This window comes from Pseudoduganella sp. SL102 (assembly GCF_027856995.1).
GTDB classification, from domain to species: domain Bacteria; phylum Pseudomonadota; class Gammaproteobacteria; order Burkholderiales; family Burkholderiaceae_D; genus Rugamonas; species Rugamonas albidiflava.
On sequence record NZ_CP115554.1, the window covers coordinates 2,808,956 to 3,039,641 of the forward strand.

Here is a 230,686-nt window from a genome sequence, read left to right on the forward strand (position 1 = left end):
GTCGTTCAGGTTGCGGGCGTACAGCTGCGCGCTCCACTTGTTGTCCGGCGCGTTCAGCGACAGGCGCAGCGAGGAGATCGTGTGGCCGCGGAAGCTGCAGTTGTCGTCGATCGAATTGCAGTAGCGCACGCGGCTCTTGTACACCAGGTCGCCGCCCAGGCGCAGTTCGTATTCGCCCGGCAGGTCCCAGCTGTAGTCGGCCGACGCGGTGACCTTCTGCTTCGGCGAATACAGCAGGCGCCTGCCGCCCACGTCCTGGCCATCGAAGATGAAGCCCGCCGGGTAGGCGGTGTCGAGGATCACGGCCATCGACAGGCCCAGTTGCAGCTGCGGCAGCGGGCGGGCACGCAGGTCGGCCTCGAAGCCCTTGCTGGTCACTTCCGGCACGTTCAGCGGGATGCAGCTCAATGCGCCCACCGCGGTCAGCGTGCAGTTCTGTTCCTGGAAGTCCTTGATCTTCGTGTGGAACAGGGCCAGGTCGACATCGAGGCGGCGGTCCAGCAGCGACAGCTTGGTGCCCAGTTCCACGCTGGTCGGCAGTTCCGGGTTCACCAGCTTGCCCGTGTACGTCCCCGCGACGGTGGCGGCGCTGACGGGCGACGAGTTGTCGACCTGCGGACCCTTGTAGCCGCGGCTCAGCGTCGCATAGACATTGGCCTGCTTCGACAGCGTATGCTGCAGGCCCACCTTGCCGGAGACATTGGTCTCGCCCGTCTCGCCGCTGGCGTTCTTGATGGACGTCGGTACGCTGAACGCGGCGAAGTTCACCGTGCTGGCTTCGTGGTAGTCGGCCGATACCGCATCCTTCGTGTAGCGCAGGCCGGCGACCAGGCTGGTGGCCGGCGTGAAGCGCCAGGTGGCCTGGCCGAACACCGCCCTGGTCGTCATCCGCGCGTGCTCGGTCGTGTCGGTGACGATCGAGCGCGGCACGGCGGCGGGCAGGGCGGGGTTGGGCTGGATCGTCGTGATGGTCTGCTTGTCGATCTCCGAGTCCGCGTAGAACAGGCCGGCCACGTACTCCAGCTGCCGGCCGCTCGGCGAGGCGATGCGCAGCTCCTGGGAAAACTGCTTTGCTTCCTGCGCGGGCGTCAGGTTGCGGATCTTGTCGTAGCCGAGCGACATGTCGATGCCGCTCGAGTTCGGGCCCACGTTGCGCTCGCGCCAGGCGGTGATGGAGGTGAGTGTCGACCCGTCGCCGAGGGTCCAGTCGACCTGGCCGGACAGGCCGCGCACCTTGCTGTGCGACAGCTCCAGGGCATCGCTGCAGATCTGGTTGTTGGTGCGCGAGACCGTCACGCCGCAGGCGGCGAATTCGGCCAGCGGCCGGTGGTTTCCGGCGGCGTTGACGTCATTCGCGATCGCCGGCGCGAAGAAGGTCGCGTAGTCGACGCGGGTGTTCGATGCCTCGCCGATCAGGTTGATGGACAGGTCACTGCTCGGGCGCAGCAGGTAGCGCAGGCGGATGCCCGCGTTGTCGGCCACGCTGTCCTTGCCGTTGTGGACATTGTGGTACACGCCCTTGTTGCGTTCGACCAGGCCGGATACGCGCAGCGCCGAGATATCGTTGATCGGCAGGTTGATCGTCGAGCGCACGGCGGCGCCGTAGGTGCCCTTGTATTCCAGCTGCACGTTGCCGCCGGTGTCGCCGATCATCGGCGCCTGGGTCGACATGTTGAGCACCCCGGCCGAAGCGTTCTTGCCGAACAGCGTGCCTTGCGGGCCGCGCAGCACTTCCACGCGCGCCAGGTCGAGCATCAGGCCGCTGGCCGTGGAACCCTGCGGCACGCCATCGACCACCACGCCCACCGAGCCCTCGGCCGACGTGGTCATCACGGCGGTGCCGATACCGCGGATCGAGGCGCTGCCGCCCGGGCCGCTGGTCGAACTCTGGTCGCCGAATTCCAGGGCGGCCGCAGTCTTCGCCAGGTCGCCGATGTCCTTCACGCCGGCGCGTTCCAGCTGCGCCGCGTTGACGACCGTGATCGCCAGCGGCACTTCCTTGATGTTCTGCGTGCGCTTCTGCGCCGTGACGACGACGGTCTCGATGCCGGTATTGCGTTGCGGTGCCGCCGTGGCGGTGGTGGCGGTTTCGGCGGCAGGGGCCGCGGCTTCCTGCGCCAGGGCTGGCTGGATCGCCGCGAGGCTCATGGCGAGGATGGTGAGCTGGCCGATGGCCGGCCGGTAAGCATGGATGCGCATCTTGTCTCCTGGATGTATGCCGGATCTGTGCCGGCTAGATGTCTGCGACAGCTGGTGCTGTCCCGGCCGGGGCCGGTCGATCGGAACCGAGTATAGGTTCGGCATTTCGGCGTTCTGAAGCCGTAATTGCTGATACCAGCTATCGCCGGGCGAAGGTGATGGCTGGCGCCCCGAACGATCGCAAACGCTGATACGTCGTATCGAAACTCAGGCGTTCGGTTTCGCCGGGGCCGCTGCTATCGTTGTCTCCACAACATCCCATAACACTCGGAGACCACCATGCAGAACCCTGTTCAAGGGCGTGCGCCGGAGACCTGGCGCGGCCGCGGCATCCTCATGCTGTGCCATTTCACGGGCATGGTCGACCTGGTCGCGCTGCCGGTCTGGGTCGGCGCGCTGGTCCAGCACTATGGGTTCGGCCTCGAACAGGCCGGCATCACTGTCACGGCATTCCTGGCAGGCGCGGTTGCCGCCAGCCTCTTCACCGCGCCGCGCTTCGGCCGGCTGCCGCGCACGGCCTGCGTGGCCGGTGGCTACGGCGTCGCGGCGCTGGCATTCGCCGGCGCCGCACTGATCACGGATTTCGGCACGCTGGCATTGCTGCACCTGGTAGCCGGCCTGGCCGCGGGGATCGCGCTGTCGGTTACGCACGGCACCATCGGCCGCAGCGCCAACCCGCACCGGCTGTTCGCGCTGGCCGGCACCGCGCTGGGCATCGGCGCCGTGGTGTTCTACGCGGCCGTGCCACCGGCGATCGCCGCGCATGGCGGCGCCACGCTGTTCAAGGTGCTGGCCGGCCTAATGGCAGTGACGGCGCTGGCCGCACTGGCCTTCCCGCGGCCCGCCAGGGTCGGGCACGAACAGGTCACGCATGGCCGGCTGTCCCGCGCCGCCTGGTGCGCCATCTTCGGCGTCGCCGCGATGGCGCTGAACCAGGCGCTCACCTTCAGCATGCTGGACCGGATCGGCATCATGCGCGGCTTCGGCCAGGAGGCCGTCAACCAGCTATTGGTGGTGGTTGGACTGGTGAACCTGCTGCCGGCGGCCATTGCCGGTTTCCTCGACAAGCGCCTGAACCCGGTGCGGGTGGCGCTGGTGGCGGCACCGCTGCAGGCCGCGCTGGCCGTGACGGTATCGCGGGCGGCCGGCTACCCGCTCTACGCGCTGGCGGCCTGCGTCTACCCGGCCGTGCTGATCTTCATGCACACGTTCCTGTTCGGCCTGATCGCCAGGCTCGATCCCAGCGGCCGCGCACTGGCGTCGACGCCGGCCATGATGATGACCGGTTCGGCGATCGGCCCGGCGCTGGCCGGCACGGTGGCCACCCATGCGGGATTCGGCGGGCTGGCCGCGCTGGCGATCGCGGTAGGCGCCTGCGCCACGCTGTGCTTCGCGCTGGTGGCGCGCCAGGCCGGCACGCCCGCCGCGGCCACGGCCTGAGCATTTTATTGTCATAGGAGTACGCAAGTGAACCAAACCCACTCTCCGGTCGAACCCCTGACCCTCGCCGAAGCCAACGGCATCCTGCACGCCGCGCTGGCCGCGGCGCGTGCTGCGAACATGCCGCCGGTCGCGGTGGTCGTGCTGGATGCGGCCGGCCACCTGGTGGCGCTGCAGCGCGAGGATGGTGCCAGCATGCTGCGCACCGACATCGCGCTCGGCAAGGCCTGGGCGGCGGCTGGCATGGGCGTGTCCGGCAGCGTGCTGCACGGCCGCGCGCAAGGCAATCCCGCCTTCTTCAACGCGCTGGCCGCGACCGGCCACGGCAAGTTCATCCCGCAGGCGGGCTCGGTGCCCGTGGTCCGCGGCGGCATCGTGATCGGCGCCGTCGGCGCCAGTGGCGGCAAGGGCGAGGACGACGAGGCGATCTGCGCCGCCGGCGTGCTGGCCGCGGGGCTAGCGACGGCATGAGCATGGTTTTTCATGAGTCCCCGGCCTGCACCTGCGGCATCGATGTGCATGCGCACTTCATCCCGCACGATTTCCCGCACTACCTGGGCAGTGCCGTGCCGGCCGACTGGCCATCGATGGCACCGGCCCATGCGTGCCACCGCCACGTGATGATCGCCGGGAAGGTGTACCGCACCGTGTCGGAGATGGCGTGGAGCCCGAGCCGCCGCATCGCCGACATGGACGAGATGGGGCTGGCGCGCCAGGCCATCTCGCCGATGCCGGAGCTGCTGTCCTACTGGATGGCGCCGGCCGCCGCGGCCCAGCTGCTGCGCTACGTGAACGACCAGATCGCCGCCGCCGTGGACTTGTCCGGTGGCCGGCTGGTCGGCATGGGCGCGGTGCCGCTGCAGGACATGGACCTGGCGCTGGCCGAACTGGAGTACCTCACGGGGCAGCTGGGCTTTCGCGCCATCGAGATCGGCAGCAACGTCAACGGCCGTCCGCCGGGCGCGCCCGAGTTCGCGCCATTCTTCGAAGCTTGTGAAGAAAAGGGCGTCGCCGTGTTCGTCCACGCGCTGAAGCCGGCCGGCGCCGACCGGCTGGTCGGTCCGTCGAACCTGCTGCAGGCGCTGGGCTATCCCACCGAGGTGGGCCTGGCCGCGGCATCCGTGCTGACGTCGAACCTGGTGGAACGCCACCCCGGCCTGCGCATGGCGTTCAGCCATGGCGGCGGCACGCTGGCGATGCTGCTGCCGCGCCTGGAACAGGCCCGCAAGGTGTTTCCGGCGCTGGCCGAGGCCATGCCGGTCGGCCCGTCGGAACAGGCGCGGCGCTTGTTCTACGACACACTGGTGTTCGATGCCCCGACCCTGGACGTGCTGCTGCAGCGCTTCGGCGCCGATGCGCTGATGATCGGCACCGATTATCCCTTTGCATTCCGCGATGCGCGGCCGGTGGCCGGCATCGAAGCCGCCGTCGCCGATCCATCGGTACGCGCGCGGCTCGTCGCCGGCAACGCGGCGCGCTTCCTTGCCCTCGATTTTGCCCTCGACTTTGCCCCCGACTTTGCCCCCGATTCCCAAGGAGTTACTGTATGACCACTTCCCCAGCCGGCCAGCTGCGCAGCATCGCGATCGGCGTGACCGATCTCGAAGCCGCCGAACGGTTCTACACCGGCACCTGGCACCTTGAAACCGTGGCCCGCACCGGCGATGCGGTCTACCTGCGCGGCACCGGCAGTTTCCACCACATCCTGTCGCTGCACCGCGGCGCGCAGCCGGACGTGCGCAACCTGACCTTCAGCGTCGCCGCCCCGGCGGACCTGGTCTCGATCGCCCAGCGCACCGAAAGCGCCGGCGGCAGGGTGATTTCCGGCCCCGCACCGGTGGACGAACCGGGCGGCGGCACGGCTGTCGTCATCGCCGATCCGCAGGGCCGCATCCTGCGCTTCGTGCATGGCGACGAACGCCATGCCGGGAAGGACGCACAGCGCGACGTAAAAAAAGATGCCCCTGTCCGCATCACGCACGCGGTCTTCAACAGCGCCGACGTGGCCGTGGCCCAGAAATTCTTCGAAGACGCGCTGGGTTTCCGCCTGTCCGACCGCACCCGCATCATGGCTTTCATGCGCTGCAACTCGGACCACCACAGCATCGCGCTGGCCGATGCCGATTCGAACACGCTGAACCACATCGCCTTCGTCATGCCGGACCTCGACGCGGTAATGCGCGGCGCTGGCCGCATGAGCGACGCCGGCTGGCCGATCGAGTGGGGTGTCGGCCGCCATGGCCCCGGCAACAACGTGTTCGCGTACTTCGTCGGGCCGGACGATTTCGTCATCGAATACACGGCCGACGTGCTGCAGGTCGACGACAGCTACCAGGCCGGCGCGCCATCCGACTGGACCTGGCCGCCGGGCCGCTTCGACCAGTGGGGCGTGTCGAAGCCGCCGTCGGACCGCATCAAGCAGGCCCAGAAAAAAATCCGCTTCATCGAACACACTCAATAAGCAACTGGAGAAACCCATGAAATTCGTCTCTTACCGCAGCGGCACCGAAGCCCGCCTGGCCATCCTCGACGGCGACAGCGTCATCGACCTGAACCGCCTGGTTCCCGAGGTGCCGTCCGATGCCCGCAAGGCGCTGCAGTCCGGCATCGACCTGCGGGCCGCCGCGCGCCGCGCCATCGAAGTGGCGTCCGCCGCGGACCGCCAGCCGCTGGCCGGTATCACGCTGGCGCCGGCGGTACCGGAGCCGGGCAAGACCGTGTGCCTGGGCTTGAACTACTACGACCACGCCGCCGAGAGCGGCCGCGAAAAACCCGTCTACCCGTGGTTCTTCCTGCGCTCGACCACGTCGCTGCTGGCGCATGGCGAAGCCGCCGAGCGGCCGCGGGTGTCGGAAAAGCTGGACTACGAAGCCGAACTGGCCGTCGTCATCGGCAAGCGCGGCCGCCATATCACGAAGGAAGAGGCGCTGGACTACGTGTTCGGCTACGCGGCCTTCAACGACATTTCCGTGCGCGATTACCAGAAGCGCACGCCGCAATGGACGATCGGCAAGAACTTCGACCGCACCGGCGCGTTCGGCCCGGTGCTGGTCACGGCGGACGAGCTGCCGCCGGGCGGCGCCGGCCTGCGCATCCAGTCGCGCCTGAACGGCACCGTGATGCAGGACGCGAACACGCGCGACATGATCTGGGATGTGGCCGAAACCATTGCGCTGCTGTCGGAATGCGTGACGCTGGAAGCGGGCGACGTGATCGCGATGGGCACGCCGGCCGGCGTGGGCCAGTCGCGCGTGCCGCCGGTGTGGATGAAGGATGGCGACACCATCGAAGTCGAGATCGAAGGCGTCGGCCTGCTGGTCAACACGATCCGGGACGAAGTGCAGGAAAAAGCGCAATCATGAACGCCCCTCCCGACTACGACGTCGCCATCGTCGGTTTCGGGCCATCCGGCGCGGTAGCCGCCGCGCTGCTGGGCCAGGCCGGGCTGCGCACGCTGGTGATCGACCGCACGGACGAGGTGTATCCGAAGCCGCGCGCCATCGCGCTGGACCACGAGATCATGCGCATCTTCCAGAACCTCGGGCTGGCGGAGACCATTGCGCCGTTCTGCGAGCCGTTCACGCCGTCCGAGTACTACGGCGTCGACGGCCAGCTGATCAAGCGGCTGGCCACGGTGGAGCCGCCTTATCCGCTGGGCCACACGCCGTCGATGGTGTTCACGCAACCGCCGGTGGAAGCGGCACTGCGCGCGCACGTGCGGGCGCTGCCCAATGCCGATGTGAAGCTGGGCCTGCGCTTTACCGGCCTGGAACAGGACGACGCCGGCGTCACGCTGTACCTGGAGGACGCCGGCGGCCAGCGCAGCAGCGTGCGGGCCCGCTACGCGATCGGCTGCGACGGTGCCTCCAGCGCGGTGCGCGAAGCGCTCGGCATCGCACTGGAAGACCTGCAGTTCGACGAACCGTGGCTGGTGGTCGACGTGCAGGTCAACGAGCAGGGACTGGCGAAGCTGCCGGCCACCAGCGTGCAGTTCTGCGAACCCGGCCGGCCGTGCACCTACGTGATCGGACCGGGCAACCACCGCCGCTGGGAAATCTCGCTGCTGCCCGGCGAAGACCCGGCATACATGGCGACGGAAGAGGGGGCCTGGAGCGTGCTGCGGCGCTGGATCGGTCCGGACGACGCCACGCTGTGGCGCCAGGCCAGCTACCGCTTCCATGCGCTGGTGGCGAAGGAATGGCGCAACGGCCGCGTGTTCATCGCCGGCGACGCGGCGCACCAGCAGCCGCCGTTCCTGGGGCAGGGGATGTGCCAGGGCGTGCGCGACGTGGCCAACCTGCCGTGGAAGCTGCGCGCCGTGCTGGGTGGCGAAGCTGGTGCGCATTTATCCGATTCCCTGCTGGACACGTATGCGGCCGAGCGCCGCGAGCACGTGCGCCAGCTAACCACGCGCATCAAGGACATCGGCGCGGTGATCTGCGAGCGCGATGCCGGCAAGGCCCGGGCCCGCGATGCGGCGCTGCTCGACGCGGCCGGCGGCCAGGTGAAGACCCAGGCGCGGCAGGACATCATCCCGCCGTTGTCCACCGGTTTCCTCGACATGAACGGTTGCGAAGGTGTCGGCAAGCTGTTCCCGCAGCCCCGCGTGCACGGCCCGGCCGGCCCGGCGCTGCTGGACGATATCGCCGGCGCCGGCTGGCGCATCGTCACCGATTTGCCAATCGACCGGCTGCCGGCCGCTCTGCTGCCCGTGGCGGCCGGGCTGGGCATGCTGGTGTCGCTGCCGCCCGGCGAAGGCGGTTTTGCCAGCGGCCCGCACCGCATGCAGAGCGGCGAAGCCGATGGCGTGGTGGCCGGCTGGCTGGCGCGGCATGGCGTGCGCGCCGCCGTGGTGCGGCCGGATCACTACGTGTACGGCGTGGCGGCCGATGGCGGCAGCCTGCTCGCGCTGGTGGAGAACCTGAAGCAACGCTTGCCGTAGCTTCTTGCAATAACGCTATCACAACAACAATGGAGACAGGCATGACCGACCAGTTCAATCACGGCAATTCCCCGAGTAACCCGCGCCGCCGCACCCTGCTGGGACTCGGCACCGCGCTGGCCGGCGCGGCCATGCTGCCCGGCGCGGCCATGCTGCCCGGCGCGGCCACTGCCGCTGCCGCCACGAAGGCAAAAGGTCCCTTCCCGAAAAACTTCCTGTGGGGCGCGGCGATCGCCGGCCACCAGGCCGAAGGCGACAACGTCAACAGCGATGCCTGGCTGCTGGAGAACGTGCAGCCGACCGAGTTCAAGGAACCGTCCGGCGCCGGCGTCGACCACTACCGCCTGTTCGACCAGGATATCGGCATGCTGGCGCAGGCGGGCCTGAACACGTTCCGCTTTTCCATCGAGTGGGCGCGCGTGGAACCGGTGGAGGGCCTGTTCTCGGTCGCCGCGCTGGAGCATTACCGCGACGTGCTGGAAGCCTGCCGCAAGCGCGGCCTGCGCACCATGGTCAGCTTCAACCACTTCGTCAATCCGCGCTGGTTCGCCGCCCGTGGCGGCTGGGAAGCGGAAGGGGCCGCGGCCCTGTTCGCGCGCTACTGCGAGAAAGTCACGCAGCACCTGGGCCACCTGATCGACTACGCCACCACGTTCAACGAACCGAACCTGGCGCGGCTGCTGTTCGGCATTCCCGGCCCGCTGTCCGGCATGGCCGGCAACCCGCGCATGAAGGCCATGCTGGCCGAGGCCGCGCGCCAGACCGGTTCCGACAAGTTTTCCGCCTGGCTGTTCGGCGATTTCGACAGGATCCAGGCTGGCCAGCTGCAGGGCCATGCGGCGGCGTACCAGGCCGTCAAGGCGGTACGCCCGCAACTGCCGGTCGGCTTCTCGATCGCCATCGCCGATGACCAGGCGGTGGGCGACCCGGCCATGCGCGACCGCAAGCGCGCCATCGCCTACGAACCGTGGTTCAAGGCGATCGGCGAACACGGCGATTTCTTCGGCGTGCAGACCTACACGCGCGAGCTGATCGGGCCGGAAGGCGTGCTGCCGCCGCCCAAGGACGCGGTGATGACATCCGCCCACATGGAGTACTACCCGCAGGCGCTGGAGGCCACGCTGCGCTACACGGCGCAGCATGTGAAGAAGCCGCTCTACGTGACGGAGAACGGCACCTCCACCGACGACGACAGGCAGCGCGTGGCGTACATCCATACCGCGGTGGCCGGCGTGGCGAACTGCCTGAAGGATGGCATCGACGTACGCGGCTATATCCACTGGTCGCTGATCGACAATTTCGAATGGATCTTCGGCTACGGCCCCCGTTTCGGCCTGATCGGCGTGGACCGCAAGACGATGCGGCGCACCGCCAAGCCGAGCCTCGCGGTGCTGGGCAAGATCGCCCGCGCCAACGGGGCGTGACGATGATGCCGCGCCTGAAGACAATCTGCCTGGCCGTGCTGGCCGCGGTTGCGCTGCCCGCCGCAGTGATGCCCGCAAGGGGCGACGAGCTGGCGAAGGGCTTTGCCGACCCGCCCCAATCGGCCCGCCCGCGCGTGTGGTGGCACTGGCTGAACGGCAATGTCACGAAGGAGGGCATCCGCAAGGATATCGAGTGGATGTCGCGCTCGGGCCTGGGCGGCCTGCAGAACTTCGACGCCGAGATGATGACGCCGCCGCTGGTGGACAAGCGCCTGGTGTACATGGACGAGGGCTGGAAGGACGCGTTCCGCTTCGCCACGCAGCTGGCCGAAGAAAAGAACCTGGAATTCGGCATCGCCGCCTCGCCCGGCTGGAGCGAGACGGGCGGGCCATGGGTGCCGGCGCAGGATGGCATGAAGAAGATCACCTGGTCCCAGACGGTGATCGAAGGCGGCAAGCCGGTGGCGGTCAAGCTGGCCCCCGCGCCGCGCACCAGCGGGCCGTTCCAGGACCTGTTCGTGCTGCCCGACATCATGGGTCACGTGCCGGACGCGAAGAAGCTGCCGCAGGCCGGTGGCGAGATCGCCGTCTACGCCTGGCCCGTCGAAGCGGGGGGCGGCGACCTGCCGGCGATACGCCTGGGCGACAAGGCCCTGGACGCGGCCAGGCTGGCGGCTCCGGCAAGCAGCGACGTAGTCGAGATCGCGCCGCCGGCTGCAGGCGAAGCGATCGTCATCGCGCTCGACTACCCGGCACCGCGCACCGTGCGCTCGGCAACGATCTTCACGCCGGGGGCGGGCAATATCTTCGAGGGACCGGCTTACCAGTCCGTGCTGGAAGCCAGCATGGACGGGCAGGCGTTAAAAAAAAAGGTCGCGGACCTGCCGCTGTCGCTGGTACCGGCCACGGCGGGCTTTGCGCCCGTCACGGCGGCCCGCTTCCGGGTCGTCATCAAGGCCAATCCGCCGGCCGTCAACCCAGCCTTCATGCCGGTGGCGGGCGCCGATACGGGGCCGTTCGCGGCGATGGCCAAGCCGAAGAACCTGCGCCTGGGCCAGCTGGCCCTGTCGGCCGAGCCGAAAGTGCACCAGTTCGAGGCCAAGGCGGGCTTCGCGACCGTGGCCGACTACCATGCACTCGATGCCGCCGCCGATCCCGCCGAGGCGGGCATCGCGTCGTCGCGTATCGTCGACCTGACCGGCAAGCTGGCCGCCGACGGCACGCTGCGCTGGACGCCGCCGAAGGGCACCTGGAAGATCCTGCGGCTTGGCTGGTCGCTGACCGGCATCGAGAACCACCCCGCGACGCCGGAAGCCACCGGGCTGGAAGTGGACAAGTACGATGCCGGCGCGGTGCGCCGCTATTTGCAGACTTACCTGGGCAACTATGAAAGCGCGGTCGGCAAGGAACTGATCGGCAAGCGCGGCGTGCGCGCGCTGGTGACCGACAGCACCGAGGTGGGCGCGTCGAACTGGACACCGCGCATGCTCGAGCAGTTCAGCCGCCTGCGCGGCTATGACGCGCGGCCCTGGCTGCCGGCACTGGCGGGCCTCGTCATCGGCAACCGCGCCCGTACCGACGCCTTCCTGTACGACTGGCGCCGCACGCTGGCCGACCTGGCTGCCAGCGAGCACTACGGCACGGTGGCGGCCGTGGCCCGCGAACGGGGCATGAAGGTCTATGGCGAAGCGCTGGAAAGCGCCAGGGTGGCGCTGGGCGACGACATGGCGATGCGCCGCCACGCCGACATCCCGATGGCGGCGATGTGGACCTACCGGCCGGATCTCGGTCCCAACCCGACCGCCATCGCCGACATGCGGGGCGCCGCCTCGGTATCGCACATCTATGGCCAGAACCTGGTCGCCGCCGAATCCATGACCAGCGCGATGGCGCCGTGGGCCTTCGCCCCGGCCGACCTGCGCCCGATGATCGACACGGAATTCGCCAGCGGCGTCAACCTGCCGGTGATCCACACCTCGGTGCACCAGCCGCTCGGCGAGGACAGGAAGCCGGGCCTGTCGCTGGCGATCTTCGGCCAGTACTTCAACCGCAACGAGACCTGGGCCGGCATGGCGCGCCCGTGGGTCGACTACATGGCGCGCAGCGCGTACCTGCTGCAGCAGGGGCGCCACTACGCCGACGTGGCGTACTTCCATGGCGAAGAGGCGCCGCTGGTCACGCTGTACAAGAACGGCCAGCCGGCCGATGCGCCGCGCCGCTACGCCTACGACTTCGTCAACGCCGATGCGCTGGCGCAGGCGCTGTCCGTCGATCGCGGCGACCTGGTGGCGAAGAGCGGGGCGCGCTACCGCGTGCTGTACCTCGGCGGCAGCAGCCGCAAGATGACGCTGGCCACGCTGCGGCGCCTGCACGCGCTGGCCACCCAGGGGGCGACGATCGTCGGCGCGGCGCCGGAGGGCTCGCCGGCGCTGGGCGACGATCCGAAGCAGTTCGCCGCGCTGGTGAAAAGCATGTGGAGCGCGAAGGGAAGCGGGAAGGGCAGCGGCAGCGGCGCCGGCAGGGTCGGCAAGGGCCGCGTGGTCGACAGCGGCGACGTGGAAGCCGTCCTCGGCACGCTCGGCCAGGAGCCGGACATGGACTACGCCGGCAGCGGCAACCCGCTGTCGTTCGTGCACCGCCGCCTGGCGGACGGCGACCTGTATTTCATCGTCAACCGCACGGCGGCGCCGGTCGACACGGAGGCGCTGTTCAACGTGCACGGCAAGGCGCCCGAGTTCTGGCATGCCGACAGCGGGCGAAGCGAACCGGCCGGCTACCGCATGCAGGGCCGCCGCACGGCGGTACCCCTGTCGCTGGGCGCCAACGAGTCGGTGTTCGTGGTGTTCCGCAACGCCGCCGCCAGTGCCTCCGCCGCGCCGCCCGCCAGGCCGGCATGGACGCGGGCGGCGCTCCTGGAGACGGGCTGGCAAGTCGGTTTCGACGGCCTGGGCGCGCCGCCGCCGATCGCCAGTGGCGCGCCGGGTTCCCTGGCGGACAGCACCGACCCGCAGGTGAAGTACTTCTCGGGTATCAGCACGTGGCGGCGCGGCTTCACGCTGCCCGCCGGCGTGGAACCGGGCCGGCCCGTGAAGCTGGACCTGGGCCGGGTGGGCGACGTGGCGGAAGTGATCGTCAACGGCAAGCCGGCCGGCATCGCCTGGAAGCAGCCGTATGAAGTCGACATCGGTCCGCTGGTCGTGGCGGGTGCCAATACGGTGGAAGTGAGGGTTGCCAACCTGTGGGTCAACCGGCTGATCGGCGATGCCCAGCCGGGCGCGCGCAAGGTGACGTTCACTGCCGCGCCGACGTACAAGCCCGATGCGCCGCTGCGCCCCGCGGGGCTGATCGGACCGGTCACGCTGCAGGTGCCGTCGAGGTAGCGGAGGCCCGGCGACACGGGCAGGCGCAGATAGCTGGTATCGCCAAACAAGGCTTTGGCGATATCCGCGGCGCCACTAAAGTTGGGGCATCCATTTCAGGAATACAGGGAGACACAAGTGGCTGGAATCATTTTCAACAACGTACGCATCTTCGACGGAGCCCAGCTGCGCGCGGGCATCGGCGCGGTGCGCGTGGAGGGCAACCGCATCAGCGAGGTGGCCGATGGCGGCCGCCTTATCGCGCCGCAGGCCGGCGACCGCATCATCGACGGGCAGGGCGGCACCTTGATGCCGGGCCTGGTCGAGGCGCATGCGCACCTGTCGTGGCCAAGCTCGGTGGAGCGCTTCGTGCCCGGCATGGCGCTGCCGCCGGAAGACCTGGTGCTGACGACGGCGCGCAACGCGCGCATCCTGCTGGACCACGGTTTCACCAGCGCCTATTCGGCCGGCTCGCTGAGCAAGTCGGTGGAGGTGGTGCTGAACACGTTCATCACGAGCGGCGGCATGCCGGGGCCCCGGCTGGTGGCGTCGTCGATCGAGCGCTCGCCGCCGACCATCGACGAACTGGACCCGGGCCAGGTGGCCGACCACGGCACCGGCCCGGAAGCGGTGCGCGAGTTCGTCAAGCAGTGCGCGTCGATCGGCGCCAAGTCGGTGAAGTTCCTGCTGTCCGGCGAGGATGCGCTGATGCCGGGCGCATCGCAGCAACTGCTGTACACGCAGGAGGAGGCCAGCGCCGCCGGCGAGCAGGCGCGCGAATCGGGCGTGTGGCTGGCCTGCCATGCGCAGGCCAACGAGGCGGTCAAGATGGGCCTGCGCGCCGGTTTCCGCGTGCTGTACCACTGCTCGTATGCGGACAGCGAAGCGCTCGACATGCTGGAAGCGAAGCGCGACGACATCTTCATCGCCCCGGCCGTCGGCATCATCCAGGCCACCCTGGATGCCACGCCGCCACCGCATTTCGACATGGCGCACATGAAGGCCAGCGCGGCCGAAGTGCTGGCGCTGCAGAAGAAGCTGGTGCCGGAACTGAAGCGGCGCGGCCTGAAGGTGCTGCCGGGCGGCGACTACGGCTTCCCGTTCAACCCGAACGGGCGCAACGCGCGCGACCTCGAACTGTTCGTCGAGCACTTCGGCTACAGCCCGGAAGAAGTGCTGTCGGCGGCCACGCTGCTGGGCGGCGAACTGATGGGCATGGGCGATGAACTGGGCCAGGTGAAGCCCGGCTTCCTGGCCGACCTGCTGCTGGTCGATGGCGATCCGGTGGCCGACGTGACCGTGCTGCAGGACCGCAGGCGCCTGCGCGCCATCATGAAGGATGGCCGCTTCCACAAGGATCCGGCGCTGGCCGGGCTGGCGGGGGCGTAAGCATGGATGCGGGTACGCACCTGAACGTCGCCGCGCCGGACATGCGCAAGCTGGAAAAGGCGATCCGCGCCGCCGGGCCGGTGATCGATCCGGCGTTCGCGAAGAACCTGTATGCGCCGCTGCTGGCCAGCGCGCCGCGCGGCGGCGAAATCCTGCGCGACATCGCCTATGGCGGCGACGAGCGGCACCGGCTGGACGTCTACCTGCCGCTCGGCGCGAAGGACCCGGCGCCGGTGGTGGTCTTCCTGCATGGCGGCGGCTTCATCCGCGGCGACAAGGCCGACCGGGAAGCCGTGGGCCACTACTTCTCGCGGCACGGCGTCCTGGCGGTGCTGCCGAACTACCGGCTCGGCCCGCGCCACCGGTGGCCCGCCGGCGCCGAGGACGTATCGTCCGTGCTGGCATGGGCGCGGGCGAACGTGGCGGCGCATGGCGGCAATCCCGATCACATCGTGCTGGCCGGCGAATCGGCCGGCGCGGCGCACGTGGCGGCCGCCACGCTGGTACGGCGCTTCCATCCGGCCGAGGGCCTGAAGATCGCCGGCGCCTTCCTGGCTTCCGGCGTGTACAACGCGGAACTGGAACTGCTGGCGCGCGCGCAGCTGGGCATCGCCACGCCCGATCCGCGCAACGAAGCCTATTTCGGCACCGATTTCGCCGCGTACCGGGCCATGTCGACGGTGGCGCTGGTGGATGCGGCGCCGTTTCCGCTGGCGATCAGCTATGCGGAGCTGGACCCGGTCCAGATGCAGGCGCAGGCCGGCGAGCTGTTCGCCGCTCTGGTGACCCGGCACGGCTTCCAGCCCCGCATCTCGGTGGTGCGCAACCATAACCACCTGACGCAGGTCTACGCCATCAACAGCGGCGACGATGCGCTGGCCGGGCCGCTGCTCGATTTCGTGCGGGCGCCGGGCGATGGCTGCTAGCGTGTGCGGCTCCAACGCTCTCTCGACATCAACCATCGCTATTCCGCGACATTTGGCGGCGCCCCTGTTGCCGCGGCCGCGGGCGACCTCCTCTTTACACCCGTAACAGCCAGCCTTTTCAGATGACAGCAACTCCCAAAACCCCTACAGTGGAAGAAAAACATGCTGCCAAAGAATAATATCAAGGAGACAAAACCATGCGATTCAACCGGCTGGACCTGAACCTGCTGCTCGCCCTCGACGCGCTGCTGGAAGAACAGAACATCACGCGGGCCGCGGCGCGCGTCAACGTCAGCCAGTCCGCCATGAGCGGCATGCTGGCGCGCCTGCGCGAATTCTTCGAGGACGACCTGCTGGCCGCCGTGGGCCGCAACATGGAGCTGACGGTGCTGGGCCGGCAGCTGGTGGGCCCGGTGCGCGACCTGATCCTGCACGTGCATGCCACGGTGGGCATGCGCGTGACGTTCGACCCGGCGCGCGAAACGCGCTGCATGAAGATCATGGTGTCCGACTATGCCACCGAGGTGTTCCTCAACAAGGTGGTGGCGCGCGTGCTGCGCGATGCGCCGAACATGACGCTGGACCTGGTGCCGCTGGCCGACGACGCCGCCGAGAAGCTGCGGCGTGGCGAGAACGACTTCCTCATCATCCCGCGCCACTTCCTCGATCCCGAGCACCCCCAGCGCCTGCTGTTCGAGGACCACTACTGCGCCGTGATCTGGGAAGGCAATACGCAGGTGGGCGACACGCTCGATGCGGCCACCTACGAGCGGCTGCCGCACATCGCGCCGATGCTGGGGCGGCCCCGCTCGCCGACGATGGAGGAGCTGCTGCTGAAGGCGCAGAACGTGAACCGGCGCATCCGCGTGATCACCGCCGATTTCACCAGCATGGCCACCGCGCTGGTGGGCACCGACCTGGTGGCCACGATGCATGCGCGGCTGGCGCTGGCCTGCGCTCGGCGCCTGCCGATCCGCGTGCTGCCGCTGCCGTACGCGCTGCCGCCGATGGCCGAATGCGTGCAATGGCACCGCTTCCAGGAAAACGATCCCTGCCACATCTGGCTGCGCGGCATCATGCTGGAAGTGGGCCGCGGCATGCCCGCGAATGCCGAGCTGGCGATGGCGCCGCACAGTGCCAACGCGCTGGAGACGATGCCCCCGCTGCGGCTGCCGGCGCTGGCCTGAGCCGGCGCCGCGAGCGGCGCCCGGGCAGGCTGGTTGGGGAGCCGCCGCCGCAATGGGCGCCGTCCCCGCGGCCGGCCGGATAGAATCTTCCTGTCGCCATACTCCCGGGGAGATCCATGTCCGCTTCATCCGCCACCGTCGAACAGGGCATCCTGGCAGCAGGGGTCGGCAAGTTCCAGTACCGCCTGTTCGTGATCTTCGGGCTGGTGTGGATGGCCGACGCGATGCAGGTGCTGTCGATCGGCTTTTCCGCGCCGTCCATCGCGAAGACCTTCGGGATCGGCTTGCCGCAGGCGCTGCAGACGGGCACGTTCTTCTTCATCGGCATGCTGATCGGCGCCTTCGTGTTCGGCCGCCTGGCGGACCGGATCGGCCGCCGCCCCGTGCTGATGGCCGCCGTGGTGGTCGATGCCTTGTGCGGCGTGGCCTCGGCGTTCGCGCCCGATTTCACGTGGCTGCTGGCACTGCGCTTCCTGACCGGCATCGGCGTGGGCGGCACGCTGCCGGTCGACTACACGATGATGGCCGAATTCCTGCCCAGCGACCGGCGCGGCCGCTGGCTGGTCTGGCTCGAATCGTTCTGGGCGGTCGGTACCATCCTGCTGGCGATCCTGGCGCTGTTCGCGGCGGGGTGGGGCGACGATGCCTGGCGCGTGATCTTCCTCGTCACGGGCATTCCCGCGCTGGTCGGCGTGGTGCTGCGCCTGTACATCCCCGAGTCGCCCATGTACCTGAACCGCAGCGGCCAGTCCGAGGCGGCGCGCAAGGTGCTGGAACGGGTGGCCGCCGCCAACGGCCGCACCGGGCCGATCGCGCCGCTGCTGCCCGACAACGCGGGCCACCACTCGCTGTTCGCGCTGTTTTCCGCCCGGCTGCGCCGCCGCAGCATCGCCCTGTTCCTGGCCTGGGGACTGATCTCGATCGCCTATTACGGCGTGTTCGTCTACCTGCCCGTCAAGCTGGGCGCCCAGGGCTTCGGCTTCATGCGCGGCCAGGAATTCCTGATCGTGCTGGCGCTGGTGCAGTTGCCCGGCTTCGCGCTGTCGGCCTATGGCGTGGAACGGTGGGGCCGCAAGCCCACGCTGGTGGGCTTCCTGGTGCTGTCCGCCGTCGGCTGCATGGGCTACAGCCTGGGCAGCTCGATGCCGGTGGTGGTGGGCGCCACGCTGCTGATGAGTTTCGCGCTGCTGGGCACCTGGGGCGCGCTGTATGCGTTTACGCCCGAGGTGTATCCAACCGACCTGCGCGCCAGCGGCATGGGCATGGCCGGCGCCGTGGCCCGCTTCGGCGGCCTGTTCGCACCGGCCATCGTGGCGCCGGTGATGGCCACCCACTTCACGCTGGCGCTGGCGATGCTGGCGGCGTTCCTGCTGGCCGGCGCCGTGGCCATCCTGTGCGTGGACGCGGAGACGCGCAACCGGGTGCTGGAGTAGAGCGGGAAGTACTCATCCCGGCATGAGCAGGGGCACGGCACCCTTTTCGCCACCCGGTCCAAAGCGCTCTAGAACGAGCTCGACTAACTTAAGACGGTCCCGAACCAGCGCTGTTCGTCTAACTTCAGGTGGCAGTGGGCTGCGCACACCGGTATACCTTGTTGAGTATCTTTTCGGTGAGAGAAGGATTGTCGCCGCAATCATCGCTTTGACTTCGGGGCGCCGGGGCGTATCGTGAAAGTCACGTGACAACTACAACACGAGTTGCAAAAAAGGGGGGGATGTGAAGATCCTTTTTTTGGGAGCAAATCCAGTCAACGCGGCAGCCCTCGATATCGAAGACGAGGTACGTGCGATTTCCGAGGCGATCCAGTCCTCATTGTTCAGGGATGAGGTGACCTTTATCCATAACGGCGCGGTCGATGCGGCAATGCTGCTGCAAAGCCTGGAAAAGCTGAAGCCGGACGTGGTCCATTTCTCAGGCCACGGAGCCGATGGTCAAATCGCGCTGCGCTATGGCGACGATTACCGCATGGTTAAACCGGAAATGTTGGTGCGGGTTCTGAAGCGCTATGAGGTGAAACTGCTGGTTCTGAACTGCTGCTACTCCATCCAGCAAGAGCAAGCACTGGCTGGTGCCGCGCTCAGCGTGATCGGCACGACGGCGGCGATCAAAGACAAGACCGCCGTGGAATTCGCAAAGAACTTCTATCGCAATCTGTGCGACGGGTATCGCGTCGATCACGCTTATTACAATGCGCAGATCGTCGTCGACTTGAACCAGGGCGAGCACAGCCCATTCCACCGCATTGGCAGCGACACGCTTCGCTTCTTTCATGGCAAACAGGCGGGCACGCCGGAAGATTCCATAGTGCTGCCGCCAGGGATCTCGCGCATGCTGGGGTCGATTCACCTGCATATCGATGGCGGCACCGAACGCAAACTGGTCCGCAGCGCGATGGCGGCCCATCGTACAAAAGGTTATCTCACCGAGCAGAATGCCGTTACCCAGTTCATCGCTGGTGGCCAGCGCAATCTGGACCCGGAGATGTATGCACTGCATACGCCGGGCATCGAGAAGGAAGAGCTCGATTATTTTTCGACGACCTGCCTGCACTCCGGGCCCGATTTGCCGGAACCGGCGCAATGGCAGAAGATCAAGGCGGCTACGCGCGAAGTGCTGGTCCAGCTCGACGATCTCGAAACCCCGGCGAACACCTCCGGCGTGGTGCTGGAACTTGAGCGCGTAGTCGGCACCGTCGACGAGGGCGGCAACGTCGAGCTCGCCGATTCGCTGCGCCTGCGCGACAGTGATGTCAGCGCCATGTTCGATGGCGAGGGCCTGCTGTTCAAGCCAAACTACCGGACGAACTGGGTGGGGGGGACGCCCCTGTATGAACTGCATTTCTCCCTTGATCTCGATCGCAGTCCGGACGACAGGGAGCCGCCGCCGCTAGAGCTGCAGCGTATAAGCAAGATGTCGGAGCAGGCCGCGTTGGCGGTTGGCGGCTGGTTCCTGTTCGACGACAAGCGGCGCTGGGCCTACCGGTCGAACGGCTTCGAGCCGGCAATTTCCAAGGAACTCCTGGCCGGCTGCTACCAGCGGTTCAAGGAAGTGCTGAACAACGCGGGTGTCTCACGCTTGCCGGGCTACAGGTTGCGCCTGATTGCCGAGGAGGCTGTAGCCGTGTGGAAGTCCCCGTTGAGGAAGTTTCCCGATGTTTACACCGTGAGCGACTTGGCCCGCTGGGAGGCCGGCCTCGACCAGTTGGAGGAGTTCTGGGTAGTCGCGCCGAATTTCCTGGGCGACCAGGATGGCCGCGTGTTCGAGGCAATGCACAAGCAGTTGCGCAAAGGTGCCCGCTACATCTATTTTCTGCGATCGAACGCGGATGCGCGGCGCTGGATTTCCTTCCGTGCCGACCTGAAGGAGCGGCTTCAGATGGAGCCGAAGATGGACGCATACGTCTTTGAGTTCGATGATGCGTTCTGGGATACCAACATGACTTTCATCGCCAATCCGCGCTCGAAGAGCCCGTTGGCGATGCGCCTGCTGACCGATCGCCTGACCCAGAAGATCATCGGCGGACTTCTGGACAGCGGCCCGCTGGCGATCCAGCTCGTTGGCCGCCTGCAATCGGCGCTGCGCGATCCGCATATCCGGCGCTGCGAGCGGGTAATCATCGAGCCCCGGCACGACAAGATTGCCGCCGTCTGTCTGCGTTTTCTCCAACATCCTGCCGAACCGGACTGGGAACAAATATTCGACGACTTGTTGGCCAAGCAGGTGAGCGTAAGTCGGGGCGAGATCGTGCGGTACGGCGGGCATACCATCGTTGTGCTGTTTGTCGGTGCCCGTTGCCTGCAGAGCGGTGTCGCCTTTGCGCGCGGGTTTCGCGATCGCCTGCACAACATCGGGCCAGCGTGGCAGGTACGGCTAGGTATCGGCTATGGCGACGGCCAGCAGCGAGCACGTGCGGACGGAATGAGCTGGTGCGCCGATGCGATTCACGATGCAAAGGAAACTACCTGGGCCGCGCTGCCAGGCGAGCCGTCTCTGGCGGTGCTTACCCCGCAGGCATACCAGCGCCTGAAGGCAGTGGGCATGGCCACTTTTCCAGACCTGGATCTGTGTGGCGACGCGGCGTTGTCGTGGATTACGCAGCAAAAGCCAAAACCAGTGGATGGACCTCCGCCGGACCAGGGAGCGCGCAACGCCCCGCTGTCGCTGCACGAAGCTTTCGCGGCCACTGAGCCCGTGGTTCGTACGGTCAATGGAGCCGATACGGTCGTCATTCCAATGACCCGGATCATGGGCGACGGCGGGCGTAACCTGCGGAACAGGCAACAGCCGCAGAGAACGCGCTTCATTGCCCCGTGGCGGGAAGAACCGGTACCGAAGCCGGCTGGTAGTCCTCCAGAAGATGCCGGCGAGCTTGCGAAGGCGCGCCAGCCCGGCAAGATTGCTGACGAATAAGCAGGGTGGCCTTATCATGCCCGACGACGGCAGCCAGCATGTCAACCGAACAGGCGGTGCCTTCATCGTCTGGCCCGCCGATTCCCAAGGCAGGCGCATCGATCCGCCTCGATCGGGGGAAGACGGTTCCCGGCACTTGCCAAATCCAGCGCATCCCGATGCTGTCGAGCTGTTCATCGGGCTGCCGGATGATGCCGGACCGCCACCGAAGGAACAGGTCGAACTGCTGATCGAGATCGAAAAATTGTTACGGGTCGTCCAAAGCCTTTACCGGAGCGGGCCCAGGCCGAGGCCGGAAGCGTTTCGCATCTATTACGTCAAGCTGTTCTACCTGGCGCAACTCGGCCTCGAAGGGCCGAATGCGGTCCCGGATATCGCCAGGTCAGCGCTAGCTGTCACAGCGATGGATCTGATTGACGACGAGGCGGGCAACATCAAGAATGCCTACCTGAAGCGGCTGGGCTTGCATACGGTGATACTGTCCGTGCCGTTCCTGGCGCTGTATTGCGTGGCGTTTGCCTGGCAAGGAGAATGGCTGACCAGCTCGTTCGCGCTGCTGCGTATTGACCGCCCATTGCTGGCCAGCTTTTGCATGCTATGGGTGGGCTGCTTTCACGGCGTCTGGCTGTCCTATGGCATCCGCAAGGCGAAGATCGGTATCGCCGACCTGACTGCCCGAGAGGAGGACCGAATGCAACCATTAGTGCGGTTGCTGTTCGCCGGCCTGCTGACGTTCGCTATCGGCCTGATGGTAACTAGCGGCGTCGTCGATATCGAGATCGGTAGCATCTCCCTGACCCGTATCATCGATACACCGACGTTCGCATACCTTGTCGGCATGTGTTTTGGCATCGCGGAACTTGCCTTGCCTGCGTCGATTGGCAACAAGGCGAATACCGTCGCCGCCGCGATCAGGTAGCACATGTGGCGGGGCGCGGCGAGTCATTCAAAAATGGCGCCGCTGGGTGTCTCGCCGACCTCAGTCGGCGCTATCAACGCCAATCCGCCAGCAATGGCAGTAGCTCCGTAAGCGTCTGCTTAGCGCCGCATTGAGCGCTGAGAGTTACAGCTGGATGATGTTTGCCGCACCGATGGAAAGCGGAGTTCAGCTGGCCAGCTTGGCGGCACCGTTCCAGGGCAGGAAGTCGGCGACACGGCCCACATGATGATCGGCGATATACGCCAGCACATGGCGAAACCACGCTTCGGGATAGATATCGCCGCCCTCCCGACACCTGCCGTATCTTCTCCCGTGACTCTGCCGCAGGTTCCCGCCACCGTAAATTGTATACAATATCCGCATGCAATTTCTTGCGTGTTCGCGCGGACCGGCTGGCGCCTGCTTGCCGGAACCGCGCCATCCGCCGGCGGCCAGGCATCCCAAACGGGGCAGGGCAGCACAGTGCGATGACGGGTGGCCATCGCCACTTTCCCGGTATCGCCCGATATGTCCGCCATCCCTGGACACCCCATGCCCGAACCGGCAAGCAGGCATCATCCACTGAACGAGGACTCCGATGAAATCGAGAATGAAGCTGGCGATAGCGTCATGCGCGGCATTGGCCGTCACCGCAAGTGCGGCGGCGGCTGGCAGCAGCGCCCATTGGGAATACCAGGGAAAGGCCGGCGCCGCGCACTGGGGCGAGCTGGCGCCGGAATTCGCCGCCTGCCAGCAGGGCAAGGCGCAATCGCCGATCGATATCCGCACGTCCAGGACGGGCACGTCGGCACCGATCGGCTTCGGCTACCGCGCCAGCAGCGCAGAGATCGTCAATAACGGCCATACCGTGCAGGTCGACCTGGCCGACGGCGGCAACATCGACGTCGCCGGTGCGAGTTACCGGCTGGTGCAGTTCCACTTCCACACGCCGAGCGAGGAAGCCGTCAACAGCCGGCGCTATCCGCTGGTCGCGCACCTGGTGCACAAGAGCGACGCGGGCGAGCTGGCCGTGGTGGCCGTCCTGTTCCGGCAGGGCAGGGAGAACGCCGCGCTGGCATCCGTGTTCGCCGGCATGCCGGCGACGGCGGGCGAGAAGCGCGCGGCGGGCGCCGGGTTCGATCCCACTTCGCTGCTGCCCACGCGGCGCGGCTACTACGGCTACACGGGTTCGTTGACGACGCCGCCGTGCAGCGAAGGCGTGCGCTGGCACATCCTGAAGCAGCCGGTGGAAGTCTCGGCCGCGCAGCTCGCGGCGTTCCGCAAGCTGTACCGGATGAACGCCCGCCCCGTGCAGCCGCTGAACGGCCGCGTGGTGCTGGTCAACCCTTAGAACGGGTCAGAACACGGCCCGCAGCGTCGCCGATGCGGTGCGCGGGTCGGCGTAGTGCAGGCCTTGATAGAACCCCACGCGGTTGTAGTACGTCTTGTCGAACAGGTTGTTCACGTTGACGCTGGCCGTGAAGTGGTCGTTGATGCGGTAGCTGGCCATCAGGCTGGCCAGCCAGATCGAACCCTGCGAGATGCGTGACGGCGCCGTGATCGGCGCGCCCTTGGCGTTGTAGGAACCGGTCGGCTGCTGCGCGGTGCTCCACAGGCTGCTTTGCCAGTTCACGCCGCCGCCGACCGAATAGCGCCGCTCGGCGCCGAAGCGGTAGCTGGTGAACACCTTCAGCATATTGCGCGGCACCACGGTGCTGAGCGGGTTGCCGCGCGCATCGCGCGAGCGCGTGTGGCTGTAGCCGGCGGACAGGTTCCAGTCGCGCAGGACCTGGCCGGCGACTTCGGCCTCGAAGCCATCCACCCTGGTGCCCTTGCCGGTCGAGCGGTAGGCTTGCACGGCGCCGGGCAGCGAGTTCGGCGGCACGCTGTCGTCGATCTCGCCCACGTTGTCCTTCTCGCTGCGGAACACGGCCGCCGAGAAGTTCACGCGCCGGTCGAACAGTTCGGCCTTGATGCCCGCTTCGATGTTGTTGCCGTCCACCGGATCGAGCAGGTCGTTGTTCCGGTCGCGCAGGTTCTGCGGCTGGAAGATGCTGGTGTACGCGGTGTAGACGGTCCACTGTTCGTCCAGGTCGTAGAGCAGGCCGACGTACGGCGTGTTCACGGAACCCAGCGTGTAGCCGGTGGTGCTGGCCACGGTGCCGTCGGCGTTGAAGTTGCGCGTGGTGGTCTGGTAGTCGCCGTGGCGGATACCGATCACCGCTTTCAGGTCGTCGGCCAGGTTCAGGCGCGTGGCCACGAACATGGCCTTCTGGTCGACGCTGCCGATGCTGGCGGGAACCGCTTCGACCGTGGCCGGGAACTGCGGCACGTCGCCTGTCCAGGTCTGCCAGTTCGGGATCTGGTCGTAGCCGGCCGGCATCGCGCCGAGCGTGACGCGCTGCGAGACCATCCCGCGGTCCGCCTTGCCCCAGCCGAACACCACGTCGTGGCGGCGGCCGAACAGGTTGAACTTGCCGTCCACGTTCACTTCCAGCACGTCCATCGTTTCGTCGACGGGGAAGCGGTTGTAGGCGACAGTGATGCCGCTGCCGTCGGCGCGCGGGTAGCCGCCATAGCCGAAGTACAGGCTGCCGTCCTGCACGCGGTCGGCCTTGGTCCAGCCGGCGCGCAGGCGCCAGTCGGCGCTGATGCGGTGTTCCAGCGTGGCGAAGGTCTTCTTCTCGTCCATGTTCCACGAGCTCCACGGCGTGGACAGGTTCAGGTCGGACGGCAGGTTGGCCAGCGAACCGTCGGCGTTCCAGTAAGGCACGGTGCCCCACGTGGAGCCGCGCGGATCGGATTTCTGCCGCTCGTAGCCCACCGCGACCGTGGTGGCCGGCCCCAGGTCCGCTTCGAGGATGCCGTACAGCGCGCCGAGGTCCTGCTCATACATGGGCCGGAACGACCCGGCCTTCTGCTTCGCGGTGACGAAGCGCCCGCGCAGCTTGCCGTCGAACGCCAGCGGCCCGCCGACATCCAGTTCGGCGCGGCGCAGGTCGTAGCTGCCGATGCGCAGCGCGCCGCTGGCCTGGAACTCGCGGGTCGGCCGCTTGCGCACCTGGTTGATGGTGGCCGAAGGATCGCCGGCGCCGGTGGTCAGCCCGGTGGCGCCGCGCACCACTTCGATGCGGTCGTACACCACGTTGTCGCCATTCGCCTTCAGCGAGCTGCCGAACAGGTTCAGCATGCCATCGACCTGGAAGTTGTTGACCGCATAGCCGCGCGCGTTGTACGTGATGCGTTCGGTGTCGTTGTAGTTCACGTAGATGCCCGTCACCTGCTGCATCGTTTCGGCCAGCGTCTGCAGGCCTTGCTCCTCCATGCGCTCGCGCGTGACGATCGACAGCGATTGCGGCGTTTCGCGCGGCGCCAGGTCCAGGCGCGTGCCGCTGGCCAGCGGGCCGGTCGTCGTGTAGGAGCCGCTGTGTTCGGTGGTGGCATCCTGCTTCGCCGTCACGGCGATTTCCGCCATCGTGGCCGGTGGCGCCTCGGTGGCTGCTGTTGTCACTGCTGTCGTGGTCTCCGTCGCGGTGGTATGAGCCTGCGCGGGCCACGTGGGCAGGATGCCGAGGACGGCGGCGGCGGTGGCGCGCAGCGTCAGGTGGGCAAGGCGGCGGGTGGTGGCTGAAGGGTGGTTCATGTCGATAGGGTTATTGGAAGTGGATGACACGGTGCATGTTTTCTGGCAACAATTGAAAATGATAACACGAATGATTCGCATTTATGATGCGACACATGCCGTGCCGTCCCGTGGCGGAGACTTTCACGCCTATCGCGCTGGAGCGGCGAGCCCCGGCATGCCTGTGGCACGTTTCGTGCTGGTAAGCAGGATGCGATGGCGCGCGCCGCCATCGCATCCTGCTTACCCATCACTGAAAGGACCGCCATGCAACGAACCGACGTCACCGAAATGATCATGACCGCCAAGATCCGCAAGGACATCAAATGGTGCGACGTGGCGGCCCAGGTCGGGCTGTCGAAGGAATGGGTGACGGCCGGCTGCCTGGGCCAGATGACGTTCGACGCGCGCCAGGCGGCCATCGTCGGCGAGGTGTTCGGCCTGCCGGAAGAGGCGGTGCTGCTGCTGCAGCAGGTGCCGTACCGCGGCTCGCTGCCGACGGCCGTGCCGACCGACCCGCTGATCTACCGCTTCTATGAACTGGTCAGCGTCTACGGCACCACGTTCAAGGCGCTGATCCACGAGGAATTTGGCGACGGCATCATGTCGGCGATCGACTTCCGCATGGACATGCAGCGCGAGCCCGATCCGGCCGGCGACCGGGTCAGCATCACGATGTCCGGCAAGTTCCTGCCTTACAAGACCTATTGACGGCAATGCAGTTAAGTTAAGCGTTACCCGATACATCGAAAGCGCATGCATCCACCCCAGAGCGAAGGGCTGGGGTCAGATTGAGATGTCCCGGGTTACGTAGACGCTTCAATTAAGCATCTGATGCTGTTTTTCGATTTCGATCGGGCTGCGGTACCCCAGCGTTTGATGGGGCCGCCGCAGATTGTAGTACAGCTCGATGTAGTCGGATATTTGAGTGATCGCTTCGGCCCGTGTCGTAAAGATGATGTGGCGGGTTTTTTCGTTCTTCACCGTGGAGAAAAAGCTCTCCGCCACAGCGTTGTCATGACAGTTTCCACGTCGGCTCATACTTGGGATTAAGTCGTTCGTCTCGAGTACGTTCCGATACTCCTTTGAGCCATAAACTGAGCCTTGATCGGTATGGCATATTAGTCCTGGTGCCGGCCGGCGCTGCACGATCGCCATCTGGAGCGCGGCAATCGGCAGCATTGCATCTTGACGAGGGCTCATGGCCCAGCCAACGATCCGGCGAGCAAACAGGTCAAGAACAATGGCCAGATGTAGCCAGCCTTCGCGGGTGTGGATGGTAGTGATGTCACTGACCCATGCCTTGTTCGGTAAGGGCACGGTGAAAACTCGGTCGAGCAAGTTAGGGGCCGGTGGCTCTGTGTGCTGATGGGCACGCATGACGCGAAACTTTGCCTTGCGCAGTGCCTCAATGCCCTCAAGTTTGCGTAATCGCGCAACGCGATGCTTGCCACACTCTACGCCATCGCTGTTCAGTTGGTGCCACGTCTTCACCGCTCCCAAAGCCTGGTGACTCGAGTCGTGCAGGCACCGAATTTTCTCACGTAGTGAGAGATCCTCCTGGCTACGTCGGCTAGGTGGCCGGCGGCGCCAGGCATAAAAGCCGCTGCGACTAATCTCCAGCACGCGGCACAGCGCTTTCACAGGGAAGTGATTGCGGAGTTCTTCAATGGCGGCGTACTTCACTGCTTCTGTCGCTTCAAGTACGCGTCGAACTTTTTTAGGATGGCCAGCTCCTCCTGGGCGCGAGCCAACTGATGCTTTAATTGCACGATCTCACTTTCTTCACTCGCCGACTTACGCCCTCGCGAACTGAAGCTGGCCTCCGGCCCCTTTTGCTCTAGGGCCTTGGCCCATTTATAGAGCTGATTGCGCCTGACGCCCAGCTCCAGTGCCAGCGCTTCCGCCGTCTGTTTGCCATCGTTAAGACGAGCAACAGCGGCAAGCTTGAATTGTTTGGTGTAAACAGAACGACGCTGCCGTTCGGCGGCAGCATCTTCAGATGGGGATTTTTCTGGCTTGGTTGTCATGGATTCCTCTGAGACGTATTGTCTCTTGTTTAGGATGTCCACGAAACCCGGTACACCTCAGATACCGTCTTGTTTTGCAAGGCCCGAATTCAAAAAATTCGGGTCGAATGGCTTGCCAGAGCAAACCACGCCGTAAATCAGATGAACCAGCTTGCGCATGACGGCGCCGGTGACGGCCTTGGGAGCCATGCCATTGGCGCTCAGGCGCTCGGCAAAGGTCTTCAGCAAGGTGTTGTACCGCTTGGCGACCATGCCAGGCATGTACAGTGCACTACGCAGATCATTGTTGCCGATCTTGCTCATGCTTGTCCGACCGCGCACTGATGTTCCAGAGCTTTTTTGCTTTGGACTGACTCCAATAAATGCCGCAAGTGCCTTGGCCGATCCGAAGCGCCTAATGTCACCAATGTGGCCCAGGACCTTAGCTATCGTAGTGCTGCCAATGCCTGGAATACTGCGCATCAGATCGGCGTCATGTTTCAGGCCAGGATGCCTGTCGATGTGATCGTCGATCTCCTTTTCCAGCTCGGTGATCTTTTGATCGAGCCATTTTACGTGCTCATCGACGTTTTTCACCAAGTCGGCCTGACCGGCAAAATCATGAGCTTCCATCCGGTTCTTTTCCTGTTGCCTGATGTCCTTGAGCGCAAGCAGCCGATCGCTCAAACCCTTGAGTTCACGCTGTTCCTTTCGAGGTGGCACCCAAACTGGTGGCCTCTTCGCAGCACAGAATCGGGCGATCAGCCCGGCGTCAATTTGATCGTTTTTGTTGCGGATGTTTTCGGACTGCCCAAAACCTTTGATGCAGCCTGGATTGATGACGCTCACCATGATGCCCGCATCGTGCAACCACAGAGCAAGCGGCTCGCTATAGACACCGGTCGCTTCCAGACACACGTGAGCGCTGTCTGGAGAGACCTTCTGCTTGACCAACCATTGAACCAGTTCCTGGTAACCCTCCGGCGTATTGCTGAGCGTCTTCGATTTCGCTTTGCCACTGACCAGCAGAACAATATCGAGCTTCTTCTTACTCACATCAACGCCAACTACCGGGGTTACTGCCATTTCCATCATTTCCTCTCTCGTATGCGGGCTTAGCGTAAGAACGCCGTCCCAAGATACCGTACGGACTTCAATGAAAAAACAGGCAAGGCCACCTATCTGACCCACAGGCTCGAAGCCTTAATCCCGAGCGGTGTGACCTTGCCTGGCCGGAACTGCAGCGGAAGTATCCACTGAATTGTCGGTATGCTCAAGATACGAGACCAGCCGGGTCTGACCCCGGAATTTGCATTTGGGGTGGGCTCAATTAAGTCGCATTACCTACTGACGGGTCGTGCACCAGCGCGGTGCGGATGCCCGCCCCTGGCGCAGGCCTTACTGCGCGGTGGCGCGGGCGTCCAGTTCCTCGACCCGGTGCTCGGCGGCCACCGGCCGCCCGAACAGGTAGCCCTGGAAATGCGAACAGCCTTCCACCTGCAGCTGCCGGAACTGTTCCTCCGTCTCGACCCCCTCGGCGGTGATCTCGATCAGCAGGCTGCTGGACAGGCCGGTGATGGCGCGGATGATGGCCATCGCCTCGCGGCTTTCGCCCATGTCGCGCACGAAGGACTTGTCGATCTTGATCTTGTCGAACGGGAAGGAGCGCAGGTAGCTCAGCGACGAATAGCCGGTGCCGAAATCATCCAGCGAGATGCGCACGCCCAGGTCCTTCAGGGCTTGCAGCGTGCGGATATTGCCTTCGGTATTGGCCAGCAGCACGGACTCGGTGATTTCCAGCTCCAGCCGCCGCGCCGGCAAGCCGGCATCCTCGAGCGCCAGCGCGACCGCCTTCACCAGTTCGCTGTTCTTGAACTGCACGGGCGACAGGTTCACCGCCACGGTCGCGCCATTGGTCCACGTCGCCGCTTCCTGGCAGGCCAGGTTCAGCGCCCGCGCGCCCAGTTCGTGGATCAATCCCGTTTCCTCGGCAAGCGGGATGAATTCCATCGGCGGCACCTGGCCCTTCACGGGATGCTGCCAGCGGATCAGCGCCTCGTAGCCGGAAATGCGGCAGCCTTCCTTTTCGATGATCGGCTGGTAGTGCATCTGCAGCTCGCCCCGGTGCAGCGCGCGGCGCAGGTCGATTTCCATCTGCCGCCGCACGCGCGAGGCGGCCTCCAGGTCGGGGTGGAACAGTTCGTAGCGGTTGCGGCCATTGCGCTTGGCTTCGTACAGCGCCATGTCGCCGAAGCGCAGCAGCTGTTCGGCGCTGCTGCCTTCCTGCGACGACACCGCGATGCCGATCGACAGGCCGACGGTGAAACTGTGGCCGTCGATCGCGAAGGGCGGCGCCACGGCGTCGATCAGCCGCCGCGCCGCGTGCTGCGCCTCGTCGACCCGCCGCACGCGCGGCAGCACCACGGCGAATTCGTCGCCGCCCAGGCGCGCCAGCGTATCGTGTTCGCGCAGGCATTTCTTCAGGCGGCCGGCCAGCATCAGCAGGATCTTGTCGCCGAAGCCGTGCCCGAAGGCGTCGTTGATGTTCTTGAAGTTGTCCAGGTCCAGGCACAGGATGGCCGCGTGGGTGCCGTCCTCGTTGCTGTCGCGGATCGCCGCTTCCAGGCGCTGGTGGAAGAAGGTGCGGTTGGGCAGGTTGGTGAGGCCGTCGTGCTGCGCCATGTGGTGGATCTGCGCATAGGCCGCCAGTTCATCGGTGACGTCCTCGGTGATGACGAGCAGGTAGTCGCCACTGCCATCGGGCCGGCTGCCCAGCGCCGTGCGGCTGCGCAGCGTGCGCGGGCCGAGCGGTGTCTGCACCAGGCTGTCGTCGGACGGCGCATGGCCGTCGGGCGGCATCGCGGCCAGGCGCTCGATGTACTCCGCCACCTCCGCGCCGAGGCAATCGCGTACCAGGCGGCCCTTGATGTCGGCGCCATCGGTGGCGAACAAGTGGCGCGCATGGCCGTTGGCCAGCAGGATTTCATGGCGGTTCGCGCCCGCGCCGTCATCGCCCTTTGCACCGGTGGCCAGTGCCAGCACGCTGTCCGGCATGTTCGAGATCACCGAATCGAGGAAGTGCGACACCGTCGCCATCTGCTGGCTGTACTGCTCGGCCAGTTCCTTGGCTTCGACCAGTCTCAGCTGCTGCTGGTGCCGTTCGGTGATGTCGCGCGTGATCTTGGCGAAGCCGACCAGCTTGCCGTCGTCGTCATGGATGGCGTCGATCACCACGTTGGTCCAGAACCGCGTGCCATCCTTGCGCAGGCGCCAGCCTTCGGCCTCGAAGCGCGATTCGGCGCGGGCCGTGGCCAGCGCCTTCTGCGGCAGCCCCGCCGCGCGGTCCGCTTCGCTGTAGAACACGGCGAAGTTGCGGCCCACGATCTCGTCCGCCCGGTAACCCTTGGCGCGCTCGGCGCCGGCATTCCAGTTGACGACATTGCCGTCGGTATCGAGCAGGTAGATCGCGTAGTCGACCACGCTCTGCACCAGCAGGCGGTAGATCAGATCGGAAGATGGGGCAGTCATCGCGTTCACATGAAGGAGTACATGAGGGAGTACATGAGGAAGTACATGAGTGAGTACATGAGTGAGTACGTGAGGAAGAACAGGCGCGGCCGGCGGCGTGAACGGCACCGGACCGGGCCTGTCCAGTGCAGGCAGACTATACCTTAGTTAATGCTATCAGGAAACAACCAGTTGTCCTCGACAGTTGCAAATTTGCCTGAACAGATTGGCAACGAGAATGATAATGAATTATCATCTTGAGCGATCATCGTGAATGATCGACCGGGTCTTGTCGCCGATGCATCGTCGGTCCCCCTCCGCAATCGAAAGGAACATCGTTTGAATATCGCAAGCATCCACGGCGGCGGCCACGTGCTCGACGCCACGGCGGTCGTCGCAGGCTATGGCGGCAAAACCATCCTGCAGCGGCTCGACCTGCACATCCGCGCCGGCGAAATCTATGCGCTGCTCGGCGCCAACGGCGCCGGCAAGACCACGACACTGAGCCTGTTCCTGGGGTTCGTCACGCCGAGCGCCGGGCGGGTGCGGGTGCACGGCATCGATCCGGTCACGCAACCGGATGAAGCGCGGCGCCACCTGGCCTACATCCCGGAGAACGTGGCGCTGTACGAACACCTCACCGCGCGCGAGAACGTGGCTTACCTGCTCGACCTGGCGGGGCAGGGCGGCGATCCCGGCGCGATCGACGCGGCGCTGGCGGCGGCCGGGCTGGCGGCGGCGGCGTACGACCGCCGCGTGGCGGGCTTTTCAAAGGGCATGCGGCAGAAGGTGGCGATCGCCCTGGCGCTGGCCCGGCGGGTGCCGGCGCTGCTGCTGGACGAGCCCACCTCGGGCCTGGACCCGCAGGCCACGGCCGAGTTCAACCGCCTGCTGGGCGTGCTGCGCGAACAGGGCGTGGCCGTGCTGATGGTGACGCACGACCTGCTCAGCGCCGCCGACGTGGCCGACCGCATCGGCTTCCTCGACGCCGGCTGCCTGCTCGAAGAAGTGGGCGCGGCCGGTGCCGACCGCTTCGACGTGCGCGCGCTGCACCGCCGCTACGGCGGCCAGGCGGCATGAGCGCCGTGCTGGGCGCCGCAACCGGCGCGGCCACGGTTGCGACCCGGAACGTCATCGCACGCATCGCACGCGAGGAATGGCGCGCATTGTTCCGCGACCGGGCCGCGGTGGCCGGCATCGCGCTGCTGACGGTCCTGATGCTGGTGGCGGCGCTGACCGCGCACGAGCACCGGCGCGCGGCCGATGCGGAGCGCGCCCGCTACCAGGCGCAGGCCAACGATGAATTCGAGGCCCAGCCGGACCGGCACCCGCACCGCATGGTGCATTACGGGCACTTCGTGTTCCGGCCCGTCAATCCGCTGGCCGCGTTCGATCCGGGTATCGACGGCTTCACGGGCAACACGCTGTTCCTCGAAGGGCACCGGCAGAACAGCGCCAATTTCGGCGACGTGCGGCAAACCTCGCTGCTGCTGCGCTTCGGGCAGCTGACGCCGGCGTTCGTGCTGCAGGTGCTGGCGCCGCTGCTGCTGGTGTTCTTCGGGCATGCGGCCGTGGCGCGCGAACGCGAGTCGGGCACCTTGCGCGTGCTGCTCGCGCAGGGCGTGCGCAGCCGGCAACTGGTGCTGGGCAAGCTGCTGGCGCTGGGCGGATTCGCCGGGCTGGTGCTGCTGCCCGCGCTGGCCGCGCTGGTCTGGTTCGCGCTGGACGGCCACGCGCCCTGGCCGCTGGCCGTGGCGCTGGCCGCCGGCTACACCGGCTGGCTGCTGCTGTGGGTCCTCGGCGTGGTGCTGGTGTCGATGTGCGTGGCGCGCGGGCGCGATGCGCTGCTGGTGCTGCTGACGGCATGGGCCGTGATCGTGATCCTGCTGCCGCGCTGGGTGCCCGACATGGCCAACCACGCGGTGGCGCTGCCGACCCGTTTCGAGGACGCCATCCACGTGCAGCGCGAATACCTGGCGCTGGGCGATTCGCACAACCCGAACGATCCGGCATTCACCTCCTTCCGCGACAGGCTGCTGAAGCAATATGGCGTGACGCGCATCGAAGACCTGCCGGTCAACTTCAAGGGCCTGGTGGGCATGGAAGGGGAGCGCAAGTCGAGCGAGCTGTTCGACCGCTACGCCGCGGCCGCGTTCGACCGGCAGGAACGGCAGGGCGAGATCATCGATGCCTTCGGCTGGGCCAGCCCGGCGCTGGCGCTGCGGCGCCTGTCGATGGCGGCGGCCGGGACCGACCTGGCCAGCTACCGTTCGTTCCTGGAGCAGGGCGAGCGCTATCGCTACGCGCTGATCCAGGGCCTGAACCGCATCCAGGTGGAGCGGCTGGCCTATGCCGACGACATCGACCGGAGCAAGGATAACCGCGTGTCGCGAGACCATTGGCGGGAGTTCCCGGAATTCCAGTATGAAGCGGCGCCGGTGGCCACCACGCTGCGGCGCGTGGCTCCGGCGGCCGGCGTGCTGGCCCTGTGGCTGGCCGCACTGGGCACGCTGGCCTGGGTGCTGGCGGGCCGGCTGGGGAGGATCGCGCGATGAACTGGCTTGCCCACGAAATGCGGCTGGTGCTGCGCTCGCGGCTGTCCGCCTGCGCCTTGCTGCTGCTGTTGCTGCTGTCCGCGCTGGCTGTCTGGTCGGGCATGCGGGAAGTCGAACGCCAGCGGCAGACCATCGCCCGCCTGGCGCCGCTGCATGAACAGGACGTGGCCGCGCTGGCGGCGCGCTACCCGGACAGCAAGGATGCCGGCAATCCGGCCTACTACACGTTCTACAACACATGGGATCCGCCATCGGCCGCGGCGTTCCTGGCGCTGGGCCTGCGCGACGTGGCGCCGTACGTCCTGCGCATCCGCGCGCTGGGATTGCAGGCCCAGCTCTACGAAGGCGAGACGTTCAATCCGGAAGTGGCGCTGCCGGGCCGCTTCGACTTCGCCTTCGTGCTGATCTACCTGGCGCCGCTGTTCGCGATCGCGCTGCTGCACGACCTGGTGTCGGGCGAGCGGCAGACGGGCCGGCTGCGGCTCCTGCTGGCGATGCCCGACGCGGGGCGGCTGTGGCGGCGCCGCGCCGGCTTGCGCTATGCGTTGCTGTTCGCCTGCCTGGCCGCGCCGGCGTGCGTGGGCGCGGCATTGTCCGGCACCGGCATCGTGGCGACCGGCATCGTGCTGGCGGTGACGGCGGCCTGCCTGGCCTTCTGGACCGGCCTGTCGCTGCTGGTCGCCTCGCTGCACTGGCGCTCCGTGACCAACGCCACCGTGCTGATGGGAGCCTGGGCCGTGCTCACGCTGGTGCTGCCGGCACTGGCCAACGTGGCGCTGATCCGGGCGATCCCCGTGCACCAGGGCGTCGACCTGATGCTGGCCCAGCGTCAGGTCGTGCATGGCGCCTGGGAACTGCCGCGCGAAGAAACCATGCGCAAGTTCGTTGCCAGCCATCCGGAATGGAAGGACCACACCGCCGTACCGGGCAGGTTCCACTGGAAGTGGTACTTCGCCTTCCACCAGGTGGGCGACGAGAGCGTGGCCGGCGCGGCGCGCGACTATCGCGGCGGACTGCTGGCGCGGCAGGCATGGACGGGCCGGCTCGGCTGGCTGCTGCCGGGCGTGGGCGCGCAGGCCGTGCTGCACCGGCTCGCCGGCACGGACCTGCCGGCGCAACTGGCGTACCAGGACGCGATCGCGGCGTTCCACCGGCAGATCCGCACGTTCTACTATCCCTACCTGTTCAACGACCGCCCGTTCGGCACGGCCGATTTCGCCAGGCAGCCCGGGTTCGTGCCGCGCGTGCCGGACGGGATGCCCGGCCGGGATGGCCTGGCCGCCCTGCTTGCCCTGTTCGTGCTGGCGGGGGCCGTGCAGCTGGCGGGCCTGTGGCGGCTGGGCCGCTTGCGGATGTGACAAAGCGGCAGCCTTGCATGTAGAATCCGGCGCTTGAGCAAACGGTGCCTTCCTGCCAGCCGGCCGGAGGGTGAAACGGGAAGCCGGTGACGCGCGGGATGACCATCCTCCGCCAGTCCGGCGCAGCCCCCGCTGCTGTAAGCCTGACGAACCGGCGCCACCGCCACTGTGTCGAGACACGACACGGGAAGGCACGCACCGGCCAGAATGACGGCAAGCCAGAAGACCGGCCGTTTGCAATGATGTGCCGGATCCCGGGGTGTGGGCCGGCCTGTTGCGTATTCATGGCCGGCCCTCGCGGGCACGGCCGGACCGGTCGGATCAATTGAGCATTTCCCCACTCGTGCGCGCCCTGGCCGCGCTGCTGTGCATCCTGGCCTGCGCGCGCGGCCAGGCCGCCGTGCTGTTCGGCATCGTCACCGAGCGCGCCGCGCCCGTCGCGATCGAGGCGGCGCACCGCCACCTGGCCCTGCATCCGCAAGACCGTATCGACTTGCGCACCCCGGCGCAATGGATGGCGCTGGGCGAGCGCGACATGGCGCGGCTGGTCGGCGGCGCCGATACCATCCTGGCCGTGTCGCTGTTCGGCGATCCGGCCCACCGCCTGAAGACCGCGCTGGCCCGCCATGCGAAACCGCGCACGGCGGTGCTGGCCTTCAACGGCGAGGCCAGCCTCAGCCTGATGACCCGCGATGGCCATGGCGCGCTGCGCGATTTCCCTGCCGATACGCTGCGCGACCTGTCGGCGGAAAAACCGTCGCCCGCCGCGCTGCGGGCCGCGCAGGCGCATCCTGCCGCACCGCATTGGCTGGCCGCGCGCCGGCTTTGGCAGGCCGGCGGTGTCGGCAATACCGCGGCGCTGTTCGGCCACCGGCTGCACCCGGCCACGCCGCTGGCCAGCGCACAGGCGGAACCGACGCTGCGCGTGCGCGTGGGCCGGCGCGAACTGGCCGACGCGGCAGCCTGGGGCCATGGCGCGCAGCTGGGCTTGACGGCACGGCCGGCCGTGGTGGTGCTGGACCTGTCGAACATGGATGCGGCCGTGCCGGCCGCCGTGTGCGCGCGCATCGAGGCCGGCGGCCAGCCGTGCGTGCAGGTGCTCACGCGCTGGGGCGGCGCGTCGCGCGAGGCGCTGGAACGCCTGCCCGAGCTGGTTGCGCCGGCCCGGCCGGCGGCACTGGTGGTGCTGCAGGATTTCGTGGTCGGCGCGGCCGAGGGGCGCGAAGCCGTCGCCGAAGCGCTGAAGCGCCTCGATATTCCCGTGTTCAAGGGGATCCGGCTGTCCGACCGCACGGCGCTGCAGTGGCGCCTGTCGCCGGACGGCCTGCCGCCCGATTCGGTGCAGTACCGCGTGGCGCTGCCGGAATTGCAGGGCATCGGCCAGCCGATCGTGGTGGCCGCCCTGGGCCAGGCGCAGCGCGACCGGCTGACCGGCATCGAGAACCGTCCGCCGGTCATGCTCGATGCCGAGGCGGCGCGGCTGGCGGCGCGCGTCAACCGCTGGCTGGCGCTGCGCGACAAGCCGAACCGCGACAAGCGCGTGGCGCTGATCTACTACAACCACCCGCCGGGCCGCCAGAACATCGGCGCCGACAACCTGGACGTGCCGGCTTCGCTGTTCGACATGCTCCATGCGCTGAAGGACGCCGGCTATACGGTGGGCGAGCTGCCCGCGTCGCCCGAGGCGCTGCTCGACCGGATCATGGCGCAGGGCGTCAACCTGCCGGAAGACCGCGGCGCGCTGCGCGAGCTGGCTGGCACGGTGAACACCGTGAGCGCGGCGGACTATGCGGCATGGTTCGCCACCCTGTCGCCGCGGGTGCAGCGTGAGATGACCAGCGGCCTGCTGGGCCGCCTGCATGCGGACGTACTGGACGCGGAGAAGGCCGGCGAATGGCTGCTGGGCCGCAAGCAGGTCGACGTGATCGTCAAGGAATTGCAGCATCTCGTGGAAGGCGCCGATCACCCGCGGCGCGAGGCGGCGATGCGCGACCTCGAAGCGCTGGGCGAGGGTTACCGCGCCTGCCTCGACGTGCGGGCGGCGCGCCGCTGCGCCGGGCTGGATGCACTCAACCGCAAGGTCGCCGGCTATGGCATCGAGGGCCTGAAAGGGTGGGGCGCCGCGCCCGGCAGGATCATGGTCGACCAGGGCCGGATGCTGGTGCCGGGCCTGGTGTTCGGCAATGTGTTCATCGGCCCGCAGCCGCCGCGCGGCTGGGAAGTGGACGAGGAACTGCTGCATGCGAACACCAGCATCACGCCGCCGCACCAGTACCTCGGCTTCTATCACTGGGTGCGCGACCGTTTCAGGGCCGACGCCCTGGTGCACGTGGGGCGCCATTCCACCTATGAATTCCTGCCCGGGAAAGCGGTCGGCCTGGCCAGCGACGATTACCCGAGCCTGATCGCCGGCGACCTGCCAGGCATCTACCCGTACATCGTCGACGGGGTCGGCGAAGGCACGCAGGCCAAGCGGCGCGGGCTGGCCGTGATCGTCGACCACCTGACGCCGCCACTGGCCAGCACGCCGCTGTACGACGACCTGCTGGCGCTGCGCCAGGTGGTGGAAAGCTACGAGGCGGCCAGCTCGGAATCGCTGAAGATGCAGGCGGCGCGCCTGATGCGCGAACGCGTGGTGGCGCTGAACCTGAAGGCGGAGCTGGAAGCGTCGATGGCGGACGTGCTGGCCGTGCGCGGCATCGGCTACGACGCGGCCGACGACGACCTGCTGGCCCACGAGATCGGCCACTATCTCACCAAGCTTCAGGAAAAGTTCATGCCGCATGGCCTGCACATCTTCGGCCGGCCCTGGAAGCAGGCGTCGATCGACCTGATGCTGGCGTCGATGAGGAAGGGCGGCATCGACGGGCGGGAAGTCCCCGCGGAAGTGGCCGCGAACCTGGTCGAGTCGCCGCGCCTGGAAATGCAGGCGCTGCTGGCGGGGCTGGATGGCCGCTACATCGAGCCGGGCAAGGGCAACGATCCGCTGCGCTCCCCGGAGGCGCTGCCGACGGGGCGCAATTTCCATGCGGTCGATGGCGATATCCTGCCCACGAAGCTGGGCTACCAGCTGGGTGCCGACCTGGCCGGCAAGGCGATCGTCCGGGGCGGCAAGAACGCGACAGCCGGCAGCGAAGGCATCATCCTGTGGGCGTCCGACGCGGTCCGCGACGAAGGCGTGATGGTGGCGTTCGCGCTGGCCATGATGGGCGCGGAACCGGTGTGGAATGCGCGCGGCATCGTCACCGACGTGCGCCTCAGGCCGGGAGCGCCGCGCCGCGATGCGCTGGTGACGACGTCCGGCCTGTTCCGCGACCTGTACCCGAACCTGATCCGGCTGATCGACCGCGCCGGGCGGCTGGCGCTGGCGGCATCGGCCGGCACGCTGGCGGCCGAGGACCCGTCGCTGCGGCCGGCGCTGGAAGCCGCGCTGGCGCCGATGAACGGCGTGGCCTGGGGCGACGAGCCCGTGGCCGGCAACCGCGTGGCCGCCGAGTGGCTGGTGCGGCAGCGGGCGCTGGTGCGCGCCGGCCAGCCCGTGGCCGAGGCGGGCAGGGGTGCCGCGCAGCGCGTGTTCGGCGATGCACCGGGCGCCTACGGCACCGGCGTGAATCGCCTGACCGAGCGTTCCGGCGCGTGGCGCGAGCGCGACGAGATCGGCGCCGCCTACCGCAACCGGATGGGCCACGCGTATGGCCTCGACGGCAGCGGCGAAGCGGAGCATGCGGCGTTCAATGCGGCGCTGGACGGCATCGCCCGCACCTACCACGGCCGCGCCAGCAACCTGTATGGCCTGCTCGATAACAACGACGCGTTCGATTACCTGGGCGGCCTGTCGCTGGCGGTCGAGGGCCGCACCGGCCGCGTGCCCGAGGCGCTGATCCTGCAGCATGCGCAGCCGGGCCGCGCCGATGTCGAGCCCTTGGCGGCCGCGCTGCTGGGCGAGCTGCGCGGCCGCTTCCTGAATCCGGCCTGGCTCAAGCCGCTGATGGGGCATGGCTATGCGGGGGCGCGCACGATGGGCCAGGAATTCCTGGAAAACCTGTGGGGCTGGCAGGTGACGCGGCCCGACCTGGTGAAGGACTGGGCGTGGGACGAAGTGAAGTCGGTGTATTTCGACGACAGGCATGGCCTGGGCCTGCCGCAATTCCTCGGCCAGCGCCACAACGCACACGTCAAGGCGCATATGCTGGCGATCTTCATGGTCGCCGCGGAAAAGGGGTTCTGGAAAACCGATCCCGCCACGCTGCGGCGGATGGGCGGCGAACTGGCGCGGCTGGTGGCCGCCAACGGCCTGCCCGGCAGCGGCCACGCCGCGCCGGACCATCCGATGTGGGACTGGCTGGCGCCGCAGCTGGACGGCGCCGATGCGCGGGCGCTCGGCGTCACCCTGGCCAAGGCACGGGGCGACCTGCCGCCCGCCGCCAGCGAGAGCGACGGTCGAGCCCCTGTCCCGGTGCCTGCGACCGGAACGCGGGCGCTTGCCGGGGCACGGGCCGGACAGCATGCGCCGCCCGCGCAAGCCGACGGCGCCGTCGCGGCTGCCGCCGAGCCCGCGCCGCGCGCCTATGAACTGCATGAACCCGCCGATGCAGCGGAGCCGCCCGGTATCACCGTGGTCTGGCTGCTGGCACTGCTGGCCGCCGTGCTGTCGCTGTTTGCGGCGGGCATGTGGCGCGGCCGCGCCGTACCTCAACCTTCAAGGAGCCTTACATGATCGATCCCCATTCCCTCGGCTGGCTGCATGACGCGGTCAGCTGGCTGCTGGTGCCGTCGCTGGCGGCGCTGCTGCTGGCCTGCGCCATCGCGGTGGTTGAAGCAGGCATCGCCGCCGGCGAACGCTTTCATGGTTTGCGGCGCCTGCGCGACAGCGGCAATGTGGCGCAAGTGCAGGCGATAGCCCGCCATCGCCTGGAGCGCGCCGACCTGCTGGCGCGGATTCCGCCGATGCTGGGCCTGATGGCCACCATCATTCCGCTGGGCCCCGGCCTGGCCGCGCTGGGCGCCGGCGATCCGGCGCAGCTGGCCAGCGCGGTCACCGTGGCGTTCGATGCCACCGTGCTGGGACTGGTGGCCGGCATCGGCGGCCTGGTGATCGGCAAGCTGCGCCGCCGCTGGTATGAGGAAACGCTGGAAGCGATGGAAGACGCGCTGGAGAAGGATGCGGAGAAGGATGCGGAGAAGGTCGCGGAGAAGGCGGCATGAGCGCCAAACCCGCACGCCGGCGCCTGCGCCTGTATTCCCATCTCGATGCGCGCTTCGATGGCGGCGACGAAGACCCGCGCGCCAGTCTCGTCAACCTGGTCGACGTGATGCTGGTCTTCGCCTGTGGCCTGATCGCCGCCATCGCCGGCAGCCAGGGGCAGTTCAAGGCGCCGCGGCCGGTGGAGAAAGGCCGGCAGATCGAACGGCCCGCGGCCGGCATCACGCAGGGCGGCAGCGGCTACGACCGGGTTGGCGAAGTGTACCGGGATCCGAAGACGGGCAAGCTGGTGCTGGTCGAGCCGGGCCGGCAAGCCGGCAAGCCGTGATGTTTCTACCACGGCCGGAAAAGTCCGGCTTCGCTTGGTGAAGCCGCGCACAGTTCGCGCCTTCCGTGCACGGCATACTTGGAACCGCTGGGACATATCATTACAGGGCCGCCCGCCTTGCCGGGGCGGTACACATCCAATTGCTGATACCGGGGAGGCAACATGATCGGCGCGGAACTGTCGAGTTTGAAAACGGTGCAGTACAAGGGCTACGAAATCTGCATGGGCTCGGTCTACAAGGATGGCGAGCCGTTATTCCATTACTACGTGCCGCTGGGGATGAACGACGGCGGCGTCGAGCAGGGCAAGCGCATCATCGACCAGATCGGCCAGGAAGAGACCGAGTAACCGGCCGCGTTGGGACCGCATGACAACGCCCGGCGGCGCCGGCCGGCGCCGCCATCATTCAACCGGTTCAACACCGGTTCGACGTCTTTGCCTGAACTGCTTCTACTCTGCCTGACCCTGCCTGAACCTAATGCCGCTCAGATAAGCCCACCCCAAGTGCAAATTCCGGGGTCAGGGGGAATACTGGCTCGCAGGCCAGTACCGCTACGTCGGCAAGGAGCGATGCTCCTTGAAACCCCGACTACGCCCCGGCGGGGTGAAGCAGGGGTTTCGCGAAGCATGCTTCGCGCCTGCGAAACGGCCCTGGCATGCATGCCAGGGCTTCTTCCTGACCCCAGCCCTTCGCTGTTGGGGTGAATGCATGCGCTTCCAACGTATCGGGTAACGCTTAACTTAGCGGTATCTCTGCCCGAACCCTACTTGAACACGCCCTGCCGTACCCACTTGGTGGCCACCCATTTTTCACCGCGGGTTACCGGCGCGCCACCGTGCAGGCTCGCCTCGTCGAGCTGTCCCGCTTCGTTGACATATTCGAAATACACGGCCGAGCCCTTGCGCGGCACGATCGACAGGCCGAGCTTCGGGAAGATCGTGTCGCCTGATTCTTCCACGTCGTTCAGGTAGATGATCAGCGTGGCCACGCGCTGGCCGCCGCGGCGCAGTGTGGCGGCGAAGCCGGGATTGGCCGGGTCGAAATAGTCGTGGTGAGGCTTGTACTCGGCGCCTACGCCGTAGTGCAGCACGTGCAGCGCTTCGCCATGCGACACCGGCTGGTTCATGACCTCGGCGATGCGCCGGTTCAGGCGCCGCAGCAGCGGCTCGTCGGCATCGTCGAGGAAGGCGCCCAGGCTGGTGCGGTGGTCCTTGACCTGGTTCTCGCCCGTGGTGGGGCTCAGCGTGGCGGAAGGCTGCAGGCGGGCACGCGCCAGCGCCACCACGGCATCGCATTCCTCGGCCGAGAACACGTCGTCCAGCACGGCCACCACCGGCTGCTCGATGCGCATCGCCACGCGCACCATGCGGTCGCTGGTGGCGATCAGGTTGTTATGGTGGCCGATCGTCGGCGTGCCATAGCGGTACGGGCCCGCCGCTGCGCCCGCCGGCTGCGCGCGCTGCGCCTGGCGTTCCTGCACGGTCCGTTCCGCATAGCCGGCATCGTAGTTCGCGGCCACCATCGCGGCCACGATGTCTTGCGTGCGGCAACCCTTCTCCAGGCTGGCGTCGAGCCAGCGCTCCCATTCCTCGGACATGCGCGTGTACTTGTTCATGGCCACGAAGTATACCCAAACCGGCGCGCCTTCCGGGGCAGTGGTGCGAAATTCGCGGCTCCATGCGGCCGGTTGCGCAAATTGCAAGCCCGATGTGCTACTGTGCGCGAGGGGATGCGTCGGCGTGATTATAATTCTTGAAAACAACTCTACCTGCCTGGCGCGGCTTATGAGACCAAACAGATACGGTCCGATGACACGTGGTCCAACCATCCAGCGTCCAGCCAAATTGCGTGGGCCGATCGCGGCCGCCTGCCTGGTCCTGGCGGCCGGATGCGCGGGGGCCGCGTCGCTGCAGGATGACATCGCCGAACTGTCGCTCGAACAGTTGAGCGACATCGTCATCACCTCCGTCTCGCGGCAGGAAGAACGGCTGGGCGACGCCGCGGCGTCGGTCTATATCATTTCCAACAACGAGATCCGCCGCAGCGGCGCGCGCACGCTGCCCGAGGCGCTGCGCCTGGCACCGAACCTGCAGGTGGCGCGGTCCGATGCGCGCAACTACGCGATCACGGCGCGCGGCTTCAACAGCCGCCAGTCGAACAAGCTGCTGGTGCTGGTCGACGGGCGCACGCTGTATACGCCGCTGTTCTCCGGTGTCTCCTGGGATGCCCAGGATGTGCTGCTGGAGGACGTGGAACGGATCGAGGTGATCAGCGGGCCCGGCGCCACGATCTGGGGCGCCAACGCCGTCAATGGCGTGATCAACGTGATCACCCGCTCGGCCAAGGATACCCAGGGCGGCCTGCTGGCCGGTGCCGCCGGCGCGGATGACCGCGATGCCAGTGTCCGCTACGGCGGCACGCTGCGCAACGGCGGGCATTATCGCGTCTATGCGCGCTACGCCGAAGCGGACGACGCGGCGCGCGACACCGGCGAAGCCGCCACCGGCTACCTGCGGCGCCAGGCCGGCTTCCGCGCCGACTGGGACCGCGCACGCGGCGGCCTGATGCTGTCCGGCGATATCTACGAAGCCGACCTCGCGCAGCGCACCGCGGGACCGGTGCTGCTGTCGGGAGCGAACGTCGTGGCGCGGCTGACGCGCCGGCTGGCGGACGATTCGAACGTGCGCCTGCAACTGGTGCTCGATCACACGGAACGCAACCATCCGAACACGATGTACGAACGGCTCGACACGATCGAACTCGATGCGCAGCACAGCGTGCGGCTGGCGGCAGGTTCGTCGATGCCGCACAATGTCACGTGGGGCGCCAGCTACCGCTATTCGCGCGACCGCATCGCCAACGGGCGCGCCCAGGCCTACCTGCCGAACGACCTGTCGATGCACTGGGGCAGCCTGTTCGTGCAGGATGAAGTGGCGCTGCGCGACGACCTGCGGCTGACCGGCGGCGTGAAGGTGGAGCACAACCACTATACGGGGGCGGAAGTGCTGCCCACCGTGCGGCTGGCGTGGGCACCGGACAGCCGCCAGCTGCTGTGGGGCAGCCTGGCGCGCACGGTGCGCGCGCCGTCGCGCGTCGACCGCGATTTCTACCGGCCGGTGACACCGGTGCTGGTGAACGGCGTGCCGCGTTATATCTTCGGCGGCGGCCCCGATTTCCAGTCGGAGACGGCGAAGACGGTGGAACTGGGCTACCGCATCCAGCCATCGCCGCGCTGGTCGTATTCGGCCACGGCGTTCATCGCCAAGTACGACCGGCTGCGCACCTCGGAACCGAACGAGGACGGGCCGGCATACAGCGGCCTGGCGGAGTTTCGCAACATGGCCCATGGGCACACGCGCGGCATCGAAATGTGGATGAGCGGACAGCCGCTCGATGGCTGGCGCCTGAACGGCGGCCTGGTGGTGCAGCGCGTGCACACGGCGCTGTATCCGGGCAGCCGGGATACCGGCGCCAGGGAAGGCGTGGCCACGGCCGACCCGAGCCATTACTGGCAACTGCGCTCGTCGCACGACCTGCCGGCCGACATGCAGCTGGACTGGACATGGCGCCGGGTCGGCGCGCTGCGCCTCCCGGCCGTGCCGTCCTATCATGAACTGGACCTGCAATGGACATGGAAAGCAACGCGCAGGCTCGACGTGGCGTTGATCGGCCAGAACCTGCTGCACAAGTCCCACCCCGAGTTCGGAGCGGCGCCGAACCGCAGCGTGTTCGAGCGTACCGCCGTGCTCAGGCTTACTTACCGTTTCTGACATGACGTCATTTTCCACCGCATCCCAACGGCCGGTTCCGGCATTGCCCTGCTGGCCTGCCTGGCCGGGCTGGTGTTCCGCGCTGCTGGCGCTGGTACTGCTGTGCGTGGCACTGAGCGGCCCGGCCATCGGCCAGCCGGCGGCGCCGGCCGCACCGAACCTGGAACGCAGCGTGAAAGCCGCCTACCTGTTCAAGTTCCTCGGCTACGTGGAATTCCTGGCGCCGAAGGACAGCGGCGAGGAAGGCAGCCCGCTGGCCGTGGGCGTGCTGGGCGCCGACGACGTGGCGGCCGAACTGGCGCGCATCACGGCCGGGCGCACCGTCAACGGCCGCCCGATCGCCGTGCGCACCCTGCGCGAGGGCGAGCCGGTGGCCGGCCTGCGGATGGTGTTCGCCGGCTCGGCCAACGACCTGCCGAAGGTGCTGCGCAGCGCCGCGCAGAACGGCGCGCTCGGCGTGGCCGACGACGAGAACGGGCTGCAGCAGGGCGCCGTGATCAACTTCCGCATCGTCGACGAACGGGTGCGCTTCGAGGTATCGCTGCCGGCCGCCGAACGCAGCAACCTGAAACTCAGTTCGCGCCTGCTGTCGGTGGCCTGGCACGTGCAAAAGGGGAACTAGTGCTGTCCCGCCTGCGTCCCGATACCGTGCGCGCGAAGCTGGTGGCGATGGCCCTGGCCACCACGTTCGCCGCGCTGGTCACCACCTCCGTCAGCATGCTGGTCTACGACCTGACGAGCTTCCAGCAGAACTGGATCGACGATCTCACCACCCAGGCGGAGATCGTGGCCACCGTGTCGGCACCGGCGGTGAGCTTCAACGATCCCGCCGCCGCGCGCCAGAACCTGGCGCTGCTGCGCGTGCGCCCGCAGATCCAGCAGGGCGCCATCTATGGTGTCAACGATGTCGTCTTTGCCGCCTACGCGCAGGCCGGTGCCGACGTGCCGCCGCTGCCGGCGCACCCGGGCCGGGCCGGCCATGCGATCGAGGGCGGCCGCATGGTGGTCTACCATCCGATCGTCGACAACGGCGAGCGGGTCGGCACCGTGTACCTGAGCGCGCGCTACCGCCTGCTGGAACGACTGGCCAGCTACGCGATGATCCTCGGCGTGGTGATGCTGGCCAGCCTGCTGCTGGCCGCCCTGGTGGCCAGCCGGCTGCAGCAGGCGATCACGCGGCCGCTGCGCGCCGTGACCGACGTGGCGCGCGAGGTCATGCAGCGGCGCGACTTCTCGCTGCGCGTGGCCTACGACGACGATCATCACGGCAAGCACGGCGGCGAGATCGGCACGCTGGTCGACGCCTTCAACGACATGCTGGCCGAGATCGGCCGGCGCGCCAATGCGCTGCAGGAAGCCAACCTGACGCTGGAGCGCGAGATGGCCGTGCGGCAGGGCGCCGAACGGGCGCTGTTGCTGGCCGACCGCCGCAAGGACGAGTTCCTGGCCACGCTGGCGCACGAGTTGCGCAACCCGCTGGCGCCCCTGCGCACCGGGCTCGACATCATGCGCCTGAACGGCGGCGACCCGGGCGCCAGCCTGCGCGCGCGGGGCGTGATGGAGCGCCAGCTGAAGCAGATGGTGCGCCTGGTCGACGACCTGCTGGACGTCTCGCGCATCAACACCGGCAAGCTGACGATCCGGCGCGAGAGCCTGGAATTGCACGCGGTGGTGACGAACGCGCTGGAAATCGCCCGCCCGTTCGTCGACGCGCAGGGCCATGAGCTGGCGGTCAGCCTGCCGCCCGAGCCGGTGTACCTGATGGGCGACACGACGCGCCTGGCGCAGGTGCTGTCGAACCTGCTGAACAATGCCGCCCGCTACACGCCGCGCGGCGGCCATGTCACGCTGTCGGCGGACGTGGGCGGCGACGGCCGGCTGCACATCCGCGTGGCCGACGACGGCATCGGCATCGCGCCGGACATGCTGGGCGCGATCTTCGAGATGTTCGTGCAGGCCGACGCGTCGCTGGAGCGCACCAACCAGGGCCTGGGCGTGGGCCTGTCGCTGGCGCGCCGCCTGGTCGAGCTGCACGAGGGCACGCTGGAAGCGGCCAGCGGCGGGCCGGGGCAGGGCAGCACGTTCACCGTCACGCTGCCGGTGCTGGCCGACGTGCCGGCGCCCGTGGCGCGGCCCTCGCTGGGGCACGGCGATGGCCGCCAGTTCCGTATCCTGCTGGTCGACGACAACGAGGATTTCGTCAATGCGATCGGCGGCCTGCTGCGCACGATGGGGCACACGGTGCAGGTCTGCCACGACGGCCCGCAGGCGCTGGCCGCGGCCGAAGGCTTCGCGCCCGACTTCGCCTTCCTCGACATCGGCCTGCCGGGCCTGAACGGCTACGACCTGGCCCGCGCGCTGCGTGCGATGCCCGTGCTGGGGCGCACCGTGATGGTGGCCGTCACCGGCTGGGGGCAGCAGAAGGACCGCGACCTGGCATTCGAGGCGGGCTTCGAGGAGCACCTCGTGAAACCGGTCAGCGTCGAGCAGATCCTCGCCATCCTGGCCGGGCGCCGGGAAGGCGTGGCCGTGGCGGACCGGGGCTAGCACACCCGGCGCCGGGCTAGCCGCCGTAGCGCTCGGTGCGGATCGCGCGCGGCGCGATGCCGGCGGCCACCAGCAGCTGGGCGGCCGTTTCCACGAACCCGTTGGCGCCGCACACGTAGCAGGTTCCGGGAACATCGGCCAGGCGGGCGAGAGCTTCGGCGATCATCGCGCGGTCGATGCGGCGGGTGTGATCCGCCGCCGCGCCGCCGTCGCGGGTCACGGTGGTGAGGTAGCTGAAATTCCCGTACGCGGTGGCGATTCCGCGCAATTCTTCGCGGTACGCCAGGCCGTCCCACGAGCGCGCCGAGTGCAGCAGCAGTGCCGGTACGGGCGCGCCGGCATCCCGCCACGCGCGTGCGATCGATACCAGCGGCACCACGCCGGAACCGCCGGCCACCAGCAGGATGGACCCGGGTTGCTCCGCCGGCCAGACGAAATGGCCGCCGAGCGGGCCGCGCACGCCGATCGAGTCGCCGGCTTGCGCCACCTCGTGGAACCAGGCGGAGACTTCGCCTTCATCGAGCATCTCGATGGCCAGCTCGATGGCATCGGCGCCGGGGGCGGAGGCGATCGAATAGCTGCGGCGCGCCTGGTAGCCGTCGGGCGCCGTCAGCCGCACGTCGACATGCTGGCCGGCCGCGTGGCGCGCCAGCGGCGCCCGCAGGTAATAGCTGCGCATCCGCGCCGTGCGCGGTTCGATGCGGCTGATGACGGCCGTTTGCCAGCCGGCGGAATCGACCCCGCCGGTATTGTTTGCGTTCATGTCGTCGGCGCCCGTGTCGCCGGCGCTCATGTCATCGCCTTCATTCATCACTTCATTCATCGTCCAGGTAGCGCTGCTCGCGCCACGGATCGCCGCGCATGTGGTAGCCGCGCAATTCCCAGAAGCCGGCTTCATCCCGTTCGGTGAATTTCAGGCCCTTGATCCACTTGGCGCTTTTCCAGAAGTACAGGTGCGGCACCAGCAGCCGCGCCGGGCCACCGTGCTCCGCCGCCAGCGGTGCGCCGTTGAAGTGCGTGGCGACCATGGCCCGGCCGTCCAGCAGGTCGGCGACGGGAACGTTGGTGTCGTACTCGTCCCAGGATTGCGCCAGCAGGAACGGGGTGGGCGCCACGATGTCGGCCGCGGCGAGCAGGTCGTCGACCGTCACGCCTTCCCACACGGTGTCGAACTTGCTCCACGTGGTGACGCAGTGGATGTCGCCGCGCCACGTGGTGCGGGGCAGGGCCTGGAATTGCTCCCAGCTCCAGCTGGCCAGGGGGCGCGCACCATGGCGCAGCGTAAAGCGCCAGGCCGCCAGGTCGATCGCCGGCGCGGGGCCGAGCGACAGGACGGGAAAATCACCGGTCTCGTGCTGGCCGGGCGGCAGGCGCCGCGCCGCGGCGGCATCGGGCCGGCGGCCCGTGAATCCTCGTGTACTCATCGATCGGCTCCCATGTGAAGCGACAGTGTAAACCGTCATGAGTGTAGATCGCCGTGCGGCTTGCCGGCATCCGCCATTCTGGATGGAACCATGCGGGCGCCATGAATGAAACGGTAGTGCTAAGCTTTTTAGCAATATTTAATAAGGAGCATCGCCATGAGTGGAGACCTGGAGCGCCTGCCGGAAATGCCTGTACCGCTGTCCGCACACATCACCCCGGACCCCGATAGCCCGCCGCCGGAACAGGACCCGCCCAACCAGCCGCCGCCGGGTGAAAAGCCCCCCACCGAGATCCCCCCGGTGGAAGAACCGAGTGCACCGCCGCCGCCGATCCGCATGGATTGAACGCCGGACGGCCCGGTTCGGCCGGTGGCCGATGGCTTATTACCGCTGGCTTACTGCCAGTGACTCAATGCATTATTACTACATCAACCAGCCTTCGGCGGCTCGGGCGTGCGTTGCGGGATCTGGCGGATCTGCTCGTCGGTTTCCTTCTCGCCCGGCGATTTCTCGCCACTGCCGATATCCGGCTCGTTCATCATGTGGCCGCCTTTTTCGGAATCATCCGCGGATTGCTTGTTTTGCTGGTCGTTCTTCTGCATGGCGCTCATGGCCTTCTCCTGTGAGTGGGAAATGGGAAATTGGTCCCATCCTAGCAAGGCGGCGTTTGCTGCGGCGCCATATTGACGAGACGAACACACCTGTTGCTTGCTTCATACACGCTGTGCTTATTTGTGGTGGCTGTCACAAACGCGTCACTGAACTGTTCCTATAATTGAGTCAGTAAATCGATTAGTAATAAATGATTCATCTGGAGATTGTCATGGGTAACTCTTTACACAACAAAATTTATCTCGGCCGCCGCAGCCGGACGGACCGGATCCGCATGCTGCTGGCTGGCGTGGCCGCGGGATTAGGCGTATTCCTGCTGGCTTTCAAGAGTTTCAAGTAAGCGTTGCTTGCAGGGGCCGTTCGGCCCGCGTACCATGACGGCCGCATCCGCCATCATGGAACAGGTTCAATGAAAGACGAAAAACTCACCACCGACGAATACAACGCGCTGGACGAAGTGCGCCGCGGCATCCAGGGCAGGCCCAGCGCATGCGTGGCCCGCAACACGAAGCGCCTGTCCGGCCTGAAGATGTTGTCGTTCGCCCGCAATGGCCACTTGTCGCTGACCGACAAGGGCAAGGAAAAACTGTTCCTGCGCCGTTGCATCCTCGGCCTGCGCGCGCTGGCGGACGACGCTTCCGCCAAGGTCGACGACGAAGTGCTGGCCTTCCTCGGCAAGAAATCCCACATCACGCCGGCCGATAACGGCTTCGCCGTGACCGACAAGGGCCGCGAAACCCTGGCCGATATCGAGGCGCAGGGCCTGTAGGCCTGCTTGCGGTCGCCGGCGCAACGCTTGCGGTATCGCAGCAGCCGTGTGCCGGATAACCCTGATCGGCTCAACGGGCGCCGCGCCGCGCAAGTTGGCGCATCGTCGGCCCGTTACCGGGCCGCGGCCGGCTTGAACCCGTCGGCGCTGATCTCCAGTTCCGTCACGTCGCCGTACTTGGCGGCCACCTTGCGGATGTCGTCGGCCTTGCCGACCAGGACCATCTGCAGGTTGGTGCGCGGGAAGTGCTTGTCCACCAGCTGCTTGGCCTTCGCCGGCGTCAGGCCATCCACGTCGCGCATGAAGTTGTCGATCTGGGCACGGTCGACGTCCAGCGCGTACATGTCGCCCAGCAGGCTGGCCAGCTGCTCGCCCGTTTCAAAGCGCGGCGGGAACTGGCCTTTCACATAAGCCTTGGCCGAATCGAGCGTGGCCTTGTCGATGCCGCCTTCCTTGCCTTGCGCCCACAGGCGCTGGTAGGTCTTCAGCGCCAGGTCCAGCGCTGCCTCGGTCTTGGCCGACGCGGTAAAGCTCGACATGGTGAAGATGCCAGATTGCGCCAGCGGTGCGAACGCGCTGTTGGCGCCGTAGGTGAGGCCGGAGTTCACGCGCAGCTCGTCGTTCAGCCAGGACGTGAAGCGGCCACCCAGCACCGTGTTCAGCACCTGCAGCGGCACGTAGTCGGGATCGTTGCGGGCGATGCCGGGGCCGCCGATGACGAAGGTGGTCTCGATGGCGTCGGGCTTGTCGACGAGCCAGACGCGCGGCTTGTCCGCCAGCGGCTTGCCATAGTCGGCACGCTGCGGCGCCGCACCGTCGGCGCGCCACTGGCCGAACAGCGTTTCGATCTGCGCGCGCATGGCGGCCGGGTCGAAATCACCCACCACGATCACGGCCGCGTTGTCCGGCCTGAAGTAGCGGCCGTGGAAGCCCCGCACATCGTCGCGCTTCAGCGCGGACAGGCTGTTCACCGTGCCGCCGGCCGGGCTGGCATAGGGCGCATCGCCGTACAGCATGCTGCGGTAATACGTGCCGGCCACCTGGCGCGGGCTTTCCTTGGCCTGTTTCAGGCCGCTGACCTTGCGGTTCTTCAGCTTGTCCAGTTCGGCCGCCTCGAAGCTGGGCTGCTGCACGATCTCCGCGAACAGCGGCAGCAGCGCCGCGGCGTCGGCCTTGGCGAAGTTGGCCTGCACGGTGGTCTGCTCGGTGGCGCTGCCGCCGGACAGCAGGGCGCCGCGGAAGTCGAACGCTTCGTCGATGGCGGCCTTGTCGTGCTTCGTGCTGCCCAGCAGGATCGCGTCGCCGGTCAGGTTGGCCAGGCCGGCCTGCGCGCCATCGTTGACGGCGCCGGCCTTGACGACGGCGCGCACCGAGATCAGCGGCACTTCGCGCCGCTCCATCAGCATCACGGTCAGGCCATTCGGCAGCTTCGTCGTCTCGAAACGGGGCAGCTTGAATGTGGCTGACTGCGCGGCTGACTGCGCCGCGGTGGCGGGCTGCGGGGCCGCCGCGGCCAGGCCGGAGACGCCGAGCAGGGCGGTGGTGAACACCAGTTTCTTCATCATTCCTCCTTCGCGGCCAGCATGCCGATGGTGCGCTGCGATTTCTTCAGGTAGCGGGTGGCCACGGCCTGGATGTCGGCCGGCGTCAGCTTTTCATATTCGGCGGGCGCGTCGAACAGCTTGCGCCAGTCGCCGAAGAAGGTTTCGTAGTTGCCCAGCTGCTGGGCCTTGCCGTTGATGGTCTCCTGCGCGCGGTACAGGTTGACGAGCTTCTTGTTCTTCACGGCCTGCAGTTCCTGCGCGCTGATGCCGTGCTTGACCACGTTGTCGATCTCGTCGAGCAGCGCCTTTTCCACCTTCGCGCCCTCGACGCCGCTGGCGGCCACCGCGAACACGTACAGCAGGCCCGGGTCGAAGCCGTCGGTGGCATCGGCGCCGACCGAGGTGGCCAGCTGCTTTTCCACCAGCGCCTTGTAGAGGCGCGAAGTCTTGCCTTCGGTGAGCACGCTTTGCAGCACGCTCAGCGCGTAGTAATCCGGGCTGTCCGCGCGCGGCGCCTTCCAGGCCACCATCAGGTTGGCCGACGTGGCCGACGGCTTGGCGACGAACAGGCGCCGCTCGCCTTTCTGCTCCGGTTCCACGGTCTTCACGGCGGGCGGCATGGCGCGCTTGGGGATCGCGCCGAAGTAGCGGGTGGCCAGCGCCTTCACCTGGTCGGCCTTCACGTCGCCGACGATCACCGCCACCGCGTTGTTGGGCGCGTAGTAGGTGCGGAAGTAGTCGACGAGATCCTGCTGCGTCCAGGCCTTGATGTCCGACTCGAAGCCGATCACCGGCCAGGAGTACGGGTGGGCGCTGAAGGCCACGCTGTTCAGGTCTTCCATCAGCATGCGGATGTTCGAGTTTTCCAGCCCGGTGCTGCGCTCGGACAGCACCACGCCGCGCTCGCTCTCGACCATCTTCGGGTCGATCGTCAGGTGCGCGATGCGGTCGCTTTCCAGCTTGAAGATGGTTTCCAGCGAGGTGGCCGGAAACCAGTCCTGGTACACGGTCACGTCGCTGCTGGTGTAGGCGTTGTTGCTGCCGCCACTGGCTTCCATCGTGCGGTCGAACATCTTCGGGCCGTAGTGCTTCGAACCGTTGAACATCATGTGTTCGAAGAAGTGCGACAGGCCGGTGGTGCCGGGCGCCTCGTTGCGCGAGCCCACCTTCCAGAAGGTGTACATGTTCGCGTTGGGGATCGTGCTGCTTTCCAGGACGATGAACTTCATGCCGTTCGCCAGCGTGAAGGTCCTCACCTGGTCGGCCGTGAACGCGGCGTGGGCCGGGCCGGCCAGTACTGAAGCGGCCGCCGTGACGGCGATGGCGGCGGCGAATTTCACGAGCTTGCCATGCATATGGTCGGCCCCTTCATTGTCGAAAATTGATGATGCGCAAGCATACGACATTGCCGTTAGAATGTGTAGGACCCTCATTCACTGGAAATCACGATGGAAAGCGCAATGCACTGGTCGGCACACGAGCTGACGATGACAGTCCTGATGACACCCGACATGGCCAACTTCTCGGGCAATGTGCACGGTGGCACGATCCTGAAGTTCCTCGACAGCGTGGCCTACGCGTGCGCCAGCCGCTACTCGGGCAGCTATGTCGTGACGCTGTCGGTGGACCAGGTCATGTTCCTGCAGCCGATCCACGTGGGCGAGCTGGTGACGTTCCTGGCCTCGGTGAACTACACGGGCCGCACGTCGATGGAAGTGGGCATACGCGTGGTGACGGAAAACATCCAGCAGCGGCTGGTGCGGCACGCCAACAGCTGCTACTTCACGATGGTCGCGGTGGACAAGGACAGGAAACCCGTGGCCGTGCCGCCGCTGATGCCGGAAACGCCCGAGCAGGGCGCGCGCTACGAGCAGGCCGAAGCGCGCAAGGCCGCGCGGCTGGCGCTGCACGGGGCGAAGAACAGGGCAAAAGGGCAGTAGCGCAGGAGCAGGCGACCACGTAGGCGCCGTTTTTGAATATTCCCACCCCAAGTGCAAATTCCGGGGTCAGACCCGGCGGGTCTGACCCCAGCCTTTCGCCGTTGGGGTGAATGCATGCGCTCTCAATGTGAACTGATGTTCCAAAAAAATGGTGACTGTCACCGATTATTAAAAAATGGTGACTGTCACCGATTATTCTTGAACAGTCAGCGCTGCCGGCCGTACGAAGGCGGTTTGACGGCGCGGCGCCGTTTCGGGTAGACCAGGGCCCGCACCGCCACTTCGAGCGGCACGCGCATCGAGGCGAGGAACTGGGCGGATTTGCGGATGCCCACTTCGGGCAGCGCCGTCACGGCCTGGTCGACCAGGTCGCGCATCTTGTGGTTGGTGCGCGCATGTTGCGGCTTCAGCAGAAATTCTTTCTTGGCTCGAGCATTCATTATTGTCATCCCCGTTCTGACGCGTTTTTCCGTACCGGCCGGCGATCATGCGGACAGGGGCAATGGCTCGGGCTCCTGCTCCGGCGCGCACGCGTGGCCGCTCCTGATCATCCGCTCGAATTCCTCGGCCGGCACCGGCCGGCTGAAATGATAGCCTTGCATTTCATCGCAGCCATGGGCGCGCAGGAAGTCGAGCTGAGCCGTTGATTCTACCCCTTCGGCGATGACCCGCAACTTGAGGTTGCGGGCCAGCGCGATGATCGACACGACGATCGCCGCCTCGTCGGCATCGCTGGCGATGTCGGCCACGAACGAGCGGTCGATCTTCAGCACGTCGATCGGGAAGGTGCGCAGGTACGAGAAGCTCGAGTAGCCGGTGCCGAAGTCGTCGATCGACAGCGCCACGCCCAGCGCCTTCAGCGCGTGCAGCAGGTCGACGGCCTGCGCCACGTCGTCCACGAACAGGCTTTCCGTCAGCTCCAGGTCCAGGCAGGCCGGCGGCAGGCCGGTGCCGTCCAGCACCGCGGCGATCGATGCCACCAGGTCCGGCTGCGCGAACTGGCGTGCCGACAGGTTGACGGCCACGCGCAGCGGCGCCAGCCCGTCCGCTTCGCGCATGGTGTTCCAGGCCCTGGCCTGCGCGCACGCGGTACGCAGCACCCAGGCGCCGATCGGCACGATCAGCCCGGTCTCCTCGGCCAGCCCGCTCCACCCCTCCGGCGGCACCCCGCCCAGCCCCCGGTGCCGCCAGCGCAGCAGTGCTTCCATGCCGACGATGTGCCCGCTGGCCAGGTCGACCTGCGGCTGGTAGTGCAATACGAGCTCGCCGCGCTCCAGCGCGTTGCGCAGCGCGCCCTCGATGCGCAGCCGCTCGCGGGTTTCCTCGTTCATCGCGCCATGGTAGAACTGCCAGCGGTTGCGGCCCAGCTTCTTGGCCGCATACATGGCGATGTCGGCATGCTCGATCAGGTGCTCGGCCGGCGTGCCGTCCGCCGCGTAGGCGGCCACGCCGATACTGCAGGTGACGCAGAATTCCTTGCCTTCCAGCGTCATCGGCTGGGCCAGGGCGGCCATGATGCGGTCGATCACGTCCGGCGCCAGCGCCTCGTCCGCGTGCTCGGACAGGATCGCCACGAACTCGTCGCCGGACAGCCGTGCCACGGTGTCCGTTTCCCGCACCGAGGCGCGCAGGCGCCCGGCGATGGTGCGCAGCAGCTGGTCGCCGGCCTTGTGGCCCAGCGTGTCGTTGACGAACTTGAAGCGGTCCAGGTCGATCAGCAGCACCCACATGCGGCGCCCGCCGCGGTTGGCGTAGGCGATGGCTTGCGCCAGCCGGTCCTGCAGCAGGATACGGTTCGGCAGGCCGGTCAGCGCGTCGTGGTGGGCGATGTGCCGGATGCGCTGTTCGGTGAGCTTGCGTTCCGTGATGTCGCTGCCGGTGCCGCGGTAGCCGCGGAAATCGCCCTGCGCGTCGTAGACCGGTTCGCCGGTGGACTGGAACCAGCGTGTCAGGCCATCCTCGCCGGTGATCTCGTGTTCCAGGCCGGCGAACGGCAACCGGGCCTGCAGCAGCGCGTGGTGCTCGCGCCCCGTCTTCGATTCGAGGAAGTCGGGCCGGATCTGCCAGCGCGTGCGGCCGATGTAATCCTTGCGCTGCACGTGCGCCTTCTCGAAGAAGCCGTCCGTGATGTGGGTGAAGCAGAAATTGGCGTCCTGCTCCCAGTACCAGTCGGAAGACAGGGCAAGCAGGCGGCGGAAGCGGTGCTCGCTTTCCTGCAGCGCGCGCTCGGTGCGCTTGCGCGCGGCCACGTCGTCGTTCAGCCGCGCGTTGCTGCGCTGCAGGTCGGCGGTGCGCTCGTCGACCAGCCATTGCACGCGCCGCGAGCGCTGCTCCAGCGTGTGCACCAGGGCGGCCGCCAGCAGCGAGAACAGCAGGCCGCCCACCAGCGCGATCAGGGAGCCAGCGTGATCGGCCAGGAACGGGCGGGGCAGGGCATCCACGCGCACCTGCCAGCTCTGGCCCAGCAGGTCGAAGCGTTTCGCCACGTGCTGCGGGTGGTGGAACGCCAGCCAGGGCGGCGCCTCGAACCAGCGCCGGTCGTCGGCATCGGCTTCGGCGCCGGTCGTGTACACCAGGTCCGCGTCGTCGCCGGCGTACACCCGCAGCAGCAAGTTCGGGTCGTCCAGCAGGCCGCCATCCTGCAGGATCGTGTGGACCAGGTGCGGGGCGCGCACCAGGGCGGCCGTGTCGCCGATCCAGGCGGCGCGGCGCTGTTGCGGCGTGTCGGCCGGCATGCCGGGCCGGTACAGCGGCACCAGCAGCACGAAGCTGTCGCGCCGCGCCGGCTGCAGCACGCTGACGAGCGGGGTCGCGGCGGGCTTGCCGGTGTGTAGCATGCGCTCGGCCGTCGGCGGCGTGGCGGACAGTGGCCACACGTCCAGCCCGAGGCTGCCGTGGTGCGCCGAGAGGGGGGCGAACATTTCCGTGACGAGGTAGCGCTCGCGCACGGGCGCGGGGACCACCCGGCCGGCACGCAAGTCGGTGACCGTGAAGCCGGGGCGGCCGGGCGCCATGCGCGCCTCGAAGGCCAGCCGCTCCTCGTGCGTCATCCAGTGCTGGTGGCTCAGCGACATGATGAAAGGGTGGCGTTGCAGCAGAGGCTTGGCAAAGTCGCCGAACTGCTGCTGCGTCACGTCGGGCATGGTGCGGAACAGCTGGTTGGCCACCGTGAGCGCTTCCACGGCGTCGTCCAGGCCGCGCCGGATCGCCGCCACGCGCAGGCTGGCGCGCTGCTGGAAGCTTTCCGTCAGCTTGCCGTATTCGAGCGCGGCGACGGCCAGGAACAGGGCGCCGGTCACGCACAGGCCGGCCGCGAGCGTGACTGCCGCCGCCAGCGATACCGGGGTAAACCTGCGTGCCATGGAACTCCTGTCGTTTCAACTCAACCGTCGGGCAAAACGAGCCCGGCTGTCAGTGTGTCACAAAACCCGGCAGTTGCCGACAGGAATGTAGTGAATAGGAACTATGTGTTGTCGCTTTGCACCACTGACTGCGCCAGTTCGTTGCACCGGTTCCATGCATCTCTTCCATGCATCTCTTCCATGCATCAGCGGGAGCCACGGCGGCGCAGGCGCGCGACCACCCAGTGCGCCAGCAGCCGGTTCAGCGGCGCCAGCCCGGGCCACAGCGCGCCGCACAGCGCGACCCGTTGCACCAGCCGGTGCGCGCGGCTGGCGGGGCGGGGCCGCGCCGCTGCGGCCGGCCTGAGCGCGAACAGGATGTGATTGTTGCCGGCAATGCCGCGGAACTGGCAGACGTTGTCGCTGAAGGCCTGGCGCAGCCGGTGCTCCATCGCGCCGTAATGCGGGTCGTAGCTGAACATGTTGGCCACCAGCAGCCCGTCGGGTTTCAGCGCGCGGCGGCAATCGGCGTAGAAGCGCGCACTGCCCAGGGCGGGCGGCAGGCCGGCGGCATCGAAGCCATCGACCAGCAGCACGTCCGCGCTGCCGGCCAGCAGGGGCATGTGGCGCGCCGCGTCGGCGTGGATCACGCGGAAGCGTGCGCTGTCCGGCGGCACGGCGAAATGCTCGCGCAGGGCGATCACGTCGGCCGACAGTTCCAGCACCGTGATGCGGGCCGCGGGCAGGTAGCGGTGGCAGAACTTGGCCAGCGAGCCGCCGCCCAGGCCCACCATCACGATGTGCGCCGGGCGCGGCTTGAACAGCACGAAGCACATCATGGCCCGCGCATAGGCCAGCACCAGGCGGTCCGGATCGGCCAGGTCCATCTGGCTCTGCACTTCGCCCGGCACGAATTCCAGCGTCAGGCGGCCCTTGCGGCGGCTGAGGACAGGCGCGGCGGGCGCCACGGGCGCCCGGCCGGAGGCGGGATCGAAGGACTGGCTCATGGAAATGGCATCCGGACCTGCTGGCATGGTTGGTGTCGGGAACGCTTTCTGCTAAGCTCTCGGGCTCGCCGAAAGTGTAACCCTGGCGGCCGGGTTTGCATCACAATACGCGAAAACGTTTTATCGGTACACCAGCGGGCCGCGGCGGCCCACGGCTCTCGATGGAGAATTCTGATGTTCCTGGATCACCCGACCATTACCGCGACCAACAGCTTCACGGAGCCCGACCGCATCGAGCGCCTGAACCGCGTCTACGGCTATGCGGCCGCGCTGGCCGATGCGGCCGGCCGGCAAAACTTCATCGAGAAATGCAGCCAGCTGCATGACCACAAGGGCACGCTGATCGTGTTCTGGCACGAGGCGCCCAGCGAGGAAGAGAAGCGGTTCTTCGCGCTGGCCTGGGCATCCAAAGTGGGCGACGGTACCGACAACGTCGAGCACGAGATCTGACGTGGACGTCAGGACCCTCGTTCTCACTCTCGCACTCGGCAACCTGGCGCTGTGCGCAGCGCTGTTCTTCCACGATACCGACAACCGCCAGCGCGGCGGGCTGGCCAGCTTCGCGCTGGCGCGGCAATTCCAGTCGGTGGCCTGGCTGCTCCTGTATTTCCGTGGCGTGATTCCCGAACCCCTGGCCGGCCCGATCGCCAACCTGCTGCTGTTTACCGGCGTGGCCTTCGATGCCGGCGCGCTGTGGGAGCGCGCCGGCTACCCGGGCTGGCGGCGCGCCGTGCTGCCGGCGCTGGGCGTGGCCGCGGCGGCCTGGCTGGCCTGCTACGTGGGCGGGGTGGATGCCGGCGTGCGGGTGGCGGCCGGGTCGGCCATCGTCGGCGCGTTCTACCTTGCCGGCGCGGCGGCCCTGGTGTCCGGCTGGCGCCAGGCCTCGATGCTGCGGCGCTTCATGGCGGTGGCCCTGGCCGTGCTGGGGCTGGCGATCGCCGGCCGCGGCCTGCTGGCCATGGCGATGGCGCTGTCCCTGGTGCGGGGCTGGGCCGGTGTCGAGGCGGTGCACCTGCAGGGCGTGGGCTACGTGGCCTTCTACCTGGCGATGCTGATCGGCGGCGTCGGCTACCTGTTGCTGGCGCGCGAGACGCTGCAAGGCGAGCTGGCGCGCCTGGAAGTGGTGGATGCGCTGACGGACGTGCCGAACCGGCGCGGCTTCTACGGCGCGCTGGCGCCCTGGCTGGCGCTGGCCCGTCGCCCCGGCACGCCGACCGCGCTGCTGATCCTGAACCTGGACGGCTTCAAGCGCGTCAACGACCACTACGGCCATGCCGTGGGCGACAAGGTGCTGAAGGCCATGGTCGAGGCATGCCGGCGCCAGTTGCGCGACAGCGACATGATGGGCCGGCTGGGCGGCGCCGAGTTCGCGGTCCAGCTGCCGCGCACCACGCTGGCCGACGCCGTCCTCGTGGCCGAGCGCATCCGCGCCTCGATCGAGGCGAATCCTGTCAAGGCCGAGCGGGCCGTGATCTCGCTGACCGCCAGCCTGGGCGTGACGACGATGCGCGCCGACGATTCCACCGTCAGCCTGTTCAAGCGCGCCGACGAGGCGCTGCAGGCGGCCAAGCTGCGCGGCCGCAACCGCGTGGTGGCGGCGCCGCCGCCGGGGAAGCCGAGGGTACCGGCACCTGACGCCGCCCGGTTGCGGGGGGGCGGGAAGGGGGCACGGCACGCGATCCTGTCATCAGGCTGTCATGCGAGCGGTCTAATGTGATAGGATTTTCTATATAAACAATATAAATGGATTCCCCGATGTATGCAGCGGTCGATCTCGGATCGAACAGTTTCCGCCTGTCGATAGGCAAACACGATGGCGACACGATCCGCGTGCTGAAGAGCATGCGCGAACCGATCCGGCTGGCCGCCGGGCTCGATGCCGCCGGCAACCTCACCGAAGCGGCCCAGCAGCGCGCCATCGCCTGCCTGCAGAACTTCGCCATCACCCTGTCGGCCTACCAGCTCGACGCGGTGCGCGTAGTGGCCACCTCGACCATGCGCCAGGCGCAGAACATCGCCACCTTCCTGCCGCAGTGCGAGGCCGCGATCGGCTTTCCGATCGAGATCATTTCCGGCGAGGAAGAAGGCCGGCTGATCTACATGGGCGTGGCCAGCGCGCTGGCCCAGCCGAGCGAGCGGCGCCTGGTGGTCGACATCGGCGGCGGCTCGACCGAGCTGATCCTCGGGCGCGGCTTCGACATCGAGCGGGTCGAGTCGTTCAGCGTGGGCAGCGTGAAGCAGAGCCTGGCGTTCTTCGTCAACGGCTATGTCGACGCGCCGTCGTACGAGGCGGCGATCCTGTCGGCGCGCAGCCATTTCGAGGATGGCGCGCCGCCGTACATGCCGCAGTACTGGAAGCGCGCCTACGGTTCGTCCGGCACGATCCGGTCGATCGCCGAGGTGATCGAGAAGAACGGCCTGGGCAAGGGCATCACGCCGGACAGCCTGGATGCGCTGAAGAAGCGCTTCATCGCGCTGGGCCATGTCAACCGCATCGACCTGCCGGGCCTGCGCCCGGACCGGGCATCGACGGTGGTCGGCGGCCTGGCCATCCTGATCGGCGTGATGCACGAACTCGATATCGAGGAACTGACCCCCATCGAAGCGGGCCTGCGGATGGGCGTGATGTGGGACCTGACCATGCGCGAGATGCGGCGCGACCGCCGCGACCAGTCGGTGCGCGACTTCGCCCGCAAGTTCCATGTCGACGAGGCCCGCGCGGCCCGCGTGGCGGACGATGCGCAGGCGCTGCTGGACCAGCTCAAGCCATCCGGCGAGGCCACCGGCCGGCTGCTCTACTGGAGCGCCCTGCTGCATGAAACGGGGCAGGCCGTGTCGCAGACCGGCCACCACAAGCATGCCGCCTACCTGATCGAGAACGCCGACCTGCCGGGCTTCACCACCCGCGAGCAGCGCACCATGAGCCGGCTGGTGCTGGCGCAGAAGGGCAACCTGCGCAAGGTCGAGGAATTCCTGGCCGACGGCGACTTCGCCCGTGCCGTGGTGGCGCTGCGGCTGGCGATCGTCTTCATGCATGCCCGCATCGCCGTGGCCGACGCGCAGCCGAAGCTGCGGATGAAGAACCGCATCGAACTGGAATTGCCGCGTGCGCTCGTCAGCGGGCATCCGACGCTGTCGTTCTGGATCGAGAAGGAGCAGGAACACTGGGACGAGGTGGGCGTGGACCTGGGGCTGCGGACGGGAACCTGAAGACGGCACAGGCCACCCTGATCGCCGTGACCGGCTATGGCCAGGAACAGGATCGGCTGGCGGCGCTGCGCGCCGGTTTCGACCAGCACTTCGCCAAGCCGATCGACAGCGCGAGGCTGGCGGCGGTGCTGGCGGAGTCGGCGACGGCCCCGTGACGGGCATGCGCAGAAGGTGCGTGCGGTGCACGCACTTTTAACTGCTTGACAATTTTTCGCTATACTATGGCGCCGCCCGCCGCGGCGGGCGCACGGTAATACGCGCGCATTGACGCTCATTCGCTAAAATCAGCGTACATCGGCGCATATCAGCGCATAACAGCAAACAAGCACGAAAGAATCCTATGCACGGTGAAAGCATTTCACAACGAATCCGCACGCTGGTCCGCTCGCTGCCGCGTACCGGCATCACGCTGAGCGAACTGGTCCACCGAGTCGGCAACGACGGCCTGCTGCTGCTGACCGCCCTGCTCACGCTGGTGTTCCTGATTCCCGTCTCGATTCCCGGGGTCAGCACGGTATTCGGCGGCGCGATCCTGCTGATCGGCCTGTCGCGCCTGTTCGGCCGCGACCTGTGGCTGCCCGCGCGCATGAAGGACAAGGTCATCGGCACCAAGAAACTGCGCCCGGTACTGCGCAAGGCGCTGCCGTGGCTGCAGAAGATCGAACGCGTCAGCCGCCCGAACCGGATCGGCTGGCTGGTGGCCGAGGGCACCGCGGACCGCATGAACAACGCCTCGATGATCCTGGGCGCCGTGCTGTTGATGATGCCGTTCGGGATGATCCCGTTCAGCAATACCTTGCCGGCCGTCGCACTGCTGTTCTTCGCCATCGGCCTGCTGCAGCGCGACGGCGTGTGCGTGCTGCTGGGCTACCTGGCCAACCTGGCCACGATTGCCTATTTCGGCGTGCTCATCACCGGCGGCGGCCTGGCGGCGCGCGAAGCGTTCGATCGTCTGAGCGCCTGAAAGCCTGATCGACCGTCTCCGTCGCGGGCGCCTGCCCGCCACGGAGACGCCTGGCCTTTGCGCCCGCCGCGGCCCTGCCTCCCGGGAGGGGTGCGCCGCGCGCCGGCCGGGGATACTGCCCGGGCGGCTGCAACGGAAGCCACCTCCCGCCAGGGCGGGCAGGGCGCCTTAAGGATTTCCTCATCTTGCCTTAACTAAATATTAGCGGTCTCTTCGCTAACGTTGCCGCTGCGCGAACTGCGTGGCCACTGGGTCCGCGCGTTCGCTGCACCATGCACCTTCAACGAACGGGATCATCATGAAAAAGACACTGGTAATGCTGGCGGCCGCACTGGCTGCCATGGGCGGCGCGCACGCGGCGGACAAGGCCGCGGCGCACTGGGAATACACGGGCAAGGCCGGTACCGCCCATTGGGGCGAACTGGAGCAGGATTTCTCCGCCTGCAAGCTGGGCAAGGCACAGTCGCCGATCGACATCCGCCATGAAAAGGCCGGTGCGCCGGCACCGATCGGTTTCAACTACGCCGCCAGCGCGGCCGATATCGTCAACACCGGCCACACCGTGCAGGTCAACCTGGCGCAGGGCGGCGCGGTTCACCTGGCCAGCGGCGACTACCAGCTGGTGCAGGTCCACTTCCACACCCCGAGCGAGGAAAAGATCCACGGCAAGCGCTATCCGCTGGTGGCCCACATGGTGCACCGGAATGCTGCCGGCGAACTGGCGGTGGTGGCCGTGCTGTTCAGGCAGGGCAAGGAAAATGCCGCGCTCAAGCCGGTGTTCGCGGAGCTGCCCGCGCATGCGGGGGACAGGCACCCCATCGACGGCGCGTTCGATGCGGCCGCGCTGTTGCCGGCGCAGCATGCCTACTATGCCTACATGGGATCGCTGACGACGCCGCCGTGCAGCGAAGGGGTGCACTGGCAGGTGCTGAAGCAGCCGGTGGAAGTATCGAAGGCGCAGCTGGCGGCGTTCCGGAAGCTGTACCGGATGAATGCGCGCCCCGTGCAGCCGCTGAATGGCCGCACCGTCGAACTGACCGGCTGAGCACGGCCGTCTTTGCTGGACGGCAAGCGAGCGCTGCCGTCCAGGACAGCGTGCGAGGATGCCTCCCTTCATCCAGAAAGGAGGTCATTGCATGAACCGAGAGCAGCCGCCGCGCCGCGATTTCCTGCGCTACGTGGGCACCCTGGCCGCCCTGTCCACGCCCGCGCTGCAGGCCGGCGCCAGCGAGAAGGACAAGGTGGAATTTCCGCCCATCTATGACAAGTCCGAGAAGCCGGAGAAGACCGAGCCGCCGGCCGATCCCTGGAACGAGCGGGTCGGCATCGCCCTCGTCGGGCTGGGGCGCATCACCGTCAACGAAATGCTGCCCGCGCTGGCGCAGTGCAAGCACGCCAGGCCCGTGGCGCTCGTTACCGGCGACCGCGCCAAGGGCCTGAAGATCGCCCACCAGTACAACATTCCCGAGAGCGCCGTGCTCGACTACAAGGACTACGACCGGCTGGCGCAGATGCCGGACGTGCAGGGTGTCTACATCGGCCTGCCCAACAACATGCACCTGGAGTACACCGTGCGCGCCGCCCGCGCCGGCAAGCACGTGCTGTGCGAAAAGCCGATGGCCAACAGCGTGGCCGAGTGCCGCCAGATGATCGATGCCTGCCGCAAGGCCGGGCGCAAGCTGATGATCGCCTACCGCAGCCAGTACGAACCGATGGACCGCGCGCTGGTGGCGATGGTGCGCGAGAAGAAGCTGGGCGCGCTGAAGGAATTCGTCTCGGTCAATTCGCAGAACATGGGCGATCCGCAGCACTGGCGCCTGAAGCGCGCGCTGGCCGGCGGCGGCGCCTTGCCGGACATCGGCCTGTACTGCATCAATGCCGCACGCTTCCTCAGCGGCGAGGAGCCCAGCGAGGTGATCGGCAACGTCTGGTCGACGCCGGGCGATGCGCGCTTTCGCGAAGTGGAGGAATCGTGCCAGTTCATCCTGCGCTTCCCCAGCGGCTTCATCGCCAGCTGCTCGACCAGCTACGCGGCGCACAAGTCGCAGCACTTCCGCCTGAACGGCGCCCAGGGATGGGCCGAGATGAACCCGGCGTATGCCTACCGCGGCCTGCAGCTGAAAGTGTCGCGCGTGGTGGACGGCAAGGAGCAGGCCACCGACGTCCGGATCGAGGAAAAGAACCAGTTCGCGCTGGAGATGGACCACTTCGCCCGCTGCATCCAGCAGGACAGGGAAGTGCACACGCCGGGCGAGGAAGGCTTGCAGGACCAGCGCATCGTCGAGGCGATCTACCAGTCGGCACGCACGGGCAAGGCCGTGAAGCTGTCTCCGCCAGGGCGCACGCGGGGACCGGAGCCGCAGACAGAGGGCAGCTGACAGAGGGGCGCTGAAAGACGGTGGCTGACGCGGGCGGCGGCAACCGCCAGCGTACGACTGGAAATATTGTCAAAGAGAATGTACCCCTGCCTTGTAGTTTTGCTTACACTATAGGCTTGTGAGCATGGAGGCGGGGATGGCGGTCGGGAGCGCGTGGCGCAGGAAGCTGTTGGTGAATGTGCTGGGCATCGGCGCCGGGCTGGCCGCCGTGTCCGCGCATGCCCTGCAGGCCGGCGCGCCGCCGGCCATCACGCTGTGCTACGAACGGGCCAACGTGCAGCCGTGGCGCACCGAGGATGGCCGCGGCCTGAACTTCGAGCTGCTCAAGCTGGTCGGCCAGCGAGAAGGGATCCGCTTCGATTTCCAGAGCATGCCGTGGAAGCGCTGCCTGGCCCAGCTGAAGGCCAACGCGGTCGATGGCGCGTTCGCCGTCAGCTTCAAGACCGACCGCCGCGAGATCGGCGAATACCCGGGCGGTGCCACGCCGGACGTGGCCAAGCGCATGCACATCGACCGCTACATCCTGATCCGCCGCAAGGGCAGCAGCGTGGCATGGGATGGCAAGGCGCTGCACAACGTGGATGGCGCCATCGGCGCCCAGCTGGGCTATTCCGTGACCGACCTGCTGCGCAGCCTGAACGTCACCGTCGACGAAGGCAGCCAGCGTTCCGATGAGCTGGTGCGCAAGCTGCTGGCCGGGCGGCTGGCCGCGGCGGCCGTGGGCGGCAGCGATGCGCACACGCTGTTGACCGGACCGTATGGTCCGCAGATCGAAGCGCTGCCGCTGCCGCTGGTCGAGAAACCGTATTTCCTGCTGCTGTCGCACCGGCTGGTCGAGCGCCAGCCGCAGCTGGCACGGCGCATCTGGGATGCCGTGGAAGCCGTGCGCAACGGCGAGCAATACCGCAAGCTCGAGAAATCCGCAGTGCCGGCGGCCGGCAAGGGCAAGCAGCCTTGATACCACCCCTGTCGAGCGCCTTGCGCAAGCTGCGCGACACCTGGCGGCGCGACATCGTGCTGCGCCTGGCCGTGTCGATCTTCCTGGCGGTGGCGCTGTCCACCGCCGCCTACACCACCTATGCCGTGCGCACGCTGCATGCCGAGGCCGAGCTGCAGTTGCAGGAGCGTTCCGAGCGGCTCGTGACGGTGCTGTCGCAGGCACTGGCGCGGCCGCTGTTCGACATCAACGGCGCGGCCATCACCAGCGTGGTCGATGCCATGCGCGCCACCCCGGAAGTCCTGACGCTGCGCGTGCTGGCGCCGAACGGCGCGGAGCTGGCCAGCTTCGGCACCGGCAAGTTCGATGCCGCCAGCGCGATCACCGTGCACCGCGACATCAGCTTCCAGGACGGCGCCCGCAACTACATGGTGGGAGCGATCGACCTGACGTATTCGCGGCGCGAAACCGACCAGGCCCTGCAGCGGCAACTGCTGAACGCGCTGATGGTCAACCTGCTGCTGGCGCTGACGATCGTCGGCTCCGTGTTCGTGGTGGCGCGCAAGACCGTGCGGCCGTTCGGCGATATCCAGAAGTCGCTGGAAAAGCTCGCCCAGGGCAAGACCGACATCCAGCTTTCCGGCATCGGCCGCGCCGACCAGGTGGGCCGCCTGTCGATCGCCGTGCGCAGCTTCCGCGACACGCTGACCCGGCTGCGCTACGCCGAGAGCGAACTGCGCGAGCTCAATGGCGACCTGGAACAGAAGATCGATACACGCACCCAGGAACTGAAGCGCACCATCGCCGCCGCCCGCGACAGCGAACGGAAATTGCGCGCAATCGTCGACACGGCGCTCGACGCCGTCGTCAACATGGACCGCAACGGCCGCGTGGTGGGCTGGAACCGCCAGGCCGAAGTCATTTTCGGCTACGCGCGCGACGAAGCGCTGGGCCAGCAGCTCGATACGCTGATCATTCCGCCGCGCTACCGGGGCGAACACCGCAAGGGCATGGCGCGCTACCTGGACGGTGAAAGCCCCGGCGTGGTGCTGGACCGGCGCATCGAAGTCGAGGCGCTGCGCGCGGACGGCAGCGAATTTCCCATCGAGCTGTCGATCACGCGCATCGACCTCGATGCAGACCAGTTCGAATTCTGCGGCTTCCTGCGCGACATCTCCGAGCGCAGGGAACGCGAACAGAAGCTGGTGGCCGCCAACGTGCGGGCGGAAGCGGCCAATATCGCCAAGTCGGAATTCCTGGCCAACATGAGCCACGAGATCCGCACGCCGATGAGCGCCATCATCGGCATGGCCTACCTGGCCCTGCGCACCGACCTGAACACCAAGCAGCACGATTACGTGAGCAAGATCCACCGCGCCGCGCTGGCGCTGCTGGGCATCATCAACGATATCCTCGACTTTTCCAAGATCGAGGCGGGCCGCCTGGAGGTGGAGCAGATCCCGTTCTTCCTGGATGAAGTGCTGGCCAACGTGGCCAGCGTGACGAGCCAGCGGGCGGCGGAAAAGCAGCTGGAATACCTGTTCAACGTGCCGCCGGCGATCCCGCGCCACCTGGTGGGCGACCCGCTGCGGCTGGGGCAGGTGCTGATCAACCTCGTCAACAACGCCGTCAAGTTCACGCCGCAGGGCGAGCTGGAACTGTCCTGCACACAGCTGCCGGCGCGCGCGCCGGGGCCGGACCACAACCGGGTGACGCTGCGTTTTTCCGTGCGCGACACGGGCATCGGCATGCCGGAAGAGCAGATGGGCAAGCTGTTCCGCGCCTTCAACCAGGCCGACGGTTCCACCTCGCGCCAGTTCGGCGGCACCGGGCTCGGGCTGTCGATCTCGCAGCAGCTGGTGCGCCTGATGGGCGGCACGATCCGCGTGGCCAGCGAGCAGGGGCGCGGCTCGGTATTCTCGTTCGAGCTGGAATTCGGCCTGTCCGGCCAGCCGGAGCGCGCGCCCGTGGTGCCGGCCGCGCTGAACAATGCGCGCGTGCTGCTGGTGGACGACAGCCCGGTGGCGCTCGAGGTGCTGGGCGAGGCGGCGCGCGCTGCCGCTGCGCGTGCAGACGGCGTCCTCCGGCGCGGAGGCGCTGGCCGGCGTGCTGGCGGCCGATGCGGCCGCCGATCCGTACGCGCTGGTGCTGACCGACTGGCAGATGCCCGGCATGGATGGCATCGAGCTGGCGCGCCGGGTGGGCGCCGCGCCACTGCAGCAGCGGCCGGGCATGGTGCTGCTGACGGCGTTCGGCCGCGAGGAAGTGCAGCGCGAGGCGGAAGACGCGGGCTTCATCGGCTACCTGTTCAAGCCGATCGGGCAATCGGTCCTGGTCGATACGCTGGTGTCGCTGTTCGCGCCGCCGCGCCGGCGCGGCCTGCCGATCGATGCCGGCCGGCCCGGCATGACGGGCCGTGTGCTGCTGGTGGAAGACAATCCCGTCAACCAGCAGATCGCCGCCGAGCTGATGGCGATCCAGGGCATCGCGGTGGAATTCGCCGGCAACGGCCGCGAGGCGCTGGACCGGCTGGCGCAGGTGGGCCCCGGCCACTACGACCTGATGCTGATGGACCTGGAGATGCCGCTGCTCGATGGGCACCAGGCCACGCTGGAGCTGCGCCGTGACCGCCGCTTCGACGGCCTGCCGGTGATCGCGATGACGGCCCATGCGCTGGCCGACGTGCGCGAGCGCTGCCTGGCCGAGGGCATGCAGGATTACGTGACCAAGCCGATCGATCCGGACCTGCTGTATGCCACGCTGGCGCGCTGGCTGGGCCGGGCCATGCCGCCGGTGGCGCCGCGGCCGCCGCGCGCGCCGGGGCAGGATGGCCTGCCGCTGCTGCCGGGGATCGACACGGCGCGCGGCCTGCGCCACGTGGCCGGCAACGAGGCGCTGTACCTGCAATTGCTGGACCGCTTCCGCCATTCGCAGCGCGAGGCCGCCGGCGACGTGGCGACCGGCCTGCTGCGCTGCGAGCGCGACAGCGCCCGCCAGCGTGCCCACACGCTGCGCGGCGTGGCCGGCAACGTGGGTGCCAATGCCGTAGAGGCGGCGGCACGCGCCATCGAGGAATTGCTCGACCGGGACGAGGCGCCGGCCGCCCCGCTGGTCGAGGAACTGACCACGGCGCTGCGCACCGCCGTCGACGGACTCGATGCCCATTTCGCCGCCGCGCCGGACGCCGGCGAGGCGGCCGGAGCCCGAGACCGGGCCGGCGTCGAGGATGCGGCGGCAAACGGGGACGCGAACAACGCGGAAGACGGGGAAGTAACGGCATCCCCGGCCGGCGCCGGTGGCGCGGCCCTGGCGCATCTGCGCGAACTGCTGGGCGCCTACAGCGGCGACAGCAACGAGTACTTTGCCGGCGCGCGCACCGCGCTGGCCGCGGTGCTGCCGCCCGCGGCGCTTGAGCGCGTTGCCGCACACATCGCCGGTTACGAATTCGACGCAGCGCGCGAGGTGCTCGATGCCGCCGCCGGGGAGACACCATGAATGCCGACCGCCCCACCATCCTGGTCGTCGACGATACGCCGGACAACATCATGCTGCTGACGGCGCTGCTGAAGGACCGGTACCGGACCAAGGTGGCCACCAACGGCGCCACGGCCCTGCAGATCCTGGCGGCCGGCGGAGTCGACCTGGTGCTGCTGGATGTGATGATGCCGGACATGGATGGCCATGAAGCGTGCCGGCGCATCGTGCGGGACCCGCGCAGCGCCGACGTGCCGGTGATCCTGCTGACGGCGAAGAGCCAGCCGGAAGACGAGGCGCGCGGCCTGGGGGCGGGCGCCGTCGACTACATCACGAGGCCGATCAGCCCGCCCATCCTGTTCGCGCGCGTCGCCACCCACCTGGCGTTGCGCGCGGCGCGCCGCGAACTGGCGAGCCGCAACGCGGAACTCGAGGCCCTGCTGGCCCGGCGCCCCGCGAGTACCGACGGGAGTGCAAGCGGGTAACTTGAGATTCCACAAGAAATGAAGGGGCAGGTGCTCTTTCCCTGAAAATAGTATATATTATTTATATAGTTCAACTTTTCCAGGAGCATCCATGAATGCCAAGACCGACGTGATCAAGACTTCCGCCGATACCGCCACCAAGCCCGCCGCACCCGCGGCCGCCGACAAGCCGGCCACCCGGCCGGCGGCGCGCAAGGGCGCCGTGAAGGAAGCCGCCGTGAAGGACGCCTCCGTTATCGAGTCGCAGCCTGCCGCACCGGCCAAGGCGAAAGCGCCGAAAGCCGCGCCGAAGGCGGAAGCGGCCGTTCCCGCCAAGCCGAAAGCGGCCAAGCCAGCGGCCGCGCCGGATGCCAAGCCGGCCGCAAAGCCGGTAGCCAAGGCGGAAGCGGAAGTGCCCGCCAAGCCGGCCGCCGCCAAGCCCGCCAAGGCCAAGGCAGCGCCGGCCCAGGCACCGCAGAAGGCCGTGAAGGCGGCACCGGCGGCGGCCGAAGCAAAACCGGCCAAGGCCACCAAGGCGGCCGCCAAGCCGGCCAAGGCAGCGAAGGCCGTGGCCAAGCCGGCCGAGAAGGCCGCGGCGCCGCGCAAGGAACGCCTGGTGCGCGACAGCTTCACGATGCCGGAAGCGGAATACGCGGTGCTCGGCGACGTGAAGAAGGCGTGCCTGAAAGCCGGCTTCGAGATCAAGAAAAGCGAACTGCTGCGTATCGGCGTGGCGCTGATCAGCCAGATCGACATGGCCACGCTGCAGAGCGTGCTCGCCTCGCTGCCGCAACTGAAGACGGGCCGCCCGAAGAAGGACTGACGGCCCGGAGAAACCCGGCCGCGCCGGCGGGGCGGCCGGCGCACTGGCTTCCAGCCTGGAAGCTGATGCGCCGGCGCCACGGTCACCGAACCGACACGCCGCTGTCATGTTGTTGAAGTAATCCATCGCTACGCTGTGCTTCGTCTCCACTTCACCGAGAGGACGAAGCATGCAGCAGACGACCATCGCCACCGGCGCGCGCGCCCCGCGCCCCCGCCTCATCACGAGCATCGCCGCCAGCCCCGAGGAATTGCGCGAGGCGCAGCGCCTGCGCTACCGCGTCTTCATCGAAGGCATGGACCTGGCGGCGCTGGCGCGGCCGGACGGCCTCGATTGCGACGAGTTCGACGAACACTGCGACCACCTGCTGGTGCGCGACGCCATCACGCAGGAAGTGGTGGGTACCTATCGCGTGCTGGCGCCGGCCGGCGCGCGCCGGCTGGGCCGGCTTTATTCCGAGGGCGAGTTCGACATGGGCCGCCTGAACCCGCTGCGCAGCCGCATCATCGAAGCCGGACGCGCCTGCATCCACCCCAGCTATCGCGGCGGCAGCGTCATCATGCTGCTGTGGGCTGCGCTGGCCGAGTACATGCACCGGCATGGCTGCGACTACCTGGCCGGCTGCGCCAGCATCAGCCTGGCCGACGGCGGCCATAACGCCGTCGCCGTGTTCCGCGAACTGCGCGAAACGCGCATGGGTCCCGCCGAATACCGCGTCACGCCGCACCTGCCATTCCCGCACAGCCGGATCGAACCCGCCGCCAGCGCCATCCTGCCGCCGCTGCTGAAAGGCTACATGCGCTCGGGCGCCTGGGTCTGCGGCGATCCGGCCTGGGACCCCGACTTCGACAGCGCCGACCTGTTCCTGCTGATGCCGCTGGCGAACCTGGACTCGCGGTATGCGAAGCACTACGGGGTGGATGGGACGGTGGAGATGGCGATCGCGGCGTGATCGCGCTGTTCGGCCGGCGGCAGTGGCGTACTGGCGTGGGGTAATGGTCCCTGACGCCGCCTGGATAAGCCACCCCAAGTGCAAATTCCGGGGTCAGGGAGGAGTCCTAGCCTGCAGGCCAGTACCGCTACGCCGGCAAGGAGCGATGCTCCTTGAAACCCCGGCTACGCCCCGCCGGGGTGAAGCAGGGGTTTCGCGAAGCATGCTTCGCGCCTGCGGAACGGTGCTGGCATGCAGGCCAGCATTCCTTCCTGACCCCTTCGCCGTTGAGGTGAATGCATGCGCTTTCAATATGCGGTGTTCTGCCCCCGCGACATCCAGCGTTACTTCACGACCCCACCCAGCCCCGTGTCCGCATGGTGCCGCTTGTGCGGCGCGCTGCCGGAGATGCGCAGCGCGAAGGTGCGCAGCAGCACGTAGAACAGCGGCGTGAGGAACAGGCCGAAGAAGGTCACCCCCAGCATGCCGGCGAACACGGCGACGCCCATGGCGTGCCGCATCTCGGCGCCGGCGCCGCTGGAAAACACCAGCGGCAGCACGCCCATGATGAAGGCGATCGACGTCATCAGGATCGGCCGCAGCCGCAGCCGGCAGGCTTCCAGCGCGGCCTGTACCACGCTGCGGCCATGGTCTTCCAGCTCGCGGGCAAATTCCACGATCAGGATCGCGTTCTTCGACGCCAGCCCGACCAGCACGAACAGGGCGATCTGCGTGAACACATTGTTGTCGCCGCCGGTGAGCTTCACGCCGACCAGCGCGCACAGGATCGACATCGGCACGATCAGGATCACGGCCAGCGGCAGGGTCCAGCTTTCATACTGCGCGGCCAGCACGAGGAAGACCAGCAGCACGCACAGCGGGAAGACGAACACCATCGTGTTCCCGGACAAAATTTCCTGGTACGTCAGTTCGGTCCATTCATACGTGATCCCCTTGGGCAACGTGTCGCGCGCCAGGGCCGTCATGGCTTCCTGCGCCTGGCCCGACGACACGCCGGGCGCCGGGCCGCCGCTGATGTCGGCCGCCAGGTAGGCGTTGTAGCGGTTCACCATGTCCGGCCCGTACGTGTCGCTGAGGCGCATCAGCGACGACAGCGGAATCATCTCGCCCTTGTCGCTGCGCACCTTCAGCTGGGCGATCTGCTCGCGCTGCGAGCGGAATGGCGCATCGGCCTGCACCACCACCTGGTAGGTGCGGCCGAACTGGTTGAAGTCGTTCACGTACAGCGAGCCGAGGTTGATCTGCAAGGCCTGGTACACCGATTGCAGCGGCACGCCGAGCTGCTTGGCGCGCGTGCGGTCGACATCGGCGAACAGTTGCGGCACGTTGATCTGGTAGCTGGAGAACACGCCGGCCAGCTGCGGGTTCTGCCACGCCTTGGCCTGCAGCGCCTGCACCGCGCCGTACAGCGCGTCGTAGCCGAGATTGCCGCGGTCCTCGACCATCATCTTGAAGCCGCCGATGGAGCCCAGGCCGTTCACGGGCGGCGGCGGGAAGACCATGATGAAGGCATCCTCGATCGCCCCCAGCCGCTTGTTGACCTCGGCCGCGATGGCGTCGCCCGACAGGTCGCCCGAGGTTCGCTGGTCGAACGGCTTCAGGCCGATGAACACGATGCCCGTGTTCGGCGCGTTGATGAAGCCGTTGATCGACAGGCCCGGAAAGGCCACCGAGTCCATCACGCCCGGTACATCCTTGGCGATCGCCGACATGCGGCGGATCACCGCGTCGGTGCGGTCCAGCGTGGCCGCGTCGGGCAATTGCGCGAAGCCGACCAGGTACTGCTTGTCCTGCTGCGGCACGAAGCCGGCCGGCACGGCGCGGAACACGAACACGGCGGCCACGGTCAGCACCAGGTAGACGCCGATGCCCAGGCTCTTGCGCGCCATCACGCCCTGCACGCCGCGGCCGTAGGAGGCGGAGGCGCGGCCGAAGAAACGGTTGAACCAGCCGAAGAACGGCCCCAGTACCTTGTCCATCGCGCGCGTCAGGCGATCCTTCGGCGCATCGTGCGCGCGCAGCAAGGCTGCCGACAAGGCCGGCGCCAGCGTCAGCGAACACAGTGCCGAGATCACGGTGGAGATCGCGATGGTCAGCGCGAACTGGCGGTAGAATTGGCCCGTCAGCCCCGCCACGAAGGCGATCGGCACGAACACGGCGCACAGCACCAGGGCGATCGCGATGATCGGGCCGGACACTTCCTTCATCGCCTGGATCGTCGCATCGTGCGGCGTCAGCCCGGCGGCGATGTTGCGCTCGACGTTTTCGACCACCACGATGGCGTCGTCGACCACGATGCCGATGGCCAGCACGAGGCCGAACAGCGACAGCGTGTTGATCGAAAAGCCGAACAGCAGCATCACGGCGAAGGTGCCCACGATCGATACGGGCACCGCCAGCAGCGGGATGATCGAGGCGCGCCACGTCTGCAGGAACACGATCACCACCAGCACCACCAGCGCCACCGCTTCGAGCAGCGTATGGATGACGGCGCGGATCGATTCGCGCACGAACTGCGTGGGGTCGTAGACGACCTGCCATTCCACGTCCTCGGGGAAGTCCGCTTCCAGCCGTTTCAGCGTGGCGCGCACGTCCTCGGAAAGCTGCAGCGCATTCGCGCCGGGCGCCTCGAAGATGCCGATCGCGGCCGCCGACTTGTTGTTCAGCAGCGAGCGCAGCGAATACGAGTTCGAGCCCAGTTCGATGCGGGCCACGTCGCGCAGCAGCGTGACGGCGCCGTCGTCGCCGGTGCGCACGATGATGGCGCCGAATTCGTCGACCGTCTTCAGGCGCCCGGTCGTGTTGACGGTGAGCTGGAACTGCGAACCCTTGGTGGGCGAGGCGCCCACCACGCCGGCCGCCACCTGCACGTTCTGCTCGCGGATCGCGTCCGTCACGTCGGCCGCGGTCATGCTCCGCGCGGCCAGCTTCTGCGGGTCGATCCATACGCGCATCGCGTAGTCGCCGGCGCCGAACAGGATCACCTCGCCCATGCCGGGGATGCGCGACAGCTGGTCCTTCACGTTCAGCACCGCGTAGTTGCGCAGGTAGACGTCGTCGTAGCGGCCCTTCGGCGACACCAGGTGGGCCACCAGCGTCAGGTTGGGCGACGACTTGGCCGTCGTCACGCCGATCTGCCGCACTTCCTCGGGCAGGCGGGGCAGGGCGCGCTGCACGCGATTCTGCACCTGGGTTTCGGCCTGCTCGACATTGGTACCCACCTTGAACGTGACGGTCAGCGCCAGCGCGCCATCGGAGGTGCCCTTGGAGTCCATGTACAGCATGTGCTCGACGCCGTTGATCTGCTCTTCCAGCGGCGCGGCCACCGTTTCGGCGATCACCTTCGGGTTCGCGCCGGGATACTGGGCGCGCACCACTACCGAAGGCGGCACCACTTCCGGGTACTCGGAAATGGGCAGCGAGACGATGGACATGAGGCCGGCCACGAAGATCAGGATCGACAGCACGGCCGCGAAGATCGGCTTGTCGACGAAGAAGCGGGGAAAGTTCATGGTCAGCTCGCTTTCGCCTGTGCCGCCGTGTCGCTGCCCGCGCGCGCCGGCGCATCGGGATCGGTATCCATCGGTACCAGCTTGGCCTGCACGGGCGCGCCTGGCCGCACCCGCTGCAGGCCGCCCACCACGATCTGCTCGCCGGGCGCCAGGCCCTTGCGCACCACGCGCAAGCCGTCCGCCGCAGGGCCCAGCACCACCGGCCGGTACTCGGCCTTGCCGTTCTTCACGACGTAGACGAACTTGCGGTCCTGGTCCGTGTTCACGGCGCGGTCGTGGATCAGCAGCGCCCGCGCGGCGCCGCCGCCCTCGCCATGGTTGCCGCCGGCGATCTGCACGCGCGCGAACAGTCCGGGCACCAGCGTGCCATCCTCGTTGGCGAAGGTGGCGCGCATGCGCACGCTGCCGGTGGCCGGATCGAGGCGGTTGTCGACGAATTCCAGCTTGCCTTCGTGCGGAAAGCCGGTTTCGTTGGCCAGGCCGATCCGCACGGCCACCGGCGCCTGCCGGCCCTGCCCGGTCCGCGAACGCACGCGCAGGTAGGTATCCTCGTCGCCGTCGAAGCTGGCGTAGATGCGGTCGGTGGAAACGACGGAGGTGAGCACGGCGCTCTGGTCGACCAGGTTGCCGACGGTAATCTCAGCCTTGCTGACCCGGCCGTCGATCGGCGCCGTCACGCGCGTGTAGGCCACGTTCAGGCGTGCCGTCTCGACCTCGGCCCGCGCCGAGCGGGCGGCTGCCTCCAGGTCCTTTTGCGACGCGGCGCGCTCGTCGAATTCGCGGGCCGCGATGGCGCGGTCGGCCAGCAGCCGTTCGGCACGCGCCAGTTCCACCTTGGCCAGTTCGGCGCGGGCGCGGGCTGAACTCGCGTTGGCCTCGGCCCGACCGAGTTCGGCCTGGTAGGGCCGCGCGTCGATGGTGAACAGCGCCTGGCCCTTCTTCACCATGGTGCCGGGCGTGAATTGCACGGCGGTGATGTAGCCGGGCACGCGCGGGCGGATCTCGACCCGTTCGACCGCTTCGAGGCGGCCGGAAAATTCCTGTGTCTCGACGATGTCCCGTTCCACCACGACGGCGGCCGAAACCGGCGACGGCGGCGGGGCGGCGGCAGCGGCGGGCTGGCCGCCGGCCCGGTCGCAACCGATGAGCAGCAGGGGGATGGACAGCGTCAAAACCAGCGCGGCGGCCGCGCACTGTGGACGATGGAAACGCAGGCGTAACGGCTCGGTCATCGCTTTCCTCCAGAGGTGGCAGGCATGCCATGCACCAGTCTAGGGCGGACAGCAGAGGGCGGCTTCTCCCGAAGGTGAGAAGTCGGGCATGCAGTTTATTCGGGAAGCGTGACGGGAAGCGGGGCCGGAGAATCAAGCCGGAGAATCAGGCCGGAGAATCAAGCCGGAGCACAGGATACAGCGGGGAGTTACTGCGGAAGGAAGAAGAAGGGCGCCGGGAAAGCGATGCCGGCGCCAGGCATTGCACCGTCAGTGCACGGACGCATTGGTGAGTTCTTTGAGTTCCCTGATGCTCAGTTCGGATTTCTCGTGCATGCGCAACAGGATCGTGGCACCAACGGCCAGCTTGCGATGCCGGATCTTGCTGATGATCGGCGGCTGCACCTCGAGCACCCGGCACAACTCGGCGTCGTTCTTGAGGTTCATCCGTTCGATCAGCGTATCCAGCAACTTGTTCGGCACGAAGCTGGAAGGTTCCAGCGCCCGCGCCCGGTTCATTGCTTCGATGAGTTCCATTTTCTTTTGCCTTACGCTCATTTGCTCCTCCCTCAGTATGAATTGCGTGAAAAGGCGTGGCGGCTTGTTGGAGGTCTAAATATATTAATAACCAAGCAAGTTATCTAAATCATACTACGGTTGCGAAAAAAAGCGCGCGTGCTATACAAAAAATATGACGTGTTAATGACTAAACGGCTTGACACTACCGGTTCACTAGGTAGTGGCGTGAGCTTGAAAGTCAAGCGGGAAGTCAAGCGCTTGGTTCGGGCGAGCGAAACGGGCCCCATGCCAGGTGGGGAGCGTGGCATGCAAGCCGTGCCGTGCTGCCGCGATCAGTTGCCTGGCGGACTCGCCGCGTCGTGCAGGCCGGCGCGCGTCAGGATCAGCGTGCGATCGGCCATGGCCGCAGCCGCTTCGGAGTGGGTGACCATGATCGTGCAGGCGCCGCTGGCGCGGATCTCGGTGCGCAGCACAGCCAGCACCGCATGCGCGGTGTCGGGGTCGAGGTTGCCGGTGGGCTCGTCGGCCAGCACGAGCGCGGGGCGGTGCACGAGCGCGCGGGCGATCGCCACCCGCTGCATTTCGCCACCGGACAATTCATGCGGATAACCATGCTCGCGGCCCGCCAGGCCGACGGCGGCCAGCATCTCGGCGGCGCGCCCTTGCGGCATGCCGTTGAGTAACAGCGGCAGCGCCACGTTCTGCAACAATGTCAGGTGGGGCAGGACGTGGAAGGCCTGGAAGATGAAGCCCATGCGCTGGCGGCGCAGGCGCGTGGCGGCGTCGTCGTCGAGCGAGGCCATGGCGATGCCGTCGACGAGGATCGGCGCCGCAGCGCCGGGATCGGGATGGTCGAGCCCGGCGATCAGGTTCAGCAATGTCGATTTGCCGACCCCCGAATCGCCCATGATCGCCACGAACTCGCCGGCCTGGAAGCGGTAGGACAGTTTCGACAGCACCGGGCGGTTGCCCCCGTACGATTTGCTCAGCTCGCGCAATTCCAGCATGTTGTCCCGTCATCGAAGATGTTGAAAGCTTGTTTGGCCAATCAGCCGGCCACTGGCCCGGCCGATTACCTGGTCAGGATGCGGCGCAGCCAGAAGCTGGCGCCGTCCACCAGCGCCACCAGCAGCAGCATCGCCAGGATCACCGTGGCGGCCTTCTGCATCTGGAACAGCGACAGGTGGTATTTCAGCATCTGGCCCAGGCCGCCCGCGCCGACCACTCCGAGGATGGCGGCGGCGCGGATATTGTTTTCCCAGCGGTACAGCGTGTAGGACAGCATTTGCGGCAGGGTCTGCGGCAGCGTGGCATAGAGGAACGCCGCCATCGGCGTGGCGCCGTTGGTCCGCAGGCTTTGCTCGGGCAGCGGGGTGGCGTTTTCCAGGGCGTCGGCGAACAGCCGGCCCAGCACGCCGGCCGTGTGCGCGCCCAGCGCCAGGGCGCCGGGGAACGGCCCCAGGCCCGCGGCGATGAGCAGCACCGAGGCCCACACCAGTTCGGGAATCGAGCGCAGCACGTTCAGCACCGCGCGCACCGCGCCCCGCAATGGGCGGCCGAAGCGCCCGGCGGCGGGAATCGCCAGCAGCACCCCGGCCACCACGGCCAGCAGCGTGCCGACGGCGGACATCGCCAGCGTTTCGGCGGTGGCGACCGCCGTCTTCGCCAGGAAGCCGCTGCCCGTTTCGGGCGGCGCGAAGCCGGCGATGAATTCGGCCACGCTCGATACCGCCTCGGCCGTGAAAAAGGCGGCGAACTGCAGCGGCAGGCTGGCGAAGCTGGCGACCACCAGCGCGGCCAGCAGCAGCGCCATGACGGCACCGGACCAGCGGCGCGGCGGACGGGAAGGCATGCGGGGAGTCGTCATGGCCGGTTCATCCGAGGCGGCTGCGCAGCTGTTTCGAGACCAGGTCGGCGCAGGCGACGAGCAGCACGAACACCAGCAGCATCGCCGACACTTCGCCGCCGGCCAGCATCTTCATCGATTCATCCATGCGCTGGCCAAGGCCGCCGGCGCCGACGAAGCCCATCACGACCGAGCCGCGGATCGCGCATTCCCAGCGGTACACGGTATACGACACCAGTTCGGACGCCGATTCCGGCAGGGCGCCGTACAGCAGCGCCGCCATGCGCGATCCGCCATTGGCCAGCAGCGTGTCGCTGGCATGCCGCTCGGACGATTCGAGGATCTCGGCATATACCTTGCCCAGCATGCCGCAATAGGTGAGGGCGATGGCCAGCACGCCGGCGGTGGGGCCGAGGCCGATGATGCGCACGAACAGCAGCGCCCACACCAGTTCCGGCACGCTGCGCAGCAGCACCAGCAGCCAGCGCACGGCTTGCCGCACGGCGCGCGACAGCGGCGCCATGCGGCCGGTGCCCAGGCGTGAAATCGACAGCCGCTCGGTGATCAGCAGCGTGGCGGGAATGGCGCCCAGCAGGGCCAGCGTGAGGCCGGCCGTAGCGATGGCCACCGTCTGCCAGGTTTCGCGCAAAAGCAGCCACAGGAATTCGGGCGAGTGCGCCGGCGGCAGGAAATCGGCGAGGAAGCGCAGCGTGGCGGCCAGGCTGTCGCCTTCGAACAGGATGGCCGGCTTGAATTCGCTGGCCACCAGCATCGGCCACAGGATCAGCAGTGCGACGATGGTGTACGTGACACGGCCGCGCCACGCGGGATCGGGGTGGCGCTCGGCATAGGAAGCGGCGGGAATGCTCTGCATTGGATGGCGTACGGCGGCGGGAGACCGGGGCTACAGGCAGGCGCCCACGGCGAGTTTCGCCGGCAGGTCGTCCGGATGGGGCGTGTTGGCGGGCGGTTGTTCGTTCAGGTAGAGCTCGTCGATCATGGCCTGGGTGACCTGGTCGCGCGGCAGGTCGAACACGATGCGGCCTTCCTTCAATGCCACGATGCGGGGGAAATGCGCCAGCGCCAGGTCGACCTGGTGCAGGCTGCACACGAGGGCGGCATTGCGCGCCGCCGCTTCCTGCTGCAGCGTGGCCAGGGTGAGTTGCGACAGGGCCGGGTCGAGCGCCGACAGGGGTTCGTCGACCAGCAAGGCCTGCGCCGACGACAGCAGCAGCCGCGCCAGGCCGCAGCGCTGCCGCTCGCCGCCGGACAGGCGGTCGACGCGCGCATACAGCTTGTCGCCCAGGTTGAAGCGGGACAGGGCGCGCCATGCCGCCTCGGGGTCGGACGGCCTGACCAGCGAGACCAGCGCCTGCCACAGGTTCCACTGCGGCAGCCGCGCGGCCAGGACGGCGGTGACCACGCGCTGGCGCGGCGGCAGCGGCGGCGTTTGCGGCGCCAGGAACAGCCGGGCGCGCAGCTGGTGCCGCTGGCGGTCGGACAGCAGCCATGGCTGGACGCCGAACGCCTCGAAGCTGCCGCTGTCCGGCATGTGGCCCACCGACAGCGTGGCCAGCAGCGTGGTCTTGCCGGCGCCGGAAGGGCCGATCAATGCCAGCTGCTCGCCGGGCTGCACGGACAGCGTGATGTCCTGCAGCGCATGGGCGCGCGTGCCGCCCGCATGGCGGGCGGACAGCCTGTCGAGCCGGTACACCGGCGTGCCGGCGGACACGGTGGTGCCCGTCACGCTATCGCCCATTACTTCTTCAGCAGGCCGGCGTTCTTTGCCGCTGCTTCGATGGCCACGTAGTTTTCAGCCTTGGTGGGAATGAATTTCGTGGCGCGCTGCAGTGCCAGGATTTCCTTGCCTTCCGGCGTGGCGGGATCGAGCGCCAGGAAGGCATCCGCGATCTTCTTCTTCAGGTCGGCCGGCATGTCGGCACGCACGGTCCAGTTGTAGTCATAGTAGGTGGGCGTGGTGTAGAACACGCGCACCTTGGCGGGATCGACCTTCTTCTCGCTCACCAGCTTTTCCCAGACCGAGATGTTCAGCGCGCCCGCATCGACCTTGCCCCCGGCGACCGCGGCCACGGTGGCGTCGTGCGCGCCGGAGAAGGCAATGCGCTTCAGGTCGCTGTCCGGATCGACCTGCGCGGCCAGCAGGAAGGAGCGGGGCATCAGGTGGCCGGACGTCGACGATTCGGAACCGAACGACAGCGTCTTGCCCTTCAGGTCGGCCAGCCTGGTGATGGCGGGCGAGGTGGTGATGAACACGGAGCGGAATTTTTCATCTTCCACGCGCTGCACCAGGGGCACCACCTGGCCCTTGCTGCGGTCCTTGGCCTGCACGAACGTGAAGCCGCCGAACCAGACCATGTCGAGCTTGTTGTTGACCAGGCCTTCCACCGAGGCGGCATAGTCCGTCACCGGCGTAAACTCGACCTTCAGGCCGGTTTTCTTGGACAGGTACTCGCCCAGCGGCTTGAACTTGCGCTGCAGCTCGGTCGGCGCTTCATCGGGAATGGCCGAGACGCGCAGCACCTGCTGGGCGTGCGCGGACAGGGAGAGCAGGGTGCCGAGGGCCAGTGCGCCGAGCGCACGTTTGAAGGTTGGTTTCATGATCAGGAAATAATTATGTTATTCAATGCGGCTGGCCAGGGGCTGCCCGACCGGGACGCTCTGCTTTTTGTAATTGAGTATCATAGCAAAACTGCCCTTGCCGCCCCGACAGTGTGTAACAGCCGGCCGGAACAAGCCGAAAGCACAGCCGAAAAGCACGACTGAACAGCACGACCGACAAGAACACTACCGAAAAGAACAGGAAGAGCGCCATGCCAATGACCAGAACCGCCGCCGCGCTGCGCGCGTTGCCGATCGACTCGTCCGGAGACCAGGACGGGCCGCATGGCGACCGTGCCACGATCGCCGAAATCCAGGCCGGGCTGCTTGCCCCGCAGGCGCGCACTTCGCCGAAGTACCTGTACGACAGCCTCGGATCGCGCCTGTTCGAAGCCATTTGCGAACTGCCCGAGTATTATCCCACACGTACCGAAGCGGCGATCTTCGCCGCGCATGGCGCCGACATCGCGCGCCGCATCGGCACCGGCAGCACGCTGATCGACCTGGGCGCGGGCAATTGCGCCAAGGCGGCCAGCCTGTTTCCCTTGCTGCAGCCGCAACAGTACGTGCCGATCGATATCTCGCGCGATTTCCTCAACGAGGCGGTCAGCCGCCTGCAGCAGCGCTTCCCGTCGATCGCGATGACGGCGCTGGCGCTCGACCTGTCGGGCCCGTTCGCGCTGCCGGCGGCGGTCCGTGCCGAGCGGCGCGTGTTCTTCTATCCCGGTTCGTCGATCGGCAATTTCGCGCCGCACGAAGCCATCGCCTTCCTGCGCCGCGTGCGCGAGAATACCCGTGGCGATGGCGGCCTGCTGATCGGCGTGGACCTGGCCAAGGATGCCGCCGTGCTCGATGCCGCCTACGACGACGCGATCGGCGTGACGGCCGCCTTCAACCTGAACATGCTGCGCCACGTGAACCACCTGACCGGCGCCGATTTCGACGTGCGCCAGTGGCGGCACGTGGCCTTCTTCAACGCCGAGGAAAGCCGCATCGAAATGCACCTGGAGGCGCGCACCGCGCTGACCGTGCACTGGCCCGGCGGCGAGCGCCGCTTCGCACGGGGCGAGCGCATCCACACCGAGGACAGCTACAAGTACACGCCGGACAGCTTCGCCGCGTTGCTGGCGCAAGCCGGCTTCACGGCCGACGCGGTATGGACCGACGACGCCGGCTGGTTCGCCGTGATGCACGCGCGCGCCGCGGAGGCCTGACCATGCAGCTGAACGACCCGGCCGTGTGGACGGCCCGCTACCGCGCCGTGCGCGAACATTCGCTGGCGCTGGCGGCGCCGCTGTCCGACGAGGATTGCGGCGCCCAGTCGATGCCGGACGCCAGTCCGATCAAGTGGCACCTGGCGCACACCACCTGGTTCTTCGAGACCTTCATCCTCGAAGCGCTGGAACCGGGTTTCCAGCCGTTCCACCCGGCGTTCCGCGTGCTGTTCAATTCCTATTACAACGGCGTGGGCCAGAAGCATCCGCGCCCGCAGCGCGGCTTGCTGACGCGCCCGCCGATGGCGCAGGTGCGCGCCTACCGGGCCGATGTCGACGCCCGCATCGCCGCGCTGATCGGCGGCGGCCTCGATGCCGCCGGCCGTTCGCGGCTCGCCGGGCTGCTGGTACTGGGCCTGCAGCACGAGCAGCAGCACCAGGAACTGATGCTGACGGACGTGAAGCACCTGCTGGCGCAGAACGGCCTGTACCCGGAATACCTGGCGCAGCCCTTGCCGGCCGCCGCGCCGGCGGGCGAGGCGGCCTGGCTGGCGTTCGACGGCGGCGTGACGGAAGTCGGCTACGATGGCGACGGCTTCTGCTTCGACAACGAACTGCCGCGCCACCGCCAGTTCGTGGAGCCGTTCGAACTGGCCTCGCGGCTCGTGACGAACGGTGAATACCTGGCCTTCATCGAGGCCGGCGGCTACCGCGATGCGGGCCTGTGGCTGGCCGAAGGCTGGGACTGGGTTGGCAGCCAGGGCCTGGACAAGCCGCTGTACTGGCACAAGGACGACGAGGGCAGGTGGTGCGAATTCACGCTGATGGGTTTGCAGCCGCTGGACCCGGAACGGCCGCCGGCGCACATCTCGCTGTTCGTGGAGGATGCCTATGCCCACTGGGCCGGCGCGCGCCTGCCGACCGAGGCCGAGTGGGAACATGCGGCGCGGCAGTCCGGCGCGGCACCGGGGGTGCCGCCCGCGCTGCCGCATCCGGGCGGCGCGGGCGGATCGGGCGTATTGCGCGACATGTTCGACCATTGCTGGCAGTGGACCAGCAGCAGCTACGCGCCATACCCCGGCTTCAAGCCCGCCGCAGGGGCGATCGGCGAGTACAACGGCAAGTTCATGGTGAACCAGTATGTGCTGCGCGGCTCGTCGTGCGCCACGCCGGCCGGGCATGCGCGGGCCAGCTACCGGAATTTCTTCCCTGCGGGGGCGAGGTGGCAGTTTACGGGGATCCGGCTGGCCAGGTGACTTGTATGCGCACTCCAAGACCAGAAGCAGGGGTCAGACCCGCCGGGGTGAAGCAGGGGTTTCGCGAAGCATGCATCGCGCCTGCGTAACGGTCCTGGCATGCATGCCAGGACTCCCTCCTGACCCCAGGGTTACGCCGTTGGGGTAACGGCCCGGTCAGCTGATCAAGCCGCGGCGTCGCTCGCCGCCGCCGGCACTTCTTCCTTCTGCCGCAGCTGGCGGTTCACCGCCGACAGCACGGCCTTGAACGACGCCGTGACGATATTGCTGTCGATGCCGGCACCGAACAGGGTGGGGCCGTTGTCGAGGCGCAGTTCGACATAGCAGGCCGCCTTGGCGTTGGCGCCGTGGCCGATCGCGTGCTCGTGGTAGTCCATCAGCTTGATGTCCAGGCCCAGCGCGTCGACGAACGCGTCGATCGGGCCGTTGCCGCCACCCTGCAGGGCCAGCGAGCCGCCGCGGTGCAGCAGGCCGATGTCGATCTGCACCGATTCATCGGCGCTGCTGTCTTCCACCATCTTGTGCGACACGTAGGCATACGGCGAGGTTTGCGCCAGGTACTCGCGTTCGAAGATCTCGTGGATGCCGTCGGAGGTGATTTCCAGGCCTGTCTGGTCGGCCACGGCCTGCACGGCGCGCGAGAATTCGATCTGCAGGCGGCGCGGCAGCACCAGGCCGTAATCCTGTTCCAGCAGGTAGCTCATGCCGCCCTTGCCGGACTGGCTGTTCACGCGGATCACCGCGTCGTAGCTGCGGCCCAGGTCTTGCGGGTCGATCGGCAGGTAGGGGATTTCCCATTCCGCGCCCGGCTGCTGTTTTGCAAAACCTTTCTTGATCGCGTCCTGGTGCGAACCGGAGAACGCGGTGAACACCAGGTCGCCCACGTACGGGTGGCGCGGGTGCACCGGCAGCTGGTTGCATTCCTCGACGACCTTGCGCACCGAATCGATGTCCGAGAAGTCCAGGCCCGGGTGCACGCCCTGGGTATACAGGTTCAGTGCCAGCGTGACCAGGTCGACGTTGCCGGTGCGTTCGCCGTTGCCGAACAGGCAGCCTTCGACGCGCTCGGCGCCGGCCAGCACGGCCAGTTCGGCGGAAGCGACGGCGGTGCCGCGGTCATTGTGCGGGTGGACGCTGATGATGACGGCGTCGCGGCGCTCGATGTTCCGGCACATCCATTCGATCTGGTCGGCATACACGTTCGGCATGCTGCATTCGACCGTCGTCGGCAGGTTGACGATCATCTTCTTTTCCGGCGTGGGCTGCCAGATGGCGGTCACCGCGTCGACGATCTGCTTGGAGAAGTCCAGTTCGGTCGTCGAGAACGATTCCGGCGTGTATTCGAACGTCCAGTTGGTTTCCGGGTGGTTGGCCAGCAATTCCTTCACCAGCGTGGTGCCGGTGGTGGCGATGTTCACGATCTCTTCGCGCGACATGTTGAACACGACTTTGCGGAACACCGGCGCCACCGAGTTATACAGGTGGACGATGGCGTTCTTCGCGCCGGCCGCGGCCTGCACGGTGCGGCGGATCAGTTCGTCGCGCGACTGGGTCAGCACGATGATGGTCACGTCGTCCGGGATGCGGTTCTCGTCGATCAGCTTGCGCACGAAGTCGAAATCCGTCTGCGATGCCGAGGGGAAGCCCACTTCGATTTCCTTCAGGCCCGTCTTGATCAGCAGGTCGAAGAAGCGCAGCTTCTTTTCCACGCTCATCGGCTCGATCAGCGCCTGGTTACCGTCGCGCAGGTCGGTGCTCATCCAGATCGGCGGGGTGGCGATGGTCTTGTTCGGCCAGGTGCGGTCGGCCAGTTGGACGGGCGGGAAGGCGCGGTATTTCGCGGCAGGGTTCTGCAACATCATGGTGTACTCCTGGGTTCTCGAATTTTGTCGGGCGGACCGGCGCTGTCGGTAGCGTTAGATCGGTGGCTTGTTACGTCGGTCGCATGCATGTGGCGGAGGGCTGCCTGGTGGGCCACGGGGCGCTAGACCAGGCAACCGGTCGCTAGCGATAGCGAGGCCGACAGCGGCGGCGTCGGCGACTGCGCGCGTGCGACGAATGCGGCGGTAAGGCAATGGATGGCGGGCATCGGTGCATCTTTCCTGGCTGTGAGACTTTGCGGCTTATGGCCGGCTTGGGAGGTACAGCGGTTGTGCAGCGCGCACAGTGGGTGAAACGATCAGGCGCGTGCTAGTAGGCGCGTTGCCAGCGGTAGGCTGGCAAGCGATAGCAGGAAAGCGGATAGTTGCGGATGCGTGAACATGGCATCAATGTAAGAGAACATGTTTGCTATTGTCAAGACAATTCGCCCGCGAATGTGGTATCGGGACCAGCGCGAAAACAGGTGACAGGTCTGATGCCATTGAGTTAAGCGTTTCCTGACACATTGAAAGCGCATGCATTCACCCCAACGGCGAAAGGCCGGGGTCAGACCGACGGGGTGAAGCAGGGGTTTCGCGAAGCATGCTTCGCGCCTGCGCAACGGTGCTGGCATGCCTGCCAGCACTCCCTTCTGACCCCGGAATTTGCACTTGGGGTGGGCTTAGAGCTGGAGCGCAGGCGCTGAGCGATGCTCCTGCTAGGCCACCGCTCTCGGAGCCGCTGTCCGACGCCGGCCCTCAGGCGGCGACTTGCACCCGCGGGTCGCCGGCCGCCATTTCACCGATGACGGCGGCGGCTTCGAAGCCGTTGCCGCGGAAGATGGCCAGCACGGCGTCGACGGCCGACGGATCGCACGACACCAGCAGCCCGCCCGAGGTTTGCGGGTCGGTCAGCAGCGTGTGCTGGGCCGGCGTGATGTTCGGCGACAGGGTCACGTCCTTGCCGTAGCCTTCCCAGTTGCGGCCGGAGGCACCGGTGAAGTAGCCGTCGTGCGCAAGCTGCTCGACGCCCGGCAGCAGCGGAATCTGCGACATCGCCAGCTTCGCGGTCAGCCCCGCGCCGCGCGCCAGTTCCAGCAGGTGGCCCAGCAGGCCGAAGCCGGTAACGTCGGTCAGCGCATGCACGCCGGGCAGTTCGGACAGCGCCTTGCCCGGCTTGTTCAGCTTCGTGGTGTTGGCGATCATGGCCGCGTAGCCTTCCTCGCCCAGCACGTTCTTCTTCAGCGCGGCCGACAGCACGCCCACGCCCAGCGGCTTGCCCAGCACCAGCACGTCGCCGGCCTTCGCATCGGCATTGCGCTTGATCTTCGACGGGTGCACCAGGCCCAGGACCACCAGGCCGTAGATCGGTTCCACGGAATCGATCGTGTGGCCGCCGGCGATCGGGATGCCCGCTTCGGCGCAGATCGATTCGCCGCCCTTGATGATGCGGCCGATGGTTTCCACCGGCAGCTTGTTGATCGGCATGCCGACCAGCGCCAGCGCCATGATCGGCGTGCCGCCCATTGCATACACGTCGGAAATCGCGTTGGTGGCGGCGATGCGGCCGAAGTCGAACGGATCGTCGACGATTGGCATGAAGAAGTCGGTGGTGGCGATCAGCGCCTGTTCGTCATTGAGCTTGTACACAGCCGCGTCGTCGGCCGTTTCGATACCCACCAGCAGTTCCTTCGGCACGGGGAAGCCGCTGGAATTCTTGAGGATCTCGGACAGCACGCCGGGCGCGATCTTGCAGCCGCAGCCGCCGCCGTGCGAGAACGAGGTAAGTTTGATCGGTTCGGTAGTCATGTTCTTTTGCCAATTGAAGGTATTAAGTGAAACAGATTATCCACCAGGCGCAGCAATGCTGCCAGCTCCGCTTCGGGCGCGAACAGCGGGGCGCGGGCGGCGCACTGGGCACGCAGCGTGGCGATGAAGGCGTCGTCCTGCACGCTGCGGTCGATGAGGCGGGCCAGGGCGGCCGCGTCGCCGACCGGGAAGAATCCCGCGTAATCGTCGCCCAGCATGCCGCGGTTGCCGCTGATGTCGCTGGCCAGCACGGGCACGCTGCTGGTGATGGCCTCGACGATCACGTTGGCGCCGCCTTCCATCGTCGAGCAGACGGCCAGCGCGTGGCTGCGCCGGATGGCGTCGCGGGCGTACTCGCGCGGCGCGCCGCCCTGCCACGCGTAGTGCTCCACGGTGTCGTTCGTGCGTTCGGCCAGCCGTTCGAGGTCCGCGTCGAGCGCTGCGCCGATCTGCTGCAGGAAGACGCCGGGCGCCGTCACCAGCGCGGCGGCGCGCATGAACGTGGCCGGATCCTTCACCTCGCGCAGGTGGCCGACCATCGTGATGTCCTTGCGGCCGGGCACCCCCGGCAGCGTCGGCAGCGCGTCGGCGGATTGGTAGATCACGTGGGTGTTCGGCCGGACGATGTCGGGCAGTTCGCCGATCGCCGCCGGCTGCAGCACCACGAGCGCATCGGCCAGCAACACCGCGCATTCCGCGTCGGAGTCGCGATGGATGTCGTGGTACACGTCCGTCCCGGTCAGCACCAGGATGGCGGGGCGGTCGTCGTGGTACTCGCGGAACTCGCCCAGCGACCGGGCGGAGCGGCGCGCATGAAGCACGACCAGCAAGTCCGGCGCGGGCCACCGCGCCGACCAGCGCTCCTGCACCACCACGTCGTAGTCGTCGCGCAGGAAACGGGCCCAGCGGTCGGCCGTGTGCCAGTTGCCATTGTTGTCGCGCGCCGTGCCGGGGCTCACGATACAGATCGTCCGTTTGCTTGAAGCTGCCATTGGTTACAATCCCTCAATGAATTCCATTACCGCCTCTTTTCGCACCGCGCGTACGCAGCAGCTGGCCGAGGCCATGCAGGATGCGCGGCATTATACGCTGGCGCTGTTCGACTGCTTCGCCGCCGCCGGCATGGACGTGCCGCGCAATGTGCCGCAGATCCGCATCGTCAATCCGCCGTTGTGGGAGCTTGGCCATACCGCCTGGTTCGCCGAATGGTTCATCCTGCGCGAGGCGCTGTCGAGCCATCCGGCCGACGCGCAGTTCGCCTCGCTGCTGACCAAGGGCGACGACTGGTTCGATTCCGCCAACGTGCCGCACCGCAGCCGCTGGACGCTGGACCTGCCGAGCACCGGCGGCGTGAAGACGTATTGCCATGAAGTGCTGGACCGGGTGCTCGACAAATTGTCGCGCGAGCCGAACACCGACGAGGCGCTGTACCCGTATCGCCTGGCGCTGGCTCACGAGGACATGCACGGCGAAGCCTACCTGTACACGCTGCAGACACTCGGCCTGCAGGCGCCCGCGCACCTGGCGCATGGCGAGCCCGCGCCGGCCGGCGGCGCGGGTATCCGTTTCCCGGGCGGCACGCTGCAACTGGGCTGCGCGGCGGATACCGCCGGCTTCATGTTCGACAATGAAAAGTTCGCCCATCCCGTCTACGTGGCGCCGTTCCACATGGACGCGGGGCTGGTGACCAACGCCAGCTACATGGACTTCATCGCCGACGGCGGCTACGACAACCGGCAGTTCTGGAGCACGGGCGGCGCCGCGTGGCTGATGCGGCAGGAGCGTTCCGCGCCGCGCTATTGGGAACGCGAGGGCGGCGGCTGGCGCACCGTGCGCTTCGGCCGCGCGGCCACGCTGAACCCGGACGAACCGGTGCGGCACGTCAGCCTCTACGAGGCGCAGGCCTACTGCGCCTGGGCCGGCCGCCGGCTGCCGACCGAGGCGGAGTGGGAATACGCGGCGCTGCATGGCCACCCCGCGTTCCGGTGGGGGCAGTTGTGGGAATGGACCGCGTCGCCGTTCGAACCTTATCCCGGCTTCAGCGCGGACCGCTACCGCGAGTATTCCGAACCCTGGTTCGCCACGCACCAGGTGCTGCGCGGCGCGTCGTTCGCGACGCCTTCGCGCTTCGGCGCGGCGAAGTTCCGCAACTTCTTCATGCCGGAGCGGGACGATATCTTCTGCGGCTTCAGGACCTGCGGCCGGGACTAGGCTTATCCCCGGGCAGCTTCAATCTTCGGGAGGCTTCAATCTTCGTAGAGTTCGAGCGGCAAGCCGTCCGGATCGGCGAAGAACGTGAAGCGCCGTCCGGTATGCTCGTCGACCCGTACCGGTTCGACAGCGACGCCTTGCTCTTCCAGGCGCGCCTTGCAGGCCCCGATATCGTCGACCGCGAAGGCCAGGTGGCGCAGGCCGCGCGCCTCGGGATACGAAGGCCGCGGCGGCGCATCCGGAAACGAGAACAGCTCGATTTGCGCACCGTCCGCCAGTTGCAGGTCGAGCTTGTACGACCGCCGTGCCGCGCGGTAGTTTTCCGCGATGACGCGCAAGCCCAGCACCTCCGTGTAGAAGCGCTTCGAGCGCTCGTAGTCGGAGCAGATGATGGCGGCGTGATGGATTCGTTTGAGCATCTGTAGTAACGCAATCGATGGATGAGCCATGCAGGACCGGCTGCGATGGCATGCACGGCATTATATGCGGGCGAATCATGCGAGGAAAATCCGATGCGCGTATCGGGCGGCCGGGCCGCATGGTTGAACAGGTCTTATAGAGGACCTAAGTATTATCCCGAATAGGTGACCTTCTCCCTCCCGGCCTAAGATTCGTTCGCCCCAACCGGGCCTTGTCTCTTCAATGGACGCCGGAACGATCACGTGCCTTCCGCATGCCGGAACCGGCACGCCGTCGTTTGCCGCGTGATCCTGTCACGCCAGATTGATCCAGCTCCTGTATCGCACAGTGATGCTGCTTCTGTTGCGCGTCGCGTGCCCCGACCTTCGTGGCCGCACGCTCCTTACGGAATTTTTTTGTCCGGCCCGCCCGGCCCGCCGGAAATATTTCGCAAGGAACCATTGAAGATTTTTTTCAATCGGATGATGGCGATGGCAGCATCGCGATCATCGTTCAGGTAATGCCATCATGCGTAAGTCCGTTGTCAGCAAGACGCTTGTCGTCCTGTTCTCCTGTTTCATCCTTTCCTCCTGCACCAAGTCGCCGCCGCCATCCGCCGATAAACCGGTGGACGTGGTGCTGGTTGGCGCCGGTGTCATGAGCGCCACGCTTGGCACCATGCTCCACGAGCTGCAGCCCGGCCTGACCATGCAGATGTTCGAGCGCCTCGATTCGGTTTCGGCCGAAAGCTCCGACGCGATGAACAACGCCGGCACCGGCCACTCCGGTTTCGCCGAATTGAACTACACGCCGGAGATGCCGGACGGCAGTGTCGAAACGAAGAAGGCCGTCGACATCAACGAACAGTTCGAAGTCTCCAAGCAGTTCTGGGCCTACCAGGTGCGGAAGGGCTACCTGGGCGACCCGCGCACCTTCATCAACAACGTGCCGCACATGTCGTTCGTGTGGGGCGATGAAAACATCGCCTTCCTGAAGAAGCGCTACGCCGCCCTGCAAAAGGAAAACCTGTTCAAGGGCATGGTCTATACCGAAGACCAGGAACAGCTGCGCCAGTGGATTCCGCTGGTGATGAATGGCCGCGACAAGAACCAGAAGGTGGCCGCGACGCGGATGGAAATCGGCACGGATGTGAACTACGGCACGCTGACGCGCAGCATGGTGAAGCACCTGACGGAGAAGGGCGGCATGACGCTGTCGCTGCGCCACCAGGTGGAGGACATCAAGCGCGGCACCGATGGCAACTGGAATGTCACCGTCAAGAACCTGGCCGACAACACGGTGAAGACGGTGCGCGCGAAGTTCGTCTTCATCGGCGCCGGCGGCGGTTCGCTGCCGCTGCTGGAAAAGAGCGGCATCCCGGAGGCGAAGGGCTTCGGCGGCGTGCCCGTCGGCGGCCAGTGGCTGGTCACGAGCAATCCCGAACTGATCAAGCAGCACAATGCGAAAGTGTACGGCAAGGCTTCCGTCGGCTCGCCGCCGATGTCGGTGCCGCACCTGGATACCCGCATCATCGATGGCAAGCAGGCGCTGCTGTTCGGCCCGTTCGCCACGTTCTCGACGAAGTTCCTGAAGAACGGTTCGTGGATCGACCTGCCGGCCTCCATCGGCGGCGACAACGTCAAGCCGATGTTCGAGGCGGGCTACGACAACATCCCGCTGACGAAATACCTCGTGCAGCAGGTGATGCAGTCGCCGGAAGACCGCCTGGCGACGCTGCGTGACTACCTGCCGGAAGCAAAGCTGGAAGACTGGACGCTGGTCAACGCCGGCCAGCGCGTGCAGATCGTCAAGGACGACCCGAAGAAGGGCGGCCTGCTGCAGTTCGGCACTGAAGTCGTGAGCTCCGCCGATGGCACGATGAGCGCGCTGCTGGGCGCATCGCCGGGTGCCTCGACGGCCGCGCCGATCATGCTGAAAGTACTCGAGAAGTCGTCGTTCAAGGGCCAGCTGGCCACGCCGGAATGGCAGGCCAGGATGAAGGAGATGGTGCCGTCGTATGGCCGCAAGCTCAATCCCGACGCGGCCTACGCCAACCAGATCCGCCAGCAGAGCAGCGCGGTGCTGGGCCTGAAGGCGATCACGCTGGACGTGCCGGCCGCTGTGCAGCAGTGAGGCAGTAAAGCAGTAAAGCAGTAATGCAGTAACGCAGTAACGCAGTAACGCAGATGCCGGCCCGGGCGCGACCGCGAGCCCGGGCATGAAAAAATCCCCCTCCGTGTCTTGCACGGAGGGGGATTTTCTTTGATACCTGTGGCGCGGAATGACGCGGGCTTACTTCTTGGGACTCGTATCTTGAGCATACCGACAATTCAGTGGATACTTCCGCTGCAGTTCCGGCCAGGCAAGGTCACACCGCTCGGGATTAAGGCTTCGAGCCTGTGGGTCAGATAGGTGGCCTTGCCTGTTTTTTCATTGAAGTCCGTACGGTATCTTGGGACGGCGTTCTTACGCTAAGCCCGCATACGAGAGAGGAAATGATGGAAATGGCAGTAACCCCGGTAGTTGGCGTTGATGTGAGTAAGAAGAAGCTCGATATTGTTCTGCTGGTCAGTGGCAAAGCGAAATCGAAGACGCTCAGCAATACGCCGGAGGGTTACCAGGAACTGGTTCAATGGTTGGTCAAGCAGAAGGTCTCTCCAGACAGCGCTCACGTGTGTCTGGAAGCGACCGGTGTCTATAGCGAGCCGCTTGCTCTGTGGTTGCACGATGCGGGCATCATGGTGAGCGTCATCAATCCAGGCTGCATCAAAGGTTTTGGGCAGTCCGAAAACATCCGCAACAAAAACGATCAAATTGACGCCGGGCTGATCGCCCGATTCTGTGCTGCGAAGAGGCCGCCAGTTTGGGTGCCACCTCCAAAGGAACAGCGTGAACTCAAGGGTTTGAGCGATCGGCTGCTTGCGCTCAAGGACATCAGGCAACAGGAAAAGAACCGGATGGAAGCTCATGATTTTGCCGGTCAGGGCGACTTGGTGAAAAACGTCGATGAGCACGTAAAATGGCTCGATCAAAAGATCACCGAGCTGGAAAAGGAGATCGACGATCACATCGACAGGCATCCTGGCCTGAAACGTGACGCCGATCTGATGCGCAGTATTCCGGGCATTGGCAGCACTACGATAGCTAAGGTCCTGGGCCACATTGGTGACATTAGGCGCTTCGGATCGGCCAAGGCACTTGCGGCATTTATTGGAGTCAGTCCAAAGCAAAAAAGCTCTGGAACATCAGTGCGCGGTCGGACAAGCATGAGCAAGATCGGCAACAATGATCTGCGTAGTGCACTGTACATGCCTGGCATGGTCGCCAAGCGGTACAACACCTTGCTGAAGACCTTTGCCGAGCGCCTGAGCGCCAATGGCATGGCTCCCAAGGCCGTCACCGGCGCCGTCATGCGCAAGCTGGTTCATCTGATTTACGGCGTGGTTTGCTCTGGCAAGCCATTCGACCCGAATTTTTTGAATTCGGGCCTTGCAAAACAAGACGGTATCTGACCCCGCCTTTTATGGAAAATGCCATCGAAATGCTGGCAAAAACCGGGGTCAGTCCCCTTGATCATGGCCGGCGACTCGGATAGCACCAACGACTGGCGGGGACAGACTCCTGCTGCTCTGGCGCCTACTTCTTCAGGTGCTCATCCAGCCAGCCGAACACCGTGTGGTGCCACTGGATCGAGTTGGCCGGCTTCAGTACCCAGTGGTTCTCGTCCGGGAATACCAGCAGCTTCGACTTGATGCCCTGCCGCTGCAGCGCGGTGAAGGTGGCCAGCGCCTGGGCGGTGGGGATGCGGAAGTCCAGGTCGCCCTGGATCACCAGCATCGGCGTCTTCCATTTCGTCACATGGTGCACCGGGTTGAACTTTTCATAGCCTTCCGGGTTCGCGTACGGCGTGCCGCCGTTTTCCCATTCGGTGAACCACAGTTCCTCGGTCGAGTAACCCATGCCGCGCTGGTCGAACACGCCGTCGTGGTTGACGATGCACTTGAAGGCGTCGCTCCAGTTGCCTTCGATCCAGTTCATCATGTAGCCGCCGTACGAAGCGCCCAGCGCGCAGGCATTCGACGTGTCGAGCCACGGATATTTCTGGCCGGCCGCGGCCAGGCCCTTCTTCAGGTCTTCCAGCGGCTTGCCGCCCCAGTCGCCGCTGATCGAATCCGTGAAGGCCTGGCCGTAGCCGGTGGAGCCGTGGAAGTCGATGAACACGGTGGCGTAGCCGGCGCCGGCATAGACCTGCGGGTTCCAGCGGTAGCTCCACGAGTTGCCGAAGCTGCCCTGCGGGCCGCCGTGCACGAGGAAGGCCACCGGATACTTCTTGCCCGGTTCTGCGTTCCACGGCTTCATCACGTAGCCATGCACTGTGTCGCCGTTGGCGCCGGCAAACGAGAACTGCTCGTACTCGCCCATCTTCACGTCCGCCAGGCGGTCGCGGTTCACCTGGGTGAGCTGGGTGGCCTTCGTGCCGGCCAGCCGGTACAGCTGGGCGCCATCGCGCAGGCTGTTCTGCGTCATGACGACGGTATCGCGCTTCGCGTCGAATTCGGCGACATAGCCCTTGTCCGTCAGCGCGCTGGCCTTGCCGCTGGCGACGTCGAGCGAGAACAGGCGGTGGTTGCCGATGTCGTCGGCATTGGCCAGCAGCGCCTTGCCGTCCGGGCGCCAGCGGTAGTCGGCGATCGAACGGTCCCAGCTTTCAGCCAGCACGCGCTTCCTGCCGGTGGCGACGTCCTGCAGGATCATGTGGAAACGGTCGGCCTCGAAGCCGGGGCGTTTCATGGCCAGGTACGCCAGCGTCTTCCCGTCCGGGGAGAATTGCGGCTTGGTGTCCCAGGCGGGATTGTCAGCCGTCAGGTTGCGCGGCGCCGCGCCGCCGGCCGCCGGCACGTCGTACAGGTCGAAGTTGGTCGACCAGGCTTCGCTCTTGCCCGCCACCCGCACCGAGAAGACGATGCGCTGGCCGTCCGGGCTGAACGTGTATTCGCCGCGGTCGCCGAACGGCTTGCTGGTAATGTCGCCATCCAGGGCACCGGACAGGCTGACGGCGCTGGAGGAGGGGGAGGCGGGGGAAGAACTGAGCGGCACCGAGTACAGCACGTTGCGCCTGCCGTCGGCCCAGGTATCCCAGTGGCGCACGAACAGCTGGTCATACAGCTTGCCGGTGGCCTTGCCGGCAGCCCGCTCGTCGTTGCGTTTCTTGCTGCAGGCCAGGTCGGCGCAGTCGCGGAACACGGCCATCGTCACCGCCAGGCGGTCGCCCTTCGGCGAGACGTGGAAGCTGTCGACGTCGAGCGGCAAGTCGGTCACCCTGGCCGCTTCGCCGCCGCCGGCCGGCAGGCGCCATACCTGCGCCGAGCCGGAGCGGCTGGACAGGAAGTACACGGCGTCACCGCTCGCCGACCATTCCGGGTCGAAGCTGCTGGTCTCGTGCGAGGTGAGCTGTTGCGGCGCAGGCTTGGCGGCACGCAGGTCGATCATCCACAGCTGGGTGGTGCCGCGGTTTTTCTCCAGGTTCGTGCTGCGCACGGTATAGACGACGCGCGAGGCGTCGGGCGACAGCACGGGGCTGCCGATGCGCTCCATGCTCGCGAGGTCTTCGATGGTCAGGCCGCGTGGCGCCGCCATCGCGCTGGGGGTGGCCACGAGGGCGCCCGTCGCAAGGGCCGCGCCGGTTACCAGCAGGCGTAAGGTCATCCGGTATTCTCCGATCTTCAAAAAGGGAGGCCGGCACGCGCCGGCCAAGGCGCGCATGATAGCAAAGTGGATTCGCGGCGGGAGGATCAGGTAGTGGCGTCAGTACTGGTGTCGGACATCTTTTCCGGGTGACTCTTCCGGAAAAGGTGTCGGACACCGGTTCGCGTCTGATGCAAAGCCCTGCGTGGCATCGACCGGCAACCGGTGTCCGAGACTTTTTCCAAAACCCATGGAAAAAATGTCCGACACCAGCGCTTGCACCGGTGCTTCAGTGCCCCGCGAGATCGAAGGGCAGGCCGTCCAGCGACGCAGGTTCGACGATCGGCGCGCCGCGCCGCCGGCCGCGCAGTTTCGACGACATCTCGTAGGCCGCCTTGCGCACGCGGTTGACGGACCCCAGCGGCCGGTGCGCGGCGAGGCCGTGCCATGGGGAGAAACTCATGCCTTCGTCGATCGCCGCGGACAAGGCCTCGCTCCAGCCGATCTGGGGCGGCGCGACCACCCTCGCCACGGTCACGTAGGGGCTCAGCGCTTCCGGCCATTCGGCCGATGCATCCTCGATCGGCATCTCTTCGATATTGGTGCACAGCTGCACGCGCAAGTCCCATTCGCCACCCTGCTGGGCAAAATAGTCGACCACGGCCTGGCGCAGCACGTCCGGATCGGCGCCGTAGTCGACTGGGGCGCCTTGCAGCCGGGTCAGCCCCACGGCGGTCGGCACCAGCGCCACCTTGGCCATGTAGGGCCCGAACAGGATCGGTACCTGGCTGTAGTAGCTGTCGCCGAGCGGATGCGTGGCCGGATGGCCGCCCATGCCTTTCAGGGCCGCGCTGTCGGTGCCGGTCTTCTCGATGGCCCGCTCGACCTGCTGGAGAGCGGCCGACAGCATCTTCTTCAGTGCCGGCGCCTTGTCGGTGGTGGCGGCCAGCATCGACAGCCCGGCAAGGAACGCCTTCGGGCCGGCGTTGAGGAAGGTGGTGGCGTTGACGAGCACGAAGTCTTGCGTGGCATCGTTTTCACTGCCGGGCAGGCGGGGGCCTTGCGCGCCGATCACCTTCAGCGCCATGCCGCGCGGCGTGGAAACGCTGTCCGCCAGCACGTCGCCCGGCGTGGTTGACAGCCGCATCACGACGGGAAGATTCGCTGGCTCGGCGAACAGGCCCTGCGCCAGCACGGATGGCAGGTCGGGCAGCACGCGCAACTCGGCGCGCAGCAAGCCGTGGCTCTTGGCGTGCACGCTGCGCAGCGGCTGGCCGGTGTCGCGGAAAGTCGTGTCGGCGATCGCGTGCAGTACGTCGAGCAGGTCGGCCTGCGTGTCGGCTTCGTCGGCCTCCAGCACTTCGTAGCGGGAGTCGTACTCGATGGGTGGGCGCATGGCGGGTCTCCGTTGTGGTCCTGGATACCATGCGATTCTGGCGCGGCGGCGGGCCGGCTGTCTGTGGGCCAGCAAACAAATACGTGCCCGTCGAAACGAAAAAGCGCCGCCTCGCGGCAGCGCTCTCCGGGGTTTCCCCATGTCTCCCCCGCATCTCTGTCGGATTGGTCGGGACCCTTTACTACAGCAATCTTTACTACAGCAATCTTTACTACGGCAGGCTTTACTAGGACAAGCTTTACTGCGTCGACCTTACGGGTACAGTCCGCGCACTTCGCGCGCCTGCAGCACCCTGGTGCACGCCAGGATGAAGGTGGCCGTGCGCAGCGTGACCTTCTTCTCCTGCGCCACTTCCCACACCGCGCTGAACGCATCCTGCATGATGCGGGTCAGGCGCGCATTGATCTCGTCCTCGCTCCAGAAGAAGCTGGAGAAGTCCTGCACCCACTCGAAGTAGGAGACGGTCACGCCGCCCGCATTGGCCAGCACGTCCGGCACGATCAGCACGTCGCGCTCGGTGAGGATGTCATCCGCTTCCGGCGTGGTCGGGCCATTGGCGCCCTCGAGGATGATCTTGGTGCGGATGCGCGGCGCGTTTGCCGCCGTGATCTGCTGTTCCAGCGCCGCCGGAATCAGGATGTCGGAGGCCACGTCCCAGAACGCATCGCGGTCCAGGAAGGCATCGGCGCCGGGGAAGCCGTTCACGCCGCCCGTCTCGGCCACGTGGCGGTGCAGGCCGGCGACATCCAGGCCGCCTTCGTTGACGATGGTGCCGGTATGGTCCTGCACGGCGACGATCTTCGCGCCGGCCTCGGCGAACATGGTAGCGGCCACGCCGCCCACGTTGCCGAAGCCTTGCACGGCAACCCGCGCCCCGGCAATCGCCACGCCACGCTGGCGTGCCGCTTCGCGGCCGACGACGAACACGCCGCGCCCGGTGGCTTCGCGCCGGCCCAGCGAACCGCCCAGCGAGATCGGCTTGCCGGTCACCACGCCGGTCGACAGGTTACCTTCGATCATGGCGTAGGAATCCATCATCCACGCCATCACCTGTTCGTTGGTGTTCACGTCCGGCGCAGGGATGTCCTTGGTCGGGCCGATGATCAGGCTGATCTCGCTCGTGTAGCGGCGCGTCAGGCGCTGCAGTTCGCCTTTCGACAGCGTCTTCGGATCGACGCGGATGCCGCCCTTGGCACCGCCGTACGGCACGTTGACCGCGGCGTTCTTCACCGTCATCCATGCCGAGAGGGCCATCACTTCGGACAGGGTCACGTCCTGGTGAAAGCGCACGCCGCCCTTGCCCGGACCGCGCGACATATTGTGCTGCACGCGGTAGCCCTCGAAGTGGGCGATGCTGCCGTCGTCGCGTTCGATCGGCACGTCGACGGTGAGGATGCGTTTCGGGCGCTTCAGCGTTTCGACCCAGCGGGACAGGGCGCCCAGGTGCGGCGTGACGCGGTCGATCTGCTGCAGGTACTGGCCCCATGGTCCGAGATCGTCGGCATTGAGGTAGGAAGGCAGTGCGTGCGTTACTGGGTGATTCGTCACGGGATGCTGTACGGCGTTCGTCATTGTTTGACTCCTGTCTCGCTTGTTGTGCGCTTTTCGTGCGCAGTTTCTTGGTCGGCAGCGGGTACTGCCAGCGAGGCGAATCATAGGATGCGGTGCCGTTTCCGGGCCAATGCCGCTTGCGCATCCGGCTATGCAAAAAATGCATAACGTGGTTTTTGTCCCGGCGCGCGCGCCCTCGGCGTCAGCGCTCGGACGCCGCCAGGCGGCGTTTCGCCTTTGCCGGCTGGAGCCGTTCTTCGAGGAAGTCCCACAGTTCGGTGACCAGGCGCTTGCCTGGCCGCGCCGGCGACGGGCGTTCGCGGTACAGCCGGATCTCCATCTCGATCTCCCAGCTGCCGCCGGCATCGGCGGGGGCCAGCAGCTTCTGCTTCACTTCGCGCGTGACGGCCGATTCGGGCAGGAACGCGATGCCGCGCCCTTCCAGCGCCATCATCTTCAGGCCTTCCGCCATATCGGTCTCGTAGCGTTTGTCGAGGTGCAGCGCGGGCCGGGCATCGGCCAGGATCAGGTCGACCATCCGGCCCAGGTAGGCGTTGGTGGTGTACGACAGGAAGGGCAGCGGCGCGGCCTTGCGGCCGGGCAGGGTGAACATCGGCTGCCTGGCCCGGTCGCAGCGGGCATAGGCGCGCAGCGCTTCGCGGCCCATCACCAGCATGTCGTAGCGGCCCGGATCGAGCTGCACCGGCTGGCGCGGGTGGTGGTAGCACAGCAGCAGGTCGCAGCCGCCTTCGACCAGCTGCAGCACGGCGTCGTGCACGTTCAATGCCATCAGCCTGCTGTGGATGGGGCCAAAATCCTCTTCGAGCTGCGTGATCCACTTCGGCACGAACGTCAGCGACAGCGTGTGCGGCACGGCGAGGTCGATCGTCGTCTGCGCGGCCACCCGCTTATGGCGCAGCAGCTCTCGCACGCCGTTGATCTGGCCCAGCATTTCCAGCGCCTGCTCGTAGAACACGTGCCCGGCCGGCGTGAGCCGGGTAGGGAAGGTGGTGCGGTCGATCAGATCCGTACCGAGCCAGTTCTCCAGTGACTGGATGCGGCGCGAGAAGGCCGGCTGCGTGACGTGCCGCAGCTGTGCCGACCGGCTGAAGTTATTGGTCTCGACCAGCGAGATGAAGTCTTCCAGCCATTTGGTTTCCATCGTGCCTGCCCGGGTTGCGTTGATGCGCGCATTGTAGCGGTGTCAGGCCGGCGCCGCGGCGATCTTGCGGATCGGCGTGAACAGCCAGGCATTGACGGCGCAGCACAGCAGCAGCGCGCCGCAGGCGAAGTACAGCGTGGCCAGCGACACGTGCTGCAGGAGCGCGCCGGTGATGGCGGCCGACAGCGGTGCCAGGCCCAGGAAGATGAACAGGAAGATGCTCATCGCGCGGCCCAGCATCTGCGGCGCCACGCGCCGCCCGATCCACGTGAAGATCGCCACCTGCAGCAGGCCGCCGATGAAGCCCAGTCCGGCCAGCAGCGCGGTAGCCTGCCATATCGACTCGATGCCGCCCAGCGGCGCCAGCAGCAGCCCGGCAAGGCCATCGCCGATCAGCAGCAGCGCGCCGAAGGGCAGGGCGAGCCGCGCGGCCAGCGGCGCGAGCGCCATGCCGAGCAGGGTGCCGGCGCCGTGCGCCCCCATCAGGATGCCCAGGCTTGCCGCGCCTTGTAGTACATCATCGGCCAGCACATCATCGGCCAGCAGCGGCAGTGCCACCTGCATCGCGCCGCCGACCAGCAAGGCGACCAGGCCCCAGTACAGGAAGCAGGCGCGCAGCGCGGTGTCGCGCCACACCATCGCCAGGCCTGCGCCCACGGAACGCAGTACGCCTTCCTCGTTCGCGCGCGGCACCGTGCCGGTGGGGCGCACCCGCGCCAGCGTGAAGGCGGAGAGGATGAAGGTGGCGCAGTCGACCGCGAACGCCAGGCCGAGGGCGCGCATCTCGCCCACGCTCGCGGCGGCGGCGCCTGCCGCGTCCGGCGTGCCACCAGCCAGCGCCAGCAACAGCGCGGCCAGCAGCGGGCCGGCCAGCATCGCCAGCTGGCGCATGCCCATCATCGCCGCGTTGGCCTGCTGGAGCAGCGCCGGCGGCACCGATCGCGGCAGCATCGCGGTGCCGGACGGTATGCCGAAGGCTTGCGCCAGGCCGATGGCCAGCGCCAGCCCGTACACCACAGGCAGCGTGGCCTGGCCCGCCAGCGTCAGTGCGGCAAGTAGACCCAGCAGCACGGCGCTGGCATGCTTCGACCACATCATCACGCGCTGCGGCGAATGGCGGTCGACCACGGCGCCGCCGATGAGGATGAAGACCGCGCGGGGGATCCCCATCAGCGCAATCACGAAGCCCAGCGCCAGCGGATCGCCGCTCAGTGCCAGAACGAGCCAGGGCAGGGCGATCAGCGTGAACTGGTCGCCTGTCATCGACATCATGCCTCCCGCCATCAGCCAGCGGAAGTTGCGGTCGGCCCAGGGAGAGGCGCGGTGAGGCGCGACAGCCTTCCCGCTCATGCGCCCGGCCCCAGGATGTTGCCGAGCACGGCCGTGAGCGTATCTAGCTGGTCCTGCGGAGCATGCTTGAGCAGTTCCGTGCAGGTCTCGCGGGCGGTCAGCAGCGCGTTGTCGAGCAGATTGTGGCCGGCGGGCGTGATGGCCGCGAAACCCACGCGTGCGTCGCGCTCGTCCGCCATGCGTGCCACCAGGCCGGTTTTTTCCATCGGCAGCAGGGTGCGGGTGACGCCGGACGCCGTCAGGCCCTGCCGCTCGGCGAGGTCGACGCGGCGCAGCCGGCCGCCCGGCGCTTTCGACAGGTGGTGCAGCAGCATGAAGTCGCCGAAGGACAGGCCGTGATGGCCGCCCAGCACCGCGTCCAGGCGGCGCACGACGGTGGCTTGCACGCGCGCCAGGCGCAGGCAGAAGTCGAGGGCAGCGGCGGCACGGTCATCGTCGCGGCGGGTGTCGGGATGTGTATTCATTCTGATATCCTTGAGTTAAGCTTGAAATGTACTTGAGTAGTCAAGTATATGCCAAAGAGTTGCAGCGCGCCATAAAAAACAGCAGGAAGCGAACAGGAGTATCATTCACCCATGAACCAACGCAGATCATTCCTCAAGAAATCGGTAGCCGTCGCGTCCGCATTGAGCATGCCCGCGCTGGCCCGGGCTGCCGTCGCCGCGCCGCACGAACGCATCCTGCGCTTCCACAATACGCACACGGGCGAATCGCTCAAGAGCGTGTTCTGGGCCGAGGGGCAGTTCATTCCGGATGCGCTACAGGACATCAACAAGCTGCTGCGCGACCACCGCAGCAACACGATCGCCACGATCGATCCAGCGCTGCTGTTGCTGGTCGAAAAGGTTTCTGCGCAGTTCGGCAGCAACAACGTGGTGCACATCATTTCCGGCTACCGCTCGCCGGAAACCAACCGCAAGCTGGCCGCCGCCAGCGGCGGTGTCGCCCGGCACAGCATGCACCTGGAAGGCAAGGCGATCGACTTGCGCATTCCCGGCAAGGATCTGAAACAGGTGCACAAGGCCGCGCTGGCGCTCAAGTCCGGCGGGGTGGGCTATTACCACGACTCGCAGTTCGTGCACATGGATACGGGGCGGGTGCGGCACTGGTAGTCGAAGGTGTGGCCTGTCGGTCATCCCTTTGAGTTAAGCGTTACGCGACACATCGAAAGCGCTTGCATTCACCCCAAAAGCAAAGGGCTGGGGTCAGGCCCGGGCCTGACCCCGGAATTTGCACTTGGGGTAGGCTTATCCAAGCAGCAATATGGTCTGCCATCGCTTTTGCCAAGGCTATTGCCGACACCGGTTTACGACGCGTTGTGTGCGTCTCTTTCCATCTCTTCCGAAGCTTGTACCTTCTCTCCTGCTGGAGACAAGCTAGCCGGCACTTCCCCTACGGGAAAGTGCCGGGCGCCCTTTATTTCGCGGTGCCCGCCAGGTACGGATAAGGGTTGATTGGCGTGCCTTCCCACCATTTCTTGTCCGCCTTCAGCTCGAAGATCGCGAAGTGCAGGTGGGGGGCGTTCGGATCGGAATTGCCCGTCACGCCCACGTAGCCGATCATCTGGCCGCGCCGGATGGTATTGCCTTCCTTGAGATCCGGCGCATAGCTGTCCAGGTGGGCGTAGTAGTACGCGTATTTTTCCGATGGATCGAACTGGTACACGGTCAGGCCGCCCGGCTTGCTGGTGAACAGCTTGACGATCTTGCCATCCGCCACCGCGAGTACCGGCGTGCCTTTCGGCGCAGGGATGTCGAGGGCCTGGTGTTGCCGCTCGGTGCCGCGCGGCTGGTTGAACGTGTCGGTCACCTCGCGCGGGCTGACGCCGGCCACGGGCAAGAGCAGTGGCCCGATCGACGGTTTCACGTCCATGTCGAAACTGGTGGTTGCCGGATTGACCGGCGCGGGCGGTTGCACTTCCGGCAAGTCCTTGGCCGGTAACGGCACGCCGGCTGGAGCGGCTGCCGGTGCATCGGCGGCTGGCGCAGGTGCGGGCGCCGCGGCCGGCGGTGCCGCAGGCGCCGGAGCGGGCGCTGGCGCTGGCTCCGTTGCAATGGTCGGCGGCACATCGCGCCCCAGCCACAACACCGCACCCACCACGCCGAGTACGGCGCCCAACAGCAAGGTCAGCAGCCATTTCATGATGTGCCTCCGTGTTTAGTCTTGCAGGATGACCTCGAAGCCGGCCGACACGACATTGGCCACCTTGGCGGCGTCCCAGTTCGTCAGGCGAATGCAGCCGTGCGATTCCGTCTTGCCGATCTTCGACGGCACCGGTGTGCCGTGGATGCCGTAGTGTTCCTTGGACAGGTCGATCCACACCACGCCCACCGGGTTGTTCGGGCCGGGCTTGATCAGTGCCTTGCCTTCGCCGGGCTTGGCATCCCAGAACAGTTTCGGGTTGTAGCGGTAGTCCGGATTGCGGCCGACGCCATTGATCTTCCACGTGCCGACGGGCAGGGGATCGTGTTCGCTGCCCGTGCTGGCCGGGAACTGGGCGATGACCTTGCCGCTGTCATCGAGCAGCGACAGCGTGCGGTCCGATTCGTCGACCACCAGCCTGGCGGCAGCCGGCAGCGGACCGGTCGCGCCTGTGTTCGGCACGAGGATGGTTTCGCCCGGCCGCATGAAGTTCTTGCCGGGGTTCATTTGCTTGAGCAATTCCGGGCTGGCATGGAAGCGTTCGCCCAGGGCTTCCTCGATCGTTTCATAGTGCAGCGACGCCAGCTTGGCCTTGTCCGCCATCGATTCCGGTACGGGACCGAACGGGCCCTGCACGTCGACATCCGTGATCGTGTACGTGCCGAGGATCGGCTGGCGGTCGTCCAGCGCATTCCAGGTGGCCTGGTCCATCGTGCCCGTGACCGGCAGGCCGCGCGCTTTCTGGAAGCCGGCGATGGCCTGGCGCATGTTGCTGCCGACCTTGCCGTCGATCTCGCCGGGCGAGAAGTGCGCGCGGTCCAGCAGGACTTGCGCGCGCAGGTCGGCGGGGACCTGGTCCGGCGTAATGGGGGACTGGGCCGCCTGCTGGCCCGCAGGCGGGGGCGCGGACTGGCCCGGCTGGGCTGGCTGCGCAGCCTGGGCGGGCGACGCCGGCTGGGCTGGCGGCACATTCTGGGCATGCGCCAGCGGCGCAGCGAGGAGCAGGGTGAGCATGAGATTTTTCATGGCTCCAGTGTGCCGCGCCGCCGGACGTCGTTCTGTACGGTAGCGTACGCGTGCGCGGCGCAACGCGGCAGTAACGTGTGGCTGGGTCAAAAGGCGCTGTTCGCGTTGAATAGCCTTGCCGGTGGACACGAAACTTTTTTGCGTGCCGAGCGCGGCACGAGCGGACGACCCTAGGCTGGCGCCACGGCAATGCGTAACCATTGCCGCGGTGCCGTCAGCTCGGCGGCATCGAGCACGCGCTGCCAGCCGGTGTAATTGGCCAGGTAGCGGCTGGCGACACCGTTGAATCGCCGCAGCCAGGTCTTGAAGCGGCCATGCCATCCGTTGACACCCTGGATATGCAGTGCGCCGCGCGCTCGGATTCCGGCACGCACATTGATTGCTTCGTGCGTGATGCCGGCCTGCTTCGCGAAAGCCTGGTACGCCTTGGCGGCATCGGTCACGAGCAGCACATCGGGCGCCAGCACGGGCTTCAGGTGTTTCATCAGCTGGCCAGCACTGACCGGGCCGCGACCTGTGACGAAGTCACACGTTTGCCGGTTGCGGTCACGGGCCACGAGGATGCAGTCCAACTCGCTGCTGATGCCGCGCCGGCTGGCCTTGCCGCCGCGCTTTCGGGGCGGGCGGTCCAGGTGTCGCGAGCCCTTCTGTGATTCCAACAGATAAGTTTCGTCGGCTTCGACGATGCCGGACAACTGCGGACGGGGCGCCCGGCGAATGGCGGCGATAAAACGGTGGCGCCATCGAAAGCTGGTCGACTTGGCTACCGCCACGCGGCTGGCCGCCGAACGCACGGGGGTCGACTCGATAAGGCATTGCAAGTATTGCAGCCACTTGTCGCGCAGGCGCAGACGGGCAAGGGGTGTGCCGGTCAAGGCATTGAAGCTGCGCCGGCACATCACGCAGCGATAGCGCTGCAAGCCGCTGGCCTGTCCGCAACGGTGGGAACGCTGGCATCCGCAATGGGGACATGGCGGCCTTCCGGCAGCTTCCTCGATCAGGCGATGGCACTGGCCTGGCTGCTCGACGCTGGCCAGAAAACCCTGCAGCAACGTGACCTGATCTTCCGAAAGCGGTTGCCGCATCAACGCTTCGATCAGTACTCCAACCTCCGCCGTGCCCATGCCGCCTCCTGATATACATGAAGTATCTCAACAGGAAGTCAGACCGTGATTCCGGCGGGAAGTTCCCCGAATTACCGCGCACAGCGCCCAAAAAAAAGCCGCCGGGCGAACCCGGCGGCTTTCATGCTACTTGACTACGCTGGCGATCAGCGCTCGCCCCACGGACGGCGCGGTGCGTCGGAACGCGGTGCGCTGTCGCGACGGAAACCGCCGCCTTCCTTGCGGGCCGGCGCGCCTTCGCGGCGGAAACCGCCTTCAGGACGGGGTGCGCCGTCGGCACGGAACGGCGTGCCTTCGCTGCGGTAGTGGCTGCTGTCGCGGGCGAAACCGCCTTCACGCGGTGCGCCATCGCGCGGGTACGCCGGCTTCGAGAAGCTGCGCTGGCCCGGCTTGCCGCCACGGCCTTCGCCCGGCTTCCAGCCCGGACGCGCGGCGGAACGCGGTGCCGCGGCCTTCTTCGGCTCGAAACCTTCCACCACGTTCACCGGGATCGACTGCTTGGTGAAGCGTTCGATGCGGCGCACGTTCATGTTTTCCGAATGGTTCACCAGCGAGATCGCCAGGCCATTGCGGCCGGCGCGGCCGGTGCGGCCGATGCGGTGCACGTAGTCTTCGGCGAACTTCGGCAGGTCGTAGTTGAACACGTGCGTGATCGTCGGCACGTCGATGCCGCGCGCGGCCACGTCGGTGGCGACCAGCACCTTCACGGTGCCGCGGCGCATGCTGTCCAGCGTGCGGTTACGGGCGCCCTGGTGCATGTCGCCATGCAGTGCGGCGGCCGAGAAACCGGCGATGTTCAGGCGGTCGGCGATCGTGTCGGCATCGCGCTTGGTGGCCGTGAACACCACGGCCTGGTCCAGCGTCTCGTCGCGCAGCAGGTGATCGAGCAGGCGGTTCTTGTGCGACAGGTCGTCCACGAAGTGCACGCGCTGCGTGATGTTTTCATGCTTGTTGGCAGCCTGCTTGATCTCGATGGTCATCGGATCCTTGGTGATGCGGCGTGCCATGTTGCCGACCGTGCCTTCCAGCGTGGCCGAGAACAGCATGGTCTGGCGCGTGGCCGGCGTGGCGGCGACGATCTTTTCGATGTCGTCGATGAAGCCCATGTCCAGCATGCGGTCGGCTTCGTCCAGCACCAGGATTTCCAGCTGGGAAAAGTCGATCTTGCCCGATTCCATGTGGTCGATCAGGCGGCCCGGCGTTGCCACGATGATTTCAGGATTGCGCGACAGCAGTTGCATCTGCTTCGGGTAAGGCATGCCGCCCAGGATCGCCACGGCTTTCAGGCGACGCAGGTTGACGGCGTACTTGTCGGTATTGGTGGTGACCTGCAAGGCCAGCTCGCGGGTCGGCGTCAGCACCAGCATCTTCGGCTGGGCTGCCTTGAAACGTGGACGCTCGCCGCGCGCTTGCGCAGCCTGCTTTTCCTGGTTCGGGGTGCGGCCGGTCGCTTCCGCCGGGGCCATTTCGGCCAGGCGGTGCAGCGAAGGCAGCATGAAGGCCGCGGTCTTGCCGGAGCCCGTTTGCGAGGAGACCAGCAGATCCTTGCCGGCCATCGCGGCGGGCAGAGCTTGTTCCTGGACCGGGGTCGGCGTGGTGTAGCCGGAATCGGTCAGGGCTTTGAGGATCGATGCGTGGAGTCCAAGTGCTTCAAAAGTCATGTATATCTTTCGTAAAATTGCGCGTTCCTGCACAAACGCAGAACGCAACATAGCTACGCCAACCGAACGAAATGACTCTATACGACATGAATAGAAATTTCGGCACAAAAGCTTTGCGCCGGGACGGTGTCATGCTGCGCGATTACGCAGCGACACGCTGAGGCGGGGGGCTTTTTATAAGCGTCATCCGGACGATGCACCGGCTGCATTTGACATGCGGCACGGACAGGGAAACCGGGATACGCGAAGGCTTGCGAAGCTGATTAAGGAGCTAAATAAGAGCTAGATGATTCTCGTGTTCTTCTTCTTCGTGCGCAGTCTGTTGCAACGCACAAAGAACATCATACCCGATTTCTTTCATTCCTGCACGAATATCTAAATCGTGCGGACGGGTCGGGCGGATGCCGGCGCCCGCGTTGCGGGGGCGCCGTTCAGGACATGCGGATTACTGGTAATCGCTGGCGTTCAGGCCCATCACGTGGGAGAAGCCGCCGTCGACATAGACGATGTCGCCGGTGATGCCGGACGACAGGTCGGACAGCAGGAAGGCGGCCGTGTTGCCCACTTCCTCGATCGTGACGTTGCGGCGCAGCGGGGCGTGGCTGGCGGCAAAGCCCAGCAGCTTCGAGAAATCCTTGATGCCGGACGCGGCCAGCGTCTTGATCGGGCCGGCCGAGATGCCGTTCGAGCGGATGCCCTTCTGGCCCAGGTTCTCGGCCAGGTAGCGCACCGAGGCTTCCAGCGAGGCCTTGGCCAGGCCCATCGTGTTGTAGTACGGGATCGCGCGCATGGCGCCCAGGTAGGACAGCGTCAGCACCGACGAACCTTCCTTCAGCAGCGGCAGGGCGGCTTTCACCATGGCCGGGAAGCTGTAGGCGGAGATGTCATGGGCAATGCGGAAGTTCTCGCGGGAGAAGCCGTCGAGGAATTCGCCGGCGATCGCCTCGCGCGGCGCGAAGCCGATCGCGTGCACGAAGCCATCCAGGCTTTCCCAGCTCTGGCCCAGGTCGCGGAACAATGCCTCGATCTGCTCATCGCTGGCCACGTCGCAATCGAACACCAGTTTGCTGCCGAACTCGGCGGCGAAATCCGTGATGCGGTCCTTGAAGCGTTCGCCGACATAGGTGAAGGCCAGCTCGGCGCCTTCGCGGTGGCAGGCTTGCGCGATGCCATAGGCGATCGAGCGGTTGGACAGCAAGCCGGTGATGAGGATTTTTTTGCCTTGCAAGAAAGCCATGATTACTCCAATTGCCTGTTGCGCGCAGCCGGCGCAAGCATGGGTTGTTATTCTAGTTGGTGACGGACCAATCGATGACGGGTACGCATTACCGCAAGATCGAGATTGTATGGCTTGGGGGCGGCGGCTGCAAGCTTGGCGGAATGCTATGGCGCGCGCGGCCGCGGCGTGGTTCGGCGCGGTTCGGCGTGAATCCGGCGCGGCGCGAAAACGGCAAAGGCTGCGGGACATCGGTCGCGCAGCCTTGATGGAGTGAAGGGCGGCCGGCCCGGCCGCGCTTCCGGCACTCAGTTGCGGCGTTTCTTGCCGGCCTGCTCGCGCGAGACGCGTGCCTTCACCAGCTTGATGCGCGACTTGGACTTGTTGCCCGATGCCTTCGCCTTGCGGTAATTACTGCGCTTGGCCACCGCTTCCTCGGCCACGTTGACGGTGGCGTTGTCGGCGATCTCGACCGGGATGTCGAGGTGCGCGCTGGTGGAGATCTTCGGCACCAGGATCGTCGAACCGGCCGTCAGCACGCCGCGCGACGGCAGGTTGTTGGCCTTGCGGATCACGTCCGGCGTGGTGCGGAATTTCGACGCCAGCGAAGCGATGCTTTCACGCGCGCTGCTGACGCGGTGCGTGGTCCAGGTGGACAGCGCCTGGCCCCACTGCGCCAGGTTCAGGTGGAACTTTTCCGCGTTTTCCTTCGGCAGCAGGATCTGGGTCTGCTCGCCGCCGGTGATCACCGGGCGCTTGAACTGGGGATTGAGGGCCTTGAACTCGTCCACCGACAATTCGGCCAGCTGGGCGGCGATGGCCAGGTCGATATCGCTGGTCTTGTCGACGGCGGTGAAGTACGGCTCGTTGCGGATCAAGGGCAGCGACAGGCCGAAGCGGGCCGGGTTGGCCACGATATTCTTCACGGCCTGCAGCTTGGGCACGTAATTGCGGGTTTCCGCCGGCATCAGGTGGGACAGGCTGTCGAAGTCGATCGGCTTGCCGGCCGCGCGGTTCTTCGCGATGGCCTTCTGCACCGAGCCTTCGCCCCAGTTGTATGCGGCCAGCGCCAGTTGCCAGTCGCCGAACATGTCGTACAGCTTTTGCAGGTAGGTCAGCGCGGCATCGGTGGAGGCCAGCACCGAGCGGCGGTCATCCTTGAAGGCGTTCTGCTTCAGGTTGAAGTCGCGGCCGGTGCCGGGCATGAACTGCCACATGCCGCCGGCGTTCGCGCTCGACACGGCCACCGGGTTGAAAGCCGATTCGATGAACGGCAGCAGGGCCAGTTCGGTCGGCATGTTGCGCTTCTCCAGTTCCGTCACCACGTGGAACAGGTACAGCGATGCGCGCGCGGACGTGCGGGCCATGTGGTCCGGGCGTTCGGCGTACCAGCTGGCGTGCTTCGACACCAGGGAATTGTTCAGGTCGGGGATCGAAAAGCCGGTGCGGATGCGGTTCCACACATCCGTTTCCCGGAACGGGTCTTCGGAAGGGGCTTTGACGGTATGGGAAGGAGTAGCGAGGTTCGGTGCAGGGGCCTTGGCGGCGGCGGTCAGGGGCATCAGCGGAAGACTGTCGGCGCTGTCGGCTGCCTGAGTCATCGCCGGTGCCGCGGCAAGGATCGCTGCCAGCAGGGGAATGTACTTAATTCGCATAGTGCTCCATTGTGTTGTCGTCAGGTTAACCAGGGCAAGCCCAGGGGCGGGACGGACTACCAATTTAAAGGCCGAGTTTAAGGAGGTTGTCAGGTCGCCGTCAAGCAATATGTCGGCGCCGTTACAAAAAACTTGAGCTACGGCATCGAGAAAAATAATGGCAAGATCCCTGGGGATCACATCAAAATGGCAGCAAATGGCGTAAACGTCATCCGGTGCGTACAATGTCCGACCGGTATTTCACACCCAGGAAGTTTATTATGAGCAATACCAACAGCAATGGCGGCAGCCAGCCCGCCGTGGACCACGCGAGTGCGATCGCGGCAACCGAGCAGTGGCTGGAAAAGGCCGTGATCGGCCTGAACCTGTGCCCCTTCGCCAAGGCCGTCCACGTCAAGAAGCAGATCCGCTACGTGGTGTCCGATGCCACCACGCCCGAGGAGCTGCTGGAAACCCTGATGGATGAGCTGCAAACGCTGTCCGACACGCCAGCCGAGCAAGTCGACACCACGCTGATCATCCATCCCCATGTATTGAATGACTTCGAAGACTACAACGAGTTCCTCGATGTGGCCGATGCCGCGCTCGAAGACATGGGCCTGGTCGGCGAGTTGCAGGTGGCGAGCTTCCACCCCGACTACCAGTTCGCCGACACGGACCGGAACGATATCGGCAATTACACGAACCGTTCGCCATACCCCACGCTGCACCTGCTGCGCGAAGACAGCGTGGAGCGCGCCGTCGAAGCCTTCCCCGAAGCGGAAGCCATTTTCGAGAAGAATATCGAGACGATGGAAAACCTGGGCCATGAAGGCTGGGACAAGCTGTTCCCGCGGGAACAGCAATGACGGACGAGAAACTTCCCGAGCGCCCGGACACGCCGTGCGTGGCCGTGTGCTCGACCACCTTCGACGATGTGTGCCGCGGTTGCGGCCGCACGTATATCGAGGTGGCGCACTGGGTGTCGATGTCGGCCGAGCAAAAGGAACTGGTGTGGCAGCGCATCCTCGCGCAAGGCTACCCGCGGCGGAATGGCTGATATCGCACGGCTCACGGCCGGTGCCGGGCTACATGCATGATGAAAAACGGTGACAGGGACTAATGCCGCCAAGCTAAGCGTTACCCGACACGGTGCAAGCGCATGCATTCCCCCCAACAGCGAAGGGCTGGGGTCAGGAAGGAATGCTGGCCTGCATGCCAGCACCGTTCCGCAGGCGCGAAGCATGCTTCGCGAACCCCCCCTTCACCCCGGCGGGGCGTAGTCGGGGTTTCAAGGAGCATCGCTCCTTGCCGACGTAGCGATACTGGCTTACAAGCCAGTATTCCTCCCTGACCCCGGAATTTGCACTTGGGGTGGACTTAACTTAACGGCATTAGTGACAGGCACCACTTTTTTTGCAAATATCGAGTGATCGTTGTCGAGCACCGCCACGCGAACGCCAGCATGGCTACGCTGCGGGGCAGCGTAGCCAACAGAAACATTGCAAATCAAATGGTGCCTGTCACCGTTTTTTAGCTGGCGCTATTGCGGGATCGTGCCGATGAAATCCTTCTTGCCGATCTCGATGCCGTTGTGCCGCAGGATGTCGTAGGCGGTGGTGGCGTGGAAGAAGAAGTGCGGCAGGGCGTAGTGCATCAGGTAAGCCTGGCCGGTGAAGTGGCGCGTCTTCTCGCCACTGCCGGTGGTGATGGCGCGCTCGGCACTGACTTCGATCTCGTGGCGCGGCAGGCTGTCCAGGAAGGTCAGCGTTTTCTTGATGCGCAGCTTCAGGTCGGCAAAACTCTTTTCCGTGTCTTCATAGGATGGCACTTCCTGGCCGGCCAGCCGGGCGCCGGCGCCCTTGGCGAAATCGGCGGCGATCTGGATCTGGCGGGTGAATGGCAGCATGTCCGGGAACAGCCTGTACTGAAGCAGGGCGTTCGGGTCGATGCGCGCGGCTTCGACATGCCGGTCGGCCTTGTCGAGGATCTCGAGCAGGCTGTTCAGGATCTGCTGAAACACCGGCACCGAAGCGGAATACATTGAAAAACTCATGGCAACTCCTGTCGTTAATCCCGTTTTGGAGTGGGCATCATAACAAGTTCGCCAACGTTGCAACGTTTGCGTTGTCAGCACGCTTCGTTACTGAACGGCATTCGTGACTTGCTTATCGCTTTGCAGCATAATTGCACCACGATAATTATGCACTGTGCAAGATGCTCCTGATTTTCCAGCCAGACCTTTCTGCATGACCAAGCCGCCGACCAGTGGCTTGCGTGCCTGGCTCGGCGCGCTCTTTGGCCAATCGCTCTACGGTTCCCTGCTGCTCGTCGTCCTGGGCGGGCTGATCGTGCCGGCCATCGTCGGCAGCTACCTGATGGTGGGGGTGCGCGAACAGCAGTCGGCCCGCACCGCGCTGGATGAAGCGCTGCAGCGCAATGCGGATATCCTGGCGCTGGGCATGCAGGAAGCGCTGTGGAACATGAACGCCGAATCTGCGCAGTCGCTGGTGCAGTCGGTGATGCGCGACCGCTCGGTGGTGCAGGTGCAGGTCACCGGCCAGGCCGAAACCCAGTTCATCCACGAGAAATCGCCGGCGCGGCCGCTGGGCAATGTGGTGCGCGCCGAGCGCGACGTGACGGTGCGCGGCGAACGGATCGGCCACGTGATGGTGGAGATGGACGATGCGCGCAGCCGCCAGGAATTGCAGGACAAGCGCCGCTCCTATATCTTCGTGCTGGCCGCGCAGCTCACCGTGTCGCTGCTGCTGATCGTGCTGTTCCTGAACAAGCGCGTGATCGCGCCGCTGCGCCGCCTGATGCGCGTTTCCGACCGCCTGGCGCAGGGCGACTTCGATACCCCGCTGGAAGTGCGCGGCAACGATGAGCTGGGCCGCCTCGGCGCGCGGCTGGAGCAGACCCGCGAAGCGCTGCGCCGGCTGTTCGAGGATGTGCGCCAGCGCGAGGAACGCTTCCGTACCATCGTCACGCAGGTGCCCGGCGCCGTGTTCCGCTACCGGCCGGACGGGCCGATCGAATTCGTCAGCGACGCCATCGAATCGATCTCCGGCTATACCGCCGCCCAGCTGATGCGCGGCACCACGCATTCGTGGGTCAACCTGATCACGCCGGAAGACCGCCGCATGCAGCGCCGCGCGCTGAAGTGCGCGATCGAGGAAGGGCGCGCGTATGAGACCGAGTACCGCATCGTCGATGCCAGCGGCGTCGAACGCTGGGTGCTGGAAACCGGCCAGCCGCAGGTGTCGCCCGACGGCGGCGCGCCATGGGTCGATGGCATCCTGTCCGATATCAGCGAGCGCAAGCACAACGAGATGCGCATCGAAGCGCTGCTGGCCGAGCAGGGCGCGATCCTGGACAACGTGATGTTCGGCGTGATGTTCGTACGCCACCGCACCATCCTGTCGGTGAACCGCCGCTGCGAGGAACTGTTCGGCTACGAGCCGGGCGACATGGTCGGCAAGTCGACCTCCATCGTGTTCCCCACCGCCTTCGATTTCGAAGCGGCCGGCGCGCGCCAGTACCCCACGCTGGGCCAGGGCGAGTACTTCAGCGAGGAGCGCAGCTACCGCCGGCGCGACGGCACGCTGTTCTGGTGCATGGTCAGCGGCTGCGCGATCGACCAGAACCGCCCGAACGATGGCAGCATCTGGGTGTATGCCGATATCACGGCGCGCAAGGAGGCCGAAGAGAAGCTGCGCCTGTCGGCCACCGTGCTCGAACATATCGCCGATGGCGTGGTGGTGATCGGCGGGGACGGCCGCATCGTCGCCGTCAATCCCGCTTTCACGCAGATCACCGGCTTTACCGAAGCCGAGGCGCTGGGCCGCGACCTGAGCCTGACCCGGTCGGCGCGCCACGACGCGGCATTCCACCAGCAACTGTGGGCGGAGCTGGTCGACACGGGGTGCTGGCAGGGCGAGCTGTGGGCGCTGCGCAAGGGCGGCGAGCAATTCCTGCAATCGCTGACCATCACCGCGGTGCGCGACGCGCAGGGCGTGGCCACGCATTACGCGGGGGTGTTCAGCGATATCACGCTGGTCAAGGAAAACGAGGAAAAGCTCGATCACCTGGCCCACCACGATTCGCTCACCGAACTGCCGAACCGCCTGCTGTTCAACGACCGGCTCCAGCACGCCCTGGACCGAGCACAGCGCTCGGCCGAGCAGCTGGCGCTGCTGTTCATCGACCTGGACCGCTTCAAGAACGTCAACGACACGCTGGGCCACCACATCGGCGACGAACTGCTCAAGCAGGTGGCCGCCGCGCTGTCGCACCGCCTGCGCGACGGCGACACGCTGGCGCGCCTGGGCGGCGATGAATTCGTGGTGCTGCTCGAAGGGGTCGCCGGAGAGTATGCCGTCACGCTGGTGGCGGAAAAGCTGGTGGCGATGTTCGAGCAGCCATTCCTGGTGGCCGGCCACGAGCTGTTCGTCACGTGCAGCATCGGCATCAGCCTGTATCCGCACGACAGCACCGACCGGAATGTGCTGATCAGGAATGCCGACGTGGCGATGTACCAGGCCAAGGCGCGCGGCCGCAACGGCTACCGCTTCTATGCGCCGTCGATGACGGGCGAGGGCGTCGAGCGCCTGCGCCTGGAAACCTGGCTGCGCCGCTCGCTGGAAAAGGACGAGATGTTCCTGAACTACCAGCCGCAGGTGGAAATCGACACCGGCCGGCTGATCGGCGTGGAAGCGCTGGTGCGTTGGAACCACCCGGAACTGGGCCTGGTGCCGCCGGTGCGCTTCATTCCCCTGGCCGAGGATTCCGGCTTCATCAGCCAGCTGGGCGAGTGGGTGCTGGCGCAGGCCTGCCGGCAGATGGTGCGCTGGGAAGCCGCCGGCCTGGTGGTGCCGAAGATCGCCGTTAACCTGTCGGTGCGCCAGTTCGAGCGGGGCACGATCGTGCGCACCGTCGGCGACATCCTGCGTGAGACGGGCCTGGCGCCGCACCGGCTGCAGCTGGAAGTGACGGAGTCGTTGATCATGAACACGGGCGACGCGCTGCAGTACATCAACGGCCTGCACGCGCTCGGCGTGAGCCTGGCGATCGACGACTTCGGCACCGGCTATTCGTCGCTGGCGTACCTGAAGCAGATGCCGGTGCAGACGCTGAAGATCGACCGCTCGTTCATCAAGGATATCCACGAAGATGCCAACGACGAAGCGATCGCGATCGCCATCATCCAGCTCGGCAAGAGCATGAACCTGTCGGTGATCGCCGAAGGCGTCGAGACGGACGAGCAGGCCGCCTTCCTGCTGCGCCACGGCTGCAAGCAGGCGCAGGGTTATTTCTACAGCCGGCCGGTGATGCCGGACGACCTGCTGCACCGCTGGCTGCCCTAGCGAACTGCGGATTCATTCATGACGGCAGGCTCCCGCGCGGCGGCAAGCCAGAACAGCAGCGCCGCGACACTGACGCCGGCGCCGAGCAGGCACACCAGCCGCCAGCCGCCGGCCGCATGCGTGGCGGTGGCGGCCAGCGCGCCGGCGCCGCTGCCGGCCGCATAGAACAGCATGTAGCAGCCGATCATCCGGCTGGGCGCCACGCCGGTGCGCAGGATCAGGCTCTGGTTGGTCACGTGCAGCGCCTGCACCGCCAGGTCGAGCGCGACGATGCCGGCAGCCAGCGCCACCAGCGATGCGGGCGTGAAGGCCAGCGGCAGCCATGCCGCGCACAGCAGCAAGAGCGCCGCGCCGGTGGTGCGGTCGCCGTGGCCGCGATCGGCCAGGCGGCCCGCGCGCATGGCGCCCAGCGCACCGATCAATCCCACCAGCCCGAACGCGCCGATCGCGGTGTGGGGCAGCGCGTGGGGCGGGCCGGCCAGTTCCAGTGCCAGGGCGCTCCAGAAGATGTTGAACACCGCGAACATCAGCAGCGCGATGATGCCGCGCTGGCGCAGGACCCGGTCGCTGCGCAACAGCGCCGCCATCGAGCCGATCAGCTGCCGGTATGGCAATGGCCGGGATGGCGGCGGCACGGCCGGCAGCGCGCGCCACAGCACGGCGGCCAGCAGCACCGTCGCCGCGGCGGATACCGCATACACGGTGCGCCAGCCCGCCAGGTCGGCGATCGCGCCGGCCACCACGCGCGCGCCCAGCAGCCCGAGTACCACGCCACCCTGTACGGCACCGACGACGCGGCCACGCTCGGCGTCCGCCGCGCTGGCCGCCACGCAGGCGATCAGGCCCTGCGTCATGGCCGTGCCCAGCAAGCCCGCCAGCAGCATCGCCGCCAGCAGCGGCCCGGGGCGCTGCGCCGCCCAGATGCCGGCCAGCGCGAGGGCCAGCGCGCCGAGCTGCGCCATCAACAGGCGGCGCCGGTCGAAGCGGTCGCCCAGCGGCACGAGGAACAGCAGCGCGAGCACGCTGCCCGCCTGCGTGGCCGTGACGATGGCGCCGGCCGCCGCGCGGTCGAGCGCCAGGTCGGCGGCGATCAGGTCGAGCAGCGGTTGCGCGTAGTAGACATTGGCGACGCACAGGGCGGCCGATGCCGCGAGCAGCGCCAGGCGGGCGGTGGAAAAAGACATGGCACCTCCAAAGTGGTTGCAAAATAAAACTGGTTGAAGCGTACGCGTTGTAGTTTTAAAATGCAACCACTGGAGGGGGTGGCAATGGCGAGGAAGCACAATGAGCGGGCGGAGCCGTGCCCCGTGGCACGCGGCGTGGACCTGGTCGGCGACCGGTGGGCATTGCTGATCGTGCGGGACGCGTTCGACGGCGTGCGCCGCTTCGGCGATTTCCAGCGCGGCCTCGGCGTGGCGCGCAATATCCTGGCCGACCGGCTGCGCATGCTGGTGGAGGAAGGTATCCTCGCCAGCCAGCCGGCATCGGATGGTTCGGCATACCAGGAATATGTGCTGACCGCGAAGGGCCAGGACCTGTTTCCCGTGATCGTCGCGCTGCGCCGGTGGGGCGAGCGCCACCTGTTCGCGCCCGGCGAGCCGCATTCCGTGCTGGTGCGGCGCGATACCGGCGAGCCGGTGGGGGAGCTGGCACTGCGCGCGGCGGACGGCGTGGCATTGTCGGCGACCGACACGTACGTCAGGAAAGTGGCGCCCGGGGCGTGAAGCCGGCGGAACACGCCTGCTCATGCGCGGCGCTTGCCCTGACAGCGCGTGCGGCAAGGCAGCGTGTGTCGAATTTCTTTACATCCGCGTCGCGTTTCAGCGATAGGTCTTTGAAATCAATCAAGCTGAAATGCTGGCATGCGTGTTGCTCGTTCTTTCCCTTGTCCAATCTCAAGGGGAATCCCATGCATGTATTCACGAAGCTGTCCCGCGCCGCCCGGCTGCTGGCATTCGCTGCCCTGATCGGCACCTCGGCCGGCACTGCCCAGGCGTCCGTGATCTGGACACTGAACAATTTCAACTTTACGGATGGTGCCACGGCCTCGGGGACGTTCACCTGGGAGGAGACCACGAACCGGGTCACCGCCTGGAACATCGCCACGACGACGGGCCTGTTCTTCGGCAATACCTACACCAGCGACGATCCCTTGGGATTGACGACGGTCGACACGAATTTTCAGATGATCACCTTCTGGACAGGCAACTGGAACCTGCGCCTGGGCCTTGCCAGCCTAGATGCGCTCGACACGCCGGCGGCGCACCAGGAACTGTTTTCGCAGGAACCGCTCTTTACCGGACAGCACGGCTACCTCGAGTGCGCGAACTGTGCGCCGTACCGCTTCGGCGAGGCGGGCGCCTGGCTGTCGGCCGCCGTGGTGCAGGTTCCCGAACCGTCCGCGCTGGCGTTGAGCGCGCTGGCGCTGGTCATCATGGTGGCGGTGCGTCGCAGGAGGTCATGACGGAAAGCGGCAGTGCCTCGGCCGGAGCCGGCCGCGGGTGCCGGCTGGTGCCCGGCAGGCAATGCGTCGCGCCCGGGAGGCACTGCGTCAGCCGGTGCCCATCAGCTGGCGCAGGTTGCAGGTCTTCTGCCACTGGCGGCGCTCGGCGGTGCTGCCGGCCTGGCGGTCCAGTTCCGCGTCGCTGGTGGCGGCGATCGTGTCGATCAGCCGGCTGGCCACGTTCGGGTCGGGCAGCATCGTGCCGAAGAACGCCACCGTTTCATGGTGCTGGATCAGCAGGGTAGGAAAGTTTTCCACATCGAGGTCGCCCACCAGGTCGGCGTGGTCTTCGATGTCGACCCACAGGAAATATTTTCCGGGATGGCGCGCGGCCAGTTCCTCGAAGGCGGCGCGGTAGCTGGAGCAGGTGCCGCACCAGGCGGCGCACAGGCAGGCCACGACCAGGCGGTCCTGCGCCAGCGCGGCGGCCACCTCGGCGCGGTTGTCGGCGTGTAGGGTTGTGCTGTGCATGGCCGCATTGTACAGCGTCGGCCGGGCGGCTGCCGTGCCTGCGATGGCTGGGCCGCCGCCGCCGCGCAAGGTAAAATACCGCCCATGTCCAAGTCTTCCCCCACCATCCTTGCCCTTGAAACATCCTCCGAACTGGCTTCCTGCGCGCTGCTGCACGGCGGCCGCCTGAGCTCGCGCAGCTCGGACGGCGTGCGCACGCACTCGGCCTCGCTGCTGCCCATGGTGCAGCAATTATTGGCCGAGGCAGGCATCGCCCTGGCCGATTGCGACGCGATCGCCTACGGCGCCGGGCCCGGTTCGTTTACCGGTGTGCGCACCGCCTGCGGCATTGCCCAGGGCCTCGGCTTCGGCGCCAGCCTGCCGCTGGTGCCGGTGGTGACGCTCGACGCCATGGCGCTGGCCTGCCACGAGCGCCACGGCGCCGCCGATGTGCTGGCGGTGCTCGATGCGCGGATGAACGAGGTGTACTGGGCGCAATACCGGTTCGGCGACGCGCTGCCTGGCGCCGCGGGCACGCGGTTGCCTGTGCCTGTCGTGCCGGCCACATTGTCGGCCCCGGCGGGCGTGGCGCCGCACGGTGCGCCGCTTGCCTGCGGCAACGGCTTCACGGCCTACGCGGAAGCCTTCGCCGGCCGGCCGTTTGCATCCGGTGCCGATACGGCCGTGCTGCCGCACGCCGAACAGGTGGCCCGCCTGGGAGCCGCCGCCTTCGCGGCCGGGCGGGGCGTGCCGGCCGCCGAAGCGCAGCCGCTTTACCTGCGCAACAAGGTGGCGTACACGAAGGCCGAACGGGCGGTCATCAACGAGGCGCAGGGCGGGGTGAAGGCATGACGCGGCAGCCCACGTGGGACCTGGCGCGGCTGGTCTACGAACCGATGCGGCCGGCGGACCTGGACGATGTGGTGGCGGTCGAGCACGACGTGTACCCGCATCCGTGGACACGCACCAATTTCGCCGATTCGTTGAAGAACGGCTACCACGCGTGGGTGCTGCGCGACCCGCTGCGCGAACTGATCGGCTACTTCCTCGTGATGGCCGTCGTCGACGAGGCGCACCTGCTGAACGTGGCGGTGGCGGCGCGCTGGCAGGGCAAGGGCCTGGGGCGCTTCCTGCTGAACCAGTCCGCCGCCTGCGCGCGCGGCCTCGGCATGGAATCGATGCTGCTGGAAGTGCGCCCGTCGAACGTGCGCGCGCTCGACATCTACCGCCGCTACGGCTTCGCCGAGATCGGCCGCCGCAAAGGGTATTACCCGGCCGCCGACGGCAAGCGCGAGGATGCCATCGTGATGCGGATCGTGCTATGAGCCTGACACAGCGCAGCAGCGCATTCCTCCAGGAGATGGGCGTCGGGCCGCGCTGGCTGTTGCGCGACCGCGTGCATGATGTTGCCGAAGCCGTGGCCGAAGCAGCGCCGGTGCCGGCCATCGAGGAACAGCCGGCAGCCGTCGAAGCGCCGGTCGCCGCCATCCCGTTCGCTCATGAACCGGCCGCGCCGGCGCCGGTGGTCCGTGAAACGGTGGCCCGTGCGGATACCACGCCTGCCCCCGTCGCGCCGGCCGTACCGGATTCGCCGCCGCCGCGCCCGGCCGCGCCGCCCGCCGCAACGAGCGACGGCGATACCGCCTGGTTCGACAACGCGCCGGCACCGCCGCCGAAAGCGCCGACGCTGAAGCAGCCGGCGCCGCCGCGCGCGAAGGCCGAGGCGCCGCAAAGCGGAGAAGACACCTCGTGGTTCGATGCCGTGCCGGCCGTACCGGAGTCTTCAGCCAGACCGCGGCGTGCGCCCCAGCGCGGCGCCGCCACCGACGAGGAAATCGCCGCGATGGACTGGCCGGAACTGCAGGCCGCCGTGCGCGGCTGCACGCGCTGCCGGCTGTGCGAGACGCGCCGCGCAGCCGTGCCGGGCCATGGCGACGAACGCGCGCGCTGGCTCGTGCTGGGCCTCGCGCCCACGCCCGCCGACGAGAAGGCGGAGCAGCCGTTCGCCGGGCCGCCTGGCCAGCTGCTGCACAACATGCTGCGCGCCGTGGACCTGTCGGTGGTGCGGGGCGCCTATGTGACCACGCTGGTGAAATGCCGCCCGGTGGCCGATGATGGCGCCGACCGCCTGCCCGCGGCCGACGAACTGGCCGCCTGCCGCCCGTACCTGCAGCGCGAGCTGGCGCTGACGGGCGCGGGCCTGGCGCTCACCCTGGGCGGCGTGACGGCCAAGGGCCTGCTCGGCATGGCCGCGCGCGGCAAGGTGCTGCGCTACGACCACCCGGGTGGCGAACTGCCTGTCGTCGCCACGTTCCACCCGGCCGACCTGCTGAAGAAGCCGGAAGACAAGGCCAGGGCGTGGGCCGACCTGTGCCTGGCGCGTTCCGCCCATGCCGGTCGCCGCTGAGTCCGCCACAGGAGCGACGTACCAGGCGCGCTTCGAGCGCCGCTGGCGGCACCTGACGCGCCCGCACGTGCGGGCGCTGGCGTGGCTGCTCGACGCCCCCGACCTGCTGGACGCGAACGCGCCGTACTGGCACGGCCGCATCGCCGCGCCCGGGCCGGTCGCGCCGGATGTCGAGGCCTGGCTGGCGGCCCTCGAAGCCGACCCCGCGCCGCTCGAGGCGGCGCTGGGCGGCCGCTTTTATTCTCGCCTCGGCCTGTATGCCGAAAAGCTGATGGCCTTTTATTTTGCGCAGCGGGGCACGCTGGCCACACACGGCCTGCAGGTGCGCACCAACCATCACGGCAGCAAGGGCAACGGCGGCAAGGAAACGGTGGGCGAGTTCGATTTCCTGCTCGACGAAGCTGGCGGCGGCCTGCGCCACATCGAGTTCGCCACCAAGTTCTACCTGCTGGACAGCGACGTGGCCACCACCGACTTCGACCTGCTGGTGGGCCCGAACCTGGGCGACACGCTGGGACGCAAGATGCGCAAGATCTTCGACCAGCAGCTCGCGCTGGCGCAGCATCCGGCCGCGCAGCAGGTGCTGCCGCGGCCGGTGACGGCGGTGCAGGCGCTCGTCAAGGGCTGGCTGTTCTATCCACCCGGAGCGGTGGATGGCGAGGTACCCGTCATCCCCGGCATCACGGCCGATCATTGCCGGGGGCGCTGGCTCACGCTGGCCGGCCTTGCCGGCGAAGCGGGGCATGCGCAGGAACGCTTCGTGGTGATGCCGCGCCTGCAGTGGCTGGCGCCGCTCAAGGCGCGCGCCGGCGATGCGCTGCCGGCGGTGCCTGCACCCTTGGCGCGAGGCGAGCTGGCGGCGCTGCTGGCGACGAAGTTCGAGGCGGATGCGTCACCGGTAATGGTGGCAGCGATCCGCGAGGAGGATGGCTGGCTGCTTGAGGAGTCGCGCGCGTTCGTGGTGCGCGACGACTGGCCGGCGCGGGCCGCGATCAGGCGGGCGACGGTGCAGAACCTGGGGCAGAACCTGGGGCAAAACCTGGGGCAGAAACCGGCGGCTTAGGTACTGGTGCCGGGCATCTCTTTCGGCCACGTCACCCAGTGAAAATGCCGGGGACGGACATTGCCGGGATGCGCGCGAAAACCGGCGTCCGACAATTCTTCCGCAGGCGGAAAAAATGTCCGACACCAGCCGGTTGCGGCATGGCCGCGGTCAGTGTTTGTGCTCGCCGATCAGCGCCAGCGAATCGTGCTCGCGCTGGTTGGCCACGTGCAGCCGCTTGATGGCGATCATGGTCCCCGACAGGAACAGGCCGAACAGCACGATGATCGTGTTCAGTGCCAGGTCCATGCGCAGCATCAGCGAATACATGGCCAGCATGGTCAGGATCGACAGGTTCTCGTTGAAGTTCTGCACGGCGATCGAGTGCCCGGCACTCATCAGCACGTGGCCGCGGTGCTGCAGCAGGGCGTTCATGGGCACCACGAAGAAGCCGGCCAGGCCGCCCACCAGGATCAGCAGCGGGTAAGCCAGCCACGGCGTGTGGATGAAGGCCATCGTCATCACGATGAAGCCCATGGCGATGCCGAGCGGGATCACGGAGAGCGACTGGCGCAGCGAAATCATCCTGGCCGACATGATCGCGCCCACCGTCACGCCCAGTCCCACCAGGCCGACCATCGTGGTGGCCTTTTCATAACTCATGCCCATCGACTGCTTGGCCCATTCCAGCACGATGAACTGCAAGGTGGCACCGGTGCCCCAGAACAGCGTGGTCACCGCCAGCGAAATCTGGCCCAGCTTGTCGCGCCACAGGATCATGCAGCAGTTGGCGAAGTCCTCGATCAGGCGCACCGGATTGCGTTCCTGGTGCGGGTACACGCAGCCGGTCAGCGGAATGCGCAGGTTAAACAGCGCGGCGCAGATATACAGGATGCCGACGATCATCAGCGCGCCATAGGCGGGATTGTTCATGCCGATGTCCCAGCCGACCATGATCGACTCGGCGCGGTCGCTGACCAGGGCACCGCCCATCACGGTGCCGAGGATGATCGAGGAAATCGTCAGGCCTTCGATCCAGCCATTGGCGGCCACCAGCTTTTCCGGCGGCAGCAGCTCGGTCAGGATGCCGTACTTGGCGGGCGAGTAGATGGCGGCGCCGATGCCCACGATCGCATAGGCGGCCAGCGGGTGCACTTCATAGAACAGCAATGCGCAGCCGAAGATCTTGACCAGGTTCGCGATGAACATGACGCGGCCTTTCGGCAATGCGTCGGCGAAAGCGCCCACGAATGCGGCCAGCAGTACATAGAACAGCACGAAGAGGAACTTCAGCAGCGGCGTGATCCATGCCGGCGACTTCATCGTGATCAGCAGGTCGATCGCGACGAACAGCAACGCATTGTCCGCCAGCGACGAAAAGAACTGCGCCGCCATGATGGTGTAGAAACCACGATTCATTGTGGGAGGGCCTTAAAACCGATATCGGCTTGCTTTATACCATGAAAGATATGCTTTCCAAAGAAAACGGCTGGGCAATCTGAATGGTCGTTCGATTGCCGGGAAGGCGCTTCCGCATTGGCTGGCGCGGCCGCCGGGCATGCCGGTCTTAAGCTCCGCCTAAGGGAGGGTGTGCGGTAAAATGCCCGCTTCACTTTCTGACGCGAATGCGCCCACTCCGCCATGCCAAGGCCGATCGTTGCCACCATCCACGTCGCTGCGATGCAGCATAACCTGGCTCGCGCCCGTGCCTGCGCGCCCGCCTCGAAGGCCTGGGCCGTGGTCAAGGCCAATGCCTACGGCCACGGCCTGCAGCGCGCGCTGCGCGGCTTTGCCGATGCCGACGGCCTGGCGCTGATCGAGTTCGATAACGCGGTACGCCTGCGCGAGATGGGCTGGACCAAGCCGGTGCTGCTGCTCGAAGGCTGGTTCGACGCGGCCGACCTGCATGCGATGGCGGAGCATGGCTTGAACGGCACGGCCCATTGCATGGAGCAGATCGCGCTGCTGGAACGCACGCCGCTGGCCCGGCCGGTCGACGTGCACCTGAAAATGAACACCGGCATGAACCGCCTGGGTTTCCAGCCCGGCGAATTCGCCGCCGCCTATGCGCGGCTGCGCGCCATCCCGCACGTGGGCCGCATCACGCTGATGACGCACTTCGCCAACGCCGATGAAGCGGCGCACGAGTGCCTGCCGATCCGCGAGCAGATCCGCCGCTTCGAGGCGGGGGCGGCGGGGCTGGATGCGCCGCGCAGCCTGGCCAATTCGGCCGGCGTCCTGCGCATGCCGGAGTTGCGCGAGGAACTGGTCAGCGACTGGATCCGTCCCGGCATCATGCTGTATGGCGGCACGCCGGGCGGCGGCAGCGCGGCGGACTATGGCTTGCGGCCGGCAATGACGCTGGCAAGTGAACTGATCGGCATCCAGCACATCGCGGCGGGCGATTTCGTCGGCTACGGCAGCCGCTTCGAAGCGGACCGCGACATGCGTATCGGCACCGTGGCCTGCGGCTATGCCGACGGCTATCCGCGCCATGCGCCGACCGGCACGCCGGTGCTGGTGGATGGCTTCCGGACCCGTACGGTGGGCCGCGTGTCGATGGACATGATGGCGGTCGACCTGACCGGCATCGACCAGGCGCGCGTGGGCAGCCGCGTGGTGCTGTGGGGCGAGGATCTGCCGATCGACGATGTCGCCGCGTCCGCCGGCACGATCGGCTATGAACTGATGTGCGCCGTGGCGCCGCGCGTGCAGGTGAAGGAAGACTGATGGCCAAGGCAAAGACCCAATACGTGTGCAGCGAATGCGGCGGCACGAGCAGCAAATGGACCGGGCAGTGCCCGGCCTGCCGGCAATGGAACACGATGGTGGAATCGGTGATCGAGACCGGCGGCGTGAACCGCATGTCGCAATCGCACCAGGCCCTGGCGCAGACCGCGCCCGTGCTGTCGCTCAGCGAGATCGAAGCGCTCGACGTGCCGCGCTTCGGCACCGGCATCGAGGAATTCGACCGCGTGCTGGGCGGCGGCCTGGTGGCCGGCGGCGTGGTGCTGATCGGCGGCGACCCGGGCATCGGCAAGTCGACGCTGCTGCTGCAGGCCCTGGCCAACCTGTCGCGCGTGAAAAGCGTGCTGTATGTCTCCGGCGAGGAATCGGGCGCGCAGATCGCCCTGCGCGCCAAGCGGCTGGCCATCGATGCCAAGGAATTCAAGCTGCAGGCCGAGATCCAGCTGGAGAAGATCCTGCAGACGCTGGACAGCGTGAAGCCCCAGGTGGCCGTGATCGATTCGATCCAGACCCTGTATTCGGACGCGCTGACCTCCGCGCCCGGCTCGGTGGCGCAGGTGCGCGAGTGCGCGGCGCAGCTTACGCGCGTGGCCAAGCAGACCGGCGTGACGATCATCCTGGTCGGCCACGTCACCAAGGAAGGCGCGCTGGCCGGCCCGCGCGTGCTCGAACACATCGTCGATTCGGTGCTGTACTTCGAGGGCGATACCCACTCCAGCTTCCGGCTGGTGCGGGCCATCAAGAACCGCTTCGGCGCCGTCAATGAGCTGGGTGTGTTCGCCATGACGGAGAAGGGCCTGAAAGGCGTGTCGAATCCTTCCGCGCTGTTCCTGTCCCAGCATGACAACCAGGTGCCCGGCTCCTGCGTGATGGTGACGCAGGAAGGCACGCGGCCGCTGCTGGTGGAAATCCAGGCGCTGGTCGATGCGAGCCACCTGCCCAATGCGCGCCGGCTGTCCGTGGGCCTGGAGCAGAACCGGCTGGCCATGCTGCTGGCGGTGCTGCACCGGCACGCCGGCATTGCCGCCTTCGACCAGGACGTGTTCATCAACGCGGTCGGCGGCGTGAAGATCACCGAACCGGCGGCCGACCTGGCCGTGCTGCTGGCGATCAATTCGTCGATGCGCAACAAGGCGCTGCCGCGCGGCTTCGTGGTGTTCGGCGAAGTGGGCCTGGCCGGCGAGATCCGCCCGGCGCCGCGCGGCCAGGAGCGGCTGCGCGAGGCGGCCAAGCTGGGCTTCTCGATTGCCATGATCCCCAAGGCCAACGCGCCGAAGCAGCCGATCGAGGGCATGACGATCATCGGCGTGGACCGCATCGACGATGCGTTCAACCGGCTGCGCGAACTGCAATGAAGCCGGCGAGAAGGGCGCAGTGACACCAATGCAAGATTGGTGCTTGCGCAGTAGAATATGCGGCCGGCCTTGCCGGCCGCCGTCATTTTCAACGAGGAAGAGTAATTGTTAGTCGATCAAAGGCAGGGCGTGCGCAAGATCCTGCGCGTGAGGGCAATGGTGGTCATCGATGGCGCCGCGCCGGTTCCCGCGCGCACCTTCGATCTCAGCCTGGGCGGCATGTCCGTGACATCGGGCAGCAAGGTCGAACCGGGCCAGACGGGGCAGGTGGTGTTCGAGATGCTCGTCGATGGCAAGCCGCAGATCATCACATGCCGCGCCAAGGTCAGCCACTGCATTTTCTCCGGCAACGAGTTCAAGGTGGGCTTCGTGTTCCTGCCGCTGAACGCGGATGCCACGGCCGCGATCACGAAGTTCATGCGCTGAATCGATCCGGTGATTCCGCTACCTCGATTCGATGCGGATGAGTCGTGCCCCGTGGCGTGACGGCATTCGGAGCGCGGATTCCCGTCTTGCAGGCTTAACCGGAAGACAACGGGGCATGTCCCGTTCTGTTCGTCTCTTTTGATTCCCGGGTCCGATGGGATCATAATAGTCCGACATCGGAGGTCACCCCATGGTTACAAACGCCAGCGCCATCCTCGCCGCCCAATACGGCACCAACCCGTTCGCCACGGTGTTCGGTACCAACCCCGGTACCAACTCCGGCATCAACTCCGGCACGCTCACCGGCATGACCGGCGGCAGCGCGACGCTGTCGCCGACGGTCGCGGCCCGCGTGCAGCAGGCGCTGGCGGGCCAGCGGGGCAATATCGACTTGCTCAATGCCAGCCTGACGAGCACGCAGACCCGCCTGTCCGGGCTGGGCCAGCTGCAGAGCGCCCTCGATACCTTCGAGGCGCTGGCCGAGAGCCTGGCGGGTGCCGGGCTGTCGACCGCCGCCTCCACCTCCAGCCGCGGCATCCTGACGGCCGTCACCAGCGCCGCCGCCAAGCCGGGCCGGTATGTCGTCGATGTCAGCCAGCTGGCCCAGGGCCAGGTGCTCAACAGCGGCACCCAGCCGACGGCGGGGTCGATGATCGGCAGCGGCATGGCCGCCACTGTCAAGCTCGAATGGGGCACCCTGGGCGAGGAGGGCTTCCAGGCCAGCGCCGGTTCCGCGCGCACGATCACGATCGACAGCAATAACAATACGCTGGATGGCATTGCCGCCGCGCTGAAGGAAGCCGGCGTCAACGCCACCGTGGTGCGTTCCAATGGCGGCTATGCGCTGCAGGTGAACGGCAAGGAAGGCGCCACGCAGACGCTGTCGATCAGCGTCAGCGGCGATGCCGCGCTGGCGGCCGCCATCGGCTTCGATCCCGAACGGCCCCAGGCGGGCGGCATGACGCAGGCGCAGGCCGCGCAGGATGCGATCGTGACCATCTCGGGCAAGGAGTACCGGAACAGCACCAACACGATCGACGACGCCATCGAAGGCGTGACGATCACGCTGACCGGGAAGGGCGAAACACGGCTGGCGATTACCCAGGACAGCAGCCAGATCGCGAAGAACGTGGCCGCGTTCGTGGACGGCTACAACAAGATGTCGGACACGCTGGCCGTGCTGCAGGATGGCGCGCTGAGCGGCGACCAGGCACTGTCCCGCGTGTCCTCGCAACTGGGCGCGCTGATGCGGATCGGCGGCGCCGGCGCATCGTCGCAGGCGCTGGCCGATATCGGCCTGTCGCGCGATGCGGACGGCAAGCTGGTGCTGGTCGAGATCAAGCTGAAGGCCGCCATCGCCGACGATCCGGAAGCCGTCGCCCGGCTGTTCACCGACGAGGGCACCGGCCTGGCCGACCGCATCGACCAGCGCCTGGGCGCGCTGACGGCCGAGAACGGCCTGATCCGCCGCGCCCAGGACCGCACCACGCGCGACCTCGACCTGCTGACCGACCGGCGCGAGCGGCTGGCGCAGTCGCTGACCGCCCAGGCGCAGGCGCTGGCGCAGATGTACACGATCCAGGAACAGATGGGCGGGACGGGGACGCTGCTGGACTTGCTGGGGTAAGGACCGGATGCTTCGATCAATATGCCTCGGGATAGCTGGAGCCTGCTGAGCAAGCGTGGAAAATGGCTGGAAAAACCGAAGGCCCCGGCCGCAGACCGTATCGCTACGGGCTGCCGCGGGGCCTTGATGCTTGCTAATGCAGCGTGCGCTATTCGTCGTGATAGCGGTCGGTCAGTTTGCCGTTGCCACCCCGGCTTTCCGAAATGATTTCATAGACGATCAGCCCCACGGTGGCTATGAAGATGCCGATCGTCAGTAGAGTGGGCATGATAAACCAGCCATCCTTTCGGAAGGCTGCTCCTTGATAAAGCACTACAAACGCAGAATGAGACTCACCCGGGTACTACATTTGTAATCTAGCAGACGCTTCGTGCTTTGCAAGGTACCTGTTGGTCACCTTATTTGTTGACCATGTCGGCCGCCATCACCGCCTTCAGGTAGAGGCTCGCCGGGTCTTCCGGGTCGCGCTGCACGAACCACCAGGCGGCCGCTTTCTTCATTTCGAAGTCCAGCGCTTCGCCCGTCAGCAGCAGCGCGGCGACCTGGCCCAGCGTGGGCTGGTGGCCGATGATCACCACGGTTTCCCTGGCGGCAGGCCAGTTGGCCGCCTGCAGGATCGCTTCCGGCGCCGCGCCCGGCACCAGCTCGGCATGGGTCTTGTACTTGCGGCCCAGGCCTTCGGCCGTCTGCACCGTGCGCACGGCGGGGCTGGCGAGGATGCGGCAGTTTTCCGGCAGCTGGGAATCGAGCCACTTGCCCATGCGCCGAGCCTGCTTCACGCCTTTCGGCGTCAGCGCGCGCTCCAGGTCCGGCAAGCCTTCATGGCCCGGCTCGGCCTCGGCGTGGCGCCACAAGATCAGGTCCATCGTTTCTCCATCATTCACGAACGTTCACGAATCGTATCATTCGTCATGCATCACTCGTCATGCATCACTCGTCATGCATCACTCGTCATGTATCACTCGTCATGCATCACGCAGCACGCAGCACGCATCATTCGGCCGCGGTGCCGAGGGTCTTCATCAGGTATTGCTGGGCGCCGAAAGGCTGCTGCTTGCCGCGCGGCTTGCGGCGCTGGTAGTGGCCGTCCGGTTCCAGTTCCCACGCATTCGTGTTGTCCTTCAGGTAGGGGTTCAGCCCCTCGGCCATCACGCGCCGCTTCAGCGCGCGGTCGAGCACCGGGAAGGCCACTTCGATGCGGCGGAACAGGTTGCGGCTCATCCAGTCGGCACTGGCAAGATACACGTCGTGCGCGAGGTCGTTGCGGAAGTAATAGATGCGGCTGTGCTCGAGGAAGCGGCCGATGATCGAGCGCACCTTGATGTTTTCCGACAGTCCCGGCACGCCCGGGCGCAAGGTGCACGCGCCGCGCACGATCAGGTCGATCTTCACGCCGTCCTGCGAGGCGGCGTACAGCGCGCGGATCACCGATTCGTCCACCATCGCGTTGACTTTCACGATGATGCGCCCCGGCTTGCCGGACTTGGCGATCTTGGCTTCGTTGCGGATCGCCTTGATGATCTCGCTCTGCAGGGCGAACGGCGCCAGCCAGACGTGGTTCAGCTTGTGGGGCTTGGCCAGGCTGGTTAGGTGCATGAACACTTCGTTGACGTCGCGGCCCAGGTTCGGCTCGCAGGTCAGCAGGCCGAAGTCCGTATAGAACTTGGTCGTGGTCGGGTGGTAATTGCCGGTGCCGAGGTGGGCGTAGTAGCGCAGTTCGGCGTTGTCGGCGGCGCCTTCGCGGCGGATCACCAGTGCGATCTTGGCGTGGGTCTTCAGGCCGACCACGCCGTAGACGACCTGCGCGCCGGCCTGTTCCAGCTTGTCGGCCCAGTTGATGTTGGCTTCCTCGTCGAAGCGTGCCATCAGCTCCACGATCACCGTGACTTCCTTGCCCAGCCGGGCCGCCAGGATCAGCGCCTCCATCAGGTCGGAATTCATCCCGGTGCGGTACACGGTCTGCTTGATCGCCACCACGCAAGGGTCGGTCGCGGCCTGCCGGATGAAGTCGATGACGGTCTGGAACGACTGGAACGGGTGGTGCAGCAGGATATCCTGCTTGCGCAGCGTGGCAAAGATGTCGCCGCCGGTCGGATGCAGGCCCGGCACGAATGGCGTGAAACGCAGCTCGGGCATTTTCGTGTGCTCGATCATCTCGTTCAGGCGCACCATGTTGACCGGCCCATCCACCTGGTACAGGCGCGAGCGGTCCAGGTCGAACTGGTCGAGCAGGAACTGTGAAAGCTCCGGCGGGCAGTTCTTCGCCACCTCGAGGCGTACCGAGCGGCCGAACTGGCGGCCCTGCAATTCGCCCTTCAGCGCCTGGCGCAGGTTCTTTACTTCATCCTCGTCGACCCACAGGTCGGAATCGCGGGTGACGCGGAATTGCGAATAGGCCATCACTTCGCGGCCGGCGAACAATTCGGAAATATGCGCGTGGATGATCGACGACAGCAGGCAGAAGCAGGTGCCCGGCTTGTCCGACAGCTCGTCCGGCAGCTTGATCACGCGCGGCAGCACGCGCGGTGCCTTGATGATGGCGATCGCCGTGCCGCGGCCGAAGGCATCCTTGCCGGACAGCGCGACGATGAAGTTCAGGCTCTTGTTGATGACCTGCGGGAACGGATGGGCCGGGTCGAGGCCGATCGGCGTCAGCAGCGGGCGTACTTCGCGCTCGAAATAATCCTTGATCCAGGCGCGCTGGGCCTCGTTGCGCTCGTTGTTGCGCAGCAGGTGCACGCCGTGTTCCTTCAGCAGCGGCAGGATCTGGCTGTTCAGGATGTCATATTGCCGCGCCACCAGCGCGTGGCACTCGGCCGATACGCGGTTCAGGTTGGCAGTGAGGGCAGGGTGCTCGGACAGCTTGCCGTCGACGGTGGCGGCGGCCAGCAGGCTGGCCACGCGCACTTCGAAGAATTCATCCAGGTTGCTGGAGGTGATGCACAGGTAACGCAGCCGCTCCAGCACGGGAATGGACGCATCCTCGGCTTGCGCCATGACACGGCGGTTGAAGGCCAACTGGGAAAGCTCACGGTCGAGGAACTGCGTATGACGCGTGACTTCCGCGCGGATCTCGGGTTTCATCGTCTTATCGTTTTTTCTATTCATTAGTACAAGATTCTAGCGCTCCCCATGGCAGCGCTGGCGCTCATGACAGTGTAGATAGGAAATATGACAACAACATGACATCCAAAAGTGGCTTGCAAACAATTATGACACGGATTAAAACCTATAAATTTCAATGACTTGCGGGCATTGTGACCGGACCTATGCCGGTATATGACATGCGATTCCGTCAAATATTTCAATCCGCGTCATTCATGTCATAAAGGGGTCATATTCGGCCACTACACTGCGCACCATTCAATACCCCAACCCCGAAAGAGGAACTTTGATATGCGTATGAAACAGTTGATGGCCTCCCTCATCGTAGGCGCTTCCGCAGCAGTGGCCTTCACTACCGCCGCCGCAGCGGACATGACCGGCGCCGGTGCTACCTTCCCGTATCCGATCTATGCCAAGTGGGCCGAGCAGTACAAGGCATCGACCGGCAACGGCCTGAACTATGCTTCCGTCGGTTCCGGTGCAGGTATCAAGCAAATCAAGGCAAAGACCGTGGACTTCGGCGCGTCCGACATGCCGCTGAAAGCGGAAGACCTGGATGAAGCCGGCCTGATGCAGTTCCCCGCCATCATGGGCGGCGTGGTGACCGTGGTGAACCTGCCAGGGATTACCCCGGGCCAGCTGAAGCTGACCGGCCAGGTGGTCGGCGACATCTTCCTGGGCAAGATCACCAAGTGGAACGATCCGGCCATCGCCACGCTGAACGCGGGCGTGAAGCTGCCTGACGACGACATCACCGTCGTGCACCGTGCCGACAGCTCGGGCACCTCGTTCCTGTTCACGGACTTCCTGTCCAAGACCAACCCGGAATTCAAGTCGAAAGTGGGCGCCAACAGCGCCGTGAAATGGCCGACCGGCGTGGGCGGCAAGGGCAACGAAGGCGTGGCCGCCAACGTGCAGCGCATCAAGGGCGCGATCGGCTATGTCGAGTGGGCGTACGCGAAGAAGAGCAAGATGCAGCACACCCAGCTGCGCAACAAGGATGGCGTGTTCCTGCAGCCGGACGACGAGAACTTCAAGGCCGCCGCCGCCAATGCCGAGTGGACCAAGACCCCGGGCTTCGGCGTGGTGCTGACCGACCAGGCCGGCAAGCAGTCGTGGCCGATCACGGGCGTGTCGTTCATCCTGATGTACAAGCAGCAGGCTGACGCGGCCAAGGGCAAGGAAGTCGTCAAGTTCTTCGACTGGGCCTTCACCAACGGCGACAAGGCCGCCGTGGAACTGGACTACGTGCCGCTGCCGGACACCGTGGTCAAGCAAGTCCAGGCCGCCTGGAAGCAGAACCTGAAGGACGCTTCCGGCAAGGCCCTGTACTGATCGAACCATCCCGCTCCCTCGGTTGACCCCGAGGGGGTTAACCGGGGGAGCTCGGCTGGTAACCCAGCGGGATCTCCCGGCTAGCCATTTTGAGAAAAACATCTAAAACTATGTCCATGAGTGCTGAAATGACTTCCGTCCCCGCGACGGAGACGCAGGCGATGTCCACCGTGTCGCAAGCGGCAATGCAATCCGTGATGCGCCGCCAGCGGATCCAGGACTGGATCTTCCACAAGGTAACGATGACGTTTGCCTTGTCGGTGCTGTTCGTGCTGATCGGTATCATCATCTCGCTGGCCATGGGTGCCTGGCCGGCGCTGAAGGAATTCGGTCCCGGCTTCGTCACCCGTGTCGAGTGGGACCCGATCAATGACCAGTATGGCGCGCTGATCGCCATCGTGGGTACGCTGGCCACCGCCGGCATCGCACTCCTGATCGCCTTTCCCGTCAGCTTCGGCATCGCGCTGTTCCTGACCGAGATCTGCCCCGTGTGGCTGAAGCGCCCGCTCGGTACCGCGATCGAACTGCTGGCTGGCGTGCCGTCGATCATCTACGGCATGTGGGGCCTGTTCGTGTTCGTGCCGCTGTTCGGCGACTACGTCCAGCCGTTCCTCAAGGCCACGCTGGGCCAGCTGCCGTTCATCGGCGTGCTGTTCTCTGGCCCGACGATGGGCATCGGCATCCTGACCGCCGCGCTGATCCTGGCCATCATGATCATCCCCTTCATCTCCTCCGTGATGCGCGATGTGTTCGAGATCGTGCCGGCGGTGCTGAAGGAATCCGCTTACGGCCTGGGCTGCACCCGCTGGGAAGTGGTGCGCAAGATCGTGCTGCCGTACACCAAGACCGGCGTGGTCGGTGGCGTGATGCTCGGCCTGGGCCGCGCGCTCGGTGAAACCATGGCCGTGACCTTCGTGATCGGTAACGCCAACAAGCTGTCCGCGTCGCTGTTCGCGCCGGGTAACTCGATCGCTTCCACGCTGGCCAACGAATTCGGCGAAGCCGCCACGACGCTGCACGTGTCGTCGCTGTTCGCACTGGCGCTGATCCTGTTCGTGATCACGTTCATCGTCCTGACCGCCGCCAAGCTGATGCTGGCCGGAATGTCCCGTAAAGAAGGTGTCAAATAATGTCGACCGCCGCAGTCAAAGCCCCCATGAATCCTCGCATGAATCCCGTGTACCGCCGGCGCCTGTGGACGCACCGCATCGGCATCGCCATGTCGGTTGCCGCCATGTCGGTCGGCGTCATCGTGCTGCTGTGGATCCTCGCCACGCTGCTGATCAACGGACTCGCCGCGCTGACGCCGGCGCTGTTTACCGAGACCACCCCCGCGCCCGGCAGTGAAGGAGGCGGCCTGATGAACGCCATCGTCGGCAGCCTGCTGATGGTGGGCCTGTCGACGCTGGTATCGACGCCGATCGGCATCCTGGCCGGCATTTACCTGGCCGAGTATGGCGAGGAAAACAAGGTGGCTGCCGTAACCCGTTTCGTCACCGACATCATGCTGTCGGCACCGTCGATCGTGATCGGCCTGTTCGTCTACGCACTGTATGTGGCCAACGTGAACCACTTCTCCGGTTATGCGGGTTCGCTGGCGCTGACGCTGATCGCCGTGCCGGTCGTCGTGCGCACCACCGACAACATGCTGCGCCTGGTGCCGAACAGCCTGCTCGAAGCCGCCTTCGCACTGGGTGCGCCGCGCTGGAAAGTGGCCACCCTGGTGCGCCTGCGCGCCGTGAAGGCGGGCGTGGTCACAGGCGTGCTGCTGGCCGTGGCTCGCGTCACTGGCGAGACGGCGCCGCTGCTGTTCACCGCGCTGTCGAACCAGTTCTTCAATGCCGACATGAACAAGCCGATGGCCAACCTGCCATATGTGATCTACCAGTTCGCCATGAGCCCGTATGACAACTGGCGTGACCTCGCCTGGGCCGGTGCACTGCTGGTCACCTTCAGCGTGCTGGCACTGAACATCCTGTCGCGCACGGTCTTCTCGCAAAAGATCCCGAACTGATCGCCGACGCACAACCACCACATTACAGACAAGAGAACGCACATGAACGCTCAAGCGACCGCATCCGCGAAGGCAGCATCGAAGATCATCGAGATCAAGAACCTCAATTTCTTCTACGGCAAGACGCGCAGCCTGCACAACGTCAACCTGGATATCCATGAACGCCAGGTAACGGCCTTCATCGGCCCGTCCGGCTGCGGCAAGTCGACCCTGCTGCGCACGCTGAACCGCATGTACGACCTGTACCCCGGCCAGCGCGCCGAAGGCACGATCGCCTACCGCGGCACCAACATCCTCGAAGGCAGCCAGGACGTGAACATGCTGCGCGCCAAGGTCGGCATGGTGTTCCAGAAGCCGACGCCGTTCCCGATGTCGATCTACGACAACATCGCCTTCGGCGTGCGCCTGTACGAAAACCTGTCGAAGGGTGAAATGGACGAGCGCGTGGAATGGGCGCTGAAGAAGGCGGCCCTGTGGACCGAAGTGAAGGACAAGCTGGGCAAGAGCGGCCTGTCGCTGTCCGGCGGCCAGCAGCAGCGCCTGTGCATCGCCCGCGGCGTGGCGGTGAAGCCGGACGTGCTGCTGCTCGACGAGCCCACCTCCGCGCTGGACCCGATTTCCACCTCGAAAGTGGAAGAACTGATCAGCGAGCTGAAGCAGGATTACACGATCGCCATCGTGACCCACAACATGCAGCAGGCCGCCCGCTGCTCCGACTACACGGCCTACATGTACCTGGGCGAGCTGGTCGAGTTCGGCGAGACCGACCAGATCTTCATGAACCCGGCCCGCAAGGAAACCCAGGACTACATCACCGGTCGCTTCGGTTAAATAGAAAGGCAGCAAATCATGATTGGTGAACATTCCTCGAAGGCCTACGACCACGACCTGGAAGCGATCCGCTCGAAGGTGCTCCTGATGGGCGGCATGGTCGAGACGCAATTCCTCGATGCGATGACGTGCTTCCGCATCGGCAACCAGGAACGCGCCGAGCGCGTGATCCGCGAAGACGACGCCGTGAACCAGCTGGAAGTGCAGCTGGACGACCAGTGCAGCCACCTGATCGTGCGCCGCCAGCCGGCTGCCAACGACCTGCGCACCATCATGGCCACCATCAAGGTGATCACGGACCTGGAGCGCATCGGCGACGAAGCCACCAAGATCGCGCGCACGGCGAAGAGCCTGCACAGCCGCGGCGCCGTGACCGTCAACCATTATGAAATGGTGCGCAATATCGCCACCGCCACCAGCGACATGCTGCACGACGCGCTGGACGCGTTTGCCCGCAACGACCATAGCCAGGCCGTGCAGCTGATCGCGCAGGATGCCGTGATCGATCACGAGTTCCGCACGATCATGCGCAACCTGATTACGTTCATGATGGAAGATCCGCGTACAATTTCGGCTGCGCTCGACACGATGTGGGTGGCCAAGGCCATCGAGCGCATCGGCGACCATGCAAAGAACATCGCCGAATACGTGATCTACGTGGTGGAAGGTGTCGACATCCGCCATAGCCGCTCGCCACTGGTGAGCGAAGGAACCAGGGAAGACTGAACGACAGATGGCAGCGGATAAAACCACAGTATTGATTGTTGAAGACGAACCGGCGATTGTCGAACTGGTCACGTTCTCGCTGCGCGAGTCCGGCTGGAACGTGAGCTCGGTGCAGAGTACCCAGGAAGCATGGGATTTCATCCATGAACGCAAGCCGCAACTGATCCTGCTCGACTGGATGCTGCCGGACCAGACCGGCCTGCGCCTGCTGGCCCGCATCCGCGGCGACCGGCATTTCGCCGACATTCCCATCATCATGCTCACGGCAAAGAGCATGGAGGAAGACAAGCTGGCCGGCCTGAACAATGGCGCCGACGACTACATCACCAAGCCATTCTCGCCGCGCGAACTGCTGGCCCGCTCGCGCGCGCTGCTGCGCCGCAAGAGCCCGGAACATGCCGACAGCGCCATGCGCGCCGGCCCGATCACGCTGGACCCGATCAGCTGCACCGTGTCGCTGGGGCAGGCCAAGATCGATATCGGTCATGCCGAATACAAGCTGCTGAAGTTCTTCCTGGCGCATCCGGAGCGCGTGTTCTCGCGCAGCCAGCTGCTCGACAAGGTGTGGGGCGACCACGTGGTGATCGAGGAACGTACGGTCGACGTGCACGTGCTGCGCCTGCGCAAGGCGCTGAAGGAAGCGGAGCACCTGATCAAGACGGTGCGCAGCGTCGGCTACATGCTGTCCGAGAAGACATGAATCCCAAGTTCGTGTTTTGGGTACCGGTGGCCATCCAGATGAGCGCCGGTGCCTTCGGCATCGGCCTGTTGTGGTGGTGGTTCGGCATGCTGCCGGCGCTGCTGACGGCGCTGGCCGCCCTGGGCACGATGGTGCTGGTGCAGCTGCATTACCTGTACCAGCTGTCCGGCTGGCTCGATGAACCGAACAGTGCCAAGCTGCCCGATGGCTGGGGCGAATGGACGCCCGTGTTTTCCCGCCTGTACCGGCTGCGCCGCGACGACGAGAAAAACCAGGCCGAGCTGACCGAGTGGCTGGCCCGCTTCCGCCAGGCCATGCACTTGCTGCCCGATGGCGTGGTGATCATGGACGACGTGCTGTTCCTCGAATGGTGCAATCCTGCCGCCGAAGAACACCTGGGCCTGCGGCATGACCGCGACAAGGGCATGCGCGTGACGAACCTGGTGCGCAGCCCGGACTTCATGGATTACCTGATCCTGGGCCGCTACGACCAGCCGCTGGTGCTGTCGTTCCGCGGGCGCAAGCTGATCACGCACATCATCCCGTTCGAGAACCGCCGGCAGATCCTCGTCACGCACGATGTCACGGAAACCGAGCGCACCGACATGATGCGCCGCGACTTCGTGGCCAATGCCTCGCACGAACTGCGCACGCCGCTGACAGTGGTGCTGGGCTTCCTGGAAATCGCCGCCGCCGAGCAGCTCGACGAGGGCACCCGCCAGGCCCACCTGAAGCTGATGATGGACCAGGCCTACCGGATGCAGCACCTGATCGAGGACATGCTGACGCTGTCGCGCCTGGAATCGATCGACCACCCGGTGCGCGCGGAGCGCGTCGATATCGGCAGCCTGCTGGACAAGGTGCGCCGCGATGCGCTGGCGCTGTCCGCCGGCAAGCACGAGATCGTGCTCGAAGTGAACGGCGGCGACGTGATGGGCAGCACGGATGAGCTGTACAGCGCGTTCGGCAACCTGGCCGCCAACGCGGTGCGCTACACGCCGGCCGGCGGCACCGTGTCGCTGACATGGGAAGACACGGCCGCCGGGGTGCGCTTCACGGTGCGCGACACGGGCATCGGCATCAGCCCGGAGCACATCTCCCGCCTTACCGAACGTTTCTACCGGGTCGACAAGAGCCGTTCCCGGGAGACCCAGGGCACCGGCCTGGGCCTGGCGATCGTCAAGCACGTGCTGCTGCGCCACAACGCCACGCTGTCGATCACCTCGGAGCCGGGCAAGGGCAGTACCTTCACCGTGAACCTGCCGAAATCGCTGTCGGCGGCGCCGCAGCCGGCCGCCGCCCTCGCACTGAACTGATACAATCTGCCGTTTTGCCGCGCACCCGCGGGCGCTTCTCGCGTCCGCCGGGGCGGCGCCAACCAGATTGACAGCGATGTTCCTGAAACGATTGACCGCGTATGCGCTGCCCGCGGCCCTCCTGGCCGCCGCCTTGACCGGTTGCGGCAGCGCTCCCGTCAGCACCCCGCCCGGCGGCGCGGCCGTGCCACCGCCGGCGGGCGCCGTTGCCGCACAGCCGGGCGTCATCCCGCCCGCGCTCGGCGATCCCACGCCCACCCTCAACCATCCCGCCGCGCCGCCGCTGCGCAAGGTGAAGATCGGCCTGGCACTGGGCGGCGGCGCCGCGCGCGGCTTCGCGCACATCGGCGTGATCAAGGCACTGGAAGCGAACGGCATCCTGGCCGATGTCGTCGTCGGCACGAGTGCCGGCAGCGTGGTCGGCGCCCTGTATGCCGCGGGGAACAATGCCGGCGCGCTGCAGAAGATGGCGTACGCCATGGACGAGGCGGCCATCTCCGACTGGGCGCTGCCCCTGTTCGGCACCAAGTCCGGCGTGCTGAAAGGCGTGGCGCTGCAAAGCTACATCAACAAGGCCGTGAACCAGCGCCCGATCGAAAAACTGAAGCTGCCGTTCGGCGCCGTCGCGTCCGACCTGAAGACGGGCCAGCCGATCCTCTTCACGCGAGGCAATACGGGACAAGCCGTGCGCGCCAGCTCGGCCGTGCCGGGCGTCTTCCAGCCGGTGACCATCGGTACCCGCACCTATGTCGATGGCGGCCTGGTGGCGCCGGTGCCGGTGCGCTTCACGAAGGAAATGGGCGCCGAGTTCATCATCGCCGTCAACATCAGCACGCAGACGGAAGCGCAGGCGGCCGTGTCATCGCTCGAAGTGATCATGCAGACCTTCTCGATCATGGGCCAGCGCATCAACCAGTACGAACTGCGCGATGCCGACGTGGTCATCCAGCCGCCGCTGGGCAATATGGCCGGCAACGACTTCGCCAGCCGCGCGCGGGCGATGCAGGCCGGCGAGAAGGCCACGCTGGCGCTGATGCCGCAGATCAAGCAGAAATTGAAGGCCCGGCGGGAAACGCCCGCCGTGGCCGTGAAGTGAAGTGAAGTGAAGTGAAGGACAGGCAGTTCCAAGCCGGTCCAGGCAGCAACTCAAGTTGCCGATCAAGCAGCCGCAAATCAATCAGCAAATCAAGCAGCAGACCAAGCAGCAAATTCATCAACCGAAGGAAAACCATGCAAAGCAAGCCTTACCTGACTCTCGCCGATGTGAAGAAAATCGCCGCCGCCGCCGAAGCGGAAGCCCTGGCGAACAACTGGGCGGTGTCGATCGCGATCGTCGACGACGGCGGCCACCTGCTGTGGCAGCAGCGCCTGGACGGCGCCGCGCCCCTGACGGCGCACATCGCGCCGGCCAAGGCCAAGACGTCGGCACTGGGCCGCCGCGAAACCAAGGTCTACGAAGACGTCATCAACAATGGCCGCTACGCGTTCCTGACGGCACCGGAAGTGGAAGGCTTGCTGGAAGGCGGCGTCAACATCGTCGTCGACGGCCATTCGATCGGCGCCGTCGGTGTCTCCGGCGTGAAGTCCGACCAGGATGCGCAGATCGCCAGGGTCGGCATCGCCGCGCTGGGCTGATATCCAGCCAACCTCCGCCTGGACTCTCGCGCGACGGCTGCTAATCTGTAAGCCGGCACAGCCGAAGCGGCGGCGCCCGCCGCCATGCCATGATGTTCACGCAGTCTGACGTTTCTCCAGCGGAGGTTTCCATGAAACGTGCAATGGCCGGGCTCGCGCTCGGCATGCTGTTGTGTTCTCCCGTAATGGCCGCGACCAGCATCGATACGCCGGCATTCACCATCACCTACATCGACGGTCCACAGCCGGAAGACTGGAGCATCACCCAGGTCAGCCTGTTCCCGGATACCTACAGCTTTTCACTCGATACGCTGAACCAGCACCTGGACCGTGCCGAGGCCCAGGACTTCACCGGCGCCGGCGCGTTCGCCGAACGATCGTCGTGGAGCGCGCTGCGGCTCGACATCGATGCCGGCTACCGCGTGTCGCGCGTGATGCTCACCGGTATCGCCTTCGGCGAGCTTTCGCCGGGGCAGTTGCCGGATTTTCCTCCCGGGTTCGTCCACAATGAAGCCAGTCTCTTCCTGACCGTCCCCTCGGCACCCACGGAGAGTTCGCTGAACGGCGACTTTCAGGCGGAAAACATCATCGAGCTGTCCACCATCCCCCTGAACCTGACAGGCACGGTCGAGCTGGGCATTTCCGGTAATTTGCTGGTGCAGGCATGGGGTGTCGAAGGCGGCGGAGCGTTTGCCGATTCGCTTGCCGCGGCGTCGCTGCGCGACCTGGTGCTGCATGTCGAGGTGTCGGCAATCCCCGAACCGTCCACGTACGCCATGCTGCTGGGCGGCCTGGGCCTGCTCGCGGGAGCCGCTCGTTACAAGAAACAGTAGATTTAAAGACAATCCATGACACGGCCGCATGGATGAGCCCACTAGACTCTCTGGACCTTCAACAACCATAGAGGCTAGTCATGCGACCTTTGTTCCGCACCTTGTGCGCCACCTTCCTGCTGGGCGCCGTGGGCGCTTTCGCACCCGTTCACGCCGCGGTGCCCGTGATCGACACGGCAGGGTTTTCACTCAGTGGCGTGGACGAGCTGCCGTACCTCGGCCTAGACCTGGTTTCCGACTTGCCTGGCTACGCCACGTTCTCGTTGTGGGGCGTGGGGCAGGCCGCCCACGCCAGCGCCGACTCGCGAGGTTTCCCGGAAATCACCACCATCAATCATTGGCAGAGCGGGTATGGCATTACCGTCAAGGACGGCTACCGGATCACCGGCATCACGCTGACGGGGGAATTCTATGCCGCACAGCGGCCTGCCCAGTATTCGATCCCCGGCGCGGCAAACAGCGACACGGGCATGGTCGTCACGGTCGAGCGCCCCGGCGAACTGCCCGCTACCGAGGCCCAGTACACCGAAGGGCTCGACGGCCGGAAAGCCTTCCGGTACGACCTGGCGCCCGCCGGGCTGACGGGCGACATGACGCTGTCGCTGCAGGGCTATACGATCGCCTGGGCCCAGAGTGCCTGGTACCAGGAGGATCCGGCGGAGGGCTTCTGGCTGGGATCGTATGCCGACGCCGGCATCGCCAACCTGCGGATGATGGTCGCGGTGTCGCCGGTGCCCGAGCCGCAGGCTTGCCTGATGCTGCTGGGCGGACTCGGCGTCGTGGCGGCGGCCGCGCGGCGGCGCAGGCGTCCAGTCTGAAACGCCGCCAAGGGTGCATGGCCGTACCTGAGGCCAGCCGGTGCGGGCTATGGCCCCGGACGGTGGGCGCCCTCGATGGCGCCAGCGACACAGGAATTACAATTTCGTACAGGTTTTAAGATAATTTTCCGCAAAATATTGCGAACTTGTTAATTAAACTGCGTGGCTTCATCGACACCACTGGAGAAGCCATGCAGTTCCTCTCTCGCGCCCTGTGCGCCGCCATCCTCTTGCAGTCCGCAGCCGCCTACGCGAGCATCTACCCCATCTACGAGGGCAAGGCCTTCACGCTCGACCGTTCGGAATTCGAGCCGGAAGTGCCGGTCTCGCTGGAGTCGGAAACCGCGACATCGGTCACGTTTTCGCTGTGGGGCATCGAAGAGAACCTCAGCACGTCGACCGACTCGTCGTACAAGCCCTGGTCCAACGACTACAGGAACACCCAGAACGCCTTTGAATTCGCGGTAAACGAGGGTTACCGGATCACCAGCATCGAGGTGACCGGCACCTTCGCGGGTGAGCTGTATCCGGCGCAATGGACGATGCCGGGCGATGCCAACAACACGATGAGCTTCGGCTTGCATGTCGGCCTGGAGCCGGATTTCACCACCGAATACGACGTCCACGGGACGAAAACATTCAAGGTGTCCAGCGGTCCCACGTCGCTGGACGGCGAGTTCGGCGTGATGCTGCATGGTTCGGCCGAATCTTCCGCGGCCAGCGTCTGGTATCTCGACGAATTGACCGGCGAGGAGTACTGGCTGGGATCGCAGGCGGCGGCCCGCATTACCGGACTGTCGATGACCGTCAACGTTTCGCCGGTGCCGGAACCGGGTACCTGGGCGATGCTGCTGGGCGGCCTGGCCGTGACGGGCGTGGCGGTACGCCGCCGGCGCGGCACCGGCAAGTAAAAACAGCCCCGGGCGGCCCGCATGGGCCGCCCATCGGCGGACAGGCAGGGCGCCGCCGCTTCCGTCACATCGCATCCCCAGCATGACTCATCCAGCCGCGCCCGGCGAAGCACTGCCGCGGCAGCCGCGCTTGCCGCGTGCGCGGCCCGCCCCGGCGCCGAACGATCAATCGCGCGATTATCCCCGTTCACGGGCCGCCGCCCCGTTGACCCGTCCGCCCCGGCAGTGTCCAATCCCTTGCGTGCGTGACAACGATTCCCTGTCGAATCCGGCCGACGGATCCGGCGGCGCGTCTCCTCCCGCACGGCGCCGACACCGCTGCCAAATGCCGGGTCATGACAACAGGAGACATGCATGCAGGTTTCATTTCACCGTTCTTTCCGGTGCCAGGCTTCGCCAGCCCTGGCCCGTGTCCTTGCCGCCGCGCTGCTGGCAACCAGCATGGGCGCGAGCCTGGCGGACCCGGGCTCCAACGGGCAACGTCCTTACCGTTTCGATTTTGGCGATGGGCCTGCCGAGCCCAGCTATATCGGCGTGCGCGCCGGGGATGCCTACACGCCGGAGAAGCGCTACGGTTTCAACACGCCGGAACACATGGCCAACGTGGCTGCCGGCGGCACCGGCGTGGGCAGCGACGCGGTGCGCTTCCTGCAGTTCGGTACCAAGAGCGCCAATACCTTCAACGTGGACCTGGAACCGGGCCTGTACAGGGTATCGGTCACCCTCGGCAATACCGCGCGGGCCAGCGTGGCGGCGGAGGGCGTGTACCAGGTGATGAACATGACGGGCAACGGCGCCACCGACGCCTTCGAGATCCCTGTGACGGATGGGCAACTGAACCTGCTCGTCACCGAAGGCAAGGCCGGCACGGCGTTCACGCTGAGTGCGCTCGAGATCAAGCGGATTTCACGTCATCCGGTGCTGAGCCCCACCATCTGGGTCGGCGGCGACTCCACGGTCGCCAGCTATTATCCCCTGGCGACCAGCGTGCAGGGCGGCTGGGGGCAGCTGCTGCCGGACCATGTCAATCCGCATGCCTTCCAGGTCCGCAATATCGCCACGGGCGGCCAGATCGCGCGGGGCTTCCGCGATGGCGGCCAGCTGGAAACCATCCTGCAGTACAGCAAGGAAGGTGACCTGTTCCTGCTGGAAATGGGGATCAACGACACCAACCCCAAGAACGAGACCACCGAGGCCCAATTCAAGGAAATCATGCGCGACATGGTCCGCCAGGTTGCCGCGACGGGGGCCCGGCCGGTACTGGTCACGCCGCAAGGCCGCGCGACGGATTTCAATGCCGAAGGCGTGCACAGCTCGGTGAACCGCTGGTATCGCCACGCCACGCTGGCGGTGGCCACCGAGGAGGGCGTGCCGGTGGTGGACCTGAATGTGCTCGCGTCGGCCTATTTCACGCGGATCGGCCCCGCCGCAACGCTGGCGCTGTACATGGCGGGCGACACCCTCCACCCGAACCGTGCCGGCGCGGCGGAGCTGGCACGGCTGGTGGCCGATGACCTGGAGCGGCAAGGGATCGTGCCGGCGGCGGCGCGATAGGCGATCGGGCGACTGCGTGGATGGCCCTGCAGCCGGTGGCGCGAACCGGAGCACAGCAGGGCCAAGGAGGCGCCACGTGCAGGCGGCACGGCCTAGAATGATGCCGCCGAATGCCCGCACGGCATTGCCGAATGGACTCCTTTGAGTTATAATTCAAAGGTTTAGCCAATACTTATCTACCGTAGCGCCTACCACATCATCCCATTCTCATCTGACCCGCAGCCAGGCCTAGCCCGGCTCATTTTTTATGCGGGTCGCTGACGTGGCGCGGCTACGGTAACTTTACAGGAGTTGCCCTTGCCGCCATTTTTTTCTGGCCCCGCCGTTCCAGCCATCCTGGCCCTCGCCGACGGTACCATCTTCAAAGGTTATTCGATCGGCGCCGCCGGTCATACGACGGGTGAAGTCGTCTTCAACACGTCCATCACCGGATACCAGGAAATCCTGACCGACCCCAGCTATTCGCGCCAGATCGTCACGCTGACCTACCCGCACATCGGCAACTACGGCATCAATGCCGAAGACGTCGAAGCGGCGAAAGTCCATGCCGCCGGCCTGATCATCCGCGACCTGCCGCTGCTGGCGTCGAACTTCCGCTCCACGCAGTCGCTGGGCGACTACCTGAAGGCCGAGAACGTGGTGGCCATCGCCGGCATCGATACCCGCAAGCTGACGCGCCTGCTGCGCGAAAAAGGCGCGCAGGCCGGCGCCATCCTGACGGGCACGCTGGGCAATGAACCTTCCGTGGCGCAGGCCGTCGAACTGGCCCGCTCGTTCCCGGGCCTGGCCGGCATGGACCTGGCCAAGGTCGTTACCACGCAGGCCGCCTATGAATTCACCGAGACGGAATGGACGCTGGGCGAAGGCTACGGCAAGGTCGAGAACCCGCGCTTCCACGTGGTGGCGTTCGACTACGGCGTGAAGCGCAACATCCTGCGCATGCTGGCCCAGCGCGGCTGCAAGGTGACCGTGCTGCCGGCGCAATCGACCGCGGCCGACGCGCTGGCCCTGAATCCGGACGGCATCTTCCTGGCCAACGGCCCGGGCGACCCGGAACCGTGCGACTACGCGATCCGCGCGACGCGCGAACTGATGGAAAAGAAGATCCCCACGTTCGGCATCTGCCTGGGCCACCAGATCATGGCGCTGGCTTCCGGCGCGAAGACGCTGAAGATGAAGTTCGGCCACCACGGCGCCAACCACCCGGTGCAGGACCTGGATTCGAAGCAGGTGCTGATCACGTCGCAGAACCACGGTTTCGCCGTGGATGCCGCGACCCTGCCCGACAACTGCCGCGTCACCCACGTGTCGCTGTTCGACGGTTCGCTGCAGGGCTTCGCCCGCACCGACACCCCCGCGTTCTGCTTCCAGGGCCACCCCGAAGCATCGCCTGGCCCGACCGACGTATCGTATCTGTTTGACCGCTTCATCTCGATGATGGAAGCAGCGGAGAAGAAATAAAAATGCCAAAACGTTCTGACATTAAAAGCATCCTGATTATCGGCTCCGGCCCGATCGTGATCGGCCAGGCCTGCGAATTCGACTACTCCGGCGCGCAAGCCTGCAAGGCGCTGCGCGAAGAGGGTTACAAGGTCATCCTGGTGAACAGCAACCCGGCGACGATCATGACCGACCCCGAAATGGCGGACGTCACGTACATCGAGCCGATCACCTGGCAAGTGGTGGAGCGCATCCTGGCGAAGGAACGCCCGGACGCGATCCTGCCGACCATGGGCGGCCAGACCGCGCTGAACTGCGCGCTCGACCTGCACAACAACGGCGTGCTGGCCAAGTACAACGTGGAGCTGATCGGCGCCACGCCGGAAGCGATCGACAAGGCCGAGGACCGTTCCAAGTTCAAGGACGCGATGACCAAGATCGGCCTGGGTTCGGCCCGTTCCGGCATCGCCCACTCGATGGAAGAAGCCTGGAAAGTGCAGCGCGAGATGGGCTTCCCGACCATCATCCGGCCATCGTTCACGATGGGCGGCAGCGGCGGCGGCATCGCCTATAACGAGGAAGAGTTCGAGCAGATCTGCAAGCGCGGCCTGGAAGCCTCGCCGACCAGCGAGCTGCTGATCGAAGAGTCGCTGCTGGGCTGGAAAGAGTACGAGATGGAAGTGGTGCGCGACAAGGCGGACAACTGCATCATCATCTGCTCGATCGAGAACCTGGACCCGATGGGCGTGCACACCGGCGACTCGATCACCGTGGCGCCGGCGCAGACGCTGACCGACAAGGAATACCAGATCATGCGCAACGCCTCGCTGGCGGTGCTGCGCGAGATCGGCGTGGATACGGGCGGCTCGAACGTGCAGTTCTCGATCAACCCGAAGGACGGCCGCATGATCGTCATCGAGATGAATCCGCGCGTATCGCGTTCTTCCGCGCTGGCCTCGAAGGCGACCGGCTTCCCGATCGCCAAGGTGGCCGCGAAACTGGCGGTGGGCTTCACGCTCGACGAGCTGCGCAACGAGATCACCGGCGGCGCGACCCCGGCGTCGTTCGAGCCGTCGATCGACTACGTCGTGACGAAGATCCCGCGCTTTGCGTTTGAAAAATTCCCGACCGCCGACGACCATCTCACCACGCAGATGAAATCGGTGGGCGAGGTGATGGCGATGGGCCGCACCTTCCAGGAATCGTTCCAGAAGGCGCTGCGCGGCCTGGAAGTGGGCGTCGATGGCCTGAACCAGAAGACGGTGGACCGCGAGAAGCTGGAAGAGGAACTGGGCGAGCCGGGTCCGGAACGCATCTGGTACGTGGGCGACGCGTTCGCCCAGGGCTTCACGATGGAAGAAGTGCACAACCTGACCAAGATCGATCCGTGGTTCCTCGTGCAGATCAAGGAAATCGTCGACCTGGAACTGTGGCTGGACACGCAGAAGCTGGAAAACCTGGACAAGAACACGCTGTACCGCCTGAAGCAGAAGGGCTTCTCGGACCGCCGCCTGGCCTACCTGCTGCAGACCACCGATACCGCCGTGCGTGAACAGCGCCGCGCGCTGGGCATCCGCCCGGTGTACAAGCGCGTGGACACCTGCGCCGCCGAGTTCGCCACCAACACCGCGTACATGTATTCCACGTACGACGAGGAATGCGAATCGAACCCGACCGACAAGAAGAAGATCATGGTGCTGGGCGGCGGCCCGAACCGGATCGGCCAGGGCATCGAGTTCGACTACTGCTGCGTGCACGCCGCGCTGGCGATGCGCGAAGATGGCTACGAGACCATCATGGTCAACTGCAACCCGGAAACCGTGTCGACCGACTACGACACGTCGGACCGCCTGTACTTCGAATCGCTGACGCTGGAAGACGTGCTGGAAATCGTCGACCTGGAAAAGCCGGTCGGCGTGATCGTGCAGTACGGCGGCCAGACGCCGCTGAAGCTGGCCCTCGACCTGGAAAGGAACGGCGTGCCGATCGTCGGCACCTCGCCGGACATGATCGACGCGGCCGAAGACCGCGAGCGCTTCCAGAAGCTGTTGCAGGACCTGGAACTGCGCCAGCCGCCGAACCGCACCGCGCGCACGGAAGAAGAAGCCCTCAAGCTGGCCCAGGAAATCGGCTACCCGCTGGTGGTGCGTCCTTCGTACGTGCTGGGCGGCCGCGCGATGGAAATCGTGCACGAGCAGCGCGACCTGGAGCGCTACATGCGCGAAGCGGTGAAGGTGTCGAACGATTCGCCGGTGCTGCTGGACCGCTTCCTGAACGACGCGATCGAGTGCGACGTGGATTGCATCTCCGATGGCGAGACCACCTTCATCGGCGGCGTGATGGAACACATCGAACAGGCCGGCGTGCACTCGGGCGACTCGGCATGCTCGCTGCCGCCATACTCGCTGTCGCAGGAAACCATCGATGAACTGAAGCGGCAGACCGCGCTGATGGCCAAGGGCCTGAACGTGGTCGGCCTGATGAACGTGCAGTTCGCGATCCAGAAGCAGGAGATCGATGGCGTCGAGAAGGATGTCGTGTTCGTTCTGGAAGTGAATCCGCGCGCCTCGCGCACGGTGCCGTTCGTGTCGAAGGCGACCGGCCTGCAGCTGGCGAAGATCGCCGCGCGCTGCATGGTGGGCCAGACCCTGTCGTCGCAAGGCATCACGACCGAAGTCGTGCCGCCGTACTACAGCGTCAAGGAAGCCGTGTTCCCGTTCGTGAAATTCCCGGGCGTGGACACCATCCTCGGCCCGGAGATGAAGTCGACCGGCGAAGTGATGGGCGTGGGCCAGACGTTCGCGGAAGCGTTCGTGAAATCCCAGCTTGGCGCCGGCGTGAAGCTGCCGAAGTCCGGCAAGGTGTTCCTGTCGGTGAAGGCATCGGACAAGCCGCGCGCCGTGAAAGTGGCACGCGACCTGGTCGAGGCGGGCTTCTCGCTGGTGGCCACGAAGGGCACCGCGGCGGTGATCTCGGCTGCGGGCATTCCCGTCACGCCGGTCAACAAGGTGGTCGAGGGCCGTCCGCACGTGGTCGACATGATCAAGAACCACGAGATCGCGCTGGTCATCAACACGGTCGAGGAAAAGCGCAGCGCCATCGTCGATTCGCGGGCGATCCGCACGTCGGCACTGCAGTCGCGCGTGACGACGTACACGACGATCGCGGGCGCCGAGGCCGCGGTGGCCGGTATCCGCCACCTGGACGAGTTGCAGGTGTACGATTTACAAGGGCTGCATAAAACCTTAAACTAAGCCCTGACCGCGGGCCTTCGACGGCCCGCCGCATGGAAGTTAGGCTGAAGGCCCAGTTTGAAATCTCGGCTTACAAGCTCAGGTTGCAAGCCTTCGCAGTAATGTAAATCACACGTAAACCTACAGAGCCCGCGCTCCCTGGCGCGGGCTCTGTGCTTTTTCAATTACCCAAGAGACGAGACATGAATTCTGTTCCACTCACCAAGTACGGCGCCGAACTCCTGAAGGAAGAACTGCACCAGTTGAAGACCAAGGAACGCCGTATCGTCATCGACGCGATCGCCGAGGCGCGTTCGCATGGCGACCTGTCCGAAAACGCCGAATACGATGCCGCCAAGGAGCGCCAGGCGTTCGTCGAAGGCCGCATCGCCGAGCTCGAAGGCAAGCTGTCGAGCGCCCAGATCATCGACCCGGCCACCCTCGATGCGGAAGGCCGCGTGGTGTTCGGTGCCACCGTCGACCTGGAAGACCTCGAATCGGGCCAGAAGGTCAGCTACCAGATCGTCGGCACCGATGAAGCCGACATCAAGGTCAACAAGGTGTCGGTGACGTCGCCGATCGCCCGCGCGCTGATCGGCAAGTCGGCCGGCGACGTGGTCGAGGTGCAGGCGCCGAGCGGCCCGCGCGAATACGAAATCCTCGAAGTCCACTACGTGTGATGCTGCTGGCCAGGGTACGGCTGCTGGTCGCGGTGGCGTGGGCCGGCAGCCTGTGGACTGTCGGCTACCTCGTCGCGCCGACGCTGTTCGCGACGCTGCCGGACCGCGCGCTGGCGGGCACGCTGGCCGGCGCGATGTTCCATGCCGAGGCGATGCTGTCGCTGGGTTGCGCGCTGGCGCTGCTGGTGCTGCTGAAGTTCGCGACGCCGGACTGGACGCCCGCGCGCCGCCGCACCATGCTGGCGCTGGTGGCCGCGATGGCGCTGTGCACCGTGGTGAGCCACTTCGGCCTGCAGCCGATGATGGCGGAACTGCGCGCCGCGGCCGGCCCCGGCGGCGTGATGGAATCGGCCGCCAGGTCACGCTTCGGCATGCTGCACGGGATCTCCAGCGTGATCTACCTCGTCCAGAGCTTCCTGGCGGGCTGGCTGATCCTGAAGCAGTAGTTTCCAAAAAAATGGGGACGTACCCCATTTTTCAAGAAACATTGCCTATCAAAGCTGGTCCATCTTCCGTCGTCGGGCGCCCCCTGAAAATAGGGACGGACCCTGTTTTCCAGGCACTGTTTACTCACGGCTTCGGACAAAAAAAAGCGGGCATTGCCCGCTTTGGTGGTGGTCAGGCAGCTCAGCCGACGTTTTTCTTGGTACTGGTCTGGCGCTTCTTGGCACGCTTGATGGTGCCGCCTTCGGTGACGCGCTCGTTGCCCTTCAGCATGACCTTGCTGACGGAGGGCTTCTTGGTGCCGCTGGCGCTGGGCTTGACGATGGTGACCATGCGCATGCCCTTGCCGGTTTTCGCGGTACGGGTCTTCTCGGCTTCCTTCTTTGGACGGTACAGCACCAGCAGTTTGCCGATGTGCTGCACGGGAGCCGCTTCCAGCTGTGCGCAAATGGTTTCGTACATTTCGATGCGGGCTTCGCGGTCGTCGCCAAAGACACGGACCTTGATCAGGCCGTGGGAATCCAGTCCCAGCTCGATTTCCTTCATCACGGCCTCGGTCAGGCCGGCTTCCCCAATGAGGACGATGGGCTTGAGCGCGTGGGCTTCTGCGCGCAGGGCGCTGCGCTCAACAGGGGTCAGATTCAACATAATGGTTTATAGGTAGTTCTCTTAAAGGCAGTATTCTACGCGAATGGCAAAGAACAAATTAAACAAAAACTGGTTGCACGACCATATTAACGACCCTTACGTGAAGGCGGCCCAGAAGGATGGCTACCGGGCGCGCGCCGCCTACAAGCTCAAGGAGATCGACGAGGACGAGAAGCTGGTCAGGCCGGGCCAGGTGATCGTCGACCTGGGCTGCACGCCCGGCAGCTGGGGCCAGTACGTGCGGCGCAAGCTGGCCGGCAAGGAGGGTGGCGGCATCAACGGCACCATCATCGGCCTCGATATCCTGCCGATGGAACCGATTGCCGACATGCACTTCATCCAGGGCGATTTCCGCGAGCAGGACAGCGTCGACCAGCTGGCCGAACTGCTGCAGGGCCGGAAGGTCGACCTGGTATTGTCGGACATGGCACCCAACCTTTCCGGTATCGCCTCGGCGGATGCGGCGAGGATGGAAGACCTGATCGACCTGGCCATCGAATTCTCGCAATTGCACCTGAAACCCGGCGGGGCATTGCTGGTGAAATGCTTCAAGGACATGGGTTTCTCGCAGATCGTCGAAAAATTCCGCCACGAGTTCAAGACCGTCGCGCAGAAAAAGCCGAAAGCCAGCCGCGTTAAATCCTCGGAAATCTTTCTGCTCGGCCGCGGCTTGAAGCATCCGGCGCAAAACTGACCGGTGGCGATTTGCGGAAGTCCTGCCGGCAAGCGCCGAAAATGCGCGAAATATTGCGCGATGGGCTTGTAATTGGCGCCGAAAGCCGCACATCGAGCGCGGGCGTCATGATTTGTGTGTCGTCCGGGCCGTGGCCCCCGCCGATTCCGGGCCGGCTTCGATGTTTTGATACGTGCGCGGCTCGTTTCGCGCACCTTTAGGCCGCCTTGTAGCACGCTTTGGCCTAATGCGGGTAAAATCGAATTTCTGCTACAGGTAACAGGTGCGCGAGCATCCAAGGAGTTTTCGTGAATAACATGTTTTCCAAATCCGCCATCTGGGTTGTCGTAGCCCTGTTGTTGTTCATGCTGTTCAAGCAATTCGACAACCACAGCATCTCCGGCGGCAGCAAGACCATCGCGTATTCCGACCTGCTGGATGAGATCAAGGCGAAGCGCATCAAGGACCTCGTCATCGAGGGCAGCACCATCACCGCGACGAAAACGGACGATACGCGCGTGCGCACCACGTCCACCTACCTCGATCGCGGCCTGATCGGCGACCTGCGCGACAACGGCGTGCGTTTCGACGTGCGTCCGCCGGAAGAACCGTCGTTCCTGCAGCAAGTGTTCGTATCGTGGTTCCCGATGCTGCTGCTGATCGGTGTGTGGATCTTCTTCATGCGCCAGATGCAGGGCGGCGGCAAGGGCGGGGCATTCTCGTTCGGCAAGTCGAAGGCCCGCATGCTCGATGAAACCAACAACACCGTCACGTTCTCCGACGTGGCCGGCTGCGACGAAGCCAAGGAAGAAGTGACGGAGATCGTCGACTTCCTGCGCGATCCGACCAAGTTCCAGAAACTGGGCGGCCGCATTCCCCGCGGCGTGCTGATGGTGGGCCCTCCGGGTACCGGTAAAACGCTGCTGGCCCGTGCGATCGCCGGCGAAGCGAAAGTGCCGTTCTTCTCGATTTCCGGTTCCGACTTCGTGGAAATGTTCGTCGGCGTGGGCGCGTCCCGCGTGCGCGACATGTTCGAGAATGCCAAGAAACACTCGCCGTGCATCATCTTCATCGACGAGATCGATGCGGTCGGCCGTCACCGCGGCGCCGGCATGGGCGGCGGCAACGACGAGCGCGAACAGACGCTGAACCAGCTGCTGGTCGAGATGGATGGCTTCGAGGCATCGTCCGGTGTCATCGTGATCGCCGCCACCAACCGTGCCGACGTGCTCGACAAGGCGCTGCTGCGTCCGGGCCGTTTCGACCGCCAGGTCTCGGTGGGCTTGCCGGACATCCGCGGCCGCGAGCAGATCTTGAACGTGCACATGCGCAAGGTGCCGATCAGCACCGACGTGAAGGCCGACATCCTGGCCCGCGGCACCCCGGGCTTCTCCGGCGCCGACCTGGCCAACCTGGTTAACGAAGCAGCGCTGTTCGCCGCACGCCGCAGCAAGCGCCTGGTGGACATGGCCGATTTCGAGGATGCCAAGGACAAGATCTTCATGGGTCCGGAACGCAAGTCGATGGTGATCCGCGAAGAGGAACGCCGCAACACGGCCTACCACGAGTCCGGCCATGCCGTCGTCGCGAAGCTGCTGCCGAAGGCCGATCCGGTGCACAAGGTCACCATCATGCCGCGCGGCTGGGCCCTGGGCCTGACCTGGCAGCTGCCTGAACACGACCGGATTTCGGGCTACAAGGACAAGATGCTGGAAGAAATCTCGATCCTGTTCGGCGGCCGTATCGCCGAGGAACTGTTCGTCGGCCAGATGTCCACCGGCGCGTCGAACGACTTCCAGCGCGCCACCAAGCTGGCCCGCTCGATGGTCACCAAGTTCGGCATGTCCGACTCGCTGGGCGTGATGGTCTACGAGGACGAGGCGAACGAAGGCTTCCTGGGCGGCAGCAACAAGACGATTTCGGAAGCCACGCAGCAGAAGGTCGATGCCGAGATCCGCGCGATCCTCGACACGCAGTACGCGCTGGCGCGCAAGCTGCTGGATGAAAACCGCGACAAGGTCGAGGCGATGACGAAGGCGCTGCTCGACTGGGAAACCATCGACGCGGACCAGATCAACGACATCATGGCCGGCAACGAGCCACGCCCGCCGAAGGCCGGCGTCACGATCCGCAAGCAGCCGAACGGCGACGGTCCGTCGTCGCCTTCGCCGAACGCCACCGCGCCGGCGTAATACCGCCGCCGATGCCGTGACCAAAGGGTGAGGAGCGATCCTCGCCCTTTGTTTTTCCGCTTTGCCTTGTCATCTGTACTGTTTCAACCGTACTTCCCGGTCGCCCACCTGTACCGCCGCCTCTTACCTGCGTATGACTCATATCCCCTTTGGCCATCATCGCCTGCCCGCCGGCAGGGCCCTCGTGATGGGCATCCTGAACGTCACCCCCGATTCGTTTTCCGATGGCGGCAAGTTTGCCGCGCTCGACTATGCCCTGTCGCATGCCGAGCAGATGGTCCGCGATGGCGTCGACATCATCGATGTCGGCGGCGAATCGACGCGCCCCGGTGCGCCCGTGGTGCCGGCGGAAGAAGAGATGCGCCGCGTGCTGCCGGTGCTGTATGCGCTGCGCGACTGCGGAACCCCGGTCTCGCTCGACACCTGCAAGCCGGCGCTGATGAAGGAAGCCGTGCTGGCCGGCGTGGACATGATCAACGACATCAATGCCTTCCGCGCGCCGGGCGCGATCGAGGCCGTGCGCGACAGCGACTGCGCGCTCTGTATCATGCACATGCTTGACAAACCTGCAACAATGCAGGATAAACCTGCCTATGAGGATGTCGTCCTGGAAGTGACCGCATTCCTGCGTGAACGGATCGGCGCGCTGACGGCCGCCGGTATTGACCGGCGTCGACTTTGGATCGATCCAGGGTTTGGTTTCGGCAAGACCGTCGAGCATAATTATGCCTTGCTCAAGGCTGGCAGGCGCCTCATCGGCGAACTCGGCGTCCCGCTGCTGGCGGGTCTGTCCCGCAAATCGATGATCGGTGCCGTGACCGGCAAACCCGTCGAAGGGCGTCTGGCCGGCAGCATCGGCGGCGCGCTGGCCGCCGTGGCCCACGGTGCCGGCATCGTCCGCGTGCACGACGTCGCCGAGACGGTCGACGCATTGAAGGTATGGTACGCAGCGCATGGCAACTGAACGCCAGCTAAATGAACACTAACTGAAGAGAACAACATGGCACGTAAATATTTCGGGACCGATGGTGTCCGTGGCCTGGTCGGCGAAGCGCCGATCACGCCGGATTTCGTGATGCGCCTGGGCTATGCCGCAGGCAAGGTGCTGGCGCGCACGGTGACCGGCGGCGCCGCCCGCCCCACCGTCCTGATCGGCAAGGACACGCGCATTTCCGGCTATATGCTGGAAGCGGCGCTGGAAGCAGGCTTCGCGGCCGCAGGCGTGGACGTGATGCTGGCCGGTCCGATGCCTACCCCCGCCATCGCCTACCTGACGCGCGCCCTGCGGCTGTCGGCCGGTGTCGTGATCTCGGCGTCGCACAATCCGTTCCAGGACAACGGCATCAAGTTCTTTTCCGAGCAGGGCACAAAGCTGCCCGATTCCGTCGAACTGGCCATCGAGGCGCAGCTCGACCAGCCGATGGCTTGCGTCCCGTCCGAAAAACTGGGCCGCGCCAAGCGCCTGGAAGATGCCCAGGGCCGCTATATCGAATTCTGCAAGAGCACCTTCCCGAACGAGCTGGACCTGCGCGGCCTGAAGATCGTCGTCGACAGCGCCCACGGCGCCGCCTACAACATCGCGCCGCACGTGTTCCATGAACTGGGCGCCGAGGTGATTTCGATCGGTAACAAGCCGGACGGCTTCAACATCAACGAAGGCCATGGCGCCACGGCACCGAAGGCGATGGCCGCCGCCGTGCTGGCGCACGATGCCGACCTGGGCATCGCCCTGGACGGCGATGCGGACCGCCTGATCATGTGCGACGCCAACGGCCGCCTGTACAACGGCGACGAGCTGCTGTACGTGATGGTGATGGACCGCCTGGCAACCGGCGAAGTGAAGGGCGCGGTCGGCACGCTGATGACGAACATGGCCCTCGAAGTGACGTTCAAGGAAAAAGGCATCGGCTTTGCCCGCGCCAAGGTGGGCGACCGCTACGTGCTCGAAGTGATGCAGGAAAAAGGCTGGATCCTGGGCGGCGAGGGCAGTGGCCACCTGCTGGCGCTGGACAAGCACACCACGGGCGACGGCATCATCTCGGCGCTGCAGGTGCTGTCCGCGCTGAAGCGCAGCGGCCAGACGCTGGCGCAGATCGCCGGCCAGATCGAACTGTTCCCGCAAACGCTGATCAACGTGCGCGTGCCAGCCGGCTTCGACTGGCAAAAGAATCCCGCGATGGTGGCCGAGAAAGAGCTCGTGGAGCGTGAACTGGGCGACAGCGGCCGCGTGCTGATCCGCGCATCCGGTACCGAGCCCCTGATCCGCGTGATGGTCGAAGCGCGCGATGCGACCCAGGCGCAAAATTTCGCCCGCCGCATCGCCGACAAGGTCGAGGTGCCGCAGGCCAACGCCGCCTGATTTCCGGCTGATTCCCCGCAGGGACCGCGGCCGTCGATTGACGCTCGCGGTGCCGAGCGGTTATCATTTTGCTCCGACAGCGGGCGGCAGCCCGCTTTTCCTTGCCGGTGGCCGGTTCCGATCATGCGGCCGGCGGTCATTCGCCAGTCAGTAACAATCCCGTACCGGCAACCCTTCCGGAATTCCCGCGGAATCCCTTTCTGCCCATAGCTCAGCTGGATAGAGCAACGGCCTTCTAAGCCGTAGGTCGCTGGTTCGAACCCAGCTGGGCAGGCCAGTCACCCCGTCCCCGCCAGTATCCGCCTTGTTTTCCGGCCGGTCGTTCACATTTGCTCACCATCGAAACACCGCCGTTGCGCGTGCAGGATATGTCCGGCGCCATGCTGGAATTGCCGGTGCGCGCCGGCCATCAACGAGGTATGCAATGCACGACGAACACGCGGAGCGCGAACAGGTTTCGCGCAGCGACGCGGCCACCGCCGCCATCATCGAGGAAGCGCTGCGCCTGTGCGACAGCGAAGGCATCGACGGCGCCATCCGGTACATGGAACAGCGCCAGCTCGACCGCACGACCATCCTGCGGGTGCTGTGCTCGCCAAGATTCCATCGCTGATGGAGTATCACTGCTACAACAATACTTACCCATAAATAGTTGTCGTCGTTATAATGACACGCTTCTGTTTCGGAGGTGTCATGTCGGAAATCCGGTTTTCCAGCAATTACCAGGACCTGAGCCAGTCGTCCGGCGTCGATGCCGGTTTCCAGTTCGAGTTTTATTGCGAACGCTGCAGCGACCGCTGGCGTACCCATTACAAGCCCTATCGCAGCGGCCAGGCATCCGGCTGGATCCAGAAGGGCGCCAGCATCTTCGGCGGCCTGCTGGGCAATGCCAGCACGGTCGTCAGCGGCATGGCGCAGGCCGGCTGGCACAGCGCCCGCGACGATGCCTTCAAGGAAGCGATCGCCGACGCCAAGGCGCACTTCAACCGCTGCGGCAATTGCCATGATTATGTGTGCGCGCCATGCTTCGACGGCGCCGCTGGCCTGTGCTTCAATTGCGCGCCGAACGTGCAGGTGGCGATCACCAGGGCCCGGGCCCAAGGGGAAGTGCGCAGCGCGGCCGAGCGCGCGGATACGGAAGGCGAAAGCCGCGGCACGCGCCACGACGTCCGGCAGGACATGCAACTGGTCTGCCCCCAGTGCCGGGCCGAAACGCATGGCGCCAAGTTTTGCCCGGAATGCGGCTACAAGATGGCGCAGCAGGTGGCGTGTATCGCCTGTTCGACGCTGCTGCAACCGGGTACCAAGTTCTGCACGGAGTGCGGCCACCGGCAAAGCTAGCCGATTCGCGGCTGGTGGCGCGCTCCGGATGCCTGGCGCCCGCGTTGGCACCTGGCGAGCAAGCCACCTTACAGCGCCGCCAGGCCGTCCGCGACGAGACTGCCGGCCAGCAGCAGCATCACCGCACCCGTCAGCGCTTCGATACACTTCCATGCCGCCGGACGGGCCAGCACGCCGGCGAAGCGGGCGGCGCAAAAGCCCAGCACGCTGAACCAGAGCAGCGACGCCGTCATCGCACCGGCCGAGAACGCGGTGCGTTCCAGCGCCGGATAGCGCCCGCCGATCGAGCCCAGCAGCACAACGGTATCCAGGTACACATGCGGATTGAGCAGCGACATCGCCAGCACGCTGGCCAGCGCGGCGGTGGCTGTGCGCGGCGTGGCGGCAGCACCGATGTCCAGCCGGTTTGCCGACAGCATCTGCCGCCAGCTGCGCAAGCCGTACCATGCCAGGAACGCCGCGCCACCCCAGCGCGCCAGCGCCATCAGCCATGGCGAGCCCTCGATCAATGCTCCCGCGCCGGCCACGCCAGCGCCGATCAATGCCATGTCGATCACGATGCAGGCGGCCACCGTCAATGCCACATGGCTGCGTTGCACGCCCATGCGCAGCACATGGGCGTTTTGCGCACCGATCGCCATGATCAGGCTGGCGCCCAGGCCCAAGCCACTCAAGAATACCTGTGTCGTCATCTCGTCCTCCGTGAAGGTGGCCATTGTCACGAAAGTCCGGGTAAAACTGAAGCTCAGTTAATATAATTCAGGTTTCATTAATAAAACTAAGGATGCGATGGATACGCGGCATTGCGAAGCATTCCTGGCTGCAGCCGAAACCGGCAGTTTCGATGCGGCGGCGGCCCAGCTGAACGTCACGCCATCGGCAGTGTCGCAGCGCATCGCGGCGCTGGAATCGGCGCTCGGCTCGCCGCTGCTGATCCGCAGCCGGCCCTGCCGTACCACCGCCGCCGGCCAGCGCCTGCTGGTGCACCTGCGCCGCAGCAGGTTGCTGGAAGAAGAGTTTCTTGCCGGCCTGCGCGACGAGTCGGCGGCCTCGCTGCGGATTCCGATCGCCGTCAATAACGATACCCTGGCAACCTGGCTATTGCCGGGAATCGCCGATTTCCTGCAGCGCGAGCGTGTCACGCTCGATATCGTGCTGGACGAGCAGAACTATACGTATGGATTGCTGGAGAAGGGGGAAGCGGTCGCCGGCGTTTCCAGCGAGCCCACGGCGATGCGCGGATGCACCGTCCAGCCGCTGGGCATCATTCGCTACCGCATGCTGGCGTCGCCCGCGTTCGCCGCGCGCTGGTTTCCGGATGGCTTCGAACGCAACGCCGCCCGGCAGGCGCCGGTGGTGGTGTTCTCCCGCAAGGACCGCCTGCAGGCGGACTTCATCCAGGCTGAACTGGGTTTGTTACCCGGCAGTTATCCGGTCCACCATGTGCCGGCCAGCGATCCGTTCCTGGATGCCGTGAAACTGGGACTCGGCTATGGGATGCTGCCGTCGCAGCAGGTGGGCGATGCGGTGGCGGCGGGAGCGTTGCTCGACCTGGCGCCGGGAAAGCATACCGACGTGCCGCTGTACTGGCACGCCTGGCGCGTGCAATCCCCGGCGCTCGAGCGGCTGGGCGAGGCGGTCGTGGCGGCCGCCCGCGCATCGCTCCTGGCGCCTTGAGATGGCTGCAACGGCCGGCATCGACGCATCTGCCGGTGCCGGCCAGTGACCATCAGTAGGTGTAGAACATGCGCTGGATGTCAGCGGTGTTGCTGGTCTTCGTCAGGGCCAGCATCAGCAGGATGCGCGCTTTCTGCGGGCTCAGCGTATCGGCGGCCACGAAGTCGAGTTCGTCGTCGTTCGCTTCGCCATTGCGGGCCAGGATGCCCTGGCCGACACGGCTGGCGCGCACGATCAGGGTGCCTTTCTTGCGCGCGGCGATCAGCGCGGGTTTCACGCGAGCAGCCAGGCTGCCGTCGCCGACGCCCGCATGGATGATGCCCTTCGCGCCCGCGGCAATGAAGGCATCCAGTGCCACCGGATTCATGTTGGCATAGCCGTACACGATATCGACCTGGGGCAGCGTGGCGATGTTCGAAATGTCGAACTCGCTCTCGAACGTGTGCTTGCGGGTCGAGGCGCGGTAGAAGAAGGCCTTGCCGCCCTGCAGGTAGCCGAGCAAGCCCAGTTCCGGCGTCTTGAAGCTGTCGGGGGTCGAGGTATTCGTCTTGGTCACGTCGCGCGCCGAGTGGATCTGGTCGTTGAGCGCCACCAGCACACCTTTGCCAACCGCTTCACGGCTGCCGGCAACGATCACCGCGTTGTACAGGTTCAGCGGGCCATCGGCCGACAGTGCCGTCGAAGGGCGCATGGCGCCGACCAGCACGACCGGCTTGCGGCTCTTCACCACCAGGTCGAGGAAGTAGGCGGTTTCTTCCATCGTATCGGTACCGTGGGTGATGACGATGCCATCGACGTCGGACTGGGCGAGCAGGGCGTTGACACGCTTGCCCAGCGTCAGCCAGTGTTCGTTGGTCATGCTTTCGCTGGCGATCTGGAATACCTGCTCGCCCTTGACGTTGGCCACTTTCGCCAGTTCCGGCACTGCGGCGATCAGTTGCTGCACGCCGACGGTAGCGGCGGTGTAGCCGACCGTGGTGGTGCTCGTGGCGCCCGTGCCGGCGATCGTGCCGCCGGTGGCAAGGATCATCACGTTCGGCTTCGTTTGCGCGTGGACGCCCGTGATCACGAACAGCAGCGCCACCATCGCCATGAAGAAGTGCGAATAGTGCGCGGTCTTTTGTCTCGACATGCGATTTCCTTTTTTTGATTGGTAAAACGCGAATCTTATACGAACCGATAACGAATACAAGCCCGGCCGGTCATTTGTGGTTGTAAAAAAACACAAGGCGCCAATTCGTCCAAAAACTTGGACGCCGGCGTGCGCCTTTTCCAATTTATTGGTTTTTCACGACGGGGACACACAACACCTCGCCGATATAATCGCGCACCAGGGCCGGAGATTGATCGGCGCCGCCAGCGCGTCGCCGGCTTGCGCATGCCGCGCTGCCGCGTACCACGGGAGGGCGTGCCTTCCGGATACTGGTGGATGGGCCCACGCTGCGTTCGGCGCCGAATGGCATCGGCACGGCGCGCAGTTGAATCGGCCGTTTCGGGGAAAATACGCAGATAGCGGTGCAGCCAGAAACGATGTAATTGCGATGCCGAACCCGAATGATATTCGACTGGATAGACAAGACGCGGTCAATGATTCATTAACCTGAACAATTCATTCAATCGCCGTCAGAGACGGATTCTTATCGCGCTCGATTAATCGACGTTGGTGGGTAGTTGAATAGCCGGGTCGCCGAATAAACGAAAAAGGCCGGAATCCATGTTTCCATTGGATTCCGGCCTTGTTTGCAAAGCAAAATCAACCGTCGTTTTTATTCACCCGACCGACGCGGTGATAGCCCAGGCCGAAAGATCGACGCGGTTGTGCTTTCGTGCCGGGCGGATCAGCCCAGCTTGTCGTCGGTCTTGCGGCGGGCCGAGAAGGCCAGCAGGCCGATGCCGACGCCCAGCATCGCAAAGGTGGTGGGCTCCGGGACCGGGGCCAGGTTCAGGGTGCCGGCGTAAGCGCCACCCATGTTCGCTACCAGCGTGTTACCGGTGACTGTAAACCCGTACATGCCGGCATCCAGCGATGCCACTGGATAGAATTCGATGCCTCCATCGGTGGTGAAGACAGTGTCCAGGTCGGTACGGGTTCCATCGCCGGCTTGCCAGAAGAACTGGATGCCGGTGATGGCGTAGTTTGCCTGGCGGGCGCCATTGATCGCCGTGCGTCCCACCACGGCGGTGCCGGAAGCCCAGGAAGTCGTGTCGACTTCGAACAGATACGTGTCGATATTGCTGGCGGCGGACCATGTATGCAAGGCGGAGAAGTCCGCGTTGCCGTCGGCGTTGAAAGTGAGTGTTTGAGCGGACGCAGCGCCAGAGGCAAGCAGACCTGCGGTGAGCAGCAGGGAACCTGCCACCTTGCTGAATAAAGCTTTCTTCATCGATATACCCCTTGACTCGTTGGTTGTTGCGAAGTGATAGCTCTTGTCGGCAGCGTTGCACCCTCGTTGCAACTTCCATTTGCAACTTCCATTCGTAACTTCCATTCCTGAAAAAAATATAAGTTTGCAATGTTGCCAACATTGTCAATATAGCCCCGCTACCCGGCTGGTTCCTTCATCTATGAAATGTGCAGGTACCGGCCTGGCAGGCAGCGCGCCCATGACAAGGGCAGAGCTGACGCTTGACGGAAGGTCAAGGAAAATTTTTAATTGCCGAGTTGTTTCCGCGGCACGGCAACCGCCTTCCCCACTGTTCGCGCCTGTTCCCCGCCTGTTCCTAGCCTGTTCCTTGCCTGTTTCTTATAATCGCGTGCATGGACATCAACTCGGACGACCTGCTGACTTTCGTGGCCGTGATCGACAGCGGTTCGCTGAGTGCCGCCGCGGTCCACCTGGGACAGACCACTTCGGGCGTCAGCCGTGCGCTGGCCCGCCTCGAGGACAAGCTGCAGACTTCGCTGCTGACGCGCACCACGCGCCGCATGGAGTTGACCGAGGAGGGCCAGCTGTTCCTGGACCGGGCACGCCGCATCCTGGCCTCGCTGGAAGAAGTCGAAGAGTGCATCCGCATACGCCGCCAGCAACCGGCCGGCCGCCTGTGCGTCGATGCGGCCTCGCCGTTCATGCTGCATGGCATCGTCCCGCATGTTGCCGAATTTCGCGCGCTGTATCCGGAAATCCGGCTCGAGCTCACCTCGAACGACCGCATTGCCGACCTCATCGAGCACCGTACCGACATTGCCATCCGCATCGGCACGTTGAACGATTCCACGCTGCATGCGCGGCCACTGACTTCCAGTCCCCTGCACGTGCTTGCCAGTCCGGCCTACCTGGCCAGGCATGGCACGCCGGTAACGCCAGGCGACCTGGCCGGTCACGCGCTGCTCGGCTTCGTCCAGTACGAGCAGGGCAATGTCTGGCCCCTGCGGCACGACGCCGGCGACAGCCTCGCCATCACGCCCGCGCTGGCCGCATCGTCCGGCGAAACGCTGCGCCACCTTGCACTGGCTGGCGACGGCATCGCGTGCCTGGCCGACTTCATGACGCGCGCCGACATCGCCAGCGGCCGGCTCGTGCCGCTGCTCGCCGAGTTCAATTCTGGCTACCGCCAGCAGATCCACGCGGTCTACTACCGCAACACGCAGCTGGCCCAGCGCATCAGCTGCTTCCTCGAATTCCTCCAGCAAAAACTGTAGGCATCGCCGCAGGAAAAAACTGCGCGGAAATCGGCAGTGAAGCCGCGCTTATGCGTCGCCGATGAAGACGCACATGAAGACGCACATGAAGACGCACATGAAGACGCCCAGGAATACCCACATGAAGACGCACATGAAGCGCCATGAACAGCCGCAGGCAAACGCCGCATCGTGCCGGGATGGGACTGTAGGCGCGTTCCCACATGCACGCGCGCGAAAGCGCCAGAGGAATTGTTCGCTGGCGCACGGTCGTTTCAAAAGGGCGTATCTAAGATGGAGTTGCGTGACTAAGTTGTGTAACTGGAGCGCGACGCAACGAACAGGATAACGAAGCAGGTCGCTCGTCCGCAGGCAAGCCGGTCGCCTCAAGCGCCGGCACCAGATTTCGAACCAGGCAGCGACGCACCCACCGCCAGCAACGACGGGGCCGGACAGGCCCGGACCGGGCCGCGAGCGCAAACATACAGGAGGTCATCATGATGACGATGCAAACCAGCCAGCCCTCGAAGGAAGCGGTGCGGGAATACCTGGAACGCAGGACCAATGACGTGGAACCGCCGCCGACGCCGGAAGAAATCCGGCGCCAGCTGGGATGGGGGCTCGTCATGTATGACCAGAAGCATGACGGCAGATTCTGAAGTTCTGATAACAAGGAGAAGACATGACGCACCGTATCGGCAACAAGGACATCGCGCAAATGCGCGGCAAGGAAGAAAAGAAGCGCACGCGCGCCTTCAACAAGGCAATGGAAGCTGAAAAGCAGGCCATCGCCCGCGCCAAGTACCGCAACCAGGTCAAGGGGCAGGCCGCGCCCGCCGCGTAAGCGGCTTCGTCCAGAAAGCTTACCCCCCCACGCCCACGGCATGCCGTGGGCTTTTTTTATGGCGAGGCGGCCCACCAGCCTTCCCTGCGCTGTTCTCTGTCCTTCTGCTCCGCATCCCGCCTGCCGGTCGCCCGCCCTTCACCGAACATGCCGTCATTCACCGGCCGCCAGCCGCCATTCACCGAAAAGCGGTTTCGCCTTCGGCCGGCGCGGCGTATCGTTCCGTCATCGAACCGGGGGAGGAACCCATGCAAACCGAAGTGGACAGGGCGCGGCTGAAACTGCGCCGGCAAGTGACCTGGGGCTTGACGCTGGTGGCGTTCGGCGTGGCCTACCTGGTCAACCGCGACGACCATGAAGCGGTGATCGGCCTGTGGCGCTACTGGCCGCTGGTGCTGATCGCCTTTGGCATCGGCAACATGCTGCCGCCGGTAGAGGGACGCCGCTTCGTCGACGGCCTGTCGCAAGTGCTGTTCGGCGCCTGGTTCTTTGCCATCTACGAGGGCCTGTTCGGCCTGACCTTCCGTAACAGCTGGCCTTTGCTTATCATCGTGGCGGGCGCGGGCATGGTGCTGCAGCCGCTCGCCACGCGCTACCTTGACCGCAAACCGGGAGAAGAAGCATGAACACGGGACGACAACACAATCCAGCCGCGCAAATCGTGATCGGCATCGGCGTCATCGCGGTGGGGCTGATGTTCCTGCTCGATAACCTGGGCTGGCTGGAGCTGGACATGAGCGTGCAGTTCTGGCCCGTGGTGCTGATCGTGGCGGGCGTGCTGAAACTGACGGTCGCGCGCTCGCCGAACGGCACCATCATCGGCGGCGCCCTGCTGCTGTTCGGCGTGCTGACGCTGCTGAAGGGACTCGGTATCCTGGCGATCGGCTGGAACGTGCTGGCGCCGCTGGCGATGATCGGCGGCGGCCTGTTCGTGGTGTTCCGGTCCACCAGGCTGGCGCGCACCGGCCCGGCGTCCGTATCGCTGGCGAAGGATGGCAGCGAGAAGCTGGTCTATGCCACCGCGATCCTCGGCGCCTACAAACGCCGCATCACGTCGCCGCAATTCGGCGGCGGCGAAATCACCGCCATCATGGGCGGCTGCGAGCTGGACCTGCGTGAAGCGGGGCTGTCCGGCGACGCCGTGGTGAACATCTTCGCGCTGATGGGCGGCATCACGATCCAGGTGCCCGCCGACTGGAGCGTGCAGCTGGAAGGCGCGCCGATCCTGGGCGGCATCGAGGAATCGACGCTGCGGCCGAAGGATGCCAGCAAGCGCCTGGTGGTGCGCGGCTACGCGATCATGGGCGGCGTGGAAATCCGCAACTGATGGCCGTGCCGCTGTGAGCTGGCTGACCCGGGCGCGGCGCGGCGCGCTGCTGTACCTGCTGGCGTGGCTGATCGTCGGCGCCGTGCTGGGCGGGATGTGCGCCATCGTGACGTCGGCACCGCCCGCCAACGCGCTGCTGTTCGCCGTTCCCGGCACGCTGGTGTACGGCGTGGCGGCGGGTTTTTCCGCCTACTACCTGTGCCGCGCCAATCCGCTGGGCGCCCGTCCGCTGGCGCTGGTGGTACTGGCGCTGTGCACGGCGGCCGTGCTGGCGGCGTTCATGTGGCTCGCGGTACTGGGTGGCTGGAACGAGCTGTGCCTCGCGGCCGGTGTGCGGTGGGCCGGCATCGTGCAGACGCCATTGTTGTCGGCCCTGCTGTTCGCGCTCGGTACGCTGCTGTACGGCCTGCTGGCGGCGATCAACTACCTGGCGATCGAATCGGGCCGGGCGCGCAATGCCGAACGCCGCGAACTGGAATCGAAGCTGATGGCGCAGGATGCCGAACTGCGCATGCTGCGCACCCAGGTCGACCCGCACTTCCTGTTCAACAGCCTGAACTCGGTCAGCGCGCTGACGTCGCAGGATCCGAAGGGTGCACGCGAAATGACGCTGCGGCTGGCCGGTTTCTTCCGCCGCAGCATGGGCATGGCCGGCCATCCGCGCATCACGCTGGCACAGGAGATGGACCTGGTGCGCGATTTCCTCGCCATCGAGAAAGTGCGTTTCGGCGAGCGGCTGGTGACCGAGGAAGCATTGGAGAAGGGCGCGCTCGATTGCCTGGTGCCGCCGATGATCATCCAGCCGCTGGTCGAAAACGCCATCAAGCATGGCATCGGCCAGCTCACCGATGGCGGCCTGGTACTGGTGGCGGCGTGGCGCGACGGCGCGCGGCTGTCGATCACCGTCAGCAACGCGATCGACCCGGAGATGCCGGAAACGCGGCGCAGCGGCACCGGCCTGGCCAATGTGCGCCAGCGGCTGGCCTGCGCGTATCCGAACGAATCCACGCTGGAATGGAAGCGGGAAGGGGAGACGTTCAGCGTCGAGATCCGCCTGCCGGCGCAGGCCGCCACGACCAAGGCAAATGACTCTGGAGCATAGGATGGAAAAACACATGCGGCTGATCGTGGTGGACGACGAACCGCTGGCGCGCGGCGTGGCGCGCGAATACCTGGCGGCGCATCCGGACATCGAGCTCGTGGCCGAATGCGCCAATGGCTTCGAGGCCGTGAAGGCGATCACCGAACTGGCGCCGGACCTGGTGCTGCTCGATATCCAGATGCCGAAACTCGATGGCTTCGAGGTGGCCGAACTGGTCGGCGGCAAGACCCGCCTCATCTTCGCCACCGCGTTCGACCAGTACGCCATCCGCGCCTTCGAGATCCACGCGCTCGACTACCTGCTCAAGCCCTTCAGCCAGGAACGCTTCGACCGGGCGCTGGCGCATGCCCGGGCCAGCCTGGCGAGCGCGCTGCCGCGGCAGGAAGCAGCGGTGCGCGAAGCGGCCGCCGCGCGCGACCGGCCGCTCGGCCGCGTGCTGATCCGCGACGGCGCGAAGGTGCACGTGATCCGTGCCGAGACGATCGCCTGGATCGAAGCGCAGGACGACTATGTGCAGATCCACGCCGACGGCAAGGCTTACCTGAAGAACGGCGCGCTGGGCGAGCTCGAAGCGCAGCTCGACCCCGGCCGCTTCCTGCGCATCCACCGCTCGTACCTCGTGAACGTCGAGCACGTGGCGCGCATCGAACCGGCCGGCAGGGACAGCCACGCCGCCATCCTGGCCGACGGCACCCGGCTGCCCATCAGCCGCAGCGGCTACCAGAAGATCCGCGGCGCCATGCAGTAGCGGCGCTCAGTAGCGCCATGCAGTCGCGCCACTCAGCGCCACTCAGTGGCACCACTCGATAGCGCCCTTCATTAGCGCTGAGCGGGCACGTGCCACCAGGCCGGCAGCAGCGCGCGGATCTCGGGCCGGGCGAAGCGGTCGTCGATCAGGTGCACGGTGCCTGTATCGCTGGTGGTGCGGATCACGCGGCCGGCGGCCTGCACCACTTTCTGCAAGCCCGGATACAGGTAGGTGTAATCGTAGCCGGCGCCGAAGATGGCCTGCATCCGTTCGCGGATCCGCTCGTTGACGGGATTCAGCTGCGGCAGCCCCAGTGTGGCGATGAACGCGCCGATCAGCCGCGCGCCGGGCAGGTCGATGCCTTCGCCGAATGCGCCGCCCAGCACGGCGAACCCGATGCCCTGGCCGGTTTCGGTGAAGCGGGCCAGGAAGGCTTCGCGTTCCGCCTCGCCCATCCGGCGCGGCTGGCGCCATACCGTCACGTGCGGATGCTCGCGCTGGAACAGGTCGGCCGCCTTGTCCAGGTAGTCGAAGCTGCTGAAGAAGGCCAGGTAGTTGCCGGGCTGGCGGCCGTACTGTTCGCCCATCAGCTGCGCGATCGGCGCCAGCGAGCGGTCGCGGTGCTGGTAGCGGGTGGAGATGTGTCCGGCGATATGCACCGTCAGCTGCGCGGCCTGGAAGGGCGAGGCCACGTCGACCCACGCGGTGTCGGCCGGCATGCCCAGCGTATCGCTGTAGTAGTTCCACGGGCTGAGCGTGGCGGAGAACAGCGCCGTGGTGCGCGCCGCCGCGAAGCGCGGCTGCAGGAATGGCGCCGGCACGATATTGCGCAGGCACAGCACCGAGTCGGCACGGGTGCCGCCGCCATGGTTCTTGCCGCCTGTCGATATCGTCACGTCGAACACGGAATGCTCGCCGAAGTTCTCGGCCAGCCGGGCGAAGTGCAGCACCGAAAAGTAAAAATCCAGTACCTCCGCATCGAACCATGCGGGATTCTCCGCCATGTAGTCGCCGATCTCGGTGGCCGCCGTCTGCAGCGCATTGACCAGCTTTTCCGGCAGCGCCTCGTAGGCCCGGTACTCGCCGCCATGCTCCGCCATCTGTTCCTTTTCCAGCGCCGACCATTGGCGGTGCACGCGGTCCAGCGCCTTCTTGATCGCGGCCGGCGCGGTCTTGCGCAGCAGCCGCAGGCCGCCGTGCTCGAGCTCCGCCGAATACATCTTGCGGGCGCGCGAGACCATGTTGTGCGCCTCGTCGGCCAGGATGGCGATGCGCCAGTCGTTCATCACCGTCAGCGAATACAGCATGGCGGTCACGTCGAAATAATAGTTGTAGTCGCCGACGATCACGTCGGCCCAGCGTACCAGCTCGCTTTGCAGGTAGTACGGGCATACGTCGTGCGCCAGCGCCACCGCGCGCACGCCGGCGCGGTCGAGCATCGGCTGTTGCACCGCCGCGGCACGCGCGGCCGGCAAGCGGTCATAGAAACCCTTCGCCAGCGGGCAGGAGTCGCCATGGCAGGACTTGTCCGGGTGTTCGCAAGCCGTGTTGCGGGCCGCCAGTTCCAGCGTGCGCAAGGGCAGCAGCGGGGCGCCTTCCTTGATGTTCTCGACCGCATCGAGGGCCATGCGCCGCCCGGATGTCTTCGCGGCCAGGAAGAAGATCTTGTCGTGGCCATGCGCGGCGGCCGCCTTCAGCATCGGGAACAGGCTGCCGATGCTCTTGCCGATGCCGGTCGGCGCCTGCGCCAGCAGCGCGCACGAGCGGGTGCTGGCCTTGTACATCGCTTCGGCCAGTTCGCGCTGGCCGGGCCGGAAATCGGCATGCGGAAAGCGCAGGGCCTGCAACTGCTCGTCGCGCGCGGCGCGATGCGCCAGTTCGGCTTCGGCCCAGGCCAGGAACCGGCCGCACTGTTCTTCGAAATACGCCTGCAGCGCCGCGGCGCCGTGTTCCTCGACGAGATGGGTTTCCTTCTGCGAACCGATATCGTAGTAGACCAGCGCCAGGCGCAGCGATGGCAGGCCACGCGCCGCGCACAGCAGGTGGCCGTACACCTTCAGCTGCGCCCAGTGCAAGGCGCGATGGTTGCCGGGCATGCGTTCCAGCTCGCCGCGGAAGGTCTTGATTTCTTCCAGCTGGTTGCGCTTCGGGTCGTAGCCGTCGGCGCGGCCGCGCACGTGCAGCGGGCCGAAATCGCCCGTCAAGGCGATCTCGCGCTGGTAGTCGTCGTCGCGCCGGGAAGTCACCACGCCATGTCCGGCGATGCCTTCCTGCGCGGTGGGCGAGGGCGTGAAGCGCAGGTCCAGGTCGCCGGCCTTGGCGGTGAATTCGCACAGCGCGCGCACGGCAACCGTGTACTGCGCCACGGGACCCGGTGCCGCATCCGTCATTGCGGCGCCCATTGCAGGTAGCAGACGGTGACGGGCATGCGGTGCTGCGCGCAGTAATCGATCCAGCGCAGCTGGTTGTCCTGCAGCCGGTCGCCGGGGCCCTTCACTTCGATCATGTTGTAGCGGCGCTCGGCCGGCCAGAACTGGATCAGGTCCGGGAAGCCGGTGCGGTTGGCCTTCACATCCTGCAGGATGCGCAGGAATGCCTGCTTCAGGTGCGCGGCCGGGATGCAGTGCAGCGCCAGGTCGAGCAGCGCGCCATCGAGCGCGCCCCAGAACACGAACGGCGACGAGATGCCCCGCTTGGCGTCCAGGTTGCGCCGGATCGTGGCGGGGTAGCTGCCGTCATCGAGCTGCGCCAGGCAGGCATCGAACTGGGCGGCACGGCGGCGGTGGAAGTCGGCGCTGTGCAAGTCCGCCGGACCGTGGTGGAACGGGTGGAAGAACGCGCCGGGAATGGCGGCGAACACGGCATCCCAGCACAGCAGCCCGAACAGGGAATTGATCAGCGCATTCTCGACGTAGAAGACGGGCGCTTCATCGCGGTTCAGGTGGTCGCGCACCACGCCTTCGACCCACCACTGGCCGTCGGGCTGGGGCAGCGCAAGGTCCAGGCGCGCCGGCGGCACCGGCTTGCCGGCCGTGCCGCGCGGGTGGCCGAGGCGGCGCGCCAGCCGCGGCGCCATGCGCAGCAGGTGCTGGCGTTCCGCCTCGCTTTCCGGCGCGGCCGTGGCCACCTGCAGCCGTTCCCAGGCGGCGCCGAACTGCTCATCCTTCTCCAGCACGCGGATGGCCCGTGCCCGCGCGCCGGGATAGGCGCAATCGTCGTAGACGGCGCAGGCGCCGGCCCAGTCGCGCAGCTTTTCCAGCTGCTGGCCCATCTGGAACAGCAGCTTGTGGCGGCGGCTGGCCAGCCATTCGTTATCCGTGCCGGGCGGCGGCACGTCCCGCAGCACGTCCAGCGGTGCCTCGCCGTTGCCGAAGCGTTCGCGGCAGGCGTGCAGGCGCAGGTAATCGTCGATGTCGCGGCGCGTGCGGAAACCCCGCGCCGCGTCGGAGATCTCCACTTGCTCGAAGCGGAACACGCCGAGGTCGGACAGCACGAACTCGGTCCAGTCCTGGTGGTAGTTGCCGAAGAAGATCAGCCGCAGCCGGTCGCACAGCGGTTTCGCGACGATGCGGTAGGCTTCATCCAGCGCCGCGGCATTCCGGCACCAGGCCGAGAATAGCCGCTCGTCAGCATGTTCGGCGCGCAGCGCTTCCAGCTGCGCTTCCTTGCGCGCCGAGCGCAGCGCGCCAGCCAGCCCGAATGCCTGGCACAGCTCCGGCTTTTGCAGCAGGTCGAACAGTTCGTCGAGCGACACGGCGGGATCGACGACGATCCAGCCGGTTTCCGCCAGCGGCGCGGCGGCGGCGCGGGGGCAGCCGATTTCCTCGTAGACCAGCTTGGAGGCGCGGAACAGCTGGCCCTTGCGCATGACCATGCGGACGAACAGCGCGCGCGAAGCCTGGGGCAGGGCGGGGAAGCGGTCGATGAAGTCGCGTTCCTCGCCGTCCAGCAGGTCGGCGTAGCGTTCGCCGATCCATTCAAGCACCCGGTGGAAATTATCCAGGTAATAAAAAAGGTTTTCCAGGACGGGTTTCATCGAACAGCGGGAGGGAAACAGAAAAAGGCGAAGGCGAAAAGGCGGAACAAGGAACAAATGACGACGAACAGTGCGCGGCATGGCGCACAGGCAGCTAATACAGGACACAACGATGCAGTAACAACAACGACGCAGTAAAAGCAACGACGCAGTAAAAGCAACGATGCAGTTAAGCACGGCAACGAAAAACGGCGGGAGTAGCGATGAACTGTATTTATATACAGTCTATCGCTTCTCCCGCCGCTTGCACAGCCCTGTGTGGCGCAAATACCGTTACGCCGGGAACCAGAGTCAGTGTTTGGTCTGGTCAGCTTTCTGCTGTTCGGCGAGCGCCGCCGCTTTCGCCAGCTGTTCCTCGAACGCCGCTACCGCCTGGCGCGTGGCCTTGGTGACCTGCTCATAGCCGGCGAAGGCGTTGTCGATGGCCGTCTTGACGATTTGTACCGCGTTCTCGGAACCGGGCCGCACGTTTTTCGTCACGTCATGGATCAGCGCCGTGAGGTTGCTGCGCGCTTCGGCCAGGTGGGCTTCGGCTGCCGTGGTGAATTCGCTATGGATTTCCGCCAGGATCTGGCCGACCTGCTGGTTGTATTCGGCGACATTGGTGAGGTTCTGCATCCTGGCGCTGGCCGCCGCCATCGCCGCCTTCGGATCGGCGGCCTGGCTCATCTCGCGACCGGCCGCCAGGTTCTTTTCGACGCTGCTCCTGGCGGTATCGATATTCAGTTGCAGTACCTGCTCGAGGCCTTGCACCGCCTTGCTGGTCAGGGTGTTGAAGGTGTCGAGCTGGAACTCGAACAGGGTTTTCGTCGCTTGGGCGAACTGCTCGGGATTCTGAAACATGTCTCCTCCATCGGTGTGAAAAAGCTTGTCGGGCCATTATTGAACACGAATCAACTTCTCGCAACGAGAATCCTTGTACGGACCCAGCAACTTGCGCCAGCCGGGGCCGAGCGGTGTCTGCGAACAGACCTTGGCGCCGCTGCCGCCCACGCTTTCCCATAGCCACCAGGGCGCGGGCGCGGCGGTGGCCGCCATGCCGAGCAGCAGGACGCCGGCAAACACGAATCGTTTCAGGAGAGTGGGCAAGGGCACCATGGAGAAAACCGGGTAGACAAGGCAGGTTGACGGGCCGGCAATCAGCGGGGAGCGACCACGGGCAGCGTCATCGTGAACGTGGTTCCGCTGCCTGGCGCACTGTCCAAGGCGATCCGGCCGCCCAGCACGCCGGTGACGATATTGTGCGTCACGTGCAGGCCGAGGCCCGAGCCGCCGGCACCGGGCCGGGTAGTAAAGAACGGATCATACACCCGGGAAAGAATGTCGGCAGCGATGCCTGCGCCGTTGTCGGCCACCGACAACGCAATCATGCCATCGCCCAGCGCACGGGCGGACAAGGTGACAGCACCGCCGTCGCGGCCATCCAGCCCGTGGATGACGGCATTTTCAAACAGCGCCGACACGGCTTGCCCGAGCGGGCCGGGATAACTGTCCATCGCCAGCCCGGGCGCGATGTCCTGCACCACGCGCGGGCGGGGCGCCGCCGTGCCGGCCGTCAGGGGCAGGACCAGTTCGGCGATGAATTCGTCCAGCCGGAACTGGCGGCGCTGCGAGCTGGCGGTATCGACGGCCACCTGCCGGAAGCTGGCGATCAGGGCGGCGGCCCGGCGCAGGTTGCGCACCACCACCTCGTCGGCCTCGGCGGCCTGGGCGAGATACTGTTCCAGGTCGGAGCGGCGCAGCCCGGCTGTCATGCCGGCGCGCAGCGCCCCCAGCCGCTCGCTCATCGCGCTGGCGATCGTCAGCGTGTTGCCGATCGGCGTATTGAGTTCATGGGCCACGCCGGCCACCAGGCCGCCCAGCGCGGCCAGCTTGTCGCGGCGCACCAGTTCATCCTGGGTCTTGTGCAGGTCGTCCAGCGTGGCGGCCAGTTTGGCGCTGGCCAGTTCGGCGCGCTCCTTCGCGCTGCGCAGTTCGGCGGTGCGCGCCGCCACCAGTTCTTCCAGGTGATTGCGGTGCCGCGCCAGTTCGGCCTCGCGCCGGGTACGCTCGATGGCGATGCCGGCGAGGTGCACGGCCACGCCGATCAGCCGCTCGTCGTCCGCGCGGGGCAGGCGCACGTCGCGATAGTAGATCGCAAACGATCCCAGCACGGTCTGGCGGTCGGTCAGGATCGGCATGGCCCAGCAGGCATGCAGGCCGTACTGCGCGGCCAGTTCCTGCCAGCCGTGCCAGCGCCGGTCGCGGGCGATGTCCGCCACCACCACGGGTTCGCGGCGGAACATGGCACTGCCGCACGAGCCGACATCCGGGCCGATCAGCAAGCCGTCGAAGACACGCAGGAATTCCGGCGGCATGCTCGGTGCCGAGCCGCCGCGCACGGTCACGCCATCCTCGTCCAGCAACAGCACCGTACAGACGAGGCCGGGGGCCTGGCCTTCGATCAGGCGCAGCAGGCTGGCCAGGATGTCATGCAGCGGGGCGCCGCGCGCGATCATTTCCAGCAGCCGGTTCTGGCCCGTGCGCAGTGCCTCGGCGATGCGCTGGCCCGTCACGTCCGCCACGCGCATGTGCAGCAGGCGCAAGCCGCTTTTTTCCAGTACCACGAGGCGCAATTCGCCATCGATGTGGCGCCCGCTGCTGTGCTGGAAGGTCAGCGGGAAGATGCGGATATCGCCGGCCAGCCCGCGGGCCACCAGCGCATCGACCGCATCGGCCGATGGCGTCCCGTCAGGCTGCCGGGCAGGGCACAGGTCCGCCAGGCGCATGCGCATCAGTTCCGAGCCGCTGCGGCCGAACATCCGCTCGGCGTTGCGGTTGACGTCCACCGGCAGGCCGCGCGCCGCGTCGAACAGGATGATCGCATCGGGCGATCCGGCCAGCAGCGCGTGGTAGTTGACTTCGAGGGTGCCGGTATCGAGCGGGCCGCTGACCGGCAACCAGGCCAGGCGCGCCCGGAGTTCGACCGCCACCTTTTCCACCAGGTCTTCCGGCGCGCAAGGCAGCCGCACGTAGCCGGCCGCGCCGGCCTGCAAGGCCTGTTCCTGTTCCTCGTCCGACGGCGCGGCCGACATCACCAGCACCGGTACGGCGCCCGCCAGGCGCGCGCACAATTCCATCCGGGCACTGCCGGCCAGGGCCGCGTCGAGCAATACCAGCGCCACCTGGCCATCGGGCGGTGCCGCTTCCATGGCGGCCAGTGCGCTGTCGCCCCGGTTGACGACGCCGACGTGGAAGCCGGCGCGCTCCAGCGCCCGCTCCAGCGCGGGAAAGCCGGCCGCACTGGCGACCAGGATGGTATTCGGCGTATCGGTGGGGGGCGTGCTGGCCATGGGCAAAGTGTAGACCATGTGGACGATGATGGTGGGCAAAGAAAAACGCCGCCGGTTCTTGCGAACCGACGGCGTTTCAGGGTTTCTTCAACCCGGTATCCGGTAGAGTGGTGCCCACGGAGGGACTCGAACCCCCACACCTTGCGGCACATGGACCTGAACCATGCGCGTCTACCAATTCCGCCACGTGGGCACTGATGCTGCTCATTGCTGCCTACTGCTGCTGCTGCTGCCCGATGTCTCGAAAAGCCTATCGAACAAGCTGTCGAAAACAGGACTTGGTGCCCACGGAGGGACTCGAACCCCCACACCTTGCGGCACATGGACCTGAACCATGCGCGTCTACCAATTCCGCCACGTGGGCCCTGTTTTCCTTGCTTCGTTGCGGTGTTCAGCAACAGAAGGCACGCATCTTAAAGGCCGCCACCCGATCCGTCAACCATCATTTTTGTTTTTACGAAATATTTTTCGATTTCCTGGCCAGTTTGCGTGCGCGGCCACCCAGCAGCAGCAGGCCGGCGCCCAGCATCGCGTAGGTCGATGGTTCCGGTACCGGCGACACGTTCCAGCCGATCACGTCCATCGCCAGCACGTCTTCCTGCGAAATGGCCAGCACTTCGCCCAGGCCGGCGGTCGGGTCCATCAGGCCGATGTACAGGTCGTCTTTCCAATGGCTGTTCTGGCGGCCGTCGCCGTGCTCGACGCCGGTGGAGAAGCCAGCCAGGTCGGTCACGCCGCCATCGATCGAGAAGTATTTGTCGCGGTTGTCCGCGGACCAGTCGATGACGCCTTCTTCCGCGCTTTCCGACGAATAGCGGAACAGGTCCAGGCTGGACACAAAGACGAATTCGTCGTCGTTGTAGAAGTCCGGCGCGGTGGAGTTGAAGTCCAGCACGTCGACGCCGCTGGTGAAGCCCAGCGTGTGGCCGATCTCGTGCGCGGCCACGCCGACGAAGTCGTAGGCACCGGAGCTGACGCCATCGTTCGGGTTGAAGTCGAAGGTGAACTGGCTGTTGAACTGGATGAAGCCATCGCAATTGCCGATGCAGCCTTGCAGCGTTTGCCCCGACGTCGCCAGGCCGATCGCCTTGGCCGATGCCGAGGTGACGTTCACGACGGCGTTGTTGGCGTCGCCGTCATTGTCGACATAGGTGGTGGCGCTACCCGTGCCGTTCGGGTTGTTGGCGGTGCGGTTCAGCAGCATGCCGAACGAATTGCCGCTGGACAGGCTGCCGGTGGCCGTGACGTCATTGGCCGACGAGATATCGCCGACCAGTCCGTCGCGGAACTCCGAGTACGAATACGATTCGCGGGCCGACTGCGCCTGGCCCAGGATGTTCGGCGCCAGCGGATTGAAGCCGACCGTGAGGTTGATCACCACATTGTCGGTCAGCACGCTGGACCAGCGGTTCGCAGCTTCGATGAAGCCCTGTTGCGCCTGGAGCGAAGTGCCGGCGACGAACTGGAAATTGAACGTCGGAGCGGCAGTGGCGGAGCCGGCGGCGAGGAAGGCGCTGGCCAGTGCAAGGACGGATGCGAGCTTTTTCATGTCTTGTTCCCTGAAATGTTGTTGGACAAATTTATATAGGCAAGAAGCGTGCGCAGCTTTCTGCCCGACGGGACATGCAGGTGCTGACGGCGCGAATGCGCCGGCATGTCAAAACGGCCGACGGGATAAGAAAAGAGCCGCGGACTCCCAGATCCCGGCTCTTCCTGTACCTGTGGTGCCCACGGAGGGACTCGAACCCCCACACCTTGCGGCACATGGACCTGAACCATGCGCGTCTACCAATTCCGCCACGTGGGCACAGCGTGAAACCGCTGCGCTATCAATGCACCGCGATGCTCTGCTGCGCACTGGAATAATATCGATGCATTACAAACTCAGCAATAAAAATATTTGTTTTTTTATAAAGTTTGATCTTGCGGCGGGAGGTGCGGATTTCGCCGACATAATGACGGCGCGAATCATCGAAAAGCGTATTTTGTGCGGCAAGGGAGGGGTGGGTGTCATGGGCTGAAGCGGAAAGTCTTCCCGCCGCCGAGCGCGCCAATGAAAAAAGCCGTGAATCTCGCGATTCACGGCTTTTTCCTGTATCCGGTAGAGTGGTGCCCACGGAGGGACTCGAACCCCCACACCTTGCGGCACATGGACCTGAACCATGCGCGTCTACCAATTCCGCCACGTGGGCACTGCTGACTCATTCGCTGCGATGTACTGCAACGAGGCACGCATCATAGCGGCTGGAGCGCTGTTGAGCAAGAGGAATTTGTACTCTTTGCAAACATTGCCGGCGACGAGGCGCACGGGTCTCCTCGAGGCACCAAGCTACCGTCCTGGTGGGGCATTCGAAGCCAATGACCTGCTAGCAGGTCATTGGCTTCTTCCGTGCCGATTTGCGTACCGCCCGGCCACCAAGCAGCATCAGGCCGGCACCGAGCATTGCATAGCTCGATGGTTCAGGAACAGGCGACACGTCCCACCCGATCGCGTCCAGCGCCAGCAGGTCTTCACCGGAAATGACCAGTACCTCGCCCATGCCGCCAGTGGGATCCATCAGGCCGATGTACTTGCCATCCTCCCAGTGGCTGGCCTGGTGGCCGTCGCCGTGTGCCTGGCCAGTGGAGAGGGTCGCGATGCCCGTGGCGCCGCCATCGATCGAAAAGTATTTCTCGCGATCGTCCGCGGTCCAGTCGATCACGCCCGCGGCGGCGCTTTGCTCCGAATAACGGAACAGGTCCAGTCCGGAAACCAACGGGAGCGCGTCCGCCGGGTGCAGCTCAGGGGGCGTGGAAAAGTATTCCAGCGCGTCGACGCCGCTGGTGAAGCCCAGTGTGTGGCCGATTTCATGCGCGGCGGCGCCGACGAAGTCGAACGCATCGGCCTGCACGCCGTCATGCGGATTGAAGTCGAAGGCAAAGTTGCTGTTGAACTGGATGAAGCCGTCGCAGGTGCCGATGCATCCGCTTAATGTCTCCTCGATCGGCACCAGGCCGACCGCCTTGGCCTCGGCGCTGGTGATGGCCACGACGGAGTTGTTGAGACTGTGATTATTGTCGAGGTAGGGGATGGCGCTGCCGGCGCCGTTCGGATTGTCCGATGTACGGTTCAGCAGCATGCCGAACGTGCCGCCGCCGGGAAGGCTGCTGGTGGCCATCGCGTCGAAGCGGGAACTGGCGTCCTCGATCAACGCTCCGCGGAAGCCCGAATAGTAGAACAGCGAGCGCGAAGAGAGGGCCTGTGCGATCGTCCCGCCAGCCAGTGGATTGAAGCCGACCGTCAGATTGATTGTCACATCGTCGGCCAGCAGGTTGGACCAGCGCGAGGCCGCGGTGATGAACCCTTGTTGTGCCTGCGCCGAAGTGCCGGCCGTGAACTGGAAATTGAATACCGGCGCTGCGCTGGCGGTCGTGGCCGCGCCGATCGCCAGGGCGAGCGCTATCATTTTTGCAATCGTTTTCATGCATCTCCTTGTTTTCTTGAACATCTAATTGTTGGTCGGACTGGAAGAACTGGTCGGGAAAGGGCGCGAATGGCCTTTCTGCCGGGCTGGATGAGCACGCGGATGGCGTTACCGGGGAGTCGGAAAGTCGAGGTCTTTTGCAATCCGCCCGGATCGTCCATGCGGCAGCGGTATGCCGCGGACGAGAAAGATTATCGGGGAAATACAAGCTCGGCAATAAGAAAATGTTTTTTTTGTAATTTACTTATTGATAACGAACTGCTATTTCCGGACGAGATGGCGAGAGCGGGCTGTAAACGAAAAAAGCCGTGAATCTTTCGATTCACGGCTTTTTCACGGAGGCTGCTTGCAGTGCATACTCAGCACTGCCATCAAGGTTTGCCTCGGGGCTGAAACAGCCCGGTATCCGGTAGAGTGGTGCCCACGGAGGGACTCGAACCCCCACACCTTGCGGCACATGGACCTGAACCATGCGCGTCTACCAATTCCGCCACGTGGGCACTGCATGAAACTCTTTGCAACTACTGCTATGATAGCGCTTTGGAGAGTTTTGCGCCAGATGAACTTTCATTCCACACTGCACATCGACTCTTTACAGCATCCCCGCATTGCTGCGAGAGCCAGGATTATAGAGCAATCTTTTCGAATGTCAAAGGGGCGATGACAGTGCGCCGGGAGCACGTTCCAGTTCGCGCGCGTTAGGCATTCTCGCGCGCCTCCGGTACACTATGCTGCCACCTTTCCCTCAAGATCATCCTAATAAGACCAAAGAACAGTTTTGAACCAGACGACCCATACCATTCCCAGCCGCGAGGAAATCCTCGGCATCTTCCGTAGCGCCAACGCGCCGCTCGACCTGCGTACGCTTTCCATGTCGCTCGACGTGAAATCCGAATCCCAGGATGTGCTGACGCGCCGCCTGAACGCGATGGAACGCGACGGACAGATCCGGTCCGATGGCAGCGGTTTCTATGTACTGGCCGACCATTCCGGCTTCGTTTCCGGCCGCGTCAGCGCGCACCGCGACGGCTTCGGCTTCGTGATCCCCGACGAACCGGGCGACGACCTGTTCCTCACCGAACGCGAGATGCAGAAGGTACTGCATGGCGACAAGGTGCTGGCCAAGGTTACCGGCTACGACCGCCGCGGCCGCCCGGAAGGCAGCATCGTCGAAGTGGTCGAGCGGGGCAATACGCACATCATCGGCAGGCTGCTCAAGGATAACGGCGTGTGGATCGTCGCGCCGGAAGACAAGCGTATCGGCCAGGATATCCTGGTGGCCGGTTCGCCCGGCAAGGCCAAGAGCGGCCAGATCGTCAGCGTCGAACTCACCGAGCAGCCGGGCCGCTTCAAGCAGCCGGTCGGCCGGATCGTCGAGGTGCTGGGCGACATGGACGACCCGGGCATGGAGATCGAGATCGCGGTGCGCAAGTTCGGCGTGCCGCACGTGTTTTCCGATGCGGCCCTGAAGCAGGCCGCCCGGCTGCCGGATGTGGTGCACGAGAAGGATTGGGGCGATCGCGTCGACCTGCGCGACGTGCCGCTCGTGACGATCGACGGCGAGGATGCGCGCGATTTCGACGACGCGGTGTACTGCGAGCCCGTGAAGATCGGCCGTACCAATGCGTTCCGTCTGATCGTGGCCATCGCCGACGTCTCCCATTACGTGAAGCCGAACGATGCCCTCGATACCGATGCGATCGAGCGCAGCACGTCGGTGTATTTCCCGCGCCGGGTGATCCCGATGCTGCCGGAAAAGCTGTCGAACGGCCTGTGCTCGCTGAACCCGGCCGTCGACCGCCTGACGCTGGTCTGCGATGCCGTCGTCACCGCGCAGGGCGAGATCAAGGCTTACCAGTTCTACCCGGCCGTGATCCACTCGGCGGCCCGCTTCACGTACACCGAAGTCGCGGCCATCCTGTCGAACACGAAAGGGCCGGAAGCGGCCAAGCGCGCCCACCTGGTGCCGCACCTGCAGGACCTGTATGCCGTCTACCACGCGCTGCTGAAGGCCCGGCTGGAGCGTGGCGCGATCGATTTCGAGACTACCGAGACCTATATCGTCTGCAACCCGGCCGGCAAGATCGAGAAGATCATCCCGCGCACCCGCAACGATGCGCACAAGCTGATCGAAGAATGCATGCTGGCCGCGAACGTGTGCGCGGCCGACCTGCTGCTGCGCCACAAGCATCCGGGCACGTACCGGATCCACGCCGCGCCGACCAAGGAAAAGCTCACGCAGGTGCGTGAATTCCTCAAGCAGGTGGGGCTGGGGCTGGGCGGCGGCGATACGCCGGTGGCCGGCGACTACGCCGAGCTGATGCGCAAGATCAAGGAGCGCCCCGATGCGAACCTGCTGCAGACAATGCTGCTGCGCTCCATGCAGCAAGCCGTCTACAGCCCGGAAAACATCGGCCACTTCGGTCTTGCGTACGAAGCGTATGCGCACTTCACGAGCCCGATCCGCCGCTATCCGGATTTGCTGACGCACCGCGCCATCAAGGCCATCCTGCAGGGCAAGAAGTACGAGCCGAAGATCGGCGACACGAGCGTTCTGAACACCACGGTATCGAACGCCACGCGCCGCCAGCAGCTGAAGGACAAGGCCGCCGGCAAGGAACCGAAGGCGGCGCGCGACCTCACCGTGTGGGATGCGCTGGGTGTGCACTGCTCGGCCAACGAGCGCCGCGCCGACGAGGCATCGCGCGATGTGGAAGCCTGGCTGAAGTGCTACTTCATGCAGGACAAGCTGGGCGAGGAGTTCAGCGGCATCATCACCGGCGTGACCACCTTCGGCATCTTCGTGCAGCTCGACCAGCTGTTCGTCGAAGGCCTGGTGCACGTGACGGACCTGGGCGCCGATTTCTTCCAGTACGACGATGCGCGCCATGAATTGCGCGGCGAACGCACCGGCAAGCGCTACCAGCTGACCGACCGCGTGATGGTGCAGGTGGTGCGCGTGGACCTGGAGTCGCGCAAGATCGACCTGCGCCTGGCGCCGAGCGAAACCGAAGGCATGGCGCCGCCACCGCCGCGTGGCGGCCGCAAGGGGCAGGCATTCGACGATGACGGCTTTGGCGACGAAGGCGGCAAGCCGCGCCGCGGCAACTCCCGTGGCGATCGTCGCGCGGTGGTGCCGGCAAGGGCGCCGGTGCCGGCAATGGTGGCAATGGCGGCGGACGCGGCGCCGCTCCCGCCTTCGCCCAGGAAGATGCGCCGCGCGCCCCGCGCAAGGTGGCCGACGAGGCGGGTGCGCCACGCAAGGGCAAACCGAAACGCGGAGAAGACGCCGACGCGGCCGCCCCGGCACCGGCCCCCTCGATCACGCTGCTGCCGCAATTCGACTTCGAAGCGAAGCCGAAGGGCCGTGGCAAACCGGCCGCTCCCGCCAAGCGCGGCAAGACCCAGGCCGCCGGAAAGCCGGCCACCGCTTCCAGTGGCAAGGCACGGAAGAAACATTGATCCCAGCGCCGCGGCACCCGCCGCGGCGCATCCCCGGCGAACCCGTTCGCCACACAAGAACTACGTACCATGTCCAAGAACAAAATGATTTTCGGCTTCCACGCCGTCACCTCGCGCCTGCGCCATGAAGCCTCGTCCGTCGAAGAGATCTTCGTCGACGCCGGCCGCGACGACCGCCGCATGAAGGACCTGATCGCCAACGCGAAAGCGGCCGGCGTGCGCGTGATGCCGGTCGATTCCGCCCGCCTCGACAAGATCGTCGGCACCCGCCGCCACCAGGGCGTGATCGCCTTCGCATCGCAACTGGCGCTGGCGCGCAACCTCGACGAACTGCTCGACGCGATCGACGGCCCGCCACTGCTGCTGGTACTCGACGGCATTACCGACCCGCACAACCTGGGCGCCTGCCTGCGCGTGGCCGATGGCGTCGGCGCACACGCGGTGATCGTGCCGAAGGACCGCGCGGTGGGCCTGAACGCCACGGCCGCCAAGGTGGCCAGCGGCGCGGCCGAGACCGTGCCCTACATCACCGTCACGAACCTGGCGCGCACGCTGCGCGAACTGAAGGAGCGCGACATCTGGCTGATCGGCACCTCGGACGACGGCGAGAAGGGCCTGTACGAAGCCGACTTCACCGGCCCGACCGCGCTGGTGATGGGTTCCGAAGGCGAGGGCATGCGCCGCCTGACGCGCGAGACCTGCGACGTACTGGTGAGCATTCCCATGTTCGGCTCCGTCGAGAGCCTGAACGTGTCGGTGGCTTCCGGCGTGTGCCTGTACGAAGCGCGCCGCCAGCGGATGGCCAAGGAAGTCTGAAAGACTTCCGGCTGAAAGGCTTCCGCCCGAAGGGCTTCCAGTCGGAAGACTTCCGGCTGAACGACTTCCGGGCCGAACGGGTTTCGGCCGAAAGACTTCCGCCTGAACGTTTCCCCCGGCGTGCACGCGACAGCAGGGCTGGTCGCGTGCGGGCGCCAGCCTGCAATGCGCCTGCCGATGCGCTACCATCGTGGTTCGACCGTCCTCCCGAGCACCCATGTTTCGCCACCTGCGCCAAGACATCCGCAGCATCATCGAACGCGATCCCGCCGCACGCAACGCCTGGGAGGTGCTGACGTGTTACCCCGGCCTGCATGCGATCGTCGCGCACCGCCTGGCGCACTGGTGCTGGACCCACGGCCTGAAATGGCCGGGCCGCTTCATCAGCGCGCTGGCGCGCATCGCCACGGGCATCGAGATCCATCCCGGCGCCACGATCGGCCGGCGTGTCTTCATCGATCACGGCTTCGGCGTGGTAGTGGGCGAGACGGCGGTCATCGGCGATGACTGCACGATCTACCAGGGCGTCACGCTGGGCGGTACGTCGCTGGCGCCGGGAGAGAAGCGGCATCCCACGCTGGAGCGTGGCGTGATCGTTGGCGCCGGCGCCAAGGTGCTGGGCGGTTTCACGGTGGGCGAGTACGCCAAGGTGGGCTCGAACGCCGTGCTGCTGAAACCGGTGCCGCCAGGGGCGACGGCGGTCGGCAATCCGGCCCAGATCGTCCAGAAGCACGAGCCGGACACGCAGCGCCATGCGCAGCGCCTGTTCGCGGCTTACGGCGTCACGCCGAATGGCGACGACCCCATGTCGAAAGCGCTGCATGGCCTGATCAGCCATGCGGCCGCGCAGGAACGGCAGATCGAGCGCATCATCGCGCTGCTGAAGGAAAGCGGTTTGCAATGCGGGGATATCGAGGCTGTCGGCAAGCCCGATCCCGCCCAACTGAACAAGCTGGTCGATTGAGGAACAGACATGACAGATGCAGGAAACACCCCGGCGGATGCCTCCGCAGCGAATGCCTCGGGCGATACGCTGGACCCGTTCGAGATCCGCGTGCTGGCCGTGCTGGCCGAAAAGGAAGCGCTGACGCCGGATAACTATCCGATGTCGCTGAACGCGCTGACCAACGGCTGCAACCAGCTGTCCAGCCGCGATCCGGTGATGCAGATTTCTGAAGATACGGTAGCCGACGTGCTGGCCCGCCTGGGCGAGCGCCGCCTCGTCAATGCCGTGACGGCGGCCGGCGCCCGCGTCACGAAATACGAGCACCGCATGCGCATCAAGTGGTCGCTCGAGCAGGACAAGCTGGCCGTGCTGACGATCCTCATGCTGCGCGGCCACCAGACCGCCGGCGAGATCCGCACGCGCACGGGCCGGCTGCATGAATTCAAGACGGTGGCGGACGTCGAACAGGCGTTGCAGTTCCTGATCGACAAATATCCGCCGGTAGTGGCGAAGCTGGCGCTGGCGCCGGGCACCAAGGAGCCGCGCTACGGGCAATTGCTGGGCGGGGAAATCCAGCTGGCACGGGAAGAGGCGGGTTATGGAACGGCGGCGGTGGCGCCGGGCGGTGCCTCGCGCGCCGACCGTGTGGCGCAGCTGGAGCTGGAAGTGCAGCAGTTACGTGCCGACTACGCGGCGCTGGCGGAACAGTTCGAGCAATTCAAGCGGCAGTTCGAATAAACCACCGCGGCGACAGCGGTTGCCGCTGGCGCCCGGCCGTGCTATCGCTGGCGCGGCGGTGCGGGAAACCGGCAGCAGTGCGGGTAATCCAGCGGCGATCCGGGCGACCAGGGCAGCAACCCGGCCAGTTCAGGCGGCAATGCGGATGGACGGCTGCGACGGCGCGCCCGCCGCGGCAATGCCGCGCAGCTCGGCCAGGCCGTCGGCCAGTGGATACGGCTGCCCGGCCAGCAGGGCGGCGACCAGTTCGGTCGCCAGCTTGAGTGCCGCGTTGGCCACGGTGCCGCAGCGGAAGGGCAGGATCAGCCGGTAGCGCCCCGGCATCTTCGGCACGCCACCGACAAACCCCATCATCACCTCGTCGCCGGTCAGGCGGTGCAGCTCGATCGCCACGCTCTGGATCAGGCGTGCCAGCTGCAGGCCGCGGCCCGGCGCGTCCACGTCGTCGCCCACCACGCCGATCAAACTGCGGCCCTGGCGCAAGCCCGGCAACACGGTCTTCAGGCGCGCTCGCAACTGCTGCATGTCGCTCGCGGAATACGGGGCAGGGTGGCCGAGATCGAGAATGCTCAGCAGGCAAGGCTCGGTGCAGTAGCGGTTGGCGCCGTCGAGGTAACGCTGGTCGATAATTTTCATGGTGAACCATCCTTTAAAGCAACAGCCAACGCGAGACCGGGAGGTCTGGCGCTGGCGGAATGGTTGCCATTATCCCAACCATCGCCCGCGACCGGCATCGGTGCGGGTCTGGTAACGCTGTAAGACACCGCTTACAGCTGAGCTGCGATGCATCAATCTCCGTATCAACCCTCTTCGCGGCGGCGGCGCAGCCAGATGGCGGCGGCAATCATGCAGGCACCGGCGAGGGCACCCAGCAGCATCTCGGGTGTCGCCACGGCGGTCCAGGAAGCCTCGTACAGCGTGTCGGAGATCGCCGCCGGTCCCTGGCCAGCCCTGTCGCGCACCCGCGCCGCCAGGCCGTCGACCATCAGCCACGTGCCCGGCATCACGCTGACCAGCAGGCGGATGATGAACTTCTCGACCAGCCAGCCGGCATTGAGTGCCAGGCCCAGGCTCTTTTCAGCCCAGAACAGCACGACCATCGCCAGTGCCGGTACGCCGACCGCCCACAGGAACACTTTCGACCGTGCCCAGGCCGACACCAGCAGGAGCCAGCCGACCGCCGGCAGGGCCCACAGCGCATACACCGGTACCAGCGACGGTAATTTCAATAATCCCAGCCAGAACTGTGGATGCGAGAGTACCGGCCCGGCCAGGTTGAGCCCCTTGCTGGCCGTCATCACCAGCATGATGGCCAGGATGACCAGCGAGGTCGCCAGCTCCACCACCACTACCAGCAGCGGAATCACGAGCAGGGCAATCGCGGCTTTCGACAGCACGGTGGCGCTGTCCGACACGGGCAGCGATTTCCAGAACAGGATGCTGCGGTCGCGGCGCTCGTCGTACAGCGCGCCGAGGCTGTAGAAGAACACCATGAACGCCAGCGACAGGTACAGCGGCGCCGCCCCGACCGGATAGACGGTGGCCGCCGTTTCGACCGCCGCCTGCTTCTGGCGGTCGCCGAGCTGGATGACCATGTCCTTGCCGCCGATTGTGTTGCCATCGAAGTGGATCGTGCCGCCGTGCCCCATTACGGCGGCGGCCAGCACGAAGGCGATCAGCAGCGCCGAGATCGCCAGCGGCACCCAGGTGAGCATGCCCTTGTGTTCCCAGATCTCGCGGCGGATCAGCCATGGCATGGTCGTGCGCAGCCAGGCCGCCGGGCGGACTGGCGCTGGAGCCGGGCTCGCATCCGGCATCATTTTCGGCATCGTGTTCATTCGTAGCTCCCCTTCATGCTGGCGACAAACAGGTCCGCCACACTGGGCGTGCGCAGTTCGCCAAGGTTTTCCAGTTGCTGCCTGGGCACGCCATCGAACAGCATCACGCTCTTGCCGAACACCGTGCGCTGCGTCAGCGGCTGCAGCGCCGCGGCCGCGGCCGTGTGCTGCGGGTGGACCATGACTTCCGTGTAGCGCTCGCCGATCTCTTCCATCGAAGCGGCCAGCGCGATGCGGCCTTCGCGGATGAACAGCACGTCCGACAGGATGTGTTCCACTTCCTCGATCTGGTGCGTGGTGATGACGATCGTCTTGTGCTCGTCGAAGTAGTCTTCCAGCAGGTTCTGGTAGAAGCCCTTGCGGTACAGGATGTCCAGGCCCAGCGTCGGCTCGTCCAGCACCAGCAGCTTCGCGTCGATCGCCATCACGAGGGCCAGGTGCAGCTGCACGATCATGCCCTTCGACATGGCCTTCACGCGCATCTCCGGTGCCAGCTTCGTGCCGGCGAGGTAGCGCTCGGCCTTGGCGCGATCGAAGCGCGGGTGGATGCCGGCCACGAAATCGATCGCATCCTTCACCTTCAGCCAGCGCGGCAGGATCGCCACGTCGGCGATGAAGCATACGTCGTTCATCAACTCGTCGCGCTGCGTGCGCGGATCCAGGCCCAGCACGGACAACTCGCCCTCGAACTGGCACAGGCCCAGCGCGGCCTTCAGCGTGGTCGTCTTGCCGGAGCCGTTCGGGCCGATCAGCCCGACGATGCGGCCCGGCTGGATGTCGAAACTCACGCCATCGAGCGCGGCCTGCTTGCCGTAGCGCTTGACCAGGTTGCGGGCGGAGATGACGGCGCTCATGTGGTGCTCCCCGGTTGGTTGTTCGGTGAAGCGCGCAGCAGCTGGTCCAGGTCCAGGCCGAGCCGGCGGATACGCTCCACCATCGCCGGCCATTCTTCGCGCAGGAAGCGCTCGCGTTCCGATGCCAGCAGTTTTTGCACGGCGCCTTCGGTTACATACATACCCACCCCCCTTCGTTTTTCCACCAAGGTTTCATCGACCAGCTCCTGGTACGCCCGCGACACGGTAATCGGGTTCAGCTGGTAGTCGGCCGCCACCTGCCGCACCGAGGGCAGCGCGTCGCCGGGCTTGAGCAAGCCGTCGAGCATCATGCCGATCACCCGCTCCTTGAGCTGGCGGTAGATCGGCGCATTGTCATTCCACATACATGGTTCCTCCTGCGCGGTGGATGGTGAGTGTGTGTTGCATGGCTGGTGTTGTAGTGAACTATAACACCGAATCGGCGCGACGCAACCCCGCGCCGCGAAAAATCCGGCCGGGTGGCGTGTCACGACGGACCGGCATGGATGCCGGGGTGCGCCCTGCATGCCATCGCGGCGCACCATGAAACATCTTTATTCGGCCAAAACAAAGATATTTCCCAATCCAATAACTGTTATTTGCGGGCCTTATCTGACCTGCCAGGCCGCATATTGACTCGATCCGATATTTCAACGATTACAATGAATATATCCTGAATAAAAATATAACTTTCCGGAAATACGTAGTTATACGGACCGCGGAAAATAGCCGATTGCGCGGTGCAAAAAACGCGGTTATATTGTTTCCCCAGAAGGGGCACGTTTGACATTTCCGGGCAATGACAGGAAATGCGGCGGCTTCGCTATTCATTGCCGGTGCAGTGACTCCGTCAGTCGGGAGCATTGCCGCCCACGATTATTCGATAATCGTCGTTTCTTATTACAGATTCGTGGGATGTGGGGCTGGCGCGTACGGCTGATAATGAAATCGAACGCGTATTCCCATGAATATCCATCACTTGAAGCAAGATATCCCGGCAGGGATCGTCGTATTTCTCGTCGCCCTGCCATTATGCCTCGGCATTGCCCTGGCCTCCGGTGCGCCCTTATTTTCCGGGATTATCTCGGGCATCATCGGAGGCATTATCGTCGGGCTGATCAGCGGCTCGCATACCAGCGTCAGCGGGCCTGCGGCGGGCCTCGCGGCCGTCGTGCTGGCGTCCATCACGAAGCTCGGCGCCTTTGAAATCCTGCTGGCCTCGATCGTCGTCGCTGGCGTCCTGCAACTGGCGATGGGCATCTTCCGCGCCGGTTTCATCGCCAACTACGTGCCCTCCAACGTGATCAAGGGCTTGCTGGCGGCCATCGGCATCCTGCTGATCCTGAAGCAGATCCCCCATGCGATCGGCTACGACGCCAACAACGCCGACGAGTACTCGTTCTTCCAGGCCAACGGCGAAAACACGTTCTCGGCCCTGGCCAGCGCCTTCGGCAGCATCACGCCCGGCGCGGTGGTGATCGCCGCACTGTCGATGCTGGTACTGCTGTTCTGGGACCGCACGCCGCTGAAGAACGTCAAGCTGCTGCCGGCGCCGCTGTTCGTGGTGGTGCTGGGCGTCGCGCTGCACGCGCTGTTCAGCCGCTATGTGCCGGGCCTGAGCCTGGCGCAGTCCCACCTGGTCGAGATCCCGCCGGTGGACGTGGCCAACCTGGGGGCCTACCTGAACTTCCCGGAACTGCGCCACTTCGCCAACCCGGATGTCTGGTTCGTCGGCGCCACGATCGCCATCGTGGCTTCGCTGGAAACGCTGCTGAACCTGGAGGCGGTGGACAAGCTCGACCCGCACAAGCGCGAATCGCCACCGAACCGCGAACTGGTCGCCCAGGGCGTCGGCAATATCTGCGCCGGCCTGCTGGGTGGCTTGCCGGTCACGTCCGTGATCGTGCGCAGTTCTGTCAACATCCAGACCGGTAACGCAACCAAGGTGTCCGCCGTGTTCCATGGCGTGCTGCTGCTGGCCGCCGTGCTGGTGCTGAGCCCGCTGCTGAACCAGATTCCGCTGGCCGCGCTGGCCGCGATCCTGATCATGACGGGCTACAAGCTGGCCAAGCTCACGCTGTTCCGCGACATGTACGCCAGGGGCGCCTCGCAGTTCGTGCCGTTCGCGGTCACCGTGGGCGCCATCGTGCTGACCGACCTGCTGATGGGCGTGCTGATCGGCCTGGCCGCCAGTCTGTTCTATCTGCTGCGCAGCAACTTCCGCAATCCCTTCGCGATCGAGCAATACCGCCTGCACATCGGCGAGGTGATCAAGATGGAACTGCCGAACCAGGTATCGTTCCTGAACAAGGCCACCATCAAGGCGGCGCTGTGGGAAGTGCCGTCCGGCTCGAAGGTGCTGATCGATGCCAGCAACGCCGACTACATCGACAGCGACGTGCTGGAAACGATCCAGGATTACCAGGTGGTGGCTTCCGAGCGCGACGTGCAGCTGAACGTGATCGGCCTGCGCGACGAATACAGCCTGGCCGACCCGATCCAGTTCGTGCCCGCGCTGGACAAGGAAACCCAGACCCGGCTGCAGCCTGCCGAAGTGCTGCAACTGCTGAAGGATGGCAACGAGCGCTTCCAGGCCGGCCGGTGGATCAAGAAATACTACCTGCACCAGGTGGATGCCACCGCCGGCGGCCAGCACCCGATGGCGGTGGTGGTCAACTGCATCGATTCGCGCACGTCGCCCGAAATCATCTTCGATGCCGGGCTGGGCGACCTGCTGACGATCCGCATCGCCGGCAACGTGATCAGCGATGAAATCATCGGCAGCCTGGAAATCGCCCACAAGCTGGGTGCCAAGCTGATCGTCGTGAAGGGCCACTCCAGCTGCGGCGCGGTCGGCCTGGCGCTGAAGAACGAGCATGCGCACAGCATCGGCACGATCACGGGCAAGATCCAGGCATCGATCTGGCAGTGCCAGTGCGCCAGCCATGGCGCGCCGGCTGGCCAGGCTCCGACCGGCAAGGAATTGCTGGAACGGGTCACGCGCCAGAACATCGAGAATTCGCTGGCCGAGATCATCAATGGCAGCGAATACCTGCGCGGGTGCATCGAGCGGGGCGAGATGGGGCTGGTCGGCGCCTACCACGACATCGCCACGCGGGCCGTGCAGTTCGGCGAGCTGGTCACGCCGGACCGCTTCGACGACTACCGTTCCGACCGTTCCGGGCTGGCCGCGTGATCCGGTAGTTCCAGGCCCAGCAACTCCAGTGCATTCGCCGTGGCCGCGCCGCTCGCGGTGTTGTCCAGGATGCACCACGAGGCGGGGTGCCGCGCCAGCCAGGCGCGCACCTCGTCCATCCGTTCCGGTGTATAGCGCGAGTAGTAAATGCGTGGATTGCCGTGCAGCCGAACGTACGCCGGCGCGGCCGTCGGCTCGAACGGCCCCGTATAGCCGACCACCGGGTCGGCCAGCACGCGCGTCACGCCAGCTTGCCGCAGCAGGCCCGTGGCCGCGGGCGTAAAACCAGCTGGCATGGCGCGCTTCGCAGGCGATCAGGCAGCTGAACCGCTCGTGCAGCGCATCGAACAGTGCGCCCGCCGCGGGCGCGTCCAGCGCCAGGCTGGGCGGCAATTGCACCAGCACCGCGCCCAGCCGGTCGCCGAGCGCGCCGGCTTCTCCGGCAAATCGGGCCAGCAATTCATCGATACCCTGCAGTTTCGCCTCGTGCGTGATGGTGCGCGGCAGCTTCACCGAGAAGCGGAAGTGCGCCGGCGTCGAAGCGGCCCAGCGTTCGTACGTCTTGGGCTGGTGGGGCCGGTAGAAGCTGGTATTGATCTCGACCGCGTTGAACACGGCCGCGTAGCGTGCCAGGTGGCTGCCCTCCGGTGGGAAGGCTTCCCACGTCTCGCGCGGCAGGCTCCAGCCGGCGGTGCCGACATAGGTCGAGAAGCCAGCGGAAGAGTCAGCGAACAAGTCAGCGAACAAGTCAGCGGAAATCGGTTGCATGGATGAACGGTACGCGGCCGGCTCCGGCGCGACCGTACGCTCCCGCACACGGGCGCACCGTTACCTTTTTTTACACACCCGCCACCCCGATCGGCTATCATCCGCACTCTTTGCCATGAGGGTTGTATGCAGACGATTTCCAGGCCGCGACGCGGATTGTTACTCGTGCCGCTGGTTGCGGCCGCATTGCTGGCAGGCTGTGCCGGCCTGACGGGGCCACGCGAAGTCGAGGTGCCGCTCGAGCGCCTGCAGCGCGGGCTGGAGGAACGCTTCCCGCTGGAGCAGCGCGCACTCGGCGTGTTCGAGCTGCAGCTGTCCCGGCCGCGGCTGGCCATCCTGCGCGACAACGACCGGCTGGGCTTGTCCGCCGATGTCGCCGTCACGTCGCCATTGCTGCGCTCCGGCTTGCAGGGCAGCGTGGTGCTGTCCGGCCGCCTGCAAGTGGACAACGTGCGCAACGCGGTCGTGCTGAGCGATGCCCGGATCGACGACTTCTCGGTCGCCGGCGCCGCCGCGCCCATCCAGGGCCAGCTCACCGCGGCGGCCAACGTCGTCGTCGACCGCCTCGTGCGCGACGTGCCGGTCTACCATTTCCGGCCAGATGAGTTGCGCTACCTCGGCGTGCAGTACGTGCCGACGACGATCCACACCACGCGCAATGGCCTGAACGTACGCTTCGAACCGGTCAAGTGATCGCCGGATCGGCTGGCAAGCGTCAAGCCATTGCCTTGCACCTGATAAGTTGTACGGAGGAATCGAAATCCCTACAATGAGCGCACGTCGAACAGTGGAGGGGTGATGTCGATCCTGGTAATCGGGCTGCACGTGCTCATCGCGATTTTCTTCGCCGTGCATGCGATCCGCAGCCGGCAACAGGTGCCATGGCTGCTGATCCTGTTCATGATCCCGCTGCTGGGCGCGTTGTTGTACTACGTCGGCGTCTACCTGCCGAGCTGGCGGCGCGAACAGCGCGACCGTAAGTCCGCCGCAGGGGCCGCGCAGGCCTTCGATCCCGTCCGCGCGTTACACGACGCCCAGGCCGCCTTCGATTTCGCCCCTACCGCGCATAACCAGATGCGCCTGGCCAACGCGCAACTGCAGGCCGGCGACGCCGAGGCCGCCGCTGCCACGTTCGGCGCATTCCTGCAAGGCGCCTTCGCCAACGATCCGGACATTCGCCTCGGCGCAGCGCGCGCCACGCTGGCCTGCGGGCGGCATGCCGAAGCGATCGCGCACCTGGAGGACTTGCGGCGCGCCGATCCCGACTATCGCCCCGAACAGACGACGTTACTGCTGGCGCGCGCCCTTGCCGGCGTGGGGCGCCCCGCCGATGCGCGCGCCGAGTTCGAAGCCGCCGTGAAACGCCACGGCAGTTTCGAGGCCAAGGCCGAATTCGCGATCTGGGCGGCGCAGGCCCGCGAATTCCAGCTGGCCCACCGCCTGCAGAATCAACTGCATTCGACCATGGACCGCTGGGATCGCCACACGCATGCGATGAACCTGCCGCTGATCCGCCGGCTCGAGGCGGCGTTTGCCGAGGTGCCGCGGCATCGGTAGTGAAGAAGGGCCGGTGGGGCAAGCGTGCGCGGCCGTGACTGCCGCGCCTCCGGTTACGCCATGCTGTCGCGCAGCCGCTTGTAGGCCGCCAGCCTTTCCTTCAGCCCCACGGTACCGCCATTGATACGGCGCGTGATTTCCACGAAGTCTTCCAGGTCGCCATCGGGCTTGTCGTGGTCGGCCAGTGCGTTCAGGCCGCGGCTGTCCCAGAACCACGCCGCCGACAGCGCCGCCACTTCCTTCGATACCAGCCTGTCCGGCACACCCACCAGGTCGAGCCCGAGCGCGTCACCGGCCTGGTGGTAATTGCTGCGGCCGGTCAGCTGGATCAGGCCGCGGCCGCGGAAACGGAAGCCGTCGCCGCTGGCTTCGTCGCCATTGCCCATCCGCCGCGCATAGACGAAGTTCGCCAGGCGCTCCGGATTCTGCACGAACGGCGTGGCGCTGGCTTCGTTGGGAAAGCGCTTCGGCCAGACAGCCATCAGCCGCGCCGGCGTGCGGTAGGACAAGGATTCCTCGAGCCGGTTGAAGTGGCCCGATTCATGGCTCGTCTGCGCGAGAAAGGCGCAGACGCGGTCGCGCGTGGTGATGTGAAAACGATTCAATGCGCTATCGAGCGCGGCGGCCCAGTCGTCCGCATCCCTGCAGTCGGGGAATGCCCGCCGCAAGGTTTCTCCATTCAGCATGATGGCTCCTCAGGACCGGACACGGCTGTGCCCGGGTTGTCATGGCTGCTCCATCATCCAGCTTATTTCGCCTTGCGTCTTTTTCAAGTAACCTCGCTATCTTTTCGCGAGGAGTGCCACATGCCGACCCATCCGTTTTCGCGGTACCTGCTGGCCCAGGCCTACAACAATGCGTGGGCCGACCACCGGCTGCTGCGTGCCTGCGGCGCCCTCACGCAAGCCGAGTTCGAGGCCACGGGCCGCACGAGCTTCTTCCCCGGCATCCGCCATACGCTGAACCACAACCTGACCGTGCAGCGCTTATATCTCGATGCGCTGTGGCGCGACTGGCATGGCGAACCGCCGCACCCGGACTACCAGAGCTTCTTCGAGCCCGAACAGCCTTACGCCACCTGCGCGGCGCTCTGGCAGGCACAGCGGGAAAGCAATGACTCCCTGATCGCATATTGCGCCGGACTGAGCGACGACGAGCTGGACGCCCAAGTCGTCATCGACCGTGGCGACGAGCTGCAGATCGATACCCGCCAGCGTCTGTTGGCGCATCTGTTCCAGCACCAGATCCACCACCGCGGCCAAGTGCACGCCATGCTGGCCGGCACCCCGGTCGCACCGCCGCAACTGGATGAGTTCTACTCGTCGGGCGAAGCCGGCCTGCGCGCCCGCGACTTCGCCGAACTGGGCTGGACCGAAGAGCAGGTGTGGGGCGAGCAAACGCCGTAATAAAAAAACCGGTGACAGGCTCCGATTAAAAAACGGTGACAGGCTCCGATTAAAAGCTTGGCAGGAACAAGTTCCGCTTGGGCTTCGATAAGGCAACCCCCGGAAGTTCGCACTTGGGGTACTTGGGGTAGTAGCGGGGCGCTCAAAAATCGGAGCCTGTCACTAATGCCGTTAAGTTAAGCGATACTTGATATACGAAAGCGCATGCATTCCCCCCCAACAGCGAAGGGCTGGGGTCAGACCCGTCGGGTGTTTTGTCGGGACACATGGGTAACATCTGTCGGGAGACATAGGTAACACCTTTTATGATCATTGCACATCCATTAACGGGAGCGTGCAATGCCTTGGAAGGAGTCCACCTCTATGTCATCCCGACTGGAATTCGTGCTGCTCGTACTGAGCGCTTCGGCAAACATCGCTGAGCTTTGCCGCCGATTTGGCATCAGCCGCAAGACTGCTTACAAGTGGTTGGAGCGTTATCATGCTGAAGGCGAAGGGGGCCTGCAGGATCGCTCACGGCAGCCGCATTGTTCGCCCTGCACCGCTGACGGTGAGCTTGAGATGCAAGTTCTGGCGTTGCATTTTGAGTACCCGTACTGGGGAGCTCGCAAGCTTTGCGCGCTACTGCCGGATACGGTCAAGCGGCCCCATCACAGCACCGTTCATGCGATCTTGCAGCGCCATGAGTGCCAGGTTCTTGGCGTGCCGATTAGTCAGAGCGTCGTGTTCAAGCGCTTTGAGCATGAGTTGCCCAATGACCTTTGGCAGATGGACTTCAAAGGACACTTTGCACTGACAGACACAGCTGCGGGTCGGTGTCATCCGCTGACAATTTTAGATGACCACTCGCGATTTAGCCTATGTATCGCTGCTTGCGGTAACGAACGCTACGCCACTGTGCGCACGGCATTGCAGTCGACATTTGAGCGTTACGGAATGCCTGCTCGCTTCACCGCCGACAACGGCCCGCCATGGGGCAGCACAGGTCTCATCGGACTGACAAAGCTTGAGGTATGGCTGGCACGGCTGGGTATTGCTGTGGGCCACAGCAGGCCAAACCATCCGCAGACTCAAGGTAAGGATGAGCGTTTCCATCGAACCTTGAAACTTGAGGTAATAGGGCGAAGAGGCTACGGCTCGCTTGCTCAGTGTCAGAGCGCGTTCGATGCTTGGCGCGAGATCTATAACGCTGTACGACCTCACCAATCGCTCAATCAGCAGCCACCGATTAGCAGGTACCGGTGTAGCGGCAGGTCCTTTCCATCGGTCCTGCCACCTGTCGAATACCTCCCCGATGACCAGATCAGGAAGGTCGACAAGAACGGCTACCTCTCCTACGGCCATCACCGCTACTTCGTCGGCGAAGGCCTGCATGCTGAATCTGTGGCGATCCGTCCAACTTGCACCGACGGTCTACTGGAGGTCTTCTTCTGCAAACATAAAGTTCGGGAGATAGACCTCCAGAATCCGTCGTAACATAGGTCCATGATGTGTAACCCATGTCTCCCGACATGTGTTACCTATGTCCCCCGACCATACACCCGGCGGGTCTGACCCCGGAATTTGCACTTGGGGTGGCTTATCTAAGCGGCATTAGAGCCTGTCACCGGTTTTCCACGCTGCCGTCCAGCGCGTGCCGCGTGATCGCGCCATCGTCGCCGATCGCGATCCAGCCGCCGCGCGGCGGCAAGGATTCCGGCTCCCAATCCGGCAGCACGTAGCGCAGCTTGCCGCCGCGGCTGTGCAGGGCAGGGCGGTGCGTGTGGCCGTGGATCATCACGTCGGCGCCGGTTTGCGCGAAGACGTCGTCGATGGCCTGCGGCGTCACGTCCATGATCTCGTAGGATTTTTCGCCCTGGTCCTTGCGGCTGTTGTCGCGCAGGCCGGCGATGATCGCCTTGCGCTGCGCCAGCGGCATGGCCAGGAATTGCTGCTGCCAGCCGGGCTGGCGCACTTGCGCGCGGAAGGCCATGTACTTGACGTCGTCGGTGCATTGCGCGTCGCCATGCACGAGCACGATGCGGCGGCCATGGTCTTCGATGAGCCAGGTTTCCGGCAGCAGGGTCAGGCCGGCGGCGGCGGCGAAACGTTCGCCGACGAGGAAATCGCGATTGCCGGCGATCCAGAAGACCTCGACACCGCCATCGGCCAGCGTGCGCAGCATGGCCGCGATACGGGCGTGGAAGGGATCGTCCAGGTCGTCGTCGCCGGCCCAGTATTCGAAGAGGTCGCCCAGCAGGTAAAGCCGCTGGGCGAAGCGGGCCCGCTCATCGACGAAGCGCACGAAGGCTTCGGTCAGCGCGGGCCGGTCGACCTGCAGGTGCAGGTCGGAGATAAACAAGATCAAGGCAAAAACAAAGCTTGAAGCAAAGGTCGACGCAATTAAGCCGCTTCGACTTTTTCGATGATCACGTCTTCCACCGGCACGTCGGCGAACATGCCGCTGCGCGTGGTCTTCACCTTGCGGATTTCATCGACGACTTCCTTGCCTTCGGTGACCACGCCGAACACGGCATAGCCCCAGCCGTCCTGGCCCGGGTAGTCGAGGAAGCTGTTGTTCTTCACGTTGATGAAGAACTGCGCCGAGGCGGAGTGCGGGGCCGAGGTACGGGCCATCGCCAGCGTGTACGGCTCGTTCTTCAGGCCATTCTTGGCTTCGTTTTCCACGGTCTGGTCGGCCGGCTTCTGCTTCATGCCCGGCTCGAAACCGCCGCCCTGGATCATGAAGCCATCGATCACGCGGTGGAAGATGGTGTTGTCGTAGTGGCCGGCCTTCGCATAGTTCAGGAAGTTCTCGACAGTCTTCGGCGCTTTTTCAGCGTCCAGCTCGGCAACGATCTTGCCCTTGTTCGTGGTGATGGTAATGGTGGTCATGGTCTTTTCCGTTGATTTGCAAGAGTATTCAGAAGAGGGCCGCGATATTACAGCAGCCCATGGCAAAACGCTATTTTACTGTGCCGGCGCCGGCGCTGCTCCGGACGCCGCGTCCGGCGCGGCCGCCGGCTGCGGTTCCGGCTGCGGCTGGGGTTCGGCCTGCGGCTGCGCGGCCTGGCCCGGCGGCTGCTTCGGTTCGATCGGCTTCTTCAGCACGGTGGCCGACTTGACGATGATCGGCGTGACCGGCACGTTCTGGAACACGAAGCTCTTGTCGTCCACCAGCACGCCCTTGATCTTGTCCACCACTTCGTAGCCGGAAATCACGCGGCCGAACACGGTATAGCCCACGCCGTCGAAGTTCGGATAGTCCAGCGCCATGTTGTCGGCCACGTTGATGAAGAATTGCGACGTGGCCGAGTTCGGGTTATCCATGCGCGCCATCGCCACCGAGTACATCACGTTGTTCAGGCCATTCTTCGATTCGCTGGGAACCGGCGGGCGCGTGGGCTTGCCCTTCAGGTCCTTCGTGTAGCCGCCGCCCTGGATCATGAAGCCGTCGATCACGCGGTGGAAGATGGTGTCCTTGTAGAAGCCGCTCTTCACATACGCCAGGAAATTCGCCACCGACTTCGGCGCTTTTTCCTGGTTCAGCTCCAGCACGATCTCGCCGGCGGTGGTTTTCAGCGATACCTGCGGGTTGGCGGCGAACACCGAACCGGACAGCAGCAGCCCGGCAATCATGGTTCTGTAGTGCAGCTTATTGTTGTGCATGTTCCTGTCTTTCTTGCAGGGTGGATATTGAGCCCAGGTCATTTTATCAATGCTATACTTGGCGACGGCTTCCATTCTAGACCGTTCAGAGTGGGAAGCAGAACATGAGAACAGCCAGGCACCCTGCAGCGTCGTTTGCGGGGCGCCGGCGAAGAACTACGGCGGGTCTGTCCGACCCCAGGCGATCGAGAAAACCCGGTGCGGCACGTGCGATGCCGGCACCCGGTTTTCTCTTTGTGCGTTGGGGCAGGGCGCCGAAGAAAACAAGAGTCCGATGAGCAACTTAAAGATCTATAACACGCTGGCGCGCGACAAGCAGACGTTCACTCCAATGGAAGCGGGCAAGGTCCGCATGTATGTCTGCGGCATCACGGTCTACGATTACTGCCACGTGGGCCACGCGCGCATGATGATGGCGTTCGACGTCATCTACCGCTGGTTGAAGAAATCGGGCTACGACGTGCAATACGTGCGCAACGTCACGGACATCGAAGACAAGATCATCCGCCGCGCGGTCGACAACAACGAGTCGATCCATTCGCTGACGTCGCGCTTCGAACGCTACATGGACGAGGATACCGAGGCGCTCGGCATCCTGCCGCCGACCGACGTGCCGCACGCCACCGAGTACGTGCCGCAGATGCTGTCGATCATCGAGAAGCTCGAGGCGAAGGGCCTGGCCTACCGTGGCGAGGACGGCGACGTGAACTATGCCGTGCGCGGCTTCGAAGGCTACGGCAAGCTGTCCGGCAAGTCGCTCGACGACCTGCGCGCCGGCGAGCGCGTGGACGTCAACACCGGCAAGCGCGACCCGCTCGACTTCGTGCTGTGGAAGGCATCGAAGGAAAGCGAACCGGCCGAAGTGAAATGGGACTCCAAATGGGGCAGTGGCCGCCCGGGCTGGCACATCGAATGCTCGGCAATGTCCTGCGCGCTGCTCGGCGAACAGTTCGACATCCATGGCGGGGGCCAGGACCTCCAATTCCCGCACCATGAAAACGAGATCGCCCAATCCGAGGGTGCGTTCGGCAAGCCGCTGGCGAACTACTGGATCCACAACGGCTTCGTGCGCGTCGATAACGAGAAGATGTCCAAGTCCCTCGGCAATTTCTTCACGATCCGCGACGTGCTGAAGAAATTCGATGCCGAAGTGGTGCGCTTCTTCATCGTGCGCGCCCACTACCGCAGCCCGCTGAATTATTCCGATGCGCATATCGAGGATGCCCGCGGTGCGCTGACCCGTCTCTACACGGCTCTCGACGGCGTGCAGGGCGACGGTGCGGAACTGGACTGGAACGAGCCGCACGCGCAACGCTTCGCGGAAGCGATGGACGACGACTTCAACACGCCGATGGCGGTCGCCGTGCTGTTCGACCTGGCCTCGGAAGTGAACCGGTCGAAGTCGCCGGAAGCGGTGCGCCAGCTGAAAGGCCTGGCCGCCGTGCTGGGCCTGCTGGAGCGCAACCCGCAGGAATTCCTGCAGGCCGGCGTGGCCGACGGCTTCGGCGAAGTGGCCATCCTGGAAGCGATCGCTGCCCGCGCGGCGGCGAAGAAGGCGCGCGACTTCGCGCAGGCGGACAAGATCCGCGCCGACCTGCTGGCTGCCGGCGTCGTCCTCGAGGACAAGCCCGACGGCACGACGAACTGGCGCCGCGCATAATGGTCCTCCAGTCCAGGGATAAATCGGGCGGCGCGGGCCGCCAGGTGGCCGTGCCGCCATACTGGGAAGAGGCCAAGGCCGAGCTGATGCGGCGCGACCGCATCATGAACAAGCTCATTCCCCAGTTCGGCGACCTGCACCTGGTGGGGCACGACGACCCGTTCACCACCCTGGCGCGCTCCATCGTCAACCAGCAGGTCACGCCCAAGGCCGCCAGCGCGGCATGGCAGAAGCTGCTGGTGGCGATCCCCAAATTCACGCCCGCGCTCGTCATCAAGGCCGGCGCGGAAGAACTGGCCGCGTGCGGCCTCTCCAAGCGCAAGACGGAATACATCCTCGACCTGGCCGACAACTTCAAGGCAAAGAAGGTGCATGCCGGCGAGTGGCACCAGATGGAAGATGAAGCCGTGATTGCGGAGCTGGTCCAGATTCGCGGCATCACGCGCTGGACAGCGGAAATGTTCCTGATCTTTAACCTGCTGCGGCCCAACGTGCTGCCGCTGGACGACCCGCGCCTGATCGCGGGCATCAGCCACAACTATTTTTCCGGCGAGCCTGTTTCCCGCAGCGATGCGCGCGAGGTGGCGGCCAACTGGGAACCGTATCGCACCGTCGCCACCTGGTATTTATGGCGTAGCCTCGATCCTGTTCCGGTAGAATAGCCAAAAAAATTTTGAAGCCTCGCCCGCTCCGCCTGCGCGAGCGCGCCCTGGGTTCATACTCTCGGAGGACCAATGACCAAAACTACTTTCCTCAATTTTGAGCAGCCCATCGCGGAGCTCGATTCCAAGATTGAAGAGCTGCGCTTCGTGCAGGATGATTCCGCCGTCGACATTTCGGAAGAAATCGACCGCCTGGCCAAGAAGAGCCAGCAACTGACCAAGGATATCTACGCCAAGCTCACGCCGTGGCAGGTATCGCAGATCGCCCGCCACCCGCAGCGGCCCTACACGATGGATTACGTGAACGAGATCTTCACGGACTTCCACGAACTGCATGGCGACCGCACGTATGCCGACGACCAGTCGATCGTCGGCGGCCTGGCCCGCTTCAATGGCCAGCCCTGCATGGTGATCGGCCACCAGAAGGGTCGCGACACGAAGGAACGCGCGCTGCGCAACTTCGGCATGCCCAAGCCCGAAGGCTACCGCAAGGCCATGCGCCTGATGAAGGTGGCCGAGAAATTCAACCTGCCGATCTTCACCTTCGTCGACACGCCCGGCGCCTTCCCCGGCATCGATGCCGAAGAACGCGGCCAGTCCGAAGCGATCGGCCACAACCTGTACGTGATGGCCGAACTGAAGGTGCCGCTGATCGCCACCATCATCGGCGAAGGCGGCTCCGGCGGCGCGCTGGCGATCGCCGTCGGCGACTCCGTGCTGATGCTGCAATACGCCACGTATTCCGTGATCTCTCCGGAAGGCTGCGCATCGATCCTGTGGAAGACGGCCGAACGCGCCTCCGAAGCGGCCGAAGCGCTGGGCCTGACCGCGCATCGCCTGAAGGCCATGGGCCTGGTCGACAAGATCGTTTCCGAACCGCTGGGCGGCGCCCACCGCGACCCGAAGGAAATGGCGCGCCTGCTGAAGCGCGCGCTGGCCGATTCGCTGCGCCAGTTCCAGGGCGTCAAGACCAAGGACCTGCTCGAACAGCGCCACCAGAAGCTGATGAGCTACGGCAAGTTCAAGGAAACCACGTCGCCGGAATAATCCGCGACAACGTTGCTTCAAAATGGGAACGGACCGCCGATGGGGTCCGGCCCTGTTCTCCCGCTAGTGCGCCATCACGCATCCTTTCACCCCCATGGCAAACCCTAGGGTCAGACCCGACGGGTCTGACCCTGGCACCTGCCTTTGGGTTCCGCATGAAGTCCCGACACACAAGCCTCCCGCAAGTCTTTGCCGGCGAGGTCTCCAGGCTTCCCCGCGAAGCCGGCCAGCCCATCGCCATCGCCTACAGCGGCGGCCTCGATTCCTCGGTCCTGCTGCACCTGGCGCGTGCCACCCTCGACGATGCGCCGCTGATCGCCTTCCACATCCACCACGGCCTGAGCCCGAACGCGGATGCCTGGGAAGCCCACTGCGCCGCCGAATGCGAAAAGCTCGGCATCACCTTCGCCGCGCGCCGGGTCACGCTGGCGGATCGCAAATCCGGCACCGAAGCCTCGGCGCGCCAGGCACGCTACGCGGCGCTGGGAGAACTGTGCCGCGAACATGGCGTGGCACTGCTGCTGACGGCGCATCACCTCGATGATCAAGCCGAGACGATCCTGCTGCAACTCGCACGGGGCGCCGGCCCGGCCGGCTTGTCCGGCATGGATGCCTTCAACACGGCACCGGGCCTGCTGGGCAGCACCGACATCCTGCTGGCGCGCCCGCTGCTGGAAGCCTCGCGCGCCCAGCTCGAAGCCCACGCGGACGCGCACGGCATCGCGCACATCGACGACGAATCGAACAGCGACACCCGCTACGCCCGCAACGCGCTGCGCCACACGGTGATGCCGGCACTGGCCGTGGCGTTCCCCGGCTACCAGGAGCGCTTTGCCCGCAGCGCCGCGCATGCCCGCTCGGCCCAGCGCCTGCTGACGGAGCTGGCCGAGCAGGACCTGCAGGCCGGGCTGGCGGAGGGCAGCATCGCCGTCGACCACCTGCGCGCGCTGGGCGAAGACCGCCGCAACAACCTGCTGCGCCACTGGTTCGGCGTGCGCGGCATCCGCATTCCTTCCGCCGCGTGGCTGGCCGAGATGATCGCCCAGTTGCTGGAAGCCCGCGATGGCGCGGAGCTGCTCGTCACGCACCCCGACTGCGAAGTGCGCCGCCACCGCGGCCGGGTGCACCTGGTGCCGAAACCGAAGGAACTGGCGGGCGCCGAGGAAGACGAGTACGACGAACGCCCCGTCCAGCACTTCCGCTGGAACGGCGAAGCTTCGATCGCGTTCCCCGACTATGGCGGCACGCTGCATTTCGAGCCGGCGGAGGAGGGCATCGCCGCCGGCTGGCTGCAACAGCAGCAACTGACGATCTCGTTCCGCCGCGGCGGCGAGCGCGTCAAGCTCGCACCGAACCGGCCCACGCGCGGCCTGAAGCAGCACCACCAGTCGCTGGGCACGCCGGCCTGGGAGCGTTCGCGCCTGCCGGTGGTCGGCATTCCGGGCCGACTGTTGTATGCGGCAGGCATCGGCATGGATTGCCATTATGTTGCCACTGACGCGAATTTCCGGGTAGCACTGCGCTGGCAGGCCGAATAAAATTCGGCGACCCATCCATATTCTTATGAGCTTATGCCCTAAGTGTATGACTTCATTACTTTTTTGACTTGTCCTTTTGCATTGCAGCAGGTACAGTAAAAGGCTCTTTACTTCAACCGATTGAAAAACGCAATGGCTTTAATCGTTCATAAATACGGCGGTACGTCGATGGGTTCGACGGACCGTATCAAGAACGTCGCGCGCCGTGTCGCCAAATGGCACGATGCGGGACACCAGGTGGTGGTGGTGCCGTCGGCAATGTCCGGCGAGACCAATCGCCTGATCGCGCTGGCCAAGGAAATCCAGAATCCGCCCGACCCGCGCGAACTGGACATGATCGCCTCGACCGGCGAACAGGTATCCGTCGGCCTGCTGTCGATGGCCCTGCAGGCGATCGGCAAGGCCGCCGTGTCGTACGCCGGCTGGCAGGTCGGCATCAAGACCGACTCCGCGTTCACCAAGGCGCGCATCCAGTCGATCGACGACAAGCGCGTGCGCGCCGACCTGGACCAGAACAAGATCGTGATCATCACGGGCTTCCAGGGCGTGGACGAGAACAGCAACATCGCCACGCTGGGCCGCGGCGGTTCCGATACTTCCGCCGTGGCGATCGCCGCCGCGCTGAAGGCGGACGAATGCCTGATCTACACCGACGTGGATGGCGTCTACACGACCGATCCGCGCGTGGTATCGGAAGCGCGCCGCCTGAAGCACATCACCTTCGAAGAGATGCTGGAAATGGCATCGCTGGGTTCGAAAGTACTGCAGACGCGCTCGGTGGAATTCGCCGGCAACTACCGCGTGCCGACGCGCGTGCTGTCGTCGCTGACCGACCCGCTGATGGACCTGGCCGAGGAAGCCAAGTCCGGTACCCTGATTTCGTTTGAGGAAGACAATATGGAACAAGCAGTCATCTCCGGCATCGCCTTCAACCGCGATGAAGCCAAAATCACCGTGATGGGCGTGCCCGACCGTCCGGGCGTGGCTTACCACATCCTGGGCCCGGTGGCCGACGCCAATATCGAAGTGGACATGATCATCCAGAACCAGTCCGTCGAAGGCAAGACCGACTTCACGTTCACCGTCTCCCGCAACGACTACAACAAGGCGCTGGAAGTACTGGAAGGCCAGAAGGGCGAACTCGGCTTCGCTTCGCTGATCGGCGACGCGAAAGTGTCGAAGATCTCGGTGGTCGGCGTGGGCATGCGCAGCCACGTCGGCGTGGCCTCGCAGATGTTCCGCACCCTGGCCGACGAAAGCATCAACATCATGATGATCTCGACCTCCGAGATCAAGATTTCCGTGCTGATCGACGAGAAATACATGGAGCTGGCCGTGCGCGCGCTGCACAAGGCATTTGAACTCGAAAAAGAGTGAATATTTCAGAAAAAAACCGCCGATTTCCTTGACCAAACAGGTCGCGGCAATTACTATGGCGGGCATCTGATCTGACGCAGAAATGTTGCAGAAAAGATGATAGGTGAGTAATCATCTAGGAGACGTGGCCGAGTGGCCGAAGGCACTTCCCTGCTAAGGAAGCATATGGCTTATACCCGTATCGTGGGTTCGAATCCCACCGTCTCCGCCAGAACAAAGTAAAACGGCCTCCCCTGCGGGAGGCCGTTTTGCTTTGTCTGGACGGAAGACGGTGGGATTCGAAGACCAGGCCCTGCCGGGCCTGGGCTCTCCGAATCGTCCATTCTGCTGGCGCTTGGCGCCAGTTGCGTCTCCGCCAGAACAAAGTAAAACGGCCTCCCCTGCGGGAGGCCGTTTTGCTTTGTCTGGACGGAAGACGGTGGGATTCGAAGACCAGGCCCTGCCGGGCCTGGGCTCTCCGAATCGCCCATTCTGCTGGCGCTTGGCGCCAGTTGCGTCTCCGCCAGAACAAAAGAAAACAGCCTCCCCTGCGGGAGGCCGTTTTGCTTTGTCTGGACGGAAGACGGTGGGATTCGAAGACCAGGCCCTGCCGGGCCTGGGCTCTCCGAATCGTCCATTCTGCTGGCGCTTGGCGCCAGTCGCGTCTCCGCCAGAACAAAGCAAAACGGCCTCCCTTGCGAGAGGCCGTTTTACTTTGTCTGGACGGAGGAGGGTGGGCTTCGAAGACCACGCGCCCGCAGGCGCCGCCGCCTCCGATCGCGCGCTGGGCGCAACCCAGGCGCGGCGGCAACGGCGCTACTCCACTGGGCCGTCGATCCGTGACGCCGGAATCGCGAACGCCCCGGAAAGGGGCGTGCCGGAGGCATGCATCGGCGAGTGATCAGCGGGCGGCGAGCAAGGTGCCGGATGCTTCGCCGAAGCCGATGCGCGGCAAGCCCGGCCGCGTGGCACGGCCGCGCAGCACGACACGATCGCCATCGTCGAGGAAGACGCGCTGCTCGCCATTCGGCAGCGTCAGCGGCTGCTTGCCACCGGCGCTCAGTTCCAGCAGCGATCCGGCTTCCGCCGCTTTCGGGCCGGACTGGGTCCCCGATCCCAGCAAGTCGCCGGGGCGCAGCGCGCAGCCGTTGACGGTATGGTGGGCCACCAGCTGGGCCACGGTCCAGTAGGAGTGCCGGAAGTTCGAGGTCGCAATGACGGCCGGCGCCTGGTCTTCGTGGCGCATGGTTTCCGTTTGCAGCAGCACGTCCAGTTCGATGTCGAAGCCTCCGCTGTCGCGCAGTGCCGGATAGTCCAGGTAAGGCAGCGGCTGCGGATCGGCGGCATCGCGCTGCCAGGCCGCGCGGTAGGGCGCAAGCGCCTCGGTCGTCACGATCCAGGGCGAGATCGTGGTGGCGAAATTCTTCGACAGGAACGGGCCCAGTGGCTGGTATTCCCAGGCCTGCAGGTCGCGCGCCGACCAGTCGTTCAGCAGGCACAGGCCGAAGACGTGCGCCTCGGCGTCGTCAACGGCGATCGGCTCGCCCGCGGCATTGCCGCCGCCGATGAAGATGCCGACTTCCAGTTCGAAATCCATCCGCCTGGCGGGGCCGAACACCGGTTCGGTCTCGGTGGCGCCGCGGGTCTGGCCGCGTGGGCGATGGAACGCCTGGCCGGACACGCCGATCGTGGACGAGCGCCCGTGGTAGCCGATCGGCACCCACTTGTAGTTCGGCAGCAGGGGATTATCGGGCCGGAACAGCTTGCCAACGGCCGTGGCGTGGTGGATCGACGTATAAAAGTCCGTGTAGTCGCCGATGGTGGCCGGCACGGTAAACTCGGCATCGGCCTGCGCGACCAGCAGCTCGGGACGTGGCGGCGCGTCGCTGCGCAGCAGGCGCGACAGGGCAAGGCGCAACGCCGACCAGGCCTGCGGGCCTGCGGCCATCAGTGCGTTCAGGCTGTCGCGGGAGCCTAGCGCTGCAGCCTCGCGGGCGGCCGGATCCGCGCCGGCCAGCGCTTCGCCCAGCGCGGCCAGGTCGACGATCTGGTCACCGATCGCGACGCCACCGCGGTAGGCTTCGCCGCTGCCGGCACGGCGGAACACGGCGAAGGGCAGGTTCTGAATGGGAAAATCAGCACCGGCTTCATTGGCCGATTTGACCCAGCTGGTCAGTGCTGCGTCGTGGGTTTCGTTGAGTTGGATGGTCATGCGCGTGGATCCTTGAAATGCTTGTGGAAGCCCTGCCAGCACTGGTAATAGTCCGGCTGCAACTGGGGCGAGGCGAGGGCGGCGGCGGTGGGGCGAATCACGTCGCGAGTCTCGAACATGAAGGCCATCGTGGCATCGACCTTGTGCGGCCGGGTCGTGTCGGCGACGCTGGCTTTCTCGAACGTGGGGGCATCCGGGCCGTGGCCGCTCATGCAATTGTGCAGGCTCGCGCCGCCCGGGCGGAAGCCCTCCGACTTGGCGTCGTACTGGCCATCGATCAGGCCCATGAATTCGCTGGCCACGTTCCGGTGGAACCAGGGCGGCCGGAACGTGTTCTCCGCGGCCAGCCAGCGCGGCGGGAAGATCACGAAGTCCAGCGTGTCCACACCCGGCGTGTCGCTAGGCGACTGCAGTACCAGGAAGATCGACGGATCGGGGTGGTCATAGCTGATCGAGCCGATCGTGTTGAAGTGGCGCAGGTCGTACTTGTAGGGCGCGTAGTTGCCGTGCCAGGCGACCACGTCGAGCGGCGAATGGCCGATCGCTGCGCGCCACAGGTTGCCGGCGAACTTGGCCACCAGCTCGAAGTCGCCTTCGCGGTCTTCGAAGGCCGCCTGCGGCGTCAGGAAGTCGCGCGGGTTGGCCAGGCCGTTGGAGCCGATCACGCCCAGGTCGGGCAGCCGCAGCAGGGCGCCGAAGTTCTCGCAGACATAGCCGCGCGCCTGGCCATCGGGCAGCATGACCTGGAAGCGCAGGCCGCGCGGGATCACGGCGATCTCCTGGGGTTCCACGTCGACGATGCCCAGTTCGGTGGCGATGTGCAGCCGGCCCTGTTGCGGCACGATCAGCAGCTCGCCGTCCGCGTCATAGAAATAGCGGCCCTCCATCGGCTCGTTCGCGGCGTACAGGTGGATGCCCACGCCCGCGTTGCCGGCCATCGTCACCCAGCCATCGATGAAGTCGGTCGGGGTGTCCGGCATCGGCAGCGGGTCCCAGCGCAACTGGTTCGGCGGCGCCTCCAGCGCACTGAAATCGCTGACGATGCCGCCGTTGTCCAGCCGGGTGAACGGCTGGTGCATGGCCCCGGGCCTGATGCGGTACAGCCAGCTGCGCCGGTTATGCGCGCGCGGCGCGGTGAAGGCGGTGCCGGACAGCTGCTCCGTGTACAGGCCGTAGGGCGCCCGCTGCGGCGAGTTCCGGTGCCGTGGCAAGGCGCCAGGCAATGCTTCGGTGGCGAACTCGTTGCCAAAGCCGGACAGGTAGCCCGGATTCAGGTCGGTCTTGTTCACATCGTCTCCTGGATGAAAGCGTGATGCCACTGTAGACCATTAGCGTGCTGAATGCGAAAATGTCGACTATTCATACTCTAAATAGACGCGACATGGAACTGCGCGACCTGGATCTGAACCTCCTCCTGGTGTTCCAGGAGGTGTTTCGCGAGCGGCAGATTTCCGCCGCGGCGCGCCGGCTGCGCCTCACGCAATCGGCCGTCAGCAACGCCCTCGCGAGGTTGCGCCGCGCCACCGGAGACGACCTGTTCGTGCGCGTTGCCGCCGGCATGCAGCCGACGCCGTATGCGGAGCGCATGGCCGAGCCGGTAGCGACGGCGCTGGCGCACCTGGAACAGGCTTTGGCGCCGGTCCAGGCGTTCGAGCCGGCAACGAGCCGGAGACGCTTCACGATCGCCATGACCGACGTGGGCGAGGTGTATTTCATGCCGCGCCTGGTCGAGCTGTGCGGCGCGGCGGCGCCCGGCGTGCAGATCGCCTCGATACGGGTCGGCACGCCGGGCCTGCGCGAGGAGATGGAAGCGGGCCGCGTCGATCTTGCGATCGGCGCATTCGACGATGCGCCCGAGGCGCTGTACCAGCGCCGCCTGTTCCGGCAAGACCATGTATGCCTGTTCCGGGCAGGGCACCCGCTTGCCGCCGGACCGCTGACGGTCAAGCGCCTGGTCGGCGTGCGGCACCTGGTGGTGGCCGCGCTCGAGAGCCCGTATGACGGCATCAACACGGCATTGCAAAAAGCCGGCATCCTCGGCGCCGCCAGTTTCTCGGTGCCGCATTTCTCGGCCGCCCCGTATATCGTCAGTACCACCGACCTGGTGGTGACGGTGCCGCAGAAACTGGCCGAGCGGGTCGCCGCGCCATTCGGCCTGGTGTACGTGAAATCGCCGTTACCCCTCGCCGCGCTGCAGACGAACGTGTTCTGGCACCGGCGCTACAACCAGGACGAAGGCAACCGCTGGCTGCGCACCCTTGTCGTGGAGGCGTTCGGCGAATAGTGCTATCCGGGGACGGTGTCGAACGTCGCCCTGGCGCTTGTCTTCTCGAACGTTCAGGCGGCTTTTTGCGTCGCTGCGAGCGCCTCCGCGTCCTCGCCAGCCGGCATCCTGAGCGGTGCCGCCGGCTCCGTGACCACCCGCCAAACCGCACGCGCCACATCTTCGGGAAGCGTAACCGGGCCGGGGGCCTGCATCCCGGCGAATACGGTGTCCACGAAGGGCCGGTAGGCCTGCGGCACGTCGCCCTGCATTCGACTGAGCGCCCCCGCGCCGAATCGGGTATCGGGCGCGCGGCCAGGCAGCACCAGGTGGGCGCGAATACCGAGCGGTGCCAGTTCGAGCGCCAGCGATTCGGTAAACGCGTTCACGGCAGCCTTGCTGGCCGTGTAGACGGACAGCAGGGGACGAGGCGCCAGCGTCACTGTCGAGGTGACGTTGACGATCACACCGGCGCCCCGCGCCCGGAACGCAGGCAATACCGCCTGTGTCATCGCGATCGTTCCCAGCGTATTGGTCTCGAACACTTCGCGCGCCGATGCCATCGTGATCGCTTCGAGCGGATTGAGCATCCCGATGCCGGCGTTATTGACCAGGACGTCGACGGCGCCCGCGGCGTCGATGGCGGCGCGGATGCTGGCGGCATCGGTCACGTCCAGCGCCACGATGCGCAACCGGTCCGACTGCGGCAGGAGCGTGGCGTCGGGCGTGCGCATGGTAGCGACGACCTTCCAGTCGCGTTCGAGGAAGTGGCGGGCAATCTCCAGCCCGAAGCCGGACGAGCAGCCAGTGATCAGCACAGTTTTCATGAAGGACTCCAGAAATGGTTGGGATTCCTGAAGGATAGGGAAGATCTCGTAGACCGGCTACAATCCAAAGTCCAGAAAAAGTTTGCAGGAGTCCAGATGGCCGATCCATTGGCGGAAGTAGTCAGCTTGCTGCAGCTTGCTCCGCGTTATGCCAAGGTGGTCGATGCCGCCGGCGCCTGGCGCGTGCAGCGGACGGAAACCGGCCAAGCCTCGTTCTGCGTGATCCTCGACGGTAGCTGCCGCCTGACGGTTGGCGACAGCGACCCGCTGCTGCTGTCGCCCGGAGACTTCGTCCTCATCCCGGCGACTTACGAGTTCGGCATGTCGAGCCTGGTACCGCCGCCCCATCGACACGCCGTGATGCTGCCGGTGCAGCTTGGGCCCGGCGAGTTCCGCCTCGGCGAGCAGCACGGCCCGCCAGAGGTGCGCTACATCGTCGGCTATTGCGAATTCGGCTCCCCGGATGCGGCGCTGCTGGTCTCGCTGCTGCCGAAGTTCATTCACGTGTGCGGCGAGCGCAGGCTGGCCACACTGGCGGAACTGCTGCGCGAAGAGTCGCTCGCCCGGCGCCCGGCGCGCGAGGTCATCATGACCCGCTTGCTCGAGGTGCTGCTGATCGAGGCCTTGCGCTCGGCGCAGGGCACGATGGCATCGCCCGGGCTGTTGCGGGGATTGGCCGACGCGCGGCTGGCGGTCGCGCTTCGCCTCATCCACGCCACCCCGGCACGCGCGTGGACCGTGGCGGCGCTGGCGCAGGAAGCGGCCTTGTCCCGCTCGGGATTTTTCGAACGGTTCAATCAAGCGGTAGGTGTCGCGCCGATGGAATACGTCCTTACGTGGCGGATGGCGCTGGCAAAAGACCTGCTTCGGCGCGGCGACTGCCGGATAGCCCAGGTGGCCGAGCAGGTCGGCTACAGTTCGGCAAGCACCTTCAACGTCGCCTTCACGCGCCATGCCGGCATCACGCCAGCGCGTTATGCCCGTCAAGCTGGCCTGGCGACTGCGCCAGCCAGGTCCGTCTCGTCACACCCGGTCGAGACTCTGGCACATCAATACCCGTCATCGCATCGTCATGCTCATGTCGTAGAGTGACGTGCGGCCGCAATCCGGGCCGGGGAGGGCGCGATACCGCGCCTTTGGGCATGCCGACCTCACCGAATAGCACATGAGCGAACACCTGTCTGCGCCAGTGAACCAGAACGATGCCGTTATCGACAACGCGGTCCCGGAGGATTTTCCCATTCCCGTGGCCGTGCTCGACATGCTGGACGAAGGGCCGGCAAACGCCGGCGACGAAACCGATGCGCGGCGCAACGCCATCGACAACGTCCAGAAAGCGTATGCCGGGCGCTTCGAGGCCTGCCAGGATCTCGCATTGCGGCTGTGCACATTGATCGTCGAACGTGGCCAAGCATCGGCCCTGCCGGCCGCACGGCACCGGCTGCTGGAGCGCTACCGGAGCGCGCTGGCGGCCGCGAAATGGACGTCGGAAGAAGAGGCCACCTGGATCGCCCAGCGGATCGCCTTCCTGCTGAAGTGGGACAAGGTGCCGCTGTTCCGGCATCCGTGGCGTCGTTACTCCTGACTGCCGGCAGGGAGAAATACGCGGCGTATCCAGCCACGCTTTCACGGCTCGGGCATCCCGGCAGGCGGTGGATGCGGATCCTGCCGATGCGCGAACCGCCGCGTTCGATGCAGCCGAGCCGGCGGCACCGAACCGGCTCGACAGCCGGCCGCGGGAAAACGAGGTCCGCCCTGCGTGCTGAGCCGTTGTTTTCGCGCCAATCCCTACTAAGCACAGGAAAAATACCCTAAAGTCACCTTGTCGACGTTCGTCGCGGTCACGCGTGCACGTGCGGCCACGGCAGCGCCGCTGTCCACCTGGAGGGGAGAGAACGATGCGTCATCTGGTTCACGTGATCTCGGATTTGCACCTCGGGGGCGCGGCCGCCGCTGCCGATGGCGCGCCATCGTTCCAGATGTGTCCGCCCACGACGCATGCATTGCTGGCCGCATTCATCGACCGCGTGCCGAAAGCCACGCCAGACGAGGACAGTCACCTCGTCGTCGCCGGCGACATCGTCGATTTTCTTGCTGAAGTGCCCTTTGCGCCCTTTACGCCGGATCCCGCCGACGCCTGCGAAAAACTGGCGCGCATCCTCGCCGGCACGGCGGTCGTGTGGGAGGCGCTGGCCCGTTTTACGACGGTGCGAGGCGGTGCCTTGACGCTCATGCTGGGCAACCACGATATCGAACTGTCCCTGCCCGGGGTGCGCGAGATGCTCCTGGCACGCCTGCCCGGGCCCCGCGTGCGCTTCATCTACGACAACGAGGCGTTCACGCTGGGTCCGCTGCTGGTCGAACACGGCAACCGCTTCGATCCATGGAACGCCGTGCCGCACGATGCGCTGCGCCGGGTGCGTTCGCAGCTGTCGCGTCACGCCGTCGTCACCCCGGCGTTTCCGGCGCTGCCGGGCAGCCGCATGGTCATCGATGTCATCAACCCGCTGAAGCAGCAATATCCATTCATCGATCTGCTCAAGCCTGAAACAGCGGCCGCGCTGCCGATCGCCGCCGCGCTGGGCGGCGTGGGACTGCAGCAGGCATGGGGCGCCTTCGGGCAGTTCCGTGCCAGCCAGGCGGTCGATTATGACGAGGACAGCGCCGAGCCGCTGGCGAACAATTTCATCAACGCGAACCGCAACGACGACGGCGCGCTGTGGCTGGCGGCGCAGCAGATCGCCCAGGGCGGGGACACGGGCCGGATCGCCGCGCCGGGCGACTTGCTGGGCAAGGGCATTGCCGCGGTAACGGAGCGGGTACGGGCCGCCCGCCTCGATGCCGTATTCGCCGCGTTCCGCTCGCTGGCGCGGCTGCGCCGGATGCACCGGGAAGCGTTCGCGGTGGACAGCGAAACGGAAAGCTACCTGAAGCCCGCAAGGCATGCCGCCCGGGCCGGCTTCAAGGCAATCGTCTATGGCCACACCCATCTGGCCAAGCGTGTGCTCCTGGAACGCGGCGCGCTGTACCTGAACACGGGCACCTGGGCCGACGTGATGTGCATCCCGGAAGGCATATGGGATGAGGACGAAGCGGCTGGCCGCAGCCTGTTTCGCGCCTTCGCGGCCGATCTCGGCGCCAGCGACCTGGCCAAATGGCGCCGCGCCATTCCCACTTATGGGCGCATCCGTCTCGACGGCGCGGACGTCATCAGCGCCGATGTGCTGTTCGCGGAAGGCGATGCGCCGGTCACGACCGAGGGACTGATGGCACGGCTGGCTGGCGGGGTGCCGGCATGAGCGGCCCGGACGTGGCCGAACGCCTGAAGCAGACGTGCGTGCTGTTCCAGGGCGACGATGGCAGCATCGGCAGCGGATACCTGGTCGCGCCCGGCCAGGCCGCCACCGCTGCCCATGTGCTGTCGTCCCGCACGGTGGGCGAAAGCTTCGAGGTGCTGGTGGGCTGGCCGCCATACCGCCGCCCGGCCACGGCCACGCTGCTGGGTGTCGACAAGGTGGCCGATGCCGCGGTGCTGGCTGTCACGGGCTGTGGCGACATCGAACCCTTGCCCGTGGGCCGGGCGAGAGGAGAGGATGCATGGCGCAGTTTCGGCTTTCCCGTCGCCATGTCCGCGGATCGCGCCAAAGTCAACGGCGTGTACCTCGCCGGCGAGATCATCGACATGTGCTATGCGGACTTCGACGGCACGCCGCAGATCGCCCTCTACAACCGCGAGGCGCTCACGAAAATGGACATGCGCGGCGCCTCCGGCGCACCGCTGGTGGTGGGCGGCGGCATCGTCGGCCACCTGGCGCAGCAGTACAGCGACCTCGACAACCTGGCCCAGTCGGTCGGTGGCCAGCTGAAGGCCTGTCCGATCGAGCCCGTACTGGCGCTGCTCCCGCCCGGCGTGCATGCGCGCCGCCTTCCCGCCGAGAAACCGGCGGCGGACGTCGATCTCGGCGAACTCGTGTCATGGTGCGACCGCGTGGAAGTGATGGACCAGCTGGATCCCTGGCTGCGCACGAAACAGGGCGGCGCGCGGCTGATGTGCATGGCCGGCCATGCCGACCACCGCTACGTCGAGCTGCTGACCCGTGTCGCCAGGCAGGTCAGCGAGCATCCGGTCCATCCAGTGCCGGCGGAAGCCTGCCATGTGTTCGAGGCCGTGGCGCTGGGAAGGCAGGCGCAATTCTGCCGAGGCGTGGAAGCTGCCATGAGTGCCCCGTACGAAAGCATGCATGAGTCTCCCAGTTTCAAGGGGAGCACCGGGCTGGTACTCCTGAGCCAATGCTGCGACTGGCCCGCGGGCCCTGCGCGGGAACTGGAAAAGCACCTGATGCTGATCGCCGGATGGCTGGCCGGGATGCAGCTGGAGCAGCGCCGGTTCGTCATGGTGCTGTCGCTGCGCTTCGAGGACCGCGCACTGCATGGCGAGGCCGCGGCCACGCTGGAAAAAACGGTGGCGCGGCTGAGGCGCAAGCATGCCGCACTGGACGCCGCGCTGCTGGGCGAGCCCGTCATCCTTGGCGATTACCGCGCCGGCCACGTGCGCAACTGGATCCGGCTGCCCTTCGTGAGGACGCGGCTGGGCCGCAATGCCGACCGCATCGAGGACGCGCTCGACGAGCAATTTCCGAACGAGACGTGGAACCCGTGGAAGCTGCAGCGCCTCGTGAAAAAATCGCTGGAAGGGGAGCGCAATGCCTGACCGTGAACTGGCCGAAGACTGGTACCTGCCCTCGAAGGAACTGGCCGCCGCGGCGGAAGTGGCGCTGGAGCTGGGCCAGCCACTGCTGCTCACGGGGGAGCCGGGCACGGGCAAGAGCACCTTTGCGCGCTACCTGGCCGGTCACCTCGCGCCGAAGTATCTCAGGCTGGCAGGCGTGGAAACGCCGGCGCGGCTGCCGCTGTACACGTTTGAAACCAAGTCGACCAGCGTGGCCACTGACCTGTTCTATCACTTCGACAGCCTGCGCCGCTTCCACGCCGTGCACGACAGCCGGATGAGCCCCGACAATCTCGACTACCTCACATTTGGCGCCCTGGGCCGCGCCATCCTCGAGTCGCTGCCGTGGGACGATGTGGCCGACCTTGTCGCCGATGCGGGTGAACACCACGGGCCGCGCCGCGCCGTCGTGCTGATCGACGAGGTGGACAAGGCGCCGCGCGATTTCCCGAACGATCTGCTCAACGAGATCGATGGCATGTTCTTCCGCATCCCTGAGCTGTCGCGCGGCGGCGCGCGGCAGGTGCGCAGCCTGTCCGCTCCCCGGCACCTGCGGCCCGTCGTCGTCCTCACCAGTAACAGCGAGAAGAACCTGCCGGCACCGTTCCTGCGCCGCTGCGTGTTCCACCACATTACCTTTCCCGACAAGGTCAACGATCCGGGCCGCCTGGCCGATATCGTCTACCGCAACCTGGCCATGTACCCGAGCCGCCTGGCCGACAGCGCGGTGCGCTTCTTCTACGACGTACGCGGGCTGGCGCTGGAGAAGAAGCCGACCACGGCGGAACTGGTGGACTGGATCCGCATCCTGCATGCGCGGGCCCGCTTTGCCGGCGGCATCGACGTGGATGCGCGCACGGTGTCCTCGCTGCCGCCGGGCTACCTCGGGGCCACGCTGGGCGTGATCGCCAAGACCGCCGCGGATCTTGCCGCGATCGAGGAGTTTGCGAAAAGCTGGCGCGATGAACAGGCCGCGACTCACTGAGCCAGTGTGCAGCCAGCGGGCGCGCGGACCGGTGTGATGGGCGCCGCCGCCACGCCACTAGTGCTGGGGCCGGGCGATCTCGCCGATCTCGCCTACAGGCTGCGCGCGGCCGGCATGCCGGTGCATGCCGGCCAGGTCATCGCCGCCACGCGCATGCTGGGCAGCGCGCAGCGGCTGCCGGCCATCGCCGACCTGGCGCCCTGGCTCGCACCGATTTTCTGTACCAATGCGCTGGAGCAGGAACAGTTCGCCAAGCATTACCGGAGCTGGCTGGAAAGCCTTGGCGTGGCGCCAATGGATGGCGCTGGGATTGGAACGAAAGACGACACGCCTCCCCCGAGACCAGAGCCGCCCTGGCGCAAGCGCTGGTGGCTGGCAGGCGTTCCACTGGCCTTGTTGCTGCTGGGCGCGCTCCTGCTTTGGCCTGATGAGGGCGAGCGGGACTCAGAAGGGACCCATCCGCCAGCAATCACCGAGCGGATCGGCCGCGCGCCACCCAGCATGCCGAGCACGATGCTGCCGCTCGACCTGCTGCCGGCCCAGTCCGCTCTCGCAGTAGGCCCGTCGCCCGATCCGGCGACCGCTCCCTGGAACCTGCTGCCGCGCATCGCCGCCAGCCTGGTCCTGCTCGGTGCGCTGTGCTGGTGGCTGTATAGCGCCGCGCGGCGCCGCGGGTTCCTGGAGCGGATGCCGGTGGACGACAGCAAGACGCGGCACGCGCTGGCAGCCAGCGGCACGCCGGCGCTGGCGGCCTACGCCAGCGCCTTGCGCTACCTGGGCCGCGAAATGCGCCGCCGCCGCGCCATGCCTTCACGCCAGCTCGATATCCACGCCACGCTGGCCGCCACGGTACGTGCCGGGGGGCTGCCAGCGCCTGTCTTCGGCAGCCTGGCCGAACCGGTGTATCTCGTGCTCGTCGAGCGCGCCGGCAAGGCCGATCACCAGGCCGCGCTGGGCGACGAGATTGCGCGGCTGTTGCACGGGCAGGGCGTGGCGGTGGAGCACTACGAATACGGCGGCGACCCCCGGTTCAGCCGGCACGTGCCGCTGGAAGGCACGTCGCCCCATCCGGGTACGCAAACGCTGGACGCACTGCAGGCGCGCCATCCGGATGCCCGGCTGATCGTTTTTTCGGACGGGAACGGGCTGATCGACCGCTACACGGGGGCGCCCGCGGCTTGGCTGCCCTGCCTGCTGGACTGGCCAACGGCGGTGCTGGTGACGCCACAGCCGGCCCGGCTGTGGGCGCGGCGCGAGTGGGCGCTGGCCCAGTCCGGCCTGGCGATCCTGCCCCTCGACGAGGAGGGCCTGCGCCAGCTCGGGCAGGTGCTGCAGGGGCACTCCCCGGTGGGTATCGCCCGCGCCGCCCGGCAGCGCCTGCGTCCCGCCTATTTGCGCGACATCGACCAGCTGCTGGACCGCCGGCCGCCGGACCAGGACATGCTGTACGAGGTGTTGCAAGACCTGGCACGGGACCTGGACAACGACGCCATGCAGTGGCTGGCGGCGTGCGCCGTGTATCCGGACATCCGCTGGGCCGTCACGCTCGCCGTGGGCGACAGCATCGCCGGGAATGCAGGGCGCGACGAGCGGTATGCGCAGCGCCTGGCGCAACTGGCCCGGTTGCCATGGCTGCGCAGGGGTTTCATGCCGGACTGGCTGCGTATCGCGCTGCTGGCGCGCCTGGGCCCTGTCACCGAGGAGACAGTGCGCGCCGCGCTGGACGAGTTCCTCACGTCCGTGAGGGCGGCCGGAGAACAGCACGCTTCCGTGCTGGAAATCGCCATCGACCCGCGCCGGCGTGCCTGGGATGACGTGCTGGCAGGCTTGCGGGCGTGGCGCCGCCTGCGCCGCCGGGATGAACGCCGCGTCGATGCAATCTTTTTGCACTTCATGGACGGGCCCCGTAAGGCCTTGGCGGTCGATGCCGCAACGGCGCTGATGCGCCTGCTTTACAAAGATGGACTGCCGCTGCGCGGTCCCCGCCCGTGGCTGCCATTGGCGGCGCTGGGGCTGGTTGCCGCCGCATTTTTCGCGCCTGCCGCGGACTGGTGGCCGCGGCAGGATGGCTTGCAGCGATTGCCCGCAGTGCCTGCGCTGATCGCTCTGGACGCTAACGCAAGACTGATGGCGGTAGCGGACAGCTTCGGGGGAGTAACTGTCAGAACGCTTCCTGAACGCATGGGCAGGCCTGCGGGAGCCTCGTGCGGTTACGGATTCATCGGCGGCCCTCTGGCGCTCGCCGCCGACAAGGTCGTCAGCTACGTGCATACCGAGACAGGGCGCCCGACCATCTCGTGGCTCGACGAGGATTGCAAGAAGATGTCGGTCGGCCCCGCATTCAATACCCATCTCGTCAGGGCGAATCCTTCCGGACTGGCGGTCATCCAACTGCTGGAGAGCGGCGCTTCCTTGCCGGGCCCGGCTCTGTGCCGGAAGATCGTGCGGCATTTTCATCTCGTTGCCGTGCCAAGCCTGGTCAATCGCCTCTTGCCTGAACCTGCCGGGCCGGCCGTGGCGTGCACGTTCGCGGACGACGGCACGCTGCTGATCGCTACCCGATCCGGCAGGCTGTACGAGTTCCCGATCGCCGACAAACCCGTGGAGGGCACCGAGCGCGGTGCCCTGCCGGACAGCGTGGCGACGGGCGGCACGCTCGCGATCAGCCGGCTGGGCGGGCCGATAGCCGTGGTGTCCACGGACGGCAAGGTATGGATCCAGAGTACGGACGGCGACTGGGCCGCGCTTGCCGTCACCGATGCCCGCCCGCCCATCGCCATCGGCCCGGCAGGCGAAACGGTCGCCTTCGGCAACGCGCGCAGAGAAGTAGAGGTATGGCGGGTTCCAGAACGCATCGATGCGCCGGTCGACAGAGATACCGGGCGCAGGCGCGCCCTGGATGCGGCAAGCACCGCAGTTCTCGCGCGGGCGCCCGCGGCGGTCAACAAACCGCCGGCGTTGGGGCCGGCCACGCCGCCGGCAGCGCCCGCCACGACGGCACCGGCGGAACAGGAACCGCCGGCGATCGCCGATCGGAACCCTGACCGTATCGTGGAACAGTCGGAAGCCGGGTCAAGAGTCGTACGCCTGAGCGTGTCGGTCTACTTCGAACCCGACAGCCTCCAGGTGACCGATACGAAGCCAATCGACTTGCTGCTGGCCCGGCTCAAGGACCTGCAAGTGCGGGAAATCACCCTCGCCGGGCATACCTGGAACCCAGGCTCGTCTGACTATCAGGCAATTGTGTCCGAGCGACTGGCAGCTTCCGTGATGAAATACCTGGTCGCCAACGGCGTCGACGCCTCGGTGATCACCACAGCGGGCAAGGGAGACAGCGAACCTGCCACCTCCGGCAAGACAGCGTCGCAACAGGCACTGAACCGGCGTGTTTCGATCGAGGTCACCGCCGTGCGGCGTGAACCGGCACAAGGCAATGCCATACCGTCGGCAACGCCACCGCAGCAACAGCAGCAACAACAACAACAGCAACAACAGTAACAGCAGCAAGCCCCGCAGCCACCGCCGCAGCAACAGGCGCCGGAACAACAGCAACAACAGCAGAAGGTCCCCTCCGCGCGAGCCTACTGAACTGGTCGCCAACGCCCACGGCAAAGATGCCGCCTGTGACGACCAGACGCCCGGTGGATCTCAATTACTCACTGCGCGTGGCGGTTCTCAGGACTTCACTCATTCATCAGCGGTGAACAGGCGCCTCTAAAGAATATGCAGGCGGTTAAATCCAGGAACCAGGCCGGTGTCCAGGCCGGCATCGAGGGCGGCCAATTCGTCCTCGGTGTAGTGACGCTCGTCCAGATAGCCAGGATCATCGCCCCGGGATTGCACACCTCGCGCTAGATGGCCGGCGGCTGGCAGCGGATCCGCCAGTGCCAGATGATCCGCCAGTGCGCCGCGTGAACTGATGGGCAGTTTCATCTGCTCTCCGTTCAGCCAGCGGAACACATCTTCATGAACGGCCGGGATCGACGGCAGAGCACCATGCTCGCCGCGGACGTAGCGGGTCTGCGCAACATACGGCAACTGTGCTGACGCCAGGGGAACGCGGCCGTCGCCATCGCGATGAGGATCGTCCGGTACGCGCTGGGTGATCTTTCTCGATCCAGCCAACGACTGCGGCCAGCCAGGCGTTTCGAGCCGAAACACGGTCTTGAAGCCGACGCCGGCGATGACCGCCATCCGGTCGCGGAATGCCTGGTCCAGCGCCACGTGTGCCGACCACAGGTCACGGTGGAACGTCGCGCTGCCATCGAGGACGCCCTGCAGCTTCGCGGTCTCATCCTGGCCGAGGGCGAGTTCCAGGTCTGTTGCGCGATAAGTGTCGAAGTCTAGGCAGGGATGCTGGTAGCGGTCAGCGGCGTTGGCCGGAATCCACCGATCGGCGCTTTCCGGCCGAGTACCGGGATAGATACCGCATGGCGCCGGCAGCAGCTCCAGCACGCCGCGCAGCGACCGGAACGCTGCTGGACTCAGGTAGCGCCCCAAGAGTGCCATGCCTTCCCAGCCCCAGAAGTGATGGCGTAAATACGAGGCAATCGCCGGTGCGCCGAAGTGGGGCGTACCGATAAACGCAATGCGTCCGATCTTCGGCCAAAGTTCCGCGCCATGCGCCATCAGCGTAGCGCGGATCAGCAACCCACCCATGCTGTGGGCGACCAGGTGCACCTTGCGCTGTCCATTGGACGCATGCATGCCCAGGATGGCATCACGCAGGCCGTCCGCCGCTCGCGACAATGACATGCGCCAGTCATATGGATACACGATGTGGCAGAAGTCGCCCCGCTCGAGAACAGCCGCGCGAAACGGTTCATAGCTCGGATCGGTGGTGACCGGCACCAGCGCATGACGTGGATTGCTGCTTTGTGTGCCTGCCGCATTCAGGCGAAGGTGTTCTATATGCTGCCGCGTGCGGACGTCGACCCACCATATGCCGCCCAGTTGTGTCGACATGAGCTGGCTTCCCATCACGCCGGGAATGAAGATCAGGTTGGGGGGCGGTCCTGCAAGATGGTCGCGTGCCGCCTTCACCACGCGGTGTGCGATCTGCTCATATTCCACGAACGCGTCTTCGCCGAGATGCGCGCGGATGGTGGCCGCGGAATCCTGCCCCAAAGCGAGGCGAGCGCGTTCCTCGATGGATCCGGTCTGGAATGCATGGGTGAAAGAATTTGCCATCGCATGATGCCTTGTTAATGGAAGGTCCAGACTTCGCGTTCGTCGGCCATGTAGATGTCGTGCTTGTTCACAAGGCAGTACAACAGTCCGCCCACGTTGCGATAGTGCGTCCACAGGAACATGCGTGCTTGCGCGACCGCCTCGCCGGCCGACACGGGCGCGTTGTCAACCTGGCGGAAAAAGAAGTGGAAGAAGACGGCGGCGAAGCGGCTGGCCAGCACGATCGGCACGTTTGCTTCGGTGCCGAGGAACGCGCGGCAGCCGCGTTGCTTGATGAAGGCCATTTCCAGCAAGTTCGCGATATAGGGATCGGCGGCCGACGTGGAGCAGGCATTGGCGAATACCAGGGGCCGGCCCGCAAACGGATGCTGGCCGATTTCAGTTTGCCTCAGCTCGTTCTCCTTGCCCGGCGTGTTGCTGAAACGAAGGACCAGTTCATCATTGCGCGCCCCGACGGTGCTGCGGCAGTAGAAATACAGGACCGCGACCGGATCCCGTTGGTCCGTGCCGAGCAGACGCGCGAGGCACGTTTTGGCTGCTTCATCCGCGCCGTCGGCAGGTACGAACAGCTGATTCGGCCATTGGCTCCAATGCTTGCGCTGCCAGCTCGACTCGGTGCCGGCAGAGTCGCCGCTTCCCCAATAGAGGCAGCGCGCGGCCTGCACGTCATGGGGGCGGCCCAAGGCTCCGGTGCTCGTTTCGGTTTCGTACGCTACATAGCCAATCCGGCAGTGCAGGCCAAGAAATTTCAGGGGATCGACCGGCTGGCCGGACACGGGCGCTTCCCGGTACATCAGCCCCCATGGCACATGCGCAGCCCATGATGAACCGCCACGGTCAAGCCAGTTGAAATTGACGCTGGCACCGGGTTCGAGCGCGTCCAGATTGATACGCAGTTCCGAACCCCGTGGAAAGAACAACTGGTACAGCGCGTGGCCGTGATAAGCCATGTCGAAAAGCCTGTCGTCCGTCGCGACCGCGTTCCATGCGGCGTCATGCGAAGGCGACGCCGTGTTGACGATGCCGTGCCAGTCCGCCATCAGACTACCGTCGGAGGCGTTCAGCGCACTCAGGCGTGATGCGAAATCCTCCGCAGGGAGATCGTCGAGATAACCGGAGTGTTCTTCGCGGAAGGCTTCCGCCGCGTTGCGCACCAGGTTCGCCAATGGCGCTACCTGCGCGTGCGCCGGCCAGCCGCAGACCATATTGGGTTCCCACAGCCTGCCTCCACTCGGCACACGGCCTTTCACATGGCATTCGCCATTGCCCAGCACCGTGATATCGAGAGTGCCCGGCGCAGTCATCCAGGCGGGCATGGGCTGCCGGAACAGCTCTGCGGAACGCCGATAGGTCATCTCGCTGCGGATGTGTGCCGCTGGTACCGGTGCTGTCGCTATGTTGATGTCATCGGCGAACAGGACGACTTGCAGTTGCCGATACAAAGAATCGTGCGCGTAAATCAGTATGTCGACGGTATGCTCTCCCTCACCGAGAAAGTTGCATTTCAGCTGGAAGACATGGCTGTTGCCTTGTTTTGGGATCACCAGCGAAAACCTGGCTTCACTCAGGTCCTTGCCACTCACGGTCAACCGCTGCGTCATCGCTCCCGGCGTCCAGGCCGTCAGCAGCACGGTGGCCGAGGTAATCACCCAATCCGTGGCCAGCCCCTCGATGGGAATATCGGTCGCTGGAATATGGACATTGTCACCCGCGGCGATGCTCGCCGGGTGCGCTTCGCCAACCATGAAATTCAGCACGAACTGCGACACGGGCGAGCCGTCCGTCCACACATTGATCCGTTTGTCCTCCGGGGGCGTATCCATCACCGGTGATGGAGCGGCCTTCGGGCCACCGCCATCTCCCTGCCCGCCCTCGAAGATGCTCGCCCCAGCTGACAGCGCCCGTAACGGGTGGCCGCCATCAGCCGCCGAGAGGGCGAACAGGTCGTGGTCGTCCTGCGTCCTGGAGAGGGCCGGAGGCCCTGCCAGACCGCCCCTATTGACGAAGAGCCGGGCAGGTTCCGGCAGTATGTACAGCTCTGGCGAGACCGCTGACCGGTGTAGGGGTAAATCCGGCGCCTCGCTTCGCCGGAGCAAGTGCCGGTTCAGGCCCGGCAGGCTCGCCCATGTCGACGCGCGTTTCGCAGAATTCCTGTTGTCGTCGACGAGCAGTGCGCACGCAAGCGATGCCGCGGCTTGCAGCGCCAGGCGAGGCGCTTCGGCGGCATCGATCACGCCCATTTCCAGCAGGTCGCCATACTGCCGGGTTCGCACGTTGTAGCCGAAGTTGCCGGTACCATGGACTACGCGCGCAAGTACCTGGGAAGGATCGGCGCCGGCATTCACAGCCAGCTGCGACAGCGGTGCCTCGAGGGCACGCATGACGATGTTGAAAGCTGCCTCCTGTTGCCAATTGCCGCGATGGCCCTGGACGCTCTGTCGCGCGCGTAACAATGCTGTTCCTCCACCGGGTACCACTCCTTCTGCCGAGGCCGCCCGCACGGCACGCAGTACGTTACGAAGGCGATCGAGGCGCAAGCCGGCATCGGCGTCGCCATGACTGCCGACCCTCAGCATGGCCACCTTGCCAGTCAACATGGCCGTGCGCCGTTTCCAAATTTCCCAGTCAAGGTGCGGGCCGGCCGACATGAGCCCTGCAAAAATTTCCCTGAGGTGCTGGTTGATCCGGTCGGAATTTCCGCCACCACCGATGATGACGGTCTGGTGCTCGTTGACTTCGACCAGCCGAGCCTGCCCCAAGTCATCGATGGTCAGCGTATCGAGCGTTACCGGGCCATCAGCCGTCGCCACTTTGCCACCAGTTGCGATCGCGATATCCTCGAGCCAGGTCTTGCGCCTTTCACTATCGGAGGGGACAGCGATTGCGCAGATCCTCTCAAAATCGGCAGGACGGTGGTCGGTCAGGCCGGCAAGCGCCTGATCGCCTAACTCTGCGGCAACGATCAGCAGGGAACACCGGACTGTTCGAACCTGGACCAGCAGCGCGTGCAACTGCTGCGGATCGGCGATGCGCCCGTTATATAGCAGCACTCGAGGGTGTTCCAGGGAAACGATACGCCGCCGACGGTCTTCAATGAAGCGTGCGGACAGATAACCATGCTCCAGCAGGGATCCCGGGACGATGAGCATTTCGTCGTGCTGCCAGGTACCATCGTCGTCGATGGCGATACCGAACGGACCCTTTGGCTCGCGCATCTGTTCGAGCGCACGGGAGACAAGCCTGCCGAGTGCATCGTCGCTTCCCGCCGACGTGATGGCGACTTTGGCCATCTCGCCGATCGTGGGATGGATGGAGGCGATACGTTTCAGCTCCGCCACGATCGCCTGGGTGGCCAGTTCGATCCCTTGCCGCACTTCGCGTGGATGTGCGCCCGCGGCAAGCAACCGCATGCCTTCCTGGACGATGGCTTGCGCCAGCAGCGACGTGGTGGTTGCCCCATCGCCAACGGCATGCTGGACGCGGGTCGCGGAAGCGCGCAACAGCGCCGCGCCAACGGATTCGAAAGGATCGGCAGGCCGAACGCTCCGTGCGGCTGTCATGCCGTCGTTCGTCAGCGTGGACGCACCGGAGGGCAGGGTAGTCGGGACGGGTTCTCCCTCCGGGCCGAGGGTGCGCTTGATGGCGTCGACGACGGCCTGGACACCGCGGGCAATCTTCTTGCGCACTTCCGCGCTGATGTTCGAATGCGCCATGCACGCTCCCTGTTCCTGGACACTGCGGAATGCTGGTCATTCCCGGCCTGTAACGGATGAATCGTCCCGCTAGTATGCCCACCTTGCGCCACTTTCATCAATGGGGGTCTCGCGAAAAATGTGTGCCGTTACCATCGCCGGATTCGTCCCGCGGCTGCAATCGTGCCTGAGCTGCCTCGCGGAGCCGGGCGGCAACGCCTGGTGCACGCATCCGGCCGCGACCTGTCGCATGCGGAAATTGCCGAACGGATGCCGGTTCCTCCCGGCAGCGCCAAGCCATGGATACGGCGCGGGCTGCGCAAGCTGCGCCATTGCCTGGAGCAGGGGAAGTGCACCGGCACGCCTGACCGTGCCTGATACGCCACGCAAGGCCCCCGCGTCGCGGCGTGGCGCGACAAACTCATAACGACTTTCGAAACTATCGCAATAGCCATCAGGCTACGGCCGGATCAGTATTGCCATGCCTCTTCGCGGCAGTGCCGGATCCCTCCGCGCTTCCGGCCGCGTCCTCTGCGCAATCCATCCATCGAAAGGAATTTCATGAAACAAAGCAGCGTGTCCCTGGCGATTTCCCTGCTGTGCGGCCTGGCCGGTGCCTGCCAGCCAGCGCTGGCCTGGCAGGCGGGCAGCAGCGAGCCCGTCAATGTAGAACTCCCCGGTAGCGAATCCCCCAGCGGAGAGCCCTACAACGTGGCCGTGCGCAGCTATCCTGGTCCGCACCAGGCCTATCTCGCCTGGTCTAGCGATGCGGCGGACACCACGGGCTTCCGCATCGAACGCCGCGTGGCCGGCGAGATCGACTGGCAGCCGGTGGCCAGCATCGGCGCCGCCGCGCGCACCCATGTCGATACCGACCTGCGCCGCGAGACCGCCTTCCAGTACCGCATCGTCGGGCTGGGTGCGGAGGCGGCTGCCGGTGCGGCTTCCGCCCAGGTCGAGCTGGTCACGCCGGGCAGGTCCGCCACGAAACGCGACTACGACCGCGCCGCAGCGCCCCGCCGGCTGGCCGCGCAGCCGATGAACAGCCAGGAAATCATGCTGGAATGGCGCGATGTCACGCCCGACGAAAGCGGCTTCCGGATCGAGCGCCAGGAGGCCGGCACCGACTGGCGGGAGATCGCCGTGGTGGCGGCGGATACGCAGCTCTACCGGGACAGCGGCCTGCAGTCCGGCACGGCCTACCGGTACCGGATCAGCGCGCTGCGCGACAGCGGTGGCGTGATCCGTTCCGAAGTGGCGGCGACCACGCCTCCGCTCGATGTCCAGCAGGTGTTCTACGTGGATGCGCAATACGGCAACAATGCCAATCCCGGCACCGAGGACCGGCCGTTCGCCAGCATCCAGAAGGCCCATGACGTGATGGTGCCCGGCCAGACCGTCCTGGTGCGCCAGGGTACGTACGCCAATCCATGGAACTACACGGTGGTGATGATCAGGAATTCGGGCACCGAAGGGGCACCCATCACGTACCGCAATTATCCGGGCGAGCGGCCGCTGGTGAAGACCACCAAGGGCAAGAACCACCATGGCATCGAGGTGCGCGACGCGGCCCATATCGTCATCGACGGCTTCGAGGTGGAGGGCCACGTCAAGCAGGTGACCTACCAGGAGGCCAAGGAACAGAACGACCTGGCGCGCGCGTACGCGGCGATGACCCCGCCGAAATACATCGGCGCGATCGTCGATTCGAACGGCATCAGCCTGACCGGCAAGACGCTGAACAAGACCCACCACATCGTCATCCGCAACAACGTCGTGCGCGACACGCCAGGCGGCGGCATCGCGGCCAACTTCACCGATTACGTCACGATCGACAGCAACCGTGTGTCAGGCACCAGCGCGTATTCGCCGTACGGTACCTCTGGCATCAGCTTCCTCACGCCGTACAACTTCGACGGGAACACCAGCGGCTACAAGCTGGTCGCCACGGGCAACGTGGTCTCCGGCGCCAGCAACCTTTTCCCGTGCAACTGTTTCGGCTTCCGGCAGCCCACCGACGGCAACGGCATCATCATCGACTCGTTCCTGAAGTACGCCTATGCCGGCCGCACGCTGGTCGCCAACAACATCGTCTTCGACAACGGCGGACGCGGCATCCACTCGCTCAATGTCCAGCACCTGGACGTGTTCAACAACACCACGTTCCAGAACAGCACCATCGAGATCACGGGCGAAGGCGAGATCTCGATGCAGAAGACGCGCTTCGCCCGCATCTGGAACAACATCATGGTGGCGCGCCCGGACCGTCCGGCCAACCGGTACTTCCAGTCGAGCGACATCGATTTCAGCCATAACATCGTCTACGGCGGCAACGGCTGGATCGAGACCGGCGGCGGCAACAACCGCGTCGGCGTCGATCCGCGCTTCGCGGCCACCGCCGGCCCGTCGGCGTTCCAGCTGGCTGCCGACAGCCCGGCGGTCGACACCGCCCATGCGGCCGGCGTACCGGCGACGGACGCGTACGGCGCGCCCCGGCCGCGCGGCGCGGCGGCGGATGTGGGGGCGGTGGAAAGCTTCTGAGCCGGTAAATCGCGTGCCGTCCGACGTGATGGGCGGCACGCAACCATCGGGCAGCCATGCGCCGCGTTGCCGTTCCTGCGGGGGAGCGGCGCTACCTCGACGCCCAACCTTCGCGTCGCTGTGGAATTCAGCGTGCCTCGTCCGTGAGGCGGGCAGGTGCCGCGCGCCAGTCACATGGTGCGGGTGCTGACTTGCTTTCCAATGATTGTCGCTCCAGTGCCTCCAGCGCGGCGGCATAGCGGCGCCCCATCTCGCGCTGCGAAGCCGCGTCGAAGTGAACGACGTCGCGCGTCGAATTGCCCGACAGGCCGTGGCTGCCGACGCAGGCACTGTGCGCCAGCGTGGCGGGAAGCTCGCGATTGACGTCGGCAATCCGCTGCAGGAAACGATCGGCCGCCAGGTGGGCCGGCACATACTGGCCGACGATGAAGGGCGTCGACGGGCCGGCGCCATCGATATGGCTGCGCAGGTAGGTGGCCAGCGCGACCAGTTCTGTGGCATAGGCCTCGGGGGCCATGCGGTTGCCGCCGTCCGTTTCACCCTGGTGCCACAGGATGGCGGCGAAACGCGCCGGCGCACCGCGGGCGCGTGCCGCCCGCATCGCGGCATTCGCGCGCGCCACCGCCTCGGCCGCCAGCGGCGAAACCGCCGCACCGGTGACGCGCCAGCTGCCGGCGTTGTCGCTGAAGCCCGTGCCGCCATAGGCCGCTGGCACGAGCACCAATTGCCGGCCAGTGCTGCCGCGCGCGAGGTAGGCCTGGCCGAACGAGATGCCCGGCCCGATCCGGACGGGGCGTTCGCCACGGTCTTGGTGCGGCAGCGGGTCGCTCGCCAGACGCAAGGTATTGGCCCGCGCATCCCACGCAAGCAGGCGTGGATCGGCCGGCGTGTCCGCCATCGGATCGGCGCCCAGGCCGCGGCCCGACATGTTCGACTGCCCGGCGAGCAGCACCACGTCGTACCCGGTGCCGGCGAACCGCGGAGGTGCTTCAGTGCAGCCCGTTGCAAGCAAGGTCAAGGGCAGGAGGAGGGCGTGCGGAAGGGGCGGGCGCAAACGCTGGCGCATGGCGGGCGGAATGGGTTGGCGACCGCATGATGATGCCAAGCGTGCGCCTGGCGCGCAATGCCTTTTCCAGCGCTGGGCGCAAGACATTTCACGGCGCCGCACGCCGCGCCGGTGAAACCGTCGGTTCGTGTTGCCGAGGATATCGGCAAGCTGCCCGACCGCTCGGTCACCGAGGTGCTGCAGTGCGTGGTCGGCGTCATGAAAGACCGCCGCATGGCGGGCGATCCGGCGCAGTTCACGGTCGAATGTTCGGGCTTGAAGATCCGCGGCCAGACCTATGTGCGTTCGGAATTGAATGTACGCGACTCTCTTTCTGCTAACGGAGGCCGTTCGTTGAAGTCGGCATGATCGGCCTGCCGCTCGCGGGCCAGGTCCGGTTGCGGACCATCCTGCCGTCGCCATTGCGCGCAGGCTGGCGGCGACGCGGGGCCGGGGTACGCTCAGGCAGGCTGAACGCAAGCGCCGCCCGGCACGGCGTGGCAGCGCGCCTTCGTGGGACAGCGAGCAGAACCAGGCATCCACTCGCAGCGCGAAGTAGTGCTTGGCGTCGCGTGCCGGGAACCGGGTGCATCAGGAGATGCGCCTGCCACTGCCTTCTTTTGACAAGACCCTCTCGATGACATCGCTCCCGAGTCCTTCCCGGCGCAGCATGCGTTCGGCCCGTTCGCGGCCCAACTCCTGCGCGAGCGCGATCGCAGCCTGCACGACCGCTGCGGCAACCAGGTCCTGTCGGCGACCTGCATGGCAATAGAACAGGCTGATGTCCGCATCGAACGGTATCTCCGCGGCTATCGACGGCGCCGACCGTGGCAACGTCGGGACGCGGCCCGGATGCCCATCGACAAGGCGTTCGATCACGCTCTCGGGAATGTTCGCCGCACGCCAGTAGGCGCGAGCGTCGTCGACCCCCAGCATTTCCATGAAAATCAATCCTGTTTCGACCTGCCGCGACACCAGCGCATTCCTGCGAAACTCCTGCGTCGTCCGCTTCCCTGGATGACTCTCGTGCGAAGGATGTGCGCATGGGGCCTGGCAGGGATCTGCCGGGACCGGCAAGACCGCGGTGCCCGCGTTCGCCATGGTGCCCATATGCTCGTGCAGGCCCGGCGCGGGTTCGATAGCCGAGCGGCAAGACGAATCGTTCACGCGCCGGCCCGTTGGCTGTTGCGCAAACAGGCTGGTGCGCATTCTTCAGACCAAACCTTGCGCGCCGAGGGCAGCGGTGCAGGGCGCCACCTCGTCGGGACGCTGCATAATCGCCCGTAGCGCCCCGATGGAGCCATTGACCAGGAACGGCCCGGGAAGAGCGACAAGGCTGCGGACATGTGATTGACGTTTTGATACTGTATGAATATACAGTATAGACGAAGTTGCTCCTTGTTTCCAGGTACTGGCTTCATCTAGCGTCGTTTCGTTCCCGCCACGTTGCAGGCGAGGACAAGCATACTGAAGCTAGCGTGGACCGCGGCTTCGCGGCCGCCTATACCGTCTCGCGGCAGTGCGTAGTGAAGAGCTGGGGGTACGTTTCGACGACGGCCTGGCACTGTCCCCCGTTCCGTCCCTCCAATGCGACGCCATCTCTCACCAAGAGCAGCTTGTCGGAACGAGCGCACTCGTGCTTTGCCACAGTTCGCCAGACATTATTTTGCAGTTATCATGGCTGCACTACTGGATGAGAAGCAACTCTTTGTCCAGGACGGCGATGAGGACAGCGAAATGAGCGATTACGCACGCCCCCCGCGACCCGATGACGAGGAAGAACGCCTGAGCGCCTTGAGCGCGGCGCAATTGCTCGACACGCAGCCCGAGGAAGTATTCGACCGGGTGACCCGCATGGCCTGCGCCGTGCTGGGTGTTCCGGTCAGCCTGATTTCACTGGTCGACAAGGACCGGCAATGGTTCAAGTCCAGCTGCGGCCTGGACGCCCGCGAGACCGGCAGGGACGTGTCGTTTTGCGGACATGCCATTCTTTCCGACGCGCCCTTCATCGTCGACGACACCAGCGAGGACGCCAGGTTCGCGGCCAATCCGCTCGTCACGGGTCCACCGGGGATACGCTTCTATGCAGGGATTCCCATCCATGCGGGCCCCAGCCGGATCGGCACGCTGTGCATCATCGATACCGCCCCGCGGACACTCGTCGCGCGTGACATCACGCTGTTGAAGAGCATGGCACGAACAGTGGAGGATCTGCTGTATGTCAGGCAAGCAACGCTGGAGTCGGTCCACTCCCTGAACGACTGGATGCGGCATTACGGGGATGCGTCACGCAGCCGCGTTCAGGCATTGCGAAACCTGGTCCTGCGCGACCATCTGACCGGCCTGCCCAGCCGCGTGGCGATCGACAGCGCCATCAGGGATGGCCTCGGGGAGAGTGAACACAAAGGATCAGGGCTGCTGGCGGTGATCGACATCGATAACCTGTCCGCGGTGAATGAGCGGCTGGGGCACGATGCCGGCGACAGCCTGATCGCCTTGACCGCTGAACGCCTGCTCCAGGCGTCCGGGCCGGCTGACGTGGCAGCACGCATCGGTGGCGGCATGTTTGCTTTCCTGATGCGCGACGCACCCGATTATCGTTCGGCGGTTGCGCGGCTGGCGGAAATCCATGAACTGCTGAATCGGGCGTTCGAAGGCACCCACGGCTCGATACGGTGCAGCCTTACCACGGGGTACGTAGCAGTGGGGCGGCAGGAAGCCGATCCCGAAGCCTTGCTCGATACGGCGCATGAGGCCGTGCGGCAGGCGAAAGCGCTTGGCCACGGCCTGATGAGTGCCTATAACCATGCGCTGGGCCGTCTCGGCCATCGGGCACTGGAACATGACCTGCGCGCGGCGATTGCAACGGACCAGCTTTACCTGGTGTATCAACCCAAGATCGATTTCGACAGCGGCGACCTGGTCGGATGCGAAGCCTTGCTGCGCTGGCGGCATCCGTCGCTCGGGCTGGTCGCACCGTGCGACTTCATTCCGGTAGCCGAGGAAAGCGGCATCATCGTGCAACTCGGCCGGTGGACGCTCGACGAAGCGTGTCGCCAGATCCGGCGGTGGCTCGATGCGGGAGAAGTGGCACCCAGCGTCGCGGTCAACTTGTCGCCGCGACAGTTCCTGCACGGCGATATCGTGGAAGGCGTGCGGGCGTCGCTGGCGGCCCACGGCGTGCCGGCCGGCTTGCTGGAACTGGAGCTGACCGAAACGGTCGCGGTCCGCGACATCGACCGTGTCATCGCCATCATGCATGAGCTGAAACGGCTGCACGTCAGTCTCAGCATCGACGATTTCGGCACAGGTTTTTCCAGCCTTTCCTACCTGATGCGGCTCCCGGTCGACCAGCTCAAGATCGATCGCTCGTTCATCAGTCATCTCGTCACGGACCAACGTGCGCAGGCGCTCGTGAAAGGGGTGATCGACATCGGCGATGGATTGGGAATGCGCGTCATTGCGGAAGGCGTCGAGACGGCCGCCCAGGCGTCGCTGCTGTCGGTGCTCGGGTGTTCGGTCATGCAGGGGTATTTTTTCGGCCGGCCGATGTCCCCGGACCAGCTCGAGGAAGTGCTGCGGGTACCTGCCGGCAAGAGGCGAACAGGAGCGCTCATGCGCAGTGCCGATGGGGCCTGACCAGGCGGTCGGCCCGTGCGCAAGCGCGTTCGTGCGGCAGTGGCGCGTCGTGGGCATCGGCAATGGACGCAGGACGATCTGCCCGCGACGACCGTGCCTGGTGATCTGCGCGCCAACGTCTGATCAAGGGGCGGTAAGCTGGCGATCGTCACCCTCGAGACATGAAGGACATGATTGACTGACTACCTGAAAACCGATCGGCTCCTCGGGATGCTCCTTGTGATCCTCGGGTTCAACACCATGCTCGGCTGGCTTCTGCGGGTACCTGCCATGGTGGAGATCGTTCCAGGTCTCGTCCCCATGGTCTTCAATACAGGGTTGGGATTCGCGCTCGCGGGCACCGCGCTGATCGCTGGTGACCGCCGTGCGGGCACGGTACGTGCGCTCATCGGTTGGGCCATGCTGCTGCTGTACAGCATCACGCTGGCCGAACATGTCCTGGATGCCACCCTTGGCGTGGACATGGCGTGGGTCCATCAGTGGTATGACTACGGCAACACCCGCCCTGGCCGGATGGCGCCCAACAGCGCATTGGGTTTCATGCTCATCGGCGCTGTCAATGCCGCATCGAGGTGCGTGCATTCGCGTGCCAGGGCGCGCATCGTGGTCATCCTGACCCTGTGTATCCTGACCATCGGCCTGACAGGGCTGGGCGGGTACCTGCTGGCGCCCGACCTGCTGTTCGGCTGGTCGCGCTCCGCCAGGATGGCCGTGCATACCGCCAGCGGCATGATCGTGGCAGCGATCGGGATCTGGGCCGGTTGGTCCGCCAGTACCTGGTACGCCGACACCCGGTTCTTCACGGAGGCGGGCAAGGTGCGCCTGCTGGGAACCGCCATCCTGATCGTTGTCACGACCACGGTCGGCCTGGCCGGCTTCGTGCTCATGCAGGAATCGCTGGAAAAGGCCATCGAAGGGCGCCTGCTGTCCGTCGTGCAAAGCCGCGGACCCTGGCTGGCAACGATCACCCGTGAAACGGTCCAGCATGCACGCAGCGAACTGCGAATGGTGGAAGCCGTCGAAGCCGCCATGCCCCTGTTGCGCCCGTCGCCGGCCGGCCGCCCGCCGCTTGCCTTCGACCGCGCGGCCCGGCGCCTGCTGGCGGAAGGTTATCCGCACGTCGCTGTCGAGGATGCAAACCGGCATGTCGTCAGGGAAGCCGGCGAATTCGAAGCGCCTGCGCAGTTCGTCGCCGTGCTGGACAAGGACGGCACTGAACTAGTCTGGAATGGCATGCCCATGCTGCGGGTCCGCGCCCCCGTGATCGAGGGCGGCCAGCTCATCGGCTACCTCCGGCTCGACAGGTCGTTGCAGTCATTCAATTGGGTGCTGTTCAATGTCGCGACACTGGGCGAGACCGCGGAGGTGTCCGCCTGCGTGCGGCAAGGCGGGCAGATGGTCTGCTTGCCGAACCGGCAGCATTCGCGCCCGTACCGGCTTGGTCTGGCGGAAGGAGATCGCCATCGCGACTTGCCGATGGAATACGCCCTTCGCGGCAAGGCCGGCGTCATGTATACGCTCGACTACCGCGGCCACAATGTGGTGGCGGCCTACGGCGCAATCGTCCCCGGCATGGGGTTTGTCGCCAGGCAAGATACCGTCGAGGCGTATGCGGTCATCCGCCGGGCGCTGGCAGTCGGCGTCCCGATCGTCCTGCTGATTGCCCTCGGCGGCGCTTACGTCCTGTACGCGCAGACCAATCCGCTGGTGACGCGCATGCATGATTCGGAGCGCCGCGCGGACCAGTCCGCCGCGGAGATCCGCACCCTGATGAACGCCGTAGCCGACGGCATCATGACCGTTGGGGGCGATGGCAGGGTGCATTCGGCCAATCCCGCGGCATGCACGCTGTTCGGCTACGCCGACGAAGGGCT

The 230,686-nt window shown here is 65.8% G+C and carries 190 protein-coding genes, 7 tRNA genes, 4 pseudogenes and 1 riboswitch (2 of these 202 cut by a window edge); of the genes and pseudogenes, 122 read left to right on the forward strand and 79 right to left on the reverse strand.

Annotation, left to right across the window (positions count from 1 at the left end; translation table 11 throughout):
- Positions 1–2,199, reverse strand: the 5' portion of a protein-coding gene (locus OU994_RS12025) for a TonB-dependent receptor (protein WP_281610928.1). The gene continues 123 nt to the left of window position 1, outside the view; 2,199 of the gene's 2,322 nt are visible here — the first part of the coding sequence; the start codon lies at positions 2,197–2,199; the stop codon falls past the left edge of the window.
- Positions 2,200–2,478: 279 nt separating this feature from the next.
- Here OU994_RS12025 and OU994_RS12030 point away from each other — a divergent pair, with 279 nt between their 5' ends.
- From OU994_RS12030 to OU994_RS12100, 15 genes are all read left to right on the forward strand, one after another.
- A complete protein-coding gene (locus OU994_RS12030; protein ID WP_281610929.1) occupies positions 2,479–3,639 on the forward strand; it encodes an MFS transporter in 1,161 nt (386 codons plus the stop codon).
- Positions 3,640–3,666: 27 nt separating this feature from the next.
- Positions 3,667–4,110 carry a heme-binding protein gene (locus OU994_RS12035; protein ID WP_281610930.1) on the forward strand — a complete coding sequence of 148 codons (444 nt, stop codon included), beginning with the start codon at positions 3,667–3,669 and terminating at the stop codon, positions 4,108–4,110.
- Positions 4,107–5,189 (forward strand): amidohydrolase family protein, encoded by a 1,083-nt coding sequence (locus tag OU994_RS12040; RefSeq protein ID WP_281610931.1) that lies wholly within the window; start codon positions 4,107–4,109, stop codon positions 5,187–5,189. The genes OU994_RS12035 and OU994_RS12040 overlap by 4 nt, the downstream gene beginning before the upstream one ends.
- Positions 5,186–6,100, forward strand: a complete 915-nt coding sequence (locus OU994_RS12045) for a VOC family protein (RefSeq protein WP_281610932.1) — start codon at positions 5,186–5,188, stop codon at positions 6,098–6,100. The genes OU994_RS12040 and OU994_RS12045 overlap by 4 nt, the downstream gene beginning before the upstream one ends.
- A gap of 16 nt (positions 6,101–6,116) precedes the next feature.
- Positions 6,117–7,001, forward strand: a complete 885-nt coding sequence (locus OU994_RS12050) for a fumarylacetoacetate hydrolase family protein (protein ID WP_281610933.1) — start codon at positions 6,117–6,119, stop codon at positions 6,999–7,001.
- A complete protein-coding gene (locus OU994_RS12055) occupies positions 6,998–8,581 on the forward strand; it encodes a bifunctional 3-(3-hydroxy-phenyl)propionate/3-hydroxycinnamic acid hydroxylase (RefSeq protein WP_281610934.1) in 1,584 nt (527 codons plus the stop codon). Before OU994_RS12050 ends, OU994_RS12055 begins: the two co-directional genes overlap by 4 nt.
- A 41-nt stretch (positions 8,582–8,622) precedes the next feature.
- On the forward strand, positions 8,623–10,005 hold the full coding sequence (locus tag OU994_RS12060; RefSeq protein ID WP_281610935.1) for a glycoside hydrolase family 1 protein: 1,383 nt from the start codon (positions 8,623–8,625) through the stop codon (positions 10,003–10,005).
- A 2-nt stretch (positions 10,006–10,007) separates the two neighbouring features.
- A complete protein-coding gene (locus OU994_RS12065; protein ID WP_281610936.1) occupies positions 10,008–13,385 on the forward strand; it encodes a glycosyl hydrolase in 3,378 nt (1,125 codons plus the stop codon).
- Between the two features lie 117 nt (positions 13,386–13,502).
- Positions 13,503–14,753, forward strand: a complete 1,251-nt coding sequence (locus OU994_RS12070) for an amidohydrolase family protein (RefSeq protein WP_281610937.1) — start codon at positions 13,503–13,505, stop codon at positions 14,751–14,753.
- A gap of 2 nt (positions 14,754–14,755) precedes the next feature.
- Positions 14,756–15,679, forward strand: coding sequence for an alpha/beta hydrolase (locus OU994_RS12075; RefSeq protein WP_281610938.1), 924 nt, complete (start codon positions 14,756–14,758; stop codon positions 15,677–15,679).
- A 197-nt stretch (positions 15,680–15,876) separates the two neighbouring features.
- A complete protein-coding gene (locus OU994_RS12080; protein WP_131146676.1) occupies positions 15,877–16,866 on the forward strand; it encodes a LysR family transcriptional regulator in 990 nt (329 codons plus the stop codon).
- Positions 16,867–16,982: 116 nt separating this feature from the next.
- The gene (locus tag OU994_RS12085) at positions 16,983–18,299 is read left to right on the forward strand and encodes an MFS transporter (protein ID WP_281610939.1); all 1,317 of its coding nucleotides are present in this window, start codon (positions 16,983–16,985) and stop codon (positions 18,297–18,299) included.
- A 283-nt stretch (positions 18,300–18,582) separates the two neighbouring features.
- Positions 18,583–21,276 (forward strand): CHAT domain-containing protein, encoded by a 2,694-nt coding sequence (locus OU994_RS12090; protein ID WP_281610940.1) that lies wholly within the window; start codon positions 18,583–18,585, stop codon positions 21,274–21,276.
- Between the two features lie 16 nt (positions 21,277–21,292).
- Complete coding sequence (locus tag OU994_RS12095) at positions 21,293–22,195, forward strand: hypothetical protein (protein ID WP_281610941.1); 903 nt, start codon at positions 21,293–21,295, stop codon at positions 22,193–22,195.
- Between the two features lie 598 nt (positions 22,196–22,793).
- Positions 22,794–23,546, forward strand: coding sequence for a carbonic anhydrase (locus OU994_RS12100; protein WP_281610942.1), 753 nt, complete (start codon positions 22,794–22,796; stop codon positions 23,544–23,546).
- A 6-nt stretch (positions 23,547–23,552) separates the two neighbouring features.
- Here OU994_RS12100 and OU994_RS12105 read toward each other — a convergent pair whose 3' ends face one another.
- A complete protein-coding gene (locus OU994_RS12105; RefSeq protein ID WP_281610943.1) occupies positions 23,553–25,838 on the reverse strand; it encodes a TonB-dependent siderophore receptor in 2,286 nt (761 codons plus the stop codon).
- 246 nt (positions 25,839–26,084) lie between these two features.
- On the opposite strand from OU994_RS12105, the gene cynS reads away from it, so the two are divergent.
- Positions 26,085–26,528, forward strand: a complete 444-nt coding sequence (gene cynS / locus OU994_RS12110) for a cyanase (protein WP_131146671.1) — start codon at positions 26,085–26,087, stop codon at positions 26,526–26,528.
- A 108-nt stretch (positions 26,529–26,636) separates the two neighbouring features.
- On the opposite strand, the gene OU994_RS12115 is transcribed toward cynS, so the two are convergent.
- From OU994_RS12115 to OU994_RS12130, 4 genes are all read right to left on the reverse strand, one after another.
- A complete protein-coding gene (locus OU994_RS12115; protein ID WP_281608467.1) occupies positions 26,637–27,503 on the reverse strand; it encodes an IS3 family transposase in 867 nt (288 codons plus the stop codon).
- Positions 27,500–27,847 carry a transposase gene (locus tag OU994_RS12120; RefSeq protein ID WP_281610944.1) on the reverse strand — a complete coding sequence of 116 codons (348 nt, stop codon included), beginning with the start codon at positions 27,845–27,847 and terminating at the stop codon, positions 27,500–27,502. Before OU994_RS12120 ends, OU994_RS12115 begins: the two co-directional genes overlap by 4 nt.
- 57 nt (positions 27,848–27,904) lie before the next feature.
- On the reverse strand, positions 27,905–28,921 hold the full coding sequence (locus OU994_RS12125) for an IS110 family transposase (protein WP_281610945.1): 1,017 nt from the start codon (positions 28,919–28,921) through the stop codon (positions 27,905–27,907).
- Positions 28,922–29,224: 303 nt separating this feature from the next.
- Positions 29,225–31,354, reverse strand: coding sequence for an EAL domain-containing protein (locus tag OU994_RS12130; protein ID WP_281610946.1), 2,130 nt, complete (start codon positions 31,352–31,354; stop codon positions 29,225–29,227).
- 318 nt (positions 31,355–31,672) lie between these two features.
- Between OU994_RS12130 and OU994_RS12135 the strand changes: the two genes are divergently transcribed.
- The 7 genes from OU994_RS12135 (at position 31,673) to OU994_RS12165 (ending at position 41,125) form a co-directional block, all read left to right on the forward strand.
- Positions 31,673–32,413 carry an ABC transporter ATP-binding protein gene (locus OU994_RS12135; protein ID WP_373922585.1) on the forward strand — a complete coding sequence of 247 codons (741 nt, stop codon included), beginning with the start codon at positions 31,673–31,675 and terminating at the stop codon, positions 32,411–32,413.
- A complete protein-coding gene (locus tag OU994_RS12140; RefSeq protein ID WP_281610947.1) occupies positions 32,410–33,888 on the forward strand; it encodes a DUF3526 domain-containing protein in 1,479 nt (492 codons plus the stop codon). The genes OU994_RS12135 and OU994_RS12140 overlap by 4 nt, the downstream gene beginning before the upstream one ends.
- On the forward strand, positions 33,885–35,246 hold the full coding sequence (locus tag OU994_RS12145; RefSeq protein WP_281610948.1) for a DUF3526 domain-containing protein: 1,362 nt from the start codon (positions 33,885–33,887) through the stop codon (positions 35,244–35,246). Before OU994_RS12140 ends, OU994_RS12145 begins: the two co-directional genes overlap by 4 nt.
- A gap of 25 nt (positions 35,247–35,271) precedes the next feature.
- Positions 35,272–35,496, forward strand: a riboswitch (cobalamin riboswitch).
- A 75-nt stretch (positions 35,497–35,571) separates the two neighbouring features.
- Positions 35,572–39,963: a cobaltochelatase subunit CobN gene (locus tag OU994_RS12150; protein ID WP_281610949.1), complete on the forward strand. Its 4,392-nt coding sequence runs from the start codon at positions 35,572–35,574 to the stop codon at positions 39,961–39,963.
- Positions 39,960–40,451 carry a MotA/TolQ/ExbB proton channel family protein gene (locus OU994_RS12155; protein WP_281610950.1) on the forward strand — a complete coding sequence of 164 codons (492 nt, stop codon included), beginning with the start codon at positions 39,960–39,962 and terminating at the stop codon, positions 40,449–40,451. The genes OU994_RS12150 and OU994_RS12155 overlap by 4 nt, the downstream gene beginning before the upstream one ends.
- On the forward strand, positions 40,448–40,777 hold the full coding sequence (locus OU994_RS12160; RefSeq protein WP_131146665.1) for a DUF2149 domain-containing protein: 330 nt from the start codon (positions 40,448–40,450) through the stop codon (positions 40,775–40,777). Before OU994_RS12155 ends, OU994_RS12160 begins: the two co-directional genes overlap by 4 nt.
- 162 nt (positions 40,778–40,939) lie before the next feature.
- Complete coding sequence (locus tag OU994_RS12165) at positions 40,940–41,125, forward strand: hypothetical protein (protein ID WP_131146664.1); 186 nt, start codon at positions 40,940–40,942, stop codon at positions 41,123–41,125.
- Positions 41,126–41,541: 416 nt separating this feature from the next.
- Here OU994_RS12165 and OU994_RS12170 read toward each other — a convergent pair whose 3' ends face one another.
- Positions 41,542–42,480, reverse strand: a complete 939-nt coding sequence (locus tag OU994_RS12170) for a 2OG-Fe(II) oxygenase (RefSeq protein WP_281610951.1) — start codon at positions 42,478–42,480, stop codon at positions 41,542–41,544.
- Positions 42,481–42,622: 142 nt separating this feature from the next.
- On the opposite strand from OU994_RS12170, the gene OU994_RS12175 reads away from it, so the two are divergent.
- From OU994_RS12175 to OU994_RS12185, 3 genes are read left to right on the forward strand one after another with little or no spacing between them, the layout of a single operon-like run.
- Positions 42,623–44,548, forward strand: a complete 1,926-nt coding sequence (locus OU994_RS12175) for a TonB-dependent siderophore receptor (RefSeq protein WP_281610952.1) — start codon at positions 42,623–42,625, stop codon at positions 44,546–44,548.
- Positions 44,549–44,591: 43 nt separating this feature from the next.
- Positions 44,592–45,170, forward strand: coding sequence for a YfiR family protein (locus tag OU994_RS12180; protein ID WP_281610953.1), 579 nt, complete (start codon positions 44,592–44,594; stop codon positions 45,168–45,170).
- Positions 45,170–47,095 (forward strand): ATP-binding protein, encoded by a 1,926-nt coding sequence (locus tag OU994_RS12185; RefSeq protein WP_281610954.1) that lies wholly within the window; start codon positions 45,170–45,172, stop codon positions 47,093–47,095. The genes OU994_RS12180 and OU994_RS12185 overlap by 1 nt, the downstream gene beginning before the upstream one ends.
- A gap of 16 nt (positions 47,096–47,111) precedes the next feature.
- Here OU994_RS12185 and OU994_RS12190 read toward each other — a convergent pair whose 3' ends face one another.
- Both OU994_RS12190 and OU994_RS12195 read right to left on the reverse strand, forming a co-directional pair.
- Positions 47,112–47,906, reverse strand: coding sequence for an FAD-binding oxidoreductase (locus tag OU994_RS12190; protein ID WP_281610955.1), 795 nt, complete (start codon positions 47,904–47,906; stop codon positions 47,112–47,114).
- Between the two features lie 4 nt (positions 47,907–47,910).
- A complete protein-coding gene (locus tag OU994_RS12195) occupies positions 47,911–48,519 on the reverse strand; it encodes a sulfite oxidase-like oxidoreductase (RefSeq protein ID WP_281610956.1) in 609 nt (202 codons plus the stop codon).
- 156 nt (positions 48,520–48,675) lie between these two features.
- On the opposite strand from OU994_RS12195, the gene OU994_RS12200 reads away from it, so the two are divergent.
- Positions 48,676–48,864 carry a hypothetical protein gene (locus OU994_RS12200; RefSeq protein WP_281610957.1) on the forward strand — a complete coding sequence of 63 codons (189 nt, stop codon included), beginning with the start codon at positions 48,676–48,678 and terminating at the stop codon, positions 48,862–48,864.
- An 83-nt stretch (positions 48,865–48,947) separates the two neighbouring features.
- Here the strand turns inward: OU994_RS12200 and OU994_RS12205 are convergent, their stop codons facing one another.
- Complete coding sequence (locus tag OU994_RS12205; RefSeq protein WP_131146657.1) at positions 48,948–49,130, reverse strand: hypothetical protein; 183 nt, start codon at positions 49,128–49,130, stop codon at positions 48,948–48,950.
- A gap of 191 nt (positions 49,131–49,321) precedes the next feature.
- Here OU994_RS12205 and OU994_RS12210 point away from each other — a divergent pair, with 191 nt between their 5' ends.
- On the forward strand, positions 49,322–49,471 hold the full coding sequence (locus tag OU994_RS12210; RefSeq protein WP_281610958.1) for a hypothetical protein: 150 nt from the start codon (positions 49,322–49,324) through the stop codon (positions 49,469–49,471).
- Between the two features lie 69 nt (positions 49,472–49,540).
- Entirely contained in the window at positions 49,541–49,900 is a 360-nt protein-coding gene (locus tag OU994_RS12215) for a hypothetical protein (protein ID WP_131146656.1), read from the forward strand.
- Between the two features lie 113 nt (positions 49,901–50,013).
- Here the strand turns inward: OU994_RS12215 and OU994_RS12220 are convergent, their stop codons facing one another.
- Both OU994_RS12220 and OU994_RS12225 read right to left on the reverse strand, forming a co-directional pair.
- Positions 50,014–51,465 carry a pitrilysin family protein gene (locus OU994_RS12220; RefSeq protein WP_281610959.1) on the reverse strand — a complete coding sequence of 484 codons (1,452 nt, stop codon included), beginning with the start codon at positions 51,463–51,465 and terminating at the stop codon, positions 50,014–50,016.
- Positions 51,462–52,799, reverse strand: coding sequence for a pitrilysin family protein (locus tag OU994_RS12225; protein WP_281610960.1), 1,338 nt, complete (start codon positions 52,797–52,799; stop codon positions 51,462–51,464). The genes OU994_RS12220 and OU994_RS12225 overlap by 4 nt, the downstream gene beginning before the upstream one ends.
- Before the next feature lie 93 nt (positions 52,800–52,892).
- Here OU994_RS12225 and OU994_RS12230 point away from each other — a divergent pair, with 93 nt between their 5' ends.
- Positions 52,893–53,384, forward strand: coding sequence for an acyl-CoA thioesterase (locus OU994_RS12230; protein WP_373922586.1), 492 nt, complete (start codon positions 52,893–52,895; stop codon positions 53,382–53,384).
- A gap of 206 nt (positions 53,385–53,590) precedes the next feature.
- On the opposite strand, the gene OU994_RS12235 is transcribed toward OU994_RS12230, so the two are convergent.
- The 3 genes from OU994_RS12235 to OU994_RS12245 all read right to left on the reverse strand — a co-directional run bounded on the left by OU994_RS12235 (position 53,591) and on the right by OU994_RS12245 (position 57,732).
- Positions 53,591–53,824, reverse strand: a complete 234-nt coding sequence (locus OU994_RS12235) for a hypothetical protein (protein WP_281610961.1) — start codon at positions 53,822–53,824, stop codon at positions 53,591–53,593.
- A 45-nt stretch (positions 53,825–53,869) separates the two neighbouring features.
- The gene (locus tag OU994_RS12240) at positions 53,870–56,746 is read right to left on the reverse strand and encodes an EAL domain-containing protein (RefSeq protein WP_281610962.1); all 2,877 of its coding nucleotides are present in this window, start codon (positions 56,744–56,746) and stop codon (positions 53,870–53,872) included.
- A gap of 185 nt (positions 56,747–56,931) precedes the next feature.
- Positions 56,932–57,732: a methyltransferase domain-containing protein gene (locus tag OU994_RS12245; RefSeq protein WP_131146650.1), complete on the reverse strand. Its 801-nt coding sequence runs from the start codon at positions 57,730–57,732 to the stop codon at positions 56,932–56,934.
- A gap of 174 nt (positions 57,733–57,906) precedes the next feature.
- On the opposite strand from OU994_RS12245, the gene OU994_RS12250 reads away from it, so the two are divergent.
- The 14 genes and pseudogenes from OU994_RS12250 to OU994_RS12315 all read left to right on the forward strand — a co-directional run bounded on the left by OU994_RS12250 (position 57,907) and on the right by OU994_RS12315 (position 70,934).
- Positions 57,907–58,182 carry a hypothetical protein gene (locus OU994_RS12250; RefSeq protein WP_131146649.1) on the forward strand — a complete coding sequence of 92 codons (276 nt, stop codon included), beginning with the start codon at positions 57,907–57,909 and terminating at the stop codon, positions 58,180–58,182.
- A 1-nt stretch (position 58,183) separates the two neighbouring features.
- Entirely contained in the window at positions 58,184–59,449 is a 1,266-nt protein-coding gene (locus OU994_RS12255; RefSeq protein ID WP_281610963.1) for a diguanylate cyclase, read from the forward strand.
- Positions 59,450–59,487: 38 nt separating this feature from the next.
- Positions 59,488–60,942: a Ppx/GppA phosphatase family protein gene (locus OU994_RS12260; protein WP_281610964.1), complete on the forward strand. Its 1,455-nt coding sequence runs from the start codon at positions 59,488–59,490 to the stop codon at positions 60,940–60,942.
- Positions 60,943–60,968: 26 nt separating this feature from the next.
- Entirely contained in the window at positions 60,969–61,097 is a 129-nt protein-coding gene (locus tag OU994_RS12265) for a hypothetical protein (protein WP_281610965.1), read from the forward strand.
- A gap of 185 nt (positions 61,098–61,282) precedes the next feature.
- Positions 61,283–61,906 carry an exopolysaccharide biosynthesis protein gene (locus OU994_RS12270; protein WP_131146645.1) on the forward strand — a complete coding sequence of 208 codons (624 nt, stop codon included), beginning with the start codon at positions 61,283–61,285 and terminating at the stop codon, positions 61,904–61,906.
- Positions 61,907–62,204: 298 nt separating this feature from the next.
- On the forward strand, positions 62,205–62,951 hold the full coding sequence (locus OU994_RS12275; RefSeq protein WP_281610966.1) for a carbonic anhydrase: 747 nt from the start codon (positions 62,205–62,207) through the stop codon (positions 62,949–62,951).
- 91 nt (positions 62,952–63,042) lie between these two features.
- Positions 63,043–64,284 carry a Gfo/Idh/MocA family protein gene (locus OU994_RS12280; RefSeq protein ID WP_281610967.1) on the forward strand — a complete coding sequence of 414 codons (1,242 nt, stop codon included), beginning with the start codon at positions 63,043–63,045 and terminating at the stop codon, positions 64,282–64,284.
- A gap of 136 nt (positions 64,285–64,420) precedes the next feature.
- Entirely contained in the window at positions 64,421–65,242 is an 822-nt protein-coding gene (locus OU994_RS12285; RefSeq protein WP_281610968.1) for a transporter substrate-binding domain-containing protein, read from the forward strand.
- An 851-nt stretch (positions 65,243–66,093) separates the two neighbouring features.
- Positions 66,094–67,098: pseudogene (locus OU994_RS12290) on the forward strand (ATP-binding protein); the annotation flags it as partial.
- 112 nt (positions 67,099–67,210) lie between these two features.
- Positions 67,211–67,504 (forward strand): annotated as a pseudogene (locus OU994_RS12295) (response regulator); the annotation flags it as partial.
- A gap of 123 nt (positions 67,505–67,627) precedes the next feature.
- On the forward strand, positions 67,628–68,716 hold the full coding sequence (locus tag OU994_RS12300; RefSeq protein WP_281611629.1) for a hybrid sensor histidine kinase/response regulator: 1,089 nt from the start codon (positions 67,628–67,630) through the stop codon (positions 68,714–68,716).
- Positions 68,713–69,180: a two-component system response regulator gene (locus OU994_RS12305; RefSeq protein WP_281610969.1), complete on the forward strand. Its 468-nt coding sequence runs from the start codon at positions 68,713–68,715 to the stop codon at positions 69,178–69,180. The genes OU994_RS12300 and OU994_RS12305 overlap by 4 nt, the downstream gene beginning before the upstream one ends.
- A 91-nt stretch (positions 69,181–69,271) precedes the next feature.
- Entirely contained in the window at positions 69,272–69,982 is a 711-nt protein-coding gene (locus OU994_RS12310) for a hypothetical protein (protein ID WP_281610970.1), read from the forward strand.
- Positions 69,983–70,151: 169 nt separating this feature from the next.
- Positions 70,152–70,934: a GNAT family N-acetyltransferase gene (locus OU994_RS12315; RefSeq protein WP_281610971.1), complete on the forward strand. Its 783-nt coding sequence runs from the start codon at positions 70,152–70,154 to the stop codon at positions 70,932–70,934.
- A gap of 323 nt (positions 70,935–71,257) precedes the next feature.
- Here the strand turns inward: OU994_RS12315 and OU994_RS12320 are convergent, their stop codons facing one another.
- The 8 genes from OU994_RS12320 to OU994_RS12355 form a co-directional block, all read right to left on the reverse strand.
- Positions 71,258–74,446, reverse strand: a complete 3,189-nt coding sequence (locus tag OU994_RS12320; protein WP_281610972.1) for an efflux RND transporter permease subunit — start codon at positions 74,444–74,446, stop codon at positions 71,258–71,260.
- A 2-nt stretch (positions 74,447–74,448) separates the two neighbouring features.
- Positions 74,449–75,678, reverse strand: a complete 1,230-nt coding sequence (locus OU994_RS12325; RefSeq protein WP_131146638.1) for an efflux RND transporter periplasmic adaptor subunit — start codon at positions 75,676–75,678, stop codon at positions 74,449–74,451.
- Positions 75,679–75,927: 249 nt separating this feature from the next.
- Positions 75,928–76,215: a hypothetical protein gene (locus tag OU994_RS12330; protein ID WP_131146637.1), complete on the reverse strand. Its 288-nt coding sequence runs from the start codon at positions 76,213–76,215 to the stop codon at positions 75,928–75,930.
- 293 nt (positions 76,216–76,508) lie between these two features.
- A complete protein-coding gene (locus tag OU994_RS12335; protein WP_131146636.1) occupies positions 76,509–77,183 on the reverse strand; it encodes an ABC transporter ATP-binding protein in 675 nt (224 codons plus the stop codon).
- 65 nt (positions 77,184–77,248) lie between these two features.
- Entirely contained in the window at positions 77,249–78,043 is a 795-nt protein-coding gene (phnE, locus tag OU994_RS12340) for a phosphonate ABC transporter, permease protein PhnE (protein ID WP_373922587.1), read from the reverse strand.
- A 7-nt stretch (positions 78,044–78,050) separates the two neighbouring features.
- Positions 78,051–78,896 (reverse strand): ABC transporter permease, encoded by an 846-nt coding sequence (locus OU994_RS12345; RefSeq protein ID WP_281610973.1) that lies wholly within the window; start codon positions 78,894–78,896, stop codon positions 78,051–78,053.
- Between the two features lie 30 nt (positions 78,897–78,926).
- The gene (locus tag OU994_RS12350) at positions 78,927–79,781 is read right to left on the reverse strand and encodes a phosphonate ABC transporter ATP-binding protein (RefSeq protein WP_281610974.1); all 855 of its coding nucleotides are present in this window, start codon (positions 79,779–79,781) and stop codon (positions 78,927–78,929) included.
- Positions 79,781–80,641: a putative selenate ABC transporter substrate-binding protein gene (locus OU994_RS12355; protein ID WP_281610975.1), complete on the reverse strand. Its 861-nt coding sequence runs from the start codon at positions 80,639–80,641 to the stop codon at positions 79,781–79,783. Before OU994_RS12355 ends, OU994_RS12350 begins: the two co-directional genes overlap by 1 nt.
- A 218-nt stretch (positions 80,642–80,859) precedes the next feature.
- On the opposite strand from OU994_RS12355, the gene egtD reads away from it, so the two are divergent.
- Positions 80,860–81,855, forward strand: coding sequence for an L-histidine N(alpha)-methyltransferase (egtD, locus tag OU994_RS12360; RefSeq protein ID WP_373922615.1), 996 nt, complete (start codon positions 80,860–80,862; stop codon positions 81,853–81,855).
- A gap of 2 nt (positions 81,856–81,857) precedes the next feature.
- Positions 81,858–83,111, forward strand: coding sequence for an ergothioneine biosynthesis protein EgtB (egtB, locus tag OU994_RS12365; protein WP_281610977.1), 1,254 nt, complete (start codon positions 81,858–81,860; stop codon positions 83,109–83,111).
- A 164-nt stretch (positions 83,112–83,275) separates the two neighbouring features.
- Here the strand turns inward: egtB and leuA are convergent, their stop codons facing one another.
- From leuA to senB, 3 genes are all read right to left on the reverse strand, one after another.
- Complete coding sequence (leuA, locus tag OU994_RS12370) at positions 83,276–84,973, reverse strand: 2-isopropylmalate synthase (protein ID WP_281610978.1); 1,698 nt, start codon at positions 84,971–84,973, stop codon at positions 83,276–83,278.
- A 756-nt stretch (positions 84,974–85,729) separates the two neighbouring features.
- Entirely contained in the window at positions 85,730–86,779 is a 1,050-nt protein-coding gene (selD, locus tag OU994_RS12375; protein ID WP_281610979.1) for a selenide, water dikinase SelD, read from the reverse strand.
- Complete coding sequence (gene senB, locus OU994_RS12380) at positions 86,776–87,738, reverse strand: selenoneine biosynthesis selenosugar synthase SenB (RefSeq protein WP_281610980.1); 963 nt, start codon at positions 87,736–87,738, stop codon at positions 86,776–86,778. The genes selD and senB overlap by 4 nt, the downstream gene beginning before the upstream one ends.
- Positions 87,739–87,787: 49 nt before the next feature.
- On the opposite strand from senB, the gene senA reads away from it, so the two are divergent.
- Positions 87,788–88,990 (forward strand): selenoneine synthase SenA, encoded by a 1,203-nt coding sequence (gene senA, locus OU994_RS12385; protein ID WP_281610981.1) that lies wholly within the window; start codon positions 87,788–87,790, stop codon positions 88,988–88,990.
- Between the two features lie 35 nt (positions 88,991–89,025).
- Here the strand turns inward: senA and OU994_RS12390 are convergent, their stop codons facing one another.
- A complete protein-coding gene (locus OU994_RS12390) occupies positions 89,026–89,409 on the reverse strand; it encodes a VOC family protein (RefSeq protein ID WP_281610982.1) in 384 nt (127 codons plus the stop codon).
- A gap of 508 nt (positions 89,410–89,917) precedes the next feature.
- On the opposite strand from OU994_RS12390, the gene mqo reads away from it, so the two are divergent.
- Together mqo and OU994_RS12400 are read left to right on the forward strand one after the other, a co-directional pair.
- The gene (mqo, locus tag OU994_RS12395; protein WP_281610983.1) at positions 89,918–91,522 is read left to right on the forward strand and encodes a malate dehydrogenase (quinone); all 1,605 of its coding nucleotides are present in this window, start codon (positions 89,918–89,920) and stop codon (positions 91,520–91,522) included.
- A gap of 362 nt (positions 91,523–91,884) precedes the next feature.
- Entirely contained in the window at positions 91,885–92,901 is a 1,017-nt protein-coding gene (locus tag OU994_RS12400) for an IS110 family transposase (RefSeq protein ID WP_281610349.1), read from the forward strand.
- 124 nt (positions 92,902–93,025) lie between these two features.
- On the opposite strand, the gene OU994_RS12405 is transcribed toward OU994_RS12400, so the two are convergent.
- The 6 genes from OU994_RS12405 to OU994_RS12430 all read right to left on the reverse strand — a co-directional run bounded on the left by OU994_RS12405 (position 93,026) and on the right by OU994_RS12430 (position 100,997).
- Positions 93,026–95,095, reverse strand: a complete 2,070-nt coding sequence (locus OU994_RS12405) for a S9 family peptidase (RefSeq protein ID WP_281610984.1) — start codon at positions 95,093–95,095, stop codon at positions 93,026–93,028.
- Positions 95,096–95,363: 268 nt separating this feature from the next.
- The gene (locus OU994_RS12410) at positions 95,364–96,470 is read right to left on the reverse strand and encodes a catalase family protein (RefSeq protein ID WP_281610985.1); all 1,107 of its coding nucleotides are present in this window, start codon (positions 96,468–96,470) and stop codon (positions 95,364–95,366) included.
- A 252-nt stretch (positions 96,471–96,722) separates the two neighbouring features.
- Positions 96,723–98,042: a Glu/Leu/Phe/Val dehydrogenase gene (locus tag OU994_RS12415; RefSeq protein ID WP_281610986.1), complete on the reverse strand. Its 1,320-nt coding sequence runs from the start codon at positions 98,040–98,042 to the stop codon at positions 96,723–96,725.
- 181 nt (positions 98,043–98,223) lie between these two features.
- On the reverse strand, positions 98,224–99,183 hold the full coding sequence (locus OU994_RS12420) for a LysR family transcriptional regulator (RefSeq protein WP_281610987.1): 960 nt from the start codon (positions 99,181–99,183) through the stop codon (positions 98,224–98,226).
- Positions 99,184–99,225: 42 nt separating this feature from the next.
- Positions 99,226–100,533 (reverse strand): MFS transporter, encoded by a 1,308-nt coding sequence (locus OU994_RS12425; protein ID WP_281610988.1) that lies wholly within the window; start codon positions 100,531–100,533, stop codon positions 99,226–99,228.
- Positions 100,530–100,997, reverse strand: coding sequence for a MarR family winged helix-turn-helix transcriptional regulator (locus OU994_RS12430; protein WP_281610989.1), 468 nt, complete (start codon positions 100,995–100,997; stop codon positions 100,530–100,532). The genes OU994_RS12425 and OU994_RS12430 overlap by 4 nt, the downstream gene beginning before the upstream one ends.
- 111 nt (positions 100,998–101,108) lie before the next feature.
- On the opposite strand from OU994_RS12430, the gene OU994_RS12435 reads away from it, so the two are divergent.
- Positions 101,109–101,645 (forward strand): DUF882 domain-containing protein, encoded by a 537-nt coding sequence (locus OU994_RS12435; RefSeq protein ID WP_131146618.1) that lies wholly within the window; start codon positions 101,109–101,111, stop codon positions 101,643–101,645.
- A 304-nt stretch (positions 101,646–101,949) separates the two neighbouring features.
- Here OU994_RS12435 and OU994_RS12440 read toward each other — a convergent pair whose 3' ends face one another.
- The 6 genes from OU994_RS12440 to OU994_RS12470 all read right to left on the reverse strand — a co-directional run bounded on the left by OU994_RS12440 (position 101,950) and on the right by OU994_RS12470 (position 109,357).
- Entirely contained in the window at positions 101,950–102,675 is a 726-nt protein-coding gene (locus tag OU994_RS12440) for a M23 family metallopeptidase (RefSeq protein ID WP_281610990.1), read from the reverse strand.
- Positions 102,676–102,690: 15 nt separating this feature from the next.
- Positions 102,691–103,689: a L,D-transpeptidase family protein gene (locus tag OU994_RS12445; RefSeq protein ID WP_281610991.1), complete on the reverse strand. Its 999-nt coding sequence runs from the start codon at positions 103,687–103,689 to the stop codon at positions 102,691–102,693.
- 182 nt (positions 103,690–103,871) lie between these two features.
- Positions 103,872–104,786, reverse strand: coding sequence for an IS1595 family transposase (locus tag OU994_RS12450; protein ID WP_373922616.1), 915 nt, complete (start codon positions 104,784–104,786; stop codon positions 103,872–103,874).
- A 185-nt stretch (positions 104,787–104,971) separates the two neighbouring features.
- Positions 104,972–106,486: a DEAD/DEAH box helicase gene (locus OU994_RS12460; RefSeq protein WP_281610994.1), complete on the reverse strand. Its 1,515-nt coding sequence runs from the start codon at positions 106,484–106,486 to the stop codon at positions 104,972–104,974.
- Positions 106,487–106,931: 445 nt separating this feature from the next.
- Positions 106,932–107,723 carry an enoyl-ACP reductase FabI gene (fabI, locus tag OU994_RS12465; protein WP_131146614.1) on the reverse strand — a complete coding sequence of 264 codons (792 nt, stop codon included), beginning with the start codon at positions 107,721–107,723 and terminating at the stop codon, positions 106,932–106,934.
- Positions 107,724–108,010: 287 nt separating this feature from the next.
- On the reverse strand, positions 108,011–109,357 hold the full coding sequence (locus tag OU994_RS12470) for a transglycosylase SLT domain-containing protein (RefSeq protein WP_281610995.1): 1,347 nt from the start codon (positions 109,355–109,357) through the stop codon (positions 108,011–108,013).
- A gap of 260 nt (positions 109,358–109,617) precedes the next feature.
- Here OU994_RS12470 and OU994_RS12475 point away from each other — a divergent pair, with 260 nt between their 5' ends.
- On the forward strand, positions 109,618–110,205 hold the full coding sequence (locus OU994_RS12475) for a DUF1415 domain-containing protein (protein ID WP_281610996.1): 588 nt from the start codon (positions 109,618–109,620) through the stop codon (positions 110,203–110,205).
- Complete coding sequence (locus OU994_RS12480; RefSeq protein WP_131146612.1) at positions 110,202–110,396, forward strand: DUF1289 domain-containing protein; 195 nt, start codon at positions 110,202–110,204, stop codon at positions 110,394–110,396. Before OU994_RS12475 ends, OU994_RS12480 begins: the two co-directional genes overlap by 4 nt.
- A gap of 483 nt (positions 110,397–110,879) precedes the next feature.
- Here the strand turns inward: OU994_RS12480 and OU994_RS12485 are convergent, their stop codons facing one another.
- A complete protein-coding gene (locus OU994_RS12485) occupies positions 110,880–111,392 on the reverse strand; it encodes a DUF1993 family protein (RefSeq protein ID WP_281610997.1) in 513 nt (170 codons plus the stop codon).
- A gap of 193 nt (positions 111,393–111,585) precedes the next feature.
- Between OU994_RS12485 and OU994_RS12490 the strand changes: the two genes are divergently transcribed.
- Positions 111,586–114,702 carry an EAL domain-containing protein gene (locus tag OU994_RS12490; protein ID WP_281610998.1) on the forward strand — a complete coding sequence of 1,039 codons (3,117 nt, stop codon included), beginning with the start codon at positions 111,586–111,588 and terminating at the stop codon, positions 114,700–114,702.
- Here OU994_RS12490 and OU994_RS12495 read toward each other — a convergent pair.
- A complete protein-coding gene (locus tag OU994_RS12495) occupies positions 114,699–115,886 on the reverse strand; it encodes an MFS transporter (RefSeq protein WP_281610999.1) in 1,188 nt (395 codons plus the stop codon). The genes OU994_RS12490 and OU994_RS12495 overlap by 4 nt on opposite strands.
- 84 nt (positions 115,887–115,970) lie before the next feature.
- On the opposite strand from OU994_RS12495, the gene OU994_RS12500 reads away from it, so the two are divergent.
- Both OU994_RS12500 and OU994_RS12505 read left to right on the forward strand, forming a co-directional pair.
- Complete coding sequence (locus OU994_RS12500; RefSeq protein WP_281611000.1) at positions 115,971–116,426, forward strand: helix-turn-helix domain-containing protein; 456 nt, start codon at positions 115,971–115,973, stop codon at positions 116,424–116,426.
- Between the two features lie 185 nt (positions 116,427–116,611).
- A complete protein-coding gene (locus tag OU994_RS12505; protein ID WP_281611001.1) occupies positions 116,612–117,166 on the forward strand; it encodes a PEP-CTERM sorting domain-containing protein in 555 nt (184 codons plus the stop codon).
- A gap of 87 nt (positions 117,167–117,253) precedes the next feature.
- Here OU994_RS12505 and OU994_RS12510 read toward each other — a convergent pair whose 3' ends face one another.
- A complete protein-coding gene (locus OU994_RS12510) occupies positions 117,254–117,676 on the reverse strand; it encodes a thioredoxin family protein (RefSeq protein WP_281611002.1) in 423 nt (140 codons plus the stop codon).
- 84 nt (positions 117,677–117,760) lie between these two features.
- On the opposite strand from OU994_RS12510, the gene tsaB reads away from it, so the two are divergent.
- From tsaB to OU994_RS12530, 4 genes are read left to right on the forward strand one after another with little or no spacing between them, the layout of a single operon-like run.
- On the forward strand, positions 117,761–118,507 hold the full coding sequence (gene tsaB, locus OU994_RS12515) for a tRNA (adenosine(37)-N6)-threonylcarbamoyltransferase complex dimerization subunit type 1 TsaB (protein ID WP_281611003.1): 747 nt from the start codon (positions 117,761–117,763) through the stop codon (positions 118,505–118,507).
- Complete coding sequence (rimI, locus tag OU994_RS12520; protein ID WP_281611004.1) at positions 118,504–118,980, forward strand: ribosomal protein S18-alanine N-acetyltransferase; 477 nt, start codon at positions 118,504–118,506, stop codon at positions 118,978–118,980. Before tsaB ends, rimI begins: the two co-directional genes overlap by 4 nt.
- Positions 118,977–120,062: a uracil-DNA glycosylase family protein gene (locus OU994_RS12525; RefSeq protein ID WP_281611005.1), complete on the forward strand. Its 1,086-nt coding sequence runs from the start codon at positions 118,977–118,979 to the stop codon at positions 120,060–120,062. The genes rimI and OU994_RS12525 overlap by 4 nt, the downstream gene beginning before the upstream one ends.
- On the forward strand, positions 120,046–121,125 hold the full coding sequence (locus tag OU994_RS12530) for a DUF1853 family protein (RefSeq protein ID WP_281611006.1): 1,080 nt from the start codon (positions 120,046–120,048) through the stop codon (positions 121,123–121,125). The genes OU994_RS12525 and OU994_RS12530 overlap by 17 nt, the downstream gene beginning before the upstream one ends.
- Positions 121,126–121,275: 150 nt before the next feature.
- Here the strand turns inward: OU994_RS12530 and lplT are convergent, their stop codons facing one another.
- Entirely contained in the window at positions 121,276–122,523 is a 1,248-nt protein-coding gene (lplT, locus tag OU994_RS12535; RefSeq protein WP_131146601.1) for a lysophospholipid transporter LplT, read from the reverse strand.
- A 222-nt stretch (positions 122,524–122,745) separates the two neighbouring features.
- Between lplT and alr the strand changes: the two genes are divergently transcribed.
- From alr to fliD, 4 genes are all read left to right on the forward strand, one after another.
- Positions 122,746–123,834, forward strand: a complete 1,089-nt coding sequence (gene alr / locus OU994_RS12540; RefSeq protein ID WP_281611007.1) for an alanine racemase — start codon at positions 122,746–122,748, stop codon at positions 123,832–123,834.
- Complete coding sequence (gene radA / locus OU994_RS12545; RefSeq protein WP_131146599.1) at positions 123,834–125,207, forward strand: DNA repair protein RadA; 1,374 nt, start codon at positions 123,834–123,836, stop codon at positions 125,205–125,207. Before alr ends, radA begins: the two co-directional genes overlap by 1 nt.
- 105 nt (positions 125,208–125,312) lie before the next feature.
- Positions 125,313–125,633 carry a PilZ domain-containing protein gene (locus OU994_RS12550; RefSeq protein WP_281611008.1) on the forward strand — a complete coding sequence of 107 codons (321 nt, stop codon included), beginning with the start codon at positions 125,313–125,315 and terminating at the stop codon, positions 125,631–125,633.
- A gap of 190 nt (positions 125,634–125,823) precedes the next feature.
- Complete coding sequence (gene fliD / locus OU994_RS12555; RefSeq protein ID WP_281611009.1) at positions 125,824–127,260, forward strand: flagellar filament capping protein FliD; 1,437 nt, start codon at positions 125,824–125,826, stop codon at positions 127,258–127,260.
- A gap of 398 nt (positions 127,261–127,658) precedes the next feature.
- On the opposite strand, the gene sixA is transcribed toward fliD, so the two are convergent.
- Entirely contained in the window at positions 127,659–128,126 is a 468-nt protein-coding gene (gene sixA / locus OU994_RS12560; RefSeq protein WP_281611010.1) for a phosphohistidine phosphatase SixA, read from the reverse strand.
- A 127-nt stretch (positions 128,127–128,253) separates the two neighbouring features.
- The gene (gene ppk1, locus OU994_RS12565; RefSeq protein ID WP_281611011.1) at positions 128,254–130,344 is read right to left on the reverse strand and encodes a polyphosphate kinase 1; all 2,091 of its coding nucleotides are present in this window, start codon (positions 130,342–130,344) and stop codon (positions 128,254–128,256) included.
- 330 nt (positions 130,345–130,674) lie between these two features.
- Between ppk1 and pstS the strand changes: the two genes are divergently transcribed.
- The 17 genes from pstS to OU994_RS12650 all read left to right on the forward strand — a co-directional run bounded on the left by pstS (position 130,675) and on the right by OU994_RS12650 (position 148,837).
- Positions 130,675–131,700, forward strand: coding sequence for a phosphate ABC transporter substrate-binding protein PstS (gene pstS / locus OU994_RS12570; protein ID WP_371861444.1), 1,026 nt, complete (start codon positions 130,675–130,677; stop codon positions 131,698–131,700).
- A 161-nt stretch (positions 131,701–131,861) separates the two neighbouring features.
- The gene (gene pstC / locus OU994_RS12575; protein WP_371861739.1) at positions 131,862–132,830 is read left to right on the forward strand and encodes a phosphate ABC transporter permease subunit PstC; all 969 of its coding nucleotides are present in this window, start codon (positions 131,862–131,864) and stop codon (positions 132,828–132,830) included.
- A gap of 26 nt (positions 132,831–132,856) precedes the next feature.
- Positions 132,857–133,714 (forward strand): phosphate ABC transporter permease PstA, encoded by an 858-nt coding sequence (pstA, locus tag OU994_RS12580; protein ID WP_281611012.1) that lies wholly within the window; start codon positions 132,857–132,859, stop codon positions 133,712–133,714.
- A gap of 42 nt (positions 133,715–133,756) precedes the next feature.
- Positions 133,757–134,545, forward strand: a complete 789-nt coding sequence (gene pstB / locus OU994_RS12585) for a phosphate ABC transporter ATP-binding protein PstB (RefSeq protein WP_131146591.1) — start codon at positions 133,757–133,759, stop codon at positions 134,543–134,545.
- An 18-nt stretch (positions 134,546–134,563) separates the two neighbouring features.
- Positions 134,564–135,271: a phosphate signaling complex protein PhoU gene (gene phoU, locus OU994_RS12590; protein WP_131146590.1), complete on the forward strand. Its 708-nt coding sequence runs from the start codon at positions 134,564–134,566 to the stop codon at positions 135,269–135,271.
- Between the two features lie 7 nt (positions 135,272–135,278).
- Positions 135,279–135,971 (forward strand): response regulator, encoded by a 693-nt coding sequence (locus OU994_RS12595; protein WP_131146589.1) that lies wholly within the window; start codon positions 135,279–135,281, stop codon positions 135,969–135,971.
- Positions 135,968–137,287 (forward strand): phosphate regulon sensor histidine kinase PhoR, encoded by a 1,320-nt coding sequence (gene phoR, locus OU994_RS12600; RefSeq protein ID WP_281611013.1) that lies wholly within the window; start codon positions 135,968–135,970, stop codon positions 137,285–137,287. Before OU994_RS12595 ends, phoR begins: the two co-directional genes overlap by 4 nt.
- A 76-nt stretch (positions 137,288–137,363) precedes the next feature.
- Positions 137,364–138,383 carry a patatin-like phospholipase family protein gene (locus OU994_RS12605; RefSeq protein WP_281611014.1) on the forward strand — a complete coding sequence of 340 codons (1,020 nt, stop codon included), beginning with the start codon at positions 137,364–137,366 and terminating at the stop codon, positions 138,381–138,383.
- Positions 138,384–138,517: 134 nt separating this feature from the next.
- A complete protein-coding gene (locus OU994_RS12610) occupies positions 138,518–138,922 on the forward strand; it encodes a heme-binding protein (RefSeq protein ID WP_281611015.1) in 405 nt (134 codons plus the stop codon).
- Positions 138,923–139,053: 131 nt separating this feature from the next.
- The gene (locus OU994_RS12615) at positions 139,054–139,755 is read left to right on the forward strand and encodes a PEP-CTERM sorting domain-containing protein (protein ID WP_281611016.1); all 702 of its coding nucleotides are present in this window, start codon (positions 139,054–139,056) and stop codon (positions 139,753–139,755) included.
- 80 nt (positions 139,756–139,835) lie between these two features.
- The gene (locus OU994_RS12620) at positions 139,836–140,573 is read left to right on the forward strand and encodes a PEP-CTERM sorting domain-containing protein (protein WP_281611017.1); all 738 of its coding nucleotides are present in this window, start codon (positions 139,836–139,838) and stop codon (positions 140,571–140,573) included.
- Positions 140,574–140,764: 191 nt separating this feature from the next.
- Positions 140,765–141,484 carry a PEPxxWA-CTERM sorting domain-containing protein gene (locus tag OU994_RS12625; protein WP_281611018.1) on the forward strand — a complete coding sequence of 240 codons (720 nt, stop codon included), beginning with the start codon at positions 140,765–140,767 and terminating at the stop codon, positions 141,482–141,484.
- Positions 141,485–141,838: 354 nt separating this feature from the next.
- Positions 141,839–143,038 (forward strand): rhamnogalacturonan acetylesterase, encoded by a 1,200-nt coding sequence (locus OU994_RS12630; RefSeq protein ID WP_281611019.1) that lies wholly within the window; start codon positions 141,839–141,841, stop codon positions 143,036–143,038.
- Between the two features lie 297 nt (positions 143,039–143,335).
- Positions 143,336–144,499, forward strand: a complete 1,164-nt coding sequence (gene carA / locus OU994_RS12635) for a glutamine-hydrolyzing carbamoyl-phosphate synthase small subunit (RefSeq protein ID WP_131146584.1) — start codon at positions 143,336–143,338, stop codon at positions 144,497–144,499.
- Positions 144,500–144,501: 2 nt separating this feature from the next.
- Positions 144,502–147,732, forward strand: coding sequence for a carbamoyl-phosphate synthase large subunit (gene carB, locus OU994_RS12640; protein WP_281611020.1), 3,231 nt, complete (start codon positions 144,502–144,504; stop codon positions 147,730–147,732).
- A gap of 182 nt (positions 147,733–147,914) precedes the next feature.
- Positions 147,915–148,391: a transcription elongation factor GreA gene (gene greA, locus OU994_RS12645; protein ID WP_130185134.1), complete on the forward strand. Its 477-nt coding sequence runs from the start codon at positions 147,915–147,917 to the stop codon at positions 148,389–148,391.
- Entirely contained in the window at positions 148,391–148,837 is a 447-nt protein-coding gene (locus tag OU994_RS12650) for a DUF4149 domain-containing protein (RefSeq protein ID WP_281611021.1), read from the forward strand. The genes greA and OU994_RS12650 overlap by 1 nt, the downstream gene beginning before the upstream one ends.
- Positions 148,838–149,018: 181 nt before the next feature.
- On the opposite strand, the gene yhbY is transcribed toward OU994_RS12650, so the two are convergent.
- Positions 149,019–149,483: a ribosome assembly RNA-binding protein YhbY gene (yhbY, locus tag OU994_RS12655; protein ID WP_281611022.1), complete on the reverse strand. Its 465-nt coding sequence runs from the start codon at positions 149,481–149,483 to the stop codon at positions 149,019–149,021.
- 43 nt (positions 149,484–149,526) lie between these two features.
- Between yhbY and OU994_RS12660 the strand changes: the two genes are divergently transcribed.
- The 7 genes from OU994_RS12660 to OU994_RS12690 all read left to right on the forward strand — a co-directional run bounded on the left by OU994_RS12660 (position 149,527) and on the right by OU994_RS12690 (position 156,048).
- Complete coding sequence (locus OU994_RS12660; RefSeq protein WP_281611023.1) at positions 149,527–150,177, forward strand: RlmE family RNA methyltransferase; 651 nt, start codon at positions 149,527–149,529, stop codon at positions 150,175–150,177.
- Positions 150,178–150,464: 287 nt separating this feature from the next.
- Positions 150,465–152,348, forward strand: coding sequence for an ATP-dependent zinc metalloprotease FtsH (gene ftsH, locus OU994_RS12665; protein ID WP_131146579.1), 1,884 nt, complete (start codon positions 150,465–150,467; stop codon positions 152,346–152,348).
- A 187-nt stretch (positions 152,349–152,535) separates the two neighbouring features.
- Positions 152,536–153,312 carry a dihydropteroate synthase gene (gene folP / locus OU994_RS12670; protein ID WP_373922588.1) on the forward strand — a complete coding sequence of 259 codons (777 nt, stop codon included), beginning with the start codon at positions 152,536–152,538 and terminating at the stop codon, positions 153,310–153,312.
- Between the two features lie 36 nt (positions 153,313–153,348).
- Positions 153,349–154,707, forward strand: coding sequence for a phosphoglucosamine mutase (gene glmM, locus OU994_RS12675; RefSeq protein ID WP_281611025.1), 1,359 nt, complete (start codon positions 153,349–153,351; stop codon positions 154,705–154,707).
- Positions 154,708–154,907: 200 nt separating this feature from the next.
- Positions 154,908–154,984 (forward strand) — tRNA-Arg (locus tag OU994_RS12680).
- A 147-nt stretch (positions 154,985–155,131) separates the two neighbouring features.
- Positions 155,132–155,320 carry a hypothetical protein gene (locus tag OU994_RS12685; RefSeq protein WP_281611026.1) on the forward strand — a complete coding sequence of 63 codons (189 nt, stop codon included), beginning with the start codon at positions 155,132–155,134 and terminating at the stop codon, positions 155,318–155,320.
- An 80-nt stretch (positions 155,321–155,400) separates the two neighbouring features.
- Positions 155,401–156,048, forward strand: coding sequence for a zinc ribbon domain-containing protein (locus OU994_RS12690; RefSeq protein ID WP_281611027.1), 648 nt, complete (start codon positions 155,401–155,403; stop codon positions 156,046–156,048).
- A gap of 68 nt (positions 156,049–156,116) precedes the next feature.
- Here the strand turns inward: OU994_RS12690 and OU994_RS12695 are convergent, their stop codons facing one another.
- Positions 156,117–156,740 (reverse strand): LysE/ArgO family amino acid transporter, encoded by a 624-nt coding sequence (locus OU994_RS12695; RefSeq protein ID WP_281611028.1) that lies wholly within the window; start codon positions 156,738–156,740, stop codon positions 156,117–156,119.
- A 97-nt stretch (positions 156,741–156,837) separates the two neighbouring features.
- Here OU994_RS12695 and OU994_RS12700 point away from each other — a divergent pair, with 97 nt between their 5' ends.
- Positions 156,838–157,725, forward strand: a complete 888-nt coding sequence (locus tag OU994_RS12700) for a LysR family transcriptional regulator ArgP (protein WP_281611029.1) — start codon at positions 156,838–156,840, stop codon at positions 157,723–157,725.
- Between the two features lie 52 nt (positions 157,726–157,777).
- Here OU994_RS12700 and OU994_RS12705 read toward each other — a convergent pair whose 3' ends face one another.
- Positions 157,778–158,818, reverse strand: coding sequence for a type II asparaginase (locus OU994_RS12705; protein ID WP_281611630.1), 1,041 nt, complete (start codon positions 158,816–158,818; stop codon positions 157,778–157,780).
- Positions 158,819–159,563: 745 nt separating this feature from the next.
- The gene (locus tag OU994_RS12710; protein WP_307731885.1) at positions 159,564–160,214 is read right to left on the reverse strand and encodes an FxDxF family PEP-CTERM protein; all 651 of its coding nucleotides are present in this window, start codon (positions 160,212–160,214) and stop codon (positions 159,564–159,566) included.
- Between the two features lie 269 nt (positions 160,215–160,483).
- Between OU994_RS12710 and OU994_RS12715 the strand changes: the two genes are divergently transcribed.
- The 7 genes from OU994_RS12715 to OU994_RS12745 all read left to right on the forward strand — a co-directional run bounded on the left by OU994_RS12715 (position 160,484) and on the right by OU994_RS12745 (position 165,365).
- The gene (locus tag OU994_RS12715) at positions 160,484–161,365 is read left to right on the forward strand and encodes a LysR family transcriptional regulator (protein ID WP_281611031.1); all 882 of its coding nucleotides are present in this window, start codon (positions 160,484–160,486) and stop codon (positions 161,363–161,365) included.
- 476 nt (positions 161,366–161,841) lie between these two features.
- On the forward strand, positions 161,842–162,003 hold the full coding sequence (locus OU994_RS12720; RefSeq protein ID WP_281611032.1) for a hypothetical protein: 162 nt from the start codon (positions 161,842–161,844) through the stop codon (positions 162,001–162,003).
- A gap of 23 nt (positions 162,004–162,026) precedes the next feature.
- On the forward strand, positions 162,027–162,188 hold the full coding sequence (locus tag OU994_RS12725; protein ID WP_165390736.1) for a hypothetical protein: 162 nt from the start codon (positions 162,027–162,029) through the stop codon (positions 162,186–162,188).
- A 248-nt stretch (positions 162,189–162,436) separates the two neighbouring features.
- On the forward strand, positions 162,437–162,814 hold the full coding sequence (locus OU994_RS12730; RefSeq protein ID WP_281611033.1) for a LiaI-LiaF-like domain-containing protein: 378 nt from the start codon (positions 162,437–162,439) through the stop codon (positions 162,812–162,814).
- Positions 162,811–163,515: a LiaI-LiaF-like domain-containing protein gene (locus OU994_RS12735; RefSeq protein ID WP_281611034.1), complete on the forward strand. Its 705-nt coding sequence runs from the start codon at positions 162,811–162,813 to the stop codon at positions 163,513–163,515. The genes OU994_RS12730 and OU994_RS12735 overlap by 4 nt, the downstream gene beginning before the upstream one ends.
- Positions 163,516–163,528: 13 nt before the next feature.
- The gene (locus OU994_RS12740; protein ID WP_281611035.1) at positions 163,529–164,617 is read left to right on the forward strand and encodes a sensor histidine kinase; all 1,089 of its coding nucleotides are present in this window, start codon (positions 163,529–163,531) and stop codon (positions 164,615–164,617) included.
- A gap of 13 nt (positions 164,618–164,630) precedes the next feature.
- Positions 164,631–165,365, forward strand: coding sequence for a LytTR family DNA-binding domain-containing protein (locus OU994_RS12745; RefSeq protein ID WP_281611631.1), 735 nt, complete (start codon positions 164,631–164,633; stop codon positions 165,363–165,365).
- 71 nt (positions 165,366–165,436) lie between these two features.
- Here OU994_RS12745 and OU994_RS12750 read toward each other — a convergent pair whose 3' ends face one another.
- From OU994_RS12750 to OU994_RS12810, 13 genes are all read right to left on the reverse strand, one after another.
- Positions 165,437–167,755: an ATP-dependent DNA helicase gene (locus OU994_RS12750; protein ID WP_281611036.1), complete on the reverse strand. Its 2,319-nt coding sequence runs from the start codon at positions 167,753–167,755 to the stop codon at positions 165,437–165,439.
- Entirely contained in the window at positions 167,752–169,401 is a 1,650-nt protein-coding gene (locus OU994_RS12755) for a VRR-NUC domain-containing protein (RefSeq protein WP_281611037.1), read from the reverse strand. The genes OU994_RS12750 and OU994_RS12755 overlap by 4 nt, the downstream gene beginning before the upstream one ends.
- Positions 169,402–169,692: 291 nt before the next feature.
- On the reverse strand, positions 169,693–170,244 hold the full coding sequence (gene phaP, locus OU994_RS12760) for a TIGR01841 family phasin (protein WP_131146566.1): 552 nt from the start codon (positions 170,242–170,244) through the stop codon (positions 169,693–169,695).
- 36 nt (positions 170,245–170,280) lie between these two features.
- Positions 170,281–170,499 carry a hypothetical protein gene (locus OU994_RS12765; protein WP_281611038.1) on the reverse strand — a complete coding sequence of 73 codons (219 nt, stop codon included), beginning with the start codon at positions 170,497–170,499 and terminating at the stop codon, positions 170,281–170,283.
- A 41-nt stretch (positions 170,500–170,540) separates the two neighbouring features.
- On the reverse strand, positions 170,541–172,733 hold the full coding sequence (locus OU994_RS12770) for an ATP-binding protein (protein ID WP_281611039.1): 2,193 nt from the start codon (positions 172,731–172,733) through the stop codon (positions 170,541–170,543).
- A gap of 108 nt (positions 172,734–172,841) precedes the next feature.
- Positions 172,842–172,926 (reverse strand) — tRNA-Leu (locus OU994_RS12775).
- A gap of 86 nt (positions 172,927–173,012) precedes the next feature.
- A tRNA-Leu gene (locus OU994_RS12780) sits at positions 173,013–173,097 on the reverse strand.
- Positions 173,098–173,187: 90 nt separating this feature from the next.
- Positions 173,188–174,282, reverse strand: coding sequence for an NF038122 family metalloprotease (locus OU994_RS12785; protein WP_281611040.1), 1,095 nt, complete (start codon positions 174,280–174,282; stop codon positions 173,188–173,190).
- A 173-nt stretch (positions 174,283–174,455) separates the two neighbouring features.
- Positions 174,456–174,540, reverse strand: a tRNA-Leu gene (locus OU994_RS12790).
- A 22-nt stretch (positions 174,541–174,562) separates the two neighbouring features.
- Positions 174,563–174,850, reverse strand: a complete 288-nt coding sequence (locus OU994_RS12795; protein WP_281611041.1) for a hypothetical protein — start codon at positions 174,848–174,850, stop codon at positions 174,563–174,565.
- A tRNA-Leu gene (locus OU994_RS12800) sits at positions 174,841–174,925 on the reverse strand. The genes OU994_RS12795 and OU994_RS12800 overlap by 10 nt, the downstream gene beginning before the upstream one ends.
- A gap of 174 nt (positions 174,926–175,099) precedes the next feature.
- Positions 175,100–176,221, reverse strand: a complete 1,122-nt coding sequence (locus tag OU994_RS12805; RefSeq protein ID WP_281611042.1) for an NF038122 family metalloprotease — start codon at positions 176,219–176,221, stop codon at positions 175,100–175,102.
- A 391-nt stretch (positions 176,222–176,612) separates the two neighbouring features.
- A tRNA-Leu gene (locus OU994_RS12810) sits at positions 176,613–176,697 on the reverse strand.
- Positions 176,698–176,975: 278 nt separating this feature from the next.
- Between OU994_RS12810 and rnr the strand changes: the two genes are divergently transcribed.
- From rnr to OU994_RS12830, 4 genes are all read left to right on the forward strand, one after another.
- Entirely contained in the window at positions 176,976–179,747 is a 2,772-nt protein-coding gene (gene rnr, locus OU994_RS12815) for a ribonuclease R (protein ID WP_281611043.1), read from the forward strand.
- Positions 179,729–180,475, forward strand: coding sequence for a 23S rRNA (guanosine(2251)-2'-O)-methyltransferase RlmB (rlmB, locus tag OU994_RS12820; protein WP_131146560.1), 747 nt, complete (start codon positions 179,729–179,731; stop codon positions 180,473–180,475). The genes rnr and rlmB overlap by 19 nt, the downstream gene beginning before the upstream one ends.
- A gap of 217 nt (positions 180,476–180,692) precedes the next feature.
- Positions 180,693–181,439, forward strand: coding sequence for a serine O-acetyltransferase (gene cysE / locus OU994_RS12825; RefSeq protein WP_281611044.1), 747 nt, complete (start codon positions 180,693–180,695; stop codon positions 181,437–181,439).
- Between the two features lie 9 nt (positions 181,440–181,448).
- A complete protein-coding gene (locus tag OU994_RS12830; RefSeq protein ID WP_281611045.1) occupies positions 181,449–182,159 on the forward strand; it encodes a YceH family protein in 711 nt (236 codons plus the stop codon).
- Between the two features lie 129 nt (positions 182,160–182,288).
- Here the strand turns inward: OU994_RS12830 and OU994_RS12835 are convergent, their stop codons facing one another.
- The 4 genes from OU994_RS12835 to OU994_RS12850 all read right to left on the reverse strand — a co-directional run bounded on the left by OU994_RS12835 (position 182,289) and on the right by OU994_RS12850 (position 185,216).
- Positions 182,289–182,795 (reverse strand): hypothetical protein, encoded by a 507-nt coding sequence (locus OU994_RS12835; RefSeq protein WP_281611046.1) that lies wholly within the window; start codon positions 182,793–182,795, stop codon positions 182,289–182,291.
- A 164-nt stretch (positions 182,796–182,959) separates the two neighbouring features.
- Complete coding sequence (locus OU994_RS12840) at positions 182,960–183,997, reverse strand: hypothetical protein (RefSeq protein ID WP_281611047.1); 1,038 nt, start codon at positions 183,995–183,997, stop codon at positions 182,960–182,962.
- The gene (locus tag OU994_RS12845; RefSeq protein WP_281611048.1) at positions 183,994–184,851 is read right to left on the reverse strand and encodes an ABC transporter ATP-binding protein; all 858 of its coding nucleotides are present in this window, start codon (positions 184,849–184,851) and stop codon (positions 183,994–183,996) included. The genes OU994_RS12840 and OU994_RS12845 overlap by 4 nt, the downstream gene beginning before the upstream one ends.
- On the reverse strand, positions 184,848–185,216 hold the full coding sequence (locus tag OU994_RS12850) for a GntR family transcriptional regulator (RefSeq protein ID WP_281611049.1): 369 nt from the start codon (positions 185,214–185,216) through the stop codon (positions 184,848–184,850). Before OU994_RS12850 ends, OU994_RS12845 begins: the two co-directional genes overlap by 4 nt.
- Positions 185,217–185,830: 614 nt before the next feature.
- Between OU994_RS12850 and OU994_RS12855 the strand changes: the two genes are divergently transcribed.
- On the forward strand, positions 185,831–188,047 hold the full coding sequence (locus OU994_RS12855; protein WP_281611050.1) for a bifunctional SulP family inorganic anion transporter/carbonic anhydrase: 2,217 nt from the start codon (positions 185,831–185,833) through the stop codon (positions 188,045–188,047).
- Here the strand turns inward: OU994_RS12855 and OU994_RS31650 are convergent.
- Together OU994_RS31650 and OU994_RS31655 are read right to left on the reverse strand one after the other, a co-directional pair.
- Positions 188,014–188,343 (reverse strand): DUF72 domain-containing protein, encoded by a 330-nt coding sequence (locus OU994_RS31650; RefSeq protein WP_307731886.1) that lies wholly within the window; start codon positions 188,341–188,343, stop codon positions 188,014–188,016. The two genes, OU994_RS12855 and OU994_RS31650, sit on opposite strands and share 34 nt — an antisense overlap.
- Before the next feature lie 43 nt (positions 188,344–188,386).
- Positions 188,387–188,815, reverse strand: a pseudogene (locus OU994_RS31655) (DUF72 domain-containing protein); the annotation flags it as partial.
- Between the two features lie 126 nt (positions 188,816–188,941).
- On the opposite strand from OU994_RS31655, the gene OU994_RS12865 reads away from it, so the two are divergent.
- Both OU994_RS12865 and OU994_RS12870 read left to right on the forward strand, forming a co-directional pair.
- A complete protein-coding gene (locus OU994_RS12865) occupies positions 188,942–189,508 on the forward strand; it encodes a DUF1439 domain-containing protein (protein WP_281611051.1) in 567 nt (188 codons plus the stop codon).
- Between the two features lie 105 nt (positions 189,509–189,613).
- Positions 189,614–190,372, forward strand: coding sequence for a tetratricopeptide repeat protein (locus OU994_RS12870; RefSeq protein WP_281611052.1), 759 nt, complete (start codon positions 189,614–189,616; stop codon positions 190,370–190,372).
- A gap of 53 nt (positions 190,373–190,425) precedes the next feature.
- Here OU994_RS12870 and OU994_RS12875 read toward each other — a convergent pair whose 3' ends face one another.
- Entirely contained in the window at positions 190,426–191,058 is a 633-nt protein-coding gene (locus OU994_RS12875) for a glycoside hydrolase family 19 protein (protein ID WP_281611053.1), read from the reverse strand.
- 120 nt (positions 191,059–191,178) lie between these two features.
- Here OU994_RS12875 and OU994_RS12880 point away from each other — a divergent pair, with 120 nt between their 5' ends.
- Positions 191,179–191,778: a DinB family protein gene (locus OU994_RS12880; RefSeq protein WP_281611054.1), complete on the forward strand. Its 600-nt coding sequence runs from the start codon at positions 191,179–191,181 to the stop codon at positions 191,776–191,778.
- Positions 191,779–192,117: 339 nt separating this feature from the next.
- Entirely contained in the window at positions 192,118–193,254 is a 1,137-nt protein-coding gene (locus tag OU994_RS12885) for an IS481 family transposase (protein ID WP_281608087.1), read from the forward strand.
- Positions 193,255–193,381: 127 nt separating this feature from the next.
- Here OU994_RS12885 and OU994_RS12890 read toward each other — a convergent pair whose 3' ends face one another.
- The 3 genes and pseudogenes from OU994_RS12890 to OU994_RS12900 all read right to left on the reverse strand — a co-directional run.
- Positions 193,382–194,125, reverse strand: coding sequence for a UDP-2,3-diacylglucosamine diphosphatase (locus OU994_RS12890; protein WP_281611055.1), 744 nt, complete (start codon positions 194,123–194,125; stop codon positions 193,382–193,384).
- A gap of 35 nt (positions 194,126–194,160) precedes the next feature.
- Entirely contained in the window at positions 194,161–194,652 is a 492-nt protein-coding gene (locus OU994_RS12895) for a peptidylprolyl isomerase (RefSeq protein ID WP_130185100.1), read from the reverse strand.
- Between the two features lie 204 nt (positions 194,653–194,856).
- Positions 194,857–195,426 (reverse strand): annotated as a pseudogene (locus tag OU994_RS12900) (peptidylprolyl isomerase); the annotation flags it as partial.
- Positions 195,427–195,700: 274 nt separating this feature from the next.
- On the opposite strand from OU994_RS12900, the gene cysS reads away from it, so the two are divergent.
- The 6 genes from cysS to OU994_RS12930 all read left to right on the forward strand — a co-directional run bounded on the left by cysS (position 195,701) and on the right by OU994_RS12930 (position 201,921).
- The gene (cysS, locus tag OU994_RS12905) at positions 195,701–197,086 is read left to right on the forward strand and encodes a cysteine--tRNA ligase (protein WP_281611056.1); all 1,386 of its coding nucleotides are present in this window, start codon (positions 195,701–195,703) and stop codon (positions 197,084–197,086) included.
- Positions 197,086–197,748, forward strand: a complete 663-nt coding sequence (locus OU994_RS12910) for a DNA-3-methyladenine glycosylase (protein WP_281611057.1) — start codon at positions 197,086–197,088, stop codon at positions 197,746–197,748. Before cysS ends, OU994_RS12910 begins: the two co-directional genes overlap by 1 nt.
- 72 nt (positions 197,749–197,820) lie before the next feature.
- Positions 197,821–198,795, forward strand: coding sequence for an acetyl-CoA carboxylase carboxyltransferase subunit alpha (locus tag OU994_RS12915; RefSeq protein ID WP_131146543.1), 975 nt, complete (start codon positions 197,821–197,823; stop codon positions 198,793–198,795).
- Positions 198,796–198,950: 155 nt separating this feature from the next.
- Positions 198,951–200,333, forward strand: coding sequence for a tRNA lysidine(34) synthetase TilS (gene tilS, locus OU994_RS12920; protein ID WP_281611058.1), 1,383 nt, complete (start codon positions 198,951–198,953; stop codon positions 200,331–200,333).
- Positions 200,334–200,465: 132 nt separating this feature from the next.
- Positions 200,466–201,710, forward strand: a complete 1,245-nt coding sequence (locus OU994_RS12925) for an aspartate kinase (protein WP_131146541.1) — start codon at positions 200,466–200,468, stop codon at positions 201,708–201,710.
- 118 nt (positions 201,711–201,828) lie between these two features.
- Positions 201,829–201,921, forward strand: a tRNA-Ser gene (locus OU994_RS12930).
- Between the two features lie 669 nt (positions 201,922–202,590).
- Here OU994_RS12930 and fahA read toward each other — a convergent pair.
- Positions 202,591–203,901, reverse strand: coding sequence for a fumarylacetoacetase (gene fahA / locus OU994_RS12935; RefSeq protein WP_281611059.1), 1,311 nt, complete (start codon positions 203,899–203,901; stop codon positions 202,591–202,593).
- Complete coding sequence (hmgA, locus tag OU994_RS12940; RefSeq protein ID WP_281611060.1) at positions 203,898–205,190, reverse strand: homogentisate 1,2-dioxygenase; 1,293 nt, start codon at positions 205,188–205,190, stop codon at positions 203,898–203,900. Before hmgA ends, fahA begins: the two co-directional genes overlap by 4 nt.
- A gap of 92 nt (positions 205,191–205,282) precedes the next feature.
- On the opposite strand from hmgA, the gene OU994_RS12945 reads away from it, so the two are divergent.
- On the forward strand, positions 205,283–206,185 hold the full coding sequence (locus OU994_RS12945) for a LysR family transcriptional regulator (RefSeq protein WP_281611061.1): 903 nt from the start codon (positions 205,283–205,285) through the stop codon (positions 206,183–206,185).
- A 53-nt stretch (positions 206,186–206,238) separates the two neighbouring features.
- On the opposite strand, the gene OU994_RS12950 is transcribed toward OU994_RS12945, so the two are convergent.
- Positions 206,239–206,991, reverse strand: coding sequence for an SDR family oxidoreductase (locus OU994_RS12950; RefSeq protein ID WP_281611062.1), 753 nt, complete (start codon positions 206,989–206,991; stop codon positions 206,239–206,241).
- 96 nt (positions 206,992–207,087) lie between these two features.
- Between OU994_RS12950 and OU994_RS12955 the strand changes: the two genes are divergently transcribed.
- The 6 genes from OU994_RS12955 to OU994_RS12980 all read left to right on the forward strand — a co-directional run bounded on the left by OU994_RS12955 (position 207,088) and on the right by OU994_RS12980 (position 216,203).
- Positions 207,088–208,083, forward strand: coding sequence for an AraC family transcriptional regulator (locus OU994_RS12955; protein ID WP_281611063.1), 996 nt, complete (start codon positions 207,088–207,090; stop codon positions 208,081–208,083).
- A 73-nt stretch (positions 208,084–208,156) separates the two neighbouring features.
- Positions 208,157–208,576, forward strand: coding sequence for a hypothetical protein (locus tag OU994_RS12960; RefSeq protein WP_281611064.1), 420 nt, complete (start codon positions 208,157–208,159; stop codon positions 208,574–208,576).
- 313 nt (positions 208,577–208,889) lie between these two features.
- Positions 208,890–210,290 (forward strand): hypothetical protein, encoded by a 1,401-nt coding sequence (locus tag OU994_RS12965; RefSeq protein ID WP_281611065.1) that lies wholly within the window; start codon positions 208,890–208,892, stop codon positions 210,288–210,290.
- The gene (locus tag OU994_RS12970; protein WP_281611066.1) at positions 210,287–211,702 is read left to right on the forward strand and encodes a serine protease; all 1,416 of its coding nucleotides are present in this window, start codon (positions 210,287–210,289) and stop codon (positions 211,700–211,702) included. The genes OU994_RS12965 and OU994_RS12970 overlap by 4 nt, the downstream gene beginning before the upstream one ends.
- Complete coding sequence (locus OU994_RS12975; RefSeq protein WP_281611067.1) at positions 211,695–212,705, forward strand: MoxR family ATPase; 1,011 nt, start codon at positions 211,695–211,697, stop codon at positions 212,703–212,705. Before OU994_RS12970 ends, OU994_RS12975 begins: the two co-directional genes overlap by 8 nt.
- 36 nt (positions 212,706–212,741) lie before the next feature.
- Positions 212,742–216,203, forward strand: coding sequence for an OmpA family protein (locus OU994_RS12980; protein WP_281611068.1), 3,462 nt, complete (start codon positions 212,742–212,744; stop codon positions 216,201–216,203).
- A gap of 216 nt (positions 216,204–216,419) precedes the next feature.
- Here the strand turns inward: OU994_RS12980 and OU994_RS12985 are convergent, their stop codons facing one another.
- Together OU994_RS12985 and groEL are read right to left on the reverse strand one after the other, a co-directional pair.
- A complete protein-coding gene (locus tag OU994_RS12985) occupies positions 216,420–217,895 on the reverse strand; it encodes a triacylglycerol lipase (protein WP_281611069.1) in 1,476 nt (491 codons plus the stop codon).
- A gap of 14 nt (positions 217,896–217,909) precedes the next feature.
- Entirely contained in the window at positions 217,910–221,608 is a 3,699-nt protein-coding gene (groEL, locus tag OU994_RS12990) for a chaperonin GroEL (protein ID WP_281611070.1), read from the reverse strand.
- Positions 221,609–221,809: 201 nt separating this feature from the next.
- On the opposite strand from groEL, the gene OU994_RS12995 reads away from it, so the two are divergent.
- Complete coding sequence (locus tag OU994_RS12995; protein ID WP_281611071.1) at positions 221,810–221,965, forward strand: sigma factor-like helix-turn-helix DNA-binding protein; 156 nt, start codon at positions 221,810–221,812, stop codon at positions 221,963–221,965.
- 183 nt (positions 221,966–222,148) lie between these two features.
- A complete protein-coding gene (locus OU994_RS13000; RefSeq protein ID WP_281611072.1) occupies positions 222,149–224,128 on the forward strand; it encodes a choice-of-anchor Q domain-containing protein in 1,980 nt (659 codons plus the stop codon).
- A 127-nt stretch (positions 224,129–224,255) separates the two neighbouring features.
- Here the strand turns inward: OU994_RS13000 and OU994_RS13005 are convergent, their stop codons facing one another.
- A complete protein-coding gene (locus tag OU994_RS13005; RefSeq protein ID WP_281611073.1) occupies positions 224,256–225,146 on the reverse strand; it encodes a sialate O-acetylesterase in 891 nt (296 codons plus the stop codon).
- Positions 225,147–225,251: 105 nt separating this feature from the next.
- Here OU994_RS13005 and OU994_RS13010 point away from each other — a divergent pair, with 105 nt between their 5' ends.
- On the forward strand, positions 225,252–225,542 hold the full coding sequence (locus tag OU994_RS13010; protein WP_281611074.1) for a hypothetical protein: 291 nt from the start codon (positions 225,252–225,254) through the stop codon (positions 225,540–225,542).
- Positions 225,543–225,764: 222 nt separating this feature from the next.
- Here OU994_RS13010 and OU994_RS13015 read toward each other — a convergent pair whose 3' ends face one another.
- Positions 225,765–226,382: a hypothetical protein gene (locus tag OU994_RS13015; protein WP_281611075.1), complete on the reverse strand. Its 618-nt coding sequence runs from the start codon at positions 226,380–226,382 to the stop codon at positions 225,765–225,767.
- Between the two features lie 468 nt (positions 226,383–226,850).
- Between OU994_RS13015 and OU994_RS13020 the strand changes: the two genes are divergently transcribed.
- On the forward strand, positions 226,851–228,812 hold the full coding sequence (locus OU994_RS13020) for a bifunctional diguanylate cyclase/phosphodiesterase (protein ID WP_281611076.1): 1,962 nt from the start codon (positions 226,851–226,853) through the stop codon (positions 228,810–228,812).
- A gap of 174 nt (positions 228,813–228,986) precedes the next feature.
- Positions 228,987–230,686 carry the 5' portion of a sensor domain-containing diguanylate cyclase gene (locus OU994_RS13025; RefSeq protein WP_281611077.1) on the forward strand. 760 nt of this gene lie beyond the right edge of the window, so 1,700 of the gene's 2,460 nt are visible here — the first part of the coding sequence; the start codon lies at positions 228,987–228,989; its stop codon lies beyond the right edge, outside the window.

What these genes read in the sequence shown, in the direction of transcription:
- fabI (WP_131146614.1), bottom strand. Translation starts at nt 107,723, where the DNA reads ATGGCTTTCTTGCAAGGCAAAAAAATCCTCATCACCGGCTTGCTGTCC.
- selD (WP_281610979.1), bottom strand. Translation starts at nt 86,779, where the DNA reads ATGACTACCGAACCGATCAAACTTACCTCGTTCTCGCACGGCGGCGGC.
- OU994_RS12345 (WP_281610973.1), bottom strand. Translation starts at nt 78,896, where the DNA reads ATGCAGAGCATTCCCGCCGCTTCCTATGCCGAGCGCCACCCCGATCCC.
- OU994_RS12350 (WP_281610974.1), bottom strand. Translation starts at nt 79,781, where the DNA reads ATGGGCGATAGCGTGACGGGCACCACCGTGTCCGCCGGCACGCCGGTG.
- OU994_RS12975 (WP_281611067.1), top strand. Translation starts at nt 211,695, where the DNA reads ATGCCTGACCGTGAACTGGCCGAAGACTGGTACCTGCCCTCGAAGGAA.
- OU994_RS12725 (WP_165390736.1), top strand. Translation starts at nt 162,027, where the DNA reads ATGACGCACCGTATCGGCAACAAGGACATCGCGCAAATGCGCGGCAAG.
- OU994_RS12865 (WP_281611051.1), top strand. Translation starts at nt 188,942, where the DNA reads ATGCAGACGATTTCCAGGCCGCGACGCGGATTGTTACTCGTGCCGCTG.
- OU994_RS12755 (WP_281611037.1), bottom strand. Translation starts at nt 169,401, where the DNA reads ATGAAACCCGTCCTGGAAAACCTTTTTTATTACCTGGATAATTTCCAC.
- fliD (WP_281611009.1), top strand. Translation starts at nt 125,824, where the DNA reads ATGGTTACAAACGCCAGCGCCATCCTCGCCGCCCAATACGGCACCAAC.
- OU994_RS12835 (WP_281611046.1), bottom strand. Translation starts at nt 182,795, where the DNA reads ATGAAAATTATCGACCAGCGTTACCTCGACGGCGCCAACCGCTACTGC.
- OU994_RS12735 (WP_281611034.1), top strand. Translation starts at nt 162,811, where the DNA reads ATGAACACGGGACGACAACACAATCCAGCCGCGCAAATCGTGATCGGC.
- OU994_RS12840 (WP_281611047.1), bottom strand. Translation starts at nt 183,997, where the DNA reads ATGAACACGATGCCGAAAATGATGCCGGATGCGAGCCCGGCTCCAGCG.
- OU994_RS12125 (WP_281610945.1), bottom strand. Translation starts at nt 28,921, where the DNA reads ATGATGGAAATGGCAGTAACCCCGGTAGTTGGCGTTGATGTGAGTAAG.
- OU994_RS12715 (WP_281611031.1), top strand. Translation starts at nt 160,484, where the DNA reads ATGGACATCAACTCGGACGACCTGCTGACTTTCGTGGCCGTGATCGAC.
- OU994_RS12200 (WP_281610957.1), top strand. Translation starts at nt 48,676, where the DNA reads ATGAGTGGAGACCTGGAGCGCCTGCCGGAAATGCCTGTACCGCTGTCC.
- OU994_RS12300 (WP_281611629.1), top strand. Translation starts at nt 67,628, where the DNA reads ATGACGGGCCGTGTGCTGCTGGTGGAAGACAATCCCGTCAACCAGCAG.
- OU994_RS12685 (WP_281611026.1), top strand. Translation starts at nt 155,132, where the DNA reads ATGCACGACGAACACGCGGAGCGCGAACAGGTTTCGCGCAGCGACGCG.
- OU994_RS12120 (WP_281610944.1), bottom strand. Translation starts at nt 27,847, where the DNA reads ATGACAACCAAGCCAGAAAAATCCCCATCTGAAGATGCTGCCGCCGAA.
- folP (WP_373922588.1), top strand. Translation starts at nt 152,536, where the DNA reads ATGGGCATCCTGAACGTCACCCCCGATTCGTTTTCCGATGGCGGCAAG.
- OU994_RS12910 (WP_281611057.1), top strand. Translation starts at nt 197,086, where the DNA reads ATGGTCCTCCAGTCCAGGGATAAATCGGGCGGCGCGGGCCGCCAGGTG.
- OU994_RS12505 (WP_281611001.1), top strand. Translation starts at nt 116,612, where the DNA reads ATGCATGTATTCACGAAGCTGTCCCGCGCCGCCCGGCTGCTGGCATTC.
- OU994_RS12085 (WP_281610939.1), top strand. Translation starts at nt 16,983, where the DNA reads ATGTCCGCTTCATCCGCCACCGTCGAACAGGGCATCCTGGCAGCAGGG.
- egtB (WP_281610977.1), top strand. Translation starts at nt 81,858, where the DNA reads ATGCAGCTGAACGACCCGGCCGTGTGGACGGCCCGCTACCGCGCCGTG.
- OU994_RS12435 (WP_131146618.1), top strand. Translation starts at nt 101,109, where the DNA reads ATGAACCAACGCAGATCATTCCTCAAGAAATCGGTAGCCGTCGCGTCC.
- OU994_RS12700 (WP_281611029.1), top strand. Translation starts at nt 156,838, where the DNA reads ATGGATACGCGGCATTGCGAAGCATTCCTGGCTGCAGCCGAAACCGGC.
- rlmB (WP_131146560.1), top strand. Translation starts at nt 179,729, where the DNA reads ATGTCCAAGAACAAAATGATTTTCGGCTTCCACGCCGTCACCTCGCGC.
- OU994_RS12710 (WP_307731885.1), bottom strand. Translation starts at nt 160,214, where the DNA reads ATGGAAGTTACGAATGGAAGTTGCAAATGGAAGTTGCAACGAGGGTGC.
- radA (WP_131146599.1), top strand. Translation starts at nt 123,834, where the DNA reads ATGGCCAAGGCAAAGACCCAATACGTGTGCAGCGAATGCGGCGGCACG.
- senA (WP_281610981.1), top strand. Translation starts at nt 87,788, where the DNA reads ATGAATTCCATTACCGCCTCTTTTCGCACCGCGCGTACGCAGCAGCTG.
- OU994_RS12880 (WP_281611054.1), top strand. Translation starts at nt 191,179, where the DNA reads ATGCCGACCCATCCGTTTTCGCGGTACCTGCTGGCCCAGGCCTACAAC.
- OU994_RS12130 (WP_281610946.1), bottom strand. Translation starts at nt 31,354, where the DNA reads ATGACTGCCCCATCTTCCGATCTGATCTACCGCCTGCTGGTGCAGAGC.
- ppk1 (WP_281611011.1), bottom strand. Translation starts at nt 130,344, where the DNA reads ATGAAACCCGAGATCCGCGCGGAAGTCACGCGTCATACGCAGTTCCTC.
- phnE (WP_373922587.1), bottom strand. Translation starts at nt 78,043, where the DNA reads ATGACGACTCCCCGCATGCCTTCCCGTCCGCCGCGCCGCTGGTCCGGT.
- leuA (WP_281610978.1), bottom strand. Translation starts at nt 84,973, where the DNA reads ATGATGTTGCAGAACCCTGCCGCGAAATACCGCGCCTTCCCGCCCGTC.
- OU994_RS12215 (WP_131146656.1), top strand. Translation starts at nt 49,541, where the DNA reads ATGAAAGACGAAAAACTCACCACCGACGAATACAACGCGCTGGACGAA.
- OU994_RS12415 (WP_281610986.1), bottom strand. Translation starts at nt 98,042, where the DNA reads ATGACGAACGCCGTACAGCATCCCGTGACGAATCACCCAGTAACGCAC.
- OU994_RS12525 (WP_281611005.1), top strand. Translation starts at nt 118,977, where the DNA reads ATGAGCCTGACACAGCGCAGCAGCGCATTCCTCCAGGAGATGGGCGTC.
- pstC (WP_371861739.1), top strand. Translation starts at nt 131,862, where the DNA reads ATGTCCACCGTGTCGCAAGCGGCAATGCAATCCGTGATGCGCCGCCAG.
- egtD (WP_373922615.1), top strand. Translation starts at nt 80,860, where the DNA reads ATGACCAGAACCGCCGCCGCGCTGCGCGCGTTGCCGATCGACTCGTCC.
- OU994_RS12530 (WP_281611006.1), top strand. Translation starts at nt 120,046, where the DNA reads ATGCCGGTCGCCGCTGAGTCCGCCACAGGAGCGACGTACCAGGCGCGC.
- OU994_RS12355 (WP_281610975.1), bottom strand. Translation starts at nt 80,641, where the DNA reads ATGAAACCAACCTTCAAACGTGCGCTCGGCGCACTGGCCCTCGGCACC.
- pstS (WP_371861444.1), top strand. Translation starts at nt 130,675, where the DNA reads ATGGCCTCCCTCATCGTAGGCGCTTCCGCAGCAGTGGCCTTCACTACC.
- OU994_RS12595 (WP_131146589.1), top strand. Translation starts at nt 135,279, where the DNA reads ATGGCAGCGGATAAAACCACAGTATTGATTGTTGAAGACGAACCGGCG.
- OU994_RS12270 (WP_131146645.1), top strand. Translation starts at nt 61,283, where the DNA reads ATGCACGGTGAAAGCATTTCACAACGAATCCGCACGCTGGTCCGCTCG.
- OU994_RS13015 (WP_281611075.1), bottom strand. Translation starts at nt 226,382, where the DNA reads ATGCGCACCAGCCTGTTTGCGCAACAGCCAACGGGCCGGCGCGTGAAC.
- OU994_RS12430 (WP_281610989.1), bottom strand. Translation starts at nt 100,997, where the DNA reads ATGAATACACATCCCGACACCCGCCGCGACGATGACCGTGCCGCCGCT.
- OU994_RS12650 (WP_281611021.1), top strand. Translation starts at nt 148,391, where the DNA reads ATGCTGCTGGCCAGGGTACGGCTGCTGGTCGCGGTGGCGTGGGCCGGC.
- OU994_RS12310 (WP_281610970.1), top strand. Translation starts at nt 69,272, where the DNA reads ATGAATGCCAAGACCGACGTGATCAAGACTTCCGCCGATACCGCCACC.
- OU994_RS12720 (WP_281611032.1), top strand. Translation starts at nt 161,842, where the DNA reads ATGATGACGATGCAAACCAGCCAGCCCTCGAAGGAAGCGGTGCGGGAA.
- OU994_RS12220 (WP_281610959.1), bottom strand. Translation starts at nt 51,465, where the DNA reads ATGATGAAGAAACTGGTGTTCACCACCGCCCTGCTCGGCGTCTCCGGC.
- OU994_RS12080 (WP_131146676.1), top strand. Translation starts at nt 15,877, where the DNA reads ATGCGATTCAACCGGCTGGACCTGAACCTGCTGCTCGCCCTCGACGCG.
- OU994_RS12230 (WP_373922586.1), top strand. Translation starts at nt 52,893, where the DNA reads ATGGAAAGCGCAATGCACTGGTCGGCACACGAGCTGACGATGACAGTC.
- sixA (WP_281611010.1), bottom strand. Translation starts at nt 128,126, where the DNA reads ATGGACCTGATCTTGTGGCGCCACGCCGAGGCCGAGCCGGGCCATGAA.
- OU994_RS13020 (WP_281611076.1), top strand. Translation starts at nt 226,851, where the DNA reads ATGGCTGCACTACTGGATGAGAAGCAACTCTTTGTCCAGGACGGCGAT.
- OU994_RS12495 (WP_281610999.1), bottom strand. Translation starts at nt 115,886, where the DNA reads ATGTCTTTTTCCACCGCCCGCCTGGCGCTGCTCGCGGCATCGGCCGCC.
- OU994_RS12510 (WP_281611002.1), bottom strand. Translation starts at nt 117,676, where the DNA reads ATGCACAGCACAACCCTACACGCCGACAACCGCGCCGAGGTGGCCGCC.
- OU994_RS12955 (WP_281611063.1), top strand. Translation starts at nt 207,088, where the DNA reads ATGGCCGATCCATTGGCGGAAGTAGTCAGCTTGCTGCAGCTTGCTCCG.
- pstA (WP_281611012.1), top strand. Translation starts at nt 132,857, where the DNA reads ATGAATCCTCGCATGAATCCCGTGTACCGCCGGCGCCTGTGGACGCAC.
- OU994_RS12260 (WP_281610964.1), top strand. Translation starts at nt 59,488, where the DNA reads ATGTATGCAGCGGTCGATCTCGGATCGAACAGTTTCCGCCTGTCGATA.
- OU994_RS12625 (WP_281611018.1), top strand. Translation starts at nt 140,765, where the DNA reads ATGCAGTTCCTCTCTCGCGCCCTGTGCGCCGCCATCCTCTTGCAGTCC.
- OU994_RS12875 (WP_281611053.1), bottom strand. Translation starts at nt 191,058, where the DNA reads ATGCTGAATGGAGAAACCTTGCGGCGGGCATTCCCCGACTGCAGGGAT.
- OU994_RS12145 (WP_281610948.1), top strand. Translation starts at nt 33,885, where the DNA reads ATGAACTGGCTTGCCCACGAAATGCGGCTGGTGCTGCGCTCGCGGCTG.
- OU994_RS12105 (WP_281610943.1), bottom strand. Translation starts at nt 25,838, where the DNA reads ATGAACCACCCTTCAGCCACCACCCGCCGCCTTGCCCACCTGACGCTG.
- OU994_RS12915 (WP_131146543.1), top strand. Translation starts at nt 197,821, where the DNA reads ATGACCAAAACTACTTTCCTCAATTTTGAGCAGCCCATCGCGGAGCTC.
- OU994_RS12315 (WP_281610971.1), top strand. Translation starts at nt 70,152, where the DNA reads ATGCAGCAGACGACCATCGCCACCGGCGCGCGCGCCCCGCGCCCCCGC.
- phoR (WP_281611013.1), top strand. Translation starts at nt 135,968, where the DNA reads ATGAATCCCAAGTTCGTGTTTTGGGTACCGGTGGCCATCCAGATGAGC.
- OU994_RS12730 (WP_281611033.1), top strand. Translation starts at nt 162,437, where the DNA reads ATGCAAACCGAAGTGGACAGGGCGCGGCTGAAACTGCGCCGGCAAGTG.
- phoU (WP_131146590.1), top strand. Translation starts at nt 134,564, where the DNA reads ATGATTGGTGAACATTCCTCGAAGGCCTACGACCACGACCTGGAAGCG.
- OU994_RS12240 (WP_281610962.1), bottom strand. Translation starts at nt 56,746, where the DNA reads ATGGCACGCAGGTTTACCCCGGTATCGCTGGCGGCGGCAGTCACGCTC.
- OU994_RS12140 (WP_281610947.1), top strand. Translation starts at nt 32,410, where the DNA reads ATGAGCGCCGTGCTGGGCGCCGCAACCGGCGCGGCCACGGTTGCGACC.
- OU994_RS12460 (WP_281610994.1), bottom strand. Translation starts at nt 106,486, where the DNA reads ATGACTTTTGAAGCACTTGGACTCCACGCATCGATCCTCAAAGCCCTG.
- OU994_RS12410 (WP_281610985.1), bottom strand. Translation starts at nt 96,470, where the DNA reads ATGCGCCCACCCATCGAGTACGACTCCCGCTACGAAGTGCTGGAGGCC.
- OU994_RS12745 (WP_281611631.1), top strand. Translation starts at nt 164,631, where the DNA reads ATGCGGCTGATCGTGGTGGACGACGAACCGCTGGCGCGCGGCGTGGCG.
- OU994_RS12405 (WP_281610984.1), bottom strand. Translation starts at nt 95,095, where the DNA reads ATGACCTTACGCCTGCTGGTAACCGGCGCGGCCCTTGCGACGGGCGCC.
- OU994_RS12845 (WP_281611048.1), bottom strand. Translation starts at nt 184,851, where the DNA reads ATGAGCGCCGTCATCTCCGCCCGCAACCTGGTCAAGCGCTACGGCAAG.
- OU994_RS12925 (WP_131146541.1), top strand. Translation starts at nt 200,466, where the DNA reads ATGGCTTTAATCGTTCATAAATACGGCGGTACGTCGATGGGTTCGACG.
- OU994_RS12325 (WP_131146638.1), bottom strand. Translation starts at nt 75,678, where the DNA reads ATGACCGAGCCGTTACGCCTGCGTTTCCATCGTCCACAGTGCGCGGCC.
- OU994_RS12450 (WP_373922616.1), bottom strand. Translation starts at nt 104,786, where the DNA reads ATGCGGCAACCGCTTTCGGAAGATCAGGTCACGTTGCTGCAGGGTTTT.
- OU994_RS12440 (WP_281610990.1), bottom strand. Translation starts at nt 102,675, where the DNA reads ATGAAATGGCTGCTGACCTTGCTGTTGGGCGCCGTACTCGGCGTGGTG.
- OU994_RS12425 (WP_281610988.1), bottom strand. Translation starts at nt 100,533, where the DNA reads ATGAGCGGGAAGGCTGTCGCGCCTCACCGCGCCTCTCCCTGGGCCGAC.
- OU994_RS12285 (WP_281610968.1), top strand. Translation starts at nt 64,421, where the DNA reads ATGGCGGTCGGGAGCGCGTGGCGCAGGAAGCTGTTGGTGAATGTGCTG.
- rimI (WP_281611004.1), top strand. Translation starts at nt 118,504, where the DNA reads ATGACGCGGCAGCCCACGTGGGACCTGGCGCGGCTGGTCTACGAACCG.
- alr (WP_281611007.1), top strand. Translation starts at nt 122,746, where the DNA reads ATGCCAAGGCCGATCGTTGCCACCATCCACGTCGCTGCGATGCAGCAT.
- cynS (WP_131146671.1), top strand. Translation starts at nt 26,085, where the DNA reads ATGCAACGAACCGACGTCACCGAAATGATCATGACCGCCAAGATCCGC.
- OU994_RS12100 (WP_281610942.1), top strand. Translation starts at nt 22,794, where the DNA reads ATGAAATCGAGAATGAAGCTGGCGATAGCGTCATGCGCGGCATTGGCC.
- OU994_RS12705 (WP_281611630.1), bottom strand. Translation starts at nt 158,818, where the DNA reads ATGGCGATGGTGGCGCTGCTGTTCGTGATCACGGGCGTCCACGCGCAA.
- OU994_RS12620 (WP_281611017.1), top strand. Translation starts at nt 139,836, where the DNA reads ATGCGACCTTTGTTCCGCACCTTGTGCGCCACCTTCCTGCTGGGCGCC.
- OU994_RS12400 (WP_281610349.1), top strand. Translation starts at nt 91,885, where the DNA reads ATGATGGAAATGGCAGTAACCCCGGTAGTTGGCGTTGATGTGAGTAAG.
- OU994_RS12305 (WP_281610969.1), top strand. Translation starts at nt 68,713, where the DNA reads ATGAATGCCGACCGCCCCACCATCCTGGTCGTCGACGATACGCCGGAC.
- OU994_RS12895 (WP_130185100.1), bottom strand. Translation starts at nt 194,652, where the DNA reads ATGACCACCATTACCATCACCACGAACAAGGGCAAGATCGTTGCCGAG.
- phaP (WP_131146566.1), bottom strand. Translation starts at nt 170,244, where the DNA reads ATGTTTCAGAATCCCGAGCAGTTCGCCCAAGCGACGAAAACCCTGTTC.
- OU994_RS12630 (WP_281611019.1), top strand. Translation starts at nt 141,839, where the DNA reads ATGCAGGTTTCATTTCACCGTTCTTTCCGGTGCCAGGCTTCGCCAGCC.
- groEL (WP_281611070.1), bottom strand. Translation starts at nt 221,608, where the DNA reads ATGGCGCATTCGAACATCAGCGCGGAAGTGCGCAAGAAGATTGCCCGC.
- OU994_RS12045 (WP_281610932.1), top strand. Translation starts at nt 5,186, where the DNA reads ATGACCACTTCCCCAGCCGGCCAGCTGCGCAGCATCGCGATCGGCGTG.
- tsaB (WP_281611003.1), top strand. Translation starts at nt 117,761, where the DNA reads ATGTCCAAGTCTTCCCCCACCATCCTTGCCCTTGAAACATCCTCCGAA.
- OU994_RS12190 (WP_281610955.1), bottom strand. Translation starts at nt 47,906, where the DNA reads ATGAATGAAGGCGATGACATGAGCGCCGGCGACACGGGCGCCGACGAC.
- OU994_RS12950 (WP_281611062.1), bottom strand. Translation starts at nt 206,991, where the DNA reads ATGAAAACTGTGCTGATCACTGGCTGCTCGTCCGGCTTCGGGCTGGAG.
- OU994_RS12480 (WP_131146612.1), top strand. Translation starts at nt 110,202, where the DNA reads ATGACGGACGAGAAACTTCCCGAGCGCCCGGACACGCCGTGCGTGGCC.
- OU994_RS13010 (WP_281611074.1), top strand. Translation starts at nt 225,252, where the DNA reads ATGCCTTTTCCAGCGCTGGGCGCAAGACATTTCACGGCGCCGCACGCC.
- cysS (WP_281611056.1), top strand. Translation starts at nt 195,701, where the DNA reads ATGAGCAACTTAAAGATCTATAACACGCTGGCGCGCGACAAGCAGACG.
- fahA (WP_281611059.1), bottom strand. Translation starts at nt 203,901, where the DNA reads ATGACCATCCAACTCAACGAAACCCACGACGCAGCACTGACCAGCTGG.
- OU994_RS12060 (WP_281610935.1), top strand. Translation starts at nt 8,623, where the DNA reads ATGACCGACCAGTTCAATCACGGCAATTCCCCGAGTAACCCGCGCCGC.
- OU994_RS12030 (WP_281610929.1), top strand. Translation starts at nt 2,479, where the DNA reads ATGCAGAACCCTGTTCAAGGGCGTGCGCCGGAGACCTGGCGCGGCCGC.
- OU994_RS12965 (WP_281611065.1), top strand. Translation starts at nt 208,890, where the DNA reads ATGCGTCATCTGGTTCACGTGATCTCGGATTTGCACCTCGGGGGCGCG.
- OU994_RS12970 (WP_281611066.1), top strand. Translation starts at nt 210,287, where the DNA reads ATGAGCGGCCCGGACGTGGCCGAACGCCTGAAGCAGACGTGCGTGCTG.
- OU994_RS12850 (WP_281611049.1), bottom strand. Translation starts at nt 185,216, where the DNA reads ATGTGGAATGACAATGCGCCGATCTACCGCCAGCTCAAGGAGCGGGTG.
- OU994_RS12210 (WP_281610958.1), top strand. Translation starts at nt 49,322, where the DNA reads ATGATTCATCTGGAGATTGTCATGGGTAACTCTTTACACAACAAAATT.
- OU994_RS12280 (WP_281610967.1), top strand. Translation starts at nt 63,043, where the DNA reads ATGAACCGAGAGCAGCCGCCGCGCCGCGATTTCCTGCGCTACGTGGGC.
- OU994_RS12235 (WP_281610961.1), bottom strand. Translation starts at nt 53,824, where the DNA reads ATGAATGCTCGAGCCAAGAAAGAATTTCTGCTGAAGCCGCAACATGCG.
- OU994_RS12985 (WP_281611069.1), bottom strand. Translation starts at nt 217,895, where the DNA reads ATGGCAAATTCTTTCACCCATGCATTCCAGACCGGATCCATCGAGGAA.
- OU994_RS12785 (WP_281611040.1), bottom strand. Translation starts at nt 174,282, where the DNA reads ATGAAAAAGCTCGCATCCGTCCTTGCACTGGCCAGCGCCTTCCTCGCC.
- OU994_RS12490 (WP_281610998.1), top strand. Translation starts at nt 111,586, where the DNA reads ATGACCAAGCCGCCGACCAGTGGCTTGCGTGCCTGGCTCGGCGCGCTC.
- OU994_RS12320 (WP_281610972.1), bottom strand. Translation starts at nt 74,446, where the DNA reads ATGAACTTTCCCCGCTTCTTCGTCGACAAGCCGATCTTCGCGGCCGTG.
- OU994_RS12335 (WP_131146636.1), bottom strand. Translation starts at nt 77,183, where the DNA reads ATGCTGGAATTGCGCGAGCTGAGCAAATCGTACGGGGGCAACCGCCCG.
- OU994_RS12330 (WP_131146637.1), bottom strand. Translation starts at nt 76,215, where the DNA reads ATGAGCGTAAGGCAAAAGAAAATGGAACTCATCGAAGCAATGAACCGG.
- OU994_RS12075 (WP_281610938.1), top strand. Translation starts at nt 14,756, where the DNA reads ATGGATGCGGGTACGCACCTGAACGTCGCCGCGCCGGACATGCGCAAG.
- OU994_RS12275 (WP_281610966.1), top strand. Translation starts at nt 62,205, where the DNA reads ATGAAAAAGACACTGGTAATGCTGGCGGCCGCACTGGCTGCCATGGGC.
- carB (WP_281611020.1), top strand. Translation starts at nt 144,502, where the DNA reads ATGCCAAAACGTTCTGACATTAAAAGCATCCTGATTATCGGCTCCGGC.
- cysE (WP_281611044.1), top strand. Translation starts at nt 180,693, where the DNA reads ATGTTTCGCCACCTGCGCCAAGACATCCGCAGCATCATCGAACGCGAT.
- mqo (WP_281610983.1), top strand. Translation starts at nt 89,918, where the DNA reads ATGCGTAAGTCCGTTGTCAGCAAGACGCTTGTCGTCCTGTTCTCCTGT.
- OU994_RS12765 (WP_281611038.1), bottom strand. Translation starts at nt 170,499, where the DNA reads ATGGTGCCCTTGCCCACTCTCCTGAAACGATTCGTGTTTGCCGGCGTC.
- pstB (WP_131146591.1), top strand. Translation starts at nt 133,757, where the DNA reads ATGAACGCTCAAGCGACCGCATCCGCGAAGGCAGCATCGAAGATCATC.
- lplT (WP_131146601.1), bottom strand. Translation starts at nt 122,523, where the DNA reads ATGAATCGTGGTTTCTACACCATCATGGCGGCGCAGTTCTTTTCGTCG.
- OU994_RS12870 (WP_281611052.1), top strand. Translation starts at nt 189,614, where the DNA reads ATGTCGATCCTGGTAATCGGGCTGCACGTGCTCATCGCGATTTTCTTC.
- OU994_RS12885 (WP_281608087.1), top strand. Translation starts at nt 192,118, where the DNA reads ATGCCTTGGAAGGAGTCCACCTCTATGTCATCCCGACTGGAATTCGTG.
- OU994_RS12750 (WP_281611036.1), bottom strand. Translation starts at nt 167,755, where the DNA reads ATGACGGATGCGGCACCGGGTCCCGTGGCGCAGTACACGGTTGCCGTG.
- OU994_RS12040 (WP_281610931.1), top strand. Translation starts at nt 4,107, where the DNA reads ATGAGCATGGTTTTTCATGAGTCCCCGGCCTGCACCTGCGGCATCGAT.
- tilS (WP_281611058.1), top strand. Translation starts at nt 198,951, where the DNA reads ATGAAGTCCCGACACACAAGCCTCCCGCAAGTCTTTGCCGGCGAGGTC.
- OU994_RS12470 (WP_281610995.1), bottom strand. Translation starts at nt 109,357, where the DNA reads ATGCGAATTAAGTACATTCCCCTGCTGGCAGCGATCCTTGCCGCGGCA.
- greA (WP_130185134.1), top strand. Translation starts at nt 147,915, where the DNA reads ATGAATTCTGTTCCACTCACCAAGTACGGCGCCGAACTCCTGAAGGAA.
- OU994_RS12805 (WP_281611042.1), bottom strand. Translation starts at nt 176,221, where the DNA reads ATGTTCAAGAAAACAAGGAGATGCATGAAAACGATTGCAAAAATGATA.
- OU994_RS12195 (WP_281610956.1), bottom strand. Translation starts at nt 48,519, where the DNA reads ATGAGTACACGAGGATTCACGGGCCGCCGGCCCGATGCCGCCGCGGCG.
- OU994_RS12420 (WP_281610987.1), bottom strand. Translation starts at nt 99,183, where the DNA reads ATGGAAACCAAATGGCTGGAAGACTTCATCTCGCTGGTCGAGACCAAT.
- glmM (WP_281611025.1), top strand. Translation starts at nt 153,349, where the DNA reads ATGGCACGTAAATATTTCGGGACCGATGGTGTCCGTGGCCTGGTCGGC.
- OU994_RS12065 (WP_281610936.1), top strand. Translation starts at nt 10,008, where the DNA reads ATGATGCCGCGCCTGAAGACAATCTGCCTGGCCGTGCTGGCCGCGGTT.
- OU994_RS12250 (WP_131146649.1), top strand. Translation starts at nt 57,907, where the DNA reads ATGTTCCTGGATCACCCGACCATTACCGCGACCAACAGCTTCACGGAG.
- yhbY (WP_281611022.1), bottom strand. Translation starts at nt 149,483, where the DNA reads ATGTTGAATCTGACCCCTGTTGAGCGCAGCGCCCTGCGCGCAGAAGCC.
- OU994_RS12695 (WP_281611028.1), bottom strand. Translation starts at nt 156,740, where the DNA reads ATGACGACACAGGTATTCTTGAGTGGCTTGGGCCTGGGCGCCAGCCTG.
- OU994_RS12155 (WP_281610950.1), top strand. Translation starts at nt 39,960, where the DNA reads ATGATCGATCCCCATTCCCTCGGCTGGCTGCATGACGCGGTCAGCTGG.
- OU994_RS12605 (WP_281611014.1), top strand. Translation starts at nt 137,364, where the DNA reads ATGTTCCTGAAACGATTGACCGCGTATGCGCTGCCCGCGGCCCTCCTG.
- OU994_RS12770 (WP_281611039.1), bottom strand. Translation starts at nt 172,733, where the DNA reads ATGGCCAGCACGCCCCCCACCGATACGCCGAATACCATCCTGGTCGCC.
- OU994_RS12830 (WP_281611045.1), top strand. Translation starts at nt 181,449, where the DNA reads ATGACAGATGCAGGAAACACCCCGGCGGATGCCTCCGCAGCGAATGCC.
- OU994_RS12160 (WP_131146665.1), top strand. Translation starts at nt 40,448, where the DNA reads ATGAGCGCCAAACCCGCACGCCGGCGCCTGCGCCTGTATTCCCATCTC.
- OU994_RS12390 (WP_281610982.1), bottom strand. Translation starts at nt 89,409, where the DNA reads ATGCTCAAACGAATCCATCACGCCGCCATCATCTGCTCCGACTACGAG.
- OU994_RS12615 (WP_281611016.1), top strand. Translation starts at nt 139,054, where the DNA reads ATGAAACGTGCAATGGCCGGGCTCGCGCTCGGCATGCTGTTGTGTTCT.
- OU994_RS12055 (WP_281610934.1), top strand. Translation starts at nt 6,998, where the DNA reads ATGAACGCCCCTCCCGACTACGACGTCGCCATCGTCGGTTTCGGGCCA.
- OU994_RS12205 (WP_131146657.1), bottom strand. Translation starts at nt 49,130, where the DNA reads ATGAGCGCCATGCAGAAGAACGACCAGCAAAACAAGCAATCCGCGGAT.
- OU994_RS12245 (WP_131146650.1), bottom strand. Translation starts at nt 57,732, where the DNA reads ATGAGCCAGTCCTTCGATCCCGCCTCCGGCCGGGCGCCCGTGGCGCCC.
- OU994_RS12610 (WP_281611015.1), top strand. Translation starts at nt 138,518, where the DNA reads ATGCAAAGCAAGCCTTACCTGACTCTCGCCGATGTGAAGAAAATCGCC.
- OU994_RS12050 (WP_281610933.1), top strand. Translation starts at nt 6,117, where the DNA reads ATGAAATTCGTCTCTTACCGCAGCGGCACCGAAGCCCGCCTGGCCATC.
- OU994_RS12225 (WP_281610960.1), bottom strand. Translation starts at nt 52,799, where the DNA reads ATGCATGGCAAGCTCGTGAAATTCGCCGCCGCCATCGCCGTCACGGCG.
- OU994_RS12945 (WP_281611061.1), top strand. Translation starts at nt 205,283, where the DNA reads ATGGAACTGCGCGACCTGGATCTGAACCTCCTCCTGGTGTTCCAGGAG.
- OU994_RS12485 (WP_281610997.1), bottom strand. Translation starts at nt 111,392, where the DNA reads ATGAGTTTTTCAATGTATTCCGCTTCGGTGCCGGTGTTTCAGCAGATC.
- OU994_RS12475 (WP_281610996.1), top strand. Translation starts at nt 109,618, where the DNA reads ATGAGCAATACCAACAGCAATGGCGGCAGCCAGCCCGCCGTGGACCAC.
- OU994_RS12690 (WP_281611027.1), top strand. Translation starts at nt 155,401, where the DNA reads ATGTCGGAAATCCGGTTTTCCAGCAATTACCAGGACCTGAGCCAGTCG.
- OU994_RS13000 (WP_281611072.1), top strand. Translation starts at nt 222,149, where the DNA reads ATGAAACAAAGCAGCGTGTCCCTGGCGATTTCCCTGCTGTGCGGCCTG.
- OU994_RS12960 (WP_281611064.1), top strand. Translation starts at nt 208,157, where the DNA reads ATGAGCGAACACCTGTCTGCGCCAGTGAACCAGAACGATGCCGTTATC.
- OU994_RS12500 (WP_281611000.1), top strand. Translation starts at nt 115,971, where the DNA reads ATGGCGAGGAAGCACAATGAGCGGGCGGAGCCGTGCCCCGTGGCACGC.
- OU994_RS31650 (WP_307731886.1), bottom strand. Translation starts at nt 188,343, where the DNA reads ATGCCAGCTGGTTTTACGCCCGCGGCCACGGGCCTGCTGCGGCAAGCT.
- OU994_RS12980 (WP_281611068.1), top strand. Translation starts at nt 212,742, where the DNA reads ATGGGCGCCGCCGCCACGCCACTAGTGCTGGGGCCGGGCGATCTCGCC.
- OU994_RS12165 (WP_131146664.1), top strand. Translation starts at nt 40,940, where the DNA reads ATGATCGGCGCGGAACTGTCGAGTTTGAAAACGGTGCAGTACAAGGGC.
- OU994_RS12660 (WP_281611023.1), top strand. Translation starts at nt 149,527, where the DNA reads ATGGCAAAGAACAAATTAAACAAAAACTGGTTGCACGACCATATTAAC.
- OU994_RS12095 (WP_281610941.1), top strand. Translation starts at nt 21,293, where the DNA reads ATGCCCGACGACGGCAGCCAGCATGTCAACCGAACAGGCGGTGCCTTC.
- OU994_RS12445 (WP_281610991.1), bottom strand. Translation starts at nt 103,689, where the DNA reads ATGCTCACCCTGCTCCTCGCTGCGCCGCTGGCGCATGCCCAGAATGTG.